The organism is Nonomuraea sp. NPDC050680 (assembly GCF_040654555.1).
GTDB lineage: Bacteria > Actinomycetota > Actinomycetes > Streptosporangiales > Streptosporangiaceae > Nonomuraea.
On record NZ_JBFAIF010000004.1, the window covers coordinates 759,045 to 942,967 of the forward strand.

At 69.6% G+C, this 183,923-nt stretch carries 168 protein-coding genes, 1 pseudogene and 1 riboswitch (1 of these 170 only partly in view); of the genes and pseudogenes, 98 read left to right on the forward strand and 71 right to left on the reverse strand.

What is annotated here, in order from left to right; translation table 11 throughout:
• Both sigJ and AB0H88_RS19105 read right to left on the reverse strand, forming a co-directional pair.
• Positions 1 to 626: the 5' portion of an RNA polymerase sigma factor SigJ gene (sigJ, locus tag AB0H88_RS19100; protein WP_357646088.1), read on the reverse strand. The gene continues 298 nt to the left of window position 1, outside the view; only the first 626 of its 924 coding nucleotides appear in the window; it begins with the start codon at positions 624 to 626; the stop codon falls past the left edge of the window.
• Between the two features lie 84 nt (positions 627 to 710).
• Positions 711 to 1,493, reverse strand: coding sequence for a DeoR/GlpR family DNA-binding transcription regulator (locus AB0H88_RS19105; protein ID WP_357646089.1), 783 nt, complete (start codon positions 1,491 to 1,493; stop codon positions 711 to 713).
• Between the two features lie 220 nt (positions 1,494 to 1,713).
• On the opposite strand from AB0H88_RS19105, the gene AB0H88_RS19110 reads away from it, so the two are divergent.
• Genes AB0H88_RS19110 through AB0H88_RS19120 form a run of 3 tightly spaced genes read left to right on the forward strand, consistent with a single transcriptional unit; the run spans position 1,714 to position 4,744 of the window.
• Positions 1,714 to 3,018: an extracellular solute-binding protein gene (locus tag AB0H88_RS19110; protein WP_357646091.1), complete on the forward strand. Its 1,305-nt coding sequence runs from the start codon at positions 1,714 to 1,716 to the stop codon at positions 3,016 to 3,018.
• Positions 3,019 to 3,020: 2 nt separating this feature from the next.
• Positions 3,021 to 3,935 (forward strand): sugar ABC transporter permease, encoded by a 915-nt coding sequence (locus AB0H88_RS19115; protein WP_357646093.1) that lies wholly within the window; start codon positions 3,021 to 3,023, stop codon positions 3,933 to 3,935.
• Entirely contained in the window at positions 3,932 to 4,744 is an 813-nt protein-coding gene (locus tag AB0H88_RS19120; RefSeq protein ID WP_225294860.1) for a carbohydrate ABC transporter permease, read from the forward strand. Before AB0H88_RS19115 ends, AB0H88_RS19120 begins: the two co-directional genes overlap by 4 nt.
• 7 nt (positions 4,745 to 4,751) lie before the next feature.
• Here AB0H88_RS19120 and AB0H88_RS19125 read toward each other — a convergent pair whose 3' ends face one another.
• The 3 genes from AB0H88_RS19125 to AB0H88_RS19135 are packed head-to-tail and all read right to left on the reverse strand — an operon-like array spanning position 4,752 to position 7,841.
• A complete protein-coding gene (locus tag AB0H88_RS19125; RefSeq protein WP_357646095.1) occupies positions 4,752 to 5,963 on the reverse strand; it encodes an amidohydrolase family protein in 1,212 nt (403 codons plus the stop codon).
• A 49-nt stretch (positions 5,964 to 6,012) separates the two neighbouring features.
• Positions 6,013 to 6,453 (reverse strand): GAF domain-containing protein, encoded by a 441-nt coding sequence (locus tag AB0H88_RS19130; protein ID WP_357646097.1) that lies wholly within the window; start codon positions 6,451 to 6,453, stop codon positions 6,013 to 6,015.
• The gene (locus AB0H88_RS19135; protein ID WP_357646099.1) at positions 6,450 to 7,841 is read right to left on the reverse strand and encodes an MFS transporter; all 1,392 of its coding nucleotides are present in this window, start codon (positions 7,839 to 7,841) and stop codon (positions 6,450 to 6,452) included. Before AB0H88_RS19135 ends, AB0H88_RS19130 begins: the two co-directional genes overlap by 4 nt.
• A gap of 144 nt (positions 7,842 to 7,985) precedes the next feature.
• Between AB0H88_RS19135 and AB0H88_RS19140 the strand changes: the two genes are divergently transcribed.
• Positions 7,986 to 8,906 (forward strand): MurR/RpiR family transcriptional regulator, encoded by a 921-nt coding sequence (locus AB0H88_RS19140; protein ID WP_357646100.1) that lies wholly within the window; start codon positions 7,986 to 7,988, stop codon positions 8,904 to 8,906.
• Positions 8,907 to 8,925: 19 nt separating this feature from the next.
• Here AB0H88_RS19140 and AB0H88_RS19145 read toward each other — a convergent pair whose 3' ends face one another.
• On the reverse strand, positions 8,926 to 10,962 hold the full coding sequence (locus AB0H88_RS19145; RefSeq protein ID WP_357646102.1) for a spermidine synthase: 2,037 nt from the start codon (positions 10,960 to 10,962) through the stop codon (positions 8,926 to 8,928).
• Positions 10,963 to 11,145: 183 nt separating this feature from the next.
• Here AB0H88_RS19145 and AB0H88_RS19150 point away from each other — a divergent pair, with 183 nt between their 5' ends.
• On the forward strand, positions 11,146 to 12,504 hold the full coding sequence (locus AB0H88_RS19150; protein ID WP_357646104.1) for a S8 family serine peptidase: 1,359 nt from the start codon (positions 11,146 to 11,148) through the stop codon (positions 12,502 to 12,504).
• A gap of 67 nt (positions 12,505 to 12,571) precedes the next feature.
• Here AB0H88_RS19150 and AB0H88_RS19155 read toward each other — a convergent pair whose 3' ends face one another.
• Both AB0H88_RS19155 and AB0H88_RS19160 read right to left on the reverse strand, forming a co-directional pair.
• Positions 12,572 to 13,297 (reverse strand): ABC transporter permease, encoded by a 726-nt coding sequence (locus tag AB0H88_RS19155; RefSeq protein WP_357646106.1) that lies wholly within the window; start codon positions 13,295 to 13,297, stop codon positions 12,572 to 12,574.
• A complete protein-coding gene (locus tag AB0H88_RS19160; RefSeq protein WP_357646108.1) occupies positions 13,297 to 14,037 on the reverse strand; it encodes an ATP-binding cassette domain-containing protein in 741 nt (246 codons plus the stop codon). The genes AB0H88_RS19155 and AB0H88_RS19160 overlap by 1 nt, the downstream gene beginning before the upstream one ends.
• 67 nt (positions 14,038 to 14,104) lie before the next feature.
• On the opposite strand from AB0H88_RS19160, the gene AB0H88_RS19165 reads away from it, so the two are divergent.
• On the forward strand, positions 14,105 to 14,815 hold the full coding sequence (locus AB0H88_RS19165; RefSeq protein ID WP_357646110.1) for a TetR/AcrR family transcriptional regulator: 711 nt from the start codon (positions 14,105 to 14,107) through the stop codon (positions 14,813 to 14,815).
• On the opposite strand, the gene AB0H88_RS19170 is transcribed toward AB0H88_RS19165, so the two are convergent.
• Complete coding sequence (locus tag AB0H88_RS19170; RefSeq protein WP_357646112.1) at positions 14,738 to 15,055, reverse strand: DUF4190 domain-containing protein; 318 nt, start codon at positions 15,053 to 15,055, stop codon at positions 14,738 to 14,740. The genes AB0H88_RS19165 and AB0H88_RS19170 overlap by 78 nt on opposite strands.
• Positions 15,056 to 15,145: 90 nt before the next feature.
• On the opposite strand from AB0H88_RS19170, the gene AB0H88_RS19175 reads away from it, so the two are divergent.
• Together AB0H88_RS19175 and AB0H88_RS19180 are read left to right on the forward strand one after the other, a co-directional pair.
• Entirely contained in the window at positions 15,146 to 15,622 is a 477-nt protein-coding gene (locus tag AB0H88_RS19175) for a nitroreductase family deazaflavin-dependent oxidoreductase (protein ID WP_357646113.1), read from the forward strand.
• A 53-nt stretch (positions 15,623 to 15,675) separates the two neighbouring features.
• Positions 15,676 to 16,539, forward strand: coding sequence for an ion transporter (locus tag AB0H88_RS19180; RefSeq protein WP_357646115.1), 864 nt, complete (start codon positions 15,676 to 15,678; stop codon positions 16,537 to 16,539).
• On the opposite strand, the gene AB0H88_RS19185 is transcribed toward AB0H88_RS19180, so the two are convergent.
• Together AB0H88_RS19185 and rpsD are read right to left on the reverse strand one after the other, a co-directional pair.
• Entirely contained in the window at positions 16,520 to 17,785 is a 1,266-nt protein-coding gene (locus tag AB0H88_RS19185) for a low temperature requirement protein A (RefSeq protein ID WP_357646116.1), read from the reverse strand. The genes AB0H88_RS19180 and AB0H88_RS19185 overlap by 20 nt on opposite strands.
• Before the next feature lie 2 nt (positions 17,786 to 17,787).
• Positions 17,788 to 18,402 carry a 30S ribosomal protein S4 gene (gene rpsD / locus AB0H88_RS19190; protein ID WP_357646408.1) on the reverse strand — a complete coding sequence of 205 codons (615 nt, stop codon included), beginning with the start codon at positions 18,400 to 18,402 and terminating at the stop codon, positions 17,788 to 17,790.
• Between the two features lie 76 nt (positions 18,403 to 18,478).
• Here rpsD and AB0H88_RS19195 point away from each other — a divergent pair, with 76 nt between their 5' ends.
• Together AB0H88_RS19195 and AB0H88_RS19200 are read left to right on the forward strand one after the other, a co-directional pair.
• Positions 18,479 to 19,180, forward strand: a complete 702-nt coding sequence (locus AB0H88_RS19195; RefSeq protein ID WP_357646118.1) for a DUF2470 domain-containing protein — start codon at positions 18,479 to 18,481, stop codon at positions 19,178 to 19,180.
• A gap of 98 nt (positions 19,181 to 19,278) precedes the next feature.
• A complete protein-coding gene (locus tag AB0H88_RS19200; RefSeq protein ID WP_357646119.1) occupies positions 19,279 to 19,797 on the forward strand; it encodes a hypothetical protein in 519 nt (172 codons plus the stop codon).
• An 18-nt stretch (positions 19,798 to 19,815) separates the two neighbouring features.
• Here AB0H88_RS19200 and AB0H88_RS19205 read toward each other — a convergent pair whose 3' ends face one another.
• Positions 19,816 to 21,006 carry an ROK family transcriptional regulator gene (locus AB0H88_RS19205; protein WP_357646121.1) on the reverse strand — a complete coding sequence of 397 codons (1,191 nt, stop codon included), beginning with the start codon at positions 21,004 to 21,006 and terminating at the stop codon, positions 19,816 to 19,818.
• 142 nt (positions 21,007 to 21,148) lie between these two features.
• Between AB0H88_RS19205 and zwf the strand changes: the two genes are divergently transcribed.
• The 7 genes from zwf (at position 21,149) to AB0H88_RS19240 (ending at position 30,325) form a co-directional block, all read left to right on the forward strand.
• A complete protein-coding gene (gene zwf, locus AB0H88_RS19210) occupies positions 21,149 to 22,624 on the forward strand; it encodes a glucose-6-phosphate dehydrogenase (RefSeq protein ID WP_357646122.1) in 1,476 nt (491 codons plus the stop codon).
• Between the two features lie 41 nt (positions 22,625 to 22,665).
• Positions 22,666 to 24,606 (forward strand): phosphogluconate dehydratase, encoded by a 1,941-nt coding sequence (gene edd / locus AB0H88_RS19215; protein ID WP_357646124.1) that lies wholly within the window; start codon positions 22,666 to 22,668, stop codon positions 24,604 to 24,606.
• A gap of 102 nt (positions 24,607 to 24,708) precedes the next feature.
• Complete coding sequence (gene glk, locus AB0H88_RS19220; RefSeq protein ID WP_357646126.1) at positions 24,709 to 25,737, forward strand: glucokinase; 1,029 nt, start codon at positions 24,709 to 24,711, stop codon at positions 25,735 to 25,737.
• Complete coding sequence (gene eda / locus AB0H88_RS19225) at positions 25,734 to 26,345, forward strand: bifunctional 4-hydroxy-2-oxoglutarate aldolase/2-dehydro-3-deoxy-phosphogluconate aldolase (protein WP_357646128.1); 612 nt, start codon at positions 25,734 to 25,736, stop codon at positions 26,343 to 26,345. The genes glk and eda overlap by 4 nt, the downstream gene beginning before the upstream one ends.
• 93 nt (positions 26,346 to 26,438) lie before the next feature.
• On the forward strand, positions 26,439 to 26,561 hold the full coding sequence (locus AB0H88_RS19230; RefSeq protein WP_357646130.1) for a hypothetical protein: 123 nt from the start codon (positions 26,439 to 26,441) through the stop codon (positions 26,559 to 26,561).
• A 203-nt stretch (positions 26,562 to 26,764) separates the two neighbouring features.
• Entirely contained in the window at positions 26,765 to 29,755 is a 2,991-nt protein-coding gene (locus AB0H88_RS19235; RefSeq protein WP_357646132.1) for a BTAD domain-containing putative transcriptional regulator, read from the forward strand.
• 189 nt (positions 29,756 to 29,944) lie between these two features.
• On the forward strand, positions 29,945 to 30,325 hold the full coding sequence (locus AB0H88_RS19240) for a hypothetical protein (protein WP_357646134.1): 381 nt from the start codon (positions 29,945 to 29,947) through the stop codon (positions 30,323 to 30,325).
• A gap of 1 nt (position 30,326) precedes the next feature.
• Here the strand turns inward: AB0H88_RS19240 and AB0H88_RS19245 are convergent, their stop codons facing one another.
• On the reverse strand, positions 30,327 to 31,481 hold the full coding sequence (locus AB0H88_RS19245; protein WP_357646136.1) for an RtcB family protein: 1,155 nt from the start codon (positions 31,479 to 31,481) through the stop codon (positions 30,327 to 30,329).
• Positions 31,482 to 31,568: 87 nt separating this feature from the next.
• Here AB0H88_RS19245 and AB0H88_RS19250 point away from each other — a divergent pair, with 87 nt between their 5' ends.
• A complete protein-coding gene (locus tag AB0H88_RS19250) occupies positions 31,569 to 31,910 on the forward strand; it encodes a hypothetical protein (protein WP_357646138.1) in 342 nt (113 codons plus the stop codon).
• A 197-nt stretch (positions 31,911 to 32,107) separates the two neighbouring features.
• Complete coding sequence (locus AB0H88_RS19255; protein ID WP_357646140.1) at positions 32,108 to 33,913, forward strand: protein kinase; 1,806 nt, start codon at positions 32,108 to 32,110, stop codon at positions 33,911 to 33,913.
• Positions 33,914 to 33,938: 25 nt separating this feature from the next.
• On the opposite strand, the gene gap is transcribed toward AB0H88_RS19255, so the two are convergent.
• On the reverse strand, positions 33,939 to 34,934 hold the full coding sequence (gene gap / locus AB0H88_RS19260; RefSeq protein WP_357646142.1) for a type I glyceraldehyde-3-phosphate dehydrogenase: 996 nt from the start codon (positions 34,932 to 34,934) through the stop codon (positions 33,939 to 33,941).
• Between the two features lie 56 nt (positions 34,935 to 34,990).
• On the opposite strand from gap, the gene AB0H88_RS19265 reads away from it, so the two are divergent.
• The gene (locus AB0H88_RS19265; protein ID WP_357646410.1) at positions 34,991 to 35,524 is read left to right on the forward strand and encodes a MarR family transcriptional regulator; all 534 of its coding nucleotides are present in this window, start codon (positions 34,991 to 34,993) and stop codon (positions 35,522 to 35,524) included.
• A gap of 27 nt (positions 35,525 to 35,551) precedes the next feature.
• On the opposite strand, the gene AB0H88_RS19270 is transcribed toward AB0H88_RS19265, so the two are convergent.
• Positions 35,552 to 36,835 (reverse strand): MFS transporter, encoded by a 1,284-nt coding sequence (locus AB0H88_RS19270; protein WP_357646144.1) that lies wholly within the window; start codon positions 36,833 to 36,835, stop codon positions 35,552 to 35,554.
• 298 nt (positions 36,836 to 37,133) lie between these two features.
• Between AB0H88_RS19270 and AB0H88_RS19275 the strand changes: the two genes are divergently transcribed.
• On the forward strand, positions 37,134 to 37,421 hold the full coding sequence (locus tag AB0H88_RS19275; RefSeq protein ID WP_357646146.1) for a hypothetical protein: 288 nt from the start codon (positions 37,134 to 37,136) through the stop codon (positions 37,419 to 37,421).
• Between the two features lie 70 nt (positions 37,422 to 37,491).
• Here the strand turns inward: AB0H88_RS19275 and AB0H88_RS19280 are convergent, their stop codons facing one another.
• Positions 37,492 to 38,049: a TetR/AcrR family transcriptional regulator gene (locus AB0H88_RS19280; RefSeq protein ID WP_357646147.1), complete on the reverse strand. Its 558-nt coding sequence runs from the start codon at positions 38,047 to 38,049 to the stop codon at positions 37,492 to 37,494.
• Between the two features lie 75 nt (positions 38,050 to 38,124).
• Here AB0H88_RS19280 and AB0H88_RS19285 point away from each other — a divergent pair, with 75 nt between their 5' ends.
• Together AB0H88_RS19285 and AB0H88_RS19290 are read left to right on the forward strand one after the other, a co-directional pair.
• Positions 38,125 to 38,751 (forward strand): NAD(P)H-dependent oxidoreductase, encoded by a 627-nt coding sequence (locus tag AB0H88_RS19285; protein ID WP_357646149.1) that lies wholly within the window; start codon positions 38,125 to 38,127, stop codon positions 38,749 to 38,751.
• A complete protein-coding gene (locus AB0H88_RS19290) occupies positions 38,748 to 39,062 on the forward strand; it encodes a multidrug efflux SMR transporter (protein WP_357646151.1) in 315 nt (104 codons plus the stop codon). Before AB0H88_RS19285 ends, AB0H88_RS19290 begins: the two co-directional genes overlap by 4 nt.
• A 113-nt stretch (positions 39,063 to 39,175) precedes the next feature.
• On the opposite strand, the gene AB0H88_RS19295 is transcribed toward AB0H88_RS19290, so the two are convergent.
• The 5 genes from AB0H88_RS19295 to AB0H88_RS19315 all read right to left on the reverse strand — a co-directional run bounded on the left by AB0H88_RS19295 (position 39,176) and on the right by AB0H88_RS19315 (position 43,699).
• Positions 39,176 to 39,742 (reverse strand): GNAT family N-acetyltransferase, encoded by a 567-nt coding sequence (locus AB0H88_RS19295; protein ID WP_357646153.1) that lies wholly within the window; start codon positions 39,740 to 39,742, stop codon positions 39,176 to 39,178.
• A 20-nt stretch (positions 39,743 to 39,762) separates the two neighbouring features.
• Complete coding sequence (locus AB0H88_RS19300; RefSeq protein WP_357646155.1) at positions 39,763 to 40,386, reverse strand: response regulator transcription factor; 624 nt, start codon at positions 40,384 to 40,386, stop codon at positions 39,763 to 39,765.
• 182 nt (positions 40,387 to 40,568) lie between these two features.
• A complete protein-coding gene (locus AB0H88_RS19305) occupies positions 40,569 to 41,606 on the reverse strand; it encodes a histidine kinase (protein WP_357646157.1) in 1,038 nt (345 codons plus the stop codon).
• A 69-nt stretch (positions 41,607 to 41,675) separates the two neighbouring features.
• Positions 41,676 to 42,338: a histidine phosphatase family protein gene (locus AB0H88_RS19310; RefSeq protein WP_357646159.1), complete on the reverse strand. Its 663-nt coding sequence runs from the start codon at positions 42,336 to 42,338 to the stop codon at positions 41,676 to 41,678.
• Between the two features lie 134 nt (positions 42,339 to 42,472).
• A complete protein-coding gene (locus AB0H88_RS19315; protein ID WP_357646161.1) occupies positions 42,473 to 43,699 on the reverse strand; it encodes a PEP/pyruvate-binding domain-containing protein in 1,227 nt (408 codons plus the stop codon).
• Between AB0H88_RS19315 and AB0H88_RS19320 the strand changes: the two genes are divergently transcribed.
• The 3 genes from AB0H88_RS19320 (at position 43,683) to AB0H88_RS19330 (ending at position 46,077) form a co-directional block, all read left to right on the forward strand.
• Positions 43,683 to 44,153 carry a DNA-binding protein gene (locus tag AB0H88_RS19320; RefSeq protein WP_357646163.1) on the forward strand — a complete coding sequence of 157 codons (471 nt, stop codon included), beginning with the start codon at positions 43,683 to 43,685 and terminating at the stop codon, positions 44,151 to 44,153. The two genes, AB0H88_RS19315 and AB0H88_RS19320, sit on opposite strands and share 17 nt — an antisense overlap.
• Complete coding sequence (locus tag AB0H88_RS19325) at positions 44,150 to 44,785, forward strand: transcriptional regulator (RefSeq protein ID WP_357646165.1); 636 nt, start codon at positions 44,150 to 44,152, stop codon at positions 44,783 to 44,785. The genes AB0H88_RS19320 and AB0H88_RS19325 overlap by 4 nt, the downstream gene beginning before the upstream one ends.
• A 281-nt stretch (positions 44,786 to 45,066) precedes the next feature.
• Positions 45,067 to 46,077: a hypothetical protein gene (locus AB0H88_RS19330; protein ID WP_357646167.1), complete on the forward strand. Its 1,011-nt coding sequence runs from the start codon at positions 45,067 to 45,069 to the stop codon at positions 46,075 to 46,077.
• A gap of 92 nt (positions 46,078 to 46,169) precedes the next feature.
• Here AB0H88_RS19330 and AB0H88_RS19335 read toward each other — a convergent pair whose 3' ends face one another.
• Together AB0H88_RS19335 and AB0H88_RS19340 are read right to left on the reverse strand one after the other, a co-directional pair.
• Positions 46,170 to 47,087, reverse strand: coding sequence for an adenosine kinase (locus AB0H88_RS19335; protein WP_357646169.1), 918 nt, complete (start codon positions 47,085 to 47,087; stop codon positions 46,170 to 46,172).
• A gap of 34 nt (positions 47,088 to 47,121) precedes the next feature.
• Positions 47,122 to 48,147 (reverse strand): LacI family DNA-binding transcriptional regulator, encoded by a 1,026-nt coding sequence (locus AB0H88_RS19340; protein ID WP_357646170.1) that lies wholly within the window; start codon positions 48,145 to 48,147, stop codon positions 47,122 to 47,124.
• Positions 48,148 to 48,499: 352 nt separating this feature from the next.
• On the opposite strand from AB0H88_RS19340, the gene AB0H88_RS19345 reads away from it, so the two are divergent.
• From AB0H88_RS19345 to AB0H88_RS19355, 3 genes are all read left to right on the forward strand, one after another.
• Complete coding sequence (locus tag AB0H88_RS19345; RefSeq protein WP_357646172.1) at positions 48,500 to 49,780, forward strand: ATP-binding cassette domain-containing protein; 1,281 nt, start codon at positions 48,500 to 48,502, stop codon at positions 49,778 to 49,780.
• A gap of 257 nt (positions 49,781 to 50,037) precedes the next feature.
• On the forward strand, positions 50,038 to 50,661 hold the full coding sequence (locus AB0H88_RS19350; RefSeq protein WP_357646174.1) for an NAD(P)H-dependent oxidoreductase: 624 nt from the start codon (positions 50,038 to 50,040) through the stop codon (positions 50,659 to 50,661).
• A gap of 97 nt (positions 50,662 to 50,758) precedes the next feature.
• Entirely contained in the window at positions 50,759 to 51,337 is a 579-nt protein-coding gene (locus AB0H88_RS19355; protein WP_357646176.1) for an NTF2-like N-terminal transpeptidase domain-containing protein, read from the forward strand.
• Here AB0H88_RS19355 and AB0H88_RS19360 read toward each other — a convergent pair whose 3' ends face one another.
• Together AB0H88_RS19360 and AB0H88_RS19365 are read right to left on the reverse strand one after the other, a co-directional pair.
• Positions 51,338 to 51,502: a hypothetical protein gene (locus AB0H88_RS19360; RefSeq protein ID WP_357646178.1), complete on the reverse strand. Its 165-nt coding sequence runs from the start codon at positions 51,500 to 51,502 to the stop codon at positions 51,338 to 51,340. It lies immediately after the preceding gene.
• A gap of 231 nt (positions 51,503 to 51,733) precedes the next feature.
• Positions 51,734 to 52,672: an SDR family NAD(P)-dependent oxidoreductase gene (locus AB0H88_RS19365; protein WP_357646180.1), complete on the reverse strand. Its 939-nt coding sequence runs from the start codon at positions 52,670 to 52,672 to the stop codon at positions 51,734 to 51,736.
• 104 nt (positions 52,673 to 52,776) lie between these two features.
• On the opposite strand from AB0H88_RS19365, the gene AB0H88_RS19370 reads away from it, so the two are divergent.
• Complete coding sequence (locus AB0H88_RS19370; protein WP_357646182.1) at positions 52,777 to 53,619, forward strand: helix-turn-helix transcriptional regulator; 843 nt, start codon at positions 52,777 to 52,779, stop codon at positions 53,617 to 53,619.
• A 72-nt stretch (positions 53,620 to 53,691) separates the two neighbouring features.
• Here the strand turns inward: AB0H88_RS19370 and AB0H88_RS19375 are convergent, their stop codons facing one another.
• Positions 53,692 to 54,450, reverse strand: coding sequence for an IclR family transcriptional regulator (locus AB0H88_RS19375; RefSeq protein ID WP_357646184.1), 759 nt, complete (start codon positions 54,448 to 54,450; stop codon positions 53,692 to 53,694).
• Positions 54,451 to 54,527: 77 nt separating this feature from the next.
• Here AB0H88_RS19375 and AB0H88_RS19380 point away from each other — a divergent pair, with 77 nt between their 5' ends.
• On the forward strand, positions 54,528 to 55,325 hold the full coding sequence (locus tag AB0H88_RS19380) for a cyclase family protein (RefSeq protein WP_357646186.1): 798 nt from the start codon (positions 54,528 to 54,530) through the stop codon (positions 55,323 to 55,325).
• Positions 55,326 to 55,337: 12 nt separating this feature from the next.
• Entirely contained in the window at positions 55,338 to 56,738 is a 1,401-nt protein-coding gene (locus tag AB0H88_RS19385; RefSeq protein ID WP_357646188.1) for an MmgE/PrpD family protein, read from the forward strand.
• A 91-nt stretch (positions 56,739 to 56,829) separates the two neighbouring features.
• On the opposite strand, the gene AB0H88_RS19390 is transcribed toward AB0H88_RS19385, so the two are convergent.
• On the reverse strand, positions 56,830 to 58,014 hold the full coding sequence (locus AB0H88_RS19390) for a hypothetical protein (RefSeq protein WP_357646190.1): 1,185 nt from the start codon (positions 58,012 to 58,014) through the stop codon (positions 56,830 to 56,832).
• A 102-nt stretch (positions 58,015 to 58,116) separates the two neighbouring features.
• Here AB0H88_RS19390 and AB0H88_RS19395 point away from each other — a divergent pair, with 102 nt between their 5' ends.
• Complete coding sequence (locus AB0H88_RS19395; RefSeq protein WP_357646192.1) at positions 58,117 to 58,581, forward strand: hypothetical protein; 465 nt, start codon at positions 58,117 to 58,119, stop codon at positions 58,579 to 58,581.
• Between the two features lie 29 nt (positions 58,582 to 58,610).
• Here AB0H88_RS19395 and AB0H88_RS19400 read toward each other — a convergent pair whose 3' ends face one another.
• The 5 genes from AB0H88_RS19400 to AB0H88_RS19420 form a co-directional block, all read right to left on the reverse strand.
• Complete coding sequence (locus tag AB0H88_RS19400) at positions 58,611 to 59,792, reverse strand: acyltransferase (protein ID WP_357646193.1); 1,182 nt, start codon at positions 59,790 to 59,792, stop codon at positions 58,611 to 58,613.
• Between the two features lie 143 nt (positions 59,793 to 59,935).
• Positions 59,936 to 61,030, reverse strand: a complete 1,095-nt coding sequence (locus AB0H88_RS19405) for a cation diffusion facilitator family transporter (RefSeq protein WP_357646196.1) — start codon at positions 61,028 to 61,030, stop codon at positions 59,936 to 59,938.
• A 51-nt stretch (positions 61,031 to 61,081) separates the two neighbouring features.
• Positions 61,082 to 62,245 (reverse strand): acyl-CoA dehydrogenase family protein, encoded by a 1,164-nt coding sequence (locus AB0H88_RS19410; protein WP_357646198.1) that lies wholly within the window; start codon positions 62,243 to 62,245, stop codon positions 61,082 to 61,084.
• A gap of 85 nt (positions 62,246 to 62,330) precedes the next feature.
• Complete coding sequence (locus AB0H88_RS19415; RefSeq protein ID WP_357646200.1) at positions 62,331 to 62,945, reverse strand: amino acid-binding protein; 615 nt, start codon at positions 62,943 to 62,945, stop codon at positions 62,331 to 62,333.
• A 179-nt stretch (positions 62,946 to 63,124) separates the two neighbouring features.
• On the reverse strand, positions 63,125 to 66,241 hold the full coding sequence (locus AB0H88_RS19420; RefSeq protein ID WP_357646202.1) for a cytochrome P450: 3,117 nt from the start codon (positions 66,239 to 66,241) through the stop codon (positions 63,125 to 63,127).
• A gap of 54 nt (positions 66,242 to 66,295) precedes the next feature.
• Here AB0H88_RS19420 and AB0H88_RS19425 point away from each other — a divergent pair, with 54 nt between their 5' ends.
• The 10 genes from AB0H88_RS19425 (at position 66,296) to AB0H88_RS19470 (ending at position 76,894) form a co-directional block, all read left to right on the forward strand.
• Positions 66,296 to 66,856 carry a TetR/AcrR family transcriptional regulator C-terminal domain-containing protein gene (locus AB0H88_RS19425; RefSeq protein WP_357646203.1) on the forward strand — a complete coding sequence of 187 codons (561 nt, stop codon included), beginning with the start codon at positions 66,296 to 66,298 and terminating at the stop codon, positions 66,854 to 66,856.
• A gap of 149 nt (positions 66,857 to 67,005) precedes the next feature.
• Entirely contained in the window at positions 67,006 to 68,133 is a 1,128-nt protein-coding gene (locus tag AB0H88_RS19430) for a S1 family peptidase (protein ID WP_357646205.1), read from the forward strand.
• Between the two features lie 171 nt (positions 68,134 to 68,304).
• A complete protein-coding gene (locus AB0H88_RS19435; RefSeq protein WP_357646207.1) occupies positions 68,305 to 69,609 on the forward strand; it encodes a helix-turn-helix domain-containing protein in 1,305 nt (434 codons plus the stop codon).
• A 10-nt stretch (positions 69,610 to 69,619) separates the two neighbouring features.
• Positions 69,620 to 70,948 (forward strand): extracellular solute-binding protein, encoded by a 1,329-nt coding sequence (locus AB0H88_RS19440; protein WP_357646209.1) that lies wholly within the window; start codon positions 69,620 to 69,622, stop codon positions 70,946 to 70,948.
• 2 nt (positions 70,949 to 70,950) lie between these two features.
• Positions 70,951 to 71,853, forward strand: a complete 903-nt coding sequence (locus tag AB0H88_RS19445; RefSeq protein ID WP_357646211.1) for a sugar ABC transporter permease — start codon at positions 70,951 to 70,953, stop codon at positions 71,851 to 71,853.
• Complete coding sequence (locus tag AB0H88_RS19450; protein ID WP_357646213.1) at positions 71,850 to 72,743, forward strand: carbohydrate ABC transporter permease; 894 nt, start codon at positions 71,850 to 71,852, stop codon at positions 72,741 to 72,743. The genes AB0H88_RS19445 and AB0H88_RS19450 overlap by 4 nt, the downstream gene beginning before the upstream one ends.
• A gap of 3 nt (positions 72,744 to 72,746) precedes the next feature.
• Positions 72,747 to 73,838 (forward strand): ABC transporter ATP-binding protein, encoded by a 1,092-nt coding sequence (locus AB0H88_RS19455; protein WP_357646215.1) that lies wholly within the window; start codon positions 72,747 to 72,749, stop codon positions 73,836 to 73,838.
• Between the two features lie 38 nt (positions 73,839 to 73,876).
• Complete coding sequence (locus tag AB0H88_RS19460; protein ID WP_357646217.1) at positions 73,877 to 74,827, forward strand: acetylxylan esterase; 951 nt, start codon at positions 73,877 to 73,879, stop codon at positions 74,825 to 74,827.
• Between the two features lie 22 nt (positions 74,828 to 74,849).
• On the forward strand, positions 74,850 to 75,713 hold the full coding sequence (locus tag AB0H88_RS19465) for an acetylxylan esterase (protein WP_357646219.1): 864 nt from the start codon (positions 74,850 to 74,852) through the stop codon (positions 75,711 to 75,713).
• Positions 75,710 to 76,894, forward strand: coding sequence for a hypothetical protein (locus tag AB0H88_RS19470; protein WP_357646221.1), 1,185 nt, complete (start codon positions 75,710 to 75,712; stop codon positions 76,892 to 76,894). Before AB0H88_RS19465 ends, AB0H88_RS19470 begins: the two co-directional genes overlap by 4 nt.
• A gap of 69 nt (positions 76,895 to 76,963) precedes the next feature.
• Here the strand turns inward: AB0H88_RS19470 and AB0H88_RS19475 are convergent, their stop codons facing one another.
• Entirely contained in the window at positions 76,964 to 77,941 is a 978-nt protein-coding gene (locus tag AB0H88_RS19475; protein WP_357646222.1) for an aldo/keto reductase, read from the reverse strand.
• A 68-nt stretch (positions 77,942 to 78,009) separates the two neighbouring features.
• On the opposite strand from AB0H88_RS19475, the gene AB0H88_RS19480 reads away from it, so the two are divergent.
• Positions 78,010 to 78,681 carry a class I SAM-dependent methyltransferase gene (locus AB0H88_RS19480; RefSeq protein WP_357646224.1) on the forward strand — a complete coding sequence of 224 codons (672 nt, stop codon included), beginning with the start codon at positions 78,010 to 78,012 and terminating at the stop codon, positions 78,679 to 78,681.
• A gap of 215 nt (positions 78,682 to 78,896) precedes the next feature.
• Here the strand turns inward: AB0H88_RS19480 and AB0H88_RS19485 are convergent, their stop codons facing one another.
• A complete protein-coding gene (locus AB0H88_RS19485) occupies positions 78,897 to 80,501 on the reverse strand; it encodes a family 43 glycosylhydrolase (RefSeq protein ID WP_357646225.1) in 1,605 nt (534 codons plus the stop codon).
• A gap of 145 nt (positions 80,502 to 80,646) precedes the next feature.
• Here AB0H88_RS19485 and AB0H88_RS19490 point away from each other — a divergent pair, with 145 nt between their 5' ends.
• Positions 80,647 to 81,147, forward strand: a complete 501-nt coding sequence (locus tag AB0H88_RS19490) for a SigE family RNA polymerase sigma factor (RefSeq protein ID WP_357646227.1) — start codon at positions 80,647 to 80,649, stop codon at positions 81,145 to 81,147.
• A complete protein-coding gene (locus AB0H88_RS19495) occupies positions 81,144 to 82,265 on the forward strand; it encodes a hypothetical protein (RefSeq protein ID WP_357646229.1) in 1,122 nt (373 codons plus the stop codon). Before AB0H88_RS19490 ends, AB0H88_RS19495 begins: the two co-directional genes overlap by 4 nt.
• Positions 82,266 to 82,364: 99 nt before the next feature.
• Here the strand turns inward: AB0H88_RS19495 and AB0H88_RS19500 are convergent, their stop codons facing one another.
• Genes AB0H88_RS19500 through AB0H88_RS19520 form a run of 5 tightly spaced genes read right to left on the reverse strand, consistent with a single transcriptional unit; the run spans position 82,365 to position 89,140 of the window.
• Positions 82,365 to 83,609, reverse strand: a complete 1,245-nt coding sequence (locus tag AB0H88_RS19500) for a right-handed parallel beta-helix repeat-containing protein (RefSeq protein WP_357646230.1) — start codon at positions 83,607 to 83,609, stop codon at positions 82,365 to 82,367.
• A gap of 59 nt (positions 83,610 to 83,668) precedes the next feature.
• Complete coding sequence (locus tag AB0H88_RS19505) at positions 83,669 to 85,444, reverse strand: glycoside hydrolase family 13 protein (protein WP_357646232.1); 1,776 nt, start codon at positions 85,442 to 85,444, stop codon at positions 83,669 to 83,671.
• 6 nt (positions 85,445 to 85,450) lie between these two features.
• Positions 85,451 to 86,290 (reverse strand): sugar ABC transporter permease, encoded by an 840-nt coding sequence (locus AB0H88_RS19510; protein ID WP_357646234.1) that lies wholly within the window; start codon positions 86,288 to 86,290, stop codon positions 85,451 to 85,453.
• Positions 86,287 to 87,855 (reverse strand): ABC transporter permease subunit, encoded by a 1,569-nt coding sequence (locus tag AB0H88_RS19515; protein WP_357646236.1) that lies wholly within the window; start codon positions 87,853 to 87,855, stop codon positions 86,287 to 86,289. The genes AB0H88_RS19510 and AB0H88_RS19515 overlap by 4 nt, the downstream gene beginning before the upstream one ends.
• 4 nt (positions 87,856 to 87,859) lie before the next feature.
• Positions 87,860 to 89,140: a maltose ABC transporter substrate-binding protein gene (locus AB0H88_RS19520; protein ID WP_357646237.1), complete on the reverse strand. Its 1,281-nt coding sequence runs from the start codon at positions 89,138 to 89,140 to the stop codon at positions 87,860 to 87,862.
• A 268-nt stretch (positions 89,141 to 89,408) separates the two neighbouring features.
• Here AB0H88_RS19520 and AB0H88_RS19525 point away from each other — a divergent pair, with 268 nt between their 5' ends.
• The 3 genes from AB0H88_RS19525 to AB0H88_RS19535 all read left to right on the forward strand — a co-directional run bounded on the left by AB0H88_RS19525 (position 89,409) and on the right by AB0H88_RS19535 (position 93,224).
• Positions 89,409 to 90,896: a glycoside hydrolase family 13 protein gene (locus AB0H88_RS19525; protein ID WP_357646239.1), complete on the forward strand. Its 1,488-nt coding sequence runs from the start codon at positions 89,409 to 89,411 to the stop codon at positions 90,894 to 90,896.
• A gap of 92 nt (positions 90,897 to 90,988) precedes the next feature.
• Positions 90,989 to 92,329 carry a HAMP domain-containing sensor histidine kinase gene (locus AB0H88_RS19530; protein WP_357646241.1) on the forward strand — a complete coding sequence of 447 codons (1,341 nt, stop codon included), beginning with the start codon at positions 90,989 to 90,991 and terminating at the stop codon, positions 92,327 to 92,329.
• Positions 92,330 to 92,405: 76 nt separating this feature from the next.
• Positions 92,406 to 93,224 (forward strand): SAM-dependent methyltransferase, encoded by an 819-nt coding sequence (locus tag AB0H88_RS19535; RefSeq protein WP_357646243.1) that lies wholly within the window; start codon positions 92,406 to 92,408, stop codon positions 93,222 to 93,224.
• Between the two features lie 44 nt (positions 93,225 to 93,268).
• Here AB0H88_RS19535 and AB0H88_RS19540 read toward each other — a convergent pair whose 3' ends face one another.
• On the reverse strand, positions 93,269 to 94,609 hold the full coding sequence (locus AB0H88_RS19540; protein ID WP_357646245.1) for a cation:dicarboxylase symporter family transporter: 1,341 nt from the start codon (positions 94,607 to 94,609) through the stop codon (positions 93,269 to 93,271).
• Between the two features lie 105 nt (positions 94,610 to 94,714).
• Here AB0H88_RS19540 and AB0H88_RS19545 point away from each other — a divergent pair, with 105 nt between their 5' ends.
• The 5 genes from AB0H88_RS19545 to AB0H88_RS19565 all read left to right on the forward strand — a co-directional run bounded on the left by AB0H88_RS19545 (position 94,715) and on the right by AB0H88_RS19565 (position 101,231).
• Complete coding sequence (locus tag AB0H88_RS19545; protein ID WP_357646247.1) at positions 94,715 to 96,232, forward strand: sensor histidine kinase; 1,518 nt, start codon at positions 94,715 to 94,717, stop codon at positions 96,230 to 96,232.
• On the forward strand, positions 96,229 to 96,894 hold the full coding sequence (locus tag AB0H88_RS19550; protein ID WP_357646249.1) for a response regulator: 666 nt from the start codon (positions 96,229 to 96,231) through the stop codon (positions 96,892 to 96,894). The genes AB0H88_RS19545 and AB0H88_RS19550 overlap by 4 nt, the downstream gene beginning before the upstream one ends.
• A gap of 73 nt (positions 96,895 to 96,967) precedes the next feature.
• Positions 96,968 to 99,004, forward strand: a complete 2,037-nt coding sequence (locus AB0H88_RS19555) for an N-acetylneuraminate synthase family protein (protein ID WP_357646251.1) — start codon at positions 96,968 to 96,970, stop codon at positions 99,002 to 99,004.
• An 11-nt stretch (positions 99,005 to 99,015) separates the two neighbouring features.
• The gene (locus tag AB0H88_RS19560; RefSeq protein WP_357646253.1) at positions 99,016 to 99,996 is read left to right on the forward strand and encodes a glycosyltransferase family 2 protein; all 981 of its coding nucleotides are present in this window, start codon (positions 99,016 to 99,018) and stop codon (positions 99,994 to 99,996) included.
• On the forward strand, positions 99,993 to 101,231 hold the full coding sequence (locus AB0H88_RS19565; RefSeq protein ID WP_357646255.1) for a polysialyltransferase family glycosyltransferase: 1,239 nt from the start codon (positions 99,993 to 99,995) through the stop codon (positions 101,229 to 101,231). The genes AB0H88_RS19560 and AB0H88_RS19565 overlap by 4 nt, the downstream gene beginning before the upstream one ends.
• A 91-nt stretch (positions 101,232 to 101,322) precedes the next feature.
• Here the strand turns inward: AB0H88_RS19565 and AB0H88_RS19570 are convergent, their stop codons facing one another.
• Both AB0H88_RS19570 and AB0H88_RS19575 read right to left on the reverse strand, forming a co-directional pair.
• Positions 101,323 to 102,483 carry a DUF6716 putative glycosyltransferase gene (locus AB0H88_RS19570; RefSeq protein WP_357646412.1) on the reverse strand — a complete coding sequence of 387 codons (1,161 nt, stop codon included), beginning with the start codon at positions 102,481 to 102,483 and terminating at the stop codon, positions 101,323 to 101,325.
• A gap of 173 nt (positions 102,484 to 102,656) precedes the next feature.
• Complete coding sequence (locus AB0H88_RS19575; RefSeq protein ID WP_357646256.1) at positions 102,657 to 103,577, reverse strand: hypothetical protein; 921 nt, start codon at positions 103,575 to 103,577, stop codon at positions 102,657 to 102,659.
• A gap of 119 nt (positions 103,578 to 103,696) precedes the next feature.
• On the opposite strand from AB0H88_RS19575, the gene AB0H88_RS19580 reads away from it, so the two are divergent.
• From AB0H88_RS19580 to AB0H88_RS19595, 4 genes are all read left to right on the forward strand, one after another.
• A complete protein-coding gene (locus AB0H88_RS19580; RefSeq protein ID WP_357646258.1) occupies positions 103,697 to 104,524 on the forward strand; it encodes an aldo/keto reductase in 828 nt (275 codons plus the stop codon).
• Between the two features lie 19 nt (positions 104,525 to 104,543).
• Positions 104,544 to 105,497 carry a Gfo/Idh/MocA family oxidoreductase gene (locus AB0H88_RS19585; RefSeq protein ID WP_357646260.1) on the forward strand — a complete coding sequence of 318 codons (954 nt, stop codon included), beginning with the start codon at positions 104,544 to 104,546 and terminating at the stop codon, positions 105,495 to 105,497.
• A 117-nt stretch (positions 105,498 to 105,614) separates the two neighbouring features.
• Positions 105,615 to 105,754: riboswitch (cyclic di-AMP (ydaO/yuaA leader) on the forward strand.
• Between the two features lie 11 nt (positions 105,755 to 105,765).
• Positions 105,766 to 106,464, forward strand: coding sequence for a CHAP domain-containing protein (locus AB0H88_RS19590; RefSeq protein ID WP_357646262.1), 699 nt, complete (start codon positions 105,766 to 105,768; stop codon positions 106,462 to 106,464).
• Between the two features lie 236 nt (positions 106,465 to 106,700).
• Positions 106,701 to 106,865 (forward strand): hypothetical protein, encoded by a 165-nt coding sequence (locus tag AB0H88_RS19595; protein ID WP_214641500.1) that lies wholly within the window; start codon positions 106,701 to 106,703, stop codon positions 106,863 to 106,865.
• A gap of 120 nt (positions 106,866 to 106,985) precedes the next feature.
• Here the strand turns inward: AB0H88_RS19595 and AB0H88_RS19600 are convergent, their stop codons facing one another.
• Entirely contained in the window at positions 106,986 to 107,543 is a 558-nt protein-coding gene (locus tag AB0H88_RS19600) for a helix-turn-helix domain-containing protein (protein ID WP_357646264.1), read from the reverse strand.
• A gap of 87 nt (positions 107,544 to 107,630) precedes the next feature.
• Here AB0H88_RS19600 and AB0H88_RS19605 point away from each other — a divergent pair, with 87 nt between their 5' ends.
• The 11 genes from AB0H88_RS19605 (at position 107,631) to AB0H88_RS19655 (ending at position 119,125) form a co-directional block, all read left to right on the forward strand.
• Positions 107,631 to 108,512 (forward strand): NmrA/HSCARG family protein, encoded by an 882-nt coding sequence (locus AB0H88_RS19605; RefSeq protein WP_357646266.1) that lies wholly within the window; start codon positions 107,631 to 107,633, stop codon positions 108,510 to 108,512.
• Positions 108,513 to 108,590: 78 nt separating this feature from the next.
• Positions 108,591 to 109,280 (forward strand): hypothetical protein, encoded by a 690-nt coding sequence (locus AB0H88_RS19610; protein ID WP_357646268.1) that lies wholly within the window; start codon positions 108,591 to 108,593, stop codon positions 109,278 to 109,280.
• Between the two features lie 192 nt (positions 109,281 to 109,472).
• Complete coding sequence (locus AB0H88_RS19615; protein WP_357646413.1) at positions 109,473 to 109,904, forward strand: YciI family protein; 432 nt, start codon at positions 109,473 to 109,475, stop codon at positions 109,902 to 109,904.
• Between the two features lie 66 nt (positions 109,905 to 109,970).
• Positions 109,971 to 111,215, forward strand: a complete 1,245-nt coding sequence (locus AB0H88_RS19620; protein WP_357646270.1) for an RNA polymerase sigma factor — start codon at positions 109,971 to 109,973, stop codon at positions 111,213 to 111,215.
• A gap of 385 nt (positions 111,216 to 111,600) precedes the next feature.
• Complete coding sequence (locus tag AB0H88_RS19625; RefSeq protein ID WP_357646272.1) at positions 111,601 to 112,941, forward strand: extracellular solute-binding protein; 1,341 nt, start codon at positions 111,601 to 111,603, stop codon at positions 112,939 to 112,941.
• Between the two features lie 60 nt (positions 112,942 to 113,001).
• Positions 113,002 to 113,952, forward strand: a complete 951-nt coding sequence (locus tag AB0H88_RS19630; RefSeq protein ID WP_357646274.1) for a sugar ABC transporter permease — start codon at positions 113,002 to 113,004, stop codon at positions 113,950 to 113,952.
• The gene (locus AB0H88_RS19635; protein ID WP_357646276.1) at positions 113,949 to 114,779 is read left to right on the forward strand and encodes a carbohydrate ABC transporter permease; all 831 of its coding nucleotides are present in this window, start codon (positions 113,949 to 113,951) and stop codon (positions 114,777 to 114,779) included. Before AB0H88_RS19630 ends, AB0H88_RS19635 begins: the two co-directional genes overlap by 4 nt.
• Entirely contained in the window at positions 114,776 to 116,185 is a 1,410-nt protein-coding gene (locus AB0H88_RS19640) for a GH1 family beta-glucosidase (RefSeq protein ID WP_357646278.1), read from the forward strand. The genes AB0H88_RS19635 and AB0H88_RS19640 overlap by 4 nt, the downstream gene beginning before the upstream one ends.
• Positions 116,166 to 117,167 (forward strand): LacI family DNA-binding transcriptional regulator, encoded by a 1,002-nt coding sequence (locus AB0H88_RS19645; RefSeq protein ID WP_357646280.1) that lies wholly within the window; start codon positions 116,166 to 116,168, stop codon positions 117,165 to 117,167. Before AB0H88_RS19640 ends, AB0H88_RS19645 begins: the two co-directional genes overlap by 20 nt.
• A gap of 55 nt (positions 117,168 to 117,222) precedes the next feature.
• Positions 117,223 to 118,065: an aldose 1-epimerase family protein gene (locus AB0H88_RS19650; protein ID WP_357646282.1), complete on the forward strand. Its 843-nt coding sequence runs from the start codon at positions 117,223 to 117,225 to the stop codon at positions 118,063 to 118,065.
• Positions 118,066 to 118,129: 64 nt separating this feature from the next.
• A complete protein-coding gene (locus AB0H88_RS19655) occupies positions 118,130 to 119,125 on the forward strand; it encodes an aminoglycoside phosphotransferase family protein (protein ID WP_357646284.1) in 996 nt (331 codons plus the stop codon).
• Here AB0H88_RS19655 and AB0H88_RS19660 read toward each other — a convergent pair.
• Entirely contained in the window at positions 119,069 to 121,219 is a 2,151-nt protein-coding gene (locus AB0H88_RS19660) for a M64 family metallopeptidase (protein WP_357646285.1), read from the reverse strand. The two genes, AB0H88_RS19655 and AB0H88_RS19660, sit on opposite strands and share 57 nt — an antisense overlap.
• A gap of 506 nt (positions 121,220 to 121,725) precedes the next feature.
• Between AB0H88_RS19660 and AB0H88_RS19665 the strand changes: the two genes are divergently transcribed.
• Together AB0H88_RS19665 and AB0H88_RS19670 are read left to right on the forward strand one after the other, a co-directional pair.
• Positions 121,726 to 122,925, forward strand: a complete 1,200-nt coding sequence (locus tag AB0H88_RS19665) for an FAD-dependent oxidoreductase (RefSeq protein ID WP_357646415.1) — start codon at positions 121,726 to 121,728, stop codon at positions 122,923 to 122,925.
• A 91-nt stretch (positions 122,926 to 123,016) separates the two neighbouring features.
• Positions 123,017 to 124,363 carry a class II 3-deoxy-7-phosphoheptulonate synthase gene (locus AB0H88_RS19670; RefSeq protein ID WP_357646286.1) on the forward strand — a complete coding sequence of 449 codons (1,347 nt, stop codon included), beginning with the start codon at positions 123,017 to 123,019 and terminating at the stop codon, positions 124,361 to 124,363.
• A 313-nt stretch (positions 124,364 to 124,676) separates the two neighbouring features.
• Here AB0H88_RS19670 and trxA read toward each other — a convergent pair whose 3' ends face one another.
• A complete protein-coding gene (gene trxA, locus AB0H88_RS19675; RefSeq protein WP_357646287.1) occupies positions 124,677 to 125,051 on the reverse strand; it encodes a thioredoxin in 375 nt (124 codons plus the stop codon).
• A gap of 234 nt (positions 125,052 to 125,285) precedes the next feature.
• Complete coding sequence (locus AB0H88_RS19680; RefSeq protein ID WP_357646288.1) at positions 125,286 to 126,254, reverse strand: nucleoside hydrolase; 969 nt, start codon at positions 126,252 to 126,254, stop codon at positions 125,286 to 125,288.
• A 221-nt stretch (positions 126,255 to 126,475) separates the two neighbouring features.
• Between AB0H88_RS19680 and AB0H88_RS19685 the strand changes: the two genes are divergently transcribed.
• Positions 126,476 to 127,192 carry a GntR family transcriptional regulator gene (locus AB0H88_RS19685; protein ID WP_357646289.1) on the forward strand — a complete coding sequence of 239 codons (717 nt, stop codon included), beginning with the start codon at positions 126,476 to 126,478 and terminating at the stop codon, positions 127,190 to 127,192.
• Between the two features lie 80 nt (positions 127,193 to 127,272).
• On the opposite strand, the gene AB0H88_RS19690 is transcribed toward AB0H88_RS19685, so the two are convergent.
• Together AB0H88_RS19690 and AB0H88_RS19695 are read right to left on the reverse strand one after the other, a co-directional pair.
• Complete coding sequence (locus AB0H88_RS19690; protein ID WP_357646290.1) at positions 127,273 to 128,883, reverse strand: DUF6880 family protein; 1,611 nt, start codon at positions 128,881 to 128,883, stop codon at positions 127,273 to 127,275.
• 110 nt (positions 128,884 to 128,993) lie between these two features.
• A complete protein-coding gene (locus AB0H88_RS19695) occupies positions 128,994 to 130,676 on the reverse strand; it encodes an ExeM/NucH family extracellular endonuclease (protein WP_357646291.1) in 1,683 nt (560 codons plus the stop codon).
• Positions 130,677 to 130,781: 105 nt separating this feature from the next.
• Here AB0H88_RS19695 and AB0H88_RS19700 point away from each other — a divergent pair, with 105 nt between their 5' ends.
• Complete coding sequence (locus AB0H88_RS19700; protein ID WP_357646293.1) at positions 130,782 to 132,215, forward strand: pentapeptide repeat-containing protein; 1,434 nt, start codon at positions 130,782 to 130,784, stop codon at positions 132,213 to 132,215.
• 147 nt (positions 132,216 to 132,362) lie between these two features.
• On the opposite strand, the gene AB0H88_RS19705 is transcribed toward AB0H88_RS19700, so the two are convergent.
• Positions 132,363 to 132,797 (reverse strand): SRPBCC domain-containing protein, encoded by a 435-nt coding sequence (locus AB0H88_RS19705; RefSeq protein WP_357646295.1) that lies wholly within the window; start codon positions 132,795 to 132,797, stop codon positions 132,363 to 132,365.
• Positions 132,790 to 133,128 (reverse strand): metalloregulator ArsR/SmtB family transcription factor, encoded by a 339-nt coding sequence (locus AB0H88_RS19710; protein WP_357646296.1) that lies wholly within the window; start codon positions 133,126 to 133,128, stop codon positions 132,790 to 132,792. The genes AB0H88_RS19705 and AB0H88_RS19710 overlap by 8 nt, the downstream gene beginning before the upstream one ends.
• 146 nt (positions 133,129 to 133,274) lie before the next feature.
• Between AB0H88_RS19710 and AB0H88_RS19715 the strand changes: the two genes are divergently transcribed.
• Positions 133,275 to 133,967: a permease prefix domain 1-containing protein gene (locus AB0H88_RS19715; protein WP_357646298.1), complete on the forward strand. Its 693-nt coding sequence runs from the start codon at positions 133,275 to 133,277 to the stop codon at positions 133,965 to 133,967.
• On the opposite strand, the gene AB0H88_RS19720 is transcribed toward AB0H88_RS19715, so the two are convergent.
• Positions 133,938 to 134,273, reverse strand: a complete 336-nt coding sequence (locus tag AB0H88_RS19720; RefSeq protein WP_357646300.1) for a helix-turn-helix transcriptional regulator — start codon at positions 134,271 to 134,273, stop codon at positions 133,938 to 133,940. The genes AB0H88_RS19715 and AB0H88_RS19720 overlap by 30 nt on opposite strands.
• Positions 134,274 to 134,378: 105 nt before the next feature.
• On the opposite strand from AB0H88_RS19720, the gene AB0H88_RS19725 reads away from it, so the two are divergent.
• The 4 genes from AB0H88_RS19725 to cydC are packed head-to-tail and all read left to right on the forward strand — an operon-like array spanning position 134,379 to position 139,898.
• Positions 134,379 to 135,530: a cytochrome ubiquinol oxidase subunit I gene (locus AB0H88_RS19725; RefSeq protein WP_357646302.1), complete on the forward strand. Its 1,152-nt coding sequence runs from the start codon at positions 134,379 to 134,381 to the stop codon at positions 135,528 to 135,530.
• A 10-nt stretch (positions 135,531 to 135,540) separates the two neighbouring features.
• Complete coding sequence (locus tag AB0H88_RS19730) at positions 135,541 to 136,305, forward strand: cytochrome d ubiquinol oxidase subunit II (protein WP_357646303.1); 765 nt, start codon at positions 135,541 to 135,543, stop codon at positions 136,303 to 136,305.
• A 6-nt stretch (positions 136,306 to 136,311) separates the two neighbouring features.
• Positions 136,312 to 138,147, forward strand: a complete 1,836-nt coding sequence (gene cydD, locus AB0H88_RS19735) for a thiol reductant ABC exporter subunit CydD (protein ID WP_357646305.1) — start codon at positions 136,312 to 136,314, stop codon at positions 138,145 to 138,147.
• Positions 138,144 to 139,898 carry a thiol reductant ABC exporter subunit CydC gene (cydC, locus tag AB0H88_RS19740; protein ID WP_357646307.1) on the forward strand — a complete coding sequence of 585 codons (1,755 nt, stop codon included), beginning with the start codon at positions 138,144 to 138,146 and terminating at the stop codon, positions 139,896 to 139,898. The genes cydD and cydC overlap by 4 nt, the downstream gene beginning before the upstream one ends.
• Before the next feature lie 21 nt (positions 139,899 to 139,919).
• Here the strand turns inward: cydC and AB0H88_RS19745 are convergent, their stop codons facing one another.
• The 4 genes from AB0H88_RS19745 to AB0H88_RS19760 all read right to left on the reverse strand — a co-directional run bounded on the left by AB0H88_RS19745 (position 139,920) and on the right by AB0H88_RS19760 (position 145,499).
• A complete protein-coding gene (locus AB0H88_RS19745; RefSeq protein WP_357646309.1) occupies positions 139,920 to 140,855 on the reverse strand; it encodes a discoidin domain-containing protein in 936 nt (311 codons plus the stop codon).
• 20 nt (positions 140,856 to 140,875) lie between these two features.
• Entirely contained in the window at positions 140,876 to 142,444 is a 1,569-nt protein-coding gene (locus tag AB0H88_RS19750; RefSeq protein ID WP_357646311.1) for an alkaline phosphatase D family protein, read from the reverse strand.
• Between the two features lie 160 nt (positions 142,445 to 142,604).
• The gene (locus AB0H88_RS19755; RefSeq protein WP_357646313.1) at positions 142,605 to 144,323 is read right to left on the reverse strand and encodes a beta-galactosidase; all 1,719 of its coding nucleotides are present in this window, start codon (positions 144,321 to 144,323) and stop codon (positions 142,605 to 142,607) included.
• Between the two features lie 33 nt (positions 144,324 to 144,356).
• The gene (locus tag AB0H88_RS19760; RefSeq protein WP_357646315.1) at positions 144,357 to 145,499 is read right to left on the reverse strand and encodes an ROK family transcriptional regulator; all 1,143 of its coding nucleotides are present in this window, start codon (positions 145,497 to 145,499) and stop codon (positions 144,357 to 144,359) included.
• 201 nt (positions 145,500 to 145,700) lie between these two features.
• On the opposite strand from AB0H88_RS19760, the gene AB0H88_RS19765 reads away from it, so the two are divergent.
• The 4 genes from AB0H88_RS19765 to AB0H88_RS19780 are packed head-to-tail and all read left to right on the forward strand — an operon-like array spanning position 145,701 to position 150,905.
• Positions 145,701 to 147,017: a sugar ABC transporter substrate-binding protein gene (locus tag AB0H88_RS19765; protein ID WP_357646317.1), complete on the forward strand. Its 1,317-nt coding sequence runs from the start codon at positions 145,701 to 145,703 to the stop codon at positions 147,015 to 147,017.
• Positions 147,014 to 147,928, forward strand: coding sequence for a sugar ABC transporter permease (locus AB0H88_RS19770; RefSeq protein ID WP_357646319.1), 915 nt, complete (start codon positions 147,014 to 147,016; stop codon positions 147,926 to 147,928). Before AB0H88_RS19765 ends, AB0H88_RS19770 begins: the two co-directional genes overlap by 4 nt.
• Entirely contained in the window at positions 147,925 to 148,782 is an 858-nt protein-coding gene (locus tag AB0H88_RS19775; RefSeq protein ID WP_357646321.1) for a carbohydrate ABC transporter permease, read from the forward strand. The genes AB0H88_RS19770 and AB0H88_RS19775 overlap by 4 nt, the downstream gene beginning before the upstream one ends.
• Positions 148,783 to 148,793: 11 nt before the next feature.
• Entirely contained in the window at positions 148,794 to 150,905 is a 2,112-nt protein-coding gene (locus tag AB0H88_RS19780) for an alpha-galactosidase (protein ID WP_357646323.1), read from the forward strand.
• Between the two features lie 494 nt (positions 150,906 to 151,399).
• Here AB0H88_RS19780 and AB0H88_RS19785 read toward each other — a convergent pair whose 3' ends face one another.
• Positions 151,400 to 151,630, reverse strand: coding sequence for a DUF397 domain-containing protein (locus AB0H88_RS19785; RefSeq protein ID WP_357646324.1), 231 nt, complete (start codon positions 151,628 to 151,630; stop codon positions 151,400 to 151,402).
• A 30-nt stretch (positions 151,631 to 151,660) separates the two neighbouring features.
• Positions 151,661 to 152,524, reverse strand: a complete 864-nt coding sequence (locus AB0H88_RS19790; protein WP_357646325.1) for a helix-turn-helix transcriptional regulator — start codon at positions 152,522 to 152,524, stop codon at positions 151,661 to 151,663.
• 649 nt (positions 152,525 to 153,173) lie between these two features.
• Here AB0H88_RS19790 and AB0H88_RS19795 point away from each other — a divergent pair.
• The 4 genes from AB0H88_RS19795 (at position 153,174) to AB0H88_RS19810 (ending at position 155,069) form a co-directional block, all read left to right on the forward strand.
• Positions 153,174 to 153,635 (forward strand): ATP-binding protein, encoded by a 462-nt coding sequence (locus AB0H88_RS19795; protein WP_357646327.1) that lies wholly within the window; start codon positions 153,174 to 153,176, stop codon positions 153,633 to 153,635.
• A gap of 410 nt (positions 153,636 to 154,045) precedes the next feature.
• Entirely contained in the window at positions 154,046 to 154,234 is a 189-nt protein-coding gene (locus AB0H88_RS19800) for a hypothetical protein (protein WP_357646329.1), read from the forward strand.
• Positions 154,235 to 154,549: 315 nt separating this feature from the next.
• Complete coding sequence (locus AB0H88_RS19805) at positions 154,550 to 154,927, forward strand: transposase (protein ID WP_357646331.1); 378 nt, start codon at positions 154,550 to 154,552, stop codon at positions 154,925 to 154,927.
• 16 nt (positions 154,928 to 154,943) lie between these two features.
• Positions 154,944 to 155,069 carry a hypothetical protein gene (locus AB0H88_RS19810; RefSeq protein WP_357646333.1) on the forward strand — a complete coding sequence of 42 codons (126 nt, stop codon included), beginning with the start codon at positions 154,944 to 154,946 and terminating at the stop codon, positions 155,067 to 155,069.
• Positions 155,070 to 155,992: 923 nt separating this feature from the next.
• Here the strand turns inward: AB0H88_RS19810 and AB0H88_RS19815 are convergent.
• Both AB0H88_RS19815 and AB0H88_RS19820 read right to left on the reverse strand, forming a co-directional pair.
• Positions 155,993 to 156,391: a hypothetical protein gene (locus AB0H88_RS19815; RefSeq protein ID WP_357646335.1), complete on the reverse strand. Its 399-nt coding sequence runs from the start codon at positions 156,389 to 156,391 to the stop codon at positions 155,993 to 155,995.
• Positions 156,392 to 156,409: 18 nt separating this feature from the next.
• A complete protein-coding gene (locus AB0H88_RS19820; protein ID WP_357646337.1) occupies positions 156,410 to 159,016 on the reverse strand; it encodes a DNRLRE domain-containing protein in 2,607 nt (868 codons plus the stop codon).
• A gap of 844 nt (positions 159,017 to 159,860) precedes the next feature.
• Here AB0H88_RS19820 and AB0H88_RS19825 point away from each other — a divergent pair.
• Positions 159,861 to 160,019, forward strand: a complete 159-nt coding sequence (locus AB0H88_RS19825) for a hypothetical protein (RefSeq protein ID WP_357646422.1) — start codon at positions 159,861 to 159,863, stop codon at positions 160,017 to 160,019.
• Positions 160,019 to 160,123: pseudogene (locus AB0H88_RS19830) on the forward strand (IS5/IS1182 family transposase); the annotation flags it as partial. The gene AB0H88_RS19825 and the pseudogene AB0H88_RS19830, both read left to right, overlap by 1 nt.
• A 329-nt stretch (positions 160,124 to 160,452) precedes the next feature.
• On the opposite strand, the gene AB0H88_RS19835 reads toward AB0H88_RS19830, so the two are convergent.
• Positions 160,453 to 160,734 carry a hypothetical protein gene (locus AB0H88_RS19835; RefSeq protein WP_357646339.1) on the reverse strand — a complete coding sequence of 94 codons (282 nt, stop codon included), beginning with the start codon at positions 160,732 to 160,734 and terminating at the stop codon, positions 160,453 to 160,455.
• 121 nt (positions 160,735 to 160,855) lie between these two features.
• On the opposite strand from AB0H88_RS19835, the gene AB0H88_RS19840 reads away from it, so the two are divergent.
• Complete coding sequence (locus AB0H88_RS19840) at positions 160,856 to 161,464, forward strand: hypothetical protein (RefSeq protein ID WP_357646341.1); 609 nt, start codon at positions 160,856 to 160,858, stop codon at positions 161,462 to 161,464.
• Positions 161,465 to 161,677: 213 nt separating this feature from the next.
• Here the strand turns inward: AB0H88_RS19840 and AB0H88_RS19845 are convergent, their stop codons facing one another.
• Positions 161,678 to 162,343 (reverse strand): AIM24 family protein, encoded by a 666-nt coding sequence (locus AB0H88_RS19845; protein WP_357646343.1) that lies wholly within the window; start codon positions 162,341 to 162,343, stop codon positions 161,678 to 161,680.
• A gap of 244 nt (positions 162,344 to 162,587) precedes the next feature.
• Between AB0H88_RS19845 and AB0H88_RS19850 the strand changes: the two genes are divergently transcribed.
• The gene (locus tag AB0H88_RS19850) at positions 162,588 to 162,857 is read left to right on the forward strand and encodes a DUF1876 domain-containing protein (RefSeq protein WP_357646344.1); all 270 of its coding nucleotides are present in this window, start codon (positions 162,588 to 162,590) and stop codon (positions 162,855 to 162,857) included.
• Between the two features lie 116 nt (positions 162,858 to 162,973).
• Here AB0H88_RS19850 and AB0H88_RS19855 read toward each other — a convergent pair whose 3' ends face one another.
• Positions 162,974 to 164,377: a HAMP domain-containing sensor histidine kinase gene (locus tag AB0H88_RS19855; RefSeq protein ID WP_357646346.1), complete on the reverse strand. Its 1,404-nt coding sequence runs from the start codon at positions 164,375 to 164,377 to the stop codon at positions 162,974 to 162,976.
• Positions 164,374 to 165,081 (reverse strand): response regulator transcription factor, encoded by a 708-nt coding sequence (locus tag AB0H88_RS19860; protein ID WP_357646348.1) that lies wholly within the window; start codon positions 165,079 to 165,081, stop codon positions 164,374 to 164,376. The genes AB0H88_RS19855 and AB0H88_RS19860 overlap by 4 nt, the downstream gene beginning before the upstream one ends.
• A 101-nt stretch (positions 165,082 to 165,182) precedes the next feature.
• Between AB0H88_RS19860 and AB0H88_RS19865 the strand changes: the two genes are divergently transcribed.
• From AB0H88_RS19865 to AB0H88_RS19895, 7 genes are all read left to right on the forward strand, one after another.
• Complete coding sequence (locus AB0H88_RS19865; RefSeq protein WP_357646349.1) at positions 165,183 to 166,529, forward strand: ferredoxin reductase family protein; 1,347 nt, start codon at positions 165,183 to 165,185, stop codon at positions 166,527 to 166,529.
• A 12-nt stretch (positions 166,530 to 166,541) separates the two neighbouring features.
• Complete coding sequence (locus AB0H88_RS19870; protein WP_357646351.1) at positions 166,542 to 167,021, forward strand: FMN-binding protein; 480 nt, start codon at positions 166,542 to 166,544, stop codon at positions 167,019 to 167,021.
• Positions 167,018 to 167,737 carry an FAD:protein FMN transferase gene (locus tag AB0H88_RS19875; protein ID WP_357646353.1) on the forward strand — a complete coding sequence of 240 codons (720 nt, stop codon included), beginning with the start codon at positions 167,018 to 167,020 and terminating at the stop codon, positions 167,735 to 167,737. Before AB0H88_RS19870 ends, AB0H88_RS19875 begins: the two co-directional genes overlap by 4 nt.
• Before the next feature lie 93 nt (positions 167,738 to 167,830).
• Positions 167,831 to 168,460, forward strand: a complete 630-nt coding sequence (locus AB0H88_RS19880; RefSeq protein WP_357646355.1) for a hypothetical protein — start codon at positions 167,831 to 167,833, stop codon at positions 168,458 to 168,460.
• Complete coding sequence (locus tag AB0H88_RS19885) at positions 168,457 to 168,780, forward strand: transcriptional regulator (RefSeq protein ID WP_357646356.1); 324 nt, start codon at positions 168,457 to 168,459, stop codon at positions 168,778 to 168,780. The genes AB0H88_RS19880 and AB0H88_RS19885 overlap by 4 nt, the downstream gene beginning before the upstream one ends.
• Positions 168,777 to 169,658 carry an ABC transporter ATP-binding protein gene (locus AB0H88_RS19890; protein WP_357646358.1) on the forward strand — a complete coding sequence of 294 codons (882 nt, stop codon included), beginning with the start codon at positions 168,777 to 168,779 and terminating at the stop codon, positions 169,656 to 169,658. The genes AB0H88_RS19885 and AB0H88_RS19890 overlap by 4 nt, the downstream gene beginning before the upstream one ends.
• On the forward strand, positions 169,651 to 170,391 hold the full coding sequence (locus tag AB0H88_RS19895) for an ABC transporter permease (RefSeq protein ID WP_357646360.1): 741 nt from the start codon (positions 169,651 to 169,653) through the stop codon (positions 170,389 to 170,391). The genes AB0H88_RS19890 and AB0H88_RS19895 overlap by 8 nt, the downstream gene beginning before the upstream one ends.
• 83 nt (positions 170,392 to 170,474) lie before the next feature.
• Here the strand turns inward: AB0H88_RS19895 and AB0H88_RS19900 are convergent, their stop codons facing one another.
• Together AB0H88_RS19900 and AB0H88_RS19905 are read right to left on the reverse strand one after the other, a co-directional pair.
• Entirely contained in the window at positions 170,475 to 171,716 is a 1,242-nt protein-coding gene (locus AB0H88_RS19900) for a trypsin-like peptidase domain-containing protein (RefSeq protein WP_357646362.1), read from the reverse strand.
• Positions 171,717 to 171,901: 185 nt separating this feature from the next.
• Positions 171,902 to 173,428, reverse strand: coding sequence for a hypothetical protein (locus AB0H88_RS19905; RefSeq protein WP_357646363.1), 1,527 nt, complete (start codon positions 173,426 to 173,428; stop codon positions 171,902 to 171,904).
• Between the two features lie 481 nt (positions 173,429 to 173,909).
• On the opposite strand from AB0H88_RS19905, the gene AB0H88_RS19910 reads away from it, so the two are divergent.
• Complete coding sequence (locus tag AB0H88_RS19910) at positions 173,910 to 174,149, forward strand: hypothetical protein (RefSeq protein WP_357646364.1); 240 nt, start codon at positions 173,910 to 173,912, stop codon at positions 174,147 to 174,149.
• 176 nt (positions 174,150 to 174,325) lie between these two features.
• On the opposite strand, the gene AB0H88_RS19915 is transcribed toward AB0H88_RS19910, so the two are convergent.
• From AB0H88_RS19915 to AB0H88_RS19940, 6 genes are all read right to left on the reverse strand, one after another.
• Positions 174,326 to 177,796, reverse strand: a complete 3,471-nt coding sequence (locus AB0H88_RS19915) for a ThuA domain-containing protein (protein WP_357646366.1) — start codon at positions 177,794 to 177,796, stop codon at positions 174,326 to 174,328.
• Positions 177,797 to 177,877: 81 nt separating this feature from the next.
• On the reverse strand, positions 177,878 to 178,729 hold the full coding sequence (locus tag AB0H88_RS19920; RefSeq protein WP_357646368.1) for a sugar phosphate isomerase/epimerase family protein: 852 nt from the start codon (positions 178,727 to 178,729) through the stop codon (positions 177,878 to 177,880).
• Positions 178,726 to 179,940 carry a substrate-binding domain-containing protein gene (locus AB0H88_RS19925; protein ID WP_357646370.1) on the reverse strand — a complete coding sequence of 405 codons (1,215 nt, stop codon included), beginning with the start codon at positions 179,938 to 179,940 and terminating at the stop codon, positions 178,726 to 178,728. The genes AB0H88_RS19920 and AB0H88_RS19925 overlap by 4 nt, the downstream gene beginning before the upstream one ends.
• A gap of 23 nt (positions 179,941 to 179,963) precedes the next feature.
• Positions 179,964 to 180,893 (reverse strand): ABC transporter permease, encoded by a 930-nt coding sequence (locus AB0H88_RS19930; protein WP_357646372.1) that lies wholly within the window; start codon positions 180,891 to 180,893, stop codon positions 179,964 to 179,966.
• Positions 180,890 to 181,891 (reverse strand): ABC transporter permease, encoded by a 1,002-nt coding sequence (locus tag AB0H88_RS19935; RefSeq protein ID WP_357646374.1) that lies wholly within the window; start codon positions 181,889 to 181,891, stop codon positions 180,890 to 180,892. The genes AB0H88_RS19930 and AB0H88_RS19935 overlap by 4 nt, the downstream gene beginning before the upstream one ends.
• Positions 181,888 to 183,312, reverse strand: a complete 1,425-nt coding sequence (locus AB0H88_RS19940) for a sugar ABC transporter ATP-binding protein (protein WP_357646416.1) — start codon at positions 183,310 to 183,312, stop codon at positions 181,888 to 181,890. The genes AB0H88_RS19935 and AB0H88_RS19940 overlap by 4 nt, the downstream gene beginning before the upstream one ends.
• Between the last annotated feature and the right edge of the window lie 611 nt (positions 183,313 to 183,923).

A 183,923-nucleotide genomic window follows, 5' to 3' on the forward strand; every position in this document is an offset into this window, starting at 1 on the left:
GCGTCGATGTCCTTGGCTTCCCACGCCTGCTTGAAGTCTCTGACGATGCCGGCCTGCTGGGCCGCCGGAGTCGCGGGCGCCTGCGAGGCGCCAAGACGGCGGCGGGCCGAGGAGGCCAGCTGACGACAGGCCGCCGGGGTACGGCCGACGATCTCGGCCACTTCGGCGAAGGAGTAGCGGAAGACATCGTGCAGGACGAGCGCGACGCGCTCGGCCGGGGTCATCGACTCCAGCACGACCAGGAAGGCCATGGTGATCGACTCGTCGAGAGTGACACGGTCGACCGGGTCGCCCGACCGCCCGGTGATCCACTCCGTGGGGTCGGGCAGCGGCTCGGGGATCCATTCGCCGACGTAGCGTTCGCGCCTCGCGCGGGCCGAGCCGAGCAGGTCCAGGCAGATGCGGCTGGCGACCTTCGTCAGCCAGCCGCGGGGGGATTCGATGGCGTCCTGCTGCTCCGGGGTCATGGCGTACCAGCGGGTGTAGGTCTCTTGTACGACATCCTCGGCATCGGCCAAGGAGCCGAGGAGGCGGTAGGCGAGATTGATCAGCTTGCGCCGCTCGCTCATGATCACGCTCAGGCCCGGATCGAGCCGGCCGCCTCCTGGCTCGGATGGGGTGGTCATGGTGTCGCCGACTTTCTTCTGTCCCAGGTGCTCTCCCCAGTACGACGAGACGACACCGCGGAATGTGAGGCGACGCGCCTTGGGCTAACCGGCCACCTCGACGTTGTGCCGCCGGTCGCGCAGGCGCTGGACGGCCTTGTCCGGTGCGCCCGCGTCCACCACGATGACGTCGAACTTCTCCAGCGGCGCCACCCGGTGCAGCGCCACCCGGTCGAGCTTGGTGTGGTCCACCGCGAGGACGCAGCGCGTGCCCGCGGTCACCATGGCCCGCTTCACCAGCACGATCTCCTGCTCCTGGTGGAAGGCGTGCCGGTCGGAGATCGCCGAGGTGGAGACGATCACCATGTCGGTGTTCATGGCCTGGACGGAGTCGACGCAGCCGACGCCCAGGAACGAGTCGTGCGTCGGATGGTATTCGCCGCCCAGCGCCATGAGCCGGATGCCGGGCACGGGGGCGAGCAGCCTGATGGCCTCGAGGAAGTTCGTCACCACGGTCAGGGGGGCCACCTCACCGAGATGGCGGGCGACGGCCAGCGCGGTCGTGGAGTCGTCGATCATGACCGAGCTGCCCGGCTCGATCAGCCCCACCACGTGGCGGGCGATCGCCTCCTTCTCCTCGGTCTGGGCCGTCAGCCGGTAGGCGATGTTGCTCTCGAAGACGCTCGACCCCTGCGCGCTCGCGCCGCCGCGGTATTTGCGCACCATGCCCTGGAACTCGAGCTCGTCGAGGTCGCGGTGGACGGTCATCACGCTCACGCGGAACACCTCCGCGAGCTCGCTCACCGAGGCGGAGCCGTGCCGCATGAGATGCTCCGCCATCGCCTGGCGCCGGACGACTCCCCTGTCCGAGTGCTGACGTGATTTCACCCGCGCCCTCCCGATCTAGATGACAGAACGATGACAGCGCGATGGCAGCTGTGATGACAGCGCATCGTAGCGCGGCGCGCACCCTTGACACCCCTGCGGAACGGCTCGTAGTCTCCTCGCACCTTCACAACTTCACACGTTTTAACGTTAGATGTAACTCATTAAAACGTTCTCATCCCTCGGGAGCCCCCCAATCCCGTCAGACCGAGGAGACAGTGCTATGACCGAGCTACGCGACGCCAGGCTGAGCCGCGTTCAGTTCTTCCGCATGATGGGCGGTCTCGCGGTCGCCGCCGCGGCGACCGCGTGTTCGACCAAGCCACAGCCCACCGGCTCCACCGGTTCGGGACAGGCGTCCGCCGTCGAGCTGCGGTTCGTCGGCGTGGCCGACCAGAAGGCGCCGATGGACGAGCTGGTGGCGGCCTACAAGCAGGCCAAGCCGGGCGTCACACTGGCCACCTCGTTCGCGCCGACCGACCAGGTGCAGACCTCGCTGCGTACCCAGCTCGGCGCGGGCAACGCGCCCGACGTGCACGTGGTCTACCCGGGCAGCGGCAGCGCGATGTCGATGGACCAGATCGCCGGGGCCGGGCTGCTGGCCGACCTGTCCGACCAGGCGTGGACGCAGACGATCCCGACCGGTTTCAAGCCCGCCTTCCAGAAGGACGGCAAGACCTACATCTACTCGGCCGGCTCCTCGGTCATCGGCGCGATCTACAACAAGAAGGTGTTCCAGGAGGCGGGCGTGGACGCGCCGCCGACCACCTGGACGGAGTTCCTGGCGGTCTGCGACAAGCTGAAGAAGGCCGGCAAGACGCCGATCGCCCTGGGCGCGCAGACGCCGTGGGTCACCCAGCTCATCACCTACGCCCTCGTCCCCTCGACCGTGTACGCCAAGGACCCCACCTTCGACGACAAGCAGGCGGCGGGGCAGACCAGCTTCGCCAAGTCCGGCTGGCGCGAGGCGATGGAGATGTACATGGAGCTGCAGAAGCGCGGCTTCTTCAACGACAAGCCGAACGGCACCACCTTCGAGCAGCAGATCTCGATGGTGGCCACCGGTAAGGCGGGCATGGCCATCCAGGTGTCCGCGGTGCTGCCGGACTTCCGCAAGTCGGCGGGCAGTCCCGACGACCTGTCGATGTTCCCGCTCCCCGGTGCGGACACGGCGGACCAGGTGTGGATCCCGGCCGGCGTGGTGGTCGGCCTCGGTGCCGCCGCCAAGGGCAAGAACCTGGCCGAGGCCAAGGCGTTCATCGACTTCCTCGGCAAGCAGGAGAACATCAACCGCTGGGCCAAGGCGATCGCGGCCATCCCGCTCACCCAGGACGCCTCCTCCACCATCGACCCCGCCGTGCAGTCGTTCCTGCCGTTCACCAAGGACCGGGCCGTGCCGTTCATGGACCAGCGCTGGCCCAACGCCGAGGTGCAGCCGGTCCACTTCGCGGTGATCCAGGACCTGCTCGCCGGCAAGATCAAGATCGATGACGCGCTGCGGAAGATGGACGAGGCCTACGCCAAATGACCATGACAGCGACGCCCGTCGGACGATCCACCGCCGGGGCCGGCAAGCCCCGGCGGCGGTTCGCCGCGCTCTCGCCCTCGTGGCTGTTCGCGGCGCCCGCCCTGGTGGTCTACGCCGTCGTCGTGCTCTATCCCAGCCTGGCGGGCATGCTGTACGCCTTCACCGACTGGAGCGGCATCGGCGCGGACAAGTCGTTCGTCGGGCTGGCGAACTTCCAGACGCTCCTGCACGACGAGCAGGCCATGGACTCCATCGGCAACACGCTGCTGCTGACCGTGGCGATCGTCGTCGTGCAGAACGCCGTGGGGCTGCTGCTCGCGCTCGGCGTGCACGCCAAGCTGAAGAGCCGGGCGCTGCTGCGGGTGATCTTCTTCGCGCCGGTCGTCGTCAGCCCCGTCATGGTGGCCTTCTTGTGGAAGTACATCTACAACCCCGACCCGTCCGCCGGGCTCAACGGGCTGCTCGGTCTGAAGATCGACTGGCTGGGCGACCCGTCGCTCGCGCTGTGGTCGATCGCGGCCACGGTCGTGTGGCAGTACGCCGGCTACTCGATGGTCATCTTCCTGGCCGGGCTGGAGGGCGTGCCGAAGGAGCTGCACGAGGCGGCGATGATCGACGGCGCGAGCACCCTGCAACGCTTCCGGTACGTCACCTGGCCGCTGCTCGCCCCGGCCCTGACGATCAATCTGATGCTCTCCACGATCGGCGGTCTCAAGCTGTTCGACCAGGTCTTCGCGGCGACCAACGGCGGCCCGGGCTACGCCACCGAGACGCTGTCGACCGTGCTGTACAAGCAGGCGTTCGTGTTCGGCAAGTTCGGCTACAGCACCGCGATCGCCCTGGTGCTCGCGCTGTTCGTGGCCGCGGTGTCGCTCGTGCAGGTCTACTACCTGCGCGGCCGGGAGGTGGCCCAGTGAGGCGGACGTTCCTGCTGGAGCTCGTCATGATCGTGGTGGCGGTGGCGTTCCTCTTCCCGGTGTACGCGCTGATCACGCTGTCGCTGAAGGACCCGGCGCAGATCTCGCAGACGCCGCTGGCGCTGCCCGCCCCGCCCACGACGGACAACTTCACCAAGGCATGGTCGGCGGCCGCGCTCGGCCCGTCCCTGATGAACAGCACCGTGATCACCGCCGTCAGCCTGGTCGCGCTGATCGCCCTCGGCTCCTTCGCCGCCTACTACCTGGCCAGGGCCAAGAGCCATCTGGGCTACGGGTTGTACGTGCTGTTCCTGCTGGGCATCGTGCTGCCCTTCCAGCTCGGGATGATCCCGCTCTACCAGCTGGTGACCGACCTGGGGCTGATCGGCACGCACGCGGGGATGATCCTGTTCTACACGGGGATCCAGTTGCCGTTCACGGTGTTCCTCTACACCGGGTTCATCCGCGCGCTGCCCCGCGAGTACGCCAGCGCCGCCCAGATCGACGGCGCCTCGCATCTGACCGCGTTCACCAGGGTCGTCTTCCCGCTGCTGCGGCCGATCACCGGCACGGTGCTGATCCTCAACGCCGTGTTCATCTGGAACGACTTCTTCACCCCCCTGCTCTACCTGGGCGGCTCGGGGTTCGAGACGGTGCCGGTGAGCGTCTTCGCCTTCGTCGGCCAGTACGTCTCCGACCACGGTCTCGTCTTCGCCGGGCTGGTACTCGGGGCGCTGCCGATCGTGGTGATCTTCCTCCTCCTGCAGCGCTACGTGATCAAGGGCTTCTCCAGCGGGCTCAAGGGCTGAGGCACGCTCACCCGGAGACCACCTGGCCGCTCTGCACGACGTGGCGGATGTGCTTGGGCTCGGCGAGCACCCCGAGGTCCCGTAGAGGGTCGCCGTCGAGCACGAGCAGGTCCGCCCGCGCGCCCACCGCGAGCGTGCCGATCTCGCCGGCCAGTCCGACGAGGTCGGCCGCGTTGACCGTGGCGGCCCGCACCACGTCGATCGGCTGCTGCACCTCGCCGCGCAGCCGGAACTCGTGGTTCTGGTGGCGGTGCATGCCGCCCAGCAGGTCGCTGCCGTAGGCCAGCCGCACGCCCGCGCGGGCGGCGCGCTCCAGCGCCCGGAGCCCGGCGCCGAGCACCTCGTCGACCTTGCGCCAGCTCGACTCCGGCAGGCCGAAGGCCATGCCCTCCTCCTTGAGCGCCCAGTACGTCACGAGCGTGGGCACCAGGTAGGCGTCGTGCCTCAGGAACAGCTCCACGCTGCGGTCGTCGAGCAGGTTGCCGTGCTCGATCGAGCGCACCCCGGCCTCCAGGGCGCGGTTGACCGCGCGGGCCGTGTAGGCGTGCGCGGCGACGTAGCGGTTGGCGGCCTCGGCCTCCTCGACGATCGCGCGCAGCTCGTCCATGGAGTACTGGGTCGAGTCGATGCGGTCGGTGGGCGAGGCGACACCGCCGGAGGCCATGACCTTGATGTGGTGGGCGCCCTTGCGCAGCTCGTCGCGCGCGGCCGCGCGCACGGCGTCCACGCCGTCGGCGACCCGGCCGAGACCGGCGCAGCAGGACTGGTCGGCGCCCCCGTGCTGGCCCCGGCCGCGCTGGTCGCCGTGGCCGCCGGTCTGGCTCAGCCCCTTACCGCAGAACAGCAGCCGCGGCCCGCGGATCAAGCCCTCCTCCTGGGCGTCGCAGAGCCCGTAGTCGGCTCCGGAGGCGTCACGGACCGTGGTGAAGCCGCGGTCGAGCATCTGCCCCATCAGGCGGGCGCTGTGCGCGGTGATGTAGGAGGGCGACATGGCGGGCAGACTGCCCAGGTCGGCGGTCGCGGCGGTGACGTGCACGTGCGCGTCGATCAGCCCGGGTACGACCACGCCGCCGGCCACGTCGATCACCCGAGTGCCCGCGGTGCCGACCAGTCCCGGGCCCGCCTCGACAATGCGGCCCTCCTCCAGGCGCAGGTCACCTTCGGCGTAGTCACCGGTGACCACGTCGAGCACGAGGGCGTTACGCAACAGCAGACTCACTTGATACCTCTCAGGTTCACTCGGCTCAGCCTCACAACGCAGCTCGGCCTCACTCGGCGGTTCCGTGTACGGCGGCGCGCAGGGCGGGCACCGCGAGGGGCGCCAGGGACGCGGCGACGGCGACCGACCCCTCGTCGTAACTGCCCTCGGCGTCCAGGATGTTCAGCACCCCGAGCACCTCGTCCCCGTCCATCACCGGCACGTTGACGATGGCCCCGCAGCCCAGGCTCTCGATCAGCTCGTGGTCGGCGAACACCTCCCGCACGGCGGCCCGGTCCGGGCCGAAGTACGGCTCCCCCGCCTCGATGCAACGGGCCAGCCAGCCCCGGGCCACCTCGACCGTCTTCTCCCCGCCCACGGGATAGCGCTCGGGGTCGCTGCTGTGGACGCGCCGCAGCGCCTGCCGTTCGGGAATCCAGGCCAGGACCGTGAACAGCCGCACTCCCAGTGAGTCCCGGACCTTCTCCTCCACGTCTTTCAGGTCGGTCATTTCGCCATCTCCCCCGCTGTGTCGGCGGGATCGCCCCGCTCGGTCAGGTCTTCCAGTGACCGTCCGGCCGTGGACAGGCCGAAGACGACCACGCAGATCACCCCCGCCACCAGCACGGCCGTGGTGAGGCCGAACACTCCGGCGAAGCCCAGGCTCGCGGCCGACAGGCCGATGATCGTGGGCGCGAGAATGCTGCCGACGCGGCCGAACGCGCTGGACAGGCCGGTGCCGGTGGCCCGGATCCAGGTCGGGAACACCTCGGGCGTGTAGGAGTAGACGCCCGCGTACGTTCCGTTGAGGAAGAAGGACAGCACCGCGCCCGCGATCGTGATGGCGACCGGCGAGTCCATCTGGGACAGCCAGAACGCGCTGATCGCCGAACCCGCGAGGTAGAGCGCGATGGTGTTCTTGCGGTCCAGCCGCTCCGACAGCCAGGCGGCGGAGAAGTAACCGGGGATCTGCGCCAGATAGATGATGATCGAGAACTCGAAGCTCTTCGTCACCGTGATGCCGCGCCCCACGAGCAGGGTCGGGATCCAGGAGAAGAACCCGTAGTAGGAGAACGTGATCACGAACCAGATCAGCCAGATGACGGCGGTCCGCTTGGCCATGGCCGGGCTCCACAGGAACCGCAGCGCGCTGATCAGGTTCACCTTCGGGGTGACCGTCGCGACCTGAGCGGTGGCGGCGGGCACGGGCGGGAGAACCTGCCCGGTGGCCCGCTCGACGCGGCGTTCGAGGTCGACGACCACCGCCTCGGCCTCCGTGTGGCGGCCCTGCTGGAGCAGGAAGCGCGGCGATTCGGGCAGCGAGCGCCGCCACCACAGCAGCATCACCACCGGCACCGCGGTGATCAGCTGCGCGACGCGCCAGCCGTCGTCCATCGTCGGGACCACGAAGCGGCCGATCAGCGCGGCCATGACGAAACCGAAGGAGAAGAACCCGGCCAGCGCGCCGATGAACCAGCCGCGCCGCTTGGCCGGGACGAACTCTGACAGGAACGGCGCGATGATCGCGCTCTCGGCACCGGCCCCGGCCCCGGCGAGGATCCTGGAGCCCAGGAAAGCCTCGTAGTTCGGGGCGAAGGCGGCGACCACCGAGAAGACCGCGTAGAACGCCAGCGCGTACATCATGACCTTCTTGCGGCCGATGCGGTCGCCGAGCAGGCCCGCGATGGCCGCCCCGAACAGGAACCCGAAGGGGCTCGCGGAGCCGATCAGGCCGAGCTGGCCGTCGTCGAGGCCCCACTCCGCGCGGGCGCTGGGCAGCAGGAAGGCGACCACGGCGGAGTCCATGCCGTCGAAGGTGTAGCCGAGTCCGCCTATGAGCAGAAGGAGATAGTGCGGACGGCTCAGGGGGAGCCGGTCCAGACGGGCCAACAAGGTCATGCCAACGCACCTTCCCAAGGTCACAGCCCTGTAGAACGATTGCCTGGCAACGTATAGTGCAAATCCCCCAAATTGCAATGTTCTTTGCACATTCTCCATGTTGCGAACGCGTAGCATGGCTGCTCGGCCACGGGAGAGGATCAGGTGACAGAGCGCGTCACGGACAGCTTTCAGGACTGGCTGCGCGAGCGGGTGCCCGAGCGCGGGCTGCGGCCCAAGGCGGCCGCGCTGCTGGAGGTGCTCCTGTCCCAGCCGCGCCGGGCGTCGTTCGCCTCGGCCGCCGAGCTGGCCCAGCTCGCGGGCGTGAACGTGGCGACCGTGACCCGCACCGCACAGGCGCTCGGCTTCGCCGGCTGGCCCGCGCTCCAGCAGGAGTTGCGCGCTCGCTACCTGTCTTCACTCAGCGCGCCCCAGGTGGCGGCCGAGCACAGCGGCGCCGGCTCGCCCAGCTCCCGCTCACTCCGGCGCGACCTGGACAGCCTCGCGCTGCTCAACAGGCGCCTGGACGAAGGCGTGCTGCGTACCATCGCCGAGGCCGTCGCCGCCGCGGGCCGCACCGTGATCGTCGCGGACGGCAGCTACGCGGCGGTCGGCATGGCGCTCGCGCACAACGCCCGGCTGGCCGGCTACCCCGTCGCGGCCGTGACGAGCGGGGACGCCGAGCTGGCCAACTCCGTCGCGGCGATCGGCCCGGGTGACGTGCTGATCGCCATCAGCTTCTGGCGGCTGTACGAGAGCACCGTGCTGGCCGCCAACGAGGCGCGCGCCCGTGGCGTCCGCGTCTTCGCCTTGACGGACGCGGCCAGCCCCGCCCTGGCGAACGCCGCCGAGGAGGTGGTGATGGTCCCGGCCGAGGGAGTGGCGTTCTTCCCGTCGCTGACCGCCGGCATGGCCGTCGCGCAGGCGCTGGTCACACAGCTGGCCACCGTGGACCCGGCCCGGACGAGCGCCTCCATCGAGACGGCCGAGGGCATGTGGTCGAAGTTCGGCCTCCTGCACCGGCGCCCCGCACCACCCGCCCCCGCCGACCAACACAGCGACCACCACAGCGACCGACCCGGCTGACCGGCAACGGCCCGCGCGACTATGCCGCCACAGACTTGCGCGGCAGCAGGAGGAAAGCCCCGAGGTAGAGGATCCCGGCCACGATGAGCAGCCCCTTGTAGCCGATCACCAGCGCCAGATACTCCAGGCAGCCGCCCACCATGGCCCCCAGGAGGTTCGCCCCGAAGGACGTCGTGGCGTCGGCGGAGTCGGAGAAGCGTTTGGCGAAGACCACGTTCGCCGCGAAGATCGGCAGGAACGCCACCGTCACCGCCGCGACCGCCCGCAGGGGCAGCGGCAGTGACAGCAGCCATGTGTTCGGCACCAGCCAGGCCAGCAGCAGCCCGCCGAACAGCACCCCGTACATGACCGGCAGTGGCGGGGTGCGGAAGCGGCGGGTGATCTCGACGGCGGCGAGCACCGCGACGAGCACCCCGGCGAACACGATGGCGTTGACCACCCACGTCGTGCCGAACAGCAGCGCGAAGCCCGTCACGCTCTTGGTCTCCAGCAGCAGGAAGGCCACCCCGAGCAGGAACAGGTCGGCGTACGGCCGCATCCGCCGGTAGGGCCCGGCGACGACGCGGACGGCGATCAGGCTGACCGCGAGGATCAGGCCGAGCGTGATGAGGTAGAGCGACGGGATGTCGCCGTCCTTCAGGTAGAGGAACGGCCGGTCGTCACCGGTGGGCGGCGGGGTGCCGGCGGCGGCGCCCGCCCACTCCCCCGCGCATCGCTGCGCCGACGCCGTCGCGCCCGCCGTGATCACGGCCTGCTGGCCCGCCGTGCTGACCACGTCGACGCACGGCTTGTGGCCGAACGCGCTCTGCACGGTCCAGGCGAGCCGATCGACGAGCCAGCTCTCGCGGTAGTAGTTGTACATCGAGAAGGTCCCGGTGGGCTTGAGGTGCGCCCGGGCGGCCCGCATGGCCTCCTCGGTGAACAGGTAGCTCTCCAGCCGCAGCGAGCTGGCCCCCGACACCAGCGTGAGCGAGTCGGGCAGGGCGAACAGGATCAGGTCGTACTTGTCGCCGGTGCGTTCCAGGAAGGCGCGGCCGTCGGTGACGTGGGTGGTCACCCGGGGATCGTCGTAGGGCTTGTCGGGGTGCAGGGAGCCGCCGAGTTCGCGGAGCTTGGGGTCGATCTCGACGGCGTCGACGTGGGTCGCGCCCTTGGACAGGGCGATCGCCACGTCCGTGCCGCTGCCCGCGCCGACGATGAGCACGCTCTTGGGCGGAGTGCTCGCCCGCTCGTACGGCAGGCCGTACTGGCGCTCCCACTGCAGCCGGGCGGCGGCGGGCACGGCCTGCTGGTGCGGGACGCCGTTCACGGAGATGTCGGTGACGGGCACGCCGAGCTGCTCGAACTGCTTGTAGGTGACCTTGTAGTACGGCGACCAGAACGCCCCGGCGGTCAGCGTCTCGGCCAGCAGCAGCCCCACGACCGCCAGGGACGGCACGGTGACGAGCCCGAGGTAGATGATCCGCGGCCGGGGCACCAGCAGCACGCCGTAGGCGGCGGCCGCGATCAGTCCCCAGAACACCGGCGGCGCGCTCAGGAACGACAGCGCGGTGAAGAGCGCGATCCCCGAGAGGCTGCCGATCAGGTCGTAGCGGTAGGCCTCCAGGCGGGGCAGCTCGGGGAAGCAGCGCCCGACCAGCTCGGCCGGGCCCATCAGCACGAGCGCCGCCGCGCAGAAGATCACCGGCAGGATCAGCCACGCGGGCGGTCCCGTGGTCTGCAGGCTGGTCCAGTAGAGGACGCCCTCGGTGTTGCGGTCGACGGTGACGGGAAAGGTCAGCACGAGGAAGACCAGGCCGAACAGGATGACCGGCGAATAGTACGGCTGGCGCCGCGCCCGCCCCACGCGCAGGAACCCCAGGCCGATGCCGAGGAACGAGCCGAGAAGCACGAAATTGGTGAAATAGCTGAGATGCACGATGTTCGATCCGGTCCACCGGATCAGCGCCAGCTCCAGGAAGAGCATGAACGCACTGGCGAGAATGAGTCTCGGCCGCACCGCCAGCCAGTGGTCGCCGTCCTCGCCCGCCGCCGTCTTTTGTGCCTGGAGCGTCATGCCGCCTCACGCTAGTGAACGGACCGGGAACAAGGAAGCCTGACAGCGGGAATGAATATCGTCCCCTTGGCGGCTTTTACGGCATTTCAGCAGGTCAAAGCCCCTGAGATGCGCTGGACACGCCCGGACAGATGAAGGAATCTTGGGAGGTTCATTTCCCTCCGAACATTCCGGTGGTGCCTCATGCGCGTCCTGATCCAGCTGCGCCCCTCCCCCGATCTGGTCGCGGCGGTCGCCGATCCCGGCCAGACCGCCACCACGGCCGACGTCGCGGACGGCCTGCCCGGAGTCGAGCTCGACAACGCCTTCACGCCCGTACCCCTCCCCCGGCCCGTCCCGCCGCCCGGCGGCGACCCGCTATCGCTCAACCAGCCGCTGGGCTTCTCTCTGGCCGCCGAGGACGCCTCGGTGCTGGTTCGCGGCACGATCTCCGACGACGAGCTCCTGACCCGCGTGGCCCTTCTGCCCACCCTGCGGCCCGACGTCGTGGGCGTCTACGCCGATCCGGTCGTCGAGTCCTCGCTCACCTGCGGCGGCGACGCGCCGTTCGGCGACTGGCACGACGTCGAACGGCTGCTCAACGTCCCCGGACTGCACGCCGAGGGACTGGACGGCTCAGGGGTGACCCTGGCCGTGCTCGACACCGGCATCAACGCCGCCCACGTCGCCAGGCAGCTCGGCCGGGGCGTCACGCTCGACGCCCAGCGGAGCTGGAACCCCACGGGCGTCGACGGCCGGGCGGGCGAGTTCGAGGTCGCCCATGGCACGATGTGCGCCTTCGACACGCTCATCGGCGCGCCGCAGGCGTCACTGATCGACATCCCGGTGCTGCGCTCCACCCGTCCGGGGGGCTCGGCACTCGACGGGCTGCTGTCGGACGCCGTGGCCGCGTTCGCGCACCTGCGCATGGTGCTCGAAATGCAGCCCGAGGCGTCGAGGGCGCTGGTGATCAGCAACTCGTGGGGGTCGTTCTCCCCCGAATGGGATTTCCCCGTCGGCCATCCGGGCAACTACTCGGACAACGCGGCGCACCCGTTCAACCTGATGATCTCCAGTCTCGACAGCGCGGGTGCCGACGTGCTGTTCGCGGCCGGCAACTGCGGGCGCGAGTGCCGCGACGGCCGGTGCGCCTACCCGGACCGGCCGATCACCGGCGCGAACTCGCATCCCAGAGCCCTGTCGATCGGCGGCGTCGACGTGAGCGGCACCCGGGTCGGCTACTCCTCGCAGGGGCCGGGGCGGCTGACCGCCCGCAAGCCCGACATCTGCGCTTACACCCATTTCTCCGGGTCCAAGGCGTTCGGCGATGGCGAGCCCGACTCGGGCACCTCGGCCGCGACTCCGGTCGCCGCCGGGCTGGTCGCGGCGATCCGTACGCTCTGGCCCGCCTCGCGGCTGCGGCCGGCGCAGTTGCGCGCGCTGCTCCGCCGCACGGGCGAGGACCGCAGCGAGGTGGGCTTCGACTACGACTACGGCTACGGGATCGTCGACACCGCCGGGATCATCGCCGCGCTCCAGCGCCGGGCCAGAAGCGCGGCCTGACGGGGTGCCGTGGTGGGGGGTGGCCGTCACGCCGGGGTGGCCGCCCCTGCCGCCACCCGGGCTCGGCTCAGGCGTTCTCCCGGTTGAACACCCGTGTCCCGATCGTGACGCTGACCAGGGCGAAGACCACGGTCACCGCCACCCCGACGCCGACCGTCCCGGTGGCGTAGTGTCCGGCAAACAGCTCGCGCAGCGCCTCCAGGACATACCGGAACGGGCTGATGTGCGAGAGCGCGTCCAGCCAGCCGGGCGCCATCGACATGGGCAGGAACGCGCCCGACAGCAGGACCAGCGGCAGGACCGCGGTGCTCATCACCGGCGCGAAGAGCTGGTCGTCGAGCGTCAGCGCGACCGCGTACGATAGCGCGGCCAGGCTGAGCCCGAGCACGACCACCAGCACGAGCCCGGCCACCACCCCCGCCGCCGGGGCGCGCAGGCCGAAGGCGTAGCCGACCGCGACCAGCAGCACGGCCTGGATGATGAGCGTCACCGCGTTGTTGAGCACCCGGCCGAGCAGCAGGGCCAGGCGGCTGGCCGGGGTGACGCGCATCCGCTCCAGCACGCCCGAGCGTTTCTCGAAGACCACGCCGAACCCGGCCATGCCGGTGCTCATCAGGCCGAGCTGGATGATCAGGCCCGGCACCAGCGTCTCCCAGGTGCCGATCGTGGCGAAGATGGGCCCGAACAGCACGAGGAAGACCAGCGGCTGGATGACGCCGAAGATGATGCCGATCTTCTGCCGCAGCGTGGCGCGCAGGTTGTGACGGAACAGCAACCAGGTGTCGCGCAGCATCAGACGCCCGCCTCCTCGCGCAGGGACCTGCCGGTGATGTCCAGGAACACCTCGTCGAGCGTGCGGCCGCCGGTCTTGAGCTCGGCCGGGGCGCCCTCGGCCACGATGCTGCCGTGGTCGATGATCAGCAGCCGGTCGCACAGGGCGTCGGCCTCGTCGAGGTAGTGCGTGGTCAGGAAGATCGTCACGCCCTGCTCGGCGCGCAGCGCCCGGATGTGGTCCCACAGGTTGGCCCTGCTCTGCGGGTCGAGCCCGGTCGTCGGCTCATCCAGGAACAGCAGCACGGGCCGGTGCAGCAGGCCGAACGCTATGTCGAAGCGGCGCCGCTGGCCACCGGACAGGGCGCCGCCGGGTCTGGACTCCAGGCCGGTCAGGTCGAGCCGGGCCAGCACCTCGCGCACCCGGGTCCCGGCCTCGGCGCGGGGCAAGCCGTACAGCATGGCCTGGAGTTCGAGCTCCTCCCCGAGCGGCGCGGCCGGGTTGATCCCCCCGCCCTGCGACACGTAGCCGATGCGGCGCCGCACCTCGCGGGCGTCGGCCAGCAGGTCGTGGCCCGCCACCGTGGCGGTGCCCGAGGTGGGCCGGAGCAGCGTGGTCAGCATGCGCATGGTCGTGGTCTTGCCGGCGCCGTTGGGGCCGAGGAAGCCGACGATCTCGCCTGGCTCCACCGATATGTCCACACCCTTGACGGCTTCGACGCCGCCTTTGAAGGTCTTACGCAGACCTACGGTCTTGATCATTTTCATCGCCTCCAAAAATAGAGTAGCCACAAATTTGGTGTGACTGCAATATTGGTAGCATGGAGGCATGGACGAGGGACTGCGCGAGCGGAAGAAGCGGGAGACCAGGCAGCGCATCGCCGACATGGCGATGGGGCTGTTCATGATCCACGGGTTCGACAACGTCACCGTCGCCCAGGTGGCGAAGGCCGCCGACGTGTCGGTCAACACGGTGTTCAACTACTTCGGCACGAAGGAGGACCTGTTCGCCGACCGGCAGAGCGAGGTGGTGGACCTGTCGAGCAAGGTGGTCCGCGAGCGGCGGCCCGGCGAGAGCATCGTGGCGGCCTTCCGGCGCGACTTCCTCGACGCGCTCGACACCGGCGACTGGCGCTACGGGATGAGCGAGGGCTCGGAGGTGTTCGGCCGGCTGGTCAGCGAGAGCGCGGCACTGGTCGCCAGGATGCGCGAGGTGGAGCACCTCGCGGCGGTCAACCTGGCGGCGACCCTCGCCGAGGAGACCGGCGCCGGGCCCGACGACCTCACCCCGCAGCTCGTGGCGGACCAGATCCTGGCCGTGACGCGACTGCTGTCCCGGCACGCGACACGGCGCAAGGCGGCGGGCGAGGACTGGCCCGGGATCCGGGCGGACGTGCGCGTGCAGGCCGTGAAGGCGTTCGACCTGCTGGAGACGGGGATCGGCGGCTACGGCCGCCGATCGCTAGTCGTCGAGGCCGCCGAGGATGGCGGCGCCACCGAAGACCACCAACATGATCGCGTAGAGGCCGATCACCGCTAGCATCAGGCAGGTGCTGACGATGCCGCAGACGCGGCCGGCCGACACCATGCCCCGGTTCTCATAGACGTAGCCGCTCTGGTCGATCTCCCGCAGTGCCTTCGTGCCCATCGACCAGGCGAACGGGCCGATGAACGTACACATGACCAGGCTCAGGATGCCCAGCACCAGGATCGTGGTGCCGTTGGGGTGCGTCTGAGGCGGTGGACCGTAGTAGGACGGGCCGTAGTTGGGATAGGACATCTGCGCTCGCCCCCGTTGTGGTTTAGGCGGTTTTTATACCACAGGCGCCCTGTCGGGCGCAGTTGACCAAACGCTTGCTACACTCGCCGCATGCTCCGGGTTCTGAGGCTCTTCCTCCATCGGCTGGCGGCGGCCAAGTGGTTCATGAGGGCCGGCCCCAAGTTCATGCCGCAGCTCGACCGGACCGTGCACCGGCTGACCCGGGGACGGCTGCTCAGCAACAATCCGGTCATCCCGACGCTGATCCTGGTCACCACGGGCGCCAAGTCCGGCCTGCCGCGCAGCTCGCCGCTCGCCTGCCTGCCCGAACCCGAGGGCACCCTCCTCGTGGTGGGCAGCAACTTCGGCCAGGACCACCACCCGGCGTGGAGCGGCAACCTGCTCAAGACGCCCAGGGCCACGGCCAGCTTCCGGGGGAAGGACTTCCCCGTCACCGCCACGCTGCTGACCGGGGCCGACCGTGAGGCGGCGTGGCCGTGGCTGATCGAGCGGTGGCCGCTGTTCGACCGCTACACGGAGGTGTCCGGACGGGAGTTGCGGGTCTTCCGGCTGACACCGACACGGTGATCTCCTGCGTCATCATGGTGGGGCAACTTTTCCATCTTTAGGAGCCCCTTCCCGTGCGTGAACGCACCCGAGCCTTCGTCGAGCACCAGCGTTTCCAGCGGTTCATCGTCGGCGTCATCCTGCTCAACGCGGCCACCCTCGGCCTCGAAACCGTGCCCTCCGTGGTCGAGAGCTACGGTCACCTGCTGACCGTGGTCGATCATGTGGCGCTCTACATCTTCGTGGCCGAACTGCTCGCGAAGATCTACGTCGAGCGCTCGCGCTTCCCGCGCGATCCGTGGAACATCTTCGACACCGTGATCGTGGCGATCGCCCTGGCCCCCTTCACGAGCGGCCTGTCGGTGCTGCGGTCCCTGCGCATCCTGCGGGCGCTGCGCCTGCTGTCGGTGGTGCCCAGCCTGCGCCGGGTCGTCTCGGCCCTGCTGCGCGCGATGCCCGGCATGAGCTCGATCGTGCTGCTGCTCTCCCTGGTCCTGTACGTGGCCGCCGTCATGGCCACCAAGTTGTACGGCGAGACGGCGCCGAACCGCTTCGGCAGCCTGCCCACCTCGCTGTTCACCCTCTACCAGACGATGACGGGCGACGACTGGGGCAACATCGCCAGAGAGGTGATGCGGACCCACCCCACCGCCTGGATCTTCTTCACCATCTTCATCCTGGTCTGCACGTTCGTCGTGCTCAACCTGTTCATGGCCGTCGTGGTGAGCGCCATGGAGGAGGAGTCGGCCGCCGAGCGCGCGGAGCACGACGACGACAACGCCGCTTCGCTCCAAATGATCCTGGCCGAGCTGACGGCGCTCCGCAAAGAGGTCACCGAGCTGCGCGAAGAACAGAACCTGCTCGAGCCGGCGGGAACCGCGGTGGCCGCCCGACCGAACGGGGGCGGCGGCCGCTCGGTCAAGCGGGGACGGCGGTAGGCGCGGCGGGCTTGTAGACCACCCGCCAGAGGGCGACCCCCAGCAGCAGCGCCACCACGCTCCACGCCGGCACCAGGCCCGCGATCCCGGCGACCAGCAGCGGCACCACGATCGAGGGCACGGCCCAGCCCCAGATCCACCGGCGCCCGGCGCGGCTGGCCAGACCGAGCACGGTGGAGGCGGCGAAGTAGACGGCCAGGCCCCCGCACAGCACCCACGAGATCCCGCCGTGCAGGTGCTCGGCGGGCGCGGACGCCACCACGCCGAGCCCCGCCGCGGTCGCGGTGATACCCGCCGTCATGGCGTAGTGCGCGGGCAGCGCGATGTACGGCTTGAGCCCCCGCTCGTGGATGTCGGGCACGGCGCTCAGGCCGTACTGGAGGGTGAGCCACCACAGCGACACGATCAGCCCGAACCCGGCCACGGCGGCCAGGCCGAGCGGCCAGTCCCAGCTGAGCCCGGAGGAGGCCATCACCACCTGCATGACCGCCTCGCCCAGCACGATGATGACGAACAGCCCGAGCCGCTCGCCCAGGTGCGCGGGGTCGAGCACGGCGACCTTCGGCGTATCCAGGTAACGCGCCTCCAGGATCTTCCCCCTCCTGGCCGCCCTGCGCAGCTCGCGCGCCCTGAGCCGGTCAGCCTGCACCGTGAGCTCCTTGACCAGCCGCTCCGGCCGTCGGCTCTGCGCGACGGAGAAGGCGACGTCCAGCGCGATGCCGAGGCCCCACAGGTAGTAGCGCCACTCACCCTCCACCCCCAGGGAGGCGAACCACGGTGTGAGGCCCGCGCCGAGCTGGGCCGCGGGCCAGGCGGTCATCACCGTGCCGGCCGCCTGGATCGACCGGGAGGCGCTGATCCGGCAGGTGATGTAGGCGGCGATGAACCACTTGTCATGCGTGCCCACGCCGGGAATGGCGTGGGCGACGTCAGGGGCCGCCGCCGCCATGACCGCGATGCCGAACATCCCGATCAGCATGCTGCGCAGGTGCGTCTTCTCGGCGCGGACGTTGGAGTAGAGCGTCAGGGACGTCCAGATGCTCCACACCGCGTAGTAGAGAACGACGAACAGCGCCACATCGCCCCAGGTCGGGTGCTGCAGGCGGTGCGCCAGCTGCGCGACCGCCACCACCACGACGAGGTCGAAGAACAATTCCAGCCAGCTGGCATGCCGCTCACCCGCGCCATTCGCGATTCCGGCATCACCCGCGACTCCCGCGGCACTGGCGGCTCCTGCGTCATTCACGGCTAACGAGAATAGAACTCCACGACCAGTTGCTCGTCCACCGGGACGCTGATCTGCTCGCGCTCGGGCCTGCTGACCAGTGTGAACCGCAGCTGAGAATGATCGACGGACAGGTAGGCCGCGATCCGCTCATCCGCGTGCACGCCCTCGGCGGCGGCCACGAACGGCTGCATCCGGCGCGAGCGCTCCCGCACGCTGACGATCTGGCCGGGCTTGACCAGGTAGCTGGGGATGTCCACCTTGCGGCCGTCGACGGCGATGTGGCCGTGGTTGACGTACTGCCTGGCCGCGTAGATCGACGGTGCCAGGCCGGCCCGCAGTACCAGCGAGGCCAAGCGGGTCTCCAGCAGCGTGACCAGCTCGGCGCCCGACGCGCTCGGCTTGCGCACGGCGAGGTCCCAGTAGCGGCGCAGCTGCCGCTCCGACACGTCGTAGTACCAGCGCAGCTTCTGCTTCTCCAGCAGCCGCAGCCCGTAGTCGCCGGAGGTGCGGCGGTTGGTCTTGCGGCCGTGCTCGCCCGGCGGATAGGGGCGCTGCTCGAAGTAGCGGACGGCCTTCTTGGTCAGCGGGACGCCCGCGCGACGTGACAGTCGCACCTTCGGACCGGTGTAGCGCACGTTCACCTCATGTGGTTAGGTAGTCCTTACTTAGGTAAGGCTAACCTATAGCTAAGTGAGATCTCAAGGAGGCGTCATGCTCACGATCCCCGAGCGGATCCGCACTCTTGCCGCGTCGGCGAGCCTCGCCCGGCTGTCCATCGACGGCGCCCCCGCACCGGCTTGCGGCGGGGTCGACGAGCGGGGCCGCCCGGTGCTGCTGGTCCGGCCGGGCGAGGCGCTGCACGGTCTGCGTGACGACGCCGTCGTGGCGGTGAACCTGACCGCCATGCGCGTGCTCGGCCAGGTGTCGCATCCCCGCGGGCTGATCGAGGTGCAGGGATGGGCGCAGGCGGTGCCCGAGAGTGAGGCGCGCGGGGCCGCCGTCGCGGTCGCGGCGCACACGGCCGACGAGGCCCTGTTCGAGGCGCTGGAGAGCTACGGCCGGCCGGACGCGCCCCAGTTGCTGCGGCTCGACGTCGGCCAGGTGGTGTACCTGACCGGGCACGACTCCGGGGTGCTGGACGCCGACGACTATCTCGACGCCGCCCCCGACCCGCTGGCCACCACCGCCGAGCGCGTGCTGGCCCACATCAACGAATCGCACCGGGCCCAGCTCGCGGGCGGGGTGGCCAAGCGGCTGGGCGGGGACGCCGGGGAGGTGTGGCTGTGGGAGCTGGACCGCTACGGCGCGACGGTCCGGGCGGATGAGCAGCTCGTACGCTTCGCGTGGCCGACCCCCGCGCACACCGCGCTCTGCCTGGAGACCGCGCTACGCGGCCTGCTGTGCGCGTGCTGACCGCCCCGCCGCGGACGCGCCGGCCGCGCCAGGGAACTTGATCACGATTCGCCGGGAGTCACCCGGGATGGGGTGCCGAGTTACTATCATCGGCGCCTGTGGACCACACGGAGCGGCGCAGGCGGATTCTGATGGTCGCCGGATTGATGGCCGGTTGTCTGATGCTGGCCACCGCGGCGATCCTCGTCAGCGGCGTCTTCACCGGGACACAGCTCACTCTGGCCGGCCTGCCCGACCGTGACCGCCACCCGGGCCCCGCGCGGCGCGAGCCGGGAGCGATCGAGTCGAAACTCGCCCGCTATCGCGTCCCGGTCACGCGTCCGGTCCAGTCCACGCCGCTCCCCACGGACCCCGCACCCACTCGCCGGGCCAAGAGGACCGCCCCGGCCACCCCTCACGCCACCCGGGCGACCGGCACCCCGCGCCCCCAGGCGAGCCCCACCCAGAGCGCGTCACCGACTCCGCGGCCCAGCGGCACGGCCATCGCCACGCCGCAGCCCGTGTTGCCCGAGGCTGCCATGGGCCGTACGCAACCACCGAGGATCACCCCCTCGGACCGGAGCACGCCACCGCGCAAGACGAAGAAGCCCTGGCCGAACCGGCATCCCCACCGGTGAAGCCCTGGCCGCCGACCGTCAGGAAGTGACCTTGAGGCGGCTGATCATGCTCTCGTCGACGGCGTCCGGCGAGAGCACGTGGTCGAGGACCATGACCGCGCACCCGCTGATGCCCGCCCCGGCGCCCAGCCTGCTGGGCTCGATGCGCAGCCGGCGGGTGGCCAGCGCGGTGGAGCGGCGGTAGACGACCTCGCGGATGCTCGACACCAGCGGCCCGAACGCCTCGGCCACGTCGCCGCCGAGCACCACGACCGACGGGTTGAGGATGTTGACGGCCACGGACAGGACCTCGCCGATCTGGCGGCCCGCCTCGCGGACGATCGCCATCGTCTCGGCGTCCCCGGCGCGCACCAGCGTGGTCACGTCGGCGATGGTCTTGACGTCCTTGCCCGCGGCCCGCAGGTCGCGCAGCAGCGCGGTGCCGCTGGCGACCGAGTCGACGCAGTCGATGTTGCCGCAGCGGCAGAGCACGCCGCCGCCGTCGCGCACGGGGATGTGGCCGATCTCGCCCGCCGCGCCGAGCGCGCCGCGCAGGATCTTGCCGCCCGCGATGACACCCGCGCCGATCCGGGTGGACACCTTGACGAACATCAGGTCGTCCAGGTCGGGATAGGCGCCCCGGTGCTCGCCGATGGCCAGCAGGTTCACGTCGTTGTCGATGAGTACGGGCACCGGGAAGCGCTCGCGGACCACCGGCGGGATCACCACGCCCGTCCACGAGGCCATCACCCTGGCGCTCTCGGTGCGCCCCTGCGCGAACTCGACCGTGGCGGGCACGCCCATGCCCACGCCTCGCAGCATCGAACGGGGCCGGTCGCCGAGTAGTTCGTCCCAGGTGTCCATGACGAGCGGCAGCACCACGTCGGGACCCTGCTCGACGTCGATGGCGAAGTCGCGCCCCTCGATCTCGCGGCCCGCCAGGTCGCAGACCGCCACCCGCGTACGGCTGGCGCCGAGGGCGGCCACCAGCACCACGCCGCCGACGGCGTTGAACTCCAGGCGGACCGGCGGCCGGCCGCCGGTGGACGGCGCGTCGGCCCGCTCCACGACCAGACCGCGGTCGAGCAGCTCACCGACCCGCAGTTGCACCGCGGGACGGGACAGACCGGTCACCCGGCCCAGATCCGCTCGCGTCACGGCCTCACCGGTGCGGATGAGGCGGAGCACCTCGCCACTCGTGGCGAGCGTCGCGGCGGTACGTCGAGGCATCCGCCAAGTGAATCACAGGAGGTTAGGTAATGAAAAGTCTCGACTTTTTTATCTCAAATAGCAAAACTCTGCTTGTGTAGATACTCAACTCTGGCTAGTGTCCGTTCTGTCCCTGCTTGGTAGATCATCGGAGTTCCCAGCCGTGTCCCCCTCTTCCACCCCCGCCACCGCGTACGCCGCCGACCTCGTCGTCTTCGGCGGTACCGGCGACCTGTCCATGCGCAAGCTGCTCCCGGCGCTCTACCACAGCGATGTGGAGGGCCGGCTCTCACCCGAGACGCGGATCATCGCCATGTCCCGGGGCGGGCTGACCGACGAGGACTTCCGCGGCAAGGTGGACGCCGAGGTACGGGACCGGGTCCCGGCCGACCTCGGCGCGTGGCAGCGCTTCCTCGGCCGCCTGCACCACGTGTCCGTCGACGTGGGCGGCACGAACCGCTCCGGCTGGAGCGCGCTGGCCACCCTGCTGGGCGGGCACGAGCAGCGCGACCGGGTGTTCTACCTGGCCAGCCCGCCGATGACGTTCGGCCCGTTCTGCCGCGAGCTGGACCAGGCGGGCCTGGTGACGCCGCGCTCGCGCGTGGTGCTGGAGAAGCCGCTCGGCCGCGACCTGGCCAGCGCCCAGCGGATCAACGAGGAGGTCGGCGCCATCTTCGACGAGGCGCAGATCTTCCGCATCGACCACTACCTGGGCAAGGAGACCGTGCAGAACCTGCTCGTGCTCCGCTTCGCCAACGCCTTCCTGGAGCCGATCTGGAACTCCCTCTGGATCGACCACGTGCAGATCACCGTCGCCGAGACCGTCGGCACGCCCGGCCGGCGCGGCTACTACGACCAGGCCGGCGCGCTGCGCGACATGGTGCAGAACCACCTGCTCCAGCTGCTCTGCATGACCGCCATGGAGCCGCCGGCCCGCAACGACCGCGAGGCGATCCGCGACGAGAAGGTGAAGGTGCTCCAGGCGCTGCGGCCCATCACCGGCACCGAGGTCGACCGCTTCACCGTGCGCGGCCAGTACACCGAGGCCGACGCGATGCCCGGTTACCTGGACGAGCCCGCCTCCACCCCGCCCACCGAGGCCTCGCGGCGGGTGGAGACGTTCACCGCGATCCGCGCCGAGGTCAAGAACTGGCGGTGGGCCGGGGTGCCGTTCTACCTGCGCACCGGCAAGCGCCTGCCGCGCCGGGCGTCGGAGATCGTGGTGCAGTTCAAGGACGTGCCGCACTCCATCTACCCCGGCGGCTCACCGAACCGCCTCGTCCTGCGGCTGCAGCCGGAAGAGGGCATCGAGCTGCACATCATGGCCAAGGAGCCGGGAGCGGGCGAGGTGGCGCTCAAGCCGGTGCCGCTGAGTCTCAGCTTCGGCAAGACGTTCACCGCACGCGTACCCGAGGCGTATGAGCGGCTGCTCATGGACGTTCTGGCGGGCAACCCGACGCTGTTCATGCGCCGTGACGAGGTGGCCGCCGCCTGGCAGTGGATCGACCCGATCCTGGCCGCCTGGGAGTCGTCCGCCGAACTACCCGAGCCCTACCCCGCCGGGTCCACCGGACCGGCGGGCGCCCACGAGCTGCTCGCCCGCAGCGGCCGCGAGTGGCACGAGGAGGACCAAGCGTGAGCAAGCCGACTTGGGGTCGAGGACCCGCTGAAGGAGGGTCGATGCACCCCGTCGTCCAGGAGATCACTGACCGGATCACCGAGCGCAGCCGAGCCAGCCGTACCGTCTACCTGGACCGGATCCGGCGCGACGGTGCGGCGGCCCGCGCCAAGGGCCCGGCGCGCGCGCACCTAGGCTGCGCGAACCTGGCACACGGCTTCGCCGCCGCGCCCGCCGCCGACAAGCCGCTCCTGATGGGTACGGCCAAGCCCGGCGTGGCGATCGTGACCAGCTACAACGACATGCTCTCGGCCCACCAGCCGTACGAGACGTACCCGGCCGAGTTGAAGGCGGCCGTGCGCGCGGCCGGTGGCGTGGCGCAGGTGGCCGGCGGCGTGCCCGCGATGTGCGACGGCATCACCCAGGGCCGCGCCGGCATGGAGCTTTCGCTCTACAGCCGTGACGTGATCGCCATGGCGGCCGCGATCGCGCTGTCGCACGACATGTTCGACGCGTCGCTGCTGCTGGGCGTCTGCGACAAGATCGTGCCGGGCCTGCTGATCGGGGCGCTGCACTTCGGGCACCTGCCCGCGATCTTCGTGCCGGCCGGCCCGATGACCTCAGGGCTGCCGAACAAGGTCAAGGCCCGCACCCGGCAGCTGTTCGCCGAGGGCAAGGTGGGCCGGGAGGAGCTGCTCGACGCCGAGGCCAAGTCCTACCACTCCCCCGGCACCTGCACCTTCTACGGCACCGCCAACTCCAACCAGGCGCTGATGGAGGTCATGGGCCTGCACCTGCCGGGCTCGACGTTCGTCAACCCGCACACCGAACTGCGGCACGCGCTGACCGAGGCGGCCGGGCGCCGGGCCGTGGAGATCACCGCGCACGGCCCCGAGTACACCCCGGTCGGCGAGCTGGTCGACGAGAAGTCGATCGTCAACGCCTGCGTGGCGCTGCTGGCCACCGGCGGCTCCACCAACCACACGCTGCACCTGGTCGCCATGGCCGCCGCCGCGGGCATCGTCCTGACCTGGGACGACCTGGCCTGCCTGTCGGCCGCGGTGCCCTCGCTGACCAAGATGTACCCGAACGGCCAGGCGGACGTGAACCACTTCCGCGACGCCGGCGGCATGCAGGTGCTCATCGGCGACCTGCTGGACGAGGGCCTGCTGCACGCCGACGTGCTGACCGTGGCGGGGCGCGGGCTGGACCACTACCGGTCGGCTCCGACGCTGTCCGACGGGAAGCTGACCTGGTCGGCGGTGTCCGGCGGCAGCGCCGACCTCGACGTGCTGCGGCCGGTGGCCGCGCCGTTCTCCGCCGACGGCGGCATCCACATGGTCGAGGGCAACCTGGGCCGGGCCGTCAGCAAGGTGTCGGCGGTCAAGGCCGAGCACCTGGTGATCGAGGCGCCGGCCAAGGTGTTCGACGACCAGCTCGAGCTGCTGCGCGCCTTCGAGGCGGGTGAGCTGGACGGGCAGGACTTCGTCGCGGTCATCCGCTACCAGGGGCCGAGCGCGAACGGCATGCCCGAGCTGCACAAGCTCACGCCGCCGCTGGCCGTACTGCTCGATCGGGGACAGCGGGTGGCGATCGTGACAGACGGCCGCATGTCGGGCGCGTCCGGCAAGGTGCCCGCGGCCATCCACCTGTCGCCCGAGGCGGCGGACGGCGGGCCGATCGCGCTGGTCCGCGAGGGCGATGTGATCAGGCTCGACTCGGCGGCGGGGACGCTGGAAGTGCTGGTCCCGGCCGAGGAGCTGGCCCGGCGGACGCCCGGCGGCCGGCCGCTGAGCGACGCGCAGTGGGTGGGGACCGGGCGCGAGCTGTTCGCGACGTTCCGCCGCATGGCGGGGCACGCGGAGCAGGGAGCGGGGATCTTCGGGATCAGCGGCGCCGAGTCGCCGGACCACGGCCCCGGGCTGGGCTTCCCCGCCGAGGCGGGCGCCTCGCACCTGGAGTCGGGCGCCCCGCGCGGGCGGCAGGCGAGCATCGCCAGGTGAACACGGTGTTCTTCGATCCGCCGTGGCTGGTCGCCGAAGTGGGCGAGCTGTCGTGAGCGCGTTCGACCTGCCGTGGCTGGTCGCCGAAGTGGGCGAGCTGTCGTGAACGCGTTCGACCTGCCGTGGCTGGTCGCCGACATCGGCGGCACCAATGCCCGGTTCGGGCTGGTCACCTCGCCGGGAGCGCGGCCGTCGCACGTCGCGGTCCTGGCGGGGGCCGACCACGCCACTCTCCCGGAAGCCGTAGCCGCCTACCTCACGCAGCACGCGGGCGGAGTGCGGCCGGGAGCGGCGTGCCTGGCTCTGGCCGGACCCGTCGAGGGCGACCGCTACGCGCTGACGAACTCGGCCTGGAGCGGCTCGGCGAGTGACCTCGGCCTGCCGTACACGATGCTGCTGAACGACTTCGAGGCGCTGGCCGTCTCGCTGCCCCGTCTGGAGTCCGCCGACCTGGCGTCTCTGGGTGGCCCGGAACCCGCTCACGGCGTCAAGGCCGTGCTCGGGCCCGGCACCGGGCTCGGCGTCGCCGGGCTGGTACCCACCGACGGCGGCTGGACGCCGGTCTCCGGCGAGGGCGGGCACGTCACGGTGCCGGTGCGCGATGACCGGGAGCGGGAGATCGTCCGGGTTCTCCGCGCCGGGGGCCTGGACCACGTGGTGGCCGAGCACGTGCTGTCGGGCCCCGGTCTGGTGGTACTGCATCGGGCGCTCGCCGAGGTCAACGGCGTCGACGCGCCTCGCCTGTCGTCGGCGGACATCGTGGCGCGACTGGACGACTCGCTGTGCGCCGAGACGGTCGAGGTGTTCTGCGGGATGCTCGGGAGTTTCGCCGGGAACGTGGCGCTGACACTCGGGGCCCGGGGTGGCGTCTATCTCGGCGGCGGAGTGCTGCCCCGTATCGTGGAGCGCGTGCGTACCAGCGACTTCCGAGCCAGGTTCACCGACAACCCGGATATGTCCGGATACCTGTCGGCCATCGCGACCACGCTCATCGTCGCCACGCAACCGGCGCTGACGGGCGCCGCCGCCTGGCTGGCGCAGCGCGCCGCAGGCGAGTGGCCGCCCTCGGACGGCCGGGTCAATGAGCTGTCCCCGTTGAGGGAGAGACCCCTGAGGAGAGAACTGTCATGAGCCTGCTCGATCTCGCCCCAGTCATCCCCGTCGTGGTGATCGATGACGTGGAGACGGCCGTGCCGCTGACGCGGGCGCTCGTCGCGGGCGGCCTGCCGGTCATCGAGGTGACCCTGCGTACGGCGGGCGCGCTGGAGGCCATCGCCAGGATCGCCGCCGAGGTGCCGGAGGCCACGGTCGGCGCCGGAACAATCCGGACTTCTGCCGATATTGCGGCGTCCTTGGCGGCTGGGGCGAAGTTCCTGGTCTCGCCCGGGACGACGCTGACCCTGGCCGACGCGATGGACGCGAGCGGGCTGCCGTACCTGCCGGGCGCGGCGACCGCCTCCGAGGCGATGGCGCTGGCCGAGCGGGGCCTGAAGGAGCTGAAGTTCTTCCCCGCCGAGCCCGCGGGCGGCGTGGCGTACCTGAAGGCACTGTCGGCGCCGCTGCCGGACGTGCGGTTCTGCCCCACGGGCGGCATCAGGCCGGCCACCGCGCCCGACTACCTCGCGCTGCCGAACGTCGGCTGCGTCGGCGGCACCTGGCTGACCCCGGCCGACGCCCTGGCCGCGGGTGACTGGGGCCGTGTGGAGAAGCTGGCCGCCGAGGCCGCCGCCCTCGGCTGAGGCACCCGCCCCCAACGCGACCTATACGGCACCTATACAGCCGCTGAGCAGCCTGAGCCTGACTGGCTTATCGCGTCGCAGCGGAGGTGGACGGTGTTCAAGAAGCCTTGGGGGCCACCGCTCCCCGTCGCCCTGCCGCTGACGCCCGGTGCCTACTCGGAGAGCATAGTGATCATTCCTGGCTTCACCTACGACCCCTTCAGCCGCCGCATCTGATTTCCGGAAGGGAACCCGCGGCCCCTTCGCCCTGAACTTCTTCCTCGCCGCGCCCGGCTGACAATCGGGCTTGACATCGGCGGGAGCCGTCATGAAGGCTTCCGTCGATGTTGGCATTGCATGGGTTGACGGGAAAAGAACCATCGTGCACATTTAAGCGACTTTGATCTTCTTTGTGCACTTTAGTCTTGTCCGGGGGCGCGATGAAGTTCGCCGTTCTGGGGCCGCTTGACATTTCGGCCGATGCCCAGTCCCTACCTCTCGGCGCCGGAAAGCAGCGTGCCCTGCTCGCCGAACTCCTCTGCCGTCCGGGGCGCCCCGTTCCTCCCGCCACTCTCATCCAGGCGCTCTGGGGCCAGAGCCCGCCCCGCACCGCGCCGGACAACCTCCGGCTCTACGTGCACCAGCTCCGCAGGACGCTGGGCCATGACCGGATCACCCGCACCGCCGCGGGCTACGTACTCACTCTCCATCCGGGCGAGCTCGACGCGGACAGGTTCGAGGAACTGGCCGAGCAGGGCAGGAACGCCCTGTCCGCCGGAGAGCACGAACGGGCCGCCGAGCTGCTCAAGCAGGCGCTGGACCTGTGGCGCGGTCCCGTGTACGCGGAGCTGAACCTGACCGTCGGGCTCAGCGACCACGCGCACCGCCTGGAGGAGGAGCGGCTGATCGCGCTGGAGAACCGGATCGAGGCGGACCTGGCCCGCGGGACGCACGCCGAGCTCGTCGCCGAGCTGACCTGGCTCGTCGGCGAGCATCCCCTGCGGGAACGGCCGCGCCGGCAGCTCATGCTCGCCCTGGCCAGGTCGGGCCGCCAGGCGGAGGCGCTGGCCACCTACCGCGACGCCCGCCGGGTCTTCGCCACCGAGCTCGGCCTCGACCCCGGCGCCGAGCTCCGGCGCCTGCACCAGGCCATCCTCACGGGCACCCTGCCCGTCGAGTTCGCCACCGCTCCGTCGGACGCCCCCTCCCCCCGCTCCCCCGCCCAGTTGCCGGCCGACATCTCTGACTTCACCGGACGGATCGAGCAGCTCGCCGAGCTGACGGACCTCCTCGGCGACGGCCCGCCCCCGGGGCCCGGGCCCATGCGCGTGTACGTCATCGCGGGGATGGGCGGCGTCGGCAAGACGACGCTGGCCGTACACGCCGCCCATCTGATCGCCCAGCACTACCCGGACGGGCAGCTGCACACCAACCTGCACGGCGCGGAGTCCTCCCCCGCCGATCCCGCCCAGGTGCTCGCGGCCTTCCTCACCGCGCTCGGCGTGCCGCGCCCCACGCTGCCGGAGACCCTTGAGGAACGGGCCGCGGTCTTCAGGAGCCGGCTGGCGGAGCGCCGGATGCTCATCGTGCTCGACAACGCCGCCTCGGAGCAGCAGGTTCGCCCGCTGTTCCCCGGTACGTCCGGCTGCGCCGTCATCATCACCAGCCGGACCCGGCTGACCGGCCTGTCCGGCGCGGCAGTGGTCGAGCTCTCGGTGCTCCACCCCGAGCAGGGTGTGCAACTGCTCTCCAGGATCGTCGGGGCCGACCGGGTGGCCGCCGAGCCGGAGGCGGCGGCCGAGCTCGTCCGGCTGTCGGACGGCATACCCCTGGCCGTCCGGGTGGCGGGCGCCCGCCTGGTGGCCCGGCCGCACTGGCCGCTGACCCGCCTGGCCGGGCAGCTCACCGACGAGCGGCGGCGGCTGGACCAGTTCGCCACCGGTGACCTGGCCGTCCGGGCCAGCCTGGCGCTCAGCTATGTGGGGCTGGATCCCGACGCGCGCCGGGCGTTCCGGCTGCTCGGCTCACTGGACGTGCCCGACTTCGCGGGCTGGGTGGCCGGGGCGCTGCTCGACCTTCCCGTGGCGGCCGGCGAGGAGCTGGTCGAGACGCTGGTGGACACGCAACTGGTGCTGTTCAGCGGGATGGACGCGGCGGGCCAGCCCCGATACCGCTTCCACGACCTCGTCCGCCTGTACGCCCGCGAGCGCGGTGAGCTCGAAGACGAACCGGAGGCCGTGGCCGCGGCCCTGAACAGGGCCTTCGGCGCCTGGCTCGCGCTGGCCGAACGCGCCACCGAGCGCGTGCCGGGCACCTCCTCGGCCATCATCCACGGCACCGCTCCACGCTGGAACTCCCCCGACGGCGCCCCCTGGGACGGGCCGGCCGTACAGGATCCGATGGCCTGGTTCGACACCGAGCGGACGGCGCTGATCGCGGCGATCCGCCAGGCGTGCTCGCTGGGCCTGGCCGAGGTCGCCTGGGACACCGCTTGCTGCGTGGAGCGCTACTTCGACGTGTGCGGGCAGTTCGACGACTGGCGCGGGCTGCACGAGCGCGTCCTGGAGGTCTGCCTCGCGACGGGCAACAGGCTCGGCGAGGCGGTGATCCGGCGCGGGCTCATGCACGCCACCACGTGGATGGAGACCGGCGGCGAGGCCATGGCCGCGCAGTACGAGGGGGCCGAGCGGCTGATCACCCTGTTCTCCGAACTGGACGAGGAACGCGGGCTGTCCGACGCGTACGTGCTGCGGGCCTGGGGCGAGGCCGCCAGGGGCGACATGGCGGAGGGCCTGCGGTCCGGGCAGATCGCCTTGACCCTGGCCGAGAGCAGCGGCCACCAGAGCGGGCAGGCCAGGGCGCTCGTGTGCATGGCGGTGGCGTACGGGACGCGCGACATCAAGATGGCCATCGTGCACCTGCTGCGGGGCCTGGAGCTGGCCGAGAAGCTCGGCAATCCGCGCTTCGAGGCGACGACGCTGCAGTTCCTGGGCCTGGCGCACGCCCATGCGCAGGAGTTCGACGCCGGGCTGGAGTACCTGGTCAGGGCCTTGGCCATCTACCGCCAGATCCGCGACCCGCTGCTGGAGGCGATGGGCCTGGTCGCTCTGGCCAGGCTGTACGCCGGGCACCACGACCCCAGGGCGCGGCCCGCGGCCGAGGCGGCCGAGATGCTGAGCCGCTCGCACCGCCTGGCCCACCACCAGGCCGACGCGCTCTGGGTGCTCGGCGGGGTGGACCTGGCGGAGGGCAGGATCGACGAGGCGGTCGCCCATCTGGAGGAGTCGGTCAGGCTCTGGCGTACTCGGGGGTGGCAGGAGTTCCTGGCGGGCGCGCTGGCCGACCTCGCGGCGGCCTACACCGCCGCCGGCGACCTCCCGGCGGCCGCCGCCGCCCGCGGTGAGGCGACCGCGCTCACGGGATCTACCTAGGGTTGATGAGTATCACGGCGGAGGTGTATCAGGCCGGACGTGTATCACGGCGGATGAGTATCAGGCCGGACGCGTATCACGGCGGATGAGTATCAGGCCGGACACGTATCACGGCGGATGAGTATCACGACGGATGGTGGGAAGGTCCGTCGGCGAGCAGGATGGCCTTCACACCTCTTGGGGAGTCCCATGACCCGTTCCGTCCTTGTGTGGGCCCTGCTCCTCGTCGTCGTGGGAGCCGTCGCCGTGGCGCTCTGCGTCGTCACCTCGCCCGTGGTCTCCGCCGAGGCGCCGCGCGACTTCTTCGACTCGCCCTTCCTGCTGCCCGCCTTCCTCATTCTGGCGGTCCTGGCCGGTCTGGCCGGGTGGTTCGCCCCTCAGGTGGGCGTCCTGTGGGGCCTGCTCGCCGCCGCTCCGTTCTACGTCTACTTCGCGTCGAGCGTGGTCAGGGAACTACGGGAAGGCGGCCAGGGTCTCTGGCCGGTCGGCCTGCTGTTCCTGGTCGGCCTCACGCTCATCCCGCTGATCGCGGCCCTGGCGACCTCGCTGGTCGCCAGGGCGCGCGGGTGACTCAACCCTTGTAGTTGAAGATCTGGCGGAGGGTGTGCTGAACCGTCACCAGATCCTTCTGGTCGGCCATCACCTGGTCGATGGACTTGTACGCCTCGGGATGCTCGTCGACCAGCGCGGCGGCCCGGTCCGCGTTCCAGGTCCGGCCGCTCATCGCCGCGGTCAGGGAGGCCGCTGACAGCTCCCGCTTCGCCCTCGTACGGGACATGCGGCGGCCCGCGCCATGCGAGCAGGAGTGGTACGACTCGGGATTTCCCCGGCCGCGCACGATGTACGAGCGGGTGCCCATCGAGCCGGGGATCACGCCCTCGTCGCCGGTGCCGGCCTTGATGGCTCCCTTACGGGTGATCCACAGGGACTTGCCGTAGTGGCTCTCCTGCTGGGTGAAGTTGTGGTGGCAGTTGATCGTCCGCACCCGCTCGCCCTGTCCTGCGACCCGGAACAGGGCGTTGACCAGGACCTTGTCCATCCGGGCACGGGAGGCCATGGCGTAGTGCTGGGCCCACAGCATGTCCTCGATGTACGCGGTGAACTCCGGCGTGCTCTGGACCAGGTACGCCAGATCCGGGTCCTCCAGGCCGATCTCCTGCTTCTTCATCAGCTTCTTCGCGCCCGTGATGTGCATCTGGGCGAGCTGGTTGCCGATGCCGCGCGAACCCGAGTGCAGCACCGTCCAGACCCGATCGCGCTCGTCCAGGCAGACCTCGACGAAGTGGTTGCCGGAGCCGAGGGTGCCGAACTGGTCGGACACCTTCTTGGTCTGCTTCGGGTTGAGAGCGGTGTGCGGCAGGCCGAGGTCGCTGAGGGCACGGTCCATCGACGGGTCGTCGTGGCCCTTCCCGACGCCGGCCGGGATACGGTGCTCCACCATCGGCATGAGGGCGGCGAGGGTGTCGGGCAGGTCGGCGGCCGTCAGCGTCGTCTCGGTGGCGACCATGCCGCAGCCGATGTCCACGCCGACGGCGGCCGGGATGATCGCGTTCTCGGTGGGAATGACCGAGCCGACCGTGGCGCCGATGCCGACATGGGCGTCGGGCATGAGCGCGACGTGCCCGGAGACGAAGGGCAGACGGGCAGCGCGTGCGGCCTGCGTGATCGCGCCTTCGTCGATCTCGCTGGCCCACGACAACAGGTTCGGTGCGGGCTGGTTCGGCATGGGATAGATCTCCTCGCTGGTTCGTGATCAGTCTGGCGAGACCAGCAGGCAATTCCCACTCATTTTATCGAATTCAGGATGTGCGGAATGGCAGCCCAGGGCCCTGCGGCGGGCGGGCATCGCCTTGTAGCGTGGTACCGGTTCAGGCGTCCACGCTGGGAGCAGCCGCATGCGCTGGCAGGTCCACTCCGAAGAGCCGCTCTACACCGACCGCTGCTCTACACCCAGCCGTCCAACGGCATCTCCGACTCGGCGCAGCACGTCTTCCGCGCCGACGGCGCCCGGCACATCAGGCCGCCCGCGGAGCCCTGGGAGGCCGAGCGCATCGAGTGGGTCCCGCTCACCGAAGTCCGCCGCCTGATCGACAAGCGCGACATCGTCTGCGGCACCAGCATGAACGCGCTGCTCTACCTCCTCACCGAGGGGTAGACGGTCCCGGCCATGGTGCCGCCGGCGCGACCGGGCGGCCACGAGTCGTACAGGCTGGACTGCGAGCCCCAAACCCGTCCAAACTCAGTGGCCACCGGGTGACCCGTTCCTCCGTTAGAGTCTTGGGGAACGGGCATGCCGGGCGGAGGATCGGTCGGTTGAGGCAACGGGACGATGAAGGCGAGAGGACAGCGACGTTGGGGCAGCAGGGGCGCTCCGCAGGCACTCCGCTGACGCCGGAAGACCCGTCGGCGATCGGCCCCTATGAGCTGATCAGCCGCCTCGGCTCGGGCGGCATGGGCACCGTCTACCTGGCCAAGGCCGCAGACGGCGTACAGGTCGCGCTCAAGGCGATCCGCCGCGACTACACCACGGACCCGGTCTACCGGGCGCGCTTCCACGAAGAGGTGTCCAACGCCCGCAAGGTCGCCTCGTTCTGTACGGCCCGCGTCCTCGACCACGGCGAGCACGACGGGGTCCTCTACCTCGTCACCGAGTACATCGAGGGCATCTCCCTCGAGAACCACCTGATCGAGCACGGCCCGCTGACGCCGTCCGTGCTGCACTCGGCGGCCGTGGGCGTGGCGGCGGCGCTGACCGCGATCCACGCCGTCGGCCTGGTGCACCGCGACCTCAAGCCCGCCAACGTGATGCTGACGCTGGGCGGCCCGCGGGTGATCGACTTCGGGCTGGCCCGCTCGTCCCACGTCTCCACCCGCCACACCAACGCGGGCATGGTGATGGGCACGCCCGGCTGGATCGCTCCCGAGCAGGTCTTCGAGGGCCGCACCAGCCCGGCGGGCGACGTGTTCGCCTGGGGATCGCTGATCGCCTACGCCGGGCTCGGCGGCCACCCGTTCGGCGAGGGCGACGCCTACGTCATGGCGGCCCGCGCCCGCACCGCCCCGCCGGACCTGCGCGGCCTGCCCGCGCCGCTCGACCGGCTGGTGGCCGCGGCCATCCACCCCGACCCCGCGCGCCGACCGGCGGCCAAGCAGCTCCTGCTCGAACTCGTCGGTGCGGCCGACGAGCCGGCCGCCCAGCTCGCCGCGACCCGCCACCTCAGCAGTTCGTGGAACCCGTCGGAGTTCCCGCCGCTGGCCGAGTTCCCGCACAATCCGCAGGTACGCCAGGCGCCGCCGGGCTGGACCCCGCCGCCACAGGCCCACCAGCCGTCGGCCCGTCAGCCCCAGAGCCACCAGCCGTCATCCCACCAGTCGTCGACCCACCAACCTCAAGGCCACCAACCTCAAGGCCACCAGCAGACCGGTGTGGGGCCGCTGCCGGGACGCGGGCCGGTGCCACACCCGCCCGCTCAGGCCCCGCCGCCACCCCGCCAGGCACCTCCTCGCCAGGCGCCGTCCCGCCAGGCCTCGCCACCTGGTCCGGCGAGCCAAGTGCCACCGTCTCTCCAGACGGGACAGATGCCGCCGTCCCTCCAGACCGGACAGGTGCCGCTTTCCGCCCATCAGACAGGGCAGGTGCCGCTGCCGCCTGGACCGAGGGGCCCGGCGGGGTTCCCGGTCAAGCGGAAGAGGAGCGTCTTCACCGGCTGCGTGACCGCCATCGTGGTGGCCATCGTGCTGTTCGTGCTGCTGCTGGCCGTACTGGTGTGGGCGCTCAGGTCCCCCGACCCGGTCGGCGCGGACAGCCCGGTACAGGACGGAAAGCTGAAGTTCGCGGTGACAGGCACCAAGTGCCCGCAACCGGCCAAGGGCGCGAAGCAGCGCACCTGCCAGGTGAGCGTCAAGGTCAACAACGTCGGCCCGGAGGCCAGGGTCCTCTACCCCGGCCAGCAGAAACTGCTGGACGAGGACGACGCCTTACACGGCGGCACCAAGCTGCTCGACAAGGCGGGCGCGGAGGTCACGCCGGTCCGCATCGGGCCGGGCCAGTCCTTCAGCGGCGCGCTGCTGTTCGAGCTGCCGAAGGAGGCCAAGCCCGCGGGGCTGGAGCTGCACGACTCCGGCCTGAGCACCGGAGTGCGGGTCAGCCTCGATTAGTGCTCTGGGCGCAACGCCGTTGCACCTACAGCATGAGGGCCAGGTCGATGAGGCGGTTGGAGTACCCCCACTCGTTGTCGTACCAGCCGACGACCTTGACCTGCGAGCCCATCACGCGGGTCAGTTCGGCGTCGAAGACGCACGATGCCGGGTCGCCGACGATGTCGCTGCTCACGATGGGCGCGTCAGTGTAGGTCAGCAGGCCCTTGTACGGACCGGCCGCGGCCTCGGCGTAGGCGTCCTTCACCTCCTGCACGGTGGTGGGACGGACGGTGGTGACGGTCAGGTCGGTGACCGAGCCGTTGGACACGGGCACCCGCAGCGCGAACGCGTCCAGCCGGCCCCGCAGCTCCGGCAGCACCAGGCCGATCGCCTTGGCCGCCCCGCTGGAGGTGGGCACGATGCTGAGCGCCGCCGCCCGAGCCCGCCGCAGGTCCTTGTGGGGCGCGTCCTGGAGGTTCTGGTCCTGCGTGTAGGCGTGGACGGTGGTCATCATGCCCGACTCGATGCCGACCGCGTCGTGCAGCACCTTGGCCAGCACACCCAGGCAGTTGGTGGTGCACGAGGCGTTGGAGATGACCGTGTGGCGCGCTGGGTCGTAGGCGTCGTGGTTCACGCCGAGCACGATCGTGACGTCCTCCCCGCTGGCCGGTGCGGCGATGACGACCTTCTTCGCGCCGCCGTCCACGTGCGCGCGGGCCTGTTCAGCCTTGGTGAAGATCCCGGTGGACTCGATCACCACGTCCACGCCCAGGTCACCCCACGGCAGGTCGGCGGGGTCACGCTCGGCCAGAACCTTGACGGTCGCGTCACCGGCCCGGATCGCGCCCGGCTCGGCGGCGACCTCGCCGGGGAAGCGGCCCATGATCGAGTCGTAGGCCAGCAGATGCGCCATGGTCGCCACGTCGCCGAGGTCGTTGACCGCGACGATCTCGATGTCAGCGTCGGCGCGAGCGGCCACTGCGCGAAAGACGTTCCGGCCGATCCGCCCGAACCCGTTGATGCCCAATCGAAGTGTCATGCCGCACATCATAAGCAACTTAAATAAGTTTGCGATATATTTCCGGCGTGAACACCATGCCGGACGAGACACCGGACGAGACACCGGGCGAGACGCTGGGCGACCGCGACTCGGACCGCGACCCCGCGCAGAAGGCTGACGGCGACGGCGACCTGGACGTAAATGCCTTCGCCACCGCGATCGAGAACTTCAACCGCTTCTACATCCGCCTCCCCGTGCTGGAGAAGCTGTCGTTCACGACACTGTCGGTACTCGACACCCTCGCCACTCGCGGCACCCCCATGCGGCTGACCGACCTCACCAAGACCGAGCAGGTCAGCCAGCCCGGCATCACCCAGCTCGTCACCCGGCTGGAGCGCGACGGACTCGTGGAGCGCCGCCCCGACCCCAGCGACCGGCGCGCCGTCCTGGTCCACATCACCGAGGCCGGACGTCAGATCGGGCGCTCCCGCCACGACGACCGCACCCGCCACCTGGTCCCGCTCATCGCCCAGCTGACCCCCGAGCAGCGCCAGGCGATCACCGACGCCCTCCCCGGCCTGACCCGCCTGGCCGAACTCGGACAGGCGAGCGCCGCGGGTCAGGCCTGAGTAGTGCCGTAGGCGACGGGGCGCGGCTCAGGCTCGGCTGGTGCCGTACGAGGCGGGGTCGGAGATGTCGACCTTCGACCGATCGGGCAGCGCGTACGTCGCGACCAAGCCGATCACCGCACCGATGATCATGAACACGGAGATGGCCTGCCAGCCGTAGTCGTGCAGCAGCCAGGTGGCGATCAGCGGTGCCGGTCCACCCGCGATGACGGAGGCCAGCTGATATCCCAGCCCGGCGCCCCCGTACCGCAGACTGGTCGGGAAGCTCTCCGCGATGAGCGCCGCCTGCGGACCGTACTCCATGGAGTGCTGGAGCTGCGTGACCATCATCGTGACCAGGATGACGACGGCGATGCCGGTGTTGAGCAGCGCGTAGTAGGGAAAGGCGATCACCGCCAGCAGCGCGGCCCCGATGAGATAGATCCTGCGGCGGCCTATTCGATCGCTGAGATGCCCGAAGTACGGGATCGCGAAGAGCTCGACGGCCGCCGCGGCGCTGACGGCGGCGAAGGCGAATGTTCGCGACATCCCGATGCTCGGGGACGTGATGTAGGTGATCACGAATGTCGTGTAGAGGTAGAAGGGCATCTGCTCCGGGATACGCAGGAGCGCGCTGAGCGCGACCTCCTTCGGGTGCCTCTTGAGGACCTCGACCACCGGCAGCTTGGCCACCTGCCTGGTCTCGAGGAGCTTGGCGAACAGCGGCGTCTCCATGACCCGCAACCGCACCCAGAGACCGATGGCGACCAGCACCAGGCTCGCCAGGAACGGAATCCGCCAGCCCCAGTCCTTGAACGAGTCGCCGGCCGCGAGGGCCACCAGCGACATCGCGCCGGTGCCGAGTATGAGGCCGATGGGCACGCCGACCTGCGGCCAGCTGGCCATCAGGCCACGCCTGCGCTGGTCGCCCCACTCCATGGACAACAGCACAGAACCGCTCCACTCGCCGCCGACGGCGATCCCCTGCAGGATGCGCAGGACGACGAGCAGGATCGGCGCGATCACGCCGATCGTGGCGGTGCCGGGCAACACGCCGATGAGCGCGCTGGAGACGCCCATCATGACAAGGGTGATGATGAGCGTGGCCTTGCGCCCGATGCGGTCGCCCCAGTGCCCGAAGATCGCTGCGCCGATCGGCCGCGCAGCGAACCCGACGGCGTAGGTGGCGAAGGACGCCAGAACGCCCGCGTACGGGGTGGACTTGGGGAAGAAGACGTCGGCGAACACGGTCGCCGCAGCCGTGCCATAGAGGAAGAAGTCATACCACTCGATGGCCGTACCGACGACACTCGCCGTCGCCGCTCTTCTCACCTGGGATTGGTACTCCGCGGCTGGTAACCCGTGATCGTGCGTCACCTGCGCCTCCTCAGCCCGGACCGGGACTCCCGGTGTGATCCTGATCACACGTCACCCGGTTTGCGCCATGCGTACCCGGCTTGCGGGGGGCGAACACTGGATTTGTCAGATCGTTAGCGACAAATGGTGCCTTTCTGGCGTCGGACGCCGTTCCCACCGGCAGGTCGTGCCCTCGGGATTGCGAATGCCCCGGCGCGAGTCCAACATGATCAGCGATGGCAGACACAGACATGATCATGAAGGCAACGGCCGAGTGCCAGGCGTACCTGGAGTCGGCGGGCGGCCAGGACTGGCCCCGCCCGATCCCAATGCCTCCTGCGGCCTGGAGCCGGAGTTCGTCCCCTCCGAGGAGGTCGCCCTGACAACACTGCGGCGCCTGTTCCCGTGGGCTCCCGGGGAGACCGAGGCGTGGAAGACCCTGCTGTGGGCCAACGGCCGGGCCGACCTGCCCGGCCAGGAACGTCAGACAGGCTGGCGGCGGCACTGCGCACCGCCGTCGGAGTGGGACGGGACCAACCCGCGGAGGGCGGGAAGCCGTTGACGGGATACTCCGCACCGATGTCTGGCACCGTCCGTGGCCATCATCACTGGTCGTCATCACTCAGAGATCGTCAAGGCCCTGGGCCCAGGGTCTTCGTGAGCCTGGTCAGCGCTTCGGTGATCTGCTCGGGAGTGAGGCCGAGCACCGCACGCTGATAGCCGTACACCTCGGGAGCCAAAGGCGCGAGCAGGACGTCGACCAATGCGTCCGGGCCTGGCACCCCCGCGGCGACCACGAGCACGCGCACGTGGGCGCGCCAGAAGCCGTACGCGCCGGTCTCGAAGCGCGAGCGGCCCACTTCCGAGCCGAGCACAAGGTGCCGGTGGCCCTCCAGCAGCCGCACCATGGCCGCGTAGAAGGCGGCCAGCCGCTCGGCGGCCGGCGCGCCCGGACCCAGGGGCGGCTCGCCGCGCAGCAGCCGCTCCTGCAGCTCCCGCTCATGCTCGTCGAGCAGCGCGACGGCGATCGAGGCCCGGTCCGGGTAGCGGCGGTAGAGCGTGCCCCGGCCCACCCCGGCCTTCTTCGCGATGTCGTCCATCGTCACGTCCTGCGGCGCCTTCTCGGCGAAGAGCAGGGCGGCCGCCTCCAGGATCCTGGCGCGGTTGCGCGCGGCGTCGGCTCTCTCCATGCCCGGCATTGTATCTGGACGCAGCGTCCGGTTATATTGAACCGGACAGCGTGTCCACATAGCTGAGGAGAGATCATGCTGCTGCATCTGGACGCCAGCGCCCGCCGGGCTTCCTTCTCGCGGAGGCTGTCGAGTGTGTACGCCAAGACCTGGCGAGCAGCCCACCCACAGGCCCGGTACGTCTACCGCGACCTGGCCGTGCAACCCGTGCCGCACATCGGCGAGGCATGGACGGAACTGTGCGACCACATCCTGGAACACGAGATCACCGACATCTCGCGCTATCGGGAGGCGGTCCGCAGCCCCGCCCAGCACCAGGCGTGGGACGTCGTGGAGCCGCTGCTCGACGAGGTGGTCGCCGCCGAGGTGATCCTCATCGGCACGCCGATGTACAACTACTCGATCCCCTCGGCGCTGAAAGCCCGGCTCGACCAGATCACCTTTCCCAAGATGTCGCTCGAAGGCCGCTCGTTCGTGGTGACCAGCGCGCGCGGCGGCGCGTACGGCCCCGGTACGCCCCGCGAGCCGTACGACCACCAGGAGCGCTACCTGCGTGACTTCTTCAAGGGCCACTTCCGGGTCGAGGACGTGACGTTCATCCACGCGGAGCTGGTCAACGCCCGCCTCGACCCGGCGCTGGCGCACCTGCGCGACCGGCACGAGGAATCACTGGCCGCGGCGCTCAAGGAGGCGGCCCGATGAACTGGCTGATCCTGGCCCTGGCCGGGCTCGTCGAGATCGCGTGGTCGCAGAGCATCAAGCCGACGCAGAACTTCACCCGTCCGCTGCCGACGCTGGTGTGTCTGGTGCTGATGGCCGCCGCCGTCTGGCTGCTGTCGCGGGCCATGAACACGCTGCCGGTCGGTACCGCGTACGCCGTCTTCACCGGCATCGGCGCCGTCGGCGCGATCGGCTTGGGCGTCGTGCTCAACGACGACCCCGTCTCGGTGGGGAGGATGGCAGCGCTCGGCCTGATTGTCGGCGGGATAGTGCTGGCCCGAGTCACCACCTGAACCACGAACGCCAGGCCGCCATGCGGCTCGGTCCGCCGTACAAGACGACCGTCCCATGCTCGCTGATGCCCCACCGCAGGACGCTGCCGAGGTCGCCTGCTCTCAGGAAGGGATCAACTCGTTTGCCGAGAGGCCACGGCTCCGGTCATCTCGATGGTGATGGCCCAGCGTTCGTGGTCTCTCCAGGCCCCGTCGATGAACTGGAAATTGGCCGAGTAGCCCTCCCGTTGAAAGCCGAGACGCTTGACCAGGTTCAACGAGGGCGTGTTGGCCGGTTGAATGTTCGCCTCCAAGCGGTGCAACCCCAACTCGCCGAAGGCGAACTGGATGATCAGGCCCAGCCCTTCGGTCATGTATCCGCGGCCGGTCGTGGACGCGTAGGCGGCATAGCCCAGGGTTCCGCTCTGGTTCGTTCCCCGGACGATGTTGTTGACGTTGACCCGGCCGGCGATCGCACCGGTGTCCCGCAGACAGATGACGAAGCCTTCATGAAGGGGCTGCTCGAACCGCGTGAGGTAGCTCTCGAACGCCTCGCGGGTGGTGATGGGCCGGCCGGGCATCCAGGGGCGATGCATCTCGGCGCTTTCCCGGACCAGGGCCGTATATTCCTCGTAGTCCTGGAGGGAGATACGACGGATGGCCACACGTGGCCCCTGGGCAAGGTAGGTCGCAGAAGACATCCGTGAGATCTTACGCAGGCTCAGGCGATCCCCGAGTTCCAAGCCCAGGCCGCGATCCCGACCCGGTTGGCCGCTCCCACCTTGCGCTGGATGTTGGCCACATGCGTCTTCGCCGTGCCGGTGCTGATGAACAACTCGGCGGCGATCTCCCCGTTCGTACGCCCATGCGCGACCAGCCGCGCGATCTCCATCTCTCGCTCCGTAAGCGGTTCCCCCAGCGGCTCCGGCCGGGAGTCGCGAAGGTGGCGCAACAGCCGTACGGTGACCTGCGGACTGATGAGCGTGTCCCCGGCCATGGCGGCGCGGATGGCCTCGACGAGCAGCGTCGGCCCCGACCGTTTCAGCAGAAATCCGCAAGCACCGTTGCGTAGTGCCGTGTGCACGTAGTCATCGAGGTCGAACGTGGTCACCACGATCACCCGCGTCTCCTGCGCGAGCACCCTGGTGACCTCAAGCCCGTCGAGCTTGGGCATGCGGATGTCGGCCAGAACGACGTCAGGCTTGAGATGCCGGGCGAGCCCCACCGCCGCCTGCCCGTCGGCCGCCTCCCCCACGACCGTCATGTCAGGCTGCGAGTCGAGGATGAGCCGGAACCCGATCCGTACGTCATCCTGATCGTCCGCGACAAGAATCCGAGTCGTCACGCCACCGCCCCCACCGGTCGGGTGCCAGCACACCACCCACCCATCGCACGCATGTCCCCTCATCTTCCAGCCGGACGCACGTCACCCCAGTTTTCCACGCATGTCACGCTTCACGCGTACCGCGCCTTCCGACTGCGTGCTCTCACAGCACGCCCAGGACGTTCTCGTGAGCTCGGACGGGGTCAGACGGGGACGGTCGCCGTGACACGCCAGCCCGTGCCGTGCGGACCCGCTGAGAGGGAGCCGCCGACCGTCCCGAGCACCTCGGCGAGTCCCGCCAGGCCGAAGCCGCCCCTTCGGCCGAGACCGGCGAAGCGACCGCCGCCTGAACGATCGCCGCGATCGCCGGCCTCCGCCTGGCCGCCGCTGCCGCCATCGTCGTGCACCTGGATGTGGATCATGTTCCCCTCCCTCGTCACCGCGATGTCGACAGTGCTCGCCCGCGGCGCGTGCCTGCGTACGTTGGTCAACGCCTCCGTCACCACCCGGTAGACGGTTGCCGACGCCTCGCGGGAGATCTGCTCCGCCTCAACGGCGAGATTCACTTGGACGGTCGGCGAGAAACCGTCTGCCAGGTCCCGCAGACCGTCGATGCCGGGTGCGGGGCCTCTGGCAGGCTCGTTGAGCATGTGGACCGTACGGTCGAGCGAGGTCAGAGCCCGCTGGCCGCCCTCCTCGATGCGCCGCAGGGCATCCTCGATCCGCGGCGGCAGCTCTGGTGCGAGCCGGGCGGCCTGGGCCTGTACGAGCATGCCGCTGACATCGTGCGCCACGAAATCGTGCAGGTCACGCGCCAGAGCGAGCCGCTGATCCCGTACGGCCTGCGCCACCGCCCGACGCCGGTTGCCGTCGAGCGAACGCAGGTAGAGCCCGGCCGCGGCGACCCCGATCGCCCCCAGCGACCAGCCCGCGCAACCGGCCAGTATCAGCGAGGGCGGGCCGGGCCAGACCATTCTCAGCAAGATGGTCGAAACCGCGAGACCGGGCACGAGGGCTGCGAGAGGCGCGCGGCGGGCCGCGAGCATCGTCAGGGCGAGCAGGGCCGGCACCTCGATCAGCAGCCAGAACGTGGCGTCGCCTCGGGTGCCGGTCAGCGGGTGGTAGGCGGTGATCGCCAGGGAGACCGCTCCCCCACCCACGGCCGAGTACACAGGAGGGACGCGCGGCCTGAACGCCACCACCAGCGCGCACAGCTGGACCACCGCACCGACGAGGTTCACGATGTCGACCCTAGGGCGCCTCCGCCGGTGGCACGTAGCGAGGGAGCGCGTAGAACAGCAGGAGCCGCCTCACGGCCTGATGCCTTCGGGGAACCCGGTCCAGCGCAGGCCGGCCGGGAGGTGGCTCATGTCGTTGAACATCACGATCGTGGGCGGCAGGCCGTTGCGATACTCGATGACCGTCAGTGCGGTGTTGGCGCTGTTCAGCCCGAGCCACCGGGATGGCGGCGCGTCCAGTGCGTGCCGCACCAGCCACGCGATCGGATAGGCGTGCGTCACCAGGACCTCGTGTGTGTCACGCTGCGTCCCTTTCGTGGTCGCCTCGGGGGCCTTCGTGGTAGTTGCCTCGGGGGCTTTCGTGGTAGTTGTCTCAGGGGCCTTCGCGAACCGGGCGACCAGGGCCTCGGCCAGCCTCTGGCCCGGGGCCGCCTCGGCGTCGTCGTAACCGTCGAAGAAGCCGGCCCAGGACGGGGGTGTTTCGGCCGCGTTGGGAACGTAGGGCACGTGGTCGACGAGTTCGGCGGCCTCGGCCACGGGCACGTTCGGCAGGTGCCGGGCGAGTTCGTGCGCGCTCGCTACCGCGCGTGGTAGCGGAGAGTGCCACACGGCGTCGACCGGTAGGCCGGCGAGCCGTTCGCCCAGCAGGCTCGCCTGCTGGTGCCCGATGCCGGTGAGCTTCCCGAACGCGTCGGCCGCGCCGTGGCGTGCCAGGTAGAGGTGTCGCGTTGTCATGGGTCGTCAGGAACGCGGGGTCCGTGCGGGCCCGCTTCCCATCTCCTTCGATGGCGATTCGTGGGTGTGGGTTCGGCGGCGGGATGCTTGGGCGGGGTCGGCTCTTGGCCTGATAGGGACCGACCAGTGATCAGTCAGGCGTGTTCCGCTGCGACGGTGCCGGTGGTGCCGTCCAGGGTGATGACGGTGTCGTCGCGGAGCGCGCTCGTCGCGTTCAGGACGCCGAGGACGGCGGGGATGGCATGCTCGCGAGCGACGATCGCGGCGTGGGAGAGCACGCCTCCGGTCTCGGTGATGACGCCGGCGGCGATGCGCAGCAGCGGCGTCCAAGCGGGGTCGGTGAAGGGGCAGACAAGGATGTCGCCTGGTCGCACGCGCGCGAAGTCGCCGGGACCGCGGACGATTCTCACGGTGCCGGTCACGGTCCCGTGGCTGCCCGGTGTTCCGGCGAGTGTGGCGGCTGGGGTGTCCGAGGCGCTGGAAGGCGATGCCGGCGGTGGGGGTGCGGCGGTGACCGGCCGTGCTTGCAGAACCCAGATGCGGCCGTCGACGATCGCCCACTCGATGTCCTGTGGTCCACCGCGTACGGCGGCGATCTCTTCGCCCAGCTTGGCAAGCTGCGTGGCGGTCGCGTCGTCGATCGTCGGTTGGTCGCGGGCATGGGCGGGCACGTCGCGAATGACGAGCCGCGTGCCGTGCCGGTCGAGGCGGGTCCGTTTGTCCGCGACGGTACGTGTGACCGACCCGTCCTCGGCGACGCGGTAGGCGTCAGGGGTGACCGTGCCTCCGACGACGCTGGGGCCGAGCCCCCAGGACGCCTCGATCTGGGTCGCATCGCTCGAGTCCGCCGGTGTGAACATGACCCCGGACACCTCGGCATCCAGATGGCGTTGGACGAGGACGGCCATCGCAAGATCGTCGGACGGCTGGTCGTCACGCCGGTAGTCGATGGCACGGGGAGAGAACAACGAGGCCCAGCAGGCACGTACGGCATCGGCGACCTCGCTGACTCCGCGCACGGCGAGAAAGCTCTCGTGCTGACCGGCCGCCGAGGCCTGACCGGTGTCCTCGCTCGCCGCCGACGATCTGACCGCCACGGGCGGATCGCCGAGCTCGTCGAGTGCGCGGCGCAGCGCGTCGACCACGGTGGCGCGAACCTGGCTGGACTCGATCACCTGCCGCGCCGCGTCAGGGTCGCCGGCGACCCTGACAAGGTCCAGGTCGCGGGCAGCGGCGAGGTACGCGGCGTACGAGACGACGAAGCCGTCGGGAACCGGCAGACCCGCGCGGAGCAACGCCCCGAGCGCGCCGGCCTTCCCCCCGCAGGTATCGGCGGCAGCCTCTATGAGGGGTACGATCATCCACCTCACCCTTCAACACATTGTTGACAACGTTCTGTTGATTGTGCAGGATAAGCGCATGCCACGCAAGCAGGACATCGCTCACAGCATGCAGACTGATCATGTCCAGGCCCACCGCGAACAGGACGCACGCGAGCGTCTTATGGGCTTGGGCGCGAATCAGCTCGACGCCCGTCCGTGGCGACCTCCACCCACCCCGCCGTCGGCGGTCGACCTCGTGCAGTTCGCCGTCTGGCGCAGCGCCGACTTGGACCCGGAGGGCATCCTGAGCGCGCTCGCCCTCCTGCCCGCCGCGCGCGCCGAGGTCGAAGGACTCGAAAGCGGCCTGCTGTTCACGGCCCGGAGCGCAGGACTGACCTGGGCACAGATGGCGCAGGCGATGGGGTTCAACTCCCCGCAGGCGTGCCAGCAGCATTACACCCGCCTGGCAGGACGATCGGACGCCGACTCATGACGCGGGACTCCGCGACCGACCTCCTGGTCCTGCACGCCGTACGCATCAGCGGGTTCGCGGACACCCCGGTGATCGCTCATCGGTACGGGCTCGACGCGGCCGAGACGAAAGAGTTACTGCTCGACGCCGAGGCACGTGGGTGGGTTGGGCACACCGCCTTCGCCGGCACCGGAGGTTGGTCGTTGACCGACGCGGGCCGAGCCGAGAACGAGCGCCGGCTCGCGGCCGAGCTCGCCCGCGTCGGCGGTGCCGACGAGGTCCGTGATGTCTACCGCGAATTCCTCCCGCTGAACGCCCTCCTGCTCCAAGCCTGCACCGACTGGCAACTCCGGCCCAACGCCGGCGATCGGCTCGCCGTCAACGACCATTCCGATGCCGCCTGGGACGCCAGAATCCTCTACGATCTCGGCGGCATCGACCGCGCGCTCCTACCACTCGCGGACCGGCTGGGGGGTGTCCTCACCCGGTTCCGCGGATACGACACACGATTCGCCACAGCCCTGGCGCGTGCCCTGGCCGGGGAGGGCGCCTGGGTCGACCGCACCGACGTCGACTCCTGCCACCGTGTCTGGTTCGAGCTCCACGAAGACCTCATCGCCACGCTCGGCCTCGACCGCCACGCGGAACCCTGACGTGTCGCCGGTGTCTCACGGTAGTGTGAGCGCCGCTCCTTTTGGCCCGTGCCCACGGAGATCAACCAGGACGGACGCGCACAGGAGGCATGGTGGGTCTGCGACTGGCAGCTGTCACCCTGGCGATGGTGGCATCGGCCGGATGTTCGGTCGTCTCGGTTGACGGCCGCGAGCCCGGCCCGAGGGATCGCGTCGCCTCCAGGCCCAGCCCGAGGGATCGCGTCACATCCAGCCCCAGCTCCAGTACCCCGGTCGCGACGCGCCCCAAGGGTCGCTGGCGGGTGGTCTACCGGCAGAAGGGGCTGGACTACGGTGCCGAGTTCCTGGACATCGCGGCCACGGGCGAGGCCGACGCGTGGGCGGTCGGTGAGCGGACCTTCGGCACCGACGGGCACGAGGCGTTGCTGGTCCACTGGGATGGCGGGCGCTGGCGACGGCTGGCGAAGGAGCTGCCGAAGCAGGCCCGACACGTCACGCTCAGCAAAGTGGACGCCTCTGACCCCGGCAACGTGTGGGTGATCGCCGAGGACAAGGAGGGCGGTGAATCCGGGCTGCTGCACTTCGACGGGCGGCGCTGGTCGTTCATCCCCGATCCGGTGGTCACGTCCGAGGGGGATACCGCGAGTCCGTCAGAGGTGGTCGCGCTGGGTGGGGGGCAGGCGTGGGCCCTGGGTGACGGGTGGGCGCGGCACTTCGACGGGCAGCGCTGGACCAGCCAGGCGATCCCCATCGCGACGTACGCCGCCGTCGCCGTGTCGCCGCAGGACATCTGGGCGGTCGGCGAGGTGGACCCGCTACCGGACGACGGCTACGTGCAGTCGGAGCCCGCCGTCGCGCACTTCGACGGCCGCGCCTGGCAGCGCGTGCCACTGCCCGCACCCTCGGAGCCCGCACGCTCGGAGCCCGCGCCGGCGCCGCCCGGCTCAGTCGACTCGCGGTTCTCAGCGGTGCTGGCCGTGGCCGCCGACGATGTGTGGGCTGTGGGCGGCTACGAGACGTCGGACGGCGCGTTCCGCCCTCTGTCCTACCGGTGGAACGGCACGGCCTGGCGGGCGGTCACCATCGAGGGCGGGCGGTTGACCGGGATCGCCCGCGACGGTGAGGGTGTGGTGTGGGTCGCCTCCCGACGGTCCGTCTCCGAGGACGCGAAAGACGCCTACCGGCTGCTGGCCGAAGCGGGCGGGCGGTGGTCGCGGGTCACGCCTCCCGCGCCGGTGACCGCGATGACCGCGCTCCCCGGCGGGCAGCCGCTGTGGGCGATCGGCCAGGACGCGATCACGGAGTTCCGCTAGGGCTCGGCTCCTTCGCGGCTCAGCAGGGGTGGGCTCGACGATCGCGTTACGGCCGATCGCGCGGCTCAGCAGGAGTGGGCTCGATGATCGCGTTACGGCCGTTCGCGCGGCTCAGCGGGAGTGGGGTCGGCGGTCGCGTCCTGGTCGATCGCCCGGCTGAGCAGGGTGGGCTCGGTGATCGGGGATTCGTGGGTGCCGAGGACCGTGCAGGCGTGCGCTCCGGCCGTGGCGCCGAGCCGTACACACTGCTCCAGAGGTAGTCCGCGCAGCGTGCCGTACAGGAAGCCAGAGACGAACGCGTCGCCCGCGCCGTTGCTGTCGGCGACCGGCCCGGGCAGGGGGGCGGCCGGGAAGGCGCGCAGCGGCGTGTCGCGGGTGAGGACCAGGCAGCCGTCGGCGCCGCGCGTGCAGACGACCGTGTGGGCGCGGCCGCGTTCGATGATGGCGGCCATGGTGGTGGCCGGGTCGGCGAGCGCGGCGGCCGAGAGGAAGACGAGGTCGGAGCGGTAGGCGAAGTCCTGGTGGTAATCGTCGACGCCGTTCCAGTCGTGCAGGTCCGTCGATACGGGCATGTCCAGGTCCGGGTACACGTGGCGGCAGAAGTCGGTGATCGACACGTGCGCGTGCCGCGCGCGGACGCCCTTGTAGAGGTGGCTCGGGAGCCGCTCGCCGGGCGTGGCCCTGGGGTCGAACAGTGAGGTGCGGCGGCCGTCCGGACCGACCAGCAGGACGCTGCGCCGGGTGCCCGCCCGCGCCGGCGCCCAGGTGAAGTCGAGGCCGCGCAGCGCGTGGCGGATCAGCGCGCCCTGCGGGTCGTCGCCGATCAGGTCGGCGAACGTGACGTCGAGCCCGAGCGCCGCGCAGCCGAGCGCGACACCGGCACCGGTGTTGCCGATCCGGTCGATGACGGGCGGCACGGAGTAGGTGTCCTCGTACGGGAGGGGCAGCGCGGGCACGTACACGGTGGTGTCCACCCCGGCGCCGCCGAGAACCAGAACATCGCGCATCATCGGCTCTGCGCCGAATAGGGCGGGCGTATCCCGGTCATCGGTTCACCAGCGGGCCGGAGCCCGTGGAGCCGCGGACGACCAGCTCGGGCTGGAAGACGAGCTCGACGTGCTTGGCGGGTGCCCCGTTGACCTCTTCGAGCAGGGTCTGCACCGCGGCCGTGGCCATCGCGCCGATCGGCTTGCGTACGGTGGTCAGCGGCGGATCCGTGAACGCGATCAGCGGCGAGTCGTCGAAGCCGACCACCGACACCTCGCCCGGCACGGCCAACCCCTTCTCGCGGCAGGCCCGGATCGCCCCCAGCGCCATCAGGTCGCTCGCGCACACGATGCCGGTGCAGCCGCGCGACAGGAGCTGCATGGCCGCCGCCTGCCCGCCCTCGACGGAGAACAGCGAGTGCGCGATCAGCTCGTCGACGGCGCTCGTGCCGAGGAGCTGGGCCATGGCCTGGCGGTAGCCCTCGATCTTCCTGATCACGGGGACGAACCTGCGCGGCCCCAGCGCCAGCCCGATCCGCTCGTGTCCGAGGTCCACGAGATGCTGTACGGCCAGCCGCGCGGCGAGCCGGTCGTCGGGCGAGATGAACGGCGCGTCGATGTGCTCGCTGTAGCCGTCGACCAGCACGATCGGCAGCCCGCGGTCGGTGAGCCTGGTGTAACGGTCCATCCGCGCGGTGGTGTCGGCGTGCAGCCCCGACACGAACACGATGCCGCTCACCCCACGGTCCACCAGCAGTTCGGTGAACTCGTCCTCGGGCGCGCCGCCCGGCAACTGCGTGCAGAGCACGGGCGTGTAGCCGTGCTGGGTCAGCGCCTTCTCGATGGACTGGGCGAAGGCCGGGAAGATCGGATTGTCCAGCTCGGGGGTCACCAGGCCGACGAGCCCGTTGCTGCGCTGCCGCAGCCGGGGCGGTCGTTCGTAGCCCATGAGGTCGAGCGCGGTCATCACGGCCTGGCGGGTGGCGACGGAGACGCCCGGCTTGCCGTTGAGCACCCGGCTGACCGTGGCCTCGCTCACCCCGGCCTGGGCGGCGATGTCGGCGAGGCGCGCGTGACCGGTCATGCGCGCCACTGTACTTTCCATCGGGCCGCCGGATGTGACGTGCGCGAGACGTCGGAGGCGGCGAAGCCGCGCCTGTACACGGAGTACGTCACAGCCTCGCGCCACCCCCTGATCATGCTCCGCAGCCCCTAAGACGGTCCCGACAATGAAAGCTCTTGCCGCAATTTCCCGCAAGCCCTTTCAAGTCACGATTTTTCCGGATGTTTCCGCCATCGGATGCCCAAAACCCCTAGCCGAAACGAATCGGACAGAGATCTTTTATGACAAGGGTGGACATCTAACGTTAAGTCGCGATGTACTACCCCTTCAATCAGCCCCGTCACAGGTGACACGTGCGCAAGGTGTTGGGCCCATGAGCTCGGTCGTTCTCGACAAAGTGACCAAGGTGTACCCGGGTGACTACCTGGCGGTAGACCGACTGAGCCTGAAGGCCGAAAATGGCGAGTTCCTCGTTCTGCTCGGCCCCTCGGGCTGTGGCAAGTCCACACTGCTCCGGATGATCGCGGGCCTCGAGGAGATCACCGAGGGCGACCTCTGGCTGGACGGCCAGCTGGCCAACCATCTGGCGCCGCGTGACCGCGACGTCGCCATGGTGTTCCAGAACGGCGCCCTCTACCCGCACAGGACCGTACGCGGCAACATCGCCTTCCCCCTGGAGATCGCCAAGTCGGACCCGGCACTGGTACGCGAGCGCGTCACCGAGCTGTCCAAGGCGCTGCACATCGACGACACGCTGGAGCGCCGTCCGGGCACCTTATCCGGCGGCCAGCGCCAGCGCGTCGCGATGGGACGGGCGATCGTCCGCCAGCCCAAGCTGTTCCTCATGGACGAGCCGCTGTCCAACCTCGACGCCGGCATGCGCACCGAGCTGCGCATGGAGATCTCCGCCCTGGTCAGATCGCTGAACGTCACCACCATCTACGTGACGCACGACCAGGTCGAGGCGCTCACGCTGGCCGACCGGATCGCCATCCTCAACCGTGGCGTGCTGCAGGACGTCGGCACTCCGGCGCAGATCTACAACGACCCGGCGACGGCGTTCGTGGCGGCCTTCCTCAACTCCCAGCAGCTGAACCTCCTGGCCGCGACTGTGCGCACACCGCAGAACCAGTACGTCATGCTCGACTTCGGCCCGCACCGGCTGACGCTCCCGTGGAGCGATCCCCGCGCCTATGCCATCTCCCAGCACGCCGGCGGCCAGGTGCTGGTCGGCCTGCGTCCCGACGGCCTGGCGCCGGTGCCCGAGTCGTACGAGGGGCCGTCGTTCTTCGGCCGGGTGCGGGCACTGGAGTACCACGGCCACGAGTGGCTGGCCTACATCGAGTGCGGCGTACCGGCCGTACCGGTGCCCGAGCCGCCGGACCGACGCGTCCAGGTCAACGGTCGCAAGGCCGGCTCCGCCGGACTCGGCGGGCTGGTCCGCCGGATGTTCTCCCACCGCGAGGAGCGGGAGGAACAGGAAAAAGTAGGGCAGAACGTCGGCAGCGGCACCCACCGGCGCTCCGACATCATCGTCCGCCTGGGCGGCCGCCCGGTCTGGCGGGCCGGCGAGCCCGCCAAGGTGGCCATCGACCAGGGCCGCCTGATGATCTTCACCCCGGACGGCGCCCGCATCGACCCACCCCGCCGCTGACCGGAGTCCGTCCGCGCGCGAGTTCCTACGCACTGCCACACCCTGTGCTCTGGTGCGGCGCTCTCCCCTACTACGACCCCCATCTTGTACGGCAAGCATGGGCCAGCCCCAAACGCCGTACGTGGCGAAGGGCCTCCAGGGAGACGGCCGCTGATCCCGCACGTGGCCGGGCGCCGATACGACCCGCTATTGACCAAACGGACCACGGTCCGTATTGTCCTCTCCATAAGCGGACCACAGTCCGGAAGGGGACAATCATGAGCCGTTTGCTGCACGTATCCGCCTCCCCAAGAGGAGCGGAGTCGATCTCGCTCGCCATCGCCTCGACCTTTGCCGAGGAGTACCTCACCACGCATCCCGGAGGGCGGGTTGACCACTTCGATCTGTGGGATGGGAGTCTGCCGGAGTTCGGCCCCGCCGCGGCGAAGGCCAAGATGACCGTGTTCGGAGGGGGCGTCCCCGTAGGAGAGGAGGCCGTGGCCTGGGAGGCGGCCGTGCGGATGTTCGAGCGGTTCGATGCCTATGATCGGTATCTGTTCAGCGTGCCGATGTGGAACATGGGCGTGCCGTACAAACTCAAGCAGTTCATCGACGTGGTCAGCCAGCCGGGCATGGTGTTCGGAGTGGACCCGGAGACCGGCTACCGGCATCTGATGAGCGGGAAGCGGGCCGCCGTCGTCTACACCAGCGCGGTCTGGGGGCCGGGGGTCGGGGCGGAGTTCGGGAGTGACTTCCAGTCGACGTTCTTCGACGGGTGGTTGCGCTGGGCCGGCATCGACGATGTTCAGGAGATCCGCCATCATCCGACCTTGACCGGGTCCTATGAGGACGCGCGGAAGCAGGCCGACGAGCGGGCCCGCGAGGTCGCCAGGCGCTTCTAGCGAATCCGCCGAGGCTCGCCCCCAATCGAGCCAATAAGATTGCTCAACAATGTCGGTATTTTCTCCATATTGGCGACGGCCAGGGATCACCATCGCCGTGGCCCTGGCTACCGTCCTCGGTCTGGGCGCTGCCGTCTACCTGTCGGTGCGCACCGAAGGCTCGCCCCAGCAGACGGTGACCGCGTTCCTCACGGCCTGGCAACGCGGCGACCTGCACGCCATGAAAGCCCAGATACTGGAACCACCTCGCGACTTCGACAGCATCTATGACGCCTTCACCAGGGGCTCCCAGGCCAAGAAGATCACCATCCGGGAGATCCGCGTCCGTCCAGAGTCCCACCGAAATTTCGGGCAGGCCCCGACCTATGACGCCATGTTCTCCGTCACTCTCGACGGGCCGGTCCCCTACTCCTACGACGGGCACCTCGAGGTCATCGATTTCGACCGCGCGTGGAAAGTCCACTGGACGCCGACGGCGATCCACCCCGACCTGCAGGGGGTCGGCGCCAGCGAGATACGGCAGGTCCGCGTCGTCCCCCGACCCGACGGTTCCTCCCGTCTGGTCCTGCTGGAAACGCGCGCCAAGGGAGAGCAGGCAGGATCCCAGTTCGCCGACGAAGGCCTCAAACTGGTCGCGACCCTGGCCGACACCGCCCAACCAGGAGTTACCGGCTAGCTATGAGGCGAGCAGGTCGAAGTGAAAGCCGACGATCAGCAGGAGGAGGCTGCCGATTCGCCACCAAAGCAGCGTCCGAGGATGCTCGAGAAGCCATGCCACCCCGTTGGGGGCGGACGTGGCCATTTCTCCCTCGAACATTGCCGCCGGCAACACGATCGGCACACAAGGAGCAGGGTCAGCACAAACCAGGTGAAGGCCGGCCCACGTGCCCTCTCCTGTCTACAGCGTGCAGGTTGGATCAGCCGACCTCGACGGATTCATCGTCGTTGATGCGCGCCTCGCCACACACAAGGCAGGGTTCGGCGTTGCAGGCCGAAGGGGAGCCCGTAGACCTGACCGCCCGCAAGTCGGTGACCGTCCGGGTCGGCTACGGCATGGCCCGGGCGGTAGGTACTAATGCGACGCGCGTGCGCGTTTCAACAGCTCGGCGGTCGCCTCCCACAGGCGCCGCTCCCGGTCGCGGTCGTGGGCGACTGGCCGCACCTCGGTCAGCTTGGTCTTCACCACGAACGCGCCGTCGCGCAAGTGTGCCCACTTGTCATCGAGGGCCATCGCGGCCAGCAGTGGCCCCGAGCGTTGCGGCGTCGATACGCCGGGTACGCGGCCCAAGACGCGGCTCATCGCCTGGAGCGCCTCGGGGGCGCCACGGCCCAGCGCGGTGCCGGGCATCCAGCCCGGTTCGAACACCGACACGTTGATCCCGGCGCCGGCCTGGCGCTGCAGCTCATGGGCGTAGTACAGGATCGCCAGCTTGGCGTTGGAGTAGGCGACGCCGGAGGCGGTCATGCCCGGGGCCCGCTCACCGGTAGCCGGTCGGGCGAGCTCGACGGGGTCGGCCCACTTGGCCTCGGGCACGCCCAGCAGCTTGCGCCAGAAGTTGGCGTGATAGGTGTTCGAGCCGAGCAGCACGACCCGCGCCGGGGCGGTGAACGAGCCAAGCAGGTCGCCGATGAGCTGGGCATGGGCGAGGTAGTTGACAGCGAAAGTCATCTCGTAGCCGTCAGGCGAGGCCCGGCGGGTGTCGGCCGACATGACGCCGGCGTTGGCGATCAGCGCGCGCAGCGGCTGAACGGTACCGGTGGCGAGCAGGTCGTGCACGGTGGCCGCGGCGGCACGTACGTCGGCCAGGCGCGACAGGTCGCAGCCGATCTCGCGGACGCGGGCGCCGCGCCCGCGGGCCTCGTCGGCGACCACGCTCAGGTCCCGCCCGGCGCGGCCGACCAGCAGCAGCTCGGGTCGCTGCCCGTGCGGGCGACCTGCCATGGCCAGCACGGCGTGGCGGCCCAGGTTGCGGGTCGGGCCGGTGATCAGAACAGTTCCGGGTTCGGTCATGGCCCCAGCCTGCGGGGATCGGCCGGGCCACAGCCAGTCGTCCGGTTTTCGTAGGACTGCCAGGGCCAGGACAACCCGGTGCGGGCTCGCGCATACTGGAGCGCGTGGAAACGTGGGAGTTCGGCCGGACGGTACGCCGCTGGCGCGACCGGGTGGCACCTGAGGCCGTTGGCGTGCCGGTGGGCCGCCGACGCCGGGCCAGTGGGTTGCGCCGTGAGGAGCTGGCCGCGCTCGCCGGAATCTCGGCCGACTACCTGACCCGCCTCGAGCAGGGGCGCGCGATCACGCCGTCGGCACAGGTGGTGGGGTCACTGGCCCGGGCGCTGCGCCTGTCCGACACCGAACGCGACCTGCTCTACCAACTGGCCGGGCACGCCGCGCCCGGCCCGGACGTCGTGCCGTCGCGGGTCCCCCCGAGCGTGCAACGGCTGCTCGACCGGCTGTCGCACATCCCGGTGGTGGTGTACGACGCCAGCTGGACGCTCGTGCTGGCCAACGCGCCCTACGACGCGCTCATGGGCGAGACGACCACCTGGCGCGGCCTGGAACGCAACGCCGTCTGGCGCAACGTCGCCCGCCTGCCCTCGCGGGTCGTGCACACCCCGCAAGAGCAAGCCGAGCACGAGGCCCGGCTCGTGACCGATCTGCGCCTGACGGCCTCGCGCTACCCCACTGACCGCGCGCTGCGGCGCTTGATCGCCGACCTGGCCTCCGGCAGCCCGCGCTTCGCCGAACTCTGGGCCGCCGAGACCCCACCGCCCCTGACCGACCCATCCAGACGCAAGACCATCAACCATCCGGCGGTCGGCCCGATCACCCTCGACTGCGACGCGCTGTTCGTCGCTCTGGACGACCTGCGCATCACCGTCTACACCGCCGCGCCGGGCACCGAGGACGCCGACCGCCTGGCCCTCGCCGTCGTCCTGGGCACTCAGTCGCTGGCCTAGAAGGCCGCTGAAATCAGGTGATATCGGACAGGCGGCAGGAATTCGTGCGGGCCTTGCCCCCCAGGCACGCGGTCAGTGGTGGCCCAGGTGGGCGGAGAGGCGGTCGGTGGTCTGGAGGAGGGCGGCGGCGCAGGCGTCGGCTTCGGCCATGAAGCGTTCGGCCGGGCCGCAGACGCTGATGACCGCCGCCGGCCGGCCATGGTGGTCGAGGACGGGGGCCGCCACGGAGGCCGCGCCGCTCTGCCGTTCGGCGATCGACATCGCGTACCCCCGGCGGCGGATGAGCGTCAGGTCGGTGCGCAGGCGGTCGGGGTCCGTGACGGTGGCGGGTGTCAGGCCCTCCAGGGACCGGTTGAGATAGCGGTCGACATCTGCATCTGAGAGGAACGCCAGGAACGCCTTCGACGACCCGCCCGCGTGCAGCGGATACGGCACGCCCAGCGAGACCGACATGATCACCTCCCGCTCGGGCGTCGCCTGGTCGATGTAGACGCGGGTGTCGCCGGTCCTGATCGACAGGGTGGCCGTCTCGCCGGTCAGCCTCGACAGGGCGGGCAGTTCGGGCGCGGCCAGCCGCCGTACGTCGATGCGGTCGAGGTAGGCCAGGCCGAGCCGCATCGCCGTCAGCCCCAGCGAGTAGCGCCTGCTGTCCTCGTCGAGCACGACCAGCCCCCGGCTCCTGAACGAGGCCAGCACCCGGTGCACCGCCGCCTTCGACATGCCCAGGCTCTCGGCCAGCTCGGTGACGCCGAGTGTGTCCGTGCCCGCCTCGGCGAACCTGACGAGGATGTCGGCGGCCCGTTCGACGGTGGCGGCGGTCTGGCTGGGCATGGTGCGCCTTTCGCGGTGAATCATGTGTACTGTCGGGAACAGCATTCCTACTATTGGAACACAGGGAGCCACCGGATATGTCGTCGTTGTGGAAGGCGCTTGAGGGCTCGCGCGTGCTGGACCTGGCGCAGCCGATGCGCAAGGGCATGCCGCAGTCCCCCAACCACCCGCCGTTCCGGATGGCGCTGGAACGCCGCCACGGCGACCTGGTCAGGCCCGACGGCGGCTCGGCCGCCAACGAGATCATCGTCACGGGCGGCCACGTCGGCACGCACGTCGACGCGCTCGCGCACGTCTCCCAGGAGGGTCTCCTGTACGGCGGGCGGCCCGCGGGCGAGGTGATGTCGCACGAGGGGTTCAGCGACATGGGCATCGACGGGTTCGAGCCGTTCGTGGGCCGGTGCGTGCTGCTCGACGTGGCCGCCGTGCACGGGGTGGCCACGCTGCCCGCCGGCTACGAGGTCACCGCTGACGATCTGGAGCGGGCCGCCGGGGACATGGCGATCCGCGCGGGTGACGCCGTACTGGTCGGGACCGGTTGGTCGCGGCTGTGGGAGGCGGGGGACGACTTCGCCGGTCAGCGGAACGGCGTTCCGGGTCCGGGCGCCGATGCCGGCCGCTGGCTGGCCGCGCGGCGGCCGCGCGTGGTGGGCGGCGAGACCATCGCCTTCGAGCACATCGCGGCGGGTCGCGGGCATGCCACGCTCCCCGTGCACCGGATCATGCTGGTGGAGTCGGGCATCAACATCGTGGAGACGATGCGGCTGGCCGAGCTGCTCGATTCGGGAGTCCGCGAGTTCCTGCTGGTGCTGAACCCGCTGCCGATCGTCGGCGCCACGGGAGCCCCGGTCCGCCCGCTCGCCGTCATCGCCTGATCGGGGGCGGAAGTGACCACTCATGTTCAGCGGCTCGCGGAATTCGCCGTGGAATGCCGTGATCGCGGCGTCCCGTCCGAGGTGCGGGACGATGTGACGGGCCGGGTGCTCGACGTGCTCGGCAACTGCCTGGCCGCCTACGCGGAGCCGGCGGGTGACGCGGCCCCGGCCGTGCTGCGGGTCGTACGACGCTGGCAGGGGGTCGGGGAGTCCACCGCGATCGGGAGCGGCGACCGGCTGCCCGCGCCGTCGGCGGCGCTGGTCAACGGAACGCTGGCGCACGCGCTCGACTACGACGACACGCATCTGCCGTCCGTACTGCATCCGAGCGCTCCCGTGGTGCCCGCCGCGCTGGCCGCCGCGGAGGCCACGGGCGCGTCCGGCGAGCGGCTGATCGCGGCCGTCGCGGCGGGCGTCGAGGTGTGCAACCGGCTCGGCATGGCCTCCTACCTGCCGGCGGCCGGCAACTCGCTGTTCTTCGAAAAGGGCCAGCACGCCACGTCGATCTGCGGCACGCTCGGCGCGGCGGTCGCGGCCGGGCTGCTGTACGACCTGGACGCCGCCGGCATCGCGCACGCCGTCGGGGTGGCGGCCAGCATGGGCGCCGGCGTCCTCGAGGCCAACCGCACGGGCGGCACGATCAAGCGGGTGCACTGCGGCTGGGCGGCCCACTCGGGCGTCACGGCGGCCGTACTCGCGCTGGAAGGGCTGACGGGGCCGCCCACGGTGCTGGAGGGCCGGTTCGGCTTCTTCCAGGCGTGGCTGGACGGCCGGTTCGACGCCGAGGCGCTGCTGTCGGGCCTGGGCGAGCGGTGGGAACTCCTGCGCACGGTCTACAAGCCGTATCCGACGAACCACTTCACCCATCCGGCCATCGACTGCGCCCTCGCCCTGCGCGCCGGTGGCCTGTCCCCCGACGACATCGAGGACGTCGAACTCGGGGTCGCGGCCCCGGTGCTGCGTACCATCGCCGAGCCCCGGGCCGACAAGGTCAAGCCGAGCTCGCCGTACCACGCCAAGTTCTCGGGACCGTACACGGTCGCGGCGGCGCTGCACGGCGGCGGCGGGCTGGGGTTGTCACTGGACGACTTCGCCGGCCTCGATCCCGAACGGCTGGCGCTGGCCGAGCGGGTGCGCTGCGTGGCGGACGAGCGGGCGACGGAGATCTTCCCGCACGCGTTCGCGGCCGTACTGCGGGTACGACGCCGCGACGGCTCGGTGCTGGAGCACCGGGTGGACTCCTCCCGTGGCGGCCCGGAACATCCGCTGACGCCGGAGGAGCTCGCGGTGAAGTTCCGCACGAACGCGGGACGGGCGCTCGACCCGGACCACGTGGCGGCACTCGTCACGGCGGGCCGCGACCTAGCCCAGGCCCGTACCGTGGCACCACTCCTCCGGCTGACGATCGCCTGACCATCGCGCGGATCCACGAAACGCCGGGGTTTCAGGCGCCACATTGACCGCGCGCGGTGACTCCACTCCACCGCCTCCGAGCGTCAGCCGGTTACCGCGAGGCCGTCCACCGCGGTCCGTCAGGGGTGTCCTCGACGAGCACGCCGCCGCTGAGCATCGCCGCCCGCAGCGCGTCGGCGAACTCATAGCGGCCCTGCCTGCGCAGGTCGTTGCGGAGCGCCAGGAGGGCCTCGACGAGGGCACGCAGATCGGCGGTGGTGGCCACCTCGGCGAGCCGGGCGATCAGCAGCCGCATGAGCTCTCTGGCCTCGTCGACGCCGCCCGCGTCCTCCTCGGTGTCGGCCGCCCACTTGACCAGCTCGGCCTCCAGGTCGAGGACGGCGCGGGCGGCGGCGGCCAGGTCGGGCGCCGCCGTCGCGAGCTGGAAGCGCCGCTCGCAGGAGCGTACGGTCTCCTCCAGCGTGATCTGGGCCGGCGCCGAGACGGTGGCGGGGCGGGGCGCCGGCCCGGCGGTGCCGCGGCCGCCTTCGGCCAGGCGGCGGACCTCTCCCAGGCCGGTGTGGGTGCCCGCGGGCAGGACCTCCTGCGAGCCGGGACGTCGTACGGTCAGCCCGCCGCGGCCCGCCACCTCGACGGTCTCGGCGTCGAGGTCGATGACGACCGCGGTGTGCTCGTCGATGCCGAGGACGGCCGTGCCCGGCGGCAGCTCCCGCTCCATCCGGGACAGCCGCCGCTCGCCCAGGTAGCAGTAGCGGGTGTCGTGGGTGCCGCCTTCGGCGTTGTCGAAGTGCGGGATCAGGACCGCCCGCAGCTCGAGCGCCGCCAGCAGGTCGAGGCCCTCGCGCCAGTGCGGCTCGGCGCCCACCTTGTAGATCTCGTAGACCGGCACCGTCGCGAGCCCGGCCGTGCAGGCGGCGGCCGAGGCCAGCACGGTCACGCCCTGGCGGGCGCGGACGCGGGCCCGCAGGTCGCCCGCCGTGGGCGCGGCCGTCCACTGATCGAGAGCGTAGGTGGGGCTGCCGGGGCCGGAGAACACCCAGTCGGCTCCGGCCGCTCCGGCCGCTCCGGTCGCCACCTCGACCTCCAGGCCGACACTCCGGGCGAAGTAGCGGCGGGCCCGGGCGGAGATGTCGGCCGCGTTCTCCTGGAAGGCGTAGGGGGTGTCGAGCAGCACGGCCCGCGCGCCCGGCCGCAGCCGCCGCGCGGCGGAGCGGTGCACCTCCACCATGGTCGGGCTCGTCTCGCCCGACCCCATGAGCACCAGCAACCCGGGCATGGCTGTCCGCCTCTCTCTTCGCGCCTTCCCGCTTACGGCCAGGCAGCGGCTACTTCTGCGAATAAATCGCTTCTGCATATCGCTGGCAGTAGATTGTCGGGGGTGACGGGAAGACACGTCGTCTCGGTCGAGACGCTCATGCTACGGGCGAGCAGTGACAGTAAGTGGGCGTACCGGCACGCCACCGCCGTGCCCGGCCCCGGAGAGACCCCCGACCAGGCCGCGCGGCGGGTCAGCGGGATCCCGGCCGACGCGCTGTCCACCGTCGTGCACTCCACGAGCTGGCGCTGTCGTCCCGAGGGCGAGATCGTGCTCACGTACGCCGTCTGCCCGGACCCGGAGCCGTGGCTGCCCGCGATCGACCTGCCCGTGCTGGAGATCGTCGCAGGCGAAGCGCCCGCGACGCCCGCGCCCGGCCGCGTCGAGGTGGCGAACGTGGTGGCCCACGCCATCCGGCACCTGGCGTTCCTGACAACCGAGGATCCCGTCGTACGGCAGGCGCTGGCCCACCACCCGGAGATCGTCACGGCCCTGGACCAGCCACGGCGGTGCGTCACCATTCCCTGACGACGAACCAACCCCCTGTGGCCACCGCCCTAGGCGGCGCGACGGGACAGGCGGCGCCCTAACGACTGCATCGGCTTCTCGACGAAGCGGTAAGCCAGGGCACTGGCCAGCAGGACCACCGCCATGGCCAGGGCGGCCATGCCGAGTTGGAGCGGCAGCGGCGACCGCCGCAGATCCCCGCTCACCTCGACGAAGAACTTCAGCAGCGGATGGTGCACCAGATAGAGCGAGTAGCTGATCAGCCCGAGCCAGGTCAGCACCCGCGGCACCCGCCGGCCCCGCAGCGCCATCCCGCCCGCGAAGGTGGCCGCCGCCAGCGCGATCGTGATGATCCACACGTCCGGCTCGACCCACCACCATCCGGCTTCGATCGCCCAGATCGGGGCCAGCGCCACCAGCCCGGCGGTGGCCGCCACCGGCCACAGTCCGCCCGTGCCGCGTTCCCAGCGGTGGATCGCGGTCCCGGCGAACATGACGCCCAGCACGGCCACACCCATCCACGGCACCCGGCTGCCAAGGACCAGCAGCGCCACCGCCATCAGGCCCAGCGCGCAGGCCGCCGCCGTACGGAATCGGCCCGAGATCACGCACGCCAGACCGGCGAAGAACGCGGCCCCGGAGGCGTACGCGACCCAGCCACCCTTCAGCAGCGCCCCGCCGACCAGCAGCCCGACGATCAGCGAACCGGCCGCGAACAGCACCGCGAACAGCCCGCTCCGCTCATGCAGCCGGGTCACGAACAGCGCGGTGACCAGCAGGTAGAACACCATCTCGTACGAGAGCGTCCACATCGTGTCGGCCACACCCCCGACGCCCACCACGTCGAGCAGCATCGTCGCGTGCGCCGCCACAGCCGTGCCGTCGCGGGGCACCTCCCCGCGTATCGGCACCCACCAGGCCGCCGCCAGCACCAGGGCGGCCACGGCGAGGTAGAGCGGGTAGAGGCGGAAGGCACGGCTGACCCAGAACGTCCGCACATCGCCGTGCCGCTCCAGCGACGTCGGGATGATGTAGCCGCTGACCAGGAAGAACACCAGGATGCCGTAGACACCGAGACTGAACCAATAGGGCCGGAGCGCCGGCAGGAACCAGGGCAGCAGGTGTTCGGCGACCACCGCGAGCGCCCCGATGCCGCGCAGGGCGTCGAGCCAGGCGAGGCGGGCGGGGGCGGGGGCCGTGGTGGGCGGGATCGTGGCGGGGGCGATCGACACCCGCACCAACCTACCCTTACCAGGACGAGTGATGCCGCCAAGTCGGCGGAGACCGGGTTTCAGCAGCGACTGGGCAGCGGCGGCCGGTCAGCAGCGACTGGGCAGCGATGGCTGGTCTGCAGCGGCCGGTCAGCGGTGGCTGGTCAGCGGTGGCTGGTCAGCGGGGCGTGATGGTCGGCGCCCGCGGGGCCGTGCGGGTCGGTGTGTACGGTCGCTGCGCGCAGTCTGGGCAGGTCGTGGATGAGGCGGTGTTCGGCGGCCACCGCCACGGCGTGCGCGTCCACGAGCGAGAGTTCGTGACCCACCAGGATCTCCACCTCGGCGTGCAGCGCGTGGCCGATCCAGCGCAGCCGTACGGAGCCGACGCGTTCGACTCCCTCGACGCCGCCCAGGATGACTTCGGCCTCGTCGACGATGGCCGGGTCGACGGCGTCCATGAGCCGGTGGTAGATCTCGCGGGCGGCGTCGCGCAGCACGAAGCAGATGGCTACGGTGATGAGCAGGCCGACGATCGGGTCGGCGAGGGGGAAGCCCAGCGCCGCGCCGCCCGCGCCGATGAGCACGGCCAGCGAGGTGAAGCCGTCGGTCCTGGCGTGCAGCCCGTCGGCGACCAGCGCGGCGGAGCCGATCTCCCTGCCGACCCCGATCCGGTAGCGGGCCACCCACTCGTTGCCGAGGAACCCGACCACGGCCGCCGCGGCCACCCACCCGACGGCCCGCATGTCCTGGGGGTGGAACAGCCGGGTGACCGCCTCGTACCCGGCCAGGACGGCGGAGGCGGCGATGATCAGCACGATGGCGATGCCGGCCAGGTCCTCGGCCCTGCCGTACCCGTAGGTGAAGCGGCGGGTGGCGGCCCGGCGGCCGAGCGAGAACGCGATCGCGAGCGGTACGGCCGTGAGCGCGTCGGCGACGTTGTGCAGCGTGTCGCCGAGCAGCGCGACGGAGCCGGACATGACGACGATGACGGCCTGGACGGCGGCGGTGACCAGCAGCACGCCGAACGAGACGGCCAGCACACGTAGCCCGCGACTGCTGCCTTCCAGGGCGGCGTCGGTCTTGTCGGCGCTGTCGTGGCTGTGCGGCGCGAGAGCATGCCCGGCCTTCGCCAGCAGCCCTCTGATCCCACCGCGCCCACGCTTGCCCTCATGACCATGACCATGACCGTGCCCATGACCGTGCCCATGCGCAGGTTCATCTGAAAGGCCTGAAGAGCTGGAATCGTGCTGACCGGTCATAGCACCTCATTTGCCCAACAAGTCGCGTGCTCTACCGCGCCCGTCGAGCCATCACCAGCCGACGTGGTTCTTGCCGGAGACGAGCGAACGGGCGATCACCAGCCGCTGGACGTCGTTGGTACCCTCGCCGATGGCCATCAGCGGCGCGTCCCGGTAGAGCCGCTCGACCACGAACTCCTGCGAATAGCCATATCCACCGTGAATGCGCATCGACTCCAGCGACGCCTTCAACGCCACCTCGGAGGCGAAGTATTTGGCCATCCCCGCCTCCATGTCGACCCGCTTCCCGCTGTCGGCCTGGGACGCCGCCCAGTAGGTCAGCAGCCGGGCCGCCTGGATCTCGGTCGCCATGTCGGCCAGCTTGAGCTGCACGGCCTGGAAGTCGGCGATGGGCTGGCCGAAGGCGTTGCGCTCGCGAGCGTAGCCGAGCGCGGCGTCGTAGGCGGCCTGGGCGACGCCGACAGCGCGGGCGGCGATGTTGATCCGCCCGATCTCCAGCCCGCCGAGCACCTGCTGCATGCCCCGCCCCTCGACCCCGCCGAGCAGCGCGTCCACGGGCACGCGCACACCGTCGAGCACGACCTCGCACGTCTCGGTCCCCTTGTAGCCGAGCTTGGGCAGGTCCCGGCTGACCCCGAACCCCTCGGCCGCCGGATCGACGAGCAGCACCGACATCCCCTTGTGCGCGGGTTCGGTGACGGACGTCTTCACCAGTACGGGCAACGGATCGGCGTGGCGGGCGTTGGTGATCCAGGTCTTGGTGCCGGTCACGACATAGTGATCGCCGTCGCGTACCGCCCTGGTCTGAATACCCTGCAGATCGGTCCCGGCCCCGGGCTCGGTGAGCGCGATACCGGTACGGCGGGCTCCGGCGGCCAGATCCGGGAGATGGCGTGACCTCTGCTCCTCGGTGCCGTGCCGAGCGATCATCCAGCAGGCCAGCGAGTGAGACCCGATGGTGCCCGCGACCCCCATCCAGCCCCGGGCGATCTCCTCGAAGACCAGGGCGAACGACACCATGTCCGCCCCGAGCCCGCCGTACTCCTCGGGCACGCTGAGGCCGAAGAGCCCCATCGCCTTCATCTTGTCGACGATCTCCGTGGGGTAGCGTCCGGAGTGCTCCCACTCGATGGCGACGGGCATGATCTCTTTGTCGACGAAGGCCCGCAGGGTCTCCCGGAAGGCCCTCTGCTCGTCGCTCAGCTCGAAATCCACCGGTTCCTCCTCAGCGCTACCACGGCCGGGGCCAACGATACGCGCGTCGGAGGAGCGTCCCCTCGGACAAACCTCGCCGTATGTGTCAGCGGGGCGAGGCGACCACCGAGGACAGTTTGGAGACGACGGCCACGATGCGCGCGGCGCGTTCGAGTTCGGCACGGTGGAAGTGCGGTCCCGCCGCGCGGGCGACGACCACGTGCAGCCCGTGGGTGGCGACCGGCAGCAGCATCAGCCGAAGGTCGTCGGCCGCCCGCGTGGCGGCCCTGAGCGGCGGCTCCAGCAGCTCGAACACCTCCGGCGCGCCCAGACTGGCATGGCGTACGACGTCACCCGCCAGTGCCATCGACCACTCGGCGCCGCACAGCCCTGGCAGTGCGTCCACCAGCGTCGCGATCCCCCGCGACGGCTCCGACGCGACGTGCATGAGCAGGTCGTAGTCGGGCGCCGAGCCCGGTAGGTCCTTGGTCGGCCAGACCCCCTCGACGCGTACGCCCGGGACGGCCGAGAGCCGGTCGCGCACCTCCTCCGGCGTCACCTTCCCCGGCCAGGACACCGTGAAGTCGTCCACCGCCCGGCCCGTCTCCCGTTCCAGCACGGTGACCTGCAAGATGTCGGCACCCAACGCGCCAAGTGACCGCGCGACCTGGCCCAGCCCCCCGGGCCGGTCCGGCAACGACACCCTCAGTCTGAGCAGCATGAACCGCCCCCTTTCCAGAGGCTCTCACAGTGCCCGTGAAAGGTTTCCAGCATGTTCCACGGATATGTCACGCATGCTGCACTTATATCCAAGGATGGACCGCTAATCCGGGTTTTGGAATAAAGGTTCGCCCAGCGCCACCTGCGGCTTCGCGCAGGTGGCGCCCAAGAACGCGGAGATCAGGCGAAGACGTCCTGCTGGTAACGACCCTGCTCTTCGAGCGCGGCCAGCCACGCCGCTCCGTCCGTCCCGGTCTTGTCCCGGTGGATGGCGAGCAACGCGCGCCGTACGGCGGGCGCCATGCGCAGCCCGTCACCGCAGACGTACACGTACGCCCCGGCCGCCAGCAGCTCCCACACCGCCTCGCCCCGCGCGGCGATCGCGTCCTGCACGAACCGGTACGGATGCCCGGCCACCGCCGAATAGGCCACGGTCACGTGCACCCCGTCAGCCGACGCCCAGCCCTCCACCTCATCCCGGTAGAGCCAGTCGTGCGAAGGATGGCGGCACCCGGCGAACACCTCGGCCCGCCCGGTGGCCCCGATCAGCGCCCGCTCCTCCAGGAACCCCCGCAGCGGCGCGAACCCGGTGCCGGGACCGACGAGGATCACCGGCGTGGCGGGGTCCTCGGGCAGCCGGAACGGCGGCGCGGGCACCCGGATGTAGCCGTAGAAGCTCTCCCCCGGAGCCAGCCCGGCCAGGTAGGCCGAGCACATCCCGCGATATGCGCCGCTGCCCGACCAGGCGGGGCCCTCCACCAGTCCGACGGTGACCCTGACCAGGCCGGGGTCGGCCAGCGGCGAGGAGGAGACGGAGTAGTAGCGCGGCCGGATCGGCCCGGCCATCTCCAGGAAGACCGGCAGCGGCAGCTCGATCGCCGGGAAGCGGTCGAGCAGCGCCAGCGGGGATACCCGCTTGGCCAGGATCTCGTCGGCGTAGTCGGCGGTCAGCGTGTCGAGCTGGCCCCGCGTCCACGGGCACGAGGTGTGCGCGGCCAGTGCCGCCAGGTCCGACCTGGTGGCCACCTCCTGCAACTCGGCGAACTCGGTCAGCAGCAGCCCCGCCGTCACCGGCGTGTCCACGGGCAGGTGCGTGGCCCCGCCGGTGCGCAGGCGTACGACCTGCTCGCGCGGGACGCGCAGGCAGCGCAGCGCCCACTCCACCAGCTCAGGGTCGTTCTTGGCGAAGGCGGCCACGTGGTCGCCCGCCGAGTAGGTCACGCCCTCCGGCAGCCGCGCCACGATCGAACGCACGCCGGGCCGCGGCGCCTCCAGCGAGAAGTCCCACAGCCCGGCCGGGTCGCCGGTCAGCTCCTCGTTGGAGACCACGGTCAGCGGGAACGCCCGCGCGGACACCACCGCGGGCCGCACCTCCGCCTCGCTGAGCACCTCCATCTGGTAGCGGGGCCCCGCGTCGGCGGCCGACGCGCTGTACTCCTCCGCCGTCGCCGCCCACAGCTTGGCGGTCCACGCCGACACGTCGCCGTCGAAGTCGCCGTCGGCGTCGGCCTCGCCCCGCTCGATCAGGGGTACGGCACCGGCCGCCGTCAGCTTGGCGAAGGCGCGGCGGGGGAAGTCCTGGTAGGTGGGCCACTGGGTGTTGCCGCAGCCCAGCAGCGCCAGCCGTACTCCCGACAGGTCGGGCAGCTCCGCCAGCGCGTCGAAGCGCTGGGCGTTGTCGGGCGCCTTGCCGTTGTAGGAGGAGGCGACCACCAGGAGCAGCCCCTCGCTCGGCGGGACCAGCTCGTCGAGGGTGGTCAGCGTGGTGGCGAAGCCGGCCCGCCCGGCGCGCTCGGCCAGCCGCTCGGCGACGTCGGCGCAGGTGCCCAGGTTGGAGCCGTAGGCGACGGTGAGCGCGACGCCGGTGACGGCGATGTCCTGCTGCTCCTCCACCTCGATCGGCTGGCCGAGCACGGTGGCGCGCTCGTGGGGACGGCGCTCGCGCACCCGGACGGTGAACCCGTCGGGCTTCAGGGTGAGCGTCTGCTTGATCTTCATCTTGTAGACGGCGGGGTCGGAGACGGCGAAGCGCCGCAGGATCATCGCCAGCGCCAGCCTGGCCTCGGTGAGCGCGAACTGGCGGCCGATGCAGGCCCGCTCGCCGTTGCCGAACGGCTTGTAGGCGGCGGGGTGATGGTCGCGCTTGTTCTCGGGCAGCCAGCGGTCGATGTCGAACTCGTCGGGCCTATCCCACGCCCTCGGGTTGCGGTGCAGCGACGGCAGCAGGACGACGACCGGCGCCCCCGCCGCCACCTCGTACTCACCGCCGAGCGTGGTGTCCGCGATGGCGTTCACGGTGAAGGCCGGGATCGGGGACCAGACCCGCAGCGTCTCCTCCAGGATCCGGGAGATCACGTCCAGCTTCATGACCGTCTCGTAGGCCGGCGGCTCGTCGCCGGGCAGCAGCCGGTCGACCTCGTCGTAGGCCCTGGCGAGGGTGTGGGGGTCGCGCAGCAGGTTGTACAGCGCGAAGGAGAGCAGGCCGCTGGTGGTCTCGTGTCCGGCGATCAGGAAGGTGAGGACCTGGTCGCGGATGTTGGCGTCGGAGAGCCGGGCGCCGGTCTTGGGGTCGGACGCCTCCAGCATCAGGCCGAGCAGGTCCTTGGTGGCGGCGGCGCCGTCCTCCGCGCGGCGCCGCCTGATCACGTCGTCGACCAGCTCGCGCATCAGCTCGATGTCGGCCTGGTAGGCCACCTCCTGCTTGCGCTTGAGCTTGGTGACGAACGGGAGCTGCTGGTTGCGCAGCATCGCCTCGGTCAGCGCGCCACCCATCGCCGTCAGGAACGGGTGCAGCTCAGGCGAGTCGAAGGAGTCGAACCGGTAGCCGAACCCGGTCAGCGAGATCGTGTCGAGGGTGAGCCTGGTCATGTCGTCGGCCACCGGCAGATCCTGCCCCGGACGCCCCGCCCAGGACTCCACGAGCCGGTCGGCGACCTCCAGCATCTGCGGGTAGTACGCCTTCATCGACCGCTGGCTGAAGGCCGGCATGAGGATCCGGTGCGCGTGACCCCAGACGGGCTCGTCCGGCCTGGCGGTGAACAGCCCGTCGCCGGCGAAGTCGCGGACGATCGACAAGGGCGGGTTGATCTCCTTGCGGAACCTCGTCTCGTCGCAGGCCTCGGCCACCAGGTCCGGATCGTGGATCACCACGATGTGCCGGCCGAGCAGGTCGAGCTGGTAGATGCCCTCCGGGTGCGCCCGCGCGACCTCCTCGAAGTAGGTCATGGGCGAGTGCGCGGGCACCTGGAACGCGTTTCCGACGATCGGTAGCCCACGGGGGGCGGGGATCTCTCTCATCAGCACTCCTGTCGGGTAGCCATACACCGTATGGCGCACGCTACCATACGGCGTATGGCAGTGAGCGCGCGCAGGGGAACCCCGCTGACCCTCGAGGAGATCTACACCACGGCGTTGCGCATGGTGGACGAGGTGGGCGTGGAAGGGCTGTCGATGCGCAAGCTGGCCGCCGAACTCGATGTCAATCCGATGTCGCTCTATCACCACGTCGACAACAAGATGGCGCTGCTCACGCAGATCTGCGCCACCAATGTCCAGCGCCTCGATCTCCCGCCGGACGAAACGCTGCCCTGGCAGGAGCGGCTGCGCATCCTCGCGCACGCCTTTCGCCGGCTCACCCTCGACCACCCGTCGATGTGGCGCTACGTGTACGCCCACCCGGAGATCACCGCCGACCGGGAGGGCGGCCTGTGGGGCGTGCTGTTCCCGATCCTGGAGGCCGCGGGCGTGCCGCAGGAGGAGCTGCGGCGCACGGCGGACGTACTGTACGGGTTCGTGGCGGGCCTGGCGTTCGCCGGTGCCGCCGGGCACATCGGCCAGGGCCAGGACGCCGAGGAGGCCGACCGCACCTTCGAGACGGCGGTCGACCTCATCGTCCGCGGCCTGGGCGGCTGACCAGCCGCTGGGGCCCGCTGATCAACCGGCGGAGGGCCATACCACCACCGCGAGCGGAGGGCCCATACCACCGTGATAGGGGTCGTTTGCCATCTATGCCAATTCCTAGCAACCGCTAGCTTGACAGGCACCCCCACAAAGGAGTGCACATGCGGAGTAAGCGCTGGCCTCTCTTAGGCGCCACCATCGTGGCAGCCTGCCTGGCCGCCACCCCCCTAACCCCCGCCGCGGCGGCCGCTCCGACTCCCGTCCCCTCGGAGTCCACCCCGCCGTCCGTGATCGACTCCCTCGAACGCGACCTCGGCCTGTCCGAGCAGCAGGTCATCACCCGCCTGGCCAACGAGCAGCGCGCGGCGGCCACGGAGGCCGCCCTGACGTCCTCCCTCGGCGCCTCCTACGGCGGCTCCTGGCTGAGCGCCGACGCCTCCAAGCTTATGGTCGCGACGACGGACCCGGCCACCACCGGCGCCATCGAGGCGAAGGGCGCGCAACCCGTGCTCGTCCCGCGGACGCTGGCCCAGCTCACCGCGATCAAGGACCAGATCGACCGGGCGTCGGACCAGGCCAAGGCCGGCGCGTCCCTGTGGTACATCGACGTGACCACCAACAGCGTCGTCATCGTCGCCGGCCAGCAGACGGCCGCTGACGCCCTCGCCACGGCCGCCGGCGTCGACCGGAACGCGATCCGGGTGACCGTCTCCGGTGAGCAGCCGCGGACCCTGATCAACATCGTCGGCGGCGCCCCCTACTACATCGGCTCCGCCCGCTGCAGCATCGGCTTCGCCGTCACCAAGGGCAGCACCCCCGGCTTCGTCTCCGCCGGGCACTGCCGGGTGGCCAACAACACCACCAACCCGACGGGCACCTTCCAGGGCGCCTCGTTCCCGGGCAACGACTACTCCTGGGTCGCGGCTCCCGGTAACACCGCCACGCCGTACGTACGCGGCTCCGGCGGCGCCAACGTCACCGTCCGCGGCTCCACCGCGGCCGGCGTCGGCTCCTCCATCTGCCGCTCCGGTTCGACCACCGGCTGGCACTGCGGCACCGTCCAGCAGCTCAACGCCACCGTGAGGTACGCGGAGGGCACCGTCACCGGCCTCACCCGCACCAACGTGTGCGCCGAGCCCGGCGACTCCGGCGGCTCGTTCATCTCCGGCAGCCAGGCCCAGGGCGTCACCTCCGGCGGCTCCGGTAACTGCAGCAGCGGCGGGACGACCTACTTCCAGCCGGTCAACGAGATCCTCAGCGCGTACGGGCTGACTCTCCGTACCGGCTGACGCCGGCTCTCCTCGCGTGCCCGGTGCCTCTCGGCGCCGGGCACGCTTTCTGTTTGTCGTCACTGGCGAAGTTCTTTGGGCTGATCCCTTGACCTGGGCCCCCGAGAGGAGGGAGTTTGGTCGGCATCGGATTTACGAGTCATTTACGAACCTAGTTCGTAAAGGGGTGCCGTGGCCATGGTGATCGGAGTGGTGACCCACTCGATGCACGGGGAGTTGTTCCGGGAAGCCGCGAACACGCTCGGCGGGGTCGACCTGGAGTGGGTGAGCTACGACCACGAGGACGAGATCCGCGCCAAGGTCGGCGAGTTCCTGAGCACGACCCGGCTCGACGGCTTCCTGGCCGGCCCGGTCCCGTACACGGCCAGCCGCGAACTCCTCCCACCCGGCCTCCCGGTCGGCGTGATCCGCTCGTCGGCGCTCGACCTGACCCTCGCGCTCTACCGCGCCCAGGAGCGTGGCTGGGGTCGCACCCCGGTCAGCATCGACACCTTTCCCGCCGAGGCGGTCGAGGCGGTCGCCACCGCGCTCGAGCTCGACGCCGAGGCCATCGACTGCCTGCCGTACGCCCCCACGCAATCCGTGGAGGACATCGTCGAGTTCCACCGTTCCGCCTACCACCGGTTCGGCGAGCGCAGCTACGTGATCAGCGTCCGCGCCGCCGTCCGCGAGCAGCTGACCGGCGAGATCCCGATCATGAGCGGCATGCCGGTGCCGGCGACGATCCGGACCGAGCTGCACGAGCTCGCGCTCCGGATCGAGTCCGAGCGCGCCAGCGCACAACGCTTCGCCGCCGGAGTCTTCCTGATCTCGCATTCGCAGGACGAGGAACGGGCCCGGATCGGCCTGATGAATCTGTTGCTCAACACCCCGGAGTTCGCCGGCGCGTGGATCGAGGACCGCGGCCGGCGCGGTGTCGTCGTCTTCGCCCACAAGGCCTTGTTCGAGCGCATCACCCGCAACTGGGTGGCCGTACCCGCGCTCGCCGAGGCGGCCGCGGCGCTCGGCGCGCAGGTCTCGGCCGGGTTCGGCGTCGGCGCGTCCGCCCGCGGCTGTGTGGCCCTGGCCGAGCAGGCGGCCGCCCGGGCCGAGCGGGAGAGCGAACCATGCGGATACCTGATCGAGGACAGCGGCGTCATCATCGGCCCGATGGGTCCGTTCCGGGCGACGCTCAGCTACTCCTACCGCGAGCACGGCGACGACGTCGAGCAGCTCGCGAAGTCCGTCGGCCTCAGTGCCGCGACCGTCTCCCGCCTGGCGGCACTGGAGCACGAACTGGAAGGTCGCGCGATCTCGCCCGGTGAGCTCGCCGACCATCTCGGCATCACGGATCAGAGCGGCCGCCGGCTGATCCGCACACTCGACGCTGGGGGCCTGGTGAGCGTCGAAGGCACTGCTCAGCACCATCCGAAAGGACGCCCGACGCGTCTGTACCGGCTACGCATCGCCCAAGCCTTACTGCGCTCACCGCGTTGAAGGGACAACCATGGAGCTCAACCGCCGCCAGATCCTGAAGTACGCAGGCCTCGGCCTGGCCCTGCCCGCCGCATCGCCCCTGCTGTCCGCCTGCTCCAACGACAAGTCCGGAGGCTCCGGCGACGGCAGCGTGAAGTTCGAGGGCTGGGACTACGAGGCCGCACTCGTCCAGCAGAACCTCGACAACTTCACCAAGACGAGCAACATCAAGGTCAACTACACCCCGATCACGAGTGCGCAGTACGTTCAGAAAGTAGTCGCCGAGTTCACCGGTGGCGGCGGCCCGGACGCCCTTTATGTGTACGACGATTCCCTCGCGGGCTGGGTCGAGGGGGACTACCTGCAGCCGCTCGACGGCATGGCCGGCGTCGACGAGGTGTACGCCGCGATCTACCCGGGCAACGCGTCCGCGATGACGTACCAGGGCAAGCGCTACGGCCTGCCGTACTACACCGACTCCAACTGCCTGACCTACAACACCGGCATTCTTGCCAAGGCCGGGATCACGAAACCCCCTGCCAGCCTGGAGGAGCTGGAAGCGCAGGCGGTCAAAATCAAGAACGCGGGCCTCCTGCAGTACCCGATCGGCATACCGGCGCAACTGTCCGACACCTGGTGGTCCTGGGTGTGGGCGCTGGTCTTCGGCAGCGGCGGCAACATGTTCGACGACCAGCAGGCGCCGATCATGAACACCACCGACACCGTGACGAAGGACGTCTTCGCCTGGCTGCAGCAGGCGGCGAACAAGTCGAAGGTGATCGACCCGGCCTGCCTGCAACTGCTGCCGGTCCCGATCGACAATGCGATGAAGGCGAACCGGTACGCGTACACCATCGGCGCGCGGTACGCCAACCGCGACTACAACGACGCGACCAAGTCCAAGGCCGCGGGCAAGATCCGGATGGCGCTGATACCGAGCCTCGATGGTCAGGTGCACGGGACGGTCAGCAACACCCGGCTCTATGCGCTGGCCAAGGACACCGAGGTGAAGGACAACGCGTTCAAGCTGCTCACCTACCTGGGTGGACTCGACGCGAACAAGAAGCCTCACACCGCGAAGTTCTGGTTCCTGCAGCGTGGTCTCGGGTTCGCCTACAGGTCGATGGCGACAGACCCGGAGATCACCGCATCGCTGGAGAAGTTCGCCGACCCGGCGATCTACGCCCACCTGGGCGAGATCGCCAAGCCGCGCAACGTGCTCGGCGTGCCGTGGTACACCGAGTTCGAAATCGAGATGCACAAGGTCGTGCAGGGCGTGCTGAGCAACCAGACGCAGCCGTCCGCGGCGGTGGCGAGCTTGGCGCAGTCCGTTGACACGCTGAAGAAGAAGTACAACTGAGGATGGCCGTCGCCGAACGTCGGCCGCTGGGCGACAACGCCAAGGCCTGGGCGCTGAACGCGCCGGCCATGATCGTGATCACCCTCCTGGTCGCCTACCCGATCGCGTACTCGTTCTGGGTCAGCCTGCAACGGAACAACCTGAAGCGCCCGCGGGCGAACAAGTTCATCGGCTTGGACAACTACCAGGCCCTGCTCAGCGATCAGGCGTTCCTGTCCGCGCTGAAGGTGTCGGCCCTGTTCGTCCTCGTGGTTCTCGGGCTGACCGTCGTACTCGCGCTGATCCTGGCGCTGGTGCTGAACGAGCAGTTCCGCGGCCGCGGTCTGTTGCTCAGCCTGGCTTTGCTGCCTTGGGCGATGCCGGGGGTGGTGAACGGCCTGATGTGGCGGACCATCTTCGACGCGAAGACCGGTGCCCTGAACGGTCTGCTGACGCAGCTCGGACTGATCGACGAATATCACGCCTGGCTGACGTCCGGGACCGGCGCGTTCCTGTTCACCGCACTGGCCCAGGTGTGGAACACGCTCCCGTTCTCGGTCATCATTCTGCTCGCCGGATTGTCCACGATCCCCGCAGAGTTGTACGACGCCGCCACCGTTGACCGAGCGGGTGTGGTGCAGCGGTTCGTCCAGGTGACGTTGCCGTGGTTGCTGCACCCACTGCTGATCGTGCTGATTCTCGAGACGATGAACGCGTTCCGCGCCTTCGACACCATCTACGTACTGACCGGTGGCGGACCGGGTGACGCGACCACCACCATCGCCCTGCTCGACGTGCAGACCGTCCTGACCTTCACCGACTTCGGCCTGGGCAGCGCCTACGCCTGGGTGATCACCGCGATCACCCTCCTGATCTCGGTCGGCTACATCGGACTGCTCTACCGAAAGGGGAACTTCGAGGTATGAGCACCATCGTGAAGGTCCCCCTGCGCTACCGAATCCCCTGGAAGAAGATCGTCCTGTACGTGCTGGCGGTCGCGTTCGCGCTGTATCTGGCGTTGCCGTTCTACTGGATCGTCGCGATGAGCTTCATGCACGAGGTGGATGCGATCTCCGTTCCGCCGCACTGGATTCCGGTCAACCCGACGCTGGAGAACTATCTCGGCTTCCTTCATCCGAGTGAGGCCCAGCAACTCGTCGGCGGCCGGGCGATCGACGAGACGCCGTACTCCTTGCGGAACAGTCTGATCGTCGCCACCTCGACGGCGATCCTGAATCTCGTGCTTGCCACGTTCGCGGCGTACTCGTTCTCGCGGCTGAAGTTCCGCGGCAGCCAGGTGCTGCTGGTGCTCTACCTGCTCACCCGGATGGTGCCGGGGATCGCGATCATCATCCCGTTCTACCTGCTGATGCGCACGTTCGGGCTGCTGGACAGCTACCTGGCGCTGATCCTTTCGTACACGACGTTCGCACTGCCGATCACGATCTGGATCCTGAAGGACTTCTTCCGCTCGGTGCCACGCGAGCTCGAGGAGGCGGCCCGGGTGGATCGGTGCGGCTGGTTCCGGACCATGTGGTCGGTGTTCCTGCCGGTCGCGGCGCCGGGGCTGGTCGCGGCCGCGGTGTTCGCGTTCATGACCGCGTGGAACGAGTTCATGTTCGCGTTGTTCCTGACCAGCACGAAGGCGGCGAAGACGATCCCGGTGGTGGCGGCGAACTTCGCCACCGACTTCAACACCCAGTTCACCGTGATGGCCGCGGCCGGCGTGCTCGCGGTCGTCCCACCCCTGGCACTGGCCCTGCTCTTCCAGCGCAAGCTGGTCCAGGGCATGGCCGCCGGATCCGTGAAGGGCTGACAGATGGCAGAGGTTCGACTCGAAGGCATCACCAAGTCGTTCGGCGGCAAGACCGTGGTGAACGACCTGAATCTGACCATCGAGGATCAGGAGTTCCTCACCCTGGTCGGCCCGTCCGGTTGTGGAAAGTCGACGACCCTGCGAATGATCTGCGGCCTGGAACGGGCCTCCGAGGGCAACATCTTCTTCGACGGCAAGCCGGTCAGCTGGCTGCCGGCCAACAAGCGCGACGTCGCGATGGTGTTCCAGAGTTACGCGCTCTACCCGCACAAGACCGTCCGGGACAACATCGGGTTCGCGCTGAAGATGATGCGGGTGCCCAAGGCGACGATCGCGGAGCAGGTGCTGCGGGCGGCCCGGACGCTGGACATCGAGGACCTGCTGGATCGCAAGCCGCGTGAGCTGTCCGGTGGCCAACGGCAACGAGTCGCGCTCGGTCGCGCGATCGTGCGGGACGCCGGTGCGTATCTGCTCGACGAGCCGTTGTCCAACCTGGACGCGCAGCTCCGGGTGCTGATGCGTGCGGAGATCAAGCGGCTGCACGTGGATGTCGCCCGGACCTTCATCTACGTCACCCACGACCAGGTCGAGGCGATGACGATGTCGGACCGGATCGCGGTGATGCGCGACGGCGTGGTCCAGCAGTGCGCGACGCCGGATGAGATCTACGAACGCCCGGCGAACCGTTTCGTCGCCTCGTTCATGGGCTCGCCGCCGATGAACTTCGTCACCGGTGAGCTGACCGACGTAGACGGCGTCCGGACCTTCCGCAGCGGCGCGTTGAGCCAGGAGCTGGGCCGCTACGACGTTTCGCCGGACGACCCGGCCGTCGTCCTGGGCGTCCGGCCGGAGGACGTGAGGTTGTCGCCGACACCGGTCGCGGGCTACCAGCCCGGGAAGGTGTTCGTGTCCGAGCCGCTCGGTCCGGATGTCCTCGTCACGGTCCGGATCGACGGCGAGCTACTGAAGGCTCGCGTCCCGGTGCCGTTCCGGCTGGGTCATGACAGCACGGTGTATGTCGGCTTCAACCAGGACCGCCTGCATTTGTTCAAGGCCTCCGACGGCACCGCGCTGCACGCACCGCAGCGGGCATAGGCACCGCCCCCGCAACCCCCTCATCGAGAGGAACGCTCTTGAGAGACCCCGAGAACGCGATCGTCGAGGTCGAGCTGCCGGACGACTTCGACGACTTCTGGGCGGCCGGCCTGGCGGACTGCGCGTCGTACCCGCTGGACCCGGTCCTCACCGAAATGCCGTCGCTGTCCACGGACAAGGTGATTGTCTACGATCTGCGCTACACCAGCTATGGCGGTCTGCGGATCGCAGGCTGGTACACCGTCCCGCGCGATCGGCCGGCCCCGCATCCAGCCCCGCGTCCGGCTCAGTACCCGGCGCTGGTGACGATCCCCGGCTACATGTCCGAGCCGACGATCCCGAAGGAATGGTCCGAGCTCGGGTACGCCGCGCTCGCGGTGGCGCCGCGCGGAAAGCTGCGGTCGAACGACGTGTTCAACCCGGGCTACCCGGGATTGCTGACGCACAACATCGTCGACCACAACACATACGGGTATCGCGGGTTCTACCTCGACGTGGTGCGGGCGGTCGAGGTGTTGCTCGATCGTGAAGAAGTCGACAATCTGCGGATCGGACTGCAGGGGTCGAGTCAGGGCGGTGGCCTCGGGATCTCGACAGCCGCGCTCCTGCCGGACGTGATCCGGTGCGTGGCGGCGGGAGCGCCGTACCTGTGCGGGATCATGACCGCGCCGACACTGACCCGGTCGTATCCGTACGAGGAGATCAACGAGTACTTGCGGGTGCACCCGAAGGACGTCGACCGGGTGCGGGAGACGGTCGCGTACTACGACGGGCTCAACTTCGCGCCGAAGGTGCGGGCGCCGACGCTGCTGTACCTCGGGCTCGAGGACGACGTGTGCCCGCCGGAGACCGGCTTCGCGCTGCAGCGGGTGCTGACGTGTGAGACCACCCTGCACACCTACCCGCACTGCGCGCACCACGCCGGGCTGCCGGGCGTGATGCGGATCGTGGAGGACTTCCTTGCCGAACACCTCACCCCGGGACGGTGAACCGATGAACGACGGTGAACCAATGAACGACGGTGAACCAATGGACTTCGACGGCTACTGGTCCGCCGTCGACGAAGAGTTGGCCGCGATCCCTGCTCGGCCCGTGCTCGACCTGGTGCCGGCGCGGACGACGGACGAGGCGACCAGCTACACCGTGCGGCTCACCAGCACCGGGCCGTACCGCGTCTTCGGTCAGCTCAGCATCCCGGCCGGTGACGGGCCGTTCCCCGCGCTCCTGCGGACGCCGCGCTACGGGAGCGTCAACGACATGCCGCATCCGAACGATCGGAGCCGGTACGTCGTGTTCGGCCTGACGCACCGTGGTCAGCGGCTGGCCGACGAAGGGTTCTCGGCGGCCTACCCGGGATTGCTGACGATGGGCATCGACGACCCGGCGTCGTACATCTACCGCGGGATCGCGGCGGACTGCCTGCGGGCCGCAGAGTTCCTGATGAGCCTGGAGGAGGTCGATCCGGCGCGGGTGGCCGTGAGCGGGGACGACCTGGCGCTGCTGACGGCTGCGCGGCGGCCCGGGTTCAGCGCGGTCCGGCTCTCAGAGTTGCTGTTCTACCGGGCGGCAGAGGCGCGGCTGAAGTCGAGTCACTATCCCCTCGAGGAGCTCAACGATCACCTCCGTGCCGGCTCGTCGGCGCAGATCGTCGGCAATACTCTTGCCTCCTTCGATCCGGTCCGGCATGCGTCCGCGGTGACCGCTCGGACGTTGCTCGCCGTCGACGATCCCGACTGGTGTGCCGCGCTGGTCGAGGCCTTGCCTGCCGCGAGTGTCTACAAGCTGACCCACCTCGACGGCACCGACAACGACTTCCTGGATGCCTGGCTGGCCGAACTCTCCGGGGTTCCACCGATGTCGAAGTTCCTCGTGTGACTCATCCATTCGGGGTCCGGCCCGTCATCAACGCCTCCGCGACACTCACCGCACTGGGCGGCTCGCTGATGCCGCCTTCGGTGCTGAAGGCGATGACGGAGGGGGCGGCCCACTTCGTCGACCTGCCCGAACTCCACGACCGCGTCGGCGAGCGCCTGGCCACGCTCACCCGTAACGAGGCGGCCTGCGTGACCTCTGGTGCCGCGGCGGCGATCACCCTCACGGTGGCGTCGTGTGTCGGTGAGCCCGCGCAGGCGTTCCCGGCCGATGCCGAGGTCGTCATGTTCGCCGGCCAACGCAACGGCTACGACTACGCGGCCCGCCTGACCGGCGCCCGCATCGTGGAAGTCGGCCCGTCGATCGAGGAGCTCCGAGCCGCCCTGGTACGACGCCCCGCCTGCCTGCTGTGGTTCGCCGGCGCCCACTACGCGGCGGATGCTCTGCCGATCGAGGACGTGATCCGAGTCGCCCGGGAGCTCGCCCCAGCCGGCCCGGCCCCCGCCGGCACCCCGGGCCTCACCGGTCCACCGGCTGTGCCGGTGATCGTGGATGCGGCGGCCCAGATTCCACCCGTCTCCTCGCTGTGGCGATTCACCGCGGAGCTCGGTGCGGATGCCGTGATCTTCAGCGGTGGGAAAGGGTTGCGCGGACCGCAGTCCAGCGGGCTGGTGCTGGGGAAGCGGTGGATTGTCGACAGGTGCCGTGCGCATGCGTCACCGAATCAGCAGATCGGGCGCGGGATGAAGGTCGGGAAGGAAGAGCTGCTCGGGCTGTACGCCGCGGTCGAGTGGACGCTGGAGCAGGACGAGGAGGCGCTGCTCGCGAGCTATGAGCAGATTGTCGACCGGTGGATTGCCGGCTTGCGCGGAGTGCCGGGTGTCGTTGCCGAGCGCGGGTACCCGAGTGAGGCGGGCCAGCCGCACGGGCGAGCGGTTGTCCGATTGCTGACGACCAGCGGCTGGACCCGGGACGGGTTGGTGCGGGCTTTGTGGGACGGGGACCCGCGGATCGCGGTCGGCGTGTTCGGCGTACCCGACGACGCGATCGCGCTGAACCCGCAGACGATCGAGCCGGGGGAAGACCTGGTGGTTCTCGATGCACTGGTCCGGCACTTAAGCCGGTTCACCGACGGCACGGCCGGCCCCGCCCCGACCCCGGCCCGCGGACCCGGCCAGCAGTAACCTGGCCCCGAACCGGCGCCCCCTCGGCCCGCGCGTCTCGGGTCCGGCTTGTGACCAGCGGTGGCTTGCTTACCAGCGGTGGTGGATCTGGGGGCGGATCAGCTCGTCGTAGACGGCCGTGACCGCCGTCCGGGTCTCCTCCGTGAGCGCGGGAAGCCTGGCCGCGGCGGCGTTGGCGCCGGCCTGCCGTGCGTCGCGGGCCCCGGGGATGACCACGCTGACGCCGGGCTGGTCGATGATCCACCGCAGCGCGAACTGGGCGGTCGTCATCCCCTCCGGCACCAGCGGCTTGAGCCTCGCCACGGCCCGCAGCCCGGTGGCGTAGTCGACGCCCGAGAACGTCTCACCGACGTCGAACGCCTCCCCGTGCCGGTTGAAGGCGCGGTGGTCGTCGTCGGAGAAGCGGGTGTGCTCGTCGTACCGGCCCGACAACAGGCCGCTGGCCAGCGGGACCCGGGCGATGACCCCGACCCCGGCCGCGGCCGCCGCCGGCAGCACCTCCTCCAGCGGCTTCAGCCGGAAGGCGTTGAGGATGATCTGCACGGTGGCGACGTTCGGCCGTGCGATCGCGGTCAGCGCCTCCGCGCAGGTCTCGACGCTCACGCCGTAGGCGGCGATCCTGCCCTCCTCGACCATGGTGTCGAGCGCGTCGTAGACCGCCTGGTCCGAATAGACCGGAGTCGGCGGGCAGTGGAGCTGCACCAGGTCGAGGGTGTCCACGCCGAGATTTTTCCTGGACCGGTCGTTCCAGGCCCGGAAGTTGTCCAGGGTGTAGGCCGACACCTCCTGCGGTACCCGGCGCCCCATCTTGGTGGCCACCGTCAGACCGGGGCGTTCTTTGATCAACTGCCCGACGATCCGCTCGCTGCGCCCGTCGCCGTACACGTCGGCGGTGTCGATGAACGTCACCCCGGCGTCGACGGCGCCGTGCAGCGTGGCCAGCGCGTCATCCTCTCCGACCGCGCCCCAGTCGGCGCCCAGTTGCCACGCCCCGAGGCCGACCACGCCGACCTGCCTGCCCGTCCTGCCCAGCTCACGCTTCTCCACAACCCCGATCGTAAGGGCACATACCTTCCCATTAGACAAGACGCAACGGTGCGTCTAATCTATGTGTCATGACAAACACTCTGCACTCTCCGCTGGTCCGTACCGTGCTCGACCGACTGTTCGCCGCCGCGGCACTCGACGACGACGCGCCGCGCGGGCCGCTCCCCGGCGGCTCCCTGGAGACCGCCACCGCCCAGGAGCGCGCCGACGCCCTGGCGGCCCTGTACCTGCCGATCTCCGCTCGGGGCGGCGACCTCCTCTACACGCTGGTGCGGGCCGCCCGCCCGGAGACCGTCGTGGAGTTCGGCACCTCGTTCGGGATCTCCACGGTGTACCTGGCCGCCGCGGTCGCCGACAACGGCACGGGCCGGGTGTACGGCACCGAGATGAGCGCGGCCAAGGTCGCCACCGCACGCGCGAACCTGGCCGAGGCCGGTCTCGGCGACGTGGTGACGATCCTGCCCGGCAACGCCCTGGACACCCTCGCCGACGTGCCAGGACCGATCGGCCTGGTGCTGCTGGACGGGTGGAAGGAGCTGAGCCTGCCGGTGCTCCGGCTGCTGGAGCCCCGGCTGGCGCCGGGCGCGCTGGTGGTGGCCGACGACGTCACCTTCGCCTCGATGGCCGACTATCTGGACTACGTACGCGATCCGGCGAACGGATACGTCAGCGTCGCCTTCCCGGTGGAGGACGGCATGGAGATCAGCTGCCACACCGGCGCCGCCACGACGTACAGCTGACAGGAACGTACAGCTGACAGGACGTACAGCTGAACGGATCGGCCGACGCTCAGGCCGGAGGAAGAAGGGCCCCTTCGATCGGGCTGGAGGCGATCGCCTGACCGCGCTGCTCGACGGGGAGCGGCCGGACCACGACCTCAGCTTCCGCCCCCGCATCGAGGTCCGTGGCAGTACGGGGTCCCGCCCCTGGCCCGTGACGCGCCGTGCCGACGGTTCTAGCGGGGATGGATGGTCACCGGGCCGAAGACGGCCGTGCCCTCGCCGGAGGTTCCAGGCGGGGCGGCGGCGAACAGGCCGAGCTCCGCCGAGATCCAGCGCCCCTGCTCCGCCTGGAACCCCTCGAAGCCGGTGACCCAGCCGTCGTCACCAGCGCCGTCACCAGCGCCCGCCCCCGCATCGGCGCCGTTGCGGAACCGCAACGCGCAGATCCCCGCGTCATCGGAGTCGATCCGCAGCCCAACGATCGCGGCCTCATCGGGCAGTCGCGTGCTGAACCGCCTCACTTCGCCCTCGTCACCGTCCTCAAACGTCCGGACCTCGACGCTGACCCCGTCACGGTCGCGCGCCAACCCCACGTACGCGTAAGAGGCGCCCAGCACGAGCACTCCGGCCCTGGTCCCCGGCTCGTCCGCCGCCAGCCGGAGGGTGGTGGTGAACTGCGCGGCCACGCCGGGCATCTGCTGGCCGAGCACCTGTGGCAGGTTCCGCAGGTTGCCCCGGTCGTTGGGCATCGCGCGTAGTCTCGCGTGACCGTCGCCGTCCAGACGCAGCAGGCCGGGAGCCGGATTCGCCTGCCAGTGCCACTGCGGCCCGAGCTTCCTCGCCCGGAAGTCGTCGTCCCGCTCCGGCTCCATCTGCTCAGCACCGGCGGGGTGAGGGTCCAGCGCCGAGGCCGAGTCAAGGCCCGCCTCCGAGGCGCGGGCCGGCGCCGGGTGCTCCAGGACGGGACGTCCGTCCACCCCCATCTCCGGCCACCCGTCGTCCCCCCAGCGCATCGGCTGCAGGTGGACCACCCGTCCGAACACGCCACGGTCCTGGAAGTGCAGGAACCAGTCCTCGCCCTCCGGCGTGGTGACCCAGGCCCCCTGGTGCGGCCCGTTGACCGGCGTGTCACCCTGCTCCAGGACGACGCGGTCCTCGTACGGGCCCGACAGCGACCGTGACCGGAACACCGACTGCCAGCCGGTCGCGACGCCCCCGGCCGGGGCGAAGATCCAGTACCAGCCATCGCGCTTGTAGACCTTGGGCCCCTCCAGCGTCGAGTAGCCGGGCAGGGCATCCCCGTCGATGACGGTGACGGGCGTGCCGATGATCTCGCGGGCGTCGGGCGTCATCTCGACCAGCGACAGCCGGTTGCTGATGCCGCTACGGCTCTTCGCCCACCCGAACACCAACCAGGCGCGGCCGTCGTCGTCCCACAGCGGGCAGGGGTCGATCACACCGGGCCCGGGGAGCAGGAGGTGGGGCGCCGACCAGGGCCCCGCCGGGTCCGCCGCCGTCAGCACATGAACCCCGTGGTCGGGGTCGGGGTAGAAGATCCAGAACAGGCCGTCGTGATGCCTGATGGAGGGTGCCCACGCTCCGCCGCCGTGCCGGGGCACCGAGAAGTGCTCCGCCGGCGGCACGGCGGGCAGCGCGCGGCCGATCAGCTCCCAGCGCAGCAGGTCGGGCGAGCGCAGGACGGGCAGCCCGGGCGCGCGGTTGAAGCTCGACGCGACCAGGTAGTACATCTCACCGACGCGGATGACGTCCGGATCAGGCCAGTCGGCGTTGAGCACGGGGTTGCGATACGTGAGCCGCCCGGCCGGTTGGTCTGCCATCTGTCCAAGCTCCCGCAGCTAGCTGGGAAAACGTTTCCCCATTATTCTGGCACGCCCTCCGTCGCCACTCCGGTCCAGATCTGATTCAACGGTTCGGCCCCTCGGCCCGTCTATGCCGTGACGGACCAAGGAAAGGCACAGGCCATTGGAAGACATTTCCCGCTTCGAGGACTTCGTCGCGGAACGGGCCGATGCCCTGCTGCGCTACGGCTACCTGCTCAGCGGCAACCCGCACGACGCGGCCGACCTCACCCAGGAGGCGCTGATCCGGCTGCACCGGGCCTGGCCCCGGGTGCGCCAGAAGCAGGCTCCCGAGAGCTACACCAGGATGATCATGGCCAGGTTGCACATCAGCGTCTGGCGGCTGCGCAGGCGCGAGCGGCTCGACTGGGCGTTGCCCGAGACCGCCCAGCTCGACGTGTTGCCCTCCGGCATCGAGCAGGACCTGTGGCAGGCGCTGGCCGGCCTGCCGCGCAAGCAGCGGGCCGTGCTGGTCCTGCGGTACTACGAGGACCTCGCCGACGAGGAGATCGCCGGGGTGCTCGGCATCTCCCGGGGGACCGTGCGCAGCCACGCGTCGCTCGGCCTGGCCAAGCTCCGTTCCACCGTGCCCCACCCCTCAGCGATCGACGGGAGCCTCGCATGACCGACCAGTTGGAATCCCATCTGCGTTCGACCCTCGGCCACGCCGCCGAGCATGCGCCGAAGGCGCCTTCCGGGCTGCGTGCCGAGGTCGTGTCGCGGTCGCGACGGCGCAGGACACGCAGCCAGGCCATCGTCGTGGCACTGGCCGTCACCGCCGTGGCCCTGCCGGTCACGCTGACGGCCACCGGCGGGCAGCAGGGTGACGTCGTCGCCATCGGCACCATCAACCCAGGCCACCGCATCCCCAGTGCCATGGACGGCAAGACCCCGCTGGGTGAGCGTCTGGTGATCGACAACCCGTCCGAGGAGCGGCCCCTGACCCTCTGGTACGCCAAGGGAAAGACGGGCACGGTACTCTGCCAGATCTACGAGAGCCGGAACGGCGTCATGATGGAACGGTGCGGCAAGCCGCTCGATGACCGGAAGGTTACCGAGCAGGGTTCGACCGAGTCGTTCCCCGCGCCGTCCACGGGCGTAACCCTGTACTTCGGCACCGCGCGGGCCGAGGTCGCCCGTGTCACCGCCGTGATCGAAGGCGGCGGCGAGGCCACCGGGCTGATGTACCGGCCGAAGGGCGCTCCTCAGGGCATCTGGACTGTGTCCGCGCCCTCAGGTCAGAGGGTGACGGCGTTCGAGTTCGCGGACGCCCAGGGCAGAACCGTGTCACGGCTCAAGAGAAATCCCACGAGCTTCGCCAAGGCCGTGGGCGAGCCGGTCGGCCCTGCCGTGCAAATGCCAGGGGGTCTCTCCGTGGATCTCTACAAGAAGACACCGAGCAAGCTGCTCTGGAAGCTGAACGGGCTGGCTATCGTCATGCACTTCGTCGAGCCCGACCGCCTGCTGACCGACCTGGACGGCAAGAAGTACCCCGTGGAGCTGGCCGAGCACGACAAGCGCTGGCTGGGCATCGCCAGCGCGAAGACCGCCCGGGTCACCCTGCTCTTCGGCGACGGCCGGTCCGTGTCGGCCGTCACCCGGCCGGACCCGTGGAACCTCGGCATTCGGTTGTTCGCCGGGACCTACGATCGTGCCCGCAACATCAGCTACGAACGCTTCCAGATCATCGGCTACGACGAGGCGGGCGTGCAGATCTGGCAGCAGACGCACGAGAAGCGCTGAACGAGTGACCGCCCGGGCGGTCACATCACAGCTGCCCGGCGGGGTTGGTGAGCAGGCGATATCCAGAATTACAGGCTATATCCCGAAATACAGGGAGGTTCAGCGCTGAAAGGCGCCGGCGTTCGGGGCGGCGGGCAGGCCCGCGATGTCCGTGCCGCCCGACGCCCGGCCGAACCACGCGGCACCGAGCCGGACGCCCCGCCCCATCGCGGGCGAACCGGGCCGCAGGTGGAGGTCCGTACGGGAGACGAAGCGGGGGTCCGCCTTCACCGACTTGGGCCCCAGCTTGAACGCGTACGTCCGCCCCTTGTACACGCCGCCCGCGTCGTCGGCGCCCTTCCCGTCCTCGTACCCGGCCTGACCGCCGACCGAGATCGCGTTGTTGCGCAGCTTGAGTATCGACGGCGAGCAGCCACCGTGGCAGGACCAGCCGATCGTCGCGCGCGCGGGCAGGTAGACCGAGTTGTGCACCGCGATGGTCCCCGTCACCGGGCCGACGATGTGCTGGGGGCCACGGGTGATCAGGAACGATCCATGCTTGCGTGAGGAGGTGACCACGTTGAAGGCGAACACGTTCCCGGCGGCCGTCTTCCCCTTGCGGGCGCCGAGTTCGGTGAACGTCTCGTTGTCGCGGGCGGTGTTGTGCGTGATCAGGTTGCGGTCGCCGTCGAAGATCTCGACCGCCGCCCCGTCGAAGCCGTAGTCGTTGCTCGGCGCGTAGCTGCCGGTGATGGTGTTGCCGGTCACCGTGTTGTCGTCGCCGTTCAGCAGCACGCCGAACGCCCCGGAGTCGTTGTCGGGCTCGGAGTCGTTCACGCTCATCCGGGCGTTGGACGTCAGCGTGCTGTCCCTGATGACGTTGCGGGAGCCACTGGGGGGCACCAGCACGCCGGCGATGTTGCGGTCGGCCCGTACGCCGACGAGCTCGTTGCCGTCGCCGCTCAGCTCGAATCCCGCCCATTGGCAGCCGGAGGCGCGCAGGCCGCTGATGCGCCAGTGGTTGCCGCTCACGACGACGCAGTTGCCGTCCATGCCGGAGATCTTCGCCATGGGGCCGGTCCCGTACGGCTGGATGACGATGGGTTTGGCCGCCGTGCCCTTGGCGGTCAGGGTGAGCGTGCCCGTCCACTTGCTGCCGCGTTTGACGCTGACCGCGTCGCCGGGTTTGAGGTCGGCGGCGCCGATCTTCTCCAGTGACTTCCAGGGCTTGGTGGCGCTGGTCCCGGCAGCCGAGTCGTCGCCCGTCCGCGAATCGACGTAGTAGGTGGTGCCCGCGCGGGCGAGAGCCGAAGCCGGGAGGACGGGCGCGAGCGAGGCGATGACGGCCACGGAGAGCAACCTCATGCGTACACACCACTATCTAGTTTAAATCTGAACGCTGGGGGGTCGCCCACGCTAGCGCGTCAGCGCGTGAGGCGCCAGACACGCAGCGAAGGGCCATCACCCGGCAACACATCGGTGTCAGAAGCGTTATAAACCCCCGCCGCCCGCGTGGGAAGGGAAAGCGGCCGGCCCGGTGCCCTGCGCGCGCACACCAGCAGCGACTCCTCGGCGCTCTCCCGGAGAAAGACCAGGCAGTCGGCGTCGGCGTGCAGCCACCGCAGCCCGCCGTGGCGCAGCGCGGGCTCGGCCCGGCGCAGGCCGAGCAGGTCCCGGTAGGCGGCCAGCGTCGCGAGGTCCTGGTCGGCGGGCCGGTCCCAGGGCATGGGGGTACGCGCGTGCTCGCCGTTGACCCCCCTCAGCCCGAACTCGCTGCCCGCGAACACCATCGGCGTGCCCGGCAGCGTGGCCTGCAGCCCGAGCGCGACGAGGTGACGCTCCGCCGAGCCGGTCACGGTGCGGATGCGCGGCGAGTCGTGCGAGTCGAGCAGCTGCCATGAGTGCGCCTGCGAACGCCACGACAGGTGGGAGGCGAAGGCGCGGAACGTCGCGTAGGTCTGGAGTCCGTCACGCGACGGCACGCCGCCGGGCACGCCGAGGAAGTGCGCCAGCTCCAGGTCGGGCGAGCGCAGCCAGGCCCACACCGGCCGGGTGAAGCCGCCGTAGTTCATCGTGCCGTGCCAGCCGTCGCGGTCCAGGTCGGGCGAGGCGTCATGGCAGTGCTCGGCGATGAGCGCCGCGCCGGGCCCGATCGCGCGCCGCAGCAGGGCGGCGATCTCGTGGTTGTGGTCGTCGCGGCCGTGCCGGCCGGTCATGTTCGCGACGTCGACGCGCCAGCCGTCGAGCGGGCCCAGCCACTTCTTCAGTACGGCCGGTATCCGGGCCCGCACCAGGTCGCCGCCCCAGTTGAGCTTGGGCAGCGACTTGACCCCGTACCAGGACTCGTAGTCGCCGGTGGCGGGGTCGAAGTAGAACATCTCCCGCTCGGGCGCGCCCACGTCGGACATCGCGGCGGTGAACCAGGGGTGCGTCCGGCCGCAGTGGTTGGTGGTGATGTCGCCGATCAGCCGCATGCCGCGCGCGTGCAGCGCGTCGGCGAGCCGGTGCAGCGCCTCGTCGCCGCCGAGCAGCGGGTCGACGCGGTCGAAGTCGGCGGCGTCGTAGCGGTGGTTGGAGCGGGCCGGGAAGATCGGCGTCAGGTAGACGGTGTCCACGCCGAGCGCCTGGACGTGGTCCAGCCGCTGGACGATGCCGTCGAGATCGCCGCCGTAGAACTGCTGGGAGGTGCCGGGGCCCGAGGGGATGACCGGGTCGCGGTCCCAGTCGCGCGGCAGTGCCCAGTCCGGCAGCTCCCGCATCGGCCTGGACCTGGCGAAACGGTCAGGGAAGATCTGGTAGACGATCGCGTCGGCCAGCCACGGGGGCGGCGCCTCGTGGCAGACCAGCCGGAAGTCGGTGGCGTCGGTGACATCGTGCGTGACGAGCCCGGCGGCCGTCAGCCACGCCTGGCCGCCCGTGGTGTGCAGGAGGAAGCGGTACGGGGTGACCGGGTTGGCGGCGACGAGGTCCGCGCGCCACCAGACGTCCGTCTCGCCGTAGCCGCCGACGGCGCCGGGGGTCTCGGGCGATGCGGCGGTGAAGCGGGGTTCGCCGTCGCGGACCGTACGGACGTGCACCCCGGTGATCCCGGCCGACAGCGGCGCCCGCAGCCGGACCGTCACCGTCGAGCCGGGCGCCGGCGCCTGGGTGGAGACGTACAGAGCGGAGCCGTCGTGATGCGGCTCGCCGAGGAAGCGCAATGAGACCTATCCCTTGACGGCCCCGGCCGTGAGCCCGGAGACGATGTACTTCTGCAACCACAGGAACACGCCGACCGTGGGGACGGCGGTGAGCAGCGTGGCCGCGGCGAACATACCGAAGTTGGCGTTGCGCTGGTCCCCCGCGATCATTCCGTACATGCCCACGGCCAGCGTCTTGCTCTCCGGATCGCGCAGGAAGACGTTGGCCATGATGAACTCGCTCATCGTGCCGATGAAGGCCAGCAGCGCGGTGACCGCGAGGATCGGCGTGACCAGCGGCATGATGACCCGCCAGAAGATCTGCGCGTGCGTGGCGCCGTCGACCGTGGCCGCCTCGTCGAGCTCCTTGGGGACGGTGTCGAGGAAGCCCTTCATCAGCCAGGTGTTCACGCCCAGCGCGCCGCCCAGGTAGAGCAGCATGAGCCCCCACACGGTGTTGAACCCGAACGCGGGATAGAGCTCGGTCACCTTGGTGAAGATCATGAAGATCGTCACGATGGCCAGGAACTGCGGGAACATCTGGATGAGCAGCAGTGCCAGCAGCCCGACCCGGCGCCCCCGGAACCGCATCCTGCTGAAGGCGTAGGCGGCGAACATCGACAGCAGCAGGCTGGCGAACGACGACGTCAGCGCGACGAACACCGAGTTGAGGAACCACCTGGCGAACGGATACCGGTCGGAGGTGAACAGGTCGGCGAAGTTCCCGAGGCTCGCCCCGGTCGGCAGCAGGTCGGTGGAGGCCAGTGTGCCCAGCGGGTTGATCGCGGCCGAGACCACGAACAGGATCGGGAAGACCGCGAACACACACACCACCAGCACGAACACGTGCCGCAGCGCGAGTCTCATGCGTAGACCTCCTCCTGTCTGCGGGTCCGGCGGAACGCCACCGCGGAGATGATCGCCACGATCGCGAAGATGAACACCGAGATCGAGGCGGCGAAGCCGAACTGGGCGCCATAGGTGCCGAACGCCAGCCGGAAGGTGTAGGTGATCAGCAGGTCGGTGGCCCCCACCTGCGGGCTCTCCGCCGGGAACGGGCCGCCCTCACTGGTGAGCGCGATCGCGTTGAAGTTGTTGAAGTTGTAGGCGAACGACGAGATCAGCAGCGGCGTCAGCGCCACCAGCAGCAGCGGCAGCGTCACCTTGCGGAAGCCCTGCCACGGCGTCGCCCCGTCGATGGAGGCCGCCTCGGTCAGCTCGCGCGGGATGGCCTGCAGCGCGCCCGTGGTCACCAGGAACATGTACGGAAAGCCCAGCCAGAGGTTGACCAGGATGACCGCGAACCTGGCGGTGGACGGCTGCCCCATCCAGTCGACGTCCAGTCCGAAGAGCTGGTTGACCAGCCCGAAGTCGCGGTTGAACATGTCCCGCCAGACCAGCAGCATCGCGAAGGCGGGCATCGCGTACGGCAGGATCAGCGCGATCCGGTAGAAGCGGGTGCCGCGCATGCGCGGGTGGTGCAGCGCCAGCGCCACGGCCATGCCGAGCGCGAACGTGGCCGCCACGGAGACCAGCGCGAACACCACGTTCCACCCGAAGACCCCGATGAAGTACCCGGAGATCGTGGGGTTGGTCAGGACGCGGCTGAAGTTCGCGAGGCCGACGTTCACCTGCCAGCCCTGCGCGAGGTGCGCGCCCGTGGCGTTGACGAAGTAGCCCTGCCCCTCGTCGGCCTTCCATCGGTCGCCCTCGCCCTGGACGCAGTCGCATTGCGCGTCGTAGACCAGCGCCGAGCGTCCCTCGACCGCGCGGCTCAGGCCGTTCGCCTTGATCAGGCCGCCGCGGGTCGGTACGGCCAGCGCCGCGATCTGCTGCGCCCTGGCCGCCGCCTGCGGCGCGGTCAGCACGGTGAAGCCGGGCGCCCGCAGCACCTTGCCCGTCACGCCCACCTGGGCACCGGTCACCGGCGCGAGCCCGGCCGGGTCGCCCGCCTGGACCTGCTTGGTCTTCGGGTCCACGAGGAGGAAGACCAGCCGGTCGCCCTTCAGCGCCGTGGTCAGGCTGTACTCGGGTGAGCCGGGCGCCTGCCGGACGGAGCCGGTCTCGATCGCGGTGATGGCGGCCTGCTTGTCGCCGCGGTGGCCGTCGCCGAAGTTCGTGAACGCCGTGCTCACCGTGTAGAGGACCGGGAACACCTGGAAGGCGATCAGGAAGATCGTGCCGGGGATCAGGTACTTGGCCGGGATGAAGCGGCGGGTCAGGTAGAGGTAGGCGATGGCCGCGGTGGCCAGGCCGAGGACCACCAGGGCGGGCCACGACCCGGCGGCGACCAGGGGCGGCGCCGCGTACACCAGGAGCGCCGCCGCCACCGCGAGCACCACGACCCTGCTGACCAGGAACGCCGTGGTGATCTCGCGGCGGGGCCGCGGGGGAGCATGGGATCCCGCGGCCGCACGCACGTCCAGGGTCATGACGTCAGTTCTTGAGCGAGCTGTCGATGGCCTTCTGCGCGGCCTCGGCGGCCTTGGCCGCGTCGCCGCCCTTGACCACCGCCGCCTCGGCGATGCCGAACGGCTCCCAGACGGCCTGCATCTCGGGGATGGCCGGCATCGGCAGGCCGTTCTTGCCCGCGTCCATGAACTTGCCCGCGTCGGGGTCGGTCGCGCCGACCTCCTGTAGCGCCTCGGTCAGCGCCGGCGGCCGGGGGTCGGCCGCGTACAGGGCCTTGGCCACGTCCTTGTTGGTCACGTAGTTGGCGACGAACTCCTGCGCCAGGGTCTTGCTCTTGCCCTTGGAGGCCACGAAGAACGACTGGACGCCGACGAACGGGGTGGCGGGCTTGCCGTCCTTGAACGACGGGACGGGCGTGATGTCGTAGCTGATGCCGCCCTTCTTCACGTCGCCCATGGCCCAGGGGCCGGAGATCAGGAACGCGCACTTGCCGCCGGCGAAACTGGCGACGTAGTTCTCGTTGGTGATGGAGGTCTTGAGCGCGCCGTCACCCTTCTCCCCCAGCTCCTTCAGCTTGCCGAACGCCTTGACCGAGTCGGGCGAGCCGAGCAGCACCTTCTTCGGGTCCGGGTCGCCGGAGGCGGTGGTGCCGAACAGCGAGCCGCCGCCCGCCGCGAAGATCGAGTAGACGTGGAAGGCGTCGCCCTTCTGCGCCACCGGCAGGCAGAGCACCTCCTTGACCTTGCCCGCCGCCTTGAGCTCCTTGCCCTTCTTGACCATGTCCTCGAGCGTCGCGGGGGCCTCGGGCGCGAGCTTGGTGTTGCGGATCAGCGCGATGTTCTCCACCGCGTACGGCGCGGCCATCACCTGCCCGTCGAAGGTGACCGCCTTGATGGCGATCTCCGGGAAGGCCGCCTTCTGCGCGTCGGTGAGGTTGACCGGGTCGATGGCGCCGTTCTGCACCAGGTTGCCGATCCAGTCATGCGCGCCGACCATGATGTCCGGGCCGCTGCCCTGCTGGGAGGCGGTGAGGAAGGTCTGCTGGTTGTCCTTACTGATCTCCTTCACCTCGACGGTCACGCCGTTCTCGGTGCCGAACTGCTCGGCGAAGGGCTTGAGCGCCTTGACCCGGTTGGGGTCGGCCCAGATCACCAGCTTGCCGCTGCCCTTGTCGGCGGGGGCCGAGGCGGCGGCGGCGGAACCGCTGGGGGCGGCGGAGGGGGTGCCGGGCTGAGAACCACCGCAGGCCGTGGCGGTTAATGCCAGGGACGTGAGAGCGGCCACACCCAGGGCTCGCTTGCGCATGGGACCTCCTGAGGTCACGGAGGGAGCAATTGACCGCTTTCGCGGCTTATGTTTCCGGGACGTTAGCGACTCTTTGCAAAATTTGGAAGAACTTGCGAAAGAGCGTTACCCGATCCAGACCCGCTGGATACTCCCTTGACCTCGTCAACCGATCGCCGGGGAGAAGTGGGGCCCCATCTGCAACTTTCCGCAACTTACACTTGACCCCACTCAACCATGCAGGCCATCCTGCACCAGACATCACGGACAATCCCCCGAAAGGACCCCCATGCTCGGCAACGACGACTGGTGGCGGGACGCCGTCGTGTACCAGGTCTACCCACGCAGCTTCGCCGACGCGAACGGCGACGGCATGGGAGACCTGCCGGGCGTGCGCGAGCGCCTGGACTACCTGGCCGAGCTGGGCGTGGACGCCATCTGGCTGAGCCCCTTCTATACCTCGCCGATGGCCGACGGCGGTTACGACGTGGCCGACTACCGCGACGTGGACCCCATGTTCGGCACGCTGGCCGACCTCGACGGCCTGATCGCCGACGCGCACGAACTGGGCATCAGGGTGATCGTGGACCTGGTGCCGAACCACTCCTCCGACCGGCACCCGTGGTTCCAGGCGGGCCTGCGCGACCGCTACATCTTCCGGGACCAGCCCAACGACTGGGAGTCCATCTTCGGCGGCCCCGCCTGGACCCAGGTGGCCGACGGGCAGTGGTACCTGCACCTGTTCGCGCCCGAGCAGCCCGACCTCAACTGGGACAACCCGGAGGTGCGGGCCGAGTTCCGCGACATCCTGCGGTTCTGGCTGGAGCGCGGGGTGGACGGCTTCCGCGTCGACGTGGCGCACGGCATGGTCAAGGCCGCCGGGCTGCCCGACGTGGGGCCGAAGGAGGGCCGGCAGGCCGAGATGCTCGGCGACGAGCGCGTGCCGTACTTCGACCAGGACGGCGTGCACGAGATCTACCGCGAGTGGCGGCCGATCCTCGACTCCTACCCCGGCGGGCGGATGGCCGTCGCCGAGGCGTGGGTGTCCTCGCCCGAGCGGCTGGCCCGCTACGTCGGCCCCGACGAGCTGCACCAGGCGTTCAACTTCGACTTCCTGCTGGCCGACTTCCACGCCAAATCCTTCCGCGCGGTCATCGAGAAGGCGCTGGCCGAGGCGGAGCTGGTGGGCGCGCCGACCACCTGGGTGCTGTCCAACCACGACAAGCCCCGGCACGTCACCCGCCACGGCGGCCTGGCCAGGGCCAAGGCGGCCACGCTGCTGATGCTGGCGCTGCCCGGCTCGGCCTACCTCTACAACGGCGAGGAGCTCGGCCTGCCCGAGGTGCTCGACCTGCCCGACGAGCTGCGGCAGGACCCGGCCTTCCTGCGCAGCGGCGAGAGCCGCGACGGCTGCCGGGTGCCGATCCCGTGGACCACCGCCCCCGGCCTCGGCTGGCGGGACCCGTGGCTGCCGATCCCCGCCTCGTGGGCCCCGCTGTCGGTCGAGGCCCAGCACGACGACCCCGGCTCCACGCTGAACCTCTACCGGGCCGCGCTGCGCCTGCGCAAGGCCCACCCGGCACTCGGCGGCGGCACGCTGACCTGGCTCGACTCGCCCAAGGACGTGCTGGCCATCGAGCGCTCGCCCGGCCTGGTCGTCATGCTGAACACCAGTGACCAGCCGGTGGAGGTGACCGGCGAGGTGCTGCTGTCGAGCGGCCCGCTCGACGCGGACGGCACCCTGCCGCCCGACACCACGGTGTGGCTCCAGCGCTGACGCGGGACGAGCCGTCGGTGTAGCCGGAGAATGGGACAAGCTTTCCTATTACCCGGCATATCGGGGCAAATGCCGTTAGTAGCCTCGATTTGATGTCACGCCTATGGGCGAGTTCTCTCCGCGGCCGCGTCACGCTGGTGGCGGCCGCCGTGGCCACCGCTGTGCTGATCCCCGTAGGGACCGGCAGCATCGTCGTGGCCAGGTCCGTGGTCGAGGCGAACGTGTGGCGGCAGACCAGGGACTCCGCCGAGCAGGTGGCGGCCGAGTGGCGCGTGGGCGACCTCCCGCTGGGTGCGACGATGCCGCTCATCGACCCCTCCGTCGACCTGATCCAGGTCGTCACCCCGAGCGGTCAGGTGGTGGCGACGAGCGACGCGGCCCGCAACCTGCCGCCGCTCAGCGACGTCTGGCCCACCGCGGACGACCGGGTCATCAGCACCACGCACTGCCTGCCGAGGCAGTGCGTCCACCTGACGGCCGTCCGCGCGTCGCCGTCGCCGGCCTCGAACGTCGTGTACGCCGGGCGCACCACCCCTGGCCTGCTGGACACGAGGATCCTGGAGGCCGTCGTGCTCGCGCAGATCCTCGTGCTCATCGCGCTGGCCACCTGGACGACCTGGCTGGTCATGGGCCGGGCGCTGCGGCCGGTGGGCGCGATGCGGGTCGAGCTCGACGCGGTCAACGCCAGCGACCTGAGCCGCCGGGTGACCCAGCCGTCAGGGAAGGACGAGCTCGCCCAGCTCGCCAGGTCCATCAACGGCACGCTGGCCCGCCTGGAACGCTCCGCCTACCAGCAGCGGCGGTTCGCCTCCGACGCCTCGCACGAGCTGCGTACCCCCATCGCCGGGCTGCGCGCGCAGCTGGAGAGCGCCCAGCTCTACCCTGAGGACACCGACTTCATCGCGCTGGTGGACAGCGCGCTGCGCGACACCGACCGGCTCGAAGCGATCATCACCGACCTGCTGCTGCTGGCCAGGATCGGCTCCCGCGTGGACGTGGTGAAGGAGCGGGTGGATCTGGCCGGCCTGGTCCGCGACGAGCTGTCGGCCCGCGACGACCGGCTGCCCGTCAAGCTGATGCTGGACGAGGGCGTCGTGGTGGAGGGGGTACGCCTGCAGCTGGCCCGGGTGCTGACGAACCTGCTGGACAACGCCCAGCGGCATGCCGAGAGCATCATCAAGGTGGTGGTCACCAGGGACGGGGACATGGCCGTACTGGCTGTGGAGAACGACGGCGTGGAGATCGCGCGGGCCGACCGCGAGTCCATCTTCGAGCGCTTCACCCGCCTGGACGCGGCTCGCAGCCGCGACTCCGGCGGCACCGGCCTGGGCCTGGCCATCGCGCGCGACGTGGCGGTGGCGCATCGCGGCGAGATCCACGTCGAGGAGTGCTCCGGCGGCGCCCGCTTCGTCCTGAGGCTGCCTGCCGTGTGACTGATCCACCTCCCGTTGGTCACCTTGTGACATGAAACGGTGGATTTACTGGTCGTTTGTCCGAGATCATGGGCGCATGACGGAACAAGCGCCGCAAGGTGTGGACCCGCACATCCCTAACGCGTCGCGGATGTACGACTACTTTCTTGGCGGCAAGGACAACTTCAAGGCCGACCGGGATCTCGCCGAACTGGTGATGAGCGTCCTTCCCGAGGTCAGAGAGGGCACCAGGCAGAACCGCAAGTTCATCGGGCGAGTGGTCGAATACCTGTGCCGTCAGGGCATCACCCAGTTCCTCGACCTCGGCTCCGGCCTCCCGGCCGCGGAGAACGTGCACGAGGTCGCCCACCGGTTCGCGCCGGACGCGCGCGTCGTCTACGTCGACAACGACCCCGTGGTCGCCGCGCACGGCCGCGCCCTGCTGGCCGACCCGAAGAAGGTCGCCATGGTGCTGGGCGACGGCCGTGAGCCGGAGAAACTCCTCGGGCATCCCGAGGTGCTGTCCGTGCTGGACTTCGACCGGCCGGTCGCGGTGCTCATGATGTTCTTCCTGCACCTGGTGCCCGACGAGGACCGGCCGCAGGAGTTCGTGGCCGCCTACCGGGACGCGCTGGCGCCGGGCAGCTACCTGGCCATCTCCCATATCGGCAACGACGTCGCGCCGGAGCAGGTGGCCAAGATCATTGACTTCTACCAGAAGGCCAACTCACCGTTCTGCCCGCGCCCCGGCACGGAGATCGCCCGGTTCTTCGGTGACTTCGAGCTGATCCCGCCGGGGCTGGCCAGTGGCCTGGGGCCGGAGATCGGCTGGCCGTTCACCGACCCACAGGAGACGATCTACCTCGACGAGGAGACGGCGCGGATGGGCTACGCGGGCATCGGCCGCAAGCTCTGACCCGGCTCAGAGCTTGCGGCATCCCCCGCTCGTCCGGCGACGACTCAGACCGGTGACATCTCCCGTCGCTCGTCGTCCGCCGCGGGCGGCTCGGGCTGTTCGTCCTCGTCCAGCAGCGTCGCCTCGTCGAACGGCACGTTGCCGGCGAGCACCTCGGTGGCTCGTTCCTTGTCGAAATCCCCTGTCCAGGTGGCGACGAGGATGGTGCCGACCGCGTTGCCGGCGAAGTTCGTCAGGGCACGGGCCTCGGACATGAACCGGTCGATGCCGACGATGAGGCCGACGCCGTCCACCAGCGCGGGCCGGTGCGACTGCAGGGCACCGGCCAGCGTGGCCAGGCCCGCTCCGGTCACGCCTGCCGCGCCCTTGGAGGCGATCATCATGAACAGCAGCAGCGCGATCTGCTCGCCGAACGCCAGCGGCGCTCCGGTGGCCGAGGCGACGAACAGCGTGGCCATGGTCAGGTAGATCGCGGTGCCGTCGAGGTTGAAGGAGTAACCGGTCGGCACCGTGATGCCGGCCACCGTACGGCTCACGCCGAGGTGCTCCATCTTGGCGATCAGCCGAGGCAGCGCGGCCTCGGACGACGACGTGGACAGGATCAGCAGGAACTCGCGCCCCAGGTAGCGGAAGAGCGGCCAGATGCCGACCTTGGCCACCATCCACAGCAGCGGGCCGAGCACGAGGCCGACGAACAGCAGGCAGGTGATGTAGAAGGCGACCATGATGATGCCCAGGGCCTTGAGCGCGTCCAGGCCGGTGGCGCCGACGACGGCGGCGATGGCGCCGAAGGCGCCGATCGGCGCCGCCCACATGATCATGGCGAGGATGCGGAACACCAGTCGCTGGATGTGCTCGACGGCCGTCAGGATCGGCGCGGCCTTGCTTCCCATGGCCAGCAGCGCGAACCCGACGAGGAGCGCGACCAGCAGCGTCTGCAGCGTCTGCCCCTCGGTGAACGCCGACACCAGCGTGGTGGGGATGATGCTGAGCAGGAAGTCGGTCGATCCGGCTGCGGCCCCCTTGGCCGCCTCGGCCTCCGCGGCCTGCTTGGCCGCGTCGGTCAGGTGCAGCCCTGAGCCCGGATCGATGAAGTTGCCGACCACGAGTCCGATGATCAGAGCTACGGTGGACATGATGGTGAAGTAGCCGATGGTGAGGCCGCCGACCTTGCCGACCTTGGCCGCCTTGCTGACCGAGCCGACGCCGAGCACGATCGTGCAGAAGATGATCGGGCCGATCATCATCTTGACGAGGTTGACGAACGCGGTGCCGAGCGGCTTGAGCTCCTTGCCGACGTCCGGCCAGACGAATCCGACCAGGATCCCTAGCAGCACCGCCACGATGACGGCCATGTAGAGAAGGTGGGTGCGATCACGACGCATGGGACGGTCTCCGGTCGTATGGGCGAGACTGCTAACCATGCGAATATGCGCTCTGTGGTGATGCAGGTCACTATTGCGTAAGTTTCGTACACTGAAGAGATTCCCATGAGCCGATGGACCCTGGCCGGCCAGATGCTGGCCCTGCAATTGTTCGTGGTCGTCCTGACCCTGGTGAGCGCCGCCACGCTCGTCTCCGTGCTGGCCGGCAACCTCGTCACGGCCGAGGCGACGGCCCAGGCCAGGGCGGCGGCCACCGCTGTCGCGGCCTCGCCCGACGTGCTGGCCGCACTCGACGCTCCGTCGCCGAGCAGCCGCCTGCAGCCGTTCGCCGAGCAGGTACGCGCCCACACGGGCGTCGACTTCGTCACCATCATGAAGCCCGACGGCACCCGCTACACCCACCCCAACCCGGCGGAGATCGGCAAGCGCTTCCTCGGCCACATCGACCAGGCCCTGCGCGGGCAGACGTTCACCGAGACCTACACCGGCACGCTCGGCCCGTCCGTGCGGGCGGTCGCCCCGGTCCGCGCGAACGGCGCGAGCGGCCCGGTGCGGGCGCTGGTCAGCGCGGGCATCAAGGTCGAGAGAGTGAGCGCCCGGCTGCGCGGCCTGCTCTTCTGGACCGGGCTCATCGCCCTGGTCGTGCTCGCCCTCGGCGCCGCCGGCACCTGGCTGGTGACCGCCCGGCTGCGCCGGCAGACACACGGGCTCGGCCCGGCCGAGCTGGGCCGCATCCACGAACACCACGACGCGGTGCTGCACGCCGTACGCGAGGGGCTGCTGCTGGTCGGCAAGGACGGCACGCTGACGCTCTGCAACGACGCCGCGCGGCAACTGCTCGGCCTGCCCGCCGACGCCGAAGGGCGGCACCTGGACGAGCTGGGCCTGTCGCAGGTGCTGGACGCGGGCCAGGAGGAGCGGGTGCACCTGGTCGGCGACCGGGTGCTGGCCGTCAACGGCGCGGCCAGCAGGCTGGGCACCGTGGTGACCGTGCGAGATCACACCGAGCTGCAGGCGCTGGCCGGGCAGCTGGACGCCGAGCGCGGGTTCGCCGAGTCGCTCCGGTCGGCCGCCCACGAGTCGGCCAACAAGCTGCACACGGTCATCACGCTGGTGGAGCTGGGCCGTACGGAGCAGGCGGTGGCATTCGGCACCGCGGAGCTGCGGGCGGCCCAGCACCTGACGGACCGGGTGATGGGCGCGGTGCGCGAGCCGGTCCTGGCCGCGCTGCTGCTGGGCAAGAGCGCGGAGGCGGCCGAGCGCGGCGGCGAGCTGGTGATCAGCGAGGACAGCGAGCTGGACGATCTCGGCCTCGACGCCGGGGAGCTGGTCACGATCGTCGGCAACCTCATCGACAACGCCATCGACGCGGCGACGCGGGTCGAGGTGCTGCTGCGGGCAGGGCCGGACGGCTTCCTCATCAGGGTGGCCGACGACGGGCCCGGTCTGATCGCGCCGGACGCGTTCCGGAAGGGCTGGACCACCAAGGGCGACGGGCACGGGCTGGGCCTCGCGCTGGTCGGGCAGGCGGTGCGGCGGCTGGGCGGCTCGATCGAGGTGGACGGCTCGGTGTTCACGGTGCGGCTGCCCGTGCCCGAGCCCGTACCGGAGTCGGTCCGATGATCTCGGTGCTGGTCGTCGAGGACGAGGAGATCACCGCCGAGGCCAACCGCATCTACGTGGCCCGGGTGCCGGGCTTCGAGGTGGCGGGCGTGGTGCGCTCGGGCGGGGAGGCGCTGCGGTTCCTGCGGCGCACGCCGGTCGATCTCATCCTGCTCGACCTGTACCTGCCCGACATGCCCGGGCTGGAGGTCTGCCGGGCCGTACGGGCGGGCGGGCTGCTGTGCGACGTGATCGCGGTCACCTCCGCGCGCGATCTGGCCATGGTGCGCTCGGCGGTGTCCCTGGGCATTTCCCAGTACCTCCTCAAACCGTTCACCTTCTCGACACTGCACGAGAAGCTGACCCGCTATGCCCGGTTCAAGGAGGAGGCCGGCGAGATCGTCGGGCAGGGCGACGTGGACCGGGTGCTCGGCACCCTGCGCGGCCGCTCCGAGCTGCCGAAAGGCATGGCCCGCGACACCCTCGACGTGGTCGTCGCCGAGCTGCGCGGGCGCCCCGCGGGGATGTCGGCGCAGGCCGTGGGGACGGCGGCCGGAGTTTCCCGGGTGACGGCCCGCAGATACCTGGAACACCTGGTGGAGCTGGGGATCGCGCTACGGATGCCACAGTACGGAGGAGTGGGCCGTCCAGAGTTGCTCTACCGGATCCCCCCGGAAAGTTAATTAAGGGGATGCTGCTCGTTCAATCCGTGCCTCTAGCTTCGGGATGCAATCCGTAAGCACTGAGGAGTTCACGTTGCGAGTCCTGGCCGTTGTTCCCGCCCGCGGTGGTTCCGCGGGTGTTCCCCTGAAGAACCTCGCGCCGGTCGGTGGAATCCCCCTGGTCACCCGAGCCGTCCGCGCCGCGCTGCGCAGCGAGCTGATCGACCGGGTGGTGGTCAGCACCGACCATGCGGGAATCGCCGAGGCCGCCAAGGAGGCGGGCGCGCTCGTCGTGGACCGTCCGGAGGAGCTGAGCGGCTCGACCGCCTCCAGCGAGTCGGCGGTCCTGCACGCGCTCGACACGCTCGGCGAGGACCCGGAAGTGGTCGTGCTCGTGCAGTGCACCAGCGCGTTCATCGACTCCGACGACCTGTCGGCGGCCGTGCGCAAGGTGCTCGACGGCGAGGCCGACGCGGTCGTGTCGGGCCTGCCCACGCACGAGTTCCTCTGGACGCCGGCCGGCGGCGGGATCAACCACGACCCCGCGTTCAGGCCGCGCAGGCAGGACCGTGAGCCGCAGTTCCGCGAGAACGGCGCGTTCTACGTCATGCGCACCTCCGGACTGCGCGAGCACGGCCACCGCTTCTTCGGCACCATCGCCGTGCAGCCGGTGCCCGTACGGCACGCGATCGAGATCGACGACCCCGAGGACCTGGAGCTGGCCCGCGCGCTGGCCCCGTTCGTGGACCTGCCCGAGCCGATCGACGTCGACGCGGTCATCACCGACTTCGACGGCGTGCACACCGACGACCGCGCCTACGTCGACTCCGACGGCCGCGAGATGGTGCTGGTCAGCCGCTCCGACGGGATGGGCATCGCGCTGCTGCGCCGCTCCGGGGTGAAGGTGCTGGTCATGTCGACCGAGCACAACCCGGTCGTGGCCGCCCGCGCCCGCAAGCTGGGCGTGCCCGTGTTGCAGGGCATCGCCGAGAAGCGGGTCGTGCTGCGCGACTGGCTGACGATCGAGGGCCTCGACCCGGCTCGCGTCGCCTACGTGGGCAACGACGTCAACGACCTGGGCCCGATGGCCGAAGTGGGCTGGCCGATCGCGGTGCCCGACGCGCACCCGCGGGTCCGGGCGGCCGCCAGGGTCGTGCTGTCCAAGGCGGGCGGCGAGGGAGCCGTACGCGAGCTGTGCGACCGGGTCGTGGCGGCCCGGCCCGCGGAGCCCACGCCCGAGGTCAGGCAGCGTCCCAGGTTCGGCCCGGTGGCGGTCGGCGAGGTGCAGGTCGGCGACGGCGAGCCCGTCTACGTCATCGGCGAGATCGGCATCAACCACAACGGCGACCTCGACCTGGCCCGCCGGCTCATCGACGTGGCGGCCGACGCGGGCTGCCAGGCGGTCAAGTTCCAGAAGCGCACCCCGGCCATCTGCGTGCCCGAGGCGCAGAAGGGGCAGATCAGGCAGACGCCCTGGGGCGAGATGACCTATCTGGAGTACAAGGAGCGGACCGAGTTCGGCTACGACGAGTACCGCCAGATCGCCAAGTACTGCGACGAGCGCGGCCTGCACTGGTTCGCCTCGCCGTGGGACGTGCCCTCCATCGACTTCCTGGAGGAGATGGACGTCGTGGCGCACAAGATCGCCTCGGCCAGCGTCGCCGACCACGAGCTGCTCCGCGCCCTCGCGGCGACGGGCAAGCCGCTGATGCTGTCGACCGGCATGTCCACGCTCTCCGAGATCGACCAGGCCGTCGAGATCCTCGGCACCGACAAGCTGATCATGATGCACGCCACCTCCACCTATCCCCTCCCGCCGGAGGAGGCGAACCTGCGCACGATCACCACCCTCAAGGAGCGCTACGGCGTGCCGGTCGGCTACTCCGGGCATGAGCGTGGCCTGCAGATCTCGCTGGCCGCGGTGACGCTCGGCGCGGTCTGCGTGGAGCGGCACATCACCCTCGACCGGACCATGTGGGGCTCCGACCACGCCGCGTCGCTGGAGCCGTCGGGTCTGGAGCACCTGGTGCGCGACATCCGGATCATCGAGCAGGCGATGGGCGACGGCGTCAAGCGCGTCTTCCCCGGTGAGGAGGCCCCCAAGGCCCGCCTGCGTCGCGTCACCGTCTGACGAGCGCGATCTTGACCACTCTGTCCGTCATCGTGCCCGTGCGTGATGGTGAGCGCTTCATCGCCGACGCGCTCGCCTCACTCTGCCGCAACGCCCGGCGCGACTTCGAGTTCATCGTCGTGGACGACGGGTCGGTGGACGCCACCGGCGCCATCGCCGAGGACTTCCGCGCCGACCTGCCCGGCCTGTCCATCCTGCGCAATCCGGCGCCGGTCGGGCTCGCCGACGCGCGCAACACCGGGCTGTCGGCCGCCTCCGGCCGGTACGTCACGTTCATGGACGGCGACGACTGGCTCGCCCCCGGCTACCTGGCCCGGCTCGTCGAGGCCATCGACGGGCTCGGCTGCGACTTCGTCCGCGCCGACCACGTACAGGTCGAGGGACGTAAGCGGGTCGTGCACCGCGCTCCGCTGGCGCGGCGGGGCGTGGTGCTCAACCCTAGGGACGCGATCCTGCCCGCGAACGTGCGGACCATGGTCGACTATCCCTACGCCTGGGCCGGCGTCTACCGGCGCTCGCTGCACGACCTGCTGCACTTCCCCGGCTCGCTGCACACCGCCGAGGACCGGCCGTGGATCTGGCGGCTGCACAGGGAGGCGGCCTCGTTCGCGGTGATCTCCCTGGCCGGGGTGTTCTACCGGCGGATGGTCTCGGGGTCGCTCACGCGGGTGGGCGACGAGCGGCAGTTGCACTTCTTCGACGCCTTCGAGCTGGTGTTCAAGGACCTCGAGGAGGAGTTCCTGCCCAAGGCCGTACGGAACTTCTGCGCGCTGCTCGCCCACCACCTGGAGATCGCCGACCGCTTCACCCCGCAGTTGCGCGCCCGGTTCGAGGAGCGCGGCGCGGAGATGGTGCGCACGCTGCCCACCGGCCTGGTGGCGGACGTGGTGTCGCGGATGTCCATGGAACGCGAGGCCATCCTGCGGGCCCTGCTGCCCGACCTCCCCCCGAACCCCCACGTGCGGCCGCGCCGCGAACGGGAGGACTCATGACGACCGTCTTCTACGCCTCGACGCTGTTCGGGGCGATGTCGCTGGCGGCCGGGATCGACGACGGCCGCTTCGCCGAGGGGCGCCGGGTCCTCATCGTGTCCAACAACGCGGCGATCCCCGAGGTGACCCTCCCGCTCGACCGGACGCCGGGCTTCGCGGTGCTGCGCTCCCGCTTCGACGAGATCCACTCGTGGAACGACCTGATCGCGCCGCTGCACCCGTCGGACTGGAAGGCCCGCGTCATCGAGGTGCCGATGATGGAACGGCTGATCCGCGCCCATCTGGGGCTCGACGACGCGACCGAGCTGGTGCTGGAGTCGATCGCGGTGCCACCCGCCCGGACGATCGCCGGGCTGGTGCGCGACTGCCCGATCACCGTCTACTCCGACGGCCTGATGAGCTACGGCCCGACCCGCGACCCGCTGCCCGCCGAGATCTTCCGCCGCATCACCCGCCTGCTGCACCTGGACCTCGTGCCGGGACTGGAGCCGCTCCTGCTCAGCGAGTACGGCGTGCCGGCCCAGATTCTGCCGGACGAGGCGTTCCTGGCGGTGGTCCGGCAGGTGGCGACGACCGCGCCCGACATGCTGGCCGGGCAGGCGATGATCCTCGGGCAGTACCTGTCCGCGCTGGAGATCGTCACGCCGGAGGAGGAGGCGGCGCTGCACGAGTCGATGCTGCGCGGCCTCGTCGCCCGGGGCTACTCGACCGTCGTGTTCAAGCCGCACCCGGCGGCCGGGCGCAGGCACGCGCAGCTGCTCAGGGCCGCCGCCGAGCCGATGGACGTGCGGCTGCTGGTCGCCGGGGAGAGCGTGCCGGCCGAGGTGTGCTTCTCGGCGCTCCGGCCCGAGCTGGTCGTGGGCTGCTTCTCGACCGGCCTGATCACGGCCGGGCGCTACTTCGGGCTGCCGGTGGCCTCGTACGGCACCGATCTGGTGCTGGAGCGGCTGGCCCCGTACGAGAACAGCAACCGGGTGCCCGCCACGATCGTCGACGCGCTGCTGCCCCGCATGGCGGCGGACGGCACGATCGAGCCGGCGCCGCGCGGCTACCTGCGGGAGCTGATCCAGGCCGTGGGTTACTGCATGCAGGCCGAGACCTACCCGGAGCTGCGGCCGGCGGACTTCGACTTCGACCCGCGCTACTTCAAGCGCAAGCGCCTGGAGACGCTCGGCCTGACGGCCAAGCCCACGGCGCTGACGCGGCTGCGCCGCAAGATCCGCTCAGCGATCTGAACGGGCGGCGCCCCCGGAGGCACCCTCCGGGGGCAACGGCTTCAGGACAGCTTTTTCCTGGGCAACGGCCTTAGGACGGCTGGCAACGGCCTCAGGACAGCGCCCGCAGATACCGGCGCATCCGCCGCTTGGCCCGGTAACCGGCGCGCAGCACGGTGGGCGGCACGTCCAGGCGCATCCTGGCCCGGCGGCGGGCGGCGGCGTGCTCCGGTCCGTCGAGCAGCGACCTGGCCGGGACCCGCGGGCCGCCGGCCACCAGGCCGCCCAGCAGCCCGGCCCAGTCGTTGCGCTCCACCGGGTGGAAGTAGTTGGCCGCGCACCACCCGGCGTCGGCGGCGCGGAAGCCGGCGCCGGCCAGCTCGTCGAGCGTGCCCAGCAGCCCGCTGTCCTCGAACACCAGATTGATCATCTCCGCGCTCACGCCGAAGTCGCTCAGCACCAGCAGCGGCACGTCCTGCGCGATGGCCTCCAGGGCCGCCGTCGAGCTGACGGTCACGAACCCGGCCGCCTGAGCCAGCTGGTCGTGCATCGAGCCCGCCTCGAACGCCACCCGCCCCGGCTCACCGAGCTCGCGCCAGAGCCGCTGGTAGTGGAAGCGCTCGTTGTGCGTCTGCCGCTCGTCCTCCAGGGCGCGCAGCTTCACCACCACGTCCAGGTCCGGGCGGCGGGCGGCCAGCTCGGCCAGGGACAGCAGGATGCGTTCGCGATCCTCGCGCTCGCGCGGCACCTTGGCCTGGGTGGCGAACACCACCCGGTTCCCGCCGCCGCGCACGGCCCGCGGGCGCAGGAACGGCAGCCGGGCCAAGCCGACCGCCCCTCCCCCGCCGAGCTGGGCGGCGATCCCGGCGAACTCGGCCACCTCCCGCTCGCTGTGCACCACGAACAGGTCGCACCCGCTGCGGAACAGCCACGCCTTCTCCGTGGCGGGCACCGAGATGCCCGGCAGCCCGGTCACGAACACCGGCCGCGGCCGCAGCCCGGCGAACGCCTCGGCCACCAGCACGTCCACGACCGGCCCCGTACAGGCCACGATGATCGCGTCCGGCCGCGTCCGCTCCGCCAGACGCCGCACCGCCCGTGCCGCCATCAGCGGCGGCGCGGGACGTTCGCCCACGGCGGCGGCGATCTGATCGGGCGACGGCGCGATCGGCGTACGCACCACCGCGAGGTCCCTCTCGCAGCCGGGTGGCAGGTCGTCGAGCAGGCAGGCCGCCCACTTCAGGTACGAGTCGGAGTCGGCCACGGCCAGCACTCTCAAGTGGTCACTCCAGTCAGATACGGGCAGAGGCCCAGTCGTATGGGTGAACGCCCGTCTTAACCGGCCGTTCCAGTCACGTACGGAGCAAGCCGGTCACCCGGCGACTCCGATCAGCCGCGGGATGAGCCAGTCACCTGGCCATTCCGATCAGCTGCGGGGTAAGCCGGTCATCCGGCGACTCCGGTCAGATGGGAACGCAGGTCGGGGGCCGCCCTGCTGGTCCACCAGTCGTCCGGCACGTCCACCGCCTCGACCGCGACGCCGCGCGGGCCGAGCAGCACGCGCAGCGAGGAGATCGCGGTGGACGGCAGGCTGAGCACCCGCTGGGCGGGGTCGAGGCCGCGCAGTGTCAGCTCGGCGGGCACGCCGGCGTCGTGCACGGTGATCTCGGGCCGCTCGCGGATGACCGCCACGTCAGCGGGGTCCTCGCGGCGGTGCGGGAAGTAGGCGAGCGGCTCCTCGGCGGCCAGGTCCATCAGCCAGCTCAGGTAGCGGTCCCGGTGGACCAGTCCGTTCCTGACCAGAGAGGTGCCGAGCACGACGGTCCGCTCGGCCGGTCCTGGCCCGCCCAGCGGCTGCTCGCGCAGCCAGCCGAAGTCGTGGCGGACCAGGTCGACGCCCGCCGCGCGGACGGCCACCGCCAGCTCGTCGGTCACCGGCAGCGCGGTGAAGACCGACACCCGGCTCGCGCGCAACCTGATCGCCGCCGCCAGCCCAAGCGCCGCGCGCAGCTTTCCCGGCTGGGCCCGCGCCCGCAACAGCGGCTTGTACGGCCCCGCGGCCAGCAGGGACAGCAACCGGAGCGTGGCCAGCCCGTCGTCGACGATCACGATGCGACCCGGATGGGAGACGAGCCAGCGCAGCTGAACCCGGCCGGAGAAGGCGTCGCCGATGGCGTGCGGGGAACGCGGCATGCGCTCGCGCGGCTCGGCCAGCTCCAACCCCTCGGGCAGAGTCAGGCCGGACAGCTCCCGGCGGGTGGCCTTGAGCGCTCGCAGCCCGGCACGCGGCACGACGAGCGTGGCAGGCCCGAGCATCCCAGCGCGGTGCGCCTCTATGGCGCACAGCATCTGAAGCGGGGACTCCACCCAGGCCGACGCCTGTTTGCCCACTCTGTTACCCCCGCGGGGTGATAGCCCGATCACGACCGCTTCAAGCTAGCCCGGCCGCCTTAAGCCGCCAGAAACGGGACATGAACAATGGGACCATGAACTCGCTACTACTCAACAGCGACGGCGTACAGGTGCCGCAGCTCGGGTTCGGCGTCTGGCAGGTGCCGAGCGACGAGGCCGAACAGGTCGTGACGGCCGCCCTGGAAGCCGGTTACCGCCATATCGACACCGCCAGCGCGTACGGGAACGAGGAGGGCGTCGGCCGGGCCGTACGCGCCTCGGGGATCCCGCGCGAGAAGCTGTTCGTCACCACCAAGCTCTTCAACAGCGACCATGAGCGGGCGGAGGAGGCGTTCGACGAGAGCCTGTCCCGGCTCGGTCTCGACTACGTGGACCTGTATCTGATCCACTGGCCGGTGCCGGCGCGGAACAAGTACCTGCAGGCATGGCGCGGCCTGGAGAAGATCTACCGTCAGGGTCGGGCCAAGGCGATCGGTGTGTCCAATTTCACCGTCGAGACGCTCACCCGGGTCATCGACGAGGCCGACATCGTTCCGTCCATCAACCAGATCGAGCTGCACCCGTACTTCCAGCAGCGCGGGCTGCGGGAGTTCCACGAGGCCAACGGCATCCTCACAGAGGCGTGGAGCCCGCTGGGGCAGGGCAAGGGCCTGCTCGGCGACCCGGCACTCGCCGTGCTGTCGGAGAAGCACGCCAGGACACCCGCGCAAATCGTGCTGCGCTGGCACATCCAGCTCGGCAACGTGGTGATCCCCAAATCGGTCACGCCGGCGCGGATCAAGGAGAACTTCGAGGTGTTCGACTTCGTCCTCGACAACGAGGACATGGCGGCCATCGGCGCGCTGAACCAGGAGAACGGCCGCATCGGCCCCAACCCGGACACTTTCGCCTGGATGGGGTGATTCCCTACGATCTTTCCTCATGAAGGATCTCTCATGGGGTATCGCGGCCACAGGCGTCATCGCGGCAAAGGTCGGGGCGGTCATCGCCGCTGAGCCAGGAATGCGGGTGGCCGCCGTCGGCTCGCGCGACCTCGGCCGCGCGCGGGCGCTGGCCTCGGCGCTGGACGCCGAGTCGGCGTACGGCTCGTACGCGGAACTGTGCGCCGACCCCGGCGTAGACGCGGTCTACGTGGCGACCCCGCACGCCCAGCACCTGGAGGTCGCCGAGGCGGCGATCGCGGCGGGCAAGGCGGTGCTGTGCGAGAAGCCGCTCGCCGCCTCCGTCGCCGACGCCGAGCGGATGGTCCGCCTGGCGCGCGAAGCCGGGGTTTTTCTGATGGAGGCCATGTGGACCCGATTCAATCCGCTCATCCAGCGGGTGGCCGCCGATCCCCGGTTCGGGGAGATCCGCTCGGTCCAGGCGTCGTTCGGCTTCAGGCACCCGTACGATCCCGCACACCGGCTGTGGGCGCCGGAGCTGGGCGGCGGGGCGCTGCTCGACCTGGGCGTCTACTCGTTCGGGCTGGCGCAGTTACTGCTCGGGATGCCCTCACGGATGCACGTCACGGGCTCGCTGGCGCCCTCAGGAGTGGACGCGGAGGCGGGCGGGGTGCTGGTCTATCCGGGCGGCAGGCGGGCTCTGGTGGAGTGCTCGCTGCTGGGTCCGTACGCGAACGACGCCCTCGTGGTGGGCACCGACATGCGCGCCCACCTCGAGGCGCCGTTCTGGGCTCCTGAGCGGGTCGTGCTGAGCGGGCCGTCGATGGAGACGGAGGAGCTCGTACTCGATCCGGCGGACAACGGGTACGCCGGCGAGGTGCGCGAGGTACGGGACGCCATGGCCGAAGGCAGGACCGAATCCGCGATCATGCCACTTGACGAAAGCCTTGCCATGATGGGGCTTCTGGCCGACGCGAGGGAGCAGCTCTCTTAGCTGGCGGTTTATCCATTTGTAAGACCCTTGCCACTTGCATTACCTTTGTGGTCATATGAGGCATACGTCCGGTTTGTCCGTTCGTTGCCAGACCATCGCACAAGGCATCACAGGACCGTCCTGTGACCGCTGAATCCGCCTCGCGCGGAACCGGGGACCCACCGTCCTTTTGGGGTGTATCGGCACGTCACGTGCCGTAGGACAGCTTCCACGTCCGAACCCGTCAGCTAACCCGGTAAGCGGCATGGAAGCAAGGAGTACCCCCTCGATGGCCAAGTCCCATCTTTTTCGTGCCACCAAGTCGACCTTCGCTCACGCCGTCCTCGGCGTGAGCGTCGCGGCCGCCGCCCTCGCCGGCCAGTCCGCCGCCCACGCGGACACCCTCGCCGCCCACGCTCCGGCCCCCGCGGTCGCGGCTCCGGCGCACGCCGCCTCCGCCGCGAAGAGCCACCCGGAGAGCGAGATCAAGGCCAGGGCCACGGTCTCGCGGGTTCTGGCGCTGGCCAAGGCCCAGGTCGGCACCTCTGAGAACGCCTACGGAGGCGGCACCAAGTTCCAGAAGTGGTACATGAACTCCCCCCGCGCCCTGGAGACCCTCAGGCGCGACGGCGGCACCCGGGCGGACTACCTGAACGCCGCCTGGTGCTCGATGTTCGTCTCGTGGGTCGGCGACCAGTCCGGCGCGCGCAGCATGATCGGCTGGGACGCCTACACGGTCGAGCACGCGAAGTGGTTCGCCGGCAACAACCGCTGGGGCACGACCCCGAAGCCGGGTGCCGTGGTGTTCTTCTCGTGGGGCGGCAGCAAGAGCCTGGACGACATCGAGCATGTCGGGTTCGTCGTCAAGGACAACCACAACGGGACGATCTCCACGATTGAGGGCAACACCGGCAACGGCAGCGTCCAGCAGCGCGTCCGGCCGACATCCCAGGTCGTCGGCTACGGCTACCCGAACTACGGCGCCTGACGACTTCCTGATCGAGGGCTCTCCTGCCGACGAGCGCGCGTCCTTCTGGACGCGCGCTCGTCGGTGTCTTTCCTGGCGTGCGTGCGTCTTCCCAGGTTGGGCCGAACAGCGCATGGCTGCCTTATCTGCCCATCCGACCGCAACCCCCAAGTTTGGGGATGTCACGGGTCTGCCGTCACCTCAGACACTGACGGTGGCCGGACAGCGAGCCGGTTCTCGATACTGGAGGAGGGGACATGTCACCGACGACGCAGCAGGACAACTGGCGCTTCTGCAACAAGTGCTACACCCTTTGGTGGAATGGCCGCCCCGACAACGGGCACTGCCCCGCGGGCGGCGCCCACGAGGGACACGGCAGTTGGAACTTCTACCTCCCGGCGAACCCCGCCGAGCACATCTGACGCAAGACCGGGCCCCCGGCCGATCTCCCCGCGACGCCACGGCTTCGCGGGGAGATCGGCGTTGGATCCCACGGATCGGGGAAGGCAGCCCCACCAGAAGGACCAGACAGTAGGTGGCCGTCAGTGGGCCAGGCCGGTCATGGCGAGCGACAGCAGGCGCTGGGCCATCTGCGGGTGACCCGGCGACTGCTCGCCCGCCCACGCCACCCCGGCGGCCAGCGCCAGCAGCTCCTCCGTGGTGATGTCCGCCCGGACGGCGCCCTGCGCCTGGGCCCGTTCCAGCAGGCGGGAACCCGCCGCCCGCATCGCGGCGCACGAGGCGTGCAGCTCCGAGCTCTCATCCCGCAACGCCGCCATGACCGACTCCGGCAGCCCGCGGTAGGTCGCCGACCCGGCCGCCACCTCCGCGAGCCAGGTGAGCAGCGCGTCGCGCGGCGACGGCTCGGCGAGCAGGCCGGCGGCTCGGCGGCCCAGCGCGTCGAAGCGGTCGCGCATGAGCGCCTGGAGCAGCGCCTCGCGCGTCGGGAAGTGCCGGTAGAGGGTACCGATCCCCACACCGGCGCGCCGGGCGATGTCGCGCAGCGACGCCTCCGTGCCGTGCTCGGCGAATGCCGCGCGGGCGGCGGTCAGGAGCTGGTCGTGGTTGTGACGGGCATCCGCGCGAAGCGCCTCGGGCACGGCAGGGCTCTCCTTTGACATTGACAAGCGGAGCAGTGCTCCGTAGATTTCGGAGCATCGCTCCGCATAATCTACCAAGGAGATGCCATGACCGATCGAACCGTGCTCGTCACCGGCGCCACCGGCCAGCAGGGCGGCGCCACCGCACGCGCGCTGCTGGCGGCGGACTGGCACGTCAGAGCCCTGGTACGCGACCCGAACACCGCGGCGGCCGGGCGGCTGGCGAAGGCGGGTGCCGAGCTCGTACCGGGTGACATGGGCGACCGCGAGTCGCTGGCGGAGGCGGTGCGCGGCGCCTACGGCGTGTTCAGCGTGCAGCCGGCCGCCGGTCCACCGCACGGGGTCGCCGAGGAGGTGCGGCTCGGCGTCAACGTGGCCGACGCCGCGCACGAGGCCGGCGTACGGCACCTCGTCTACGCCTCGGTCGGCGGCGCCGACCGGGACACCTCGATCTCCCACTGGAACACCAAGTGGGAGATCGAGCGCCACATCAGGTCGCTCGGCCTGCCGGCCACGATCCTGCGCCCGGTCATGTTCATGGAGAACCACACCGGGCCCCACTACGGCGTGACCGGCGAAGGGGCGCTCGTCCGGCTCATCCCGCCGAAGGCGATGGTCCAGCTCATCGCCGTCACCGACATCGGCGCGTTCGCCGCGCTGGCCTTCGGCGACCCGGACCGCTACCTCGGCTTGGCGCTGGAGCTGGCCGGTGACGAGCTGTCCCGCGCCGACCTGGTGGCCGCGATCGCCCGCGCCACCGGTCGTCCCGTGAACGTCGAGCCCATCCCGGCGGAACGGCGGGCGGAGCTCGGGCTGAGGCAGAGCGACATGGAGTCGATGGAGTCGTTCGCGGGCTGGCAGGCGGACATCCCCGCCCTGCGGGCCCTGCACCCGGGGCTGATGGACTTCGAGACGTGGCTGGAGCGCGAGGGCAAGGCCCTGTTCGCGGCCCTGTTCGCGGCCTCCTGACCGCGCTCTCAACAAATCGCCTGGTTTCCGCATCTCATTTCCTAGATGACAGTCACTGCTAAAGGGAAAGAAGCGGCCATGGGTGCCCTGCGCGAGATCCCACCGCGGTCCGGGCGGACTCGCGCAGCCGTGCTGTTGCCTGCGGCTGCGGTCGCCTTCGTGGTCCTGATCGGCTCCGGCGTGCCCGCCCGCGCGGCGGACGGGGCAGCCGCCCCGGCCGCCGAGGTCATGCGTTCGGGCGTCCCCAAGGGGTTCTTGCTCTACGAGAGCAAGACGACCAGGAAAAAGTTCGAGAAGAAGATCGGCCGGATGTCCTGGAAGTTCAGCGATCGTCGGAGCGCGCCGCTGCTGATCAATCCCTGCGGGGTCGAAAAGCGAGCGGACAAAGACCGCCAGGCGGCACGGACCATCACCGGCAGAAGCGTGATGTGGGACGGCGATTACGCCGAGCAGCTGATCGTCTATCAGGACGAGATGGCCGCCAGTACGGCCATCAAGAGCCTGCGATCAGAACTGCGCCGGTGCGGCAAGCGGAATCGCGATTCCTTCACCTTCACCACAAGACCCGCCCATATCGGCGACGAGGCGTTCTTGGTGAATGTCTTCCAAGTCGCCTCCGCCATGACCGGCACCGTCATGCGGCAGGGCAGGTCACTGGCCGTCTACGCCCTCCCCTACTACCGCAAGAACTGGCGGGAATCGGACTACGGCGGATCCCAAGCCCGGATCATGGCCAGGAAGCTGTCCGCGTCCTCGCTTGGTAGGTAGATCGCCTTTTCTTACCGCCGCAGGACCGAAGGCGCCGGTCCTGGTTCGCGGCGCCGGTGACCGCCTACGACGTCTCCTGGTAAAGAATTCTGCTCACGTGTCGATTCGGGGTCTGACCGTTCGACGCGTTCGTGAGAGTGGCGTTCGTGAGAGTGGCGTTCGTGAGAGTGAAGGAGGCGGATCGTGAAGTTCATGATCGTGGGGAAGGCGAACGAGGCGACCGAGGCCGGGGCGCTGCCCAGCCAGGAGCTCGTCGACGCGATGGGCGCCTACAACGAGAGCCTGGCCAGGGCGGGGGTGCTGCTGGCCGCCGAGGGGCTGTACCCCAGCTCCCACGGTGCGCAGATCGCCTATACCAAGGACGGCAAGGCGACGGTGCTCGACGGGCCGTTCGCCGAGGCCAAGGAGCTCATCGCCGGGTTCTGGCTGATCCAGGTCAAGTCCCGGGAAGAGGCCATCGAATGGGCGCTGCGGGTGCCGGTTCCCGGTGGGCATGAGGGGGTCGGGTTGGACGTCTGGCAGGTGTTCGACGCCTCCGACCTGCCGGACGAGTCGATGACTCCCGAGGCGGCCGAACGCGAGGCGGCATTGCGCGAGCGCCTGACGGGTTCCGCCGGACAATAGAAGCCGCCCCCAAGCCCCAGGCCCCGGCTTGCGGGAGATGGGGCGGGCTGGTCTTATGGCCACGTGATGGCTTCCGACACGCATCGGGCGATCGAGACGGTCTGGCGGATGGAGGCGGCGCGGCTCATCGCCGGCCTGACCGGGCTCGTGCGCGACCTCGGTTTGGCCGAGGAGTTGGCCCAGGACGCGCTGGTCGCGGCGCTGGAGCAGTGGCCGGAGTCGGGGGTGCCGGGCAATCCCGGGGCCTGGCTCATGACCGTCTCCAAGCGCCGCGCCATCGATCTGCTACGCCGGCAGGAACGCTACGCGCGCAAGCTGGCCGAGATGGGCCGCGAGCTGTCGGAGGAGCCGGGCGCCGACGAGGAGCTGCCCGGCACTGACGAGATCGAGGACGACCTGCTGCGGCTGGTGTTCACGGCCTGCCATCCGGTGCTGTCCACGGAGGCCCGGGTGGCGCTCACGCTGCGGGTGCTCGGCGGGTTGAGCACCGACGAGATCGCCAGGGCGTTCCTGGTCCCGGAGCCGACGGTGGCGCAGCGGATCGTACGGGCCAAGCGGACGCTGGCCGACAAGCAGGTTCCGTTCGAGATGCCACAGGGCGAGGAGCTAGCCGGCCGCCTGTCGTCGGTCCTGGAGGTCATTTACCTCATCTTCAACGAGGGCTACTCGGCCACGGCCGGTGACGACTGGATGCGGCCGGGGCTCTGCGAGGACGCGCTGCGGCTCGGCCGGGTGCTGGCCGGGCTGATGCCCAAGGAGCCCGAGGTGCACGGCCTGGTCGCGTTGATGGAGATCCAGGCGTCGCGCGCGGCTGCCCGGGTGGGCCCGTCCGGCGAGCCGATCCTGCTGCTGGAGCAGAACCGGGGCCGCTGGGACCGCCTGCTCATCCGCCGTGGCCTGGACGCGCTCCAGCGGGCCGAGGACCTCGGCGGCGACCTGGGCCCGTACGTGCTGCAGGCCGCCATCGCCGCCTGTCACGCCAGGGCGCTCACCCCCGAAGAGACCGACTGGCGGGCCATCGCCACCCTCTACGAGGCGCTGGCGCGGATGTCGCGGTCCCCGGTCGTCGAGCTCAACCGGGCGGTCGCGCTCGCCATGGCGTACGGTCCCGCGGTCGGGCTCGAGCTGGTGGACCAGCTGGTCGACGAACCGGCGCTGAAGGGTTATCACCTGCTGCCGAGCGTACGCGGGGATCTGCTGGTCAAGGTGGGGCGACAGGATGAGGCGCGCGCCGAGTTCGAACGGGCGGCGGCCATGACCCGCAACGCCCGGGAGCGCACCCTGCTGCGAGAGCGCGCCGCCGCCTGCTGATCGCCGACGGCACACCGCACGAACGCCGCGACAAGGCGTCACGACAGACCCGGCACGCCCGACCGCGGGCGTGACCAAGGGCGTGACCAAGGGCGTGACCACGAGAAAAGCCCGCAGTGTGTGGGCGACATGCCCAGGAAGCAAACACAAACGAGTCCCTTGTGATGGGAGCGCTCCCAAACGGCTCTTTGCGTCGTAACCCACCAAAAATCCCCTTTTAGGGCACGAAATCGCACGGTTGGTAACGGTTGCGTTTCAGCGCATTGACGGGCACAGGCCATAAGTGCACCCTTTGTGGGAGCGCTCCCAAAGAATTTCCCACTGCGGCCCGGAGCGTGTGCCGCGGTGCACCTCCCCCACCCATACACCCGAGAAGGGGTCCACCATGTTGAACCGCAAGCGTCGCGGCGGTCTCGCCGCGGCTTCCGCCCTGGCGGCGGCGGCGCTGGCCGTCGCATCCTGCGGCTCCGGCGGCACTCCGGCGGCCACCAACGCACCCGCGTCCTCGGCGGCCGCCGAACCGGTCACGATCCGGGTGCAGACTTTCGGCGGCGGTTCCAACTTCGGCTACAAGAACGCCATCACGAAGTGGAACGCCGAGCACAAGGACATTCAGATCAAGGAAGAGCACCTGACCGACCAGTTCGAGCAGCAGTACTGGCCGCAGATGATCCAGTGGTTACAGGCCGGCAACGGCGCCGGCGACGTGGTCGGCATCGACGAAGGTGGCATGGGCCTGGCCAAGGCGCACCCGGAGTGGTGGGCCGACCTGAAGGAATACGGCCTGGACTCCCGCAAGGCGGACTTCCCCGCCTGGAAGTGGGAGAACGGCGTCACCGGTGACGGCAAGCTGTTCGGCCTGGGCACCGACATCGGCGGCATGAGCCTCTGCTACCGCTCGGATCTGTTCAAGAAGGCCGGCCTGCCCACCGAGCGGGACAAGGTCAGCGCCCTGTGGCCTGATTGGGACGCCTTCATGAAGGTCGGCCAGCAGTTCCAGGCGAAGGTGAAGGACACCAAGTTCACCGACGGCACGAACACGCTTTACCAGGTGGTTCTGTACCAGGAGGCGGCCAAGAACGGCAACGTCACCTATTTCGACAAGGACAACAACCTCATCGTCGACAAGAACCCGGCGGTGAAGGCGGGCTTCGACTTCGCCACGAAGATGAGCCAGCAGGGCTTGACCGCCAAGCTGCGTAACTTCACCGACGAGTGGGCGGCGGGCACCCAGAAGGGCGCGTTCGCCACGGTCGGCTGCCCGTCGTGGATGCTCGGCGTGGTCAGCGGCAACGCCGGCGACGGCGGCAAGGGCAAGTGGGACGTGGCCGCGGTGCCCGGCGGGGGCGGCAACTGGGGCGGCTCCTGGCTGTCGGTGCCGAAGCAGAGCAAGCACCCGAAGGAAGCCGCGGCGGTGGCGGACTACCTGACCAGCGCGCAGACCGAGGCGAGCATCTTCACCGACTTCGGCAACATGCCGAGCAACACGAAGGCGCAGCAGGACGCGGCCGTGCAGGGCGCGAAGAACGAGTTCTTCAACAACGCCCCCATCGGCGAGATCTTCGCCAAGTCGGCGTCGACCCTCCAGCCGGTCTTCCTCGGCGTCAAGCACGCCCAGGTCAAGAACGCCATCGAGTCGGTGATCCAGGGCATGGACGACGGCTCGGTGCCCTACGGCAAGGCCTGGCAGCAGTTGGTCGACGACGCGGTGAAGGCCGCGGGCTGATCTTCCCCGCCCGGCCCGCCATGAGCGGGCCGGGCTACTGCCGCCGAAAGGTCTCTTCTCATGAGTATCGACACCCTTCCGCGGGCGGTGCGGCCAAGCCGGCACCTTCCGCCCGGCCGTCGCTGGCGTTCCAGACTGGACGTCAAGGTGATGCCGTACACGCTGGTGTCCCCGTACTTCATCCTGTTCGCCGCCTTCGGTCTCTTCCCGCTGGCGTTCACCCTCTACTACTCGCTCTACGACTACGACCTGGCCGGGACCACGAAGTGGACCGGACTGGGCAACTACGCCAAGCTGCTGGCCGACGAGGACTTCTGGAACGCCGTCACCAACACGGTCGGCATCTTCCTCCTGGCCACCATCCCGCAGCTGCTGCTGGCGCTGTTCCTGGCCAACGCGCTGAACAAGCGGTTCCGGCTGCGCCTGGCGATCCGGATGAGCGTGCTGCTGCCGCTGGTGACCTCGGTGGTCGCGGTGGCGGTCGTGTTCACCCAGCTCTTCGCCCGTGACTGGGGCCTGGTCAACTGGATCCTCAGCTGGTTCGGCGTGGACGCCATCAACTGGCGGGCCGAGCGGATCCCGTCGTGGCTGGCCATCGCCACCATGGTCGACTGGCGCTGGACCGGCTACAACGCGATCATCTTCCTGGCCGGCATGCAGACGATCCCGCGCGACCTGTACGAGGCCGCGGCCATCGACGGAGCCTCGCGGCGGCGGCAGTTCTGGCAGATCACCCTGCCGATGCTCCGCCCGACCATGATCTTCGTGGTGCTCAACTCCACGATCGGCGGGCTCACGCTGTTCTCCGAGCCGACGACGTTCTACAACGGCAACGTCGACGGCGGGTCGCAGGGCCAGTTCCAGACGGTCGCGATGTTCGTCGTCAAGCAGGGCTTCCGCGAGTTCGACTACGGGTACGCCGCCGCGGCGGCGTGGCTGCTGTTCCTGCTCATCCTCATCGGCGCGCTGATCAACTTCCTGTTCGTCCGCAGGATCGGGGGCACCAAATGACCACCTGGTCACCGACCCGCCTCACCCGGGTCATGCTGGCGCTGGCCATCGTGCTGTCCGCCTTCCCGCTGTACTGGATGCTGGTCATCGCCTCGCGCACCAACTCCGACGCGGTCTCGGTGCCGCCGCCGCTTTTGCCGGGCGGGAACCTGGGCCAGAACATCGTCGCGGTGCTCAACAACGAAGACGCCCACTTCCTGCTCGGCCTGACCAACTCGTTCATCGTGGCGAGCGTGGTCACCGTATCGGTGGTCATCATCTCGACGCTGGCCGGCTTCTCCTTCGCCAACCTGTCGTTCAAGGGCAGGAACGTGCTGCTCCTGGCCGTCCTGCTGACGATGGCGGTGCCGCTGCAGCAGATGGGCGTGGTGCCGCTCTACCGGCTGATGGTCAGCCTGGAGTGGACGGGCACCCTCAAAGCGGTCATCCTGCCGTACCTGCTCAACGGGTTCGGCGTGTTCCTGATGACCCAGTACACCCGCCAGGCGGTGCCGATGGAGCTGGTCGAGGCGGCCAGGGTCGACGGCGCGGCCACCCTGCGGATCTGGTGGAACGTCGTGCTGCCGGCCGTACGGCCGGGCATGGCGGTGCTCGGGATCAACACGTTCATGCTGATGTGGAATGACTTCATGTGGCCGCTGATCGTCCTCACTCCGGACAATCCGACCGTGCAGATCGCGATCACCTCGCTGAACGCCAGGTTCTCCACCAACTACACACTGATCTTCGCGGGAACGGCGCTGTCCATCATTCCGCTCATCGCGGTATTTGTCGCATTCGGCCGCCAGATTGTCGGCGGACTCATGGAAGGTGCGGTCAAGGCGTGACGACACAAGAGGAACAGACGCGTGCCGGGCTGCGCTTCCCGACGGGATTCGCCTTCGGCGCGGCCACCTCGGCGTACCAGATCGAAGGCGCGGTCGCCGAGGACGGGCGCGGCATCTCCATCTGGGACACCTTCACCAAGACCCCAGGCCGCGTGCTCAACGGGGACCACGCGGACGTGGCCATCGACCACTACCACCGATACCGGGAAGACGCCCAGATCATGGCGGAGCTGGGCCTGACCGCCTACCGCTTCTCCGTCTCCTGGCCCCGGATCCAGCCCGACGGGTCCGGCAAGATCAACCAGAAGGGTCTCGACTTCTACAAGCGGCTGACCGACGAGCTGCGGCAGCACGGCATCGACCCCTGGGTGACCCTCTACCACTGGGACCTGCCCCAGGCGCTGGAGGACAGGGGCGGCTGGCCCAACCGCGACACGGCCTACTGCTTCGCCGACTACGCGGCGACCGTGCACGAAGCGCTGAAGGACCACGTGCACACCTTCAGCACCGTCAACGAGCCATGGTGCACCGCGTTCCTCGGCTACGCCTCGGGCGAGCACGCCCCTGGCCGTCGCGAGCCGGAGAACGCGATCAGGGGCGCGCACCATCTCAACCTCGCGCACGGCCTTTCCGTACAGGCGATGGGCGCGAGGAGGGTCGGCGGCTGCGTGAACCTCTACGCGATCACCCCGGCCACCGACAGCGAGGCGGACCAGGACGCGGCGCGGCGCATCGACGGGCTGCAGAACCGGTTCTTCCTCGACGCGCTGATGACCGGCCGCTACCCGCAGGACGTCCTCGACGACCTCGGGATGGACCTGGACTTCATCAGGGACGGTGACCTGGCGACCATCAAGGCGCCGATCGACGTGCTGCTCGTCAACTACTACAGCCGCTTCACGGTTTCGGGAGCACCAGGCGGCAGAGCCTCGGCGGCGGCGGCGCCCACGGATTCCGCCTCGCCCTGGGTGGGTAGCGAGCACGTGTCGTTCGTCAACGGCGGCCGGCCGGTCACCTCGATGGGCTGGGAGATCGACCGGGGCGGCCTGGTGGAGGTGCTGACCAGGGTGGCGCGGGACTACCCGGCGATCCCGATGGTCGTCTCCGAGAACGGCGCGGCCTTCGACGACGTCCTGGAACACGGCCGGGTGCACGACTCCGAGCGGGTGGCCTACTTCGAGGAGCACCTGCGCGCCTGCCGCGACGCGATCGACGCCGGGGTGCCGCTGGAGGGCTATTTCGCCTGGTCGCTGATGGACAACTTCGAGTGGGCATGGGGCTACGGCAAGCGTTTCGGCCTCGTGCACGTCGACTTCGAAACCCAGCGGCGCGTACTCAAGGACAGCGCCATCTGGTACTCGGAGATCATCCGGCAGAATAGGCGCCATGAACAGACCGACTCTTGAGGCAGTGGCTGCTTTGGCCGGGGTTGGCCGGGGCACGGTGTCGAGAGTCATCAACGGCTCACCCAATGTGAGCGAGAAGGCCCGCGACGCCGTGCAACAGGCCATCCAGGAGCTGGGCTACGTCCCCAACCGCGCGGCGCGGGCGCTGGTCACCCGGCGCACCGACACGGTGGCGCTGGTGGTGTCGGAGTCCGAGCTGCGCGTCTTCGACGAGCCCTACTTCGCCGGGACCATCAGGGGCATCGGCTCGGCGCTGGCCGAGACGGGGCTCCAGCTGATCCTGGCCATGGCCCAGTCGCAGGAGGAGCACGAACGCCTGGAGCACTACCTGACGGGGCAGCACGTCGACGGCGTGCTGCTCCTGTCGCTGCACGGCGCCGACCCGCTGCCCGGCCGGCTGGAGGCGATGGGCGTGCCGACCGTGCTGGGCGGCCGCCCGGTCGGCCTCACCCCCTACAGCTACGTCGACATGGACAACCGGGCCGGGGCCCGGCAGGCGGTCAAGCACCTGCTGGGTCTGGGCAGGCGGCGCATCGCCACGATCGCCGGGCCGCAGGACATGGGCGTGGGCGTCGACCGGCTGGCCGGCTACCACGACGCGCTGCTCACCTCGGGCGCGCGGGAGCTGGTGGCCTACGGCGGTGACTTCTCCGAGGAGAGCGGCGCGGCGGCGATGCGCGAGCTGCTGGCCGCCGAACCGGAGCTCGACGCCGTGTTCGCCGCCTCGGACCCGCTGGCGGTGGGGGCGATGCGGGTGCTCAAGACGGAGGGCCGGGCCATCCCGGACGATGTGGCGGTGGTGGGGTTCGACGACTCCAAGGTCGCCTTGCACGCCGACCCGCCGCTGACCACCGTGCACCAGCCGGCCGAGGAGATGGGCCGCCAGATGGCCCGGCTGCTGGTCGCGCGGATCAACGGCGAGGTGCTTCGCCAGCCCGTGGTCATCCTCGACACCCATCTGGTGCGCCGGGCGTCGGCCTGACCTGGGGATATCCTTTGCCCAATCCCCTGCTAGACCCCCGAGAGAGGATCCTTCCGTGCCCCAGCTCGCCGCCGCCGGATACACCGCGCAGATCAGCCCGCGCGGCGCCGCGCTCAGGACGCTCCGCCACGGCGACCGCGACCTGATCACGAGCTGGCCCGCCGAGGGCCCGGTCCCCTATTTCGCGGGCACGATCCTCGCTCCCTGGCCGAACCGGGTGGGCGGCGCCCGCTATCCGTTCGGCGGTCGGACGCACGAGCTGGCGGTGAGCGAGCCCGAGCGCGGCCACGCCCTGCACGGGCTGGTGTCCGGCGTCGACTGGCAGGTCGTGGAGCTGCTGGCCGCCGAGGACCACCACGCCTTCGTACGCCTGGCGCACACGATCACCCCCACGGCCGGTTACCCGTTCACGCTGACGCTGCGGGTGCTCCACCGGCTCGACGAGCACGGACTGACCACCACGGTCACCGCCCGCAACGACGGCGCCGACGCCGCCCCCTACGGCTGCGGCCCCCATCCCTGGCTGCTCGGCGACGACCTGGAGCTGCCCGCCGCCAAGGTGCTGATCACCGATGAGGAGCTGCTGCCCCACTCCCTGGACGACGTGTCCGGCTCCCCGTACGACTTCCGCGAGGCCAGGCCGCTCGACGGCGACGTGATCGACCACGCGTTCACCGGGCTGGCGGCCGGAGAGGCCCGGGTCGGGGGCGTACGCATGACGTGGGATCCGGCCGTGCTGCCGTGGGTGCAGGTCTGCACCAGCGGGCAGCTCGGCTACGAGGGCGTGGCGGTGGAGCCCATGACCTGCCCGCCCGACGCGTTCAACTCCGGCACCGACGTGGTGGTGCTCGAACCGGGCGGCGAGCACGTGGCCGGCTGGACGATCAGCGCCGCCTGACGCTCCGGGCACGTTCCGTGGCGAGGTGGACGATCAGCCCGGCCTGACCCCACAATCAGGTCTCGTGGACAGCAGGACGAAACGGCGTCTATCGCCCCCCGAGCTCGACGGTCTCGCCCGGCGCGCGCTCGGCGCGGGCGTGACCGAAAGCACCGAACTCACCGACGGCTACGCCAACGCGGTCTGGCGGCTCCTGCTCGACGACGGCCGCGACGTGGTCCTCAAGCTGGCTCCGTCTCCCGAGCTGGACCAGCTCAGCTACGAGCGCAACCTGCTGCGGATGGAGGCGGCGGCCTGCGAACTGGCCGTCGCCGCGGGCGTGCCGGTGGCGACGCTGCTGGCCGCCGGGTTCGACGATCCGGTGCTCGGCGGCGACTACCTGCTGTTCGGCACGCTCGACGGCGTGTCGTGGAACGACGTGAAACCGGACGGCGACGACGCGCTCCGGCGCGAGCTGGGCCGCCACCTGGCCAGGTTCAACGCGGTGACGGGCGAGGTGTTCGGCTACCCGCACGCGGGCATCACCGGCCGCACCTGGCGCGAGGCGTACCTGGCCATGGTGGGGGCGCTGCTGGCCGACACCGAGCGCTACCCCACGCCGCTCCCCCGGCCCGCCGCGGAGATCGGCGCGGTGCTCGCGGCCGCCGCGCCCGTGCTGGACGAGGTGACCACGCCGCACCTCGTCCACTTCGACGTCTGGGCGGGCAACGTCTTCCTGGACCTGTCCGGGACGCCCAGGATCCAGGCGATCATCGACCACGAGCGGGCGTTCTGGGGCGACCCGCTGGCCGAGTTCGTCACGCCGACCATCTTCGGCGAGCTGCGCGACGACGACCCGCTGCTGGCCGGGTACCGCGAGGTGACCCCACTGGAGCTCACCCCCGCCGCGTGGACCCGGCTCGACCTCTATCGCGCCTACCTCTACCTGATCCTGCTGGTGGAGAACGGGCCGCGGCAGTATCCCGAGTCGGAGTACGCGCGGGCCCGGGACCTGTCCACCACCTCACTCACGGACGTCCTGGACCGCCTCGTAGGAGGTGCCCCCGGCTCCCGCGCCTAGCTTCCCGCACTGCCCCGCGCCCACGCCGGTGACCTTGTTGGGCACGTCCAGGTCCAGCGGCGCGGGCGTGTTGCCCGTACAGGCGAGCGCGCCCTTGATCGTGGTGCCCGACAGGATGGGCGCCGTGTTCGAGGTCAGCAGGGCCGCGCCGCGGATTTCGGCGCCCACGACGGCCAGCGCCCCGGCGCGGTCGACCGTCAGCGCGCCGTCCACCCGCGCGCCGAGGACCTGCACCGAGGCGGCCCGCTTGGCGATGAGCGCGCCGGAGAGCCGACCACCGGTGACGACCACCGAGGCCCCCGCCCGCACGGTCACCGGGCCGCTCACCTGCGCGTGGTCCAGGCAGGTGACGCCGTCGGCGACGGTCAGCGGGCCGCGCTGGGCGCCGGTGAGGGTCCTGGTGCAGGCGGGCGGCGGGGCGATCGTGGTGACCGTGAAGCTGCCCGCCCGGCCGTAGTTGCCCGAGCCGTCGATGGAGCGGTACTCGATCGTGTGCCGCCCCCTGGGGAGCTTGCCGTAGACCAGGGAGTCGATGGTCGTGCCGTTCTCGGTGAACGTCCACGGCAGGTCGGAGGAGGTCGGCCAGCCGAAGTAGTTGAACCAGCCGTCGCCGTCGACCCTCGACTCCGAGACCACGTAACCGCCCTGGTCGTCGGTGCCGGTCAGCTTCATCGAGAACGGCCCGTTGTAGACGTAGGTGTCGCCGGACCTGGCGAGCGGCCGCGACAGCTCGTAGCCGGTCTTCGGCGAGGTGGCGTCGACCGTCCAGGTCAGCGTCCGGTCGCCGACCGTCGCGGTGAGCGTGTGCGTGCCGTCCGACGGCTTCAGCGCGCCGAGGTCCAGGTCGCTGTCGCCCTCGCCGACCCGCTTCCCGTCGAGCGCCCACGCGACCGCGGGAACGCTCGCCGCCGGGTGCGTGGTCTCGACGTACACGACGCCGGTGCGGCCCAGCGGCCGGTCCACCGAGGTGGCGGAGACGATGCCGGGGGTGACGCCGTCGGGCGGGGTGGTCAGGGACGTGTCGACGGTCCAGGAGCGCGAGGCGGACATCGCGGCGCGGATGGCCGGGTCCCTGACGAAGCTCGTCGGGTCGGTGACCGTCGCCTTGACCGTGTGGGTGCCCGGGGTGAGGGCGAGCGCGCGTAAGTCCAGGGCCGTGCCTTGTTCGGCGGGCCGGTCCGTGCCGTCGACGTTCCAGGTGACGGTGAGCGCGTGGCCGTTCGGGCGCATCGGCTCCACCCAGAGCACCCGGTCGGCGCCGACAGGCGCGCCCGAGGGGGTGGCGTCCTGGATCACCGTCGTCTTGCCGGTGATCCGCTGCGCCATCACCTCCCGGCTCACCTGGTCGTAGTAGTAGCCGAGCGTCTTCATCATCGAGTGCCGGCTCGGCCGCCAGACGCCCGTGGTGGCGTAAATGCCGCCCTCGTAGCGGCCGATCGGGCCGCCGGACTCGCTGGGCTCGCCCAGCCAGCGCCACCACTTCTTCTTCTCGTCCAGCATCTGCTGCTCGGTCAGCAGCGTGTGGTGGGCGGAGGCGGGCTCGGGTCCCGTGTACGGGCCGCCGGGGACGCCGCGCTGGTAGTAGTCGTACTCGTCCTGCAGGCCGCCCAGGGAGTGGCCCAGCTCGTGCGGGCTGATCAGGGCGGACATGGAGTTGCTTCCGGAGGCGGTCGCGTAGGAACCGCCCGCGCCGCCGTACGTCCCGCTGTTGGCCAGCGCGAGGATCTGCCGGTTGGCCGAGGTCGTGCCGGTGACCAGGTTCGCGTAGCGGGTGGCGGCCGTGTTGTCCATGGTGATCAGCCGCTGGACGCTGCTGGGATTGCACTGGCCCCAGAAGCCCATGCTGAGCGGGGTGGTCTTCTTCGGCGAGGTCAGGGCGGGGTCGCAGCTGACCCCCGACTCGCCGGAGACGATGTCCACCCGGTAGACGTTGATGTAGGCGCGGTAGGACTTGTACGGCTCGATCGACCACATCACGTTGAGGTGCCGGTCGACGTCGGCCTGGAACTTCGCCTGCTCGGACTCGGTGTAGCCGTCGCCCATGATGACCAGGTTGAACCGTTTGGCGGGCGTACCGGTGACCTGGACCGGCACGACGGTGGCAGCGCCGGGCGCGGCGGCTGCGTCTGCTGCGGTAGCTGCGTCTGCTGCGGTAGCTGCGTCTGCTGCGGTAGCTGCGTTGGCTGCGGTGGCTGCGTTGGCTGGGGGGATGTATAAGACGGCGGCGGCCAGGATCAGGGCCGCGGATCTACGCATGATCCGCATTATCGGCCTGTTGTGTGTCGGCGTCTCATCCCCAAGCCGATGAATCTGGCGGAGATCAGGCTGTGGGGTCAGGGCGCCGGTCCATGGGCACGGGTCATGCCATGCCGTAGAGCGTCTCCAGGTCGACCAGTTGGATATCAGGGTCAGCATGTGCGGCCGCATATGCCTTGTCGTCGAAGCCGGCGCCGCTGAGACACATGAGTCGGGTGCTGGTGGTGTCGTAGCGTCCCGCCTGGGCGATGAGGTCGCGGATGTGCTGGAGGCGGCGTTTCGGGCGTGTCGGATGGCACGCGGCAAGTGCATTTCTCCCTGGACGGAGTTAAACTCAATACGTGATGAATTCCTGTGTGATCGCGGGCGGCGGCCCGGCGGGCGCGATGCTCGCCCTGCTGCTGGCCAGAGCGGGTGTCGAGGTGACCCTGCTGGAGAAGCACGCCGACTTCCTCCGCGACTTCCGCGGCGACACGATCCACCCCTCGACGCTTCAGGTGCTGGACGAGCTCGGGCTGGCCCCGGAGTTCCTGAAGCTCCCCCACCGCAAGACGTACGCGTTCACCCTGCTGACCGACGACGGGCCGATCCAGCTGGCCAACCTTCGCGGGCTGCCGGGCAAGTACGACTACATCGCGTTCGTCCCGCAATGGGACTTCCTGAAGCTCGTCACGTCGGCCGCCGAGAAGTATCCGACGTTCCGGCTGCTCATGAACTCCGAGGCGTACGGGCTGATCCGCGAGGACGGCGCGGCCCGCGGCCTGCGGTACCGCGACAAGTCGGGCGAGCACGAGATCAGGGCGGAGCTGACCGTGGCCGCGGACGGCCGCGGCTCGACGCTCCGCGCGGCCGCCGGGCTGGTGCCGCAGGAGTTCGGCGCGCCGATGGACGTGCTGTGGTTCCGGCTGCCGCGCCTCGACAGCGACCCTGAGCAGACGTTCCTGCGGATCTCCACCGGCCACGCGATGGTGGGCATCAACAGGGAGACCTACTGGCAGCTGGCCTACCTCATCCCGAAGGGCGGCTACGACCGGCTGGCCGGTCAGGGCATCGACGCGTTCCGTGAGCCGGTGGCGCGGCTGCTGCCGTACCTGGAGGGGCGCGTCGGGCAGATCGCCGGCTTCGACGACGTCAGCATGCTCACGGTGGTGCTCAACCGGCTCCGCCGCTGGTACCGGCCCGGTTTCCTGGCCATCGGCGACGCGGCGCACGCGATGTCACCGGTGTTCGGCGTCGGCATCAACCTGGCGGTGCAGGACGCGGTCGCCACGGCCAACCTGATCGCCGAGCCGCTGAGGGCGGGCCGGCCCATCCCGGAGGCCACGTTGCGCCGGCTGGAGCGCCGCCGCATGCTGCCCACCAGGATCACCCAGGCCGCGCAGCGCGTGGCTCAGGACCGGCTGCTCGGCCCGACGATCGACAGCCAGGTGGGGCCGCCGCGCATCCCGGCGAAGCTGCCGCAGAATCCCCTGTTCAGTGGGGTGATACGGCGCTTCCTCGGGCTCGGGGTGCGCCCAGAACACGTACTGACACCCGAACTCTGACCTGCCCCGTTCCCCGGGTCGCAGGCGCGCGTTCTCACAACGTGGACATCGCGGTCGGTGACGCCGAGCCGGTAGCATACCCTCGTATGTCGTGAGCGCACTGAGCAATCCCGAGGAACTCGATTCCTGGCGAGCCCTGCCGGCGGCCCAGCAGCCTGACTGGCCCGACCGCAGCGAGCTCGAGAAGGTCGTCGCCGAGCTCGGCGGCCTGCCCCCACTCGTCTTCGCCGGCGAGTGCGACCAGCTCAAGGAGCAACTGGCCGCCGTCGCCCGAGGCGAGGCGTTCGTGCTGCAAGGCGGCGACTGCGCCGAGACGTTCGCCGGGGCGACCGCCGACAATGTGCGCAACAAGCTCAAGACGCTGCTGCAGATGGCCATCGTGCTGACGTACGCCGCCAAGGTGCCGGTGGTCAAGATCGGCCGCGTGGCCGGGCAGTTCGCCAAGCCGCGCTCCAAGGGCACCGAGACGCGGGACGGCCTGGAGCTGCCCGCCTACCGGGGCGACATGGTCAACGGCTTCGCTTTCACCCCTGAGTCCCGTGTGCCCGACCCGTGGCGGCTGCTGAAGGCCTACCACTCCTCGGCCGTGACGCTCAACCTGGCCCGCGCCTTCACCAAGGGCGGTTACGCCGATCTGCGCCAGGTGCACGCCTGGAACCAGGACTTCGTGGGCGAATCCCCCGCCGGTCGCCGCTACGAGCAGCTGGCCAGGGAGATCGACCAGGCGCTCGCGTTCATGCGCGCCTGCGGGGCCGACCCGGAGGAGTTCCACACCGTCGAGTTCTACTCCTCGCACGAGGCGCTGATCCTCGACTACGACCGGGCGCTCACGCGCATCGACTCGCGGACCGGCCGCCCGTACGACGTGTCGGCGCACATGGTCTGGATCGGCGAGCGCACCCGCCAGCTCGACGGCGCGCACGTCGACTTCTTCTCCCGCATCCGCAACCCCATCGGCGTCAAGCTCGGCCCGACCACCACGGCCTCCGAGGCACTGGCGCTGGTCGAGAAGCTCAACCCCGAGAACGAGCCGGGGCGGCTCACGTTCATCACCCGGATGGGCGCCTCCAAGATCCGCGAGCACCTGCCCGCGCTGGTCAAGGAGGTCACCGCGGCGGGCGCGCAGGTCGCGTGGATCTGCGACCCGATGCACGGCAACACCTGGGAGGCGCCGAGCGGCCACAAGACGCGCCGGCTCGACGACGTGCTCGACGAGGTGACGGGCTTCTTCGAGGTGCACCGCTCGCTCGGCACGCATCCCGGCGGCATCCACATCGAGTTCACGGGCGACGACGTGACGGAGTGCGTGGGCGGCGGTCACGAGATCGTCGAGGACGACCTCTCGCGCCGCTACGAGACGGCCTGCGACCCGCGCCTCAACCGCGGCCAGTCGCTCGACCTCGCCTTCCGGGTGGCGGAGCTCTACCGCTCCAGCTGAGTACGACCGGCGGCAGCCCCGGTCGGCCGGGGCTGCCCGGAACCGCTTGCGATGCCTCGATCACGTACGGTGAGGTTTCCGCGATCGAACGGGCAACCGATAACCAAGCCGGCCGTGAGATCACTTCCTGGATTCATCGGTACGACGAGGCCGCCGGACGGGCGGTGACAGGCCGTGGAGACTTGCCGGTAGGCGGGTCAGTGAAGCGGCAAGCAACCGCTCCGGGAGACCGCCACAGTCGGCTACGCGGGAATCGGCCGCAAGCCGTAGAACGAGAAAAGCCCCGCTGGTACGGCGGGGCTTCGTGGTGCGGTCAGTTCTGCTCGGCGCTCTTCAACTCCTCATTGAGCTCGGCCTTGATCGCGTCCATGTCGAGCGCGCGAACCTGGCTGATCAGGTCTTCGAGCGCGGGCGCCGGGATCGCACCGGGCTGCGCGTAGACCACGATCCCGTCGCGGATCGCCATGAGCGTCGGGATCGAGCTGATGTCGAAGCCCTGAGCCAGGGCCTGCTCCGCATCGGTGTCGATCTTGCCGAAGGTGATGTCCTCATGCTTGTCGGACGCCTTCTCGAAGATCGGCCCGAACATCTTGCACGGGCCGCACCACTCGGCCCAGAAGTCGAGCAGGACGATCCCCTTGTCGGCGATGTCGTTGAAGTTCGTCTCGGTTACCTCGATGGTCGCCACAAGTGGCTCCTCGTATCGTCGCGTGAAGTCTGTATGTCATCCCAGGGTGCAAACCTGTCAACCACGTACCCGCCACCAGCATTCCATGCTCACGCCGTCGGGCCTCACATAACGGGCGCCGGGATTTCCTGGGACAGCGACCGTGTGCGGATCATGCACGTGGAGGGGACCCGTTGGACGGGGAGGCCCCCAAGCGCACGGCATACGCGGCGGACAACGGGAAGCGAGAGTGGCTCAGGCCGGTGCGCCGCTGCCATGACGGGTGAAGACGTCGAGCAGTAGCTCCGCCAGGAGCTTGGCGTCCGCTCCAAAGGCGACGTCGGCGTTGGGCTTCTGGGCCGCGCCGGGCCGGGTGTCCATCACGGTCCGGCCGACGGTAAGGCAATCGGTGGTCTCGACGGCGACGTGCATGCTCCGTGCGGTGATGACCTGGGGCTGGACGAGGTACGCGGTACAGACCACGTCGTGCACCGGTGCGGCGTCCTCGGCGGACACGACGCCGTGGTAAGCGGAGATCCGCCGCGAGATGAACCGGGAGGCGGCGATTCCGGCGGGCGTCCCCGACTTCTCCAGCTTGAGGCAGGTGTTCTTGGTGACCAGCGCCTGGTGGGTGGCGTCGAGCGGCACCAGGGTGGTACGGGCGAAACCTGCGGAAAGGACCATGCTCGCGGCCTCGGGGTCGGCCCAGATGTTGAACTCGGCCGATGCGGTCACGTTGGTCACCGCATGGCCGCCGCCCATGACCACCAGTTCGTCGACCGCTTCCGTCAGGGAGGGATCAATGGCGAGAACGGTGGCGATGTTGCTCAGCGGCCCGACCGGTACCACAGTGATCTGTTCGGTCGTCGCCCGAAGCGTCTCGACCAGGAACTCGACGGCCCCGGTGTCCTGGCGCGTGCTGCGCGGTGGGGGGATCGGCAGGGCGCTGCCGTGCGGGTCGTCGTCGGAGTCCCGCTCGAAGTGCTTGGTGGAGGGGAAGCCGAGCCTTGCGATGGGACGGCTGAGTCCGGCGAAGACTGGGATCTGTGACCTGCCGATCCAGTCGAGTACCCGCAGTGTGTTGTCCGTGGTGTTCTCCAGCGGCACGTTGCCGTTGACGGTGGTGACGCCGATCAGGTCGAGTTCCGGATGCAACGCCGCGAACATGATCGCTACTGCGTCGTCGGTACCGGTGTCGACGTCGAGGATGATCTTCCGGCTCATGAGTACGCCTTCCTTTCTATGGTGGTGATGTGCAGGCCGTCACCGGCGGATTGGTCACGGGGGATCTCGGCGGCGGTGAGCCGCGGGAGGAGGTATGAGGCCCCATTGTTGGTATACCGTATCCCTATCTGTCAAACTATCAAGCATCAAGTATTCGCCTGAACTCCAGTTAGATTGGCATTTGTCTGGGATGTGGTATACCAGAAAAAGGGAAGGTGGACATGTCACGTCAGACCAAGACGCCGCTGGGTCTCGCGCACACGTCGCTGCGTGATCAGGTCCGGCTGGAGATCCGGAACCGCATCGTGAAGGGGCAGCTTCCGCCTGGCAGCAAGATGGTCGAACGTGAGCTCGCAGACGAACTGGGCGTATCTCGAGTCCCCGTGCGCGAGGCCCTGCGCATGCTCGAGTCCGAGGGCTTCGTCCATGTCGTGCCGCGGCGGGGAGTCGTCGTCAAGCATTTGTCGCAGACCGACGTCCAAGAGCTCTTCGACGTACGCGAAGCGCTTGAGGCGTTCACCGCCCGCCGCGCCGCTGAGCAGGCGAACAAGGCCGACATGCGGCGACTCAAGCGGCACCTCGACAAGGCAAGCCGGGCCGCGGCGGCGGGCAACGTCGACGACTTCGGGGACGCCAACGTGGCCTTCCATGACGAGATCACGGCCATCGCCGGCAACCGCCTCCTCGGTACCATCCTGGATCCCCTGCACGGTCGGCTGGACTGGCTGTTCCGCCAGGTCGACGACCCCGAACGGCTGTGCAACGAACACACCCGGCTGTACGAGGCGATCGCGTCCGGCGATTCGGCGGCAGCCGTCGCCATCGCCGTCGAGCACGTCACCAGTAGCCGGAAGACCGCGCTGCGCATCCTGTTCGGCACCTCGCCGACCGCCACCGGCGACCCCTCCTCGAACGCGGCCCGCGCCGACCCGGCCTAGGGCAAGGCTTACCCGATCCTGGCGGAGGAGGTCCCCGATGGCTGGATGGGGGATCACTGCCCGGTGTGGGCGTGATGGCGTCAGAGGAGGCCCGCGCCGTCCAGTTGGGTGTGGAAGGCCTTCTTGCCCGGGTGGGCGGCGCGGAGTCGGGCGAGGTAAGAGGCGAACTCGGTCTGGTCTCCGGTGCGCTCGAACAGGGTCCGGAGCGTGAAGAGATACTGGATCGCCTCCTGGTAGCCGGGTCTGCTGGCCCGGCTGACGCAGGATTCGGCCAGTTCCCGGTAGATCGGGATGGCGTCCTGGGGATGGGTCCGGGCGCGGGCGTTGACCACGCGCATGCGCAGGTCAGAGGCGAGTCCGTACGTCTGCAGGACCTCCCAGGCGCCCGCCACGTCCTCGTTGATCAGCAACACCTCGGCCAGCGTGGGGGCCATGGCGGGCGACGAGCGGAGGTGCGCGATGGCCTTGGCCTTCCATGGGGTCGCGTCCGGGCCGGCCTGGCGGGTCAAGTTCTGATAGGTGTGCGTGGACGGTGAGAGGGTGAAGAGCTGCCAGCGGGTCTCGAGCGCCTGCTCGGTCCGTCCGGCGTGCTGGTGGCAGTCAAGGGCGAGGGTGAGGAGCTGCTGATCGCGGCCGTAGCGGCCGATCCCCTGGGCGATCCAGGCCAGGGCTTCGTCGTGACGCTCCTCGCCGATCAGGAGACGAGCGATCTTCGCGATGTCACCGCCGCCGGCGGCCCGCTGGGCGAGCATGGCGATCACGGCGTCGGTGCCGCCCTCGGTGCGGGCGAGCGACTCGCGCAGCGTGGCCAGCTTGTAGTCGCGGATCCGGCCGGCGAAGGTCCCGTCCAGCAACTCGTGGCAGCGGCGCAGGCCCAGGTCGCCCAGTACGGGAGCGTAGCCGGGCAGCGAGCTCTCGAAGGTGCACCAGTTGCTGATCAGCACCTTGCCCATCAGCCACTCCGCCAGCTTCACCGGGTCGGGCGAGCCGGCCAGGCAGGCGTCCCGATGCATGCCCTGGACGCGTTCGAGATCGTCGACGAGCTGGCCACCATAGACCTCCCCGGTGTCCAGCACCTCCTCGATGAGGTCGATCGCGCGGACGGTCAGCTCGCGAGCGGTGTCCGGCAACGGCTCGATCAGGTCGTCGATCTCGTCGAGGATCTCCTCCAGGTCCTCGAGATCGGGATACCACTCACCCTCGTGCCAGGCGTCGCACACATCGGCGGCCTCGGCCAGCAGGTCCGCCATGACCGCTTCCAGGTCGGCGAGGAGGTCGGTCGACTCCTCGCCGATGATGGTCTCCGCGAGCTCGGTCCGCAGCCGGTCGGCGAGCGCGGGGTCCGTCGCGGCCAGCGTGGCGAGTCGGCGGGCCAGCCAGTCGGAGTCCTGGGTACGCAGCAGCGCGTACAGGTCAGGCGCCGGCCGCACATCGCCCATCCGGACCCAGGTCACCGCCGCGGCGGCCGCGTGGGCGCACAACTGGGGATCCAGGCACTCGCAGACCGCGCGCATCCCGCTCGCGGTGAAGGTGACCGTCACCGAACGCCCGCTCACCAGCGCGGCGACCGACGTCCCCTTCTCGGTCAACCCCGCGACCATGCCGCCGGCGACCAGCGCCAGAGCCTCAGCGAACACCAGCTCGCTGACCTGGCTCCGTACGGCTTCCTCGTCAACCTGGATGAGCGCCATGATGTCGATTATCCCGCAATGATCAACTGTGCTCGCCCCGGGTCGGGGAGCACTCGATGTCCACGTCACAGGCGGCCCGTACGGAATGCGGGCCGCCCGTGACGAAAGGATCAGCGGCCCGGCAGGGTGAGGCCGATGACGAGCGGGTCGTGGTCGGTGGACCGGAAGGCGTCCGGCTTGTACAGGGACGCCGGGTTGTACTCGGTGTTGTAATCGAGAATGCGTGGTTCGTCCGAGTTGATGTGCCAGATCGTCGCGCTGGTGACCCGCTTGAGCAGCTGCCGGCCGACCAGCGCGTGGTCGAGCTCCCCGGCCAGCCCGTCGAACAGGTAGCTGTAGCGCTGCCGCACCGGCACGAACCTCTTGGTCAGGCTGGTCAGCCCGCCCGCCTCCAGCGTGTGGATCGGGTCCTCCTCGCCGTAGGCGTTGAGGTCGCCGAGCACCACCGGGTTCGGCAGGTCCTTCACCAGGCCGAGCAGCGCCTGCGCCTGCTTGACGCGGGTGGCGTTCCAGCAGCTCTGCCCGTCGCCCTGGTCGGCGTCCGGGCCGTCGGCCGGGCAGGTGCCCTTGGACTTGAGGTGGTTGACGACCATCGTGAACGACTGGCCGCCCGCCTTCCTGCGGAACGTCTGGATCAGCGGCGGCCGGCTGAACACCGCGTCCTGCGAGGCCTGGGGAGCGCCGACGGGCGTCAGCTTGGCCGGCTTGTAGATCACCGCGACCTGGATGGCGTCCGTGCCGGGGTACGGGTGCTGGAGCGCCGCGTACGTACCCGCGCCGACCTCGGCGTTGACGGCGTCCACGAGGGCCTGGAGCGCCGTCTGACCGTTGTTCTCGACCTCCATGAGGCCGACGGCGTCGGCGTCGAGCCCCTTCAGCGCCGCCACCAGCTTGGCCAGCTGCCGCTGCTGCTCCACGGCGTTGGTGGCGCCGCGCGAGCCGAGCGTGGTGAACCAGTTCAGCGTGTTGAACGAGGCCACCTTGACGTTGCCGATGACCGGGAAGGGCCGGGACGTCCGGGGGTTGGTGCCGTGGTAGTCGATCGGCTTGGTGGGCTGCAGGCGATAGGTGCCGAACCCGTAGCCGAGCACGCCGGTGATGCCCGCGGCCAGGTCGCCGGTCCGCACGATGGGCGGCAGGGTGGCCGGGTTCTCCCTGCTGGAGCCGTCGTCGATGAGCAGCGAGCGCCGCTTGTTCAGCGCCGCGTCCACACCGGGCCGGTCCGTCGGCTGGAACAGCCGGCCGCCGGAGGAGACGGTGACCTCGCCGTAACGGCCCAGGTTGTAGTGCTCGCTGACGGTCAGCGGCTGCGGGAAGGTGAGCAGCATGTTCTCGACGGACTCCCGCCCGTCATCCGGCAGCTTGTACGGCTGAGCCGCCACCGAGCCGGTGCCGCAGACGTCCACCGAGGTGACCGGTGACAGCTCCGTCCAGCCGTTGTACTCCGTCACCTTGCCCGTCACGAGCACCCGGTCGCCCGCCGCGACGTCCTTGACGGTGTCGCGGGCGTAGGCGAACAGCCCTTCGGAGGTCTTCGGGTCGGCGTCCGGCTTCGGGTCCTGCAGGAAGAAACCGCTCAGCTGGTCGCCCCGCTGGAAGTCACCGGTGACGATGCCTTCGACGGTGACGCTCTGCCCGGCCAGGGGGCTGGCGTCACCGCTCCCCTGCACCTCCGAGATACGCCGGCTCGGCGGCGTGTCGCACGCGGTGGCCGGCGCGGCGAGCGCCGGCGTGCCGGGGAGGGCGGCCGCCACGACGAACGCGACGAGAACACTTCTGGATAAAACACGCATGACCAGCACTTTAGAGGGAATTGCGGTCACAGATTTCCACTAAAAAGTGGCTAGAACCTTAAATCATCGAACCTTGACACTGCCCTGCGCGGGTATGAGGACTGCATGGACTGGGTCACCTGCGCCTATTCGGCAGCCTGCTCGGGAATCGCCCACCAGCCGTACGACCGTTGCCTGGCACATCTGCAACCGGACGAAGTAGCCGAGAGACTCGACGAGATGGCGCCCGGCCGCCTGCTCGACCTGCGCGGCACACCGATCAGCGGCGCGCTGCTCGGCAGGATCCTCGAGGTGACGGGCGGCCGACCGGGCCGGGCCCGGCTGGACCGGGTCACGTTCACCGGCGACGTACGGCTGTCCGGCGTGACCTTCGCCGGCGACGTCTCGCTCGACGGCGCCCGGTTCGAGCGGCTGGCCTCCTTCTTCGGCGCCCGGTTCGAGGGCAACGTCTCGCTGGCCGGGGCCGGGTTCGCCCGCGAGTTGTCCTTCCACGGCGTCCGGGTACGCGGCCACGTGTCGCTGGACCGGGCGGTGATGTCGCGTGACGCGCTGTTCAGCCAGGCCGTGTTCGGTCACGGGCTGTCGTGCGAGCGGGCCAGGTTCGACGGCTACGCCACCTTCGACGGGGCCGCGCTGGGCGACGGCGCGAACTTCCGCGGCGCCAGGTTCGGCCGCACGCTGTCCTTCCGCAAGGTCAGCGGCCCCGCCGGGTTCGACACCGCGCACTTCGCGGCCGACGCCTACCTCTCGGTCACCGGGCGGCTGTCCGCTTCGCGGGCCCGCGCCGACGGCACGCTCGACGTGGCCGTCGCCTCCGGCCGCGCGAACCTGCGGCGGATGGAGGTCAGCGGCGGGACGACGATCCGGCTCGTCGACTCCGATGCCGATCTGGAGGGGTCGGTGCTGCGCGGGCCCGCGATCGTGACCGGGCGCGGCGGGTCAGCGCTGACCTCGCTGCGGCACGTCGACGCGGCCGACCTGGCGCTGTTCGGCCTCGATTTGTCGGGCTGCCGGTTCGCCGGGCTGGCCCGCCCGGCCGCGGTCCGGGTCAAGAACTGCACGTTCGCGCTGACGCCGCGCGGGGTGCGCGTGAGCCTGCACTGGCCGATGCTGCGCTGGTTCTCCCGGCGCAGCGCGCTGGCCGACGAGCACACCATGCGCGGCTGGGCTCCCCCCGTCCCCGCACCGGACCAGGGCCCGGCCAACCGGCCGGCCGCGCACGGCGCTCCGATGGGGGCGCAGGACCCGCCCGCCGGGCCCGACCGGCTGGCCGCCCTCTACTCCGGGTTGCGCGGCCAGGTCGACGACGTGGGCACCTCGGCCGACTTCGCGTTCGCGGCGATGGAGATGCGCCGCCAGGCGGGCCGCCGGTGGTGGCTGTCCCTTTCCTGGCTGCTGTGGGGGTACGGCATGCGGATGGGCCGGGCCGCCGGCTGGCTCGTCCTGCTGATGGCGATCACCGTGGCCGCGCTGTTCTGGACCTCGACCTCGCACGCCGAACGCGGCGCCGAACAACCCGCGCCCGCCGTCCACCCATAGCGGCCGTCCACCGGTAGACGCCGTCCACTCATAGACGGCGTCCACCCATAGACGGCGTCCGTCACAAGCGGTCCGTCACAAGCCGTCGCCCATAGACGCCGCCCGTCACGAGCCGTCCGTCACGAGCCGTCCGTCACGAGCCGTCCGTCACAACTCGTCGAGGATCTTGCCGATGGCGGCGAAGTGCATGGAGCGCCAGCCGCCGCCCATGATCTTGCGGGACATCTGCTGCGTAGCGTCGTCGGGATCGAAGCCCTCGTGGTCGAGGAAGAGCCTGGTGCCCGTGCCCTCGGGTTCCAGGCGCCAGGTGACGGTCCAGTCGGCGTTCTTGCGATCGCTCCAGCTGATCTTCAGCAGCTTCTCCGGCTCCAGCTCCAGCACCTCGCAGTAGACGGTGCCCTCGAAGCCGGTCTGCTTCACCGGCGTGGTGGTGAAGGTGAACCGGTGCCCCACCTCCGGGCTGAAGTCGTTGGGCATCAGCCAGCGGGCCACCAGTTCGGGCTCGGTCAGCGCCCGCCACACCTTCGCGGGCGGGTGCGTGATGAACTGGTCCAGCCGGATCGAGCGCAGGTCTTCAGACATCGTGTTCCTTTTCCTCGAGGTCCATCTCGTCGAGCAGGTCGCTCAGGCCGGAGAGCTTCTCTCTCCAGAAGCGTTCGTACGGCGTGAGCCACTCACGGATCTCCATGAGCGGCGCCGCCTCCAGCCGGTAGAGCCGTTCTCTCCCCCGGCGCGTCTCGGCCACCAGCCCGGCGTCCCGGAGCACCTTGAGATGCTCCGAGACGCTGGGACGGCTCATGTCGAAGCGCTCGGCCAGCCGCCCGGCCGGTTGGCCGCCCTCATCGAGCAGCAGCCGCAGCAGCTCCCGCCGGGCGGGGCTGGCCAGCGCGGTGAAGACGTGGTCGGCGGTCATGCCGGAGCGGCCTGGTCGGCTACGGGGACGGTCATGAGACTGGAGATTGGCATGTGGACCACTATATGTAGGAATTTCCCTACATATCAAGACATCGGGGAGATCCCTGATTCCGCAGCGGAATCCACCTTCGTAAGATGGGAGGCATGCGGATCGACGACTACGTGGCCGAGCTCGGCAGATCTCTGGCCGGGCCGCCGGGGCCCAAGCGCGACCTGGTCGTCGAGGCGCGTGACAGCCTGACCGACACCGCCGACGCGCTGGAGGAAGAGGGCCTGGTCCGGGCCGAGGCCGAGCGGCTGGCCGTGCGGCAGTTCGGCGAGATCCCCGAGATCGTGTCCGGCTACCAGCGGGAGCTGACCGTCGCGGCCGGCCGGATGCTGGGCACGCTGCTGCTCATCAGCGTGCCGATGACCGCGCTGATGTGGTCGGTGCTCTGGCGCTTCTACCCCATGGACCCCACCGCCTGGACCACCAGGCCGGCCTGGTTCTCGCCCGTCTCGCGGGCGCTCGACATCCTGCAGTTGGGCACGGGCGTGTTCGGCGGGCTGTCGCTGTTCGCGCTGAGCCGGGGCGGCCGGTGGCATCTCAGGCCGCATCTGGTGACCAAGGGGCTGGGGATCGTCGTCTGGGCGATGCTGCCGGTGGTCGGCGGGCTGAGCCTGCTGCTGAACTATGGGGCCGATCTGCCGCTGGGCGTCGACTTCTTCCTGCCCACCGTGCTCGCCAACTTCGTGACAGCGGCCTGTTGGGGCCTGCAGCTCTACGGCGCGACGCGCTGCCTGCGCCTCACCCGGGCCACCTGCGCCTCACCCGGACTGCCTGATCCCCGGCCGTAGCACTCCGCCGATCACACTGGCGAACTCCGCCCAGGCCGACCGCTCGCCTTCCAGCTGCTTCCTGCCGGAATCGGTCAGGCGGTAGGTGCGCCGTTTGCGTCCGCCGACCGTGGCCCACTCGCTGGCCAGGTAGCCGATCCGCTCCAGCCTGCGCAGCGCCGGATAGACGGTGCCGGTCGGTACGTTGAGCGCGCCCCCGCTGCGTGCCTGCAGGGCCTCGATGATGGCGTAGCCGTGCAACGGCTCACCCTCCAGCACGGAGAGCAGCAGGGCGTCCATGTGGCCGCGCAGCGCGTCGGGGTTCATGGCTCCGATCCTAGATAACCCTTCGTTGAGTAGCCAGTCTACATGTAGGTCGTCTATATGTAGACTGGCTATAGGTAGACAGGCACAACGAAGGGGGTTGGGCGCATGGACGCGCTGGAACTGGCCCGGTTACAGTTCGCATTGACCGGGAACCTGCATTTCCTGTTCGTCGTGCTCACGCTGGGGCTCGCGCCACTGGTGGCGATCATGCACACGCGCTGGGCACTGGCGGGCAGGCCGCTGCACGAACGGCTGACCAGGTTCTGGGGCCAGGTCTATGTCATCAACTACGCCTTGGGCATCGTCACCGGGCTCGTGATGGAGTTCCAGTTCGGGCTCTCGTGGAGCGGGCTGACGCACTACGCGGGCGACGTCTTCGGCGCTCCGCTGGCCATGGAGACGCTGGTGGCGTTCTTCCTGGAGTCGACGTTCCTCGGCCTGTGGATCTTCGGCTGGGGCCGGCTGCCCCGATGGGCGCACCTGGCCTGCATCTGGCTCGTGACGCTCACGGCGTACGGCAGCGCCTTCTTCATCATGGCGGCCAACTCCTTCCTGCAGAACCCCGCCGGAGCCGTCGTCAGGGGCGATCGGATGGAGCTGGTCGACATCGGCGCGCTGTTCACCAACAAGACGCTGATCTTCTCCTTCCCGCACGTGATCGGGGCCGGGCTGTTCACCGGGGCTATGGTGCTGGTCGGGGCGAGCGCCTACCAGCTACGCCGCCGTACGTCCGAGGTGGAGTTCTTCACCAAGTCGCTGCGCACCGGCGTGACCACGGCCGCCATCGGCATCCTCATGACCGTTGGCTTCGGCTACGCGCAGTTCGCCGGCATCCAGGAGGGCAAGTTCAAGGGCGACACGGCGGCGGTGCCGCTCGGGATCATGATGGAGGTCGGGCAGCTCCTCGCGCTCGTCGTGCTGTTCGCGATGCTGCCGCTGATCCGCGTCCTGCCGCGCTGGCGGTGGACGCATCCGCTGCTCATGCTGATGACACCGCTGCCGTTCGTCCTGGCCATCATGGGCTGGCTGGCCAGGGAGGGCGGGCGGCAGCCGTGGATGATCTGGGAGAAACTCACCGTCGCCGACGCCATGACGCCCGGCCTCACCCCGCCGATGATCACCGGCTCACTGATCGCCTTCGTGGCCGTGCTGGTGCTGCTGGCGATCGTCGACTACGTCCTCATCGCCAGGGTGATCAGGCGCGGGCCGCGCGAGCTCGACCTCGGCGCCGTCCCCGAGCCCGCCCTGACCTACTAGGAGTCGTGACATGGAACTGATCTGGTTCGCCTGCTTCACGCTGCTGCTGGCCGGATACTTCGCGCTGGAGGGCTTCGACCTGGGGGTCGGGCTGCTGCTGCCGATCCTCGGCAAGTCGGCCGACAGCAAGGATCGCATGGTGGCGGCCATGGCCCCGTTCGTGCTGGCGAACGAGGTGTGGCTGGTGGCGGTCGCCGGGACGCTGTTCGGCGTCTATCCGGCGCTCGAGGGCGAGGTGCTGTTCGGGCTGTATCCGGTGGTGGTGGCCATGCTGCTGTCCTGGATCCTGCGGGACGCCGGGCTGTGGTTCCGCCGCCGGATCGGCGGCACGGCCTGGCGTGGCTTCTGGGACCTGATGATCGCGCTCGGCTCGCTGGGGCTCTCGTTCGGCTGGGGGGTGGCCCTGTACGCGGCCGTCACCGGGTTCACCTCGTCCCTACTGAACCCGGTGGGGTTGATGCTGGGCGTGGTGGTGACGCTGCTGCTGGCCTTCCACGGCTGGACGTTCCTGGCCTGGCGCTCCCCCGGTCTGGCCGGTGTCACCCGCTCGGGGCGCGCGCTGGCCCTGTCCGGGATGGTGGCCGCGATCCCCGCCCTCGGGGTGCTCCTGGGCAGCATGCCGTACCTAATGGACCACACCGCGCCGGCCGAGACGCTGAATGTGCTGAGTGTCATGGCGCTGCCGTTCGCGCCGGTCGTCCTCCTCGCGCAAGTATGGGTGTGGCGCACTTTCCGTCCTGGCGAGGACGCCGTCCGGATCCCGTCGTTCTTTTGAGGGCTCGTGCACAAAGATCTCCTGCGGCTCATGCGGGCCGAGCAGTCGGTGCGGCGCCACCTGGCCGTCACCTTCGCGGCGGCGATGGCGGCCGGGCTGCTCGTGCTCGTGCAGGCGGAGCTCCTGGCGGGGGTTCTGTCCGGCCGGTTCACGGCCGTGGCGCTGGCGGGCCTGGCCGCCGTGGTGGGCGTCCGCGCGCTGCTGGGGTGGACGCAGGGCATCTTCGCCGGCCGTACGGCGACGGGCGTCAAGTCCGCGCTGCGGCACCGGCTGCTGGCCAGGCTGCAGGAGCTGGGCCCGGCCAGGCTCGCCGGTCACCGCTCGGGTGAGCTGGTCACCCTCACGGGACGCGGCCTCGACCGGCTCGACGCCTACCTGACCGGCTACCTGCCCTCGATCGCCGTCGCGGCGGTGGTGCCGCTGGCGGTGCTCGTCCGGCTGTTCGCCGCCGACCTGGCGAGCGCGGTGATCGTACTGGTCACACTGCCGCTGATCCCGCTCTTCGGGGCGCTCGTGGGGATGACCACCAAGGCCGTCACAGAGCAGCAGTTCCGCGCGCTGTCGCGGCTCGGCGGGCACTTCCTCGACGTCGTACGCGGCCTGCCCACGCTGCGCGCCTTCGGCCGGGCCCGCTACCAGGCGACGGTCATCCAGCAGGTGGCCGAAGCGCACCGCGCCACCACCATGCGTACCTTGCGGGTGGCGTTCCTGTCGTCGCTGGTGCTGGAGCTGTGCGCGTCGCTGTCGCTGGCCCTGGTGGCGGTGCCGATCGGGCTGCGGCTGCTGGGCGGCTCGCTGGACCTGTCGACGGCGCTGCTGGTGCTGCTGCTGGCCCCGGAGGCGTACCTGCCGCTGCGGGCCATGGGCACCCGCTTCCACGCCTCCATGGAGGGGGTGGCGGCGGCGGACGCGGCCTTCGCCGTACTGGACGCCGAGCCCGAAGCCGGCGACTCGGACACGTCCCTGAAGCAACCTCCGGAGGGCGCCACGCCTCGGAAGCAAACGCTGGAAGGCGCTACGGACCGAAAGCGACCGCCCGAGGGCGCCACGCCTCGGAAGCGACCGCCGGAGGGCGCCGCGGCCCCGGAGATCCGGCTGGAGGACGTCACCGTCCGCTACCCCGGCCGCGACGACCCGGCGCTCGAACATGTCTCACTCACCATCGAGCCCGGCGAACGCGTGGCCCTGGTCGGCGCGAGCGGCGGCGGCAAGAGCACCCTCCTGCACCTCATCCTGGGCTTCGTCCAGCCGTCCGAAGGCAGGGTCCTCGTCGACGGCACCGACCTGCGCGACCTCGACCTGAACGCCTGGCGCGACAGGCTGGCCTTCGTCCCGCAGCGCCCGCACCTGTTCGCCACCTCGGTCGCCGGCAACATCCGCCTCGGCGCCCCGTCCGCCTCCCTGGAGCAGGTACGGCAGGCCGCCACCGCCGCCTACGCCGACGACTTCATCCAGGCGCTCCCCGGCGGCTACGACACGGCGGTGGGCGAACGGGGCGCGAACCTGTCCGCCGGCCAGCGGCAGCGCGTGGCCCTGGCGCGGGCCTTCTGCCGCCCGGACACCTCGGTCCTGCTGCTGGACGAGCCCACGGCCCGGCTCGACGGCCGCAGCGAGGCTGCCGTGGTGACGGCCACCGCCGACTTGGCCCGGGACCGCACCGCGATCATCGTGGCGCACCGGCCGGCCATGATCGACCTCGCCGACCGGGTCGTCCGCATCCACGAGGGCCGAGTGATCGCCGACCGCTCCCGCCTCGGCACGGGCACGGCCCGCTCCGACCTCGGTACGGACAGGAGCCGCTCCGACCTCGATACGAGCACGACCGTAAGGGGAGAGCGATGAACCGGCGCATGGGCCTGCGGCTCACCTGGGCGGTGCTGGCCGGAGCGGCGGCCGACCTGGCCGGGCTGGGCCTGATCGCGGCGGCGGCGTGGCTGATCACGCGGGCCGCCGAGCAGCCGGAGCTGGCCGCGTTGAGCGTCGCCATCGTGGCCACCAGGGCGTTCGCCACCAGCAAGGGCGTCTTCCGCTACGCCGAGCGGCTCACCGGCCACGACGTCGCCCTGCGCGCCCAGGCCGGCACCCGCGAACGCCTCTACCAGGCCCTCATCCCCCCGCGTCAGCCCCGGCACGGCGGCGCCGACCTGCTCAGCCGGATGGTGGACGACACGGAGGCCGTCCAGGACCTCCTGGTGCGCTGCCTGCTGCCCGCGACGGCCGCCGCGCTCGCGGGCCTGGCCGCCGTGGTCATCGGTCTCACCCTGCTCCCCGTCGCGGCGCTGGTCCTGCTGGCGGGGCTGGTCGTGGCGGGCGTCCTGCTGCCCGCCGCCACGGCCGCCGCCGCGCGCCGCTGGTCGGCCAGGATCGCCCCCGCCAGAGCCGCCCTGGCCGAGCGGGTGGCCGACCTGGTCCACGGCTCCGCCGACCTGGCCGCGTACGGCGCCGGTGACCGCGCCCTCGCCCAGGCCCGCGCCGCCGATGAGGCCCTGGCCGCGCTGGAGCGCCGCCAAGCCCGCGTCCACGCCGTCGCCCTGGCGGGCGGCACGCTGGTGCAGGGCCTGACGGTGGCGGCGATCGTGCTGCTCGGCCAGGCCGCCGGGACCGACCGGGTGGCCATGGCGGTGCTCGCCCTGACCGCGCTGGTCTCCTTCGAGCCGGTGCTCCCGCTGGCGGCTGCCGGCGAACGCCTGGCGGGCATCCTGGCCGCGCTCAGACGCCTGCGCGAGGTGAGCGCCACCCCGCCCGCCGTCACCGAGCCGGACACCGCGTCCACTCCCGCACCGTCCACTCCCCCGCCATCCACTCCCCCGCCGTTGGCTCCCGCACCGTTCACTCCCCCGCCATCCCCTCTCCCGCGGTCGCCGCTGACGGTCGAGATCGACGACCTGGTCGTACGGCACGCGCCGGAGCAGCGGGCGGCCGTCGACGGGGTGTCGCTGAGCCTGACCCCCGGCAAGCGGGTGGCCCTGGTGGGACCGAGCGGGGCCGGGAAGAGCACCCTGCTGGCCGCGCTGATGCGCCTGGTAGAGCCCGAGTCCGGCGCCATCCGGCTCAACGGGGTGGACATCCGGCGGCTGGCCTCGGACGACGTACGGGCCATGATGACGGGGCTCACCCAGGACCCCTACATCTTCCAGACCACCCTGCGCGCCAACCTGCGGCTCGCCGGTCCCGAGGCCGGTGACGAGGAGCTGCGGCAGGCCGTACGAGATGCCCGTCTGGAGGAGTGGGTCGAGCGGGCCGGGTGGGAGGCCGAGCTGGGAGAGGACGGCCGGACCGTGTCCGGCGGGCAGCTGCAGCGGCTGGCCCTGGCCAGGGCGCTGCTGTACGACCCGCCGGTGCTGCTGCTCGACGAGCCGGCCGAGGCGCTGGACGAGGAGACCGCCGACGCGCTCATGGCCGACCTGCTCGACGTGACGCACGACCGCACCACGTTGCTGGTCACCCACCGGCTCAGGGGCCTGGAGCAGGTGGACGAGATCGTGGTGCTGGAGGACGGGCGCGTGGTTCAGCGCGGCCACCACCACGATCTCGTCACCGAGCCGGGCTACTATCGCGACCTTTGGGAGTCGGAGGTCCTCACCAGGCGATGACCAGACGATGATCGACAGGCGTCAGCGCACTTCGACCTCGACGATGCGGGTGTAGTCGTTGGCGCCGTTCGAGGCCAGTGCGACGATGCGGACGGCGTCCGCCGTGACCGGCGCGAAGTCCGAGCGGGCGTTGCCAGCGGTGTTGCCACGCACCTGGGCGACCGTCTGCCACTGGCCCGCCGCCTGGACCTGGACGTCCCAGTCGCGCAACCCGAAGACCGAGGCCGGATACCGTTCGGTGCTCAGCGTGTACAGGTCCACGCGGGAGACCTGCTTGGCGCCGCCCAGCGCGATGGCCACGGTGTCCGGCCAGGCCCTGGCGGTGGCGTCGTTCCAGCCGTTGCCCCCGGCCCAGCCGTTGGAGCCGTTGTCGCCGTCGGCGATGCTGCAGGGCGGGTAGTTGGCGTTGACGTGCTGGGAGGACGCGGTGACCTGCCGCCGGAGCGCGAGGTTGCCGCCGTTGTCGAGCTTGTCCAGGGTCACCACCTCGACGGGTACGGCCAGCGTGCGGTCCCCGGCGCGCAGGCGCAGGCCGTACTGGCCCTCTGGGGTGGCCGGCGGGACGGCGACCAGCAGTTTCGCGCCGAGTTCGTAGCCGGGAGGCAGGTAGCTGGACAGGATCGAGCGGGAGGCGCTGAGCGGCTGGTCGATCTCCACGTGCATATCGGAGTACGCGGCCTTCTTGGCGTCGCTGCGCATGCCGATCTCGATCTTGGCCGGACAGGCGGGGTCCACGCCGAGCGGCGCGATGAGCTTGTCGGCGCCCGCGATGGGGGTCAGCTTGCCGGTGCCCTTGGACTTGCCCGGTCTGACGTCGATCGAGGTGACGGAGGCGGGCTGCTGTTCGGGCGGCTGGGCGGCGGGTGAGGGATCTTGCTGCGGAGCGGCCGCGTTCGCGCCCGGCCCGGTCAGGACCGTGACGGCGGCGACGGCCAGCGCGGCGGTGAGGTGTCGCATGATCGTTTTCCTTCCGGGGGTCAGAGCGCCTGCAGGCCGGGGGCGCCGTCGAGGGTCACGAGGCTGGCCCTGGTGGAGACGGGCGCGCCTGGCTTGTCGACGTACGGGACGACCTTGAAGTCGGCCCGCCACTGGCTCCGGGTGACCTCGCAGGAGACGTAACCGCGCTGGTAGCTGGAGAACCTGAGGTGCGGGTTGACCGGGTCACTGCCCCCGGCCGGCAGTCCCGTGGTGGCGCTGCCGTTGCCGCCGCTGCTGACCGAGGTGCCGACGAACTCCACGCCGACCGTGCGCGAGGCGGGGTCGTCGAAGTTCGCCTTGAGCTCGCCGGCCATGTTGTAGTGGATGTCACCGGCCAGCACCACGGGGTTGCTGACCTCGCGGTCGATCATGCCGTTGATGACGCGGTCCTTGGCGGCCTTGTAGCCGTCCCAGAGGTCCATGCTGAGCTTCTGGGCGGGTCCGGGGTCGAAGTCGAGCTGCATCATGGCGATCTGCTGGGCCAGCACGTTCCACTTGGCGCGGGACCTGTCCAGGCCGTCGAGCAGCCACTTCTCCTGCTCGGCGCCGAGCATCTGCCGGGCGGGGTCGAGCCGGTCGGCGCAGTCGATCTGCTGCCCGTCGCCGCAGGCCTGGTCGTCGCGGTACTGCCGGGTGTCCAGCACGTTGAACTCGGCGAGGTCGCCGAAGGTGAACCGGCGGTAGATCCGGGCGTCGGGGCCCTGGACCGCGGGCACCCGGACGGGCATGTTCTCCCAATAGGCCCGGAAGGCGTTGGCGCGGATCACCAGGTAGTCCTGCTCGGTCACCTCGCCGCCGGGGCCGTACTTCCCCGCCCAGTTGTCCAGCACCTCGTGGTCGTCCCAGGTGACGATCCACGGCGCGCGGTGGTGCGCGGCCTGCAGGTCGGGGTCGCTCTTGTAGAGGCCGTACTGGATGCGGAAGCGGTCGAGGGTGTCGCACTGCACCCGGTACTGCTCGGGCACCGGGGTGTTGCGTGTACCGCCGGTGGGCACGATGCCGTACTCGTAGATGTAGTCGCCGAGGTGGAAGACCACATCGGGCTCCTCCTCCGCGAGGTGGCGGTAGGCGCTGTAGTAGCCGTCCTGCCACGAGGCGCACGAGGCGAAGGCCAGCTTCAGGGCATCGGGCCTGCTCCTGGCCGCCGGGGCGGTCTTGGTCCGGCCGACCGGGCTGATCTGGCCGCCGGTGCGGAACCGGTAGAAGTACTCGCGGCCGGGGCGCAGCCCCGTGGCGTCCACGTGGACCGAGTGACCGTACTCGGGCGTGGCCCACGCGGAGCCGTGCCCGGCCCTGCGGGTGAACGCCTCGTCCTCCGCGATCTCCCAGTCGACCTGGATCCGGCCGTACGGCATGCCGCCGAGCGGCTCCAACGGGCTGACGGCCAGGCGCGTCCAGAGGATCACCCGGTCGGGCAGCGGATCCCCGGAGGCGACACCGAGCTGGAAGGGGTAGTCGGCCCTGGCGGTGGCCTGGGCCGTCCAGGGGTCGGCGAGGTTGGTGGTGAAGGCCAGGGCAAGCGCGGAGCCGCCGATCCCGAGGAAGGATCGGCGTGAGGGACGATGCATGGGCTTCCTAAGAGCTGGGGGGTCGAAAGCTCTCACTTTTTAGCAAGCAGCCAAGCTCTTAACAAGACTTAGGTTAAAACTCACAGGCAGTTGCGTTAAATAACACTCACCCTTCTCACAGAACAGGTGCCGGGCGGCTACCGCGACGCGCGAACCGGCGCTAGACGCCGGCCTGTGCCAGGACGTTCGCGAGTCCGGACGCGTCCAGCTTGGTCGAGACATACCAGGCGGTGCCCGCGCCCGCCTGGTTCCGGGTGACCGCCGGGCCGCCGCCGACGTAGGTCACGACCGCCGTGGCGCCGGCCAACTGGACGGTCTCGCTCCAGAAGGCGCCGACCGTCCCGTCGGACAGCGCGACAGGGCCGGCCAGGGGGCGGAACTCCTCGACGCGGACACCGAGCAGGTCGCGCAGCGCGCCGGGATAGCCGCCCAGCCGGACGCGGGTGTCGGGGTCGGCCATGCCGCTGAAGTACGACACGATCAAGGTGCCCCCGCCCTCAACGTACGCGGTGAGGTTGGCGACGGCCTCGTCAGAGATCAGGTACAGGGACGGCATCAGCACCGCCCGATAGGGCGAAATATCGTGAGAAGGGTGGACGAAGTCGGTGGCGAGGCCCCGCTGCCACAGCACCCGGTGCGCCTGCTCCACCGACGCGCGGAAGTCCAACCCCGTCACGGGCAGGGCCGGGTTCCGCAGCGCCCAGGCGGCCTCGTCGTCCCAGAGAATGGCCACCTCGGCCTCGGCGGGCTCCGCAGGCGGAAGGGCGCTGAGCGTCCGGCCCAGGTCGGCGATCTCGCGGAAGACCCGGCTGTCGGCGCCCGCGTGCGGGACCATGCCCTGGTGCCACTGCTCCGCCCCGCCCTGGGAGGCACGCCACTGGAAATGCAGCACTCCGGTGGCCCCGCGGGCCACGTATTCCAGGCTGCGCCGCGTGTGCTCTCCCGGTTCCAGCGGGAACGTCCCATCAGGGACGTACATGGCCGCGACGCCCTGCTCCATCAGCAGCCACGGCTTCCCGCGCGCCCAGGAGCGGGCCAGGTCGGAGGCGAAGGCGACCTGGGCGAGCCCGCCGTCGCCGGGCTCGTCGGTGTAGTGGTCGATGCCCACGAGATCGACCTCGGCCGACCATTTCCAGTGGTCCAGCGGCGTCCACCCCGCCATGACGTAATTGGTGGTCACCGGCTGCCGCCCATGGACGCGCAGGATGTCACGCTGCTCGCGGTAGTGGGAGAGCAGCGCGTCGGAGCAGAAGCGGCGGTAGTCCAGCAGATGGGCGGGGTTCGACCGGTACTGGGTGGTCCGCGGTGGCGTGATCTGCTCCCACGCCGAGTAGTGCTGGCTCCAGAACGCCGTGGTCCACGCGTCGTTGAGCGCGTCGAGGGACTTGTGCCGGTCACGCAGCCAGGCGCGGAAGGCCGTCGCGCAGTGATCGCAGTGGCAGGTCGTCCCGTACTCGTTGTGCACGTGCCACATGGCCGTCGCCGGGTGGGCGCCGTACCGCTCGGCGAGCGCCGTCGCGATGCGGCGCGAGGCCGCCCGGTAGGCGGGCGCGTTGACGCAGTAGGTGTCACGGCTGCCATGGGTGAGCCGGGTCCCGTCGGCCCGCACCGGCATCGCGTCCGGATGGGCCAGGCCGAACCAGGGCGGCGGAGAGGCCGTCGGGGTCGCCAGGTTGACCTGGATGTCGTTGTCGTGCAGCAGGTCCATGACGCGATCGAGCCAGCCGAAGTCGTACACGCCCTCCGACGGCTCAAGCCGGGACCAGGAGAAGACCCCCACGGTGGCGAGGTTGACCTTCGCCTCCCGCATCAGCCGGACGTCCTCCAGCCAGACCTCCTCTGGCCACTGTTCGGGGTTGTAGTCTCCGCCGAAATACATGCTCTCTCCAACTGGGAGTGTCACGGCCGCTGATCAGTCGCTGCCGGTTACGAAATTCTGGATGGCCACGACCGCGCCGCCACGGGCCCATTCGCGAAAGTCGTCCACTTCGATCAGCACGTCGACCGAGTTCGTCCGGCCGCGCCGGTTCGCGCTGAGCGCCCGGTCGAGTCCGTCCTTGGCGACGCGGGCCAGCTCCACACCCTCACCGGCCACGATCACCGTCTTGACCATGGAGAACGTCGCGACGTGGGCGATGAGCCTGCCGAGCGCGTCTGCGGCTTCGGTGACGACGCCGAGGCACACCTTGTCCCCTTCCGTGGCCAGGCGCATCACCTCCTCGTACGTCACCGGCCGCCGCAGCCCCTGCCCGGCGGCGGTGACGATGGACTCGCTGGCCAGGTAGGCGGAGGCGCAGCCGCGGTGGCCATCCCCGCACATCGGCCCGCCCGCGTTCAGCACCAGGTGGGCGAACATGCCGAGGTCCGACTCGGCCGCCGCCACCAGATGATCGTGTACGACCAGGGCGTAGCCGACTCCCGCCCCGATCGAGACGAGCGCGAAGTCGCGCAACCCGCGGGCCGCCCCGAACCAGTGATGCTGGTGGCCCAGCGCCGCCACGTCGTTCTTGACCACGCACGGGATGCCCAGAGCCTGCTCCAGCAGTGACTTGAGCGGCACCTGGCGCCAGCCGAGATACGAGGAGTCGACCAGCCGCTCACCGCCGAGCTGGGCCGCCGAGCGGGCGTCGCCGCCGAGCGTAACACCGGCCCCGACAGGCGTCCGCTCGCCGCCGGACAGCTCATCGAGCAGTCCCCTGATCTGGCGGCACACGGCCTGGGGGCGGTGGTCGGAGATCGGCTCGTCGCGGGCCGCGACGATCTGTGCGCGCAGGTCGGTGACGACCGCGTGGACGCGGTCCGCGGTCAGCTTGACGCCGAAGAAGCAGTGCTCGCCCGCGGCCACGTCCAGCGGGCGGGTCGGACGGCCGTTGACCGGGTCGTGGACCACGTCGCCTTCGATGAGGAGCCCGGCGTCGACCATGGGCTTGGTCAGCCGCGTCAGGCTGCCGGTGGACAGGCGCAGGGTCCTGGCCAGCGCGGTCCTGGACTGAGGACCGTGGATGATGAGCTCCTTGACGATGGAGCGTGCCGCGTCGGGCAAGACGTCCCACATGCCGCACCATCCTTGAGGCTCCACCCGCATCACCGCCAGCCTTTCTCACTTGATTTCGCAGCAAAGCTAGCATGTCCACCAAGTCACGACGTGTTCACATAACACGCATGAAATCTATGCACAAGTAGTGACATGCCTCTTACCTTCTCCCTAGGTTGGCTCTGTTACAAAGCCAGTCCGCTTTGTAGGAAGAAGGCACGAATGCGTATCACGAGGCTCGCCGGCTCAATCGCGGTGCTCAGCACGGCTGCCGTCCTCACGGCCTGCTCGTCGGGCACGTCCGGGAGCACCGGCACCAGCACACCGGCAGCGGCCAGTGGGCCGGTCACGCTGGAGTTCTGGTGCTGGGGCACCACTCAGAAGTCCAAGGTCGAAGCGTTCAACAAGTCCCACCCGGACATCCAGGTCAAGCACACCGACGTGGGAGGCGGCACGGACACCGCCGCCAAGCTGCTCACGGCGACCCGGGCGGGCAACGGCCCCGACGCCGCCTGCATCGAATACGAGACTCTGCCTTCCATGATCGTGGCCGGGGCGCTGGCCGACATCTCCGCCCACACCGGCGACGTCAAGACCGCCTTCAGCCCGGAAGTGTGGAACCTGACCAGCTTCGACGGCGCCGTGTACGGGGTGCCGCAGGACGTCGGCCCGATGGTCCTGGTCTACAACAAGAAACGTTTCCAGGAACTGAAGATCGAGCCGCCGGCCACGTGGCAGGACTTCGCGAAGGTCGCGGCGGACGTACGCAAGAAGGACCCGGAGACCTACCTCGCGACCTTCGCACCCGCGGAGTTCGGCAACTTCGCCGGGCTGGCCCAGCAGGCCGGCGCGTCCTGGTGGAAGGTCCAGGACCAGACGTGGACCGTGGGGATCGCCGACCAGGCCTCCCTCGCGGTGGCCGACTTCTGGCAGGGGCTCATCGACAAGGACCTCGTCAAGGCCGAGCCGCTGCTCACCCCGGAGTGGAACAACAAGCTGAACAAGGGCAAGATCCTCACCTGGCCGAGCGCGCTGTGGGCGCCGGGCGTGCTGTACGGCATCGCGGAGAAGCAGGCGGGCGACTGGGCCATCGCGCCACTTCCTCAGTGGAAGGAGGGCGACGACCGGGTGGCCTTCCAGGGCGGCTCCGCGCTGACCGTCACGAAGACCTCCAAGCACGCCGAGGCCGCGGCCACGTTCGCCAAGTGGATGAACACCGACAAGGCGGCGTACGACGTCCAGATCGAGCTGGGTGAGTACCCGGCGTCGCTGGCCGGGCAGCAGGCCGCGAAAACCAGCGCGCCGCCCAAGCTGACGGCGAACCAGAAGGACTACTGGGACATCGCCACGAAGGCGGCTCAGCGCACGATTCCGCACATCAGCTGGGGCCCGAACGTCAGCACCGCCGGCAGCGCCTTCCAGGACGCCGTCGCCACCGCGGTCCGTGATCACACCCCACTGCGGGACGCGCTGACGAAGACGCACAACCTCGTGGTGGCGGACATGAAGTCCACCGGCTTCAAGGTCGCCGGCCCATGACCGCCCTGCCCAGGGCGGAGCGCAGGTCCCGGGCGCCTTATCTCTTCGTGGCGCCCGCCGTGCTGCTCTTCGTCGCCTTCCTGGCGGTCCCCATCGGCTACGCGATCTACCTCAGCGCGCGCGGCCTGAGACTGACCGGCAAGGGCATCTTCGGCACGCGCGAAGAGGTCTTCGTCGGGCTCGACAACTACGTCAAGACGCTCACCGATCCCGCGTTCTTCGCCGGCTTCGGCAGGCTCGCGATCTACGGCCTGATCAGCGTGCCGCTCACGCTCGGGCTGGCGCTGCTGTTCGCGCTGCTCCTCGACCACGCCGGTTCGCGGGCCAAGAGGTTCTCGCGTACGGCGATCTTCATCCCGTACGCCGTACCCGGCGTGACTGCTTCGCTGCTGTGGGGCTTCATGTACCTGCCCTCGACCAGCCCGTTCAGCTACCTGACCCGGGAGCTGGGGCTGGGCGAGATCCCGTTTCTCGGGCCGGGCGGCATCTACCCGTCACTGGCCAACATCGCGGTGTGGGGCGGCGTCGGCTTCAACATGATCATCATCTTCACGTCGCTACGCGGCATCCCGGCGGAGCTGTACGACGCGGCGCGCATCGACGGCGCCTCCGAATGGCAGATCGCCTGGCGGGTCAAGATCCCGCTGGTGGCGCCGGCCCTCGTGCTCACCGGGTTGTTCTCGCTGATCGGAACGCTGCAGGTGTACGGCGAGCCGACCACCGTGAAACCGATGACGCCGGAGATCTCCGGGGACTGGGTGCCCTTGATGCACATCTACCGCGACGCTTTCGTCCGCGACGACCTGGCGCTGGCCTCGGCCGCCTCCGTCCTGCTGGCGGTGGGCACGCTCGTGGTCTCGGTCGTGCTCCTGAAGGTCACCCAGAAGCGCGCGTTCGGAGGTATGCAATGAGCGCCGCCAACAGCGTGCTCACGCACCGGCGCGCCCAGATCCTGCCCACCATCGTGCTGCTCCTCGGCTCGATCTACTGCCTGGTGCCGGTCGCCTGGGTGCTCGTGGCCTCGACCAAGTCGAGCGGCGAGCTGTTCTCGACGTTCACCTTCGCGCCGGGGACGGGCCTGCTGGACAATCTGCGCGACCTGTTCACCTACAGGGACGGCCTCTACCTGCGGTGGACGGCCAACAGCGCCCTGTACGCGATAGCCGGCGCCGCGGCCTCGACCCTGATCTCGGCGCTGGCCGGGTATGCCATGGCCAAGTACGAGTTCCGCGGCCGGAGCCTGCTGTTCTACGCCATCCTGGCCGGCGTCCTCGTGCCCGGCATGACACTGGCCATCCCGCAATATCTGATCATGTCCGAGCTCGATCTGGTGGGCGGCTACTGGTCGGTCCTGCTGCCGAGCCTCATCTCCCCGTTCGGCATCTACCTGGCCAGGGTCTACGCGATGGCCTCCGTTCCGGACTCGACGATGGAGGCGGCCAGGATCGACGGAGCGAGCGAATATCGCATCTTCGGCTCGATCGGGATGCCCATGATGGTGCCCGGCATGGTGACGATCTTCCTGCTGCAGTTCGTCGGGATCTGGAACAACTTCCTGCTGCCCTACATCATGCTGTCGGACGAGTCCAAATTCCCGATCACCGTGGGCCTGTACACCGTGCTCAGCAAGGGTTCGGGCCAGCCCACCCTGTACGGCATCGCCATCGTGGGCGCCGCCGTGTCGGTGATCCCGCTCATCGTCCTGTTGCTGAGCCTGCAGCGCTTCTGGCGGCTGGACCTGCTCAGCGGGGGACTGAAAGGATGAAAGCGCCGCCCATGGAGATTCTGCACTTCAGAGCCGCCGGCGTGTCCGTGGTGATCGAGTGTCCGCCCGATGCCCTGCCCGCGATCCTGCACTGGGGTCCGGACCTGGGCCTCCTAGAGGACGAGGCGCTGGCCCACCTGGCGGCCGATCTCCGTCCGCGGCTCGACGTCAGCGTCGACGTGCCCGTACGGGTCCCGCTGGTGCCCGAGGCGCGTACCGGCTGGATGGGCCTGCCCGGCCTGTCCGGGCATCACCTGGGACAGAACTGGTCCCCCGCCTTCACCAGCGTCGCCTACCAGCGGACCGGGCAGACCCTCACCGCCACCGCCAGGGACGAGCACGCCCGCCTCGGCCTCACGATCATCATCGAGCTCGGCGACTCAGGCCTCCTGCGGGCCCGGGCGGACCTGCGCAACGAGTCCGAGTCCCCCTACACCCTGGACGCGCTCAACCTCGCCTTCCCCGTGCCCGGCACCCCCACGGACCTGCTCGACCAGGCCGGGCGGTGGGCCAAGGAACGCATCCCGCAGCGCCGCCCCCTCACCACCGGCATCCACCTGCGCGAGAACCGCCGCGGCAGGACCGGCCCCGACGCCGCCACCGTCCTCATCGCGGGCACCGCCGACCTGGGCTTCCGGCGCGGCGAGGCCTGGGGCCTGCACGTCGGCTTCAGCGGCAACCACCGCTACTACGCCGAGCGCACCTCCAGCGGCCGGACCATGCTGGGCGGCGGCGAACTGCTGCTGCCCGGCGAGATCATCCTCGCGCCGGGTGAGAGCTATCCGAGCCCCTGGCTCTACGCCACCTACGGGCGCGGCCTGGACGCCGCGGCCCGCCGCTTCCATGAGCACCTGCGCGCCAGGCCCGCGCACCCGTCCGGGCCCCGGCCCGTGATGCTCAACACGTGGGAGGCCGTCTATTTCGAGCACGACCTCGACCGCCTGCTGGAGCTGGCCGGCCGGGCGGCCAGGATCGGGGTCGAGCGGTTCGTACTGGACGATGGCTGGTTCCACGGCCGCCGCGACGCCCGGGCCGGGCTCGGCGACTGGACCGTGGACGCCGCCGTCTGGCCGGACGGGCTGACGCCGCTGGTCAAGCGGGTCAGAGAGCTCGGCATGCAGTTCGGGCTCTGGTTCGAGCCAGAGATGATCAACCCGGACTCCGACCTGGCCCGCGCCCACCCTGGCTGGATCATGCGGACCGGCGACCGCCTGCCGCCGCTCGCCCGTGATCAGCAGGTGCTGGACCTGACCAACCCCGAGGCGTACGCCTACGTCAGGTCGCGGCTGCTCGCCCTGATCCGCGAGTACGACCTCGACTTCATCAAGTGGGACCACAACCGCGACCTCGTGGACGCGGGCTCCACGGCGACAGGCGGCCGGGCCGCCGTCCACGCCCAGACGCACGCCGTCTACCGGCTGCTCGACGAGATCAGGGCCGAGCACCCGCGCCTGGAGATCGAGTCCTGCTCGGGCGGTGGCGGCCGGGTGGACCTCGGCATCCTGGAGCGTACCGACCGCGTCTGGGCCAGCGACTGCATCGACCCTGCCGAACGCCAGCAGATCATGCGCTGGACCGGGCAACTGCTGCCGCCCGAGCTGATCGGCAGCCACATCGGCGCCGGCCGCTCCCACACCACCGGCCGCCGCCACGATCTCGCCTTCCGTGCCGCCACCGCGTTCTTCGGCCACAACGGGATCGAATGGGACCTCACCACGCTCACCGACGGCGAGCTGGACGACCTGGCCTCGTGGGTCGCCCTGCACAAACGGCACCGCCACCTGCTGCACACGGGCGTGGTGGTCCGCGTGGACGACGCTCCCGAGTGTGTGCAGGCCCATGGCGTCGTCGCCGCCGACGCCTCCGAGGCCGTCTATGAGATCGCCATGCTGGACCGCCCGTCCACCTGGCCGCCGGGCCGGCTCCGGCTGCCCGGCCTCGACCCGGCGACGGTCTACTCGGTCCGCCCGCTCATGCCCGTGACCTCGCACGGGACCGCCCCGGCCTGGACGACCGGCGACTTCGCCCTGCCCGGCTCCGCGCTGGCCGGCTCGGGCATCGCCGTGCCGCCGCTGTTCCCCGACGAATCCGTGCTGGTCCACGTCGTCGCCAGGAGCCGCTGAGAAGGTCGCGGACAATCCCGAGCCGTCACTAGGCAGCGCCGCACTGCTCCTTTGATACCTGCGGCTTGGTCTCCCGTTCTACGGACGGACCGAGTAGGTGCGCTGTCCGACGCTTCCCACCACATGCCTGGCCTGGTCATTCCGTCTGCGTCGCCCCGCTGCCGGCAGCGCATGCCGGGGACCGGAAGGTCAAGCCCGTCTTCGCGTGTACGTTAGCCGGTTGTCGTTTCTCGATCATGAGATGCCAACGGCCAGAGACGGGCTTGAGCTGGAGGGCTCGGCGTGCATGCCTCGGGCGGGGTGATGCGGGCGGAATGACCAGGCCCTACCCCAGCCAGATACGGCGCTTGCCTTGGCATCGGAGATCATTCCGGAGCGGAGCCCCCGCCGGAGGCATAATCAAAATCCTGCTGCGTCTCCGTCAGTGTAGGAGAACGCCCGATCGCCACGCAGGCAACCGGGCGCTTCCTCTGAAGGCTGGACTATGTGCGTACTTATTCATCCAGGTCGAATTGACCAAGTTGGGCACCGCCGATGAAAGCCCGCCACTCAGCAGGCGTGAAGATGAGTACCGGTCCCTGGCGGTCCTTGCTATCACGAACGGCCACGACGTCGCTCAGGTTGGTGGCAACCTCCACGCAGGCTCCACCATCGCCATTGCTGAGACTGCTCTTACGCCATTCGGCATGAGACAGGTCTATAGGAGGTTGCGTCTTAGGGTTCATCCCGATGGACCTTCTCTCTAGTGCGCCCAACTATGTGATCTCTTTCGCCACTTGCGCGATGAAGGAGCGGGAAGCTTCGGCTGGTAGAGCTGAGGCACGCAGGTGGTCGAACACCACCATGTAGGAGTCTATTTCAGGACTTTTTTCCAGATACAGACTACCTGTCTGATACTCGATGTATACGACTGCGCCCGCTGGCGGCGGGAAGCTGAGGGCGTGAAATCCGCCGCCCATCGCTGCGTGCGCTCCAGCGGTGAAGGGAAGCACTTGAAGGGTTACGTTGGGAAGCTTGGTAGCCTCCACGAGCCGTGCGAGCTGCGCACTCATGATCTCCGGTCCCCCCACCACGCGGCGAATGACTGCTTCGTTGATCACCGTCCAGAGCTGCGGCGCTTCTGCTTGTGTGAGCAACGCCTGCCGAGCTGTACGTACGGCAACCATCTGCTCAATCTCGTCATCGGTTCTGCGCTGCTTGGCTCGATGTAGGGCTCGGGCGTAGTCCTCCGTCTGGAGGAGACCAGGGACAAACTCGCTCTCATAGATCAACAGCGAAGACGCCTCGGACTCCAGACCCAGGTAAACCTGGAAAGACTCGGGAACTGCGTCGCCGTACGCCTGCCACCAGCTTCGTTGCCGTGCTTCCCGGGCAAGCGCCAACAAGGGTTCGGCGTCGGACCGTGCGAGCTCGTACACCGCGAGCAGGGCTCGAACATCGCTCGTTCTGACTGCGCGCTTGGCAGTCTCGATCCGGCTGAGCTTGGTTGGGTGCCAGTCGACCTCATCGGAGACCTGTTCGAGCGTGAGACCACGCTCTTCGCGCAAACGACGCAATTCGGCAGCAAGACGTCGGCGGCGAACCGTGGGGCTCTGCATCGGTATCAGGACCTCTTTCATTGCTCAGCCAGTCTGCCAGTCCAGCCGGCCAAATGCCCATCCTTTGGACAGTTGCCATTTGGCACTTGCCACATGGCGTTCGCTGCCCGACACTAGCCATGTTGACAGCAGACGAGAGTGCAGTTGCGGAAATCTACTTAACGCTTCGTAGCGATGCAGTCGCAGCACGCTATCCGCAGCAGACCTGAGACCGCACGCGGTCGCACGCAGGAACGGCCCTCGACAGAGAGGAAGCCTCGCCGTGAGAACGAAGGGGGCGCATCTCCCGGTCGCTGGCGTCGGTGACGAAGTTGCGCATCGTCCTTGCCAACTCGCAAGATGCACGACCCGCAACGGAGCCGGCAACCCTCGTCATGAACAACCCCTGACCCCAAGGGAGATCCGTTATGCGGTGCTTCGATCACGATGAGGAACAGCTCATTCACTTGGTGCGATTGCTGTGGGATCTCTCTCGGCTCGGGCTCGGGCTGGCCCTGGAGTGGCCTCGAAGGGACGAGCCGTTCATTTCCATTCCTCGGGCGCGTGGGGCTTTGCGGGTGCGGGCTGCGTTGAGAGGTGATTCCTGGGTCTTCACCTGGGGTCATGGTCGGGGTCGGTGGGTGGCTGCGTACGACGAGGACGCGGTTGCACGGGTCTGGGAGGAGACGCAGTGACGGAGCGGTTTCTGGCCGAGATGGTGTTCCCCGGCGATGCCTGGGTGGTGCCGGTGGTTCGCCGCAGCGTCGCGGCGATCCTGCTGGGTGCGGGTCATCGGGACGTGGACAACGCGCGGTTGATCGTCACCGAGTTGGCATCGAACGCGATTCAGCACACAGCCTCGGGTCGCAGTGGTGGCCTCGTCGCGGTGGATGTCATCGGTATCGGTGCCGACGTGGCGCGGATCGAGGTGACCGATGACGGGGCCCGCACCATCCCGTGTCCGCGCGCGTCCGATGACCTGGACTGTCGCGGGCGGGGCCTAGAACTGGTCGAGCAGATCTCGACCACATGGGGTATGCGGCGGCTGGGCGCTGGCCACCTCACAGTCTGGGCGCAGTTCGCCACGGTGACGCGCACCGCGTACCTGTGCGAGGCGACCGGCAAGGCTCTGACACGAGAGATCGGGGCGTGATCTGAATGGTTCTTTGGGAGTTTCCGCCGCTTGAGCAGCCCGAAGCGGCCAGATGGCGCAGTGGCGCTGACAGACCGCGTGGATGTGGCGGGCCTCACGTCAGCCCGCGGACATCGCATTACGAGCAGGGGGTGTGGACCGCCCCAAGCCAGGATCCGGAGACTGACTTTCTCCTTCTGCGGACCTGCGCCTGTCAAGGGACTTCTTACGAGCTGTGGCAGTCGGGTTGTTCGCGGTTCATCCGCCGGGTCCGGATGGAGGGGCGGACGACGGCGGCGGAAGAGAGTCCGCGATGGGATGGCGGGGTGGCCATGGCGCAGTGGACTGCCGTGCTGATGGGACACCTTCTATGAGGTGGGTATCGGTGCAGGCCAGCGGGCGGGGCCGCCCTGTCTAAGGTGGGGCTGCTTGTGACAAGCCTGAAGGTTCCGGGTAACCAGGTGATGATCACGGAGCTGATGCACAGTCCAGTGATGACGCGCTTCTTCGGAGATCAGCTTGAAGGCTGGTGCGGCAACACCGCCGTGGTGCGACTCGACGGTGCCCGTGCGATTGGCCACAGGGAGTACGTCGTTGGTCAATCGCTCTGGATGACCTGACCGTGATCGAGGCTGATGAGCACGGTCGCGTTCGGGAGACCGTCTATCGCCTGGGTGTTACGGGCCGTGGCCGGAGGACCGTTCAGCATGCGGTGCAGCCGGAGACGAGTACGGGCCTTTGCGGGGTTGAGGTGCGGCCGTTGCCGTTCACCGATTGGTCCCTGTGATGTGCCGCCTCGGCCTACAGAGGCTGCACCAACTGCGTGGCCCCGCCTGTCCAAATAGACAGAGCTAGCAAAAAGGCATGAAACTCTGTGCTGAGGGCGGGAAGGAGACATCCCTTCGTGGGAGCAAGTGAACAGGATCCGCGGATCCTTGACCCCGAGGTGCGCGAGCGGGCCGGCGCCCGTCGCGCCGGTGGTCACGGTGTCGGGCAGCGGGTCGGGAACGGTGATGATCGCCGGGTTGATCGCCATCAAGCCCGACCGCACGCTGCGGCTGATCTACCGGATCCGGCTGCGGCGAGGTCGCAAGGGCGAGCGCAAGTCCTCCTCCGAGACCGACTACGCAGCCCTGCTCGGTGCCGCCCACCAGCAACTGGGCAGCCCGATCGTGCTCGTGTGGGACAACTTGAACACCCACCTCAGCGCGCGGATGCGGGAGTTGGTCGAGCGTCGTGCCGGGCTGACGGTCATCCGGTTACCCTCCTACGCCCTCGAACTCAACCGGTCGAGGCGGTCTGGGCCCATTTGAAATGGTCCTGGCCAACTTGGCCAAGGAAACCCTGAACGAACTCGCCCGGCTGATCAAGACACGACTGAAAAAGATGCAGTACCGACCCCAGCTGATCAGCGGCTTCATCGCCAAGACCGGCCTCGATCTCAAGCCCTCATAACCTCAGCCTTCAAAGCTCTCTAACAATCCCAAAATCCCTTTGCTCAGCAGATATCGGCGCATCTATCCAGCAACAACATCCGGCTCAGCGGCAGGCGTGGATGGATACGATGGCTTGACTGGGTCCAGGGCGAGCTCGGATGGGGAATCTATCGCCACGCCTGTGGCCAGGTCAAACTCGTGCACCACTCCCGTGGACGCAACCCAGCCAGTGCCTGCCATTTCACGTGCTGGGCATGATGTCGAGTTCCGTGAATGCCCCATGGCATGTGCACGACACATGGTTGTCCTCTGGCGGATATTCAGGGAAGGTGGCTTGGCCGCGCCCGATGACCAGCCCTTTGCCGTCCCGAAGAGTGGCCCTGACCGTCTGGCGCGAGTAGTCAGTAGCTTTTCCAGGGAGCACAACGCCGACAACGGGAAGCTGCGCGCCGGAGGTGTCGGAGGAGGAATGCGTCACACTGGGAGGAACCCATGCCCCTCTCTGGCAGAGGCCGCGTTGGTCGCACACCTCATACGTCTTCCCTGTGGCGACGATCGACTGCTGAGCATTGACCTGTACGCGGTTTCCTGGGCATGGTTTGCAGTTCACCGTGGTTCTACAGGCGGCCAAGATGACGATGACTCCCGTTGCGGAGAACAGCATGCGGAGTCGTGGCGCTCGGTCTGCATTGACTCCTCGCCGTCTGACGGCCATGCTGTTCTCCAAAATGACGGTGACGAAGTTGATTATGTCATGGTTGGTCGCAGGCTAGTGCTGTGACCGGAAACTTCTGCCGTGTCGCCGGCGCTCGCTTGCCCGCGCATGGGCAGGGCCGCCAACCCGGTGAACCTTTCCGGTCACCGCACTAGGGACGAATGCGGCCAGGCAGAGCGAAGAGGGCCGTACGGGCATCTATCTTGCCCGTACGGCCCTCCGTTGCACTAGAACCTCGGAACAACTTGCTGTGTTGCCCGGTCTATAATCTGCCGCCCATTCAAGGGGTTGTTCAGATCAAAGCGAACCTCGCGTTGGTATCCAATGGATAGAGTGGCGATGCCTTCTTCCCATGGGAAGCGCGGTTCGCACTCATTGCGGGCCTCTACGCCAATCACTACCTGATTGCTGGTCTCGGAAACCTGTTTGCTGGTGACCACTTGGCAGGAGGTTCCATCAGGCGCTGGTTCGCTGGTGAGAATTATCGCCGTTATTGTGCGACCATCTGCTCCTACAACGGCGGATTCGATGGGGTACCAGTGCGCTTGCTGGCCACATCCCGTAGAGAGCGCGATGCAGATTGCCGCTACTGTAAAACCCAGCATGCGGGTCGCATAAATCGCCATTGCCTGCTCTCGATCGTATTAGCTGACTTTCCGCTTTTTGATGTCGCCGCCAAAAAGTTCGGTTGCAACTCGAATATCCGTGAAATATGCAGTACAGGGCCCGTTGGCGATTTCCTTGCCTCCGCTGATTATGCCCTTTGCTGTGATGTAACCTTGGGCGGGCCCGTCTGCGACGATAGTGTAAACAGGGCCGCCGGAGTCGCCGGGTATGTTACACCGCCCCCACTTGGAGCCCTGTACGACTGGTCTAACATACTCGACGGTTGGATCCGTTTTTGAGCTACGTGCTTCGAGGACTGTATCGGGGTCCTCCACTACCCATCCGCACTCCTGCTGCGTCTTGTAGCCGCCGGTGCAGTATTCGTCATTGCTTCTGGGGCTGCGACTCCATTTGCCAGCTACTGGAGCCTTCTCGCTATCCGAGAGATTGTTGCTGATAAAGATTGATGCGGTTCCGACGCGCTGAGTGAGCTTCATGCGCCCCAAATCCCCGTAGAGCCTCTTCTTTGCCCCAGCGGGGACGGTGCCCTTGTCTTTCGTGTACGTTGTCCCGGCTGGCTGCCCGAGAGCATTGCCGTCAGTTAGCCCAACGAGGGCATCCGCGGGTAAGTTCGTTGGGAGGCAATGCCCTGCAGTGAGATAGTAGTTATCGGACTTCGTACCCCATGCGAAGGCGGTGGAGCAGTATGAATCGGGAGTGCGGAAGCGGCTCCCGCCGTTTATATAGTAGTCCACACCCAAGGGCCATCTGGAATTCTTGACGATACCGTCCTTCAGACGGCAATCGAGTTCCCTGCCTTGGCTATCGTTCGAGCACTTGAACGTGGGGAGGTCCGGGTCGTCGTCCGCCATGCTCCCGACTAAGGTCGATGCGGGCTCGATGCCAGGGCGGAGCCAGATGGATACTGTAGTTGCACCATAGCGTTCTGCGAGCTTTAGCCGTAGCTCCGGGGTGACTTCACTTGCCTGCACCATCACCAGATTACGCGCTTCCCAGATAGAGCTCTCGACCATCTTGTCAGCACCAGGGATTTCGCTGTCCAGGGTGAGAATCTCATGCGCAATCGACCGGAGCCTGGAGGCGCTGTTGCTAACCATCGGAATGCGTGAGGTGAAGTTGAATGGCTCGGTGGCACCTTGTGCGCCCTCGCCGTCTTCGTCGGTTTCATCGGCACCGTCGTAGCCGCCGGTGAAACTCCATTCCGCGCCGCCATTGCTGAGATATGCGGTGCCTACGAGCGGTGGCGTAGCTGTGTCGCGCCCGGCGGTTGTGACAGCTGGGGTCACGACCTCACCACTCACCATGTCCACCAGGGGCGGTGCGAGATCATCTGACTTTTCTTCGACACGGGCATCAGCTGCATCCAGGGCGTGAGCTTGCCCTTCTGCGATGGGCATTCCTCGGCGCCACATATGGGGAGCAGTGAACACCTCGACACCGTCAGCCCCCGCAGGGCTAATGATTGTCGGCTCGCCAAAGCTCTCGAACGTGGCTGTCAGTTTGGGAGTTGTGTCGGGCTGACCGTACTCCGCCGATGCAAGCTCGCGCCAGTCGTCGTCCCCACTTGCTTCGTTGGCGCCACGTAGTTCGAGCCCGTAGTTGCCGCCCGAGGCCCAGCTCTGCATGATGCTCGTGACCGGCCATTCGAGCCGGCCGGCGCCGCACTCGGAGGCGTGCGCATCGGTGATCGTCTGGGCGCCTTCATCTGCCGAAGGCGGTTTGTTCGCCCAGGTGAGGTTGTTAGGATCCCACTTGCTCGTCACCCTGCGCACCTGAATGCCGGGAATCGTGTCGCCACAGCCTGGCGCATCGGTGTTGAGGATGGACAGTTTCGCGTCCACTACCTGCTTGCCGATGAGGCCCTTGGTGTCGAATTTCAGGTAGACCCTGTTGAGGCTGCCAAAGATTGAGCCCGCAGCGAGGAGGGGGCGCGTCGGGTCAGCAACTGCGCCATCGTCCGCCACATCTACGTCGGCATCGCTGGTCGTAAGGGTGGTTGCGATAGTGAGCGGATACGTGACCGTCGAGTCCTGAAGCAGCGACTCATTGACCTCGAAGATCAACGATTTGCCGGCGTTGCCGGTCTTTAGGGTCGGTTTGGCCCGCTCTGATCTGTCTTTGGCGGCTAGGGCGTGCTGGCTGTCTGCCGACTCGGCGAAAAGTGTGGCGCCGAAAGGGCGTGTGACCTGGCGGCCAGAGGCATCCGCGAGTTCGACTCGGCCGTCCTTGCGCGTTTGGAATTTGAGGCCCTTGCCCCTCACTGGGAGACTGATCTCCAGAGATTTGGCTGGCCTCGTGCGTAGGACGATCTCTTGGCGATACCCCGTCGGTAGGGCGGTGAGTACCAGGTCAGCTCCGAGACCTGCCGCATCGGTATACGTCGCCTTGTTGCCTGCTACGGTGGGGCGTGGCAGCGGAGTCGGCCAGATGAGGCTGATGGCTTGCTTCTCGTCAGCGCCGAAGGTGACTGCCGGCAGATCGGTGCCACCTGGGGAGAACGCCGTCTCTGTTTTGGCGATCTTGGGCTTGAGGCTGCCATCCCTCTCGCTGAGAGTGGTGTCGATCCATGCCCAAGCGCCGGTGGCCTGCTGCTTTACCCGTACAGGCTGAGACCAAGTCTCCATTGTGATGCGTCCGTCAGGATGACGCGTAGCGCGCATCGTCTCGGTAGCCGCACCGAGCAGTTCGACGGATCGGTCCGGGTCTTCGTTTACAAGGCGGACGGCTGTTGGTGGGGCAGCTAATGCTGGCGGCTGGAAGAGCGTGAGGCTGCCAGCCAGGAGAGCGCTTCCGGTAGCGACGTGTAACAGGCGTCGTGCAGGTGTGGAGGGGTTCCTCACTCAATCGCCCTTTCGTTGATCTTGTAAGGCATTGTCAAGCTACAAGAAAGCTTCCTTCCGTGCAATAGGTAATGAGTCAGACATTCGGCCCACCAAGACGGTGGCTGGGGCTGGCAAATCTAGGCTGCTGCTGAGCATCTGCAGGTGGCCTGCACATATAGCTCGCTCGCTGGAAGCTGGGCTTGGCCGCTGGTGCCATACGGTTCGTTGCGGGATGTCCGGCGACGACCTCGATGCTTCATATGTCTCACTCATGCGAGGCGAAGAAGAAGAAGAAGGCAAGAGCGGCCCGGCGTGCCGGGCACGACGCGGTGTCGATCGCGGTGCAGGGTGGCTGGTCACCCACGTCTAGTGCTGTGACCGGAAACCTTTGCCGTGTCGCCGGCGCTCGCTCGCCCGCGCATGGGCAGGGTCGCCAACCCGGTGAACCTTTCCGGTCACCGCACTAGCCCGACTAATAGTCCGCAGGGCAGCGGTGTGACGCGTACGTGGGTCGAGGCTGGGCCGTCGCCTCCCTGGTTGCTTTCCACGATCCAGAATTCGTATTCGCGTGGATGCTCGGGGTCACCATCCAGGGAGGTGTACCAGGTGAAGTTCTTGTTGGGGGTCGGGTCGGTTTTCTGTACTGATGGTCCTGGACGACGAGTTGGCCGAGGCTCTGGAAGAGGCCGCCGAACAGGAAAAGGGGATAGGTCAAAGGGGCAATTCCCACCCCGGCGACCCTGGCGACGGCGACGGGGACGGGGACGGGGACGACGGTTACGACGGCGGCGCAGGTTCCGGCTGAAGGCCGCAGCGCTGGGCCGCTCGCGGGGCGGGCTGACCAGCAAGGTCCATCTGGCCGCCGACCGGCGATGCCGCCCGCTGTCCTTCGTCCTCACTCCAGGTCAAGCGGGAGACAGCCCGCAGTTCCGCGCCGTGCTGGAACGCATCATCCGAACGGGTTACACCCCTGCTCGTCGGGAGTGGGGAGGCCGGCGGAATGACCGTAGGCCCACCCATAGGGCGAGCATGAGCGATCCCTTGCTAGTCGAAGCTTCGTCTCATTCCAGAGCCACCACGCCGCCCATGATCACATCGCGATCTGCCGCACAGCCCGCGTTCGGGCCCACCGTCACGATCTTGGAACGGTCGTGCCCCGACCTCACACGACCGGCCCGACGACCACGCACAGGTCAATAAAAATAAAGCCGAGATGGGAAAGCATATGAACCAGTAAATCACTTGCCAATCTTCCAAGTTGCGCCGTAGCAGATGGGCGGCCCATACATAAAGGTCTTTCCCGCTTGGGCATGCGCGATCAGGGTATCGGCCGCCGGCGCACGGGAACACCGATCCGCTGGGATACTGAGGCTCATTCCATCTTCCGGCGCAATGGTGGCGAAGGGAGCAGCCTCTCCCTTCCATTGAACAGTGATCGTCTCGCCCGTTTGATTTGCGATATAAAACTTCTCCCTATCGGTCGGCGTACTACAAGCACATAAGAGGAAAACGATCCCCATTGCGAGGCAACTTAAGCTAGAACGAAAGCGATAGCCAGGCTGGGCGGATATATTCTTCCACATAGAATCTCCAAAAAATGGGCGCGAGTACATACAGAATACCCTCGCGTGCCACCAATGCATGGAGATCGTTCTGAGTTCGGAGCCGGTGAGGGCCGGGGTGGGTGGCTTGTCCGGCTTGCTGAAAGAGTTGGCGAGCCTCGTGGATGCGCCGGTTAAGCGTTTCGGGCTGCTCCCACAACACGTGACAGGCACCGCGGCCACCTACACCGGACTGACCAACGGCTACATCACCTTACGCCGAGAACTGTTACTGCACCACATCACCGTGATGACAGACATGTGCCGGCCTGCGGTGGCACCCGATGCCGGCACATGCTTTTCTGGAAAACGAACATGTGCCGGCCAAGGGGGTTTCGTGAGAAAAATCATCCCGTCAGTGACACTCGCGGTGTTGATCGTCGCCCTCACTGCCTGCCAGCCACGCCCAAGCCGGTGGGTGGACATCGAGAACCGCACAGGTGAGACCGTGTCGGTGAAATGGCTCGGCGACACGATCTACAGTCGGCAGCTTCCCCCCGGGGGATCGGACCGGATTCCGGTCGTGTCCGGAGGCTGCCTGCGTAATGGAGCCGAAGACGTGATCGTGGGCGAGACTGCCAGTGGACGGCGTTTCACCTTCGGCCCGCCCGCCTGCAAAGGTGGAAAGTGGACTCTGCCGGCCAGCTGATCCACGAGGCTGGACGCAGGGCGCACGTTGGAGACCATGGCCGGGGTGAACGCTCCGGCCATCCCTGGACCCAGAGGTTATTTATTAGCAAAAGGACCTGCTCAACAGACACCTCGGCGCGTGACTATCCGGTTACGACGATTTGGACGGCACATACCGGATAGGCGGGCTGGACCGGCGGGCCGGATGTGCAGGCGGAGGGGTTCCGGGTGGCTACTGCGACTTCACCACCGGCACGCCCTCGCTCGCCTGCACCAGCACGAACCCCTGGCCCTGGAAGGCCAGCTGCATGGCCTCGCCGCTCCCCCGGCCGATCAGCGCGCCGACCTTGATCGTCCGGTTCACGCCGACGTGCAGCCCGGTGCTCCAGCAGACGGCCGACTGCCCGTCGGCGTACGTCGGCATGGCCGCGGCGTCCAGCAGCACCGGCGTGCCGTGCGTGGTGACCGCCACCCACCCGGTGCCGGTGAGCGTGGTGTTGAACAGGCCGCCCGCCGCGACGCCCGCGCCCTGCACCCGCTGGATGTCCCAGGTGAGCTGCGGCTGGAAGGCCAGCAGGTTACGCCCGTTGACGGTCAGCCCCTCGTTCTCCAGGTAGAACAGGTGGATGTCGTCGGCGTTGTCCGCGAGGTAGAGCAGGCCCTGGCCGCGTACGCGCATCAGTGCCGCGCCCTCACCCGTCATGGCCTTCTTGAGCAGCTTGCCGATGCCGCCCGCGCCCTCGTACTCGAAGTCCATCTGGCCCTGGAAGGCCACCATCGAGCCCTGCTTGGCCAGCACCTCATGGGGAAGCTGGACCCGGAGCATCTTGCCGTTCGCCAGAGCGAACCCGGCGGGAACCTGGCGCGGATCAAGATTGTCGAAGACGGAGCTGCGCATGATCGACCTTTCGGTGAAGAGGTCCCGCCAGCGTAGTGACTCCGGGGGTCAGGCCAGCGGCTCGTCGCCGAGGTCGCGCAGCGCCAGCCCGGCATAGCCCCGGAGGTCGCCAGTCGATCGTGTCGAGACTCGCCAGCATGCGGACATGCTGGCAGATGGCGCATGCCAGTGTCCGGAAGTCCGTGACACCGCATTCCCTGGGGGCAGGTGCCTTGTACGTACCGAGGACGTACAGGGAGGCATCATGCGGAGCAAGCAGTGGACCGTGCAGATCTACATCAGCGAGGACGACACCGATGAGCGCACGCTGGCCCGTGCGGTCCTGTCCGCCGAGGACAGCGGGTGGCATGAGAGTGTCGGCGTGGCCAGGCGTAACCCCGATGACCGAGCGGTGCCGGAGATCGGCGACGAGCTGGCCGCGGGGCGGGCACTGATGGACCTGGCCGACAAGCTCCTCGGCGACGCCGCCGAGGACGTGGCCCGGCTCGGCGGCCCGACGGTCGAGGCCCGTTGACGCGTACGAAGGCGCCCGGTGGGAAGCCCGGTGGCAAGCCAAGTGAGAAGCCCGCCGGGTAGCCCGCCAGGCGCCTTCACGCTCAGCCCTCCAAGCCGGAATCCGGTCCTTCACGCTCAGCCCTCTGAAGGCAGGAGCAGCCGGAACTCGGTCCGGCCCGGACTGCTCCGTACGTCCACCGAGCCACCGTGCGCGACCACCACGGCGCGGACGATCGCCAGCCCGAGCCCGGCCCCTCCGGTGGCGCGTGACCGGCCCTGGTCGGCGCGGGAGAACCGCTCGAAGATCTCTTCCTCCAGCCCGGCCGGCACGCCGGGACCGTCGTCCTCGACGGTGACCTCCACCGCGCCCGGCAGCCTCCGTACCGCCACGACGACCGTGGTGCCGTCCGGAGTGTGGACGCGGGCGTTGGTCAGCAGGCTCGCGATCACCTGGTGCAGCCGGAGCGGGTCGCCGGTCACCGTGACGGGGTCCTCCGGCAGCTCAAGCCGCCAGCGGTGGCCGGGACCGGCGGCCCGCGCGTCGCCCGTGGCCTCGATGGCCAGGCGGGACAGGTCGACCTCCTCCCGGGCCAGCGGCCGTCCCGCGTCGAGCCGGGCCAGCAGGAGCAGCTCGTCGACCAGCTCGCTCATCCGCCCCGACTCGGCGTCGATCCTGCCGAGCGCGTGCCGTACGCCGTCCGCCATCGGCTCGTCGCCGCGCAGGGCGAGCTCGGCGTGCCCGCGGATCGCCGCCAGCGGGGTGCGCAGCTCGTGGCTGGCGTCGGCGGCGAAGGCGCGCAGCCGCTGCTCGACGGCGTGCCGGCGGCCCAGAGCCGCCTCCACGTGGCCCAGCATGCGGTTGAACGCGGCGCCGACCTGCCCCGTCTCGGTGCGCGGGTCGGTGTCGGGTACGCGTTCGGCCAGGGTCACCTCGCCGCTGGCCAGGGGCAGCTCGGCGACCTTGCGGGCCGTCGTGGCGATGCGTTGCAGGGGGCGCAGCGCCAGCCGTACCCACAGGGCGCCCGCGACACCCGTGACGGCGAGCGCGCCGGCGAACATCACCAGCTCGAACAGCCACAGGCGGTTCAGTGTCTCCTCGACACCGTGCAGGGACAGCCCGGTGATCAGGACGTCGCCGTCCCGGCCCGCGGTGGCGACGAGCCGGTAGTCGTCCAGCTTGGACAGGTCCACGGTCTGCGGCGGCCCCCCGACCGGCAGCGCCGCCAGGATCGCCTCGTCGTCAGGGCTGAGTCCGGGGTGGGTGCCGTCCCGCTCCGACACCACCGCCGCATGGGTGACGCGGCCGTCGACCAGCCGCGCGCCGAACGTACCCCGCGTCTGTCCCCGCGTGTCCTCGCCGTGCTCCAGGCTCTCGGCGAACCGGGGGCCGTCGGCGGCGATCTGCTGGTCGACGCGGGCGAGCAGGAACCGGTCCATCGCCACCGACGTGGCGACGCCGACGGCCGCGCACGACAGCGCGAGGAGGACGAGCAAGCCGGCGATCAGCCGGGCTCTGAGCGTGCGAGGGACGAGGTTCACGGCTTGAGCACGTACCCGACGCCGCGCACGGTGTGGATCAGCGGCCGGCGGCCCGCGTCGATCTTCTTGCGCAGGTAGCTGATGTACAGCTCCACGATGTGGGCCTGGCCGCCGAAGTCGTAGGACCAGACGTGGTCGAGGATCTGCGCCTTGCTGAGGACCCGGCGCGGGTTGCACATGAGCAGCCGCAGCAGCTCGAACTCGGTGGGCGTCAGCTCGATCGGCGTACCGGCCCTGCTCACCTCTCTGGCCTCCTCGTCCATGGACAGATCGGCCACGACGAGCCGGTCCTCGGTGCCGGGCCGCGCCATGCCCGCCCGGCGCAGCAGTCCGCGCAGCCGCGCGAGCACCTCGTCCAGGCTGAACGGCTTGGTCACGTAGTCGTCGCCGCCCGCCGTGATGCCCGCGACCCGGTCCTCGACCGCGTCACGCGCGGTCAGGAACAGCACGCACAGCTCGGGCCACAGCGCCCGGAGCCGATGCATGAGCTCCAGCCCGTTCAGGTCGGGCAGCATGACGTCCAGGATCGCGGCGTCCGGCGCGAACTCCTCGGCCGCGCGGATCGCGGCGGCCCCGCTCGCCGCGGTGCGTACCTGCCAGCCTTCCTGGCAGAGCATCTTCTCCAGCACCTCGAGGAGGTCCGGTTCGTCGTCTACGACGAGCACGCGGATCGGTGTGCCGTCCGGGCGCAGCAGGCTGTTCATGTTTCCCCCTCTTCATCACAAAATACGAGGTACTTCTGAGAATCCTCTGAAGGGCTCCGTTCATAGGGAAAACAGAGGTTCGCCGGGCACGGTCTACTCCCATGACCACTCTTCACGCACCGGCAACGGCTCAAGCCATCGCCACGGCGCCGCGCCGCCGCCTCCGGCCTGAGCCAGTGCTGGCGGCCGTGGTGGCCGGCGCGATCGCGGTCGTCGTCCTGTGGTGGCGTGGCACGCCGTCCGTGGCGGGCCTGGACGGCTGGCTCACCGAGAGCGGCCGCGTCACGGGCCTGCTGTCCGGGTACGGCATGGCCATCCTGCTCGGGCTGATGGCCCGCGTCCCGGCTCTGGAGCGCGGCGTGGGCAGCGACCGGCTGGCCCGCTGGCACGCCATGGGCGGCCGGTACGTCATCGGGCTCGTCGTGGCGCACGTCCTGACCATCATCTGGGGGTACGCGGTCGCCGACCAGAGCGGGGTGGTGAATGAGGCGGTCACGATGGCGCTGTCCTTTCCCGACGTGCTGAAGGCGACCGTGGCCTGCTTCCTGCTGCTCGGGGTGGCTCTGGTCTCGGCCCGCGCCGCCCGCCGCAGGCTGCGCTACGAGACCTGGTACTACCTGCACTTCTACACCTACCTGGCGGCCTGGCTGGCGTTCGGGCACCAACTGGCGACCGGCGCCCAGTTCACCGGCGACCGAGTGGCCCAGTTCGCCTGGTACGCCCTCTACCTCGGAGTAGCCGCGCTGCTGGTCTGGTACCGCTTCCTCGGCCCGGTCCGGGTGTGGGCACGCCACCGCCTGCGAGTGTCCCGCGTCACCACGGACGCGCCGGGGGTCGTCTCGATCCACCTCACCGGCCGCCGCCTGGCGCGGCTCGGCGCCGAGCCGGGCCAGTTCTTCCGGTGGCGCTTCCTGACCCGCGAGTTGTGGTGGTCGGCCAACCCCTACTCGCTGTCCGCCGCGCCGGACCGTGGCGGGCTGCGCATCACGGTCAAGGCGCTGGGCGACCACAGCGCGGCGCTCGCCCGGCTCCGGCCGGGCACCCGAGTGATCGCCGAGGGACCCTACGGCGGCTTCACCGGACGCCTCGGCCGGAGTCCGAAGTCGGTGCTGATCGCCGGCGGCGTCGGCATCACCCCGCTGCGCACCCTGTTCGAGACACTGCCCGGGCAGGTGACCCTGCTCTACCGCGCTCGTACGCCGGAGGAACTGCTGTTCAGGGACGAACTGGAGGAGATCGCCAGAGCACGCGGGAACGCCAGGCTCTACTGCTCGGTCGGCCCGAGATCCCCGGACCTGTTCACCGGGCTCGACCGCCTGCTCCCCGACGTGCGCGAGCACGACGCCTACGTGTGCGGGCCGCCGGAGATGACACGGTCGGCGATCCAGGCGCTGCGGTCGGCGGGCGTGCGGGCCCACCGGATCCATCACGAGTCTTTCGAGTTCTAGGGGGTTCCCGCCATGAAGAGAGTGCTGCTCGCGGTGGTCACCACCGCCATCGGCCTGGTGCTGCTGCTGTCGTTCAAGCCGCACGACGTCACCGGGGCCGCCACCCAGCCGCCCGCCGCCATCGCCCAGACCCAGACCTCCGCGACACCGTCACCCACCAGCACCAAGAAGTCCACTACGGCCCAGAAGTCCGCCAAGCCCCAGAAGCCCGCGGCCAGCCGGACGGTCGACGGCGACGCGGTCGACACGCGCTGGGGACCTGTGCAGGTGCAGATCAGCGTCGCCGGCGGCAAGATCTCCAGCGTCCAGGTGCTCCAGCAGCCGAACGGGAACCGGCGCGACATCGAGATCAACAACAGGGCTCTGCCCATCCTTCAAGACGAGACCATGTCCGCCCAGAGCGCCCAGATCGACTCCGTCTCCGGCGCCACCTACACCAGCGACGGCTACACCCGGTCCCTGCAGAGCGCCATCGACCGGGCCGGGCTATGACCCGTCACGTCGAGCACGCGATGGGGACGGTCTTCTCCTTCGACGTACGCCACGACGCCGACGACGCGGTGGCGCGGGCGGTCGCCTGGCTGCACCACGTGGACATGGTCTTCTCTCCCTACCGGCCGGACAGCGCGATCAGCCTCTTGGACCGGGGCGAGATCGACATGTCCGACTGCCCGCCCGAGGTGGCCCAGGTGCTTGCTTTGTGCGCGCAGACGGAGCACGCCACGAACGGATATTTCACTACGCGTCACGGCGGCCACCTGGACCCGTCCGGCCTGGTGAAGGGGTGGGCGATCGAGGAGGCGTCCCGGATGCTGTCCGAGGCGGGCGCGTCCCACCACTGCGTCAACGGTGGCGGCGACATCCAGCTCGGCCCCGGTCCCTCGCCGTGGCGGATCGGGATCGCGCACCCCGCCCGGCCCGGCGCCCTCTGCACCGTGGTCAGCGGCTACGACCTGGCCATAGCCACCTCGGGCAGCGCCGAGCGGGGCCCGCACATCCTCGACCCCCACACCGGGCGCGCCGCCGACGCGCTGCTCTCCATCACCCTCGTCGGCCCCCGCCTGACCGCCGTCGACGCCTTCGCGACGGCTGCGTTCGCGATGGGCGACGCGGCCCGCGACTGGGTGGAGGAGACCGACGACCTCGAGGCGTTCGCGGTGACCGCGAGCGGCGGCACCTGGCGGACCAGCGGCTTCGCCGCTGTCTGACTCCTCCCGACACCACCCCTCGCCTCAGCGGGTTGTGTTGGCGGCGCAAGCTGGTTTAAAGTACAAACCAGTTTGGTGCTAAGAGGAGTTGTCATGGTAGACGACGGTGAGCGGGTCCCCAGCCCCGAGGAGACCCTGCGCCTCATCGAGGAGCAGCGGTCCGCCACGGTGCGAAGATTCAGGGGCGATCCCCTGTTCCTGTACGTCCCCTGGGGCGTCGCGTGGTTGATCGGCTTCACCTGCTTCTTCCTGCACTACGGGCTCGACGGCAGGCCGTACGCGCCGATCTCCCAGACGCAGGCGCTGGCCGTCCTGATGATCTCCATGGTGATCGCCGGCTCCCTGGCCGCGTACGAGATCACCAGGATGAACATGGGCGTCCGGGGCGAGAGCTCGGCCAGGGGCACGATGTACGGCTACACGTGGTTCGCCGGGATGGCGGTGATGTCGATCATCGCCATCCGGGTCAGCCCGATGCTGCCGGAGGCGGAGGCCGGCCTGCTCTGGTCGGGCGTCTCCATGCTGGTGGTGGGCGTCATGTACATGGCCGGCGGCGCGATCTTCCTGTACTGGCCGATGTTCTTCGTCGGCGTCGGCGTGATCGCCGTCAACGGCTTGGGCGTGCTGCTCGGCCCCGGCTGGCACGCGCTGCTGACGGCGGTGCTGCTCGGCTTCGGGCAGATCGTCGTGGGCCTGTGGTGGCGACGGAGGCAGTGCCGGTGACGGTCGGCGGCGCCGTTCCGGAGCTCGATCCGGTGATCCACGCGCAGGCCAGGCTACGCGTCGTGGCGACGCTCAACACGATGGGCGAAGGCGACGAGATCGCCTTCCCGGCACTCAAGGATCTGCTCGGCATGACGGCCGGCAACCTCTCGGTCCACCTGACCAAGCTCGAGGAAGTCGGCTACGTCCAGATCACGAAGACGCACAAGGGCCGTACCCCGGTCACCTACGTCTCGCTCACCAAGCGCGGCCGGGTCGCCTTCGACGACTACACCAAGGCGATCCGCGCCCTACTCGACTCCGCAGGAGGCACTCCATGACCATCCTCGCCAGAACGGTGGAGGTCACCCGGCGCTACGGCGACGTGCTGGCCCTCGACCGCGTCTCGCTCGACATCAGGGCGGGAGAGCTGGTCGGCCTGCTCGGCCCGAACGGCGCGGGCAAGTCGACGCTGATCAACCTGTTCGTCGGCCTGCGCCGGCAGACGTCCGGCACGGTCGAACTGCTCGGCGGCTCCCCGCAGGATCCGGTGGTACGCCGGGGCATCGGGGTCACACCGCAGGAGACGGGCCTGCCCGAATCGCTGAGGGTCGGCGAGATCGTCGACTTCGTCTCCGCCCACTACCCGGAAAAGGCGGATAAGGGGGAATTACTCGCCCGGTTCGGCCTCGACGACCTGGTCAAGCGGCAGATCGGTGGCCTGTCCGGCGGCCAGAAGCGGCGGCTGGGCGTGGCGCTGGCCTTCGCCGGCAACCCGCGGATGGTCTTCCTCGACGAGCCGACCACCGGCCTCGACGTGGAGGCCAGGCGCGCGCTCTGGGACGGCATCAAGGACTTCCATGAGGGCGGCGGCACGGTCCTGCTCACCAGCCACTATCTGGAGGAGATCGAGGCCCTGGCCCAGCGGGTCGTGGTCGTCGGCCACGGCCGGGTGCTCGCCGACGACACCGTGCGGGCCATACGCGACATCGTGGGTGTGCGGCGGGTCTCGCTGGTCGCCGAGGACCTGCCCGAACTGCCCGGCGTACTCGCCAGCGAGCGTGCGGACGGCCGGATCAACCTGGTGACCACCGACCCCGACCGGCTGGTCGTCGAGCTGGTGCGGAGCGGCACGCCGTTCTCCGGTCTGGAGATCAGGCCGACCTCGCTCGAGGAAGCCTTCCTCGCCATCACCGCAAAGGAGACCGAGCATGTCTAGCCTGATCCTGGCCCACACCCGCTATCTGATGCTGGAGCAGATCCGGGTGCCGATCGGCCTGGTCGCCAGCTCGTTCTTCCCGGCCGCGTCGATGCTGGCGTTCGTGGTGCCGTTCACGGGAGACGATCCGGTGGCCGCGACGCGGGCGACGGGGTCGATGATGCTGATCGGCGCCATGTCGGCCGCGCTCATGGGGCTCAGCATCACGGTCGCGCAGGACCGCGAGCTACCGTGGAACCCCTACGTGCGTACGCTGCCCGCTGGACCGTTCCCCCGCTTCGCCGGGCGGATCCTCACGACGATGGCCACGATGCTGGTGTCGACGATCCCGGTGGTGGTGATCGCGGCCCTGCTCACCAAGGCGACCATCACGGTGCCGAATCTGCTGATCGGGCTGCTCGCGCTGCTCGGCGGGGCGGTGCCGTTCATGCTGATCGGCCTGTTCCTGGGCTTCGTACTGGCCTCGAAGGCGGCCATCGGCGTGTCGCAGGTCGTGTTCTTCCCGATCGCTATCCTGGGCGGGCTGTTCCTGCCGCCGCAGATCATGCCGGACTTCGTCCAGAAGGTGTCGCCGTTCGTGCCGAGCCGTGGCGCGGGGGAGCTGATCTGGGCCGTGACGACCGGCACTTCCCCGAACATGGTGGCGGTGATCATGCTCGGCGTGTGGACCGTGATCGCGGCGCTGGCCGCAGGCTGGGCCTACCGGCGCGACGAGGGCCGCCGCTTCTCCTGAGACCTCTTGGAACGCCTGAACGGGGGGTGTGCCGCCGAGTCCGCAGCGATCTCGACGGCACACCCGTCCGTGAGGGGGTCCGGTTATTTCTTCTCTTCGAGGGTGACGGAGAGGTTACTCGACTTTCCGTCCCTCATATAAGTGATCTGAACCTGTTGGCCTACTTTGAAACCTCTGACCTGGCCAACAACTGTATCTCCGCCCTCCACCGGCGTGTTGCCGATCTTGGTGATGAGGTCGCCCTGCTTCAGCCCGGCCTTGTCGGCGGGGCTTCCGGAGGTGACCTGGCGGATCAGGGCGCCGGGCACATCGCCGGTCGCGTCGGTGACGCTCACGCCGAGGAACGCGTGAGTCACCTTGCCACCGCTGATGAGCTGGTCGGACACCTGCTTGGCGGTGTTGACCGGGATGGCGAAGCCGACGCCGATGTTGCCGCTGCTGCCGCCGTTGGTGGCGATCGCGCTGTTGATGCCGATCACCTGGCCGGCCGCGTTGACCAGCGCGCCACCGGAGTTGCCCGGGTTGATGGCCGCGTCGGTCTGGATGGCGTCGCCGAGCGTCGTCGCCCCGCCGCCGTCCTGACTCTGCTCCCGCTGCTGGCCCCAGCCGGGCGGTAGCTGCTGCTGCTGTTGCTCCTGCTCGCCGCCGACGGTGACCGTGCGGTTGAGCGCGCTGACGATGCCCGCGGTGACGGATCCGTCGAGGCCGAGCGGGCTGCCGATGGCCAGTACGGCGTCGCCGACCTGGAGCTGGTCGCTGTCGCCGAGCGAGGCCTTGGTCAGGCCCGAGACGCCGTCGGCCCTGATGACCGCGAGGTCGGTGGACGGGTCGGTGCCCACGACCGTCGCCTTGGCCGTCTTGCCGTCGTTGAACTTGACGGTCATCTGCCCGCCCTGCCCGGCGCCGACGACCACGTGGTTGTTGGTGAGGATGAGCCCGTCGTCGGACAGCACCACGCCCGACCCCTCGCCGGTCTGCCCCTGGATCATCACGACCGACGGCTGCACCTTCTGCGCGACCTGGGCCACGGTGAGCTGGTTGGAGGCCGCCTTGAAGACCGGGCTCGGCGCGGAGACGACACGGGTGTCCTGGAACGCCGTGGCGGCGACGGCCCCCACTGCGCCACCCCCCACGGCCACGGCCGCCAGGGCGAGCCCGGCGATCGTCTTCCGCCCGAGCGAGAAGCCCTGCCTGGGCGGCTTGGGAGGCGGAGGCTGGTTCATGATCACGGTGTCTCGCCGGGGAAAGCCCCCGGCGGAGGGCGGCTGGTCGCCGAACTGGCTCCAGCCGCCGGCGCCCTGCTCGCGAGGCTCGTTCGCGTTCATCGTCATCTCCTCAAGTACCGATGACCCAAGAGTGCCAAGGAGCGCGTAAGTGCAGGTTAAGCCGCTGATCAGAACTGTATGAGAGGGTTGACGGCAGCCTTATCACAGCTGGTCACGGCCCGGTCATCTGTTTGAACCCGGTCAGAAATTTACCTTGGGCGGCAACCACACAGGTCAAGGACGGTTTAATCAGCTCTCACCCGCTCAAGTGAGTCGGCTCCCCGCGCGAGTACCAGGTCGGGGAGTTCGGCGAGGATCGGGTCAGGCCCGAGGGTGCGGATGGGGATGTGGTGCGCGGTGGCGGCCAGGGCGTGCAGGTGCGGCGGGGTGAGCGGCCGGACCGCCCAGCACACCAGTTGCGCCGCGCGTTCTTCGGTGCTGGGGGTGCGGGCGGGCTGCTCGTCAGTGGCCGGGGCCGGTGCATCCACGGCCAGGAACGCGACCGGCGCCATCCGGGGATCTTCGCCGAGCGGCTGCACTCGCGCCCACGCCTGACCGTCGCGCATGCTGAGCCGGACATACGGTTGCGGGCACAGCTGCCAGCCGCCGCGGCGCAGCCGGGAGGACCTCTTGGCCATCGGCGACAGCCAGTGATTGGGGATGAGCACGGCCGCGTGGTCGGGGTGCCACAGCACCCCGCAGTCGACGTCGGCCTCACCCTCGGCGGCACCGGCGTGGTCGGCGTATCCGGCCAGCATGGCCCGCAGGCAGGCGATGGTGTCGGCCGGCGTTCTGTGCCGGGCGATCATCGCGCCGCCCCGATACACCAGATACAGGTTCCTGGGCCGTTCGATGGTGAGGGTGACCGGCGCGTACGGGGCGTCGGCGGTGTGCGCCGACAGCCAGCCGTCGAGTTCGCCGGTGACCGCGCCCCGGGTGGCGATCCCCACGACGCGGTCGCCGGCGCGTATCGGCCGCACCGAGGTGCCCTCACCGGAGGTGACGTTCACCGAGCAGGAACTGGGCGTCTCCACCACGACCCGGCCGGGTTCGTCCCCGAGCATCGACACGATCGCGGCGCTCACCTGGTGGTAGCCCTCCAGGATCCGTGGCGGCGTTCCCGGGTGGAGCAGCACGCCGCTGGGCGTGCCGAGGGGGGCGGCCGCTCGGGCCAGCTCGCCCAGCTCGCCCAGCTCGCCCAGCTCGGCCAGCTCGGCCAGCTCGCCCGGCTCGGCCAGCTCGCCCGGCTCGGCCAGCTCGGCTGGCTCGGCTGGCTCGGCCAGCCGATCGAGTCCGGTGCCGGGAACGGTTCCGAACAGCCGAGTCTGGTCCTCGCCGGACACCACCACACCGCCGACCCGCAGGGGCGCGTTGGCGGCCAGGTCGGCCAGGAGCTGGTCGCAGTAGGCGCAGTCACGGCCCACCCCGACCGCCAGGGTCGGAGTGTCGGCTCGGGGGAACAGGGCGGCGCGCTGGAGCAGGTCGCGCCGTAGGGACCGGCCGCGCTCCTCGTACTCCTCGATCGCGGGGTCGGCGACCAGGATCGCGGCCTGGTCGTCCAGCGTGATGAGGCCCGTGCTCGCCCACACCCGCAAGCAGGTCAGGGCCGTCTGACCAGGCGGTTCGTCCAGCCCGGTCGCGGTGATCTGCCGCAGCCAGCGAGCCGCCGGGGCGTTGAGATACGCCCCGATCGCGGTATCGGTGCGCGCCAGCACCGCCCCACCGGCCGCCAGGCCGGCCAGCACCGTCTGCCGCCCCCATTCGATCTTCATCGACAGCGGCGCCCGCACACGGACAGGTCGGGGGCGAGCGAGTGGCAGACCAGCCCCGGGCAGCATACGCCTACCGGCCCGGCGATGCCGTTGCACAAGCCACCTTCGGGTATGCATGCTTGGCCGGCGGTGTAGACGTGGGTGAAGAGTTCTGGAGAGTCCATGCGATCGGCTCCTTCACATACTGGCGGCCGTCGCTTTGTGCGAGGCCAGAACCAGCGTCAATCACTGTAAGCATTCAGTCAATTGCATAAAGTGATGCACGTCGGGCGTATCGGCCAACCCGCTACACACTTCTCCCCGAAAGGGTGAGGGCCCGGGAAGCTGAGCCTGCTGCCGCATCGCCCCATAGAGTGCGGGCATGGGGATCAACCGTCGGCTCCGTAGCCTCGTCGTCGGAGATACGACCTGGCTGTGGTCGGTACATCACAAACATGCCGAATGCCGCGAGATCCTCTCTCTTCACCGCGAGGGTGCCGGTGTGACCCTGCGCATCGTCTTTCGCGCGGGTCCCGGCCGCTACGTCGCCGAGGGGCACTGGTACGCGGGCTCGGTCACCAATGGTCGCGGAGATCTGCTCAACCTCCACGAGCCGGGAGTCGTCCGGCGGCTCCTCGACGAGACAGCGGCGCGCGACGGCCTCCCCGCACCCCCTAGGGAGACGGAGATGGACGGCTGGCCTCTCTTCGACGCACTCGTGAGCCGGGGTGACCGCCCTTGAACGTTCAGAGTTGTTCGAGTCAGCCGTCCTCAGGGTGGTCGGCACCGACCGCTCGCTGATCGCATGCGAAGCAGATGCCGCGGGCCGAACCACCCGCGTCACGGCGGGAGCTGTACGCCCCCTGGAGCCGGTCCGCAGCGAGCGGCCGGCTCCAGGGTCCGAGCGTCACCTCGGGATCAGACGCGGTTCCACTTCTGGTTGTTCTGGCCGTTGCACGTCCAGATCTGCACCTTGGTGCCATTGGCCGTGCCGGCCCCGGACACATCCAGGCACTTGTTCGCCCCGACAGCCGTGATCGTGCCATCGGCGTTGACGCGCCACTTCTGGTTGTTCTGACCGTTACAGTCCCAGACGATCACCCCGGAGCCGTCCGCCGTACCCGCCCCGTTGACATCCAGGCACTTACCACCGGACGCCCGCAACTCACCCGCGCTGGTAGCAGTCCACTGCTGATCGGACTGCCCACTACAATCCCAGATCCGCGCCTGCGCACCATTGGCCGGCGAAGCACCATTGACATCCAGACACCGCCCCGACCCCACACCCTTCAGCGCACCCGCGCTCCCCGAGGGGCCGCCCTGCCCGACGCCCTTGCCCGCGAAGGTGAAGGAGTCGACGTCGAACGCGTTCGCCGACGGCGCCTTGAAGACGATGAAGATGTTGTGGGTGCCACCGGGGTCGGTGACCCGCACCGCGGGCAGGGAGGCGTAGGTGTTCCATCCCCCGGTCGCCGGCACGGGGCTGGAGGCGATGAGCGCCCCGGTCGGCGAGTCGGCGTGCAGCTCGATGGACGCCCCGGTGTTGGACGGCGCCGAGACGCGGAAGGACACCGTGTCGATCCCGGTCACGTTCATCGGCGTGAAGGAGATCCAGTCGTTGTTCGAGATGTCGCCGATGCGCCTGCCGCCCTCGGCTCCGGTTTCGTCGACGACCCGGATGCCGGATGAGCCGGTGGAGAACTCGGCCTGCTTGTGCTTGGGCTGCAGGGTGACGCCGGTGCTGCCCTTCAGCCCGTCCTTGTCGGTGTAGTCGGCCGACACGACGTAGTAGACGTTGGAGGCTTCATCATGGCCGGAGGCGGTGGTCGTCACGGTCCCCGAGCAGCCGGTGTACTGGCCGGTGTCGTGGGCGTGCTGGTCGTGGCCGAGAGCGGTGATCACGTTCACCTTGGTGCAGTCGATGGTGCCGTCCTCGGGGTCGGTGACGTTCACCGTGTAGGCCACCTGGTCGCCGAAGTCGATGAACCCGCCGTCGGGCGGAGCCGAGAAGACGACCTTGGGACGGGTGTTGCCGACGCCGATGGTCAGAGTGACGGTGCCCGTCTTCCCGCTTGAGTCACGCACGGTCAGCTTGGCGGTGTAGGTGCCGTTGGCGCTGTAAGTGTGGGACGGGTTGGCGCTGGTGGAGGTGCCGCCGTCGCCGAAGTCCCACGCGTAGGTGATGGCGTCGCCGTCCGGGTCGGACGAGCCGGCGGAGGAGAAGGCGACGGTCAGCGGCGCCTGGCCGGAATCGGGGTTGGCACTCGCCTTGGCGATGGGTGCGCGGTTTCCGACGACATAGTCGACCCGGTAGATGCCGTCGTCGGTGTTGTCGTGGCCGAAGCCATTGCCCCAGTCGGCGTAGTACAGGGCCCCGTCGGGGCCGAACTTCATGTCGATGGGCGCGTGCGGAGCGAGCTGCGCGACGAACGGACTGATCTTCAGGAGGTTGCCGGAGGAGTCGAGGCGGAACTCCTTGACGAAGTTGCGGCTCCACTCGTAGACGAACGGAGTCTTGTCGAAGTACTCCGGGAACTTGCGGTCCGAGGCGCTCGCCGGGTCGTAGTGGTAGAAGGGGCCGCCCATCGGGGCCGCGCCGCCACAGCAGTCGATCTCCGGGAACTCGGCCGAGGCGTGGTAGTTGTACCAGACCGTGGCAGGCTTGGCTGCGGGCAGGCTGGTCAGGCCGGTGTTGTTGGGCGAGTCGTTGACCGGCGCCGAGCAGTTGAACTTCGCGCCGGAGGTGTTGGTGGCGAAGTTGAAGTCGTTGAACGGGATGTTGTTGCCGACGCAGTAGGGCCAGCCGTAGTAGCCCGGCTGCTTGATCAGGTTCCATTCGACGGTGCCCTCGGGGCCGCGGTTGGAGTTCGCGCTGCCCGCGTCGGGGCCGTAGTCACCCACCGAGATCCAGCCGGTGTCCTTGTCGACCGAGAAGCGGAAGGGGTTGCGGAAGCCCATCGCGTAGATCTCGGGGCGGGTCTTGGCGGTGCCGGACGCGAAGAGGTTTCCCGACGGGATCGTGTAGGTGCCGTCGGTCTCGGGGTGGATGCGCAGGATCTTGCCGCGAAGGTCGTTGGTGTTGGCCGCGGAACGCTGAGCGTCGTAGTGCTCGCGGCCGGGCCGTTCGTCGATCGGTGCGTAGCCACTGGAGCCGTTGGGGTTGGTGTCGTCACCGGGCCCGACGTACAGGTTGCCGGCCGGGCCGAATGCCAGGTAACCGCCGGTGTGGCCTGGCTCGTCGACATTGCGGTACGCCGGAACCTCGATGATCTTCTTCTCGCCGGCCAGGTCGAGGCTGGTGCCGTTGAAGGCGAACCGCGAGACCCGGTTCACCTCACCGCCGTTGGCCGGCGAGTAGTTGACGTAGATCCAGCCGTTGGTGGCGAAGCCGGGATCCAGCGCCAGTCCGACCCCGCCGTCCTCGCCACCGTCGTACACCGGCAGGGTGGCGATGACGCGCGTGCCCCCGCCGCCGGCGGGGATCATGTTCACCTTGCCCGAGCGCGAGATGTAGAAGACCCTGCCGTCGGCGGCCACGTCCAGCTCCATCGGCTGGTCCGGCGCGCCGTCGAGCGTCACCTTCTGGAACCGGGCCGTGACCGTGCCGCCACAGTCGCCCGGCGCCGCGCCGGCCGCCCACTTCACTCCGCCGAGCAGGTGCTGCTGGAACGCGGGCTCGGAGTAGGCCGATGCCTGGTGGCCCATGGCGGTGGCCCACATTCGGCCACCTTCGGGGTTCTGACACCAGGAGATCGGGTGGTCGGCGCCCATCTTGGACGAACCGGCGTCGTAGGTGGTCTCGTCCGCGGTGGCCAGCACGTGGACGGACCCGCGCATGTTCTTGTCGAAGTTGTACCACTCCTCGGTGCGCCCCCAGCGGTCCGGCAGGCCCTTGGTCGAGGGGTGGACCTTGTCGGCGACCTTGGCGGTGCCCGCCACGATCGCCGAGTGCTGGGTCATGTGGGCGCCGCCCATCACCACCTGGTCCCACCAGGGAAAGGAGCTCTCGATGTTCATGTCGGTGGCGTTGTGGATCGCCACGATGCCGTGGCCGCCGCGCAGGTACGCCTGGACGGCCTGGCGCTGGGCGTCGGTGTCCCAGACCATGCCGGACGTCTGTAACATGATCACGGCGTCGTAGGTGTTCAGCGTCGTCGTGTTGAAGACGCTCGCGTCCTCGCTGCGATCCACCTGGAAGTTGTTGGCCGCGGCCAACTGCTGGAACATCGCGACGCCCGCGTCGATGGAGTCATGCCGATATGCGCCGGCCGCGGTCTTGGTGAACAACAGCACCTTGAACAGCGGGGCGGCCGCGTAAGCCGGCACCACGGTGAACATCAGCGTCACCGCGGCGGCGATCAGAACGTGGAGCAGGCGTGATCTTCGCATGAGGGGTCTCCAAAGGTAGCCGGGTCAGGCGGCGTTGAAAGCGCGAAGGAGGGCCGGGTCCTCGATGGCAGGGATCCGGGCTCAGCGCGGGGGTTGTCGGTCAGGTGACAAGGTGCGTAGGAAGGCCAGCCCTTCTGTGGCGAGGGCGTCCTGGCTCGGGGCGAGGGGACGCCAGATGGATGCGGCGGTCGCGATGGTGAGGTTGTCGGCGGTGAAGGACTCGATCACGAGCGGGCCGGTGTAGCCCGCGTCGCGCACGGCCGCGGCGAAACCCGGCCAGTCGAAGTGGTCGTCGCCGGGCGTGCCCCGGTCGGTCCCGCACACCTGGATGTGCGCGATCCTGGCCCCCGCCAGCCGGACGGCCGCGAGGGGGTCCTTCTCCTCGATGTTCATGTGGTAGGTGTCGAGAGCGAGGTCGCATTCCTCCGGAAGGGCTTCGAGCGCCTGCTCGACGGTGTTGATGACACTGGTCTCGTACCGGTTGAGCGGTTCGACGCCGATCCGGACCCCGCGTTCGGCCGCGTAGGCGACGACCGGCTTCAGGTTCTCCCTCAGCTCGCCGTAGACCGCGCGCCGCTCGTCCAGGCTCATCCGCCAGGTCCGGCCGACGGAGGCGTAGGCCGGTCCGCTGACCGCCGGCGCACCGACGGTCACCGCCACGTCCACGCAGTGCCGCAGGTAGTCCTGGGTCTCCTGGACGCGCTGGGGCGAGGCGCCGACGAGCTCCCGTCCCGGTGGCATCGTGAGCACGACCGACGCGCCGAGGCCGAGCCCGTCCAGGAGGGCCGCCGCCCTGCCCGGGTCCCAGTCACCGGGGTGCTCGACCGGCAGTTCCACGACGTCGAATCCCCATGTCGCGATCCGCGGCGCGAGGGCGGCAAGGGACTCGTCGGTGAGTGGCGAGACCCAGACCCACGTGTTGACGCCGATCACGACGTGCCGCCCCACTTCCCGGGGTAGCCGGGCAGATCCTCGCAGCCGCACAGGGCGTAATGCAGCGGCGGCATGCCGGACTTGAGGTAGGTGGCGAGATTCTCCTGGGTGATCGTCGGTTCCGGCAGGTTCCAGGCCTTCGGCACCTGCTCACCCTTCAAGATCTTGAGGGCCGCGATGACGGGAGTGCGCCACTGGTAGGTCGGATAGGTCGGGGCGATCGCGGTCAGCTTCGCGTCGCTCCACTTCTTCAGGAAGTCCTGCTGGTCCTCGCCGTTGATCGGCGGTACGGGCAGGCCCGCGTCCTCGAACGCCTCGACGGCCGCGACGGCGGTGGCGCCCGCGTCCATCCAGACCCCGTCGATCGTGCCGTAACGCTGGATGTAGTCGCTGACGATGCTCTTGGTCTTGGCGGCGTCGCCGTCGGTGAACTCCACGCCGACGACCTTGAGGTCGCTCTTGTCGAAGGCGACCTTCGCCGCCGACCACCGGGTCTCCAGCACGTCCACGCCGGGCAGGATGCGCAGCGCGAGGATCTTCCCGCCGGGCCGGACCTTGTCGATGAGGAACTCGGCCGCCTCGGCACCGAAGGCGTAGCCGCCGATCGGCTTGATGAAGGTGACCGGGCAGTCGGTCCGCACCCCCCGGTCGAACACGATGACGGGCACTTTCGCGCAGGCCCCGGACACCGCGGGAGTCAGCGTCGCGGTGGTGTTGGGCGAGACGATCAGCACGTCGCAGCCCTTGCCCTGCAGCTCGGCGATGTCGGAGATCTGCTTGTCGTCCTTGCCTTCGGCGTCCAGCGCGGTGAAGCGCGTGATCTCCTTGTGCAGGGCGGCCTCGGCCTGCATGGTCTTCCAGCCGACCTGCCGCCAGGGGTTGTCGACCGCGGCGTTGGAGAAGCACAGGTGGTACGGCCCTGCCTTCTTGTACCTGGCGGTGTCGATCAACTGCGGGTCGATGCTCTGCTCCCACGGCTTGTCGGCGGGACCGGTCGGCTGTGCCTTGCGCATCGCCATCTGGGCGTCGTAGTCGGCCTGGACGAAGAACTTCGACTGGGCTCCGGTGCCCTTGTCGGCCGGCTCGGCCGAAGCCGCCCCGGCGGAGGCCTTGACGGAGGTGGTGGGTTTGTCGGTGGTGCAGGCGGCTATCGGCAGCGTCAGTCCGGCCAGCGCGGCGGCGGCGAGAAACTGTCGCGAAGTGATGTGCATGGTCGTTCCTTTCATCGGGTCGGTCAGGCGGCCACGGCTCTTCTGCGCGGGAAGCTGACCGCTCCCAGCGCCACCGCGGCGATGATGATGACCCCCTGCACGGCCGGCTCCAGGGCCCCCGAGATGCCGTACAGGTTGAGCAGGGTGAACAGCGCCTCCAGGGTGAAAGCGCCCGCCATCGCGGCGACCACGGAGCCGCGACCGCCGCCGAGGACCACGCCGCCCAGCACGACGGCGGTGATGGCCTGGAACTCCAGCCCCTGGCCGACCTGCGCGGACACCCCGGCGAAGCCACCGAGCAGGATCGCGGCGACCGCTGCGGACAGCCCGGAGACCATGAACGCCACCGTCCGCACCCGGGCGACGCGGACGCCGGACAGAGCCGCTGCCCGGTCGTTGTCACCGGCCGCGATCAGCGTGTGGCCGAAGCCGGCCCGCATCGCACGGATCGCGCACGCCGCCACCACGACGAGGACCAGGACCGACCAGGGCACCGGGCCGAGACTCCCCCGGCCCAGCTCCCGGAACTGCGGGGACAGGGCGCCCCGGGGCGCGCCGCCCGTCCACAGGAAGATCGCTCCGGACAGGATCAGCAGCATGCCGAGTGTCGTGATGAACGACGGGACCCGGAGCAGAGTGGTGACGATCCCGTTGACCAGCCCGATGAGCAGCCCGACCACGATCAGCAGGACCAGCACGGGCCAGGTCGCCTCCGCGGAGCCGTCGAGCAGCCGAGCCGCGATCACCACCTCGGCGGTGACGAGCGAGCCGACCGACAGGTCGAACTCGCCGGACACAATGACGAAGTATTGCCCGGCCGCGAGGATCACCAGCGGTGCGGCCCTTCTGCCGAAGGCGAGGAGTGCGGGCGGCTCCAGGAAGTACGGGCTGGCGACCGCGATGGCCGCCAGCAGCCCGGCCAGCACCACGAAGATCGGCAGTGCGCGTCTCATGCGGTCCGCCTCCCGCGGGCGTAGACAGCCAAGGCGGCCACCAGGACCACGCCGCGCACGACGTCCTTGGCGAAGGAGTTGACCTCCATCTGGTTGAAGATGCTGTCGAGGACGGCCAGGAGCAGGACTCCGCCGACGGTCCCGGCGACCCCGCCGCGGCCTCCGGCCAGAGCCGTCCCGCCGATCACGACCGCGGCGATCGACTCCAGGTCGTATCCCCCGTCGGTCCCGACCGTCGGTGCGCCGGCCCCGAGCCGGGAGGCGAGCAGCAGCCCGGCGATCCCGGCGCAGACCGAGCAGAGCACGTGGGCGGTGACCACGACCCGCTCGGTACGGACTCCCGACAGCCGCGCGACCGCGGCATCCCCGCCCACCGCGTAGATCCGGTACCCCAGGCGCGTCCGGCTGAGCAGGAGCCCTGCGGACGCCGCCACCGCGGCCCACAGCAGCGCCGACACCGGCAGCAGCCCGATGCGGTCGTACCCGAGATGCTGGAAGGAATCGGGCACGCTGCCCGCCGGCCCGTCGTACCGATCGTCAAGCACCCCTCTGATGATCAGCGCGACCCCGAGCGTGGCGATGAAGGCGTGCACCCGGAGCCTCGTGACGATCAGGCCGTTCACCAGTCCGGCCAGCGCGCTCACCGCCAGCACCGCGGCGACCGCGGCCGGCACGTTCGCGTCGGCGCCCCCCATGATCTCGGCCGCGACCAGCGAGGTCAGGCTGATCAGGTAGGCCACCGAGAGGTCCAGGCTCCCGGCCAGGATCACCAGGGTCTGACCAACCGCGACGATGCCCAGTGCCGCCGATCGCTGCTGAATGCCGACGATGTTCTCCTGGCTGAGGAACCGGCCGCCGTCCAGGGCGAACAGCAGCCATCCCAGCAGGATGAGCAGGGCCAGCGCCACGTAGACGGCACGCGCGGGCCGGTCGGCCGACAGCCGCCGCAGGAACGAACCCTCGGCCGCGACGCGCCGCAGCTTCAGCTGCTGGGTCATGAGGCGGCCGCCAGGTGCATCACGGCCTCCTCGGTGGAGCCGGGGGGCAGCTCTCCGGCGACGCGGCCGTCCCGCAGCACCACGATGCGATCGCTCATGCCGATGAGCTCGGGGAGCTCGGAGGAGATCATCAGGACGGCCGTCCCGTCGCGGGCGAGTTCGCGCATCAATTCGTGGATGGCGGCCTTGGCGCCGACGTCGATGCCACGGGTGGGCTCGTCGAACAGCAGGACGCGCGGCGCGACCGCCATCCATTTGGCCAGCACGACCTTCTGCTGGTTGCCCCCGGACAGCAGCCGGACCTCCTGCGTGGGCCGGGGCGGGCTGAGCCGCACCCGCTCCAGCAGCCGTTCGATACCAGGCCGGGGCATCCGGGCGGTCCGGGCGACGAGCAGGGCGTTGTCGCGCACCCGCTGGTTCAGCAGGAGCCCTTCGGCCTTGCGGTCCTCGGTGACCAGGCCGATCCCGGCGGTTATGCCCTCGCGGGCCGTTCGGGGAAGGCAGGGCGTCATCTCGCCGCTGGTGAAGGGCTCCGCGCCGAACAGCGCCTTGGCCAGCTCGGTGCGGCCCGAGCCTTGCAACCCGGCCACCCCGACGATCTCCCCCGCGCGTAGGTCGAGGTCGATTCCGTGCAGCCTGGCGGTGGCGCCGCCGCGCACGCTCAGCATCACCTCTCCGGGCGGTTCCGCCGCGCGGGGAGGGAAGTAGGAGTCAAGTTCCCGGCCGACCATCAGGCGGACCAGAGCCGGAGTGTCCAAGGTCGAGGCCGCCGCGGTGGTGACCCGGGCACCGTCCTTGAGCACGGTGATCCGGTCGGCGAGATCGAAGATCTCGCGGAGCCGGTGCGAGATGTACAGGACCGCGATGCCGCGCCCGGTGAGCCGCCGCACCAGCGTGTAGAGCAGTTCCACCTCGTGGTCCGCCAGGGCGGCGGTCGGCTCGTCCATGACCACGATCCGGGCGTTCAGCGACAGTGCCTTGGCGATCTCGACGACCTGCTGCCGCGCGATCGAGAGCCGCCGGACGAGATCGCGCGGCCCGAACGACTCCTCGCCGAGAGAGCTCAGCAGCTCACCGGTCGCCGACTCCATCGCGGCCCGGTCGACGAGCCCCCACCGAACGGGTTCCCGCCCGAGGAAGACGTTCTCGGCCACCGTCCGCTCCGGCAGCAGGGTGAGCTCCTGGTGGATGATCGCCACTCCGGCCCGCTGCGCCTGGACGGGGTGCCCGAAAGCCACGCTCCGGCCGTCGATCTCCATCCTCCCCGCGTCCGGCGCGTGCACGCCGGCCAGGATCTTCATGAGCGTCGACTTGCCGGCGCCGTTCTCCCCCACCACCGCGTGCACCTCGCCGGCGGACACCTCCAGATCGACTCCATCGAGGACCCGGACGCCCAGAAAGCTCTTGACGATGCCGGTCATCTTCAGCACGCGGTCCGCCCGTCGAGAGGTGCGGCCGGGGCGGCGAAAGCGGGCGGCACCTCGGCGGCGGGACCGGAGCAGAGGGGTCTGCGCGCCGTAGGAGGTGAGGAGTCGTGCACGGGGATCTCCTAACAGGGGGGTGGAGTCGTGCTGAGGCCCGGCAGGTGGCTCACTGGCCGGGGGCGCCGTGGCGGACGCCACGGCGCCCGGCGCAACCGGCACAACGTCCTCCCCGGTGGACGTCGGACCCCGACCTGCACAATGAATCGAATCGATTCGCAATGAAAATAGGTCTGCCCGACATGCCTGTCAAGCATGCTTATCCGAATGACGGAAGACCGCTTATCCCGGCGCAGCGGACGACCATCTGGCCGCATCCTTCGAGAATGCACACTCCGATGGAATCCCCATCCAGTTTTCTGACCGCTCGCCATCCAAGTCGGCCAGAATCAGTCGATCTCATCCGTCGAGAGACATCTGAATAAGTATGAAACTTTCAGCGTCGGGCCGCCTTCCCTGTCGCACATGAGCGAGGGACGCTCTCCGGATGCGGCGGGCACGGCCACGCGCGGCGGGGGCCCCCGACGGGGCCCGCCCCCCCCAGGCCCAAA

Bases quoted from the DNA above. Each gene is read 5' to 3' on its own strand.
- AB0H88_RS19110 (WP_357646091.1), top strand. From the start codon at position 1,714: ATGACCGAGCTACGCGACGCCAGGCTGAGCCGCGTTCAGTTCTTCCGC.
- AB0H88_RS19115 (WP_357646093.1), top strand. From the start codon at position 3,021: ATGACAGCGACGCCCGTCGGACGATCCACCGCCGGGGCCGGCAAGCCC.
- AB0H88_RS19130 (WP_357646097.1), bottom strand. From the start codon at position 6,453: ATGACCGACCTGAAAGACGTGGAGGAGAAGGTCCGGGACTCACTGGGA.
- AB0H88_RS19135 (WP_357646099.1), bottom strand. From the start codon at position 7,841: ATGACCTTGTTGGCCCGTCTGGACCGGCTCCCCCTGAGCCGTCCGCAC.
- AB0H88_RS19145 (WP_357646102.1), bottom strand. From the start codon at position 10,962: ATGACGCTCCAGGCACAAAAGACGGCGGCGGGCGAGGACGGCGACCAC.
- AB0H88_RS19150 (WP_357646104.1), top strand. From the start codon at position 11,146: ATGCGCGTCCTGATCCAGCTGCGCCCCTCCCCCGATCTGGTCGCGGCG.
- AB0H88_RS19155 (WP_357646106.1), bottom strand. From the start codon at position 13,297: ATGCTGCGCGACACCTGGTTGCTGTTCCGTCACAACCTGCGCGCCACG.
- AB0H88_RS19160 (WP_357646108.1), bottom strand. From the start codon at position 14,037: ATGATCAAGACCGTAGGTCTGCGTAAGACCTTCAAAGGCGGCGTCGAA.
- AB0H88_RS19165 (WP_357646110.1), top strand. From the start codon at position 14,105: ATGGACGAGGGACTGCGCGAGCGGAAGAAGCGGGAGACCAGGCAGCGC.
- AB0H88_RS19170 (WP_357646112.1), bottom strand. From the start codon at position 15,055: ATGTCCTATCCCAACTACGGCCCGTCCTACTACGGTCCACCGCCTCAG.
- AB0H88_RS19175 (WP_357646113.1), top strand. From the start codon at position 15,146: ATGCTCCGGGTTCTGAGGCTCTTCCTCCATCGGCTGGCGGCGGCCAAG.
- AB0H88_RS19195 (WP_357646118.1), top strand. From the start codon at position 18,479: ATGCTCACGATCCCCGAGCGGATCCGCACTCTTGCCGCGTCGGCGAGC.
- AB0H88_RS19205 (WP_357646121.1), bottom strand. From the start codon at position 21,006: ATGCCTCGACGTACCGCCGCGACGCTCGCCACGAGTGGCGAGGTGCTC.
- edd (WP_357646124.1), top strand. From the start codon at position 22,666: ATGCACCCCGTCGTCCAGGAGATCACTGACCGGATCACCGAGCGCAGC.
- eda (WP_357646128.1), top strand. From the start codon at position 25,734: ATGAGCCTGCTCGATCTCGCCCCAGTCATCCCCGTCGTGGTGATCGAT.
- AB0H88_RS19235 (WP_357646132.1), top strand. From the start codon at position 26,765: ATGAAGTTCGCCGTTCTGGGGCCGCTTGACATTTCGGCCGATGCCCAG.
- AB0H88_RS19240 (WP_357646134.1), top strand. From the start codon at position 29,945: ATGACCCGTTCCGTCCTTGTGTGGGCCCTGCTCCTCGTCGTCGTGGGA.
- AB0H88_RS19245 (WP_357646136.1), bottom strand. From the start codon at position 31,481: ATGCCGAACCAGCCCGCACCGAACCTGTTGTCGTGGGCCAGCGAGATC.
- AB0H88_RS19250 (WP_357646138.1), top strand. From the start codon at position 31,569: ATGGCAGCCCAGGGCCCTGCGGCGGGCGGGCATCGCCTTGTAGCGTGG.
- gap (WP_357646142.1), bottom strand. From the start codon at position 34,934: ATGACACTTCGATTGGGCATCAACGGGTTCGGGCGGATCGGCCGGAAC.
- AB0H88_RS19265 (WP_357646410.1), top strand. From the start codon at position 34,991: ATGCCGGACGAGACACCGGACGAGACACCGGGCGAGACGCTGGGCGAC.
- AB0H88_RS19280 (WP_357646147.1), bottom strand. From the start codon at position 38,049: ATGGAGAGAGCCGACGCCGCGCGCAACCGCGCCAGGATCCTGGAGGCG.
- AB0H88_RS19285 (WP_357646149.1), top strand. From the start codon at position 38,125: ATGCTGCTGCATCTGGACGCCAGCGCCCGCCGGGCTTCCTTCTCGCGG.
- AB0H88_RS19290 (WP_357646151.1), top strand. From the start codon at position 38,748: ATGAACTGGCTGATCCTGGCCCTGGCCGGGCTCGTCGAGATCGCGTGG.
- AB0H88_RS19295 (WP_357646153.1), bottom strand. From the start codon at position 39,742: ATGTCTTCTGCGACCTACCTTGCCCAGGGGCCACGTGTGGCCATCCGT.
- AB0H88_RS19310 (WP_357646159.1), bottom strand. From the start codon at position 42,338: ATGACAACGCGACACCTCTACCTGGCACGCCACGGCGCGGCCGACGCG.
- AB0H88_RS19320 (WP_357646163.1), top strand. From the start codon at position 43,683: ATGAGGGGTACGATCATCCACCTCACCCTTCAACACATTGTTGACAAC.
- AB0H88_RS19315 (WP_357646161.1), bottom strand. From the start codon at position 43,699: ATGATCGTACCCCTCATAGAGGCTGCCGCCGATACCTGCGGGGGGAAG.
- AB0H88_RS19325 (WP_357646165.1), top strand. From the start codon at position 44,150: ATGACGCGGGACTCCGCGACCGACCTCCTGGTCCTGCACGCCGTACGC.
- AB0H88_RS19335 (WP_357646169.1), bottom strand. From the start codon at position 47,087: ATGATGCGCGATGTTCTGGTTCTCGGCGGCGCCGGGGTGGACACCACC.
- AB0H88_RS19340 (WP_357646170.1), bottom strand. From the start codon at position 48,147: ATGACCGGTCACGCGCGCCTCGCCGACATCGCCGCCCAGGCCGGGGTG.
- AB0H88_RS19345 (WP_357646172.1), top strand. From the start codon at position 48,500: ATGAGCTCGGTCGTTCTCGACAAAGTGACCAAGGTGTACCCGGGTGAC.
- AB0H88_RS19350 (WP_357646174.1), top strand. From the start codon at position 50,038: ATGAGCCGTTTGCTGCACGTATCCGCCTCCCCAAGAGGAGCGGAGTCG.
- AB0H88_RS19365 (WP_357646180.1), bottom strand. From the start codon at position 52,672: ATGACCGAACCCGGAACTGTTCTGATCACCGGCCCGACCCGCAACCTG.
- AB0H88_RS19375 (WP_357646184.1), bottom strand. From the start codon at position 54,450: ATGCCCAGCCAGACCGCCGCCACCGTCGAACGGGCCGCCGACATCCTC.
- AB0H88_RS19380 (WP_357646186.1), top strand. From the start codon at position 54,528: ATGTCGTCGTTGTGGAAGGCGCTTGAGGGCTCGCGCGTGCTGGACCTG.
- AB0H88_RS19390 (WP_357646190.1), bottom strand. From the start codon at position 58,014: ATGCCCGGGTTGCTGGTGCTCATGGGGTCGGGCGAGACGAGCCCGACC.
- AB0H88_RS19405 (WP_357646196.1), bottom strand. From the start codon at position 61,030: ATGACCGGTCAGCACGATTCCAGCTCTTCAGGCCTTTCAGATGAACCT.
- AB0H88_RS19415 (WP_357646200.1), bottom strand. From the start codon at position 62,945: ATGCTGCTCAGACTGAGGGTGTCGTTGCCGGACCGGCCCGGGGGGCTG.
- AB0H88_RS19420 (WP_357646202.1), bottom strand. From the start codon at position 66,241: ATGAGAGAGATCCCCGCCCCCCGTGGGCTACCGATCGTCGGAAACGCG.
- AB0H88_RS19425 (WP_357646203.1), top strand. From the start codon at position 66,296: ATGGCAGTGAGCGCGCGCAGGGGAACCCCGCTGACCCTCGAGGAGATC.
- AB0H88_RS19430 (WP_357646205.1), top strand. From the start codon at position 67,006: ATGCGGAGTAAGCGCTGGCCTCTCTTAGGCGCCACCATCGTGGCAGCC.
- AB0H88_RS19440 (WP_357646209.1), top strand. From the start codon at position 69,620: ATGGAGCTCAACCGCCGCCAGATCCTGAAGTACGCAGGCCTCGGCCTG.
- AB0H88_RS19445 (WP_357646211.1), top strand. From the start codon at position 70,951: ATGGCCGTCGCCGAACGTCGGCCGCTGGGCGACAACGCCAAGGCCTGG.
- AB0H88_RS19450 (WP_357646213.1), top strand. From the start codon at position 71,850: ATGAGCACCATCGTGAAGGTCCCCCTGCGCTACCGAATCCCCTGGAAG.
- AB0H88_RS19455 (WP_357646215.1), top strand. From the start codon at position 72,747: ATGGCAGAGGTTCGACTCGAAGGCATCACCAAGTCGTTCGGCGGCAAG.
- AB0H88_RS19465 (WP_357646219.1), top strand. From the start codon at position 74,850: ATGAACGACGGTGAACCAATGGACTTCGACGGCTACTGGTCCGCCGTC.
- AB0H88_RS19480 (WP_357646224.1), top strand. From the start codon at position 78,010: ATGACAAACACTCTGCACTCTCCGCTGGTCCGTACCGTGCTCGACCGA.
- AB0H88_RS19485 (WP_357646225.1), bottom strand. From the start codon at position 80,501: ATGGCAGACCAACCGGCCGGGCGGCTCACGTATCGCAACCCCGTGCTC.
- AB0H88_RS19495 (WP_357646229.1), top strand. From the start codon at position 81,144: ATGACCGACCAGTTGGAATCCCATCTGCGTTCGACCCTCGGCCACGCC.
- AB0H88_RS19500 (WP_357646230.1), bottom strand. From the start codon at position 83,609: ATGAGGTTGCTCTCCGTGGCCGTCATCGCCTCGCTCGCGCCCGTCCTC.
- AB0H88_RS19510 (WP_357646234.1), bottom strand. From the start codon at position 86,290: ATGAGACTCGCGCTGCGGCACGTGTTCGTGCTGGTGGTGTGTGTGTTC.
- AB0H88_RS19515 (WP_357646236.1), bottom strand. From the start codon at position 87,855: ATGACCCTGGACGTGCGTGCGGCCGCGGGATCCCATGCTCCCCCGCGG.
- AB0H88_RS19520 (WP_357646237.1), bottom strand. From the start codon at position 89,140: ATGCGCAAGCGAGCCCTGGGTGTGGCCGCTCTCACGTCCCTGGCATTA.
- AB0H88_RS19525 (WP_357646239.1), top strand. From the start codon at position 89,409: ATGCTCGGCAACGACGACTGGTGGCGGGACGCCGTCGTGTACCAGGTC.
- AB0H88_RS19530 (WP_357646241.1), top strand. From the start codon at position 90,989: ATGTCACGCCTATGGGCGAGTTCTCTCCGCGGCCGCGTCACGCTGGTG.
- AB0H88_RS19535 (WP_357646243.1), top strand. From the start codon at position 92,406: ATGACGGAACAAGCGCCGCAAGGTGTGGACCCGCACATCCCTAACGCG.
- AB0H88_RS19540 (WP_357646245.1), bottom strand. From the start codon at position 94,609: ATGCGTCGTGATCGCACCCACCTTCTCTACATGGCCGTCATCGTGGCG.
- AB0H88_RS19545 (WP_357646247.1), top strand. From the start codon at position 94,715: ATGAGCCGATGGACCCTGGCCGGCCAGATGCTGGCCCTGCAATTGTTC.
- AB0H88_RS19550 (WP_357646249.1), top strand. From the start codon at position 96,229: ATGATCTCGGTGCTGGTCGTCGAGGACGAGGAGATCACCGCCGAGGCC.
- AB0H88_RS19565 (WP_357646255.1), top strand. From the start codon at position 99,993: ATGACGACCGTCTTCTACGCCTCGACGCTGTTCGGGGCGATGTCGCTG.
- AB0H88_RS19580 (WP_357646258.1), top strand. From the start codon at position 103,697: ATGAACTCGCTACTACTCAACAGCGACGGCGTACAGGTGCCGCAGCTC.
- AB0H88_RS19585 (WP_357646260.1), top strand. From the start codon at position 104,544: ATGAAGGATCTCTCATGGGGTATCGCGGCCACAGGCGTCATCGCGGCA.
- AB0H88_RS19590 (WP_357646262.1), top strand. From the start codon at position 105,766: ATGGCCAAGTCCCATCTTTTTCGTGCCACCAAGTCGACCTTCGCTCAC.
- AB0H88_RS19595 (WP_214641500.1), top strand. From the start codon at position 106,701: ATGTCACCGACGACGCAGCAGGACAACTGGCGCTTCTGCAACAAGTGC.
- AB0H88_RS19605 (WP_357646266.1), top strand. From the start codon at position 107,631: ATGACCGATCGAACCGTGCTCGTCACCGGCGCCACCGGCCAGCAGGGC.
- AB0H88_RS19610 (WP_357646268.1), top strand. From the start codon at position 108,591: ATGGGTGCCCTGCGCGAGATCCCACCGCGGTCCGGGCGGACTCGCGCA.
- AB0H88_RS19615 (WP_357646413.1), top strand. From the start codon at position 109,473: ATGATCGTGGGGAAGGCGAACGAGGCGACCGAGGCCGGGGCGCTGCCC.
- AB0H88_RS19620 (WP_357646270.1), top strand. From the start codon at position 109,971: ATGGCTTCCGACACGCATCGGGCGATCGAGACGGTCTGGCGGATGGAG.
- AB0H88_RS19625 (WP_357646272.1), top strand. From the start codon at position 111,601: ATGTTGAACCGCAAGCGTCGCGGCGGTCTCGCCGCGGCTTCCGCCCTG.
- AB0H88_RS19630 (WP_357646274.1), top strand. From the start codon at position 113,002: ATGAGTATCGACACCCTTCCGCGGGCGGTGCGGCCAAGCCGGCACCTT.
- AB0H88_RS19635 (WP_357646276.1), top strand. From the start codon at position 113,949: ATGACCACCTGGTCACCGACCCGCCTCACCCGGGTCATGCTGGCGCTG.
- AB0H88_RS19645 (WP_357646280.1), top strand. From the start codon at position 116,166: ATGAACAGACCGACTCTTGAGGCAGTGGCTGCTTTGGCCGGGGTTGGC.
- AB0H88_RS19665 (WP_357646415.1), top strand. From the start codon at position 121,726: ATGAATTCCTGTGTGATCGCGGGCGGCGGCCCGGCGGGCGCGATGCTC.
- AB0H88_RS19680 (WP_357646288.1), bottom strand. From the start codon at position 126,254: ATGAGCCGGAAGATCATCCTCGACGTCGACACCGGTACCGACGACGCA.
- AB0H88_RS19685 (WP_357646289.1), top strand. From the start codon at position 126,476: ATGTCACGTCAGACCAAGACGCCGCTGGGTCTCGCGCACACGTCGCTG.
- AB0H88_RS19690 (WP_357646290.1), bottom strand. From the start codon at position 128,883: ATGGCGCTCATCCAGGTTGACGAGGAAGCCGTACGGAGCCAGGTCAGC.
- AB0H88_RS19695 (WP_357646291.1), bottom strand. From the start codon at position 130,676: ATGCGTGTTTTATCCAGAAGTGTTCTCGTCGCGTTCGTCGTGGCGGCC.
- AB0H88_RS19700 (WP_357646293.1), top strand. From the start codon at position 130,782: ATGGACTGGGTCACCTGCGCCTATTCGGCAGCCTGCTCGGGAATCGCC.
- AB0H88_RS19705 (WP_357646295.1), bottom strand. From the start codon at position 132,797: ATGTCTGAAGACCTGCGCTCGATCCGGCTGGACCAGTTCATCACGCAC.
- AB0H88_RS19710 (WP_357646296.1), bottom strand. From the start codon at position 133,128: ATGACCGCCGACCACGTCTTCACCGCGCTGGCCAGCCCCGCCCGGCGG.
- AB0H88_RS19715 (WP_357646298.1), top strand. From the start codon at position 133,275: ATGCGGATCGACGACTACGTGGCCGAGCTCGGCAGATCTCTGGCCGGG.
- AB0H88_RS19720 (WP_357646300.1), bottom strand. From the start codon at position 134,273: ATGAACCCCGACGCGCTGCGCGGCCACATGGACGCCCTGCTGCTCTCC.
- AB0H88_RS19725 (WP_357646302.1), top strand. From the start codon at position 134,379: ATGGACGCGCTGGAACTGGCCCGGTTACAGTTCGCATTGACCGGGAAC.
- AB0H88_RS19730 (WP_357646303.1), top strand. From the start codon at position 135,541: ATGGAACTGATCTGGTTCGCCTGCTTCACGCTGCTGCTGGCCGGATAC.
- cydC (WP_357646307.1), top strand. From the start codon at position 138,144: ATGAACCGGCGCATGGGCCTGCGGCTCACCTGGGCGGTGCTGGCCGGA.
- AB0H88_RS19745 (WP_357646309.1), bottom strand. From the start codon at position 140,855: ATGCGACACCTCACCGCCGCGCTGGCCGTCGCCGCCGTCACGGTCCTG.
- AB0H88_RS19750 (WP_357646311.1), bottom strand. From the start codon at position 142,444: ATGCATCGTCCCTCACGCCGATCCTTCCTCGGGATCGGCGGCTCCGCG.
- AB0H88_RS19755 (WP_357646313.1), bottom strand. From the start codon at position 144,323: ATGTATTTCGGCGGAGACTACAACCCCGAACAGTGGCCAGAGGAGGTC.
- AB0H88_RS19760 (WP_357646315.1), bottom strand. From the start codon at position 145,499: ATGTGGGACGTCTTGCCCGACGCGGCACGCTCCATCGTCAAGGAGCTC.
- AB0H88_RS19765 (WP_357646317.1), top strand. From the start codon at position 145,701: ATGCGTATCACGAGGCTCGCCGGCTCAATCGCGGTGCTCAGCACGGCT.
- AB0H88_RS19770 (WP_357646319.1), top strand. From the start codon at position 147,014: ATGACCGCCCTGCCCAGGGCGGAGCGCAGGTCCCGGGCGCCTTATCTC.
- AB0H88_RS19775 (WP_357646321.1), top strand. From the start codon at position 147,925: ATGAGCGCCGCCAACAGCGTGCTCACGCACCGGCGCGCCCAGATCCTG.
- AB0H88_RS19780 (WP_357646323.1), top strand. From the start codon at position 148,794: ATGGAGATTCTGCACTTCAGAGCCGCCGGCGTGTCCGTGGTGATCGAG.
- AB0H88_RS19785 (WP_357646324.1), bottom strand. From the start codon at position 151,630: ATGAACCCTAAGACGCAACCTCCTATAGACCTGTCTCATGCCGAATGG.
- AB0H88_RS19790 (WP_357646325.1), bottom strand. From the start codon at position 152,524: ATGAAAGAGGTCCTGATACCGATGCAGAGCCCCACGGTTCGCCGCCGA.
- AB0H88_RS19815 (WP_357646335.1), bottom strand. From the start codon at position 156,391: ATGGCGATTTATGCGACCCGCATGCTGGGTTTTACAGTAGCGGCAATC.
- AB0H88_RS19820 (WP_357646337.1), bottom strand. From the start codon at position 159,016: ATGGAGACTTGGTCTCAGCCTGTACGGGTAAAGCAGCAGGCCACCGGC.
- AB0H88_RS19825 (WP_357646422.1), top strand. From the start codon at position 159,861: ATGGTCCTGGACGACGAGTTGGCCGAGGCTCTGGAAGAGGCCGCCGAA.
- AB0H88_RS19835 (WP_357646339.1), bottom strand. From the start codon at position 160,734: ATGGGGATCGTTTTCCTCTTATGTGCTTGTAGTACGCCGACCGATAGG.
- AB0H88_RS19840 (WP_357646341.1), top strand. From the start codon at position 160,856: ATGGAGATCGTTCTGAGTTCGGAGCCGGTGAGGGCCGGGGTGGGTGGC.
- AB0H88_RS19845 (WP_357646343.1), bottom strand. From the start codon at position 162,343: ATGCGCAGCTCCGTCTTCGACAATCTTGATCCGCGCCAGGTTCCCGCC.
- AB0H88_RS19850 (WP_357646344.1), top strand. From the start codon at position 162,588: ATGCGGAGCAAGCAGTGGACCGTGCAGATCTACATCAGCGAGGACGAC.
- AB0H88_RS19860 (WP_357646348.1), bottom strand. From the start codon at position 165,081: ATGAACAGCCTGCTGCGCCCGGACGGCACACCGATCCGCGTGCTCGTC.
- AB0H88_RS19865 (WP_357646349.1), top strand. From the start codon at position 165,183: ATGACCACTCTTCACGCACCGGCAACGGCTCAAGCCATCGCCACGGCG.
- AB0H88_RS19870 (WP_357646351.1), top strand. From the start codon at position 166,542: ATGAAGAGAGTGCTGCTCGCGGTGGTCACCACCGCCATCGGCCTGGTG.
- AB0H88_RS19875 (WP_357646353.1), top strand. From the start codon at position 167,018: ATGACCCGTCACGTCGAGCACGCGATGGGGACGGTCTTCTCCTTCGAC.
- AB0H88_RS19880 (WP_357646355.1), top strand. From the start codon at position 167,831: ATGGTAGACGACGGTGAGCGGGTCCCCAGCCCCGAGGAGACCCTGCGC.
- AB0H88_RS19890 (WP_357646358.1), top strand. From the start codon at position 168,777: ATGACCATCCTCGCCAGAACGGTGGAGGTCACCCGGCGCTACGGCGAC.
- AB0H88_RS19895 (WP_357646360.1), top strand. From the start codon at position 169,651: ATGTCTAGCCTGATCCTGGCCCACACCCGCTATCTGATGCTGGAGCAG.
- AB0H88_RS19900 (WP_357646362.1), bottom strand. From the start codon at position 171,716: ATGAACGCGAACGAGCCTCGCGAGCAGGGCGCCGGCGGCTGGAGCCAG.
- AB0H88_RS19905 (WP_357646363.1), bottom strand. From the start codon at position 173,428: ATGAAGATCGAATGGGGGCGGCAGACGGTGCTGGCCGGCCTGGCGGCC.
- AB0H88_RS19915 (WP_357646366.1), bottom strand. From the start codon at position 177,796: ATGCGAAGATCACGCCTGCTCCACGTTCTGATCGCCGCCGCGGTGACG.
- AB0H88_RS19925 (WP_357646370.1), bottom strand. From the start codon at position 179,940: ATGCACATCACTTCGCGACAGTTTCTCGCCGCCGCCGCGCTGGCCGGA.
- AB0H88_RS19930 (WP_357646372.1), bottom strand. From the start codon at position 180,893: ATGAGACGCGCACTGCCGATCTTCGTGGTGCTGGCCGGGCTGCTGGCG.
- AB0H88_RS19935 (WP_357646374.1), bottom strand. From the start codon at position 181,891: ATGACCCAGCAGCTGAAGCTGCGGCGCGTCGCGGCCGAGGGTTCGTTC.
- AB0H88_RS19940 (WP_357646416.1), bottom strand. From the start codon at position 183,312: ATGACCGGCATCGTCAAGAGCTTTCTGGGCGTCCGGGTCCTCGATGGA.